Below are 230,686 nucleotides of genomic sequence, written 5' to 3' on the forward strand. Positions count from 1 at the left end.
GTGTACCAGCTGAAGTCCCACAGGGTGATGGCGAGTCGACCGGTCTCGCCCGCGGTGGCCTGTTCGTGTGCGCTCATGGTCCCGCCCGTCGTCGTGAATCCATTATTAATGAAAAATCCTTGACAGCGTACCCCTGGCTGTCCAGGCTCTTGGGGCGAACGGACACATGCATGTCACCAACCACCGTGCGAACGCCACGACTTGCGCGCGGACGGTGAGCCGAGGGAGTCCCACGTCATGACCGATCGCACCCACCCGTCGGAGCAGCGCCCCCCGACGCCTGGCCGCCCGTCCCGGCGCGCCGTCGTCGCCGGGCTCGGCGCCGCCGGATTCGTCGCCCTGCCGGCATGGCCGGACCGAGCCTGGGCCGCAGCCGGTACGACCGCGGCCGCTTCGGGCGGCCCGGTGCTCGACCCGCATCCGGACACCGAGCCGTCCGGCACGCATGTGCGCGGCGTCGGCGGCACCAACGTCGTCTTCCAATACGGCACGGTGCTCCCCGGCTTCGACGGCTGGCGCACCCATGAGCCGACCCGCGAGTATCTGTCCCTGGACAAGCGGTGGCGCTTCCGCTTCGACCCCCGCAACCGCGGCCTCGACCAGGGCTGGGAGTCCCCGCACCTCGACGACAGCGCATGGGGCCTCATCGATGTCCCCGCCGCCTGGGACCTGCTGGACACGCCCGGATTCGCCACCGAGACCGCCCCCTTCGGCACGGGCACGGCGTTCACCGACGGCTACGCCTGGTACCGCACCACCGTCGACGTTCCCGGCTCCTGGCGTGCTCGCCACGTGCGCCTGGCCTTCCTGGCCGCCGGGTACAGCGCCGAGGTCTGGCTGGACGGCACCCACCTCGGCAAGCACGAAGGAGCGAACTCGCCCTTCGCGCTTCCCGCGGCGGAGGCCCTCCGGCCGGGGACGCGGCAGACGATCGCGGTCCGGGTATTCCGCCGGGCGAGCTACGCCGATTACACGGACGCGACGCCACAACCGGTCACCGACGACTACGAGATCCCGTACAAGCCGGTCGACTACTGGCCCTACGCGGGCCTGACCCGGTCCGCCTGGATCGAGGCGGTTCCGAAGGTCTCCATCGCCAAGCTGCTCACGGTCGGCGCGAAGGGGAGGCTCGAGGCACGGGCCGTCGTCGAGAACCACGGCACCACCGCCTTCGACGGCTGTCTCACACTGGATCCCGGTCACGGGAGCGGTGGAAGGCCGATCACCGTCGCGGCCAAGATCGCGGCGAGATCGGTCGGCGTCGTGCCCGTCTCGGTTCCCGTGCCCGGGGCGCCACGGTGGAGCCCGGACTCGCCGCACACGCTCACGGCCCGTGCCACGCTGACCGCTTCGGGACCGCACGGCCCGCGGGTGGACACGCTGTCCACGGTCTACGGGATGCGCGACGTATGGGTCGCGGGCGCGCAACTGCGGTTGAACGGCAAGCCCGTGTTCCTCAAGGGACTCAACTGGCACGAGGAGACCGCGGCGCACGGCAGGGCGATGACACCGGCAGAGTACGACCGGGAGCTGGGCCATGTTCCGGCACTGGGCGCCAACTTCATCCGCAACTGCGTCTACAACCGCCACCCGTACGCCTACGACTGGGCGGACGAGCACGGGGTGATGGTGATGGACGACATCGACACCATGTGGCTCAACACCGCCCAGGAGAAGTTGCAGACCAGCAGTTACGGTCTCGCCCGGGCCCAGGCGCTGACCATGGCGTGGAACCAGCACAACCACCCGTCGGTGATCCTCTGGGGCCTACAGAACGAGTCGGAGATCGACGGCGACGGCGCCCCCGTCTACCGGGCCTGGCTCGCCGACCTCAAGGCGGCCGTGCACGCGGTCGACCTCACCGCCCGTCCCGTCACCTGGGCCTCCAACACCAGCAACGACCCCGCCTTCGACATCGCCGACGTGATCGGGTTCAACGAGTACTTCGGCTACTTCTACGGCAAGGACACCGACCTCGGCCCGGCGCTGGACGCGGTGCACGCGAAGTATCCCGACAAGCCGATCCTGATCACCGAGAACGGCACCTGGTCGCAGGCCGGCCACCACGGCCCGAGCACCACGGAGGGCACCGAGGAGTGGCAGGCGGCCCGCTTCACCGACCACTGGACCCAGGTGGCCGAGCGCAGCGACTTCGTCGCCGGCTACGCGTACTGGGTGCTCAAGGACTACAAGGAACGGGCCGGGTACAACCAGGACTACAACGGCCTTTCCCTTATGGGAATGCTCACCTTCGCCGAGGAGCGCCCCAAGCTCGTCTACGAGGCGTTCCGGGAGGCGGCCAACCCGAGGGGCAGGTGAGCGGCGCCACGGTGATCCGTCGGCGCCCGTCGCGAGGCCGCCCCGGATCAACGGGGCGGCGTGCGGTACGGCTCCTGAGGGAGGTCAGCCCTTGACGCTGCCCTCGGTCAGGCCGGAACGCCAGTAGCGCTGAAGGATGAGCATCGCGGCGGCCAGCGGGAGGATCGAGAGGAACGCGCCGCCCACCGTGAGCTGGTAGAGCTCGGGGTGCCGGTCGGCCGCCGACTGCCAGGTGGTGAGGCCCAGCGTGATGGGGTACTTACGGTCGTCGGAGAGCATGACCAGCGGCAGGAAGTAGTTGTTCCAGATGCCGACGAACTGGAAGAGGAAGACGGTCACGAGCGCGGGCGTCATCGTACGCAGGACGAGTGTGCCGAAGATCCGCCATTCGCCGGCACCGTCGACACGCGCAGCCTCCAGCACCTCGGCGGGCACCGCCGCCTCCGCGTAGATCCGGCACAGGTACACCCCGAACGGGCTGACCACGCTGGGGATCAGCACCGCCCAGTAGGTATTGGCCAGGCCCACCTTGCTGAACAGCAGGTACATCGGCAGGGCGAGCGCGGTGCTGGGCAGCAGCACACCGGCGAGCACCCCCTTGAAGACCAGCTCATGCCCGCGGAAGCGGTACACGGCGAGCGCGTACCCCGCGGCACACGCGAGCAGGGTCGCCAGCACCCCGCCCACTCCGGCGTACAGGACGCTGTTCCACGTCCAGGCCCAGAAGATGCCGTCGTCGTGGGAGAAGACCCGCGACAGGTTGTGCAGCCATCGCGGGTCGGAGAACCACAGCCCGAAGCTGCCGAAGAGCTGGGCGGAGTTCTTGGTGGAGGCCACCACGAGCCAGTAGACGGGCAGCAGGAAGTAGAGCGCCGCGAGGGACAGCAGCGCGACCAGCAGGATCCGTGAGGGCTTCACCCCGCGCGGCTTGGACACGCTCACCGGGCATCCCTTCCCTTGCGGTTCACCAGGCTGAGGAAGCCGAAGGACAGCACGCTCGCGACCAGGGCGAGGATCACCGATTCGGCCGCGGCGAGGTAGATGTTGTTGTTGGCGAACGCCTCGTTGTAGGCGCTCAGGTTCGGGGTGTAGGAGCTGGTGACGGACGAGGTGAGCGGCTTGATCACCAGCGGTTCGGCAAACAGCTGAAGCGTCCCGATGATGGAGAACACCCCGGTGAGCACGAGGGCGGGGCGGGCCAGCGGGAGCTTGATCCGAACCGCCGTCTGCCAGGCACCGGCCCCGTCGATGCGCGCGGCCTCGTACAGCTCCTGTGGGATCGCCTTGAGCTGGGCGACGATCACCAGCATGTTGTAGCCGGCGAACTCCCAGATCACGATGTTGGCGATGGACCACAGCACACTGTCGTAGCCGAGGAAGTCGGGAGCGAGCCCGACCTTGCCGAGCAGGTCGACGATCGGGCTCACGCCCGGCACGTACAGGAAGCCCCACAGGATCGAGGCGATCACACCGGGGACGCCGTACGGCAGGAAGTAGGCGGCGCGCAGGATGCCTGCCCAGCGGTGGGAGAGCGTGTCGAGCCCCAGCGCCAGCGCGGTGGACAGCAGCAGCATCACAGGGACCTGGACGATGCCGAAGAGGAGCACGCGCCCGAACCCGTCCAGGAAGTCCGACTGCTGTAGGGCGAGGGTGTAGTTGTCCAGCCCGGCGAAGCCGATGGTGGCCCGGCCCAGGCCCAGCGGCCCGGAGCGGATCGGTGTGAGCAGGCTCTGGTAGATCGCGTAGCCGAGCGGAAGGACGAAGGTGAACAGGAAGAGAGCGACGAAGGGGAGGAGGAACCCCCATGCGGCGCGGTCCGGGCGGGGCGTGCGCCGCCGGTCGCCCGGTGCGGACTTCTGCGTCCGGCTGATCGCGGTGCTCATCGCGCGCTCCTCGCCTTCAGACCCTTGGCCAGCAGGTCGTCCACGGTCCGTTTCTGGGCGTCGGCCAGCGACGAGGTGAGGGTGCCGTCTCCGGCCATGGCGGCGCCGAAGGCGTCGCCGAGGTGGGCGAAGTCGGCGTCCGTGGTGGGTGACCACTTCCAGGAGGTGTCGATGGCGTGGTCGGACGCGATGAACACGTCGTTGTACCGCTGTCCGCCGAAGAACGGGTCGGGCCGGTCCAGCGCCGATCCGCGGAAGACGCCCGTCGCGGCGGGCCAGCCGTAGCCGGCGGCTATGTTCTGGTCGACGGCTTGGCGGTTGCTGTTGAGCCAGTGCGCGAACCGCAGCGCCTCACGCGGGTGGCGGCTGCCCTGTAGGACGGCGGTGGACGAACCGCCCCAGTTGGCGGAGGCGTCCTGTCCTGCCTTCCACTGCGGCAGCGGGGCGACCCGCCACTTTCCCGTGGTGCCCGGTGCGTTGCCACGCAGCAGGGCATCGCCCCACTGCGGTCCGACCCAGGCGACGATCTGCCCCGTCTGGACCTGCCGGTACCAGGCGCTGGACATGTCGGGTTCGACGATGACGAGGTCGTCGCGGACCATCCTCTCCCAGTACTCCGCGACCTCATGGGAGCGGTCGTCGTTCATGTCGACGATCCAGGTGTCGCCCTGGGTGCGCACCCACCGTGCACCGCGCTGCCAGCACATCGCGGCGAACCAGCTCGGCTGGTTGGGCGCGAAGGCACAGAGCCTGGCACCGTTGCCACGGGACTTGACCACCCGTGCGGCACGCTCGAACCCGGCCCAGGTGGCGGGCGTCTCGATGCCCCACTTCCCGAAGAGGTCCCGGCGGTAGAAGAGTCCCATCGGGCCGGACGCCTGCGGGATGGTGTAGACCCGCCCGCTGAAGACGCCCTGATTCCACTGCCACGGCACATAGCTGCCGCGCAGCGCGTCGGCCCCGTAGGCGCTCAGGTCGGTCAAACCGTTGACCAGCATGAAGGCGGGAAGCTCCTGGTACTCGACCTGCGCCAGGTCCGGCGGGTTGCCGGCCGCCAGCGCCGCGTACATCTTCTGGTAGCCGCCCTGCACGTTCTGGGGGATGGTCTGCATCTGGACGTGGACGTCGGGATGCGTCCGGTTCCACAGGTCGACGGTCTTCTGCATCGGCACCCAGGTCCAGAAGGTCAGCGTGACTCTCTGGCCGCGGCGCGTGGGCGCCTGCCGGGTCGTGCGGGCGGCTCCGACGGTCTGGCCGCAGGCGCTGAGGGCGGGGGCGGCAAGCGCCGCGCTTCCCCACCGGAGAAGAGATCTCCGCCCCGGTATCGAGGTGTTCATGTGTGTCCCTTGTCGCTTACGGCTTGCTCAGTACGGCTACTCCGGCGCCCGGCAGCGTGATGCGGTCCGAGGGGGCCGACCCCTGGGCGAGGGCGTCGGTCATCGGCTCGGCCAGTCCGACCTCGACCTCTTCTCGGCCGTGGTTCAGGAGAAGGACGAACCGTCCGCCATCGCCCTCACGGACGGTCGCCTGGACCTGCCCGGGAAGCCCGGGCAGTACGGGTCCGGCCTCCGCGGTGCGGCACACCTCGTCCGTCAGGGCCCGCATGGCCTGCGGTGACAGACGCGTCGCGACGTACCACGCGCTGCCCTCGCCGAAGGAGTTGCGGGTGACCGCCGGTTGCCCCGCCAGTGGCCCCGAGTCGAACGTGGCGACGGTCCGAGCCCCCTCGGGGACGACGACTTCCGACCACAGATCGGCAGGACTGACCGCGCCGTCCTGGTGCCGCACGTTCACCGTTTCCTGCTCCGGCAGCGGCCAGAACTCCTCGACGTGCAGGCCCAGCACCTCGCGCAGCGGCGCGGGATAGCCGCCCAGGTGCACCCGGTCGCAGTCGTCGACGATGCCGGAGAAGAACGACACCAGCAGGTGGCCGCCGCCGCGGACGAACGCGGTGAGGCGGTCGGCGTCCCGTTCGCGTAGCAGGTAGAGGTTGGGGACGACGACGAGCCGGTAGCCGGACAGGTCGCGGTCGGGTGGCACGACATCGCAGGTGATGCCGGCCTCGAACAACGGCCGGTAGTGGGCGAGCGCGATCTCCATCTGGTTCAGCGCGGTGGACGGGTGCGAGTCCAGCTCCAGTGCCCACCAGCTGTTCCAGTCCAGTACCAGGGCGACGTCGGCGGTGCACCGTGTGCCGGCGATCTGCGGCACGGAGGCGAGTTCGCGGCCCAGCTCGGCCACCTCGCGGAAGGTCCGGGTGCCGGTGCCGCCGTGCGGGAGCATCGCGGAGTGGTACTTCTCGGCACCGCCCCTGGACTGGCGCCACTGGAAGTACAGCACGGCGTCAGCGCCCTGGGCGACCGCCTGCCAGCTCCACAGACGCATCCGTCCCGGCGGCTTGGGCCCGTTGCGGTCGCGCCAGTTCACCGCGCTGGGCGCCTGCTCCATCAGCATCCACGGCTGACCGCCGCGGGCGGACCGGGCGACGTCGAAGATGAACCCCGCCGCGATGTGCGTGTCCTGGTCGTGCGGATCCTGGTAGACGTCGACCGAGACGACATCCTCGTGGGCGGCCCAGCGGAAGGCGTCGACGGGCTTGTGCACGCCGATGAAGTTCGTCGTGACGGGAACGTCGAAGCTGTCGTACCCCTGCGCCCAGAACGCCGTCGACCAGGCGTCGTTGAGCGCCTCGACGGCGCCGTACCGGTCGGACAGCCAGCGCCGGAAGTCGGCCGCCGACTCATCGCACCAGCACATCGGGGTGTGGCAGCCGTACTCGTTGCCGATGTGCCACATCTCCAGCGCGGGGTGGTCGGCGTACCGGCTGGCCAGCCGCTCGACCAGGCGGGTGGCATGGCTGCGGTACACGCCGCTGGAGGGGCAGTAGTGCTGGCGCCCGCCCGGCCACATGCGGCGGCCGTCGGCGGTCTCCGGAAGGATGTGCGGGTGCAGCCGGGACAGCCACGGCGGCGGGGACGCCGTCATGGTGGCCAGGCATACGGCCACGCCCGCCGCCGCGAGGTTGTCCATGACCCGGTCGAACCAGGCGAAGTCGAACTCCCCGGGCCGCGGTTCCACCTTGGCCCACGAGAAGATGCCGGCCGTCACCAGGGAGACTCCCGCCTCCTTCATCAGCGCGACGTCCTCGGCCCACACCTCCTCGGGCCACTGCTCGGGGTTGTAGTCGCCGCCGAAGGCGATCCCGGCCGGGCGCAGGCGCCGCCGGGCGTCGATTGTTAATGCATGTGCCTGTTGCATGGCGGCCAGTCTTGAAGCGCCGCCGCAGCCAGTCAAGATATTTGCATTATTAATTGAAAGAGTTATCGTGGCTCCAGTATCGGAAAGGGAGAGTGTGCGATGACGGCATGCCGCAGGATGACGGGGCGAGTCGCGGTGATCACCGGCGCCGCGCACGGGATTGGCGCGGCCACGGCCCGCAGGCTCGCGGCCGAGGGCGCGGCGGTCGTGGTCACGGACGTGGACGACATGGCGGGCAAGGCGGTCGCGGCAGGTATCGCGGAGGGCGGGGAACGAGCGGAATACGTACGCTGCGACGTGACCTCCGCCTCCGACTGGGAGGCCCTGGCCCGCCACGTCGACCAGCGCCACGGGCGGCTGGACGTGCTGCACAGCAATGCCTTCGCCCAGCTCAACAAGCCCGCGCACGAACTGAGCGAGGACGAGTGGGACGGTCAGATGGCCGTGCTGCTCAAGCCTGCCTGGCGGGGAATGAAGACCTTCGCGACCCCGCTGCGCGAGGCATCAGGGTCCGTCATCCTCACCTCCTCGGTGCACGCGGTCATCGGCCTGCCCGGCCACGCCGCCTACGCCGCGGCGAAGGGCGCGCTGTGCTCACTGGCGCGGCAGCTGGCGGTCGAGTACGGCCCGCACATCCGGGTCAACACGGTGCTGCCCGGCCCCATCCTCACCGCCGCCTGGGACGGAATCGCGGAGTCCGACCGGGCGCTCAGCGTGGCGGCCACGGCGGCCAAGCGGTTCGGGCAGCCGGACGAGGTGGCCGCCGCGGTCGCCTTCCTGGCGTCAGCCGACGCCTCGTATGTGACCGGTGCGAATCTTGTGGTTGATGGAGGATGGAGCGTCATGAAGGAGTCCTCGTGAGCGGCGCGCACGGGGCGGTGAGCTGTGTGCGAGGCCCGCGAACAGGGCTCGAGCGGAAACGGAGAACGTGGTGACCCATCCCAGCAGGGGGCTGCACGGCCAAGCCGTGGAGGAGATCGGCCGACGCATCATCCGCGGTGACTACCCGCCGGGCTCCGTACTGCACCCGGACAAGCTCGAGGTGGACCTCGGCGTCAGCAAGACCGTGGTGCGCGAGGCGATGCGGGTACTGGCGTCCAAGGGACTGATCGAGTCCCGGCAGAAGCGCGGCACGACGATTCGGCCCCGTGCCCATTGGAACCTGCTGGACAGCGACCTGCTGCGCTGGCAGGGCAGCGCCGCTCCGACCGAACGATTTCTGGAAGACCTCGCCGAGGTCCGCGCCCTCGTCGAGCCCGCCGGCGCCCGGCTCGCCGCGGTCCGCCGCACCGAATCCGACCTGGCCGCGATGCAGCGGGCCCTCGATGCCATGGCGGCGGCGGGGACGGACGGCGACGCGATGGTGGAGGCCGACCTTGCCTTCCACCGAGCCCTGCTGGATGCCGCGCACAACGAACTGCTGAGCCGGATGGAAGTCGTCATCGAGGCCGGCCTGAGCATCCGCGACCGGATCGTGCACGGTGCCCAGCACTTCTCCGACTCCGTACCGGTGCACCGGGCACTGCTGCGAGCCATCGAAGCGGGCGACCCGGACGCCGCCGTGGCCGCCGTCGAGTCGCTGCTCTCGCAGGCGTCCCGGGATTTGGCGGCCGTGCAGTCGAGGGGCGAACACGACGAAGACGTCGAAGACACGGCCGAGGCCGCGCAAGCGGAATCCCCATGAGTGGGGACGCGCCACAACCCACCCTCAGGCACCCCAACCCTCGCCCCCAGGAGAGTCCCACCCCATGAATCTCGTGGAATCGCTGCGAGCACATCGCCTGCTGGCGATCGTGCGTGGCAACGACCCCGACGCGGCACTGCGCACCGTACTCACCCTCGCCGAGGAGGGCATCAAGGCCATCGAGGTCCCGCTGACCACGAAGGACGCACCGGCGGTGATCGCGCGGGTGCGTGCCGAGCTCGGTCCCGAGGCGTTGGTGGGCGCGGGAACCGTGCGCACCGCCGCCGACGCCGCCCGCGCCGTTGAATCGGGCGCGTCGTATCTCGTCACCCCGGGGCTCGTCGACGTCCCGCAGTCCGCCGACATCGGGGACGTGCCGGTCCTGATGGGTGCCCTGACACCGAGCGAAATCGAACTCGCCCTCGCGCGGGGCGCCTGCGCGATCAAGCTCTTTCCCGCCTCCCTCGGCGGGCCCGGCTATCTGCGCGCACTGCGCGACCCGTTCCCCGACGTGCCCATCGTGCCCGTCGGGGGAGTGGACGCGGCTGCCGCCCGCGACTATCTCGACCGTGGCGCGATCGCCGTGGGCGTGGGCTCGCCGCTGGTCGGGGACGCCGCAGACGGCGGTGATCTCGGCGAACTCCGCAACCGCGCGGCCGAGTTCCGCGAGGCGATCACCGGGGACGCACGATGACGACCCCGGCCACCCATACCGTGCCCGAAGTGGTCACTTTCGGCGAGACGATGGCGGCGCTACGGGCCCACGGCGCGCTACGGCTGGGCGGAAGCCTCGGCCTCTCGGTCGCCGGAGCCGAATCCAACGTCGCGATCGGCCTCGCCCGGCTCGGTCACCGGGTGCGCTGGGCCGGCCGGGTCGGTGCGGACGAACTCGGCGCGCTGGTGCTGCGTACCCTGCGTGCCGAGAGCGTCGACACCGGCCACGCCGTCGTCGACGACACCGGGCGCCCCACGGGCCTGCTGCTGACCGAACCCCGTACGGGCACGCTGACTCGTGTCAGCTACTACCGTTCCGGCTCCGCGGGTTCGGCCGTCACACCGGCCGACGTGCTGCCCACGCTGACCCCCGGATCGCGTGTCCTCCATCTGACCGGCATCACGCCCGCCCTCAGCCCGTCGGCCGCCGAGGCCGCGCTGGCCGCCGCCGCGGCGGCGCGCGACGCGGGCATCACCGTATGCCTCGACGTCAACTACCGCTCACGGCTGTGGACCGCCGACCGCGCCCGCACAGCCCTCCGGCCGCTGCTGGCCCGCACCGACCTGCTCATCGCCTCCGAGGACGAGCTGCCGCTGGCGCTGGAACGGCCCGACGCGAGCGAATCCGAGGGCATCCACAGCCTCCTGGCCGAGGGCGTCACCGAGGTGGTCATCAAGCGCGGCGCACGCGGCGCGACCAGCTTCAGCGCCCAGGGGACGGCCGACTGCCCGGCGCGGCAGGTCAGCGCGGTCGACCTGGTCGGCGCGGGCGACGCCTTCGTGGCCGGATACCTGTCGGGGCTCCTCCACGGCGCCGACGTCCCGGCCCGCCTGCACCGCGCCGTCACCACTGCGGCCTTCGCCGTCACCACCCGGGGCGACTGGGAGGGCCTGCCGACTCAGGACGAACTCGGCCTGTTCGACCAGCCAGACGGCACCACCATCCGCTGACCGAGGAGACCGACCATGCCATCCGCCGCACAGCAGCCGGTGACGATCGCGGTCCAGGGCGGCTACGAGCTCGCCGAAGGAGGTCGCTGGACCGGCGGCCGGTTCGTGTACGTCGACATCCTCAGCGGCCGGCTCTTCGAACTGCGCGACGGCACCGGGCAGGCACCGCGCCAACTGGCCCAGCTCGACGTACCGCTCGGCGCCGTCGCGCCGGTACGCGACCGGCCGGACACCTGGATCGCCGCCGCGGGCACCGGAATCGCGCTGCTCACCGTGGACGGCGAACTGGAATGGCTGGACCGTCCCGAGGATCGCACCACCGTCCCCAGCCGGATGAACGACGGCGTCGCGGACCCCGCCGGCCGCTTCTGGGCCGGCAGCATGGCCTACGACGGCACCGCCGGGGCCGGCTCGCTGTACCGTACGGACCCCGACGGCACGGTGGTACGCGTCCTCGACGGCCTCACCATCGTCAACGGACCGGCATTCAGCGCCGACGGCACGACGCTGTACCTCGCGGACAGCGCTGCGGGCATCGTCCACCGTTGCCGGGTCGACCCGGCAACGAGCGACCTCACCGGGCCCGAGACCTTCGCCCGTTTCCGCACCGATGAGGGCAGCCCCGACGGAATGACCGTGGACGCCGAGGGCTGTCTGTGGGTCGCGGTATGGGGTGGCGGCGCAGTCCGCCGGTACCACCCCGACGGCCGCCTGCTCCACACCCTGAAGGTGCCCGCCCCGCAACCCACCTCCGTCTGCCTGCACCCCTCGGACTCCCGCATCCTGATCACCACCGCCCGCCACGGGCTGAACCACCCAACGACAGCCTCGGGCGCGGTACTCAGCGCCCCCGCACCGGCCCGGGCTCCGGAAACCCACTCTTGGGGCGGGGACAGTCGGATTGGCGGCATAACTGGATAGGGCAATCCGATTGCTAGGGTGGCCCGTATGAACCCCGGCGCCCAGCACCCCGACGACCCCGCCGCCCAGCCTCTGCGCAGTGACGCCGAGCGCAACCGGGGGCGGATCATCGCCGCGGCGCGCACGGTGTTCGGGCGTGATGGGCTGAACGCCTCGATGGCCTCCGTGGCACGTGAGGCGGGGGTGGGGATCGCCACCATGTTCCGCCGCTTCCCCACGAAGGAGGAACTGGTCGCCGCCGTCTTCTCCGACCGCATGGACGCGTACGCCGACGCGGTCGCGGTCGCCCTGGACGACCCCGACCCCTGGCACGGTTTCGTCGGCTACGTCGAGGCCGCCTGTGCGATGCAGGCCGCCGACTACGGCTTCGCCGACGTACTGACCATGACCTTCCCCACCGCCAAGGAGCTGGAGGAGCGCCGCAACGAGGCGTACCAGGCCATGGTGGAGCTCATCAACCGGGCCAAGGCGACGGGGCGTCTGCGCGAGGACTTCGACCCCTCGGATCTGGTGCTCCTGCACATGGCCAATGCCGGTGTCGTAAACGCCACGGGCGACGCCGCGCCGGATGCGTGGCGGCGCGTCGTCGCCCTGATGATCCAGTCCTTCGAGGCCCCTGCCCGCGGCCCCCTGCCCGACTCGCCCGAGCACGACGCCCTCTATCAGGCCATGCTCCGCGCCAGCCCGGAAGGCCCCACCGCACCGGCGCCGGACAAGAGCGGCTGACCCCAGGAACACCGGAGTACGGTGCCAAGGCGCGCCACGACGGCAGCGGCTTCCGCAGCCTTACGCGCGCGATCGAACGCCCATCACGCTGGCCCGGCCTTCGGGGCGATGGTGTCAGGGCTGGTGCGGGTCTTGAGGACGAAGTCGAACTGCATGGTCCTGTAGGGGCCCTGGAAGCCTTGTCCGGCGATGTCCTCGGGGTCTTCGTGCAGGAGGGTGTCGGCCTGAAGCGCGGGAGGGGCCAGTGTCCCGCCGACGAAGTCGACGGGGATGATTGGGTCACCCTTGAAGTAGATCTCGCCCCGCCAGGGCGTGATGAGGTCGGAGTGGTGGACCTCGTAATGGATGTGAGCCGGGCGGTAGAGACTGCGTCCGAGGGCCGCGACGGCTTCGACGACCCCGTCCACCGCCGTGACGTTGGGGTCGGCGTAGGCGACGGGGGTGATGGTGGTGAAGGTGCAGCGGCCGTCGGCGTCCGTGAACAGGTGTCCGCGCAAGTTGTACTTGGCCACTCCGTCGTCGTACAGCCCGGAGTAGTTGCCGTTGTTGGCCGCGTGGTAGATGTCCAGCTTGGCGCCCGCGAGCGGTTGGCCGTGGCCGTCCAGGACGCGACCGGAGACGATCAGCGGGGTTCCGGGTTCGTCAGGCCGCATCGGCAGGGTGCCGGGGTTGTCGATGTGCGGGGAGCCGGGAAGGTAAGTGGGGCTGTTGACGTCTTCGGAAGGGGTGTAGCCGTCCCGGCCGCCCTGGAAGAGCTCGCTGTACAGCGGCATGGCGACCAACGCGAGGGGAGCGCCGGTGGCCGTCTGGATCCTCTGGAGCAGGTCGGTGACCGCGTTGAGGTCGTCGAAGGTCAGTCCCTCCTCGTCGCGCATGCGCGCCAAGGCGTTTTTGAACGCCTCGACGAGACGCACCGCGCGGGGGTTGATCAGTGCTGGGTCGACGGAGGACGGGTCGGTGAGCGTGGTCATGCCGGTCTACTCCTTGAAGAAGGGGCGTCAGCAGGCCGCGGATGTCGACGTTCAACGAGCCGGAAACCCGCTTGTCGACCGCACGGCGGCCAAGCACCGCGGGGTGCGGTGTCAGAGGCTGAAGACGTGCTCGGCCTGGTCGCGCTTGGTGGTGTGCAGCTCCCAGTAGACGGGGGAGATCTGCTCGGGCTGGGCCGTCGGCAGACCGGGGATGACGGCGGTGCCGATCGACACGTCGATGCCGACGTGGGCGGCCTGAATGCCGGTGCCGACCAGCTCCTTGTGGAGGTTCATCGCCCAGTTGCGCAGGGCCGCGGCGGCGGCGTTGACGTTGGCGACCCGCGGGTCGGGCTCGATCGAGCCCGCGCCGGTGGTGTAGAGCAGGGTGCCCGCGCCGGCCTCGCGCATCGCGGGCAGCACCGCCTTCGTGGCGGCGATGGCCCCGTAGAGCTGGAAGTTCATCTCGAACTCCACATGGGACGGCTCGGTCCCGGCCGGAGCGGTCAAGGCGGTGACGCCGAACGTCCCCACCGGGGAGTACTCCAGGACGTCGATCCCGCCGAACCGCGCGGCGGCGTCCTTGAGCGCCTGGGTGAGCGCGTCGCGGTCGAGCACGTCCGCGGGGAACGCGGCGGCGGTGATGCCCTCGGCGGTGAGCTTGCCGACGAGGTCGTCGAGCTTGTCGCGGTTGCGGGAGATCAGGGCGACGTCGAGGCCGTGGGAGCCGAAGGTGCGGGCGATGGCCAGGCCCAGCTGGGGCCCGGCTCCGACGATGGCGATGCTGGTCACGGCACAGTCCTTTCCTGAAGGCATGCAGGGGAGAGGGGCAATATGGACAGAGCTATCCACTTCTCGATTCGGATAGCCCTTTCCGTTTCGCTGTCGCCACGGTACCACCAAAAACGGATAAGCCAATCCACTTACTCGATCGTCGGCGCGAGCCCTGGCGGCCAGAGCCCCGCAGCCCCCAAAGCCCCGCCGCTGTCGGGGCGGGTGGCGCCGGGGAGGCCGGGGGCCACCACCCGTACGGGTCCCTCGTACCAGCGGCGGACCCGCTCGGCCCGTCGTACTGCGTTCTCAGTAGCGGGAACTGTCGGCAGCCGCACGACGACAGGACGGCCCGCTCCCGGAGAGCCTGGGCGGACAGTCGGCACCAGATGTGGAGACCTCCTGCCGTGGCTACATTCCTTTACCAAGTGGGCCGTCTGGCCTTCCGGCGACGCTGGTACGTCGCCCTGGTCTGGGCGGCCGTCCTGGCCGCCGTCGGACTGGGCGCCCTCAAGGCTCCGGGAGCCTCCGACGAGGAGTTCTCCATGCCGGGCATCGAGTCCCAGAAGGCGTTCGACCTCATGGAACAGCGCTTTCCCGGAGCCACCGCCGACGGCGCGACCGCCCGGGTCGTCTTCGTCGCGCCGAGCGGTGAGAAGGTCACCGCCACCGAGAACAAGCAGACCGTCGAGAAGGCCGTGGCCGACCTGGCCGGCGGCACACAGGTCGCGAGCGCCGTCGACCCGTTCCGGGCGAAGGCCGTCAGCAAGGACGGAACGACGGCGTACGCGGCCGTCACCTACAAGGTCGCTGCCAACGACCTCACCGACGCCAGCAAGACCCGGCTGGAGCGGGCCATCCACACGGCCCGGGACTCGGGGCTGACCGTCGAGGCCGGCGGAAGCGCGATGGACGACGGTGGCGCGCCCGGCGGTGTGGCCGAGGTGGTCGGTGTCGCGATAGCCGCCGTCGTGCTGCTGGTCACCTTCGGTTCGCTGGCCGCCGCAGGACTGCCGCTGCTGACCGCCGTCATCGGCGTCGGCGTGAGCATGGCCGTCATCCTGACCCTGTCCGAAGCGCTGGGCCTGTCCACGACGACGGGCACCCTGGCGATGATGCTGGGCCTCGCGGTCGGCATCGACTACGCCCTGTTCGTCGTCTCCCGCTACCGCGAGGAGCGCGCCAAGGGTCACACGCCGCAGGAGGCGGTCGGGCTGGCGGTCGGCACGGCCGGTTCCGCGGTCGTGTTCGCCGGGCTCACCGTCGTCATCGCGCTGGCCGGACTCGCGGTGGTCGGCATCCCGATGCTCACCAAGATGGGCCTGGCCGCGGCGGGCGCGGTCGTCGTCGCCGTACTGATCGCGCTGACGCTGGTCCCGGCGTTCCTCGGCTTCTGGCCGAACGCCGTGCTCCGGCGGCGGGCCCGCAAGAGCGGCCGCATCGAAGAGAGCACCGAGAACAACGGGGGCAGCCGCTGGGCGCGGTTCGTGCTGCGGCGTCCGCTGCCCGTGCTGCTGCTCGGCGTGGTGGGCCTCGGGGCCCTCGCGGTGCCGATGACGAACCTCCAGCTCGGCATGCCCGGGGACGAGGCCAAGTCCACCTCCACCACTGAGCGCCGTGCCTACGACGCGCTCGCCGAGGCCTTCGGGCCGGGCTTCAACGGGCCGCTGACCGTCGTCGTGGACGCGAAGGGGGAGGCCGACCCGAAGGGCGCCGCCGCGACGGTCGCGAAGGAGATCGGTGGCACCGAGGGCGTCGTCTCCGTCTCCCCGGCCCGCTTCAACGAGGCCGGTGACGCGGCCGTCTTCCAGGTCGTACCGTCCACGGCGCCGACCGACGAGAAGACCAAGGACCTGGTCACGACCATCCGGGACGAGCGGCCCGGGGTCGAGTCCGAGACCGGGGCGACCTTCGAGGTCACCGGCACCACCGCGCTGAACATCGACATCTCCGACAAGGTGCAGGCCGCGCTGATCCCCTACCTGGTCGTCGTCGTCGGCCTCGCGATCGTGCTCCTGCTCGTGGTCTTCCGGTCCCTGCTCGTCCCGCTGAAGGCGGCCCTCGGCTTCCTGCTGTCGGTGCTGGCCTCCCTCGGCGTGGTCGTCCTGGTCTTCCAGCAGGGCCACGGCGCCGAACTCCTGGGCGTGGAACAGACCGGCCCGATCATGAGCCTGATGCCGATCTTCCTGGTGGGCATCGTCTTCGGCCTGGCCATGGACTACGAGGTGTTCCTCGTCTCGCGGATGAGGGAGGCGTACGTCCACGGCGAGCGGCCCGGCCAGGCGGTCACGTCCGGCTTCCGGCACAGCGCGCGCGTGGTGGTGGCCGCCGCGCTGATCATGATCGCGGTGTTCGCCGGGTTCGTCGGCGAGAGCGACTCCATGATCAAGATGATCGGCTTCGGACTCGCCTCCGCCGTCCTGTTCGACGCCTTCGTCGTACGGATGGCGATCGTGCCCGCCGTGCTCGCCCTGCTCGGCGACAAGGCCTGGTGGCTGCCGAAGTGGCTGGACCGGCTGCTGCCCGACGTCGACGTGGAGGGCGAAGCGCTCAGCCGTCGGCCGGAAACGGACCCGGAACCGGCCGGGACACCTGACCTGGAAGTGGCCCGCACCTGATACGACCCGCCTGACCCACCCCCACCAGGGCCGCCCGTGGCGAACGACACGGGCGGCCCCGGCAGCCGTTTGCGCGGGGAACGGTCACGATGGCCACAGAGCAGCGACCGGAGAGCCGATGAGCACCAGCGTTGAGCGTTACACGGACCGTTTCGAGCAGTACGCCGACCGTCACCCCCGCATCGTCGACGCGGCGGTCGTCCTGGCGCTGATGGGGTGCGCGGTCCTCGGCAGCAATCTCACCCTGCCCGGCGCCGACCCACCCGACCAGGACAAGACCGCCACCGTCCTCATGGGCGTGTCCTGCCTCGCCCTGCTGAGGTACCGCAGCCACCCGCGCACCGCCGTCGTCGTGACCGGGGTCTGCACGGCGATCGCGATCGCGCTGGGGTACTTGCTCACGCCCCTGCTGCTGGGCCCCGTCATGGCGGCGCTCTACTGGCTGGCCACGCTCTCCGACCGCAAGACCACCCGCGCCTTCGGCGTCACCGTCATGGCGGCGCTGACGGTCGCATCGGCGATCTCCGACTCCATGGACAGCCTCTCCCTGGTGCTCAGGACGATCGGCCCCTTCTTCTGGCTGCTGCTGCCGCTCGCCGCCGGCACCATGACCCGGCTCCGGCGCGCCTACCTGGCGTCGGTGCAGGCCCGCGCCGAACACGCCGAGCGCACCCGGGAGGAGGAGGCACGGCTGCGCGTCACCGAAGAGCGCATGCGCATCGCCCGCGACCTCCACGACGTCGTGGCCCACCACCTGGCCCTGGCCAACGCACAGGCCGGCACGGCCGCACACCTCGCGCTCACCAGCCCGCAGCAGACCAAGCAGATCCTCACCGACCTGACCGGCACCACCTCCTCCGCACTGCGCGAGCTGAAGGCCACGCTGGGACTGCTGCGCCGGAACGACGACCCAGCCTCCGCAACGCTGGAGCCGTCTCCCGGCCTCGCCCGCCTGCCCGAACTGGTCTCGGCGTGTGCGTCCGCGGGACTCGCCGTCACGGTCACCACGACAGGAGACCCCCGCCCGCTCTCTCCCGGGGTGGACCTGACCGCGTTCCGGATCGTGCAGGAGGCGCTCACCAACGTCACCAAGCACGCCGCAGCGGACTCCGCACACGTACGCCTCGCCTACTCCGGATCACGCCTGCTGATCACGGTCAGCAACGACGGTCCGGACACCACCGGCACCGACGACACCGCGCCGAGCCGGGGCTTCGGCCTCATGGGCATGCGTGAACGCGCCCACACCATCGGCGGCGAACTCCGTGCGGGACCCCGCCCGGAGGGCGGCTTCGAGGTCACCACCGCGCTGCCGCTCCAGCCCTCAGCACCCGAAGCGGCCGCGGCCGCCACAGACGTTCCCGCAGGAGGAGAAGAGTCATGACCATCAGGGTTCTGCTCGCCGACGACCAGGCCCTGCTGCGGGCCACCTTCCGGATCCTGATCGACTCCTGTGAGGACATGACGGTGGTCGGCGAGGCCTCGGACGGCGCGGAAGCGCTGGAACTGACCCGCGCCCACCACCCCGACATCGTCCTCATGGACATCCGGATGCCGGGCACCGACGGTCTCGCCGCCACCTCCACGATCTGCGCCGACCCGGAACTGGCCGCCACCCGCGTCCTCATCCTGACGACGTTCGAGACGGAGGACTACGTCGCCCAGGCGCTGCGCGCCGGAGCCAGCGGCTTCCTCGGCAAGGACGTCACCGCCGACACCCTGCTGGCCGGCCTGCGCACGGTGGCCTCCGGCGAGGCCCTCCTGTCACCCGCCGCGACCCGCACCCTCATCACGAATTTCCTCATGTCCCCCGCCCCCGACACCCACCTCGCGCCCCCGCAATGCCTGTCGGAACTCACCGTCCGCGAACGCGAGGTGATGGGCCTGGCCGCCGAGGGCAAATCCAACACCGAGATCGCCGAGATCCTCATCCTCAGCCCGCTGACCGTGCGCACGCACATCCACCGCGCGATGACGAAGCTGGGCGCCCGCGACCGCGCCCAACTGGTCGTCATCGCCTACCAGACGGGCCTGGCACAGGCGACCCCGCCCGCCCCATGACCGCGGACGCCGCACCTCGACCTCCGACAGCACCCACGTCAGGACGGGTCCTTGCGCGTGACGTCGCCGGGGGCGGCCCGTATGACGCGCGGGGCGTTCGGGGCCTCGGCAGGGGCGTTGTCGGCCTTCATGGCCCTGGCCTCGCCTTTGAGGATGCGGGTTGCTTTGCCCGCGGAGCGGACGAGGTCGGGGAGCTTCTTGGCGCCGATCAGGACGATGACGACGATGAGGAGGAGAGCGAGCTCGCTGAGGCCGAACATGGGTGGGTGGTCCCCTCCGGTAGGTAGCGGCTCGTGGCGTGGCCGCGAACGACGACGTTAATCTACGGCACTGTAGAAGTATGGACCAGGGCGCCGTTGGATCGCGTGGCTACGATGAACCACCCGCCTGGGCGTGGGCGGCAGGTGACCGGAGGGAGACGGGGTGAGAGACCAGGAGCGCGGCCGACGGCGCGGTCAGGGTGAGCTGGAGGCGCAGGTGCTGGCGGCTCTGCGTGAGGCGCCGGAGCCCGCGAGCGCGGCGTGGGTGCAGGAGAAGCTCGGCGGCGCTCTGGCCTATACCACCGTGATCACCATTCTCACGCGGCTGCTGGCCAAGGGCGCGGTGACGCGGGAGAAGGCCGGCCGGTCCTTCGTGTGGACGGCGGCGGCCGACGAGGCGGGGCTGGCCGCCTTGCGGATGCGGCGGGTGCTGGACAAGGAGAGCGACCGCGAAGCGGTGCTGGCCAGCTTCGTGACCGGCCTGTCGCAGCAGGACGAGCAGATGTTGCGGGAACTGTTGACGCGGGCCAGGGAAGCGGGGGAGTAGAGGAGTTCATGGGGGTCTTCGTCTTCCTGCCGCTGGTGCTGCCCTTGACGGCGTGGCCGATCGCCCGGCTGGCGGAGCAGCACCTGCACCCGCGTGCGGCGACCTGGCTGCTGTCCGCGGTGGCCGGGGTGTTCGCGGTGTGCAGCACGCTGTGCCTGGGGCTGCTGATGGTCGTCGGCACCGCCCAGTTGCCCGGCAACCCGCTGCCCGACGGCTGGTCGGACCCGGAGGTGCGCGAGGCCGTTCCGTACGACGAGGTGGCGGGCAAGGCCGCCATTCCCGCGCTGTTCGCCGTGCTCGCCGCGTGCACCCGGCTGGTGTGGCGCCACCAGCGCGTACGGCGCCGCGCCGAGCGCGCCCTCGCGGGCCTGCCCGCCACCCCGGTGGCGGTGCTGCCCGACGAGGCGCCGTACGCCTACGCGCTGCCGGGCAGGCGGGACCGCGTCGTGGTGAGCACCGGGATGCTCGCCGGGCTGGACTCGGCCGAGCGCCGGGCCTTGTTCGCCCACGAACGCACGCATCTCGCCCGCCGCCACCACCGGTTCCTGCTCACCGTGCAACTCGCGGCGCGGGCCAACCCGTTCCTGCGCCCCCTGCGGACCGCGGTCACCTACACGGCCGAGCGGTGGGCGGACGAGGAGGCGGCACAGGCGGTCGGCAGCCGGCGCACCGTGGCGCGGGCGATCGGCAAGTCGGCGCTGATGTCCCGGGGCGCGCCGGTCGCCACGCTGGCGGGCTTCGCGGCCACGGGGCCGGTGCCCCGCCGGGTGGCCGCGCTGCTGCGCCCTGCTCCCGCGGGGCGCATCTGGCCGCCCGCTTTCACCACGGTGGGCCTGGCCGCATGGGGTGCCGCGGTGGGCACGACGGCGTCGGCGCTGTCCTCGGCGAACTCGGCGGTCACCCTGTTCCTGATCCTTCACGCGGCCACCCCGATGTAACCGGGTCGCGGGTGTCGGGCGGTGTCGATGGGGCGAGCAGGTAGGAATGGAGCTGCCCGAGGAGTTCGGTGATGTTCTCCTGGTCGGTGCGGTAGCGGACGAGCTTGCCGGTACGTATCGACTGGAGCAGCCCACCGCGTCGGAGGATGGCGAGGTGTTCGGAAGTGGTCGACGCACCGAGTCCGGCACGTTCGGCGGCCTCGCCGACCGTCAGCTCCTCGCCAGTGGCGAAGTGCGAGAAGAGCTTCTGGCGCGTCCCGCTCGCCAGCGCCTTGAGGAACACCTGAAGCTCGTCTCCCGGCAGGGCGGCCCCGGGGTGCGTCTCCTGCTCCACGTCGGCCTGGTCGTCGGCCGCGTGCGGTTCCAGGTCGAACTCGGCCGGAGGGATGTCCAGGGCGAAGCAGGCTTCGCGGACGACGGCCCGTTCGCTGTCGTCGAAGTGGCCGTCGGCGCCACCGATGACGATGCCGATCTGGACGACGGCCCGTGCCTCGGCGGGCTTCTTCTTCGCCTTGCTGATCTCCTGTATCGCACTGACCTTGCCGAGGCCGAAGTCCACGGTCAGCCTGTCGAGGTGCTCCTCGAAGCGGCGGTGCAGATCGTCCGAAGGGAACGTCTGGAGCACATCGTTGAGGGCGATGAGCTGGGCGACGCGTTCCCGCTCCGAGGGGTCGATCCTGCCGTCCGCTGCCGCCACCAGGGCGCACATCGCGATGCTGGCGTCCCGGAAGGCTCCGCTCTTCAAGTGGCTTTTCTTCGCCGTGAGCTGAGCCTGCATCGTTTGGACCGAGTCCTTGAGGCGGTCCCACAGCGCCATCTGCATCTCCTTGTCTGTACTCCGCATCACTCCCCATCGCGTGATGCGGAAACAGAAAACTACAGGGTTGTAGAGAGGTGGCGCGAAGTTGCGGGGTCGGCATCGTACAGGCTGTGCTCGTGGTCACAGGTCTCTTCGAGGCCGTAGGTCTCCCAGGCGGGGAAGGGGTCGTCCCAGGCCGACCAGCCTTGGGCGCCCAGTGCCTGCTCGTCCTCGGTGAGCAGGCACGCGGACAGGGCGCGGTGCAGGGCGGTGGGACGCAGTCCGGTGCCGATGAAGACGAGTTCCTGGCCGCGCTCGGCGGCCTCGCCGGCCTCGCTGTGGCCGTCGCGTACTCCGGAGGGCTCGAACCGGGCGACGGCGCCTGCCTGCGACCACAGTCCGGTCACCCGCGGGCGGGTGGCCAGCCAGAAGAAGCCCTTGGAGCGCAGGACGCCGCCGTAGGCCCCGGTGTCCAGGTCCGTGGCGACGAAGTCCCACAGCCGGGCGGGATGGAAGGGCCGGGTGGCCCGGAAGACCGTGCTGGAGATGCCGTACTCCTCGGTCTCCGGCACATGGTCGCCGTTGAGTTCCCTCACCCAGCCGGGGGCCTGCTGGGCGCGTTCGAGGTCGAAGCGGCCGGTACCGAGCACGTCCGTGGGGGCGACCCGGCCGTGTGTGGCGGGTACGAGTCGGGCGGCCGGGTTGAGCCGGGACAGCGCCGCCGCGAGCCGTTCGGCCGTGTCCGGGGTGACCAGGTCGAGCTTGTTGAGGACGATGACGTCGGCGAACTCGACCTGGTCCATGAGGAGATCGCTGACGGTGCGCTCGTCGTCCTCGTACTGGTCGAGTCCCCGCGCGACCAGCTCGTCCCCGCCGGTCAGCTCCGGGAGGAAGTTCGCGGCGTCGACGACCGTGACCATGGTGTCGAGCCGCGCGACCTCGTCCAGCGTGGCGCCGTCGTCGCGGGGGAAGGCGAAGGTGGCGGCGACGGGCATGGGCTCGGAGATGCCGCTGGACTCGATGAGGAGATAGTCGAACCGTCCCTCTCTCGCGAGCCGGTCCACCTCCTCCAGCAGGTCGTCGCGCAGGGTGCAGCAGATGCAGCCGTTCGTCATCTCGACGAGGCGCTCTTCGGTGCGGGAGAGGGCCGCGTCGCCGTCGCGGACGAGTGCGGCGTCGATGTTCACCTCGCTCATGTCGTTGACGATGACGGCGACCCGCAGCCCGTCGCGGTTGTTGAGGAGGTGGTTGAGGAGGGTGGTCTTGCCGGATCCCAGGAAACCCGACAAGACCGTCACCGGAAGCTGGTCGGACATGGCGCGGTCAGTCCTCGGGGCGGAGCAGACCGCGCCGGTAGGCGGGGACGAGCCGTCGTGGCACCTGGTGTTCGCGGCCGTCGATGGTGATCGTCACCAGGTCCGGCGCGCTCGCCTTCCACTGCGCGCGGCGGTTGCGGGTGTTGCTCCGGGACATCTTTCGCTTGGGCACGGCCATGACGTATGGGTCCTTTCCTGCTCGGTGTGGTTCCTGCAACCTTACATGAAAATGGGTGCCGTTTTCATGTAGCGTGATGGGTGCGCTGTGAAGCCGTCGCTCAGGAGGAAAAGTGCCGTTGGTGATGTTGCGGGTGCGCAGGAACGCATATGGGCTCGTCACCGCCATCGGGCGGGGGCCGGAGTGAGGGGCTGCGGCTTGCCGGGTGTGGTGTCCGGCAACACGCCGCAATCCCGAGGCCGCGTCCTTGGACCTGTTGCGGCGAGCGCCGCCCCCTCTGGGGCCCCCGGGGCGCCGGACGACGTCTCAGACAAGGACGGGGAGAGCCGTCAGGCCGCGAACCAGGCGCGTCGGACGCCAGACCAGGTCTTCCGGGGGCACGGCTAGCCGGAGGTTCGGGAAGCGGGCCAGGAGTTTTCGGAGGGCGAGTTCCGCTTCAGCTCTGGCCAGCGGGGCGCCGACACACCGGTGGATGCCGTGGCCGAAGCTGAGGTGTCCGGTGGCGTCCCGTCCGAGGTCGAGCTGCTCGGGGGCGGGGAACCGGGCGGGATCGCGGTTCGCGACTCCGATGGCCACCTGCACCGGAGTGTCCGCCGGGATCTCGGTGCCGCCGAGGGTGACGGACTCCGTGGTGTACCGGAACGTGGCCACGCTGACGGGGGAGCTGCGGCGGAGCAGCTCGTCCAGGGCACCCGGTACGAGGTCTGGCTCGCGGCGCAACCGTTCCAGATCGGCGGGCTGCCGTAGGAGCGCGAGGAGCGCGCTGCCGATGAAGTTGGTGGTGGTTTCGTGCCCGGCGACGAGGAGGAGAACGGCGAGGGACACCAGCTCCTCCTCGCTGAGCCGGTCCTCGCCGTCCCGGACCCGGATGAGGTCGTCCAGCAGCGCGTCGCCCGGGCGCTCTCGCCTTTCGGCGATGAGGCCCACCATGTACTCGGCCATCGCATGCGAGGCGGCGTCGATCCGTTCGGGCTGGCCTGCCGCGAACAGCTCGGCGGACCAGCGTTTGACGTCCGACCGGTTGTCCTCGGGCACTCCGAGCAGCTCGCAGATCACGGTCACGGGGAGAGGCATGGCGAGGTCGGCGACGACGTCGACCTCGCCATGCGTGGGCCACGCGTCCAGGAGATCGTCAGTCACCTGCTCGATGAACGGACGCAGCGCGGCAACAGAGCCCGTGGTGAACGTCCTGGCCACCAGCTTGCGAAGGCGGGTGTGCTGCGGAGGGTCGCTGGCGAGCATGCTCTGCGAGACGGCGGGGTGCAGCCGGCGCTTGGAGCCCTTGTTGGCGAAGAAGGCGGCGGTGTCCTTTGACAGTCGTGGGTCGGCGAGTGCCTGCCTGGCTTGTGCGTAACCGGTGACGAGGTAGCTGGTGTGCGCGGATGAGCCGCTCCGTACGGGCCGGACGGGGCACTGGGACTGCTGGGCGCTGCCGCGGTCGTGCGGCTTCTGGTTGTCCTGCGGGGCATTGTTCACGCGGTCAGGGTCCAATCCGCTCGAAGCGTTCGTCATCTGCGTGCGCTCTGCACCATCACCACCTCCGCCCTGGGGCGGCTCGCGCCGCTCCAGAGGGTCTCAGGCGAGCCTTTCGGGATGGCCGTGTCCGCCCCGGCGCGCTACGTCGCGAACGCGCTGCACGCATGATGCCCGGGAAGGCGAGTGGGACGGGTACTCAGCAGGAGGGGAGCGGGGAGCCATGGTGTTCGCGACGGACCGAAGCGAGGAGGCATCTGCCGCGGACCGGTTCGAGTACTGGCGCGAGCTTACGATCCCCAAGCGCGCGCCGCACGACGATTGACTCGGCGAGCCGAGGGTTGCTGGCCGTACTTAGACTCGGCCCATGGAGATGCCTGACGTCACCGCGCTCGCCCGCGACCTCGCCCCCTCCGGAGTGCTCCGCGCCTCCGTCAACCTCGGCAACCCCGTCCTCGCCCAGGGCACCCCGGACGCGCCCCGCGGGGTCACCGTCGATCTTGCCGGTGAGATAGCCCGACGCCTTGGCCTACCCGTGGAGTTCCTCTGCTTCGACGCGGCCCGCAAGTCCTATGAGGCCATGGCCACCGGCCGCGCCGACCTGTGTTTCCTCGCCGTCGAACCGGCCCGTGAGGCGGAGATCGCGTTCACCGCCCCGTACGTACACATCGAAGGCGTGTACGCCGTCCCGGCCGACTCCACGCTGCGGACCCCTGAAGACGTGGACCGTCCGGGCATCCGCATCGGCGTGAAGCAGGGCTCCGCCTACGATCTCTACCTGACGCGCACCCTGCGCCACGCCACCGTGGTCCGGGGCCCGGAGGGGGCGGACGTCTTCCACGCCGAGAAGCTGGAGGCCGCAGCGGGAATCCGGCAGCCACTCGCCGCACACCTCGCCGAACGACCCGAACTGCGTCTCATCGAGCCCGCGTTTATGACCATCCGGCAGGCCCTCGGCACGACGAAGACGCGGCATCCGGAGACGGTGCGCTTCCTGAGCGAGACGGTGGCTCACCTGACGGAGTCCGGGTTCGTCGCCCAGGCCCTGAGCCGGTCCGGACAGGACCCGGCACTCGCCGCACCCACGGAGCAATGACCCCGAGGACGGTTCGCCCCGATCTATCCGATGTCCGCTGGGAGTTGATCGGACCCTGCTCCTTGTGGTCGGCGTGGTCGGTGCCGTCGAGGGTGAAGTAGCGCAGGGCGGCGAACAGGTGCCGGACTCCGCCATGGCGGTGGTAGGTCCGCCGCCTTCGGCGTGGCTCGCGGTGAGAGGTGCTCTGGTGAACAGCCCAGGAAGTTTTGTCTTGCCGGTACGCGAGCGGGCCCCCGATCGTGATCGGGGGCCCGCATGCTCCCTACCTTTGCCTGCTGTTCACGCCCGACGCAGCGCGGAGCGGCCCGCGAAGCGCGCCGAGTCGCCCAACTCCTCTTCGATCCGGATCAGTTGGTTGTACTTCGCAGTGCGGTCGGAGCGGGAGAGCGAGCCGGTCTTGATCTGGCCGCAGCCGGTCGCCACTGCCAGATCCGCGATGGTGGTGTCCTCCGTCTCGCCCGAGCGGTGCGACATGACGGCCGTCCAGCCCGCCTGGTGGGCCGTGGCCACCGCGGCCAGCGCCTCGGTCAGGGTCCCGATCTGATTGACCTTGACCAGGACCGAGTTGCCGACGCCGGTGCGGATGCCCTCGCGCAGCAGCGTCTCGTTGGTGCAGAACACGTCGTCGCCGGTGAGCTGACAGCGGTCGCCGACGCGGGCGGTCAGCTCGCGCCAGCCGTCCAGGTCGTTCTCCGCCATCGGGTCCTCGATGGAGACGACCGGGTAGGCGTCGATGAGCTTGGCCAGGTAGTCGGCGTGCTCAGAGGGGGTGCGGCGCACCCCCTCGCCCGCGTAGTCGTACACCCCGTCGCGGAAGAACTCCGACGACGCCGGGTCCATGACCAGGCCGATGTCCGTGCCGGGGCGGTAGCCGGTGCGCTCGATGGCGGACATCACGAAGTCGAGCGCCTCCTCAGCGGTACGCAGCGCGGGCGCGAAGCCACCCTCGTCGCCGACGCCCGTGGAGTGCCCGGCGGCCAGTAGATCGCGGCGCAGGGTGTGGAAGACCTCGCTGCCCATGCGGACGGCTTCGGCGAAGGTGTCCGCGCCCACGGGCGCGATCATGAACTCCTGGAAATCCAGCGGATTGTCGGCGTGGGCGCCGCCGTTGACGATGTTCATCATCGGCAGCGGCAGGAGGTGGGCGTCGACGCCGCCGAGGTAGCGGTAGAGGGGCTGGCGGTGGGCCGCCGCGGCGGCCTTGGCGGCGGCGAGGGAGACGCCGAGGATCGCGTTGGCGCCGAGCCGAGACTTCGTGGCGGTGCCGTCGAGGGCGACCAGCGCGGCGTCGAGACCCGCCTGGTCCGCCGCGTCCCGGCCGCGCACGGACGCCGCGATCTCGCCGCCCACGTGGGCCACCGCGCGGTCGACGCCCTTGCCGTGCCAGCGCGCGGAGTCTCCGTCGCGCAGTTCCACGGCCTCCCGGGCACCGGTGGAGGCGCCGGAGGGGACAGCCGCGCGCCCCAGGGACCCATCCGCCAGGACGACGTCGACCTCGACCGTGGGGTTGCCCCGGCTGTCGATGATCCGGCGGGCGGCGACGGTCTCGACGGTGGCGTTGACGGTTCCGAGTGCCTTTGCGGACATGGGAGTTCCTTCCCGTTGTCGTGTGCCGTGGCCCCGGCTGCGACAACGCTGGCGCTGAGCCCGACAACACCAAACTCTACAGCAATGCTGTTCAGTTTGGCTGTACAGCATTGCTGTGTAAGTCAGGTGCACAGCCTTGCTGACCAACGGGGTAAAGTGCCCTATGCCCACCTCGGAAGCCGCCGCCATCGCCGCCGAACTGCGCACCGCGATGGGCAAGCTCACCCGACGCGTCAAACACGAGGACCGCATCCCGCTGGGCCAGGTCGCCGTGCTCGGCGCGCTCGACCGCAACGGCGCCATGACCACCAGCGACCTCGCCTCCGATCAGCGCGTACGCCCCCAGTCGATGGCCCGGGCGGTGGGGCTGCTCATGGAACAGAACCTGATCACGCGCCGGGCGCACCCCACGGACGGCCGCAAGTCGCTGGTCGAGCTGTCGGACGCGGGCCGGGCCGCGCTCGAAGCGGAGCGCGGCCGCAGGGCCGGTTGGCTCGCGCAGGCAATCGAGGCCGAACTCACGGATGAGGAGCGGGCGTTGCTGGCACGGAGCGCCGCCCTGCTGGAGCGTCTCGCCACGCGCTAGCGCCCCGACAGGCAACGTTGGCCCCGTCGCGACGCCCGGCACGCGCCCCCAAGGGTAGTCAGCCCGAAGAAGTCGCCCCACTGGTGACCATCGTTATGTCCCACGGCGGGCCGGATGGCCCGCCGACGGAAGGGAGACCAGGGAGGCCGCATAGGGGGAGGCTGGGACGAGCCTGTGGCCCGGATATCACACACGCCGCTCAGTAGCCGACGCGGAAAGTCGCATCCTGCCGCTCGGTCGCCGTGGAGATGGGGTCGATGCGCAGGACGTAGTTGGAGTGGCGGATGTAGCGGGTGGGGTTGTTGTACGAGCGGAAGGAAGCCCAGGTCGAGTCGGCCAGCCCGGCCGTGCGGTAGAAGGTGGCGTCCGCGGCGAACGTCGATGTCCCGTCGTTGGCGTCGAGCCGGAGTTCGTAATTGTAGTGGCGCAGGTGGCGGGTGGGGTGGTTGACCGACTGGAAGGACACCCCCGAGCTGTCGGCGAGGCCCGGCACCAGCTTCCACAGCGAGTCGGTGTACAGGTCGAAGGGGTACGTGTCGATGCGGCCGACGTAGTCGAAGTGGCGGACGTATCGGTCCGGGTAGTTGTACGACTTCAGCCGGTTCCAAGCCGGGGCGCCCCATGTGGCGATCAGGTTGTTGTACTCGGTCGTGGTGATCGTCGTGATGCCGCAGTGCTTGGAGTTGACGGGCTGGGTGTAGGTCTTCTGGTCGAGCGCGGTCCAGGTGCCGGAGGCGAGGTCGGTGCTCCGCCAGGCGTAGAAGACCCCGTTGGGGGTGTAGGTGTCGCCCCACAGGTACCAGGTGTTCGAGGTCAGGGACTTGTAGACGGTCGGGGCCTCGGTGCCGCCGTGCGCGACACCGGTGCTGAACTCCCGGAAGCTGCCCGGGTTCAGGGAGGTGGAGCGGGCCGCCACCAGTGTCTGGTTCTTCTTGAAGAACAAGTAGTTGTAGCCGTTGACACCGACGGCCATGTCTCCGTCGATCACGTCGTAGCCGGGATCGAAGAAGACCTGCGGGGCGGAGGCGGTGACGAAGTCGCTGGTGTAGTTGACCATGATCACGTTGTGGCCGCTGGAGTTGACCGAGGAGTAGATGACCGCGTACTGCCCCCTGCCCGCGTCCCAGAACGCCTCGGGGGCCCAGCTGTGGGTGGTCATGTCGTGCAGCTTCAGCCGCCGGTAGCCGGTGAAGGTGCGTAAGTCCGCGGAGTCCCAGACATGGATGTACTGGCTGTTGTAACTCCAGTCGGTCCCCTTGAGATCGGTGGCGAGGACGACGAACCTGCCGTCCTGTTTACGCATGAGGAAGGGGTCGCGCAGACCGAGGGCGCCCGCGGTGGGGGTGACCAGGGGGTTGTTCTGGTTCAGCGGCGTCCAGTTGAGGGAGTCCGTGCTGACGGCGAGGTGGAGGCCGTAGTCGGTGCCCGCGCCGAGGCTGGTCGACTCGGTGAAGTAGCACATCGCATAAGCCGAGTCTGCGGCGTGGGCTGTACCGGCGCCGAGGGTCAGGGCGCCGGATACCGCCAGGGGAGTGGCGGCGGCCATGCCGAGGAAGCGGCGGCGGGACGGCTGGGGGCCGGGCGGCATTGCACTCATCTTGGTCTCCAAGGGAGGTGCATGAGCCGGGCGAGTGGCCGCGGCTCGTGGGGGGTGTCGGGGGCATGGGATATGCGGCCAGGCACCAGATGGTGTCGATATTTCGAACAGAGTTCGGTGAATCGGTCAGAAGGTAGACCGTGACAGCTGGGGCGTCAATCGTTCTGCCGAGCCCGGCCGGGCAGCAGAACGTTCTTTCGTGTGCGGGACAGGTCAGGGCGGGATCAGGGATCACCGGGGGGCGCCCCCGATGCCCAGGTGCCCGCCCGCTGACAGCGTGTAGGGCATGATCTCAACGCGCATGTCACGAAGGGGCTTTGGGAGAGCCGCGCTGGCAGGAACCGCCGCGCTGGCCACCGGCGTAGCGCTGCCCGCACGTCGCGCCGCCGCCTCGCCCCAGCCGCTCCCGCCGCTGGACCCCGCCGCGTTACAGGCCGCGATCGACGACCTCGAGAGCCCGCCGTCGACCGCGGCCCAGCTGCGCATCAGCGGCACAGCGGGCCACTGGCGCGGTACCTCGGGCGTGGCCGACATCGGGACGGGGCGGCCGGTGGGGGCGGGCGACAAGGTTCGGGTCGGCAGCATCACCAAGATCTTCGTCGCCACGGTGGTACTCCAGTTGGTGGCGGAGGGCCGGATCACGCTGGATACGCCGGTGCGACGGATCCTGCCCGGGCTGCTGCCGGACCGGTACGCGGCCGTCACCGTGGCGCACCTGCTGAACCACACCAGCGGGCTGCCCAACCATGTCGGCATCCCGGAACCGAAGACTGCGGAGGAGGTGTTCCAGCACCGCTTCGATCACTGGACGCCGCGGGAGTGGGTGGCGACGGCGACGCACGGGCCGCTGAAGTTCGCGCCGGGCACCAGGCAGCAGTACCGCGGCATCAACTACGTACTGGCCGCGCTCATCATCGATACGGTGACCGGCCACCCGTACGGGGAGGCCGTCGAGGCCCGCATCCTGCGCCCGCTGGGCCTGGAGCACACCGTCGTACAGGGCGACGACCCACACATCCATGGCCGACACGTGCACGGCTACCTGAAGATGGCCGACGGCAGTCTGCGGGACATCACCGTGTACGACCAGTCGGCCGCCCGGGGCGAAGGCGACATGATCTCCACCACGGGCGATGTCGACCGGATGCTCGCTGCGCTGTTTTCCGGCGCGTTGCTTCCGCCCGAGCTGCTCCGGCTGATGTTCACCCTGCCGCCGGACGACGTGCGGATGCTGGACGGCAGCCCGGCCCGCTACAGCACCGGGCTACAGCAGGCCACCGTCAACGGCGTGACCTGGTGGGGCAAGACCGGCGAGACGTACGGCTACAAGAACGCCGCGTTCTCCACCCGTGACCAGCGACGCCGCTTTGTGCTCGCGTACCACCCGACGACCGCCCGCAACGGCGAGGAGAGCCAGATGACCGCTCGGGTCGCCGACTTGCTCACCCGCGCCCCGAGTGCCGAAGGGTCGGTCGCTTGATCCACCGAGGTCGAAGAACGCTCACTTACTATGACAACGATGACATCGGGGTGGACTGCGGTGCACCGCAGGGAGGGGGACGGGAGCCGATGAGCCTTCGTCAGTTCGAGTACGCCCTGGCCGTCGCCGAGGAGGGCTCGGTGACGGCGGCGGCGGAGGTGCTGCACGTCGCTCAACCGTCGGTGTCCCAGCAGATCCGCGGCCTGGAGCGGGAACTCGGCGTGACGCTGTTCGACCGCACGCCGACCGGACTGGTGCCCACCGTGGTCGGCCGTGCGTTCCTGCGGGAGGCGGAGGTCGCGGTGAGCGCGGCGCGGCGGGCGAGGGCGACGGCCCGGGCCGGTGGCGATGAGCTGGAGGGCGAGCTGCTGGTCGCGGTGCAGATGGGTCTGGGCACGCGGCAGCTGCCGGGTGCGCTGGGCGCGCTGCGCCGCCGCTTCCCGCGGCTGGAGGTCACCGTCTTCGAGGAACCGAACCCCGCCGAGCTGGAACGGCTGGGGCGCCGGGGCGTGCTGGACCTCGCCCTGGTGGCCGAGCCGTGCGAGGGCCCCGCCGACGCCCACCACCTCGGCGACGAGGAGTTCGTCGTGGTGCTGGGCGCCGGGCACCCGCGGCTCGCAGCCGACCGGGTCGAGCTGAGCGACCTGGAGGGGGAGCCGTGGGTGAGGTTCGACCGCGACAGCGCGCTCGACGGCGTGCTGCGGGACGTGCTGCGGGACGTGCTGCGGGACAACGAACTGACCCCGACCACGGTCGCCCGCGTGTCCCAGACGGCGACGGCCGTGCGCTGGGCCGCCCACGGGCTGGGGGTGACGCTCGTCCCGGTCTCCGCGGTGCCCCAGGAGTACGAGCACCTCGCGCGCCCGGTGTTCCCGGTCGTGTCCCAGCCCGTCGTCGCCGCGCTCCGGAATGGCGCGGGCCCGGCGGAGAGGGCCCTGCTGGAACTCCTGCGTCAGGAGACCTGGCACAAATCCGCTTTCTTCTCACCGGTGTCCTGACCGGCCGAGAAGGAGGCGGAACGCCGCTGAATTCCTCTTGCCGAAACTGGTGTCCCGGAAATTCCGTCGGTGTCAGCTCCTGGGGAATTCGCCGCCGTCCACGACGAGATTGCTCCCGGTCAGCCAATTCGCCCGGTCGGACATGAGGAACAGCACCGCGTGGGCGATGTCGTCGGGCCGCCCATCGCGCCCCAGCGGGGGAGTGGTGTTGTCCTGGCCCGGCCCCGCGTCCAGGCGCGCCCACTGCTCCCGCGTCGCTTCGCCGCCGGGGGTGGCGGTTCTGCCGGGAGACACGGTGTTGACCCGGATTCCGAACGGGGCCAGCTCCGAGGCCAGTCCCCGGCTGTACGCCTCCAGCGCCACCTTCGCCGCCACGTAGTGCAGGAACGGTGGCGGCGTGAGGGTGACCGCGGCCGAGGAGACGTGCACGATCGCCCCCGAACGCCGTTCCCGCATCCCCGGTGCCAGCAGCGAGTCCAGCCGCACCGACGCCAGGAAGTTCAAGTCCAGCGCGTCCTGCCACTCCTCGTCGGGGATGGCCACGGCGCCCGCGTGCGGTGCCGCCCCACCCGCGTTGTGGACCAGGATGTCCACCCCGCCGAGCACCTCCTGTGCGGCCGCGGCGAGCGCCTCCGCTCCCGCCCGAGTCCGCACGTCGGCCTCCACGAAGGAGGCCCCCTCCGGCACCGTGCCCGTCGCCGACCTGGCGGTCGTGAGCACCTCGGCGCCCGCGTCCAGGAGTTGGCGCACGACGGCCGCTCCGATTCCGCGAGAACCACCCGTGACCAGGGCCCGCTTTCCCGCGAGTTCTCGCGTTCCCGATCCGTACTCGATCGTGGTCATGCCACCGGTCCTCTCAATTATGCGTTTGTCCGCTCGACGGAAGAAGGATCGAGGTGCGCAGAGGCGAATCTTCGGAGAAATCGCGGTGAGCACCTCGTCGAGCCGTTTCACGGTACGTACGGAGAAGAACGAGAGGCAAAGACGAAATATCAGCAGGTGCTATAGGGAACGCCTATGGCCTCCTGGCCTCCCCAACATCGGTGTGCGCTGGATGCGTCAGGATCGCGCTCGCGACAACATCGAAGAGGTGATCGGCGCGAGGGGCGAGCGAGGGTTGGTCGCTGAGCCACGCGAGCGACCCGGCCAGCGCGAACAGGTCGGTGCCGTCGATGTCGGTTCGTGCCATGCCCTCAGCCTGAGCGCGGGCAAGGAGTCGCGTGCCGGCGGCGCGCATCGTGACGCACGACGTATGCAGTGCGGACTCCGTGTCCTCGATGGCAGCCACCATCAACGCCACAACGCCGCGATAGTTGTGCGCGCATGCGACGAAGTCGCGCAGCCACGACACCAGCGCATCGTCGGGCGAGCTCGACGTTTCGACCTCGCCTGCCCTTGCCGTCAGCTCGTCGAAGCTCGTACGGAGCAAGGCCTCGAACAGCGCCTCGCGCGCCGGGAAGTGGCGGAGCAGCGTCGCGAGCCCCACATTGGCCCTGCGTGCGATGTCACGCATCGATGCGTCGACGCCTTGCTCGGTGATGACGGCGCCCGCAACGGCGAGCAGGTGGTCGTGATTCTTCCTGGCGTCGGCCCGCATCGCTCCCTCTTGCCTTTCCGGATCAGTGATCCGTATTATTCGGACCAGTGATCCGGATATATGGATCACTGGTCCGTTCAGCGTATCCCGTGGTAGGGGCAGGAGAAGACGATGCCGACACACACGATGAGGGCGATCCGGCTGCATGAGCACGGCGGCCCTGAGGTTCTGCGTTACGACGAGGTGCCGATTCCCGAGCCGGGGCCGGGTGAAGTGCTCGTTCGCGTGCACGCGGTCGGCGTCAATCCCCCCGACTGGTACCTGCGCGACGGGCTGACCAACCTGCCACCGGAGACGCGGCCGAAGTTCAGCTTGCCCGTGGTTCCGGGGACGGACGTGTCGGGCGTCGTCGAAGCCGTCGCCGCCGATGTGGACGGCTTCTCCGTCGGTGATGAAGTCTTCGGCCTCCTTCGCTTTCCCAGCTTCGACGGCAGCGCGTACGCCGAGTACGTGGCCGCGCCTGCGTCGGACCTCGCGCGCAAGCCGACCGGCATCGATCACGTGCACACCGCCGGGGCGCCCATGGCCCTGCTGACGGCGTGGCAGTTCCTGATCGAGCTCGGACACGATCACCCGTCGCCCTTCCAGGCGGCGCGGCATCGCCCGGTGGCGCTCGACGCCGACACGACGGTGCTCATCAACGGCGCCGCGGGCGGCGTGGGGCACTTCGCACTACAGCTGGCGAAGTGGAAGGGCGCACGGGTCATCGCGGTGGCGTCGGGTGCGCATGAATCATTCCTGCGCGAGCTCGGTGCCGACGAGTTCATCGACTACACCAAGAGTCGTCCCGAGGAACTCGTGCACGGCGTCGACCTCGTTCTCGACGCCGTCGGTGGCCCCGAGAGCAGTCGCTTCCTGCGCACGCTCAAGCGCGGCGGCTCCCTGTTCCCCGTGTTCTTCGGTGACTTCGACGACGAAGAGACCGCGAAGCTGGGCGTCACGGTCTCCGGCACCCAGGTCCGCTCGAACGGCGCGCAGCTCGCCGAGCTGGGGCGCCTGCTCGACGCGGGCACGGTTCGCGTCGCGATCGACAGCACGTTTCCGCTCGCGGACGCCCGAGCGGCGCACGAACGGGCGGCCCGAGGGCATATCCAAGGCAAGATCGTGCTCACGGTCGCGTAGAGGCGAGCCGTTCGGTCGGCTCGGTTTGCCGCACCTGATCGGCGAACTCCGGGTCGCGGCCCTCGCGCAGTGCCAGCAGTTCGGGCTCGGTGAGGCCGGCGGCCGCGCCGGTCCGCTCGTGGGCATGTCGTTCGAAGGCGCTGTCCCAAGCCGTGGCCACCACGAGGATCGCTGTCCTCGTCCGTGAGCAGACGGTTTTCTCGGCTCATCAACTCTCTTGAGTTCGCTCACCGCGACGGGGTCGGCCGGGTCGATGCCGAGTGCCGTCAGGCGATCGGCCAGGGTGAAGGGGCCGCTGTCGGGTGTGAAGGGGATCCTGCGTTCGTTGCCGACCAGGGCAGGCTCCAGGCAGTTGTGCAGGAGGATCGATCCCGGTCTCCTGCGTGATGATGTCCAGGCCGCCCCGGCAAAAGGCGAGGATTCCGGTCACCGGGTGGACTGATCGGCGAGACGCCCCCTAAGTGCGCCATCTCATGAGGTTGGTTCCACCGGTGTCCGCTGCGTCCAGCCGTGGTACGTGGTGCTGGAGCCGCCTGACGGGTCCGCTCGGTCCGGTTGTCACGGCGCCGAGAACAGTCCGGGCCCCGGAGGCGGGGAGCCGCCGACGCGAACGCCGCTCGTGACCCGCAGGAACTCCAGTTTCTCCGCATCGGCGGAACCCGCGGCCACCGTGTAGACGACGAGGCGGATGTCGCTGCCCGGGACGGTGAGCACATCGCAGTCGCACGTCACTTCGCCGACCTGCGGGTGCACGATGGTCTTGCGAGCCGAGACATGCGGCCCGACCGCGCCCTCGTCCCACAGGCGGGCGAACTCCGCACTGGTGGAGCGCAGTTCCTCCACGAGCTCAACCAGTCCACGGTCACGGGGATAGGTGACGAGAGCAGCACGCAGATCGGCGACGAGGGCGAAGTTCAGGGTGTCGCCGTCCTGCTGCACGGGCCAGGCGGCGAGCCCTCTGGGCCCCGAGGCGAAGACCGCTCGCACCAGATTCCGCTCGGCGTGTGTCCGTCCGCTGGGGTCGCCCAACAGCACCGCCCATGCCGGAGTCCAGGACAGCAAGGTCCAGTCGGCGCTGAACACGCCCACGGGGAACTCCCCGAGACGAGCCAGCATCCGCTGAACCCCCGCCGGAACATGCGTGGAGATCGTCCCCTCGTGCGGGGGCAGGAGGCCGGCCAGCCGGTAGGCGTAATCGCGCTCCTCGGGTTCCAGCTGCAGTGCCCTGGCCAGGCTCGCGACGACCTGCGCCGAAGGGTTCGTGGCGCGCCCCTGTTCCAGCCGCACCACGTAGTCGACCGACAGTCCGGCGAGCTCGGCCAGCTCCTCGCGCCGCAGCCCCGCTGCACGCCGTCCGGGCCGCGCAGTTCGCCCGACATCTATGGGAGAAAGCCGGTCGCGCCAGCGGCGCAGTGCCGTGCCAAGGGTCTCGTCCACTCGGCCATTATGTCCGCCGGATGGCCGTTCTGCCTGGTACCGGCAGTCCTACCGTCGCAGAGGGCACTGGCTCTTCTCTCGCCACCGGCCGAGAGTGAACGCATGACGACCACATTCATCACAGGTGCCAACAAGTCTCTCGGGTACGAGACCGCCCGCCGACTGATCGAGGCAGGCCACACCGTCATCGTCGGTGCGCGCGATCCCCAGCGCGGCCAGGCGGCCGCCGACGCGCTCGGTGCCCGGTTCGTACAGATCGACGTGACCGACGACGCGTCCGTAACTGCGGCCGTCGCCGATGTCAGGGCTCACGAGGGGAGCATCGACGTCCTGATCAACAACGCAGGAATCTTCGGCACCCACAACGCCGCCGACCAGATCACCGCCGCTGACGCCAGCGCGGTGTTCGAGGTCAATGTCGTGGGGATCGTCCGCGTCACGCACGCGTTCCTGCCTCTCCTGCGGAAGTCCGCGAACCCGGCCATCGTCAACGTGTCGAGCGGCATGGGCTCCTTCGCGGCCACCCACGACACCGAGCGCGTCGAGGGCCGGGCCATCGCGCCGCTCTATACGGCGTCGAAGGCCGCCGTGACCATGCTGACCACGCAGTACGCGAAGTCCTGGCCGGACGTGAAGGTGAACGCGGCCGACCCCGGCTACACGGCGACCGACTTCACCGGTCACAGCGGCCCGCAGACAGTGACCGAGGGGACCGACGCGATCGTCGAACTCGCCACCATCGGATCGGACGGACCGACCGGAACCTTCCGTGACCGTCACGGCGCGATGGCCTGGTGAAGACCCCCGGACGGTTCGGAAGAAGACGGCCGGTTCATCTGTCCTTCTTGACGGCGGTGCCGGCGTGGCCGATCGGCCGGGAGATCTGTTCGAGTGGGCCGAGCACTTCGATATGACACTCGTTATAGAGCTGTGTAGCCTCCGCTTATAACAGTTGTCATAGGAGGTAGTCGTGACTGTCATCACCGTGAACGCCGCCAAGGGTCGCTTGAGTCTGGAGCAGCGGCGGAAGCTGGCCGAGAGCCTGACGGACGCGGTGCTCGTGCCCGAGGTCGGGCAGTTCGCCCCGCCCGCGCGGGCCGGGTTCCAGGTGCACTTCGTCGAGCGCGAGCCGGCCATGATGGCGATCGGCGGGCAGCTCCTGGTGGATGCCGGGCCGGAGGCCGACGTCATGGTGATCGATGTGACGGTCATGGACGGGGACTGGCACCAGGAAGTACGGACCGAGGTCATCGAGCGCGTGCTGACCGCGATGGCCGACGCCTGCGGGCTTGCCGAGCCGTCGCCCGCATGGTGGGTCAACTTCCGCGTCATCGACGAGGGCAGCTGGGGCTCGCGCGGCGGCGTGCTGTCCATCCTCTCCCTCCTCGACACCGGCGTGTTCACCGAGGAAAAGGCCAAGGCCATCCGCGCCCACCTCGGCGCCTGACCGGGCTCACGCCCAAGCCCCCGGCGCCCGTCACCAGGGGACGGCCGGGGGGCTTGGGCGCTGACTCCTGCCCTTTATGCGGCGGCGACGATGAGCTTCTTGAAGTCGGCGTACATCTCACCGGCCGCGTCCACGGAGGGGATGAGGGTGTCGAAGTGGAGGAAGCCGTGGATCAGCCCGGAATAGCGGTGCAGGCGTACCGTCACTCCGGCCGCGCACAGGAGGTCGGCGTAGGCCAGGGCCGGGTCGCGCAGGGCGTCGTTGTCGCCGAGGCCGATGACGGCCGGCGCCAGACCGCAGTGATCGTCGGCCCGCAGTGGGGACCGGGGGGTTTGGCCAAGGCGGGGTCATTGTTGATGTACGCGTTGAGGGAGTTGTCCAGGTCGGACGCGGTCAGCATGGAGCCGTGGACATTATCGGCCAGGGGCGGGTAGTTGGGCTCCTTGCTCAGGTCGACGGCGGGGTAGGCGAGGAGCTGGGCCGCGGCGGGGGTGCCGTCGTCATGCAGGGCCAGGGCGACCGATGCGGCGAGGTTGCCGCCGGCACTGTCCCCGGCGAGGGGGAGCGGGCCGCCACCGAAGAGTCCGGGGTGCTCGGCGACGTGGCGGGCCACAGCCAGGGCGTCGTTGTAAGCGGCGGGGAAGGGGTGCTCGGGGGCGAGTCGGTAGTCGACGCTGACGACGACCGCCTCGACGTCGCGGCACAGGCGGCGGCAGACGCTGTCGTGGGTGTCCAGGTCCCCGCCGATGAAGCCACCACCATGGCCACCGTTGCGGTGGGCCCGTCCTCCCGGGGCCGGTAGACGCGGACCGGGACCCCGGCCACGGTGTCATCGGTGACGGAGCCGACGGCGAGTGGCGGGTTGGGCGCGCCCGCGAGCGTCACCTTGCGCAGACCTTCGCGGATCTCGGTGAGGGTAGGGGCCGTGGCGGGCTCCGGACCGTCCAGGTCTCCATCAGGGCCACGATGGCCGGATCTACAGGCATGGCAGCGGGGTCCTTCCTGGGCAGCGGACGAAACGGAGCGTAATCGGCTTACCGATCAACGGCCATCGAGAGCCGATCCGCGTCTGGCGCGGTCCCTTGCTCAGTCCTTGACGGTCGTCGCGATGAGGGCCTGCAGTTGTTCGGCGGTGTGGTCGAGTGGCCGCGTGCTGCGCTGGGCGCGGCACATGGCGACCGTTCCCTCGACGGCCGCGACGATGAGGGTCGCAAGGTGCGCGGCCCGCTCGGGCTCGGCGCCGTGCGCCCGCAGCGAGTCGGCCAGCAGGCTCTCCCACTGCTCGAAGACCTCCGCCGCGGCCGCCAGGGCGGGCGGGATTTCGTCGGCCGGTGGCTCCTCGATAGCCACGGCCAGGACGGGGCAGCCGGCGTGGAAGTCGCTCTCGACGACGATCTTCCGCCACAGGGCGAGGAAGGCCCGCAGCCCTGCGGCAGGACCCGCTTCCAGTTCCTTGCGCAGGCTGCGCGCAACCCACTCGCCTGTGTAGCGGACGGCCTCGGTGGCCAGCTGTTGCTTGCCCTCGGGGAAGTAGTGGTAGGTCGAGCCGAGCGGCGCCTTGGCGTGCTTGGCCATCTCCCGGATGCTCGTGGCGCTCAGTCCGCGCCGGCTGATCATGTCCGCGGCGCCGGCCACGATCCGCTCCCGCGACGGCGTGCTGCTCTTGGACACTTGCGCACTTCCCCTTTGGCTATAACGACCGTCATAGTCTACCGTGGGCCGCGTCTATAACGATCGTCATAGGAGCTGCCATGCCCATGATCCGGTTGACCGCCCCGGCTGGTGCCCTCAGTGAGGAGGGCCGCACCACCGTTCAGCGTGATCTCGCCACCGTCCTGCTGCGGTGGGAAGGGGCGCCCGACACGGCCTTCTTCCGCGCCCAGGCGTGGAGTTATCTGATGGAGCTCCCCGGTGGCGCGCAGATCACGGCGGAGGATGACGCGCCGCGCTTCCTGGTGGAGGCCACCGTCCCGCAGGGAGCCCTGTCCGAGCGGCGCAAGGCCGGTCTGGCCGAGGACGCGACAAAGACGGTTCTGGCCGCCGCCGGCCTCACCCCGGACGACGCCCTGCGGGTGTGGGTTCTGATCCACGAGCAGCCCGATGGCACCTGGGGCGCGGGCGGCTCCGTCATCCGCTACGCCGATCTGGTGGCCCTGGCCAAGGAGCAGCGGACCGATGCGTGAACTGACGTACGTCGCCCGGCATACCGTCGAATGGCGCGAAGCGCCCGACCCGAAGCTCCAATCGGACAGCGAGGCGATCGTCGCCCCGGTGGCCGCGACCTCCTGCGACGTCGACTCCGCGATCCTGGCCGGGCACGGCTTCATCGACCCGCCGTTCGCCCTCGGCCACGAGTGCGTCGCCCGGGTCGTCGAGACCGGTGACACGGTCACCGCCGCCGCGCCCGGTGACCTGGTCGTCGTGCCCTGGTCGATCAACTGCGCCACCTGCGACCAGTGCCAGGCCGGGCTGACCGCGCACTGCACCTCGGTGCCGCACATGGCCATGTACGGCGCGCCGATCGGCGGCAGCTGGGGCGGGCTCTTCTCCGACCTGGTCCGCGTCCCCTACGCCGACGCCATGCTCGTTCCCCTGCCGCCGGGTCTCGACCCGGTCGCGATGGCCTCCGCCAGCGACAACTGGTCCCTGGCCTGGCGCCTGGTCGCCCCGCACCTGAAGATGCGCCCCGGCGCCCGCGTTCTGGTCATCGCCCGCGGCAGCATCGGCCTGTACGTGTGCGACATCGCCCGCGCCCTCGGCGCCGGCGACGTCCTGTACGTCGATCCAGACCCCGCGCACCGGGCGCTCGCCGAGACCTACGGGGCGCGCACCGCCGAGGCGATCGAACCGATCCGGCACGGCTTCGACCTCGCGGTGGAGGCCACCGGCCGCGTCGGCCAACTCGAACTCGCCGTCAAGTCCCTGGCGCCGGAGGGTTTCTGCGAATCGGCGGGCAACCACTTCCGGCCCGGCGAACTGCCGCTGCTCGACATGTACCTCACCGGTGTCACCCTGCGCATCGCCCGTGACAACGTCCGCGCCCACATCCCCGACGCCCTCGCCCTCGCCGGCTCCGGCACCGTCGACCCCGCCCGGGTCGTCTCCCACGTCCTCGACTGGGAGGACCTGCCCGCCGCACTGCCCGACAAGCACCTCAAACCCGTTTTCGTCCGCGACCTCACCACCCCCTGACCCCGCACGCCGCCGTGCTGCCGCGCTGCGGCACCGGACCCGAACACCGAGAAACCCGACGACCCCGCCCCTGACCCACCACACCACGACCCACACCGCCCCCGACCACCAGGGACCGGAGGACCTGGACCGGCAACGGGCAGCCATCGCCGCGCTCGGCCACGAACTGCGCGCGCCCTGGTCGAGACCGCCGTCCGCACCACCGCCGAACCGGCAACCCTGCACCAGACGGCAGACGGCAGACGGCGTCCGCAGCCTGGCCCGGCAGCTGACCGGCCGGCGTCGTGCACGTGCAGAGATCCCGGCGGTGGACGAGTTCCCGGGCGGGGAGGGATGTAGAGCCCCGTCACCGGCCCTGGCAGCCCGCTCGCACCACCCCTGCACCTCACGCCAGCCGACGACGGCGTAGCCGGAACTTGCACCCTCGGCATCGCCCACGAAGGGCCACCGGGCTACGGCCACGGCGGCATAAGCGCCATGCTCCTCGACGAACTCATGGGGTGGGCCTGCACCGCCGCCGGAATGCCGGGGATGACCCTCGGCCTTCAGCTGCGCTACCACCGCCCCGTACCCTTGCAGACACCCCTGCACCTCTCGGCGCGCGTCACCGGAACCGACGACCGCAAGATCTTCTTGGCCGGCTCGATCACCACCGACTACGACCGCTCGGCAATCCTCGTGTCGGCGGACGGCACGTTCGTCGCACCGGACCCCGACCGCGCCCTGTTCCTGAAGCCGAAGCCGGCATCTCCCGCCGGTGCTTGGGCAAGTGGTACGCCCGCTGGCGCGCGCACGGTGAGGACGGACTGCTCGACCGCTCCTCCCGCCCAGCAGTGAGCCCGGCCCGCACCGCAGAAGACGTCGCAGATCTCGTGGAGGCACTGCGCCGTCAGACCAAACACGGTCCGGCCCGCCTGGCAGCCGACCTCCAGCGGCGGCACGGCATCACACTGGCCCCGGCCACTGTGCACCGCGTCCTCGTCCGCCGGGGACTCAACCGCCTGCGTGACCTCGACCCACCCACCGGCGAGCGGTTGCGCGAGGTCATCCGGTACGAGCACGACCAGCCCGGCGACATGGTCCACGTCGATATCAAGAAGCTCGGACGCACCCCGGCAGGCGGCGGGTGGCGCATGTCTACCTGCATTCAGCCGTAGATGATCACTCTCGACTGGCATACACCGAGGCATTGGAGGACGAACGTGCTGCCACCGCGGCCGCGTTCTGGCACCGCACAGCGTCCTTCTTCGCCGCCCACGGAATCTCGATCCGCCGCGTCCTCACGGACAACGGCGCATGCTACCGCTCGCACACCTGGGCTGACGCCGTCGCAGCAACCGGCACCAAGCGCAAGCGCACCCGCCCCTATACACCGCGGACCAACGGGAAAGTCGAACGCTACAACGGCACACTCGCCCGGGAATGGGCCTACGTGCGCGACTACACCTCCGAGCATGAACGTCGCGTCGCACTCGCAGACTTCCTCAACTACTACAACCACGAGCGACCGCACTCATCTCTCGGCGGGAAGCCACCCATCAGCCGAACCCCCGCCAGCGGATACCGCGTCACCCGCGGCCATCTGCCGCAACCACCCGCTGTCGTCCCCCAGCAGCTCACGATCGAGGACGCGATGGAACCAACCTCATGAGACATCACACCTAGGGGATTCCCTAGGTCCCGGTACGCAACCGTTCGACGACTCCGGCTGTCCTGGTGGGTGTACATGAGGTAAACGCTCACCAACGAGCTGGAGGATCTGTGCGGTCCCGTTCTCTTTCCGCCGTCGCGCGCTGCGCGACGGTGGTCGCGCTTGTGACCACCCCCGTCTTACTCGCCGCCCCCTCGGCGGGCGCCGCCGAGGCGCGCACCACCGCCGCGGCCTCCGCGCCACGGGTCGACTTCAACAAGGACGGATACGCCGACCTCGCCGTCTCCGCGCCGACCGGCACCGTGGACGGCAAGGACAAGGCCGGTTACGTCGCCGTCGTCTACGGCTCGGCCTCGGGTGCGGACACCGGTCACCGACAGGTCGTCAGCCAGGCCGCCGAGGGCGTCCCGGGCGACCCCGCGGCGTCCGCGCGCTTCGGGGACACCACCGTGGCCCGCGACCTGGACGGCGACGGCTACACCGACCTGGCGGTCCAGACGGGCAACAAGCCTGCCATCACGGTCCTGTGGGGGTCGGCGAACGGGCTGACCGGCGGCACCGAGCTGCCCGCCGGGGACGGCGACTCGTTCGGCTACAGCGCCATCGCGGGCGGCGACTTCAACGGTGACGGCCAGGCCGACCTGGTCGACACCGTGACCCTCAACGAAGGTTCCGACGACGAGTCGGCCGGACTGCGCGTCCGCTTCGGCCCGTTCACCCGCGACGGCAAGGAGGCGGGCAGCACCGTCGGCGACACCGGCCGGTTCGACGTGCCGACCAGCCTGACCGCGGGCGACATCACCGGCGACGGCAAGGACGACCTCGTCTCCACCCACGCCTTCGAGGAGATGTCGCAGTCCACCCTGTTCTTCAAGGGTGGCGCGGAGCTGGCGCAGCCCGTTCACCTCACCGACGCCGCCTCCGCCGCCATCGGCGACGTCGACAAGGACGGCCGCGGTGACCTGGTGCTGCGGACCGTCCCCGGCGACGTCGTCGAGAACCTTCCGTACGACCACGGCACCCTCAAGGTCCTCTACGGCACCGCCTCGGGCCCGAGCACCACCCGCACCGCGACCATCGACCAGAACACCGCGGGCGTCCCGGGCGTCAACGAGGACGGCGACCAGTTCGGCTACTCGCTCAGCGCCGACGACGTCAACGGCGACGGCTATGCGGACGTCGCGGTCGGCATCCCGTACGAGGACCTGGAGGCCGGTCAGAAGGACGCGGGCAGCGTCGTCCAGCTGTACGGCGGCTCGGGCGGGCTGTCCGGCACCGGCGCCCAGGCGTTCACCCAGGACACCGCCGGGGTCCCGGGCGCCGCCGAGGCGGGCGACTCCTTCGGCGCGGCGGTCCAGCACGCCGACACCGACGGCGACGGCAAGAGCGACCTGTCCGTGGGTGCCCCCGGCGAGGACGGCGTTCACACCTCCAGCGGTGCCGCCTGGGCGCTGCGCGGCGCATCGGCCGGTCTCACGACCGACGGCATCGTCTCCTTCGGCCCCGACGGGCTCGGCGCCCCGGAAGCGGGCGCGGCCCTGGGCAGCGGTTTCCCGCGGTAACCCGATTGTCCCGATGCGTCGCGAAGGCCGAACGATTCGCTGACCGCCACTAGTTGACGATTCTTCATGTCTACTGGACGGTAGTGTCCATGGCGACGCATGCGACGCGAGGCATCGCGACTTCAGGCATACGGAACGGCCGGTCCCGAGCGGGCCGTACAGGGCTGCTCGGGGCGGCCGTTCTGCTGGTGGCCGCGATCGTGGCCCCGGGCACCCCGGCGGCCGCGGCCGAGCCGCCCTGGTTCGACGGGCGGGCCGCGGACGAGGTGACCACGGACGGGACCCGGTTCGCCGACGGCCACGGCCGCGAGGTCGTGCTCCGCGGCTTCAACGTCTCCGGCGAGACCAAGCTGGAGGAGAACAACGGCCTCCCCTTCGCCACCGTCGCCGACGCCCGGAAGTCTGCCGCCGCGATGCGGAACCTGACCGGGGCGAACTCGGTGCGCTTCCTGCTCTCCTGGGCCCACGCCGAACCCCGGCCCGGCGAGGTGGACACCGCCTACCTGGAGCAGGCCACCGCCCAGATGAAGGCCTTCCTCGACGCCGGAATCCGGGTGTACCCCGACTTCCACCAGGACCTCTACTCCCGCCACCTCTTCGACAAGGACAGCTGGTACAGCGGCGACGGCGCCCCGAAGTGGGTCGTCGACGCGGGCGGCTACGGCAAGGAGTCCTGCGGCATCTGCGCCCACTGGGGCCAGAACATCACCCAGAACCAGGCCGTCATGAAGGCCACCCGCGACTTCTGGCACAACCGCGCCGTGACCACCAGCGCCGGGACCGTACGCGTCCAGGACGCCTTCCTCGCCACCGCCGAGAAGACCATGTCCTACGTCGCCCAGCACCTCCCCGCCGACGCGTTCGCCCGCGTCACCGGGTTCGACCCGCTCAACGAGCCCTACGCGGGCGTCTACGACAACGGCCAGAACAGCCGCACCTGGGAGAAGAACGTGCTGTGGCCGTTCTACGAGAAGTTCCGCGCCCGCATGGACGCCGCGGGCTGGCGGGACAAGCCAGCCTTCGTGGAGCCCAACATGTTCTGGAACTCCAACCTGGACTTCCAGCGCCAGGAGGGCGGGCTGCTCGACGTGGGGAAGCCCGGCTCCCGCTACGTCTTCAACACCCACTACTACGACCAGAAGGCCATCTCCGGCATCTTCATGCCCGGCAAGGCCGCCGACGGCCAGTACTCGACCGACTTCGGCGCCGTCCGCGATCGCGCCACCGCGCTCAACACCCCCGCCGTCATGAGCGAGTTCGGCCATCCGCTCACCGGCTTCACCTCCGACAAGGCGCCCACCGTCCTCAAGGGCATGTACCAGGCGCTCGACTCCCGCCTGCCCGGCGCCACCTGGTGGACCAAGCCCGCCGCCTCCGGCCCCGCCCTGTCCTCCAACCAGTGGCAGTGGGACATCTACAACGGCCGCCACCACGAGGCGATGAACGGCAACACCGGCAAGATCCTCACCGAAGGCGACGCCTGGAACGACGAGGACCTGTCGGCCGTACGCCTCGACGACTCCGGCAACGCACAGCTGCGCCAGGACGCCCGGCTGCTCGACCGCCTCTACCCGAGCGCCGTGGCGGGCCGCACGCTCGCGTTCACCTTCGAGGACCGCTCACGCGACGGCGGCACCACCCTCAGCTGGGACCGCATCCCCAGCTCCCTCCCCAACGTCGCCAAGCTCACCGGCTCCGGCCGCTACGGCCTGCTGGTGTGGCGTTCCGACGACCGCTCCGACGCCCCCACCGAACTGCACCTGCCCCGCGACTTCGACCCCGCCACCACCACCGTCGTCTCCGACCTGGGCACCGTCACCGGCCCGCCCGCGTACACCGCCCAGGGACACACCGCCGACCACCCCATCGCCACCGCGGCCGAGTCCGGCGGCGCCGACGCCCGCCGTCTGGTGCTGTCGGTACCTGCTGACGCCGACACCGACACCGCCTCCGGCACCCTGCACTACGCCCTGGTCGCCGACGGCACCGCCGCCCCCTCCGCGGAGCTGCGCGCCGCCGCCCAGCGGGAGCTGACCCGATGGGCGGCGGACGCGGGATTCTGAGGACATCGGCCTCCGAGGACATCGGCCTCCGCGCCACGTCACCAGCGGTGGTGCACCTGCGCGCGGATCCGCCGGTCGTACAGCTCGCCGATGGCGTCCAGGGTGGATTGCGGCAGCGGCGGCAGCGCCGCTGCCGCCGCGTTCGCCCGCGCCTGCTCGGGCGACCGCGCGCCGGGGATGACCGAGGTCACCCCCGGCTGCTGGACGATCCACCGCAGCGCCGTCTGCGCGGGCGTGGCGCCCTCCGGCGCCAGCTTCCCGAACTCCACCGCACCCTCGACACCCTCCTCGAAATCCACCCCCGAAAAGGTCTCGCCCTGGTCGAACATCTCGCCGTGCCGGTTGTACGTACGGTGGTCGTCGTCGGCGAACAGCGTGTCCTTGGTGTACCTGCCCGACAGCAGTCCGGACGCCAGCGGCACCCGCGCGATGATCCCCACCCCGGCCTCCGCCGCCGCCGGAACCACCCTCTCCAGCGGCTTGAGCCGGAACGGGTTGAGGATGATCTGCACGCTCGCCGTCCCCGGCCGCGCAATTGCCGTCAGCGCCTCCTCACAGGTCTCCACGCTGACCCCGTACGCCGCGACCCGCTCCTCGTCCACCAGCGTGTCCAGCGCGTCGAACACCGCGTCGGTGGCGTGCACCGAGGACGGCGGGCAGTGCAGCTGCACCAGATCGAGCGTGTCCACGCCCAGGTTGGCGCGTGAACGGTCGGTCCACGCACGGAAGTTGTCCAGCGTGTAGTTCTCCGCGGCCTGCGGCATCACCCGCCGCCCCATCTTGGTGGCCACGAAGATCCCGGCGTCCGGCCGGTCCCGCAGGAAGCGCCCGATGAGCTGCTCGCTGCGCCCGTCCCCGTACACATCGGCGGTGTCGAAGAACGTCACTCCCGACTCGACGGCCGCCTCCAGCACGGCCAGCGCGTCCGCCTCGCTGACATCGCCCCAGCCCGCGCCCAGCTGCCAGGTCCCCAGCCCGACGACGGAGACCTTGCGGCCGGTCCGGCCGCACACCCGCTGCTCCATGGTCACGCTCTCCTCCTGCGATTCCCGCGATCTCCTGTGATGCGGCTCACCGTACCCTCACCGGCCGTGCACCGTGCCGTCGGCCTGTTCGCCTGGGGCTGCCCTCTACCGGGCGGTTCCCGGCGGCCGGTAGCGTGGCGGGCATGCTTTGACGCCCGCCCCGCGCCCGGGGTCCACCGGCCACTCCTTCGCCACCGCTCTCACAGCCGACGAAGGAGAAACCAGCCATGACCACCCTGACCGTCGCCCTGCTCCAGCTCGCCCCTCCCGGCCGCGGCCTGCGGGCGAACCTCGCCACCGGTGAGGCGGCCTGCCGCCGGGCCAAGGCCATCGGCGCGGACATCGCGCTCTTCCCCGAGATGTGGAGCAACGGCTACCGCCCGACCGTCGCCGACGAGACCACCGGCGGCCTCTACCGCCACCCCCGGCTGTGGGACGGCGCGCCGCCCGCACCGCCGCTGCCCGCACCTGAGGCCGTATGGGGCGATGAGGCGATCACCCGCCACGGGCCCTTCGTCACCCACTTCCGCGAGCTGGCGGCCGAACTCGACATGGCGATCGCGCTCACCTATCTGGAGAGGTGGGACGGGCCGCCGCGCAACACCGTCTCCCTCATCGACCGCCACGGCCGCCTCGCGCTCACCTACGCCAAGGTGCACACCTGCGCCTTCGGCCTGCCCGAGGCCGCGCTCACCCCGGGCGACGGCTTCGAGGTGTGCGCCCTGGACACGGCGGCCGGCGAGGTCATGACGGGGGCGATGATCTGCTACGACCGGGAGTTCCCGGAGAGCGCCCGGGCCCTGATGCTCGCCGGAGCGGAACTCGTCCTCACCCCGAACGCCTGCGATCTGGAGATCAACCGGCTCAGCCAGTTCCGGGCCCGCGCCAGTGAGAACATGACCGCCCTGGCCATGGCCAACTACGCGGGCCCCGGCTGGGGGCACTCCATCGCCTTCGACGGCATCGCCTTCGCAGACGGGCGCTCCCGGGACATGCTCGTGGTCGAAGCGGGCGAGGCCGAAGGCGTCTACCCGGCGGTCTTCGACCTCGACGCGCTCCGCGACTACCGGCGCCGTGAGACGTGGGGGAACGCGTTCCGGCGCCCCGCCGCGTACCGCGCCCTGACGAGCCATGAGGTGCGCGAGCCGTTCGTCCGGGTCGATCAGGGCGGTGCCCGGCCGCCCGGCGCACACGCCTCCGAGGCGTTGTCAAGTACCTACAAAAACATCATGTGAGCTGGGGCGATTGCTGTCGGGGTACCGGGCGCGTAGGGTGTGCCGCATGTCAGCACTCAACGTGGAATTCAGCGATCGGGAACTTGAGGACCTCCGCCAGATCGCCAAGGAGCGCGGTACGACGATGAAGGCCCTCGTCCGTGAGGCGACCGTCGCCGACATCGCCCGCCACCGCGCCCTCCAGGAAGGCGCCGAGGTCTTCCGCCGCTTCTTCGCGGACAACGCGGACGCCTTCGCGGACGCGTTCCCGGACGACGAACACCGCCACCCGGGACAGGCCGCCTGACGATGCCGCCGCTGCATATCGACGTCCCCTGGCTGCTCCAGCGCCATGAGGAAGTCCTGCCCGAACAGCCGGCCATCTCCGACTTCTCGGGGCTGGTCGCCGCCGTGGCCCGGCACCGCGTCGACCCGCCGCGCCTGGGTGTCGATCCCGACCCGGCGTGGCGGGCCGCGGCGCTGCTGCACACGCTCGCCATGCTCCGCCCGCTTCCGGCGAGCAACGCGCGCTTCGCCAGCGCGACCGCCGTGGCCTACATGCACGCGTCCGGCGAGGGCATCGACCCGCCGTACGGCGCGCTGATCGACCTGGTCCGCGACATCCTGTCCAGCAAGGCGGACGTCTTTGACGCGGCGGGTCGCATCCGCTCCTGGCGCATCTGACCGCAGCGTTCCGCTCAGCCCGCGGGATGTGCTTCAGGAAGCGGAACTCCCCGGGGGCCTGCGGGTCCGCCCCGCGCTCGTCGCCAGCCGCTGGAGGGCGGGGGCGGCGGCGCGGACGGCGGTGGCGAGTGCCTGTTCGTCCTCGGGGGGCAGGGTGGCGAGCAGTCCGGCCAGCCGGGCGGTACGGTCGCGGCGCCGTTCGGCGAGCAGCGCACGCCCGCCGTCGGTGATGGCCACCAGCACCACGCGCCCGTCGTGCGGATCGTCGACCCGGGTCACCAGGTCCTGCCGCTCCAGCCGCTGGATCAGCTGGGTCATCGAGGGCTGGCTGATGCCCTCGTCGGCGGCGAGTGCGGTGAGCCGGGCCTGGCCCTCCCGCTCCAGGCGGCCGAGCGTGGAGGCGGCGGTGAAGCTGATGTCCCGGGTGGCCAGATGACGCACCGCGAGAAACGCCAGCTGCTCCAGCGCCTCCGCGACCTCCTCGCGGGCCGCGGCGCCCTCGGTCTCCGGGGTTTCCGGTGAGCCGGACTGATGCATGTATTCCACACGTATATACGTATCACGGGTCTATATAGGCGGGCTATATATCAGCGCCAGCTGATTCCGCCGGGCTCGGCGGACGGGCTCAGCGGAAGATGCCGGTGTGGCCGAGGGAATAGCGGCCCGGCTGCGGATAGACGGCCAGCCCGTGCGGGCCCCCGCCCACCGGGATCCGGGCGCGGAGCCGCCCGGTGCGGGTGTCGATCGCGTACACCTCGCCGTTGTAGCGGCCCGAGAGCCACAGCACCTTGCCGTCCGAGGACACACCGCCCATGTCGGGGCTGGTGCCGCCGGGCAGCCGCCAGCGGTCGGTGAGCTTGCCGGACTTGAAGGAGAGCAGGGAGACCGTGCCCTCGCCCCGGTTGGAGATGTAGAGGGTGCGGGAATCGCGGCTGACGTAGAGGCCGTGGGCGCCCTTGCCGGTGGGCAGCAGCCGGGGGCGGCGGAAGGTGTCCCCGTTCAGCACCCACACCCCGTTCGCCACCATGTCGGCGACGTACCAGGTCTTGCCGTTCGGCGAGATCTTGACGTCCTGCGGCATGGCCCCCGCGAGCGGCAGCCGCTGCTGACCCACCACCTTCATCCGGGCCGTGTCCACCTTCAGCAGTTCGCCCGAGAACTCGCACGAGACGATGAAGTAGCGCCCGTCGGGGGAGAAGTCCGCGTGGTTGACGCCGAAGCACGTCACCGGCACCGACTTCACCACCCGCATGGTGTGCGCGTCCCGGAACACCAGGGCCCGGTCCTTGGAGGCCATCACCACGGCGTGCTTGCCGTTCGGCGTGAAGTACAGGTTGTACGGATCGTGGACGTCCACCGGGCGGCCCACCCGGCCGGTCTTGGGATTGATCGGGGTGAGGGTGTTGCCGAGGTCGTTGTTGACCCATAGCGTCTTGAGATCCCACGACGGCACCACGTGCTGCGGCTGGTGGCCGACCTGGATGGTGCGAACCACCTTGTACGTCTTCGGGTCGATCACGCTCACCGTGTCCGACAGCGTGTTGGGCACGTACACCCGCGACGGAAAGCCCTTCACCGTGCGCGACAGCTTGTTCGGCCGGTCCGCCGCGTACAGGTCCTGCGGATCGAGCGGTGGCGGCATGCCCGGCAGCAGACGGGCCCGGGCCGCCTTCTCGGCCTTCTCGGCCGCGGACTGCGCCCGGCCCGAGTGGTGCGGCGCCGCCGACTTCCGCGGGTGGGAACCGTGGTCCGGGGAGGAGGCACACGCGGGCACCGCCGCACAGCACAGCAGCAGCGCCGCGGCCGCGCGCGTCGCGGTGCGGCGGCGTCCAAGGGCAGGCCGCGTCGCACGGCTCGAAGTGGTGGGGGTCGGGCTGGCCACGGACGTCCTCCAGCGGTGAGGGGAGCGCGGCCGTGCCCGGGCTGTGGCGGGGCCGTGGCCCAAGATTGTCACCGCCCCCGCACCCCGGCACCCGCCCACGTCCAAGCAGGTGAGCGGCGTACCGCCCGCGGCGTAGGATCGCGGTCGGCCGCGGGAGCGCCCCGCGGCGAACCGGGCGAAAGGGCGGGCAGGATGCGCTTCGGGCTGCTGGGCACCGGACACTGGGCGGCCGAGACCCACGGCGCGGCGCTCGCCGCGCACCCCGACGCGGAACTGGCCGGGATCTGGGGGCGCGACCCGGCCAAGGCGGCGGCACTCGCCGACCGCCACGGCACCCGCGCCTACACCGACGCCGACGCGCTGATCGCCGACGTCGACGCGGTCGCCGTCGCCCTCCCGCCGGACATCCAGAGCGACCTCGCCGAGTGTGCCGCGCGGGCCGGGCGACACCTGCTGCTCGACAAGCCGGTGGCCTTCACCACCACTGCCGCCGACCGGCTCGTGACCGCCGCCGAGGAGCGCTCGGCGGCCTCGGTGGTCTTCTTCACCCGGCGCTTCGCCGCGCCCATCGCATCGTTCCTGGACCGTGCCGCGGCGGCCGGGGGCTGGGACGGCGGCCGGGCCACCGGCTTCGGTTCCATATTCCGGTCCGGCAGCCCCTACGGCGCCTCGCCCTGGCGCCGCGAACGCGGCGGGCTGTGGGACGTCGGGCCGCACGCCCTGTCCCTGCTGCTGCCGGTGCTGGGCCCGGTGGCCGAGGTCACCGCCCTCGACGGACCGCGCGGCGCCGCGCACGTACTGCTGCGGCACGACTCGGGCGCGGTCGGCACCCTCGCGCTCACCCTGGACGCCCCGCCCGCCGCCGCCGGATTCGGCTGCGACTTCTACGGGGAACAGGGCACGGCCGAGGTGCCCGACCCCGGAACCACGGCGGTGGAGGCGTACGGCACGGCCGTCGACCGGCTGCTGCTGAGCGCCCGGGACGGCGTGGCCGACCCCTGTGACGTGCGGTTCGGCCGCGAGGTGGTCGCCGTACTGGAAGCCGCCGACCGCTCCCGCCGCGAGGGCCGCACGGCCGTGCCGGGCTAGGACTGGGCCGCCGTACCCGGCCAGGGCCGCACCGTCGTACCGGGCTGAGCCCCCGGCTACGGCCGGAGCCGCCGGAGAATCCGCCGCATATTCCGGCGTGCGCGGGGGAACCGGGGACCATGACGAAGCTCTGCCTCCCGGCGGGCATCCGGGCCTGCCTGTTCGACCTCGACGGCGTGCTGACCCGGACCGCGGTGGTGCACGCGGCGGCGTGGAAGCAGATGTTCGACGAGTTCCTGCGACGCCGCGACGGCCCCTCCTTCCGCCCCTTCGACAAGACCACCGACTACGACGAGTACGTCGACGGCCGCCCGCGCGCCGACGGCGTGCGCACCTTCCTGGCCTCCCGGGACATCGACCTCCCCGAGGGCAACGCGGACGACCCGCCCGACAAGGACACCGTCCAGGGGCTCGGCAACCGCAAGAACGCCCTCGTCCTGGAGAGGATCCGGGAGGAAGGCGTCGAGGCGTACCCCGGATCGGTGCGCTTCGCCGAGGCCGCGCGCGCCGCCGGGCTGCGCACCGCCGTCGTCTCCTCCAGCGCCAACTGCCGCGACGTGCTGATCGCCGCCGGCATCGAGCGCCTCTTCGAGGTGCGGATCGACGGCGTGGTCGCCGCCGAGCGGGGGCTGCCGGGCAAACCGCATCCGGACACCTTCCTGGAGGCCGCCCGGCAACTGGGCGCCGCCCCCGCCGAGGCGGCCGTCTTCGAGGACGCCCTGGCGGGCATGGAGGCGGGCCGGGCCGGTCGCTTCGGCTGCGTCGTCGGCGTGGACCGGGTCGGCCAGGCCGACGCGCTGCGCGGACACGGCGCCGACATCGTCGTCAAGGATCTCGCCGAGCTGCTGGAGGACCCCTCGTGATCACCGATGCCTCGTATGCCGTCGATCCCTGGCAACTGCGCGAGACCGAGCTCCGCCTCGATCTGCTGCCGCAGAGCGAGTCCGTCTTCGCGCTCTCCAACGGCCATGTCGGCTGGCGCGCCAACCTCGACGAGGGCGAGCCGCACGGCCTGCCCGGCTCCTACCTCAACGGGGTGCACGAGCTGCGCCCGCTGCCGTACGCCGAGGCCGGTTACGGCTATCCCGAGGCCGGCCAGACCATGATCAACGTCACCAACGGCAAGATCATCCGGCTGCTGGTGGACGACGAGCCCTTCGACCTGCGCTACGGGCGGCTGCGCTCCCACGAGCGCGTGCTCGACCTGCGGGCCGGGGTACTGCACCGCACCTGCGAATGGACCTCCCCCTCGGGCACCAGCGTGCGCGTGCGCTCGACCCGGCTGGTCTCCCTCACCCAGCGGGCCGTTGCCGCGATCGCCTACGAGGTGGAGGCGCTGGACGCCGAGATCCGGGTCGTCGTCCAGTCCGAACTGGTCGCCAACGAGCAGCTGCCCGAGCGCAAAGGAGACCCGCGGGTGGCCGCCGCGCTGGAGAGCCCGCTGGAGGCCGAGGAGAACGACGCCGTCGACAAACGGCTGCTGCTGATCCACTGCACCGAGGCCAGTCGGCTGCGGGTCGGCGCGGCCGCCGACCACCTGATCAGCGGACCGCCGCCCACCCGCCACGCCAGTGAGAGCGGCGACGACGTCGCCCGCCTCACCGTCACCTCCGTCCTCAAGCCGGGCGAGAAGCTGCGGCTGGAGAAGCTGGTCGCCTACGGGTGGTCCGGCGCGCGCTCGCTGCCCGCGGTACGCGACCAGGTCGAGGCGGCGCTCGCGGGGGCCGTCTCCACCGGCTGGAAGGGCCTGGTCGAACAGCAGCGCGCCTGGCTGGAGGACTTCTGGGCCCACGCCGACGTCGAGGTCGAGGGCGACGCCGAGATCCAGCAGGCCGTGCGGTTCGGCATCTTCCACGTCCTCCAGGCCGGTGCGCGCGCCGAGGAACGCGCCATCCCCGCCAAGGGCCTCACCGGCTCCGGCTACGACGGCCACTCCTTCTGGGACGCCGACACCTTCGTCCTGCAACTGCTGACCTACACCTTCCCCGAGGCGGTCGCCCAGGCACTGCGCTGGCGCCAGTCCACCCTGCCCGCCGCCCGGGAGCGGGCGCGCCAGCTGGGCCACGAGGGCGCCGCCTTTCCCTGGCGCACCATCGACGGCTCCGAGTGCTCCGCCTACTGGCCGGCCGGCACGGCCGCTTTCCACGTCAACGCCGATGTGGCCGACGCCGTGGTGCGCTACATCGCCGCCACCGGCGACGAGGAGTTCGAACGCGAGACCGGGGTGGAGGTGCTGGTGGAGACCGCCCGGCTGTGGCGCTCCCTGGGCCACCACGACCACCACGGCCGCTTCCACATCGACGGGGTGACCGGCCCGGACGAGTACAGCGCCATCGCGGACGACAACGTGTACACCAACCTCATGGCCCAGTCGAACCTGCGCGCCGCGGCGGACGTCGTGGAGCGCCACCCGGACAAGGGCTCGTTGCTGGGCGCCGACGACGAGGAGGCCGCCACCTGGCGGGATGCGGCCGAGGCCATGGCGGTCCCGTACAACAAGACGCTGGGCGTCCACGAACAGTCCGCCGACTTCACCGACCACCAGGAGTGGGACTTCCAGAACACCCACCCCAGCCAGTACCCCCTGATGCTCCACTTCCCCTACTTCGACCTGTACCGCAAGCAGGTGGTCAAACAGGCCGACCTGGTGCTGGCCATGTATCTGCGCGGCGAGTGCTTCACCGACGAGGAGAAGGCCCGCAACTTCGCCTACTACGAGCACCTGACCGTCCGCGACTCCTCCCTGTCCGCCTGCGCCCAGGCCGTCATGGCCGCCGAGGTCGGCCATCTGCGCCTCGCCTACGACTACCTGGGCGAAGCGGCGCTGATGGACCTGCGGGACCTGGAGCACAACACCCGCGACGGCCTGCACGTCGCCTCGCTGGCGGGCACCTGGATGGCGCTGGTCGCCGGGTTCGGCGGGATGCGGTACCGCGAGGGCAGCCTGTGCTTCTCGCCCAAGCTGCCGGAGAAACTGGCCCGGCTGGCCTTCAGCGTGCAGGTGCTGCGACGGCGGCTGCGGGTGGAGATCACCGACCTCACCGCCACCTACACGCTGGTCCAGGGCGCCCCGCTGGAGATCCAGCACTACGGTCGGCCCATCACCGTCTCCGACAAGTCGCCGCAGACCTGCGACGTGCCCGAACAGACCGCCCGCGCCGAGCCCCGGCAGCCTCCGGGCCGCCGCCCGGACCGGCGCGCCTGAGGCGCTGTAAGGACCATGGAGGGCGTGGTGGACCCGCTGACGGCGCTGGACCGGATCGCGTTCCTGCTGGAGCGCGAGCAGGCACCGACGTACCGCGTGCGCGCCTTCCGCAACGCCCAGGCGGTGCTCGCCGAGCTGTCCCCGGAAGAGGTGGAGCGACGGGTGGCGGCGGGCACGCTCGCCTCGCTCAAGGGCCTCGGCCCCAAGACCTCACAGGTGGTCAAGGAGGCCCTCAAGGGCGAGGTGCCCGCCTATCTCCAGAAACTGGAACCCGGTGGCGGGGAGGGTGCTGACCGGACCGACGCCGCCGCGGACGAGCTGCGGGCCGCGCTGCGCGGCGACTGCCATCTCCACTCGGACTGGTCCGACGGCGGTTCCCCGATCGAGCTGATGGCCCGTACCGCCGCCCGGCTGGGCCATGACTGGGCCGTGCTGACGGACCATTCCCCGCGGCTGACCGTCGCCCGGGGGCTCTCGGCGGACCGGTTGCGCGAGCAGCTGGACGTGGTGGCGGCGCTCAACGAGACGCTGGCCCCGTTCCGGCTGCTGACCGGGATCGAGGTCGACATCCTGGCCGACGGCTCACTGGACCAGGAGCCCGAGCTGCTCGACCGGCTGGACCTGGTGGTGGCCTCCGTCCACTCCAAGCTGCGGATGGACGCGCGCCCGATGACCCGCCGGATGGTGACCGCAGTCAGCGATCCGCGCGTCGATGTGCTGGGGCACTGCACGGGTCGGCTGCTGGGCGGCAAGCGGCCCGAGTCGGCGTTCGACGCCGCCGAGGTCTTCGCGGCCTGCGCGGAGTCGGGCACCGCCGTGGAGATCAACTGCCGGCCGGAGCGGCTGGACCCGCCGCGGCGGCTGCTCCGGGAGGCCGTCCAGGCGGGGACGTTCTTCTCGGTCGACACCGACGCCCACGCGCCCGGGCAGCTCGACTGGCAGATCAACGGATGCGCCCGGGCGGTGGAATGCAGCGTGCCGAAGGAACGGATCATCAACACCTGGACGGCCCGGCAACTGGGGGAGTGGACCCGCACCCGCAAGCCCCCGGGCCGCTAGCAGTCCAGCCAGCCGCTCAGGAATGCCCGCCCGCGGGATCGAGAACGGCCTCCACGTCGATGGTGATGTCGACCATGTCGCTCACCACGACCCCGCCCCGGTCCACCGTGTCGTTCCAGGACACCCCGAAGTCCTGCCGGTTGACCCGGCCCGTTGCGAGGAAGCCCGCCCGCCGCCGCGGCCCCAGGTCCTGGTCACCCTCCCACCAGGGCGTGGCCCACTGCCCCAGATACGTCACGTGCAGCGGCACCCGGCGGGTGACACCGCGCACCGTGAGATCGCCCGCGACCTCGAACTCGGTTTCGCTCAGCTGGGTGACGCCCGTGCCGGTGAACGTCCACGTCGGATGGTGCTCGACGTCGAAGAAGTCCGCGCTGCGCAGATGGGCGTCCCGCTGCGGCTGCCCCGTGTACACCTGCGTCGCGTCGATGGTCGCCTCGATCCGGGCGTCCTCCGGTTGGTCCGGATCCACCTCGATCGAGCCCTGAACGTTCTTGAACTGCCCACGCACGTACGTGACCATCATGTGCCGGGCCCTGAATTCGGCGGCCGTGTGGCCGGGCTCGAAGAACCATCTCGTGATCGCCATATCCGCTTCCTGACGTCTGATCCGCTCGGTTGCCCCGGAACGATCATGCGTCAGACGCGTGGAATCCGCCGCTCCGGCGGCGGCACGGTCACCGCGGTGTCCATGCCGCCGCCGCGCGCGTCAGGACCGGTCGGTCAGGACCGGTCGCAGCTGGTGACGCCGGGACGCCAGCGGCAGGCGATGGCGGCGAAGCCGCCGTCCTTCACCACCGGGACGGATACGGTGTCCCCGCCGCGCACCACCCGCGGCTCGCGCACCAGGCCGTCCGCTCCGTCGCGGACGAGGTCGACCAGCCACTTCCCCTGACCCAGCCGCAGCGGCACGGCGGCGGTGTGCGCGTCGCCGGTGAAGATGCCGCCGATGAACCAGCGCCCGCCCTTGGCGCGCGCGAGCACCGCGCTCTCACCGGGGCGCCCCGCCAGCAGCCGGGTGCGGTCCCAGGAGGCGGGTATCTGCTCCAGGAAGCGCCGGGCCTGCGGGCGGGCGTCGTACGACTCCGGGGTGCCCGCCAGGTTCTGGATCCCCGACTCGTACAGCACCGACAGGCCCAGCTCGCCCGCGTCCGAGGCCGCGTTGGGGCGCTCGGCGCGGTGGAAGGCGCCCGGGGTGAAGTCCATCGAGCCGATGACATTGCGGGTGAAGGGAAGCGTCGCCAGGTGCTCCGGGGTGTTCACCCGCTTCTCCTCGCCGTTGACACCCTCCAGCGTCATCACCTGCGGCCAGGTGCGCTGGATGCCCTTGGGGATGGTCGAGCCGTGGAAGTTGACGAGCAGATGGTGGGCCGCGGTGGCCGGAAGGATCTCGTCGTACCAGCGCAGCGTCTCCTGGGCCTCGGAGTCCATGAAGTCGATCTTCACCCCCTTCACGCCCCACTTCTCCAGGGTCGGCAGCCACTGCTCGCGCTCCTCCGCGGTGTCCAGGTCGCGCTGATGGATCCAGACCTGGATGCCGACCTTCCGGTCCCGGGCGTACCGGACCAGCTCCGGGATCCAGCTGTTGCGCTGCCAGTCGGGGTCGGTGACGTCCCACTGGTCCGGGTCGAAGTACCAGCCCGCGTCCACCACCACGTACGGCCAGCCGCGGCGCGCCGCGTAGTCCACGTACCCCTTCTGCATCGACAGGCTCTGCCCGGCCGGACGCCCGCCCGCGAGCCAGGTCCACAGCGCGGGACCCGGCCGGATCCACGAGGGGTCGGCGACCTTCGAGGCGGGAGCAAGATCGTCGGTGAAGGTGGACTCGGTGACGGTCGCCAGATCGCCCACGACCATCGCGCGCCACGGGGTGCTGAGCGGACCGTCGGACTCGACCCGCTGGTCCCACAGCCCGATGCGGTACGTCGGGCGGCCCTCCTCGTGGACCAGGCGGGCGGCGGAGTAGCGGCCGGTGAGGTCCGACTCGGCGATCAGGGCGTAGGTTCCGCCCGTCTCGAACAGGGCCTGCGCCATGTACTCACCGGCGGGCGCGGTCGCCGCGGTGTACTGCTTGAACAGGTTCTCGTTGTCCTTGCGGTACGTGCCGAGCCACGCGTCCGCGTCCGCGGGCAGCGTGAACGCCGAGGTCTCGCCCAGCACATCACCGCTGCCGGACGGCAGGACGTAGCGGTAGGCGACCCCGTCGCCGGACACCCTCACCAGCACGTCCAGCCGGGCGCCGCCGTCGCCCCGGAACCGGAAGCGCGCCTCGGTCATGCGGAATGCGCGCGAGCGCTCCTTGCCGACCGTGGACCGGTACTGCCCGGCCACCGTACGGTCGCTGCGGCCCACGAACCGCAGGCCGCGCGACAGGTCCGCCCGCTCGGTGACGATGCCCACGGGCGAGGGCTCGACCACCGTACGACCGGCTCGCGACACCTGAAGCGTCAGCGCGCCCGAGGCCCGGTCGAGCCGGAGCCGGGCGAGCGGACCGGAGTCGGAAGCGCGTGGCGACGGCCCGCTCACCGTCCACGCGGAGTCCTGCGCCTGCCCCTTGGCGCGCGCCGGGCCCGTGACGAACAGCGTCATGGCCAGCGCGCCGCAGAGGAGAAGGACCAGGGTGGAGCGTCTGACAGATCTCTCCATGTTTGCCTCCCGAGGCGGACACGTTACCGATTCATCCGACAACTGGGGAGAGGTGAGACCGAATGACGCCCCATCAAGCCCTCATCACGACCGTAGAGATCCGATCTATCCATCCCGTGGCACCCTGATAAGCCCCACCAAACGACCTGGAGAGAGAGGGACACCGGCGATGAGCGACACGGACCCCCGGCAGCCCTCGGACCGCGCCCCCGCCGAACCCGAAGGCGGGGACGCCGCCTGCTGGCTGGACCGCGTCTGCGCCGCCTGCGGCGCCATCCAGGACACCGCCCCCTTCGACCGCTGCCAGCGCTGCGGCGCGGACGCGGAAGACCGCTGACTCAGCCCCGCTCCGCGCCCCCGAGCCGCTCGGTCTCGCCGCCGAAGGCAGATGCGTGCTCCGCGAGGCCAGCAGCCACCGCCCTTCCACCCGGCGGAACACGTCCTCGTAGTGCCCCACGTTGACCGGCGGCCGCGCCGGGACCGACTCAGCCGTCATGGTCGTACACCGTGACGCGGATGTTCCGCGCCGTCAGCCGCCGCTCTACCAGGGGCTCGACCCGCGACCACCGGCCGCCCGCCAACCCGCAGCCGATGCGCGGCATATGAACCGACGCACCCGTCTCGGCGGCCTTGGCCGCGAGCGAGCCCAGCGCTGTGTCGATCGCTTCGTACCGCACGGGAACGCCCTTGCTGCCACGGCGCATCCCGCGCTGGCAGACCATGTTCGCGACCCACAGATACGGCCCCACCCGGACGTACTGCACCGCGCCCAGCCCGAAGTCGTTGCGCGCCCGCTCACGGTGCCATTGGCGGTACGCCGCCTCGGGCTCCGGCCAGCGCCGTGACAGCGCCAGCACGAAGCCCTTCCCCCAGCCGCCCAGGTCGTTGCAGACATGGGCGAGGATCTTCACTCCCTTGCCGTGAGGCGAGGTGGCGTCCCCCCGGACATACTCGATCTCCGCCATGCCCTCACGGTACGAGGCGCCACTGACAATCGGCGGCGATCAACGCGGGCCCTCGATCGCGCCGACGTCGGGGGCGCCGCGGTAGAGGGGGGTGCCTCGGTAGTCGCGGCCGCCGTTGTCGGGGGTGGGGGCACCGGTGTCGATCAGGGGGGAGCCCGGGCGGGGGGCGAAGGCCAGGCCGGTGCGCAGTTGCGGGCCGGTGGTGGGGGTGCCGTACGGGCCCGAGACGGCCGGGTTGACGAACAGGGGGTCGCCGGTGCGCGCCTGGGTGTCGGTGGCGGGGACCGGCAGCGGGGCGCCGCCGTAGAAGTTGCGGGCGTAGGTGATGGTCGGGCTGGTCGTCAGGGTCGCGTCGGCGACCGCCGACGAGAACACGTTGTCGTGCAGGTTGTAGCGCGCGTTCAGCGAGGACCCGTAGCCGTAGACGAGGTACTTGCTCGACGTGTTGTGCACGGTGTTGTTGTAGACCTCGGCCGACGCGGCCTTGTCCGAGTGCAGATACAGCGGATACCGCGAGTTTCCGTTCAGGACGTTGTACCGCACCACCACGTCGCCGAAGGCGAACTGGCAGAGCAGGATGCCATCGCCGTTGTCATGGACGAAGTTGTACTGGATGACCACCCGCGTGGTGCCCTTGTCCGCGTCGATGCCGTTGGAGTCCGCGCCACCGGCCTTCCGTTCCGTCCGGTACACCTCGTTGCGCTGGATCACCACGTCGTCCGCGTAGTACGCCTCGATGCCCGACGTTCCCGCCTGGTCGACCACATTGCGGTCGACCACCGCGCCGCGGACGTTGGTCAGATACATCGCGTTGCAGCCGTACGCGGTGCCGCCCTGGGAGACGTGGTTGTTCCGGATGGTGATGTTCGTATGCGGGGTGAACGTGGTGTCGGCGGCCGACGTCCGGGTGCCCCAGCCGGTTGGTTTGGCGACCGGGTTGCCGTCCGCGTCCTTCAGGTCGCCGGTGTACTGCTTCACGACGATGCCCGCGAACGAGGTGTTGCGCACCGTGGAGTTCTGCACCCGCACATCGTGCAGAACGGTCGGGGCGGCGGGCGGCGCCGTGATGTCGGGCACCGTGGTGTCGAAGACGATGCCGCCGGTCTTCTTCGACCGGTCCCAACCGGTCTTGAAACGCACGCCCGGGGCATTGCCCGCGGTGTCGCCGCTGATCCAGTTCACCTCGCCGGTGACATCGTGGACGTCGACCCTGTCGATCACGAAGTGGTCCAGCTGCCGTGAGTCGTCCCCCGACACATGAATGCCGCGCAGATCGCGCAGATTCTCGCCCGGAGTCCCCGTGGCGGGCAGCGCGTTGCTGACGTCGAGGTCGCGGATCTCCCAGTACTCCTGGTTGAACAGCCGCACCGCGTCATCGACCTGGCCCTCACCGCGGATCCGGGGCTTGGGGCCCGGACCGTAACGCCCGATCGTGATGGGGCGGTTCTGCTCGCCCGAGCCCTTCGGCCACAGCTGGCCCTTCCAGGAGCCGCCGCCCTTCAGCAGGATGCGGTCGCCGGGCCGGAACGTCGTCCGGCCGACCCGCTCCAGACTGCGCCATGCCGCGCGGACGCTGGTGCCGGACGCGTCGTCGTGCCCGGAGCGGGAGTCGACGTAGTACGTGGTGCCCGAGGCCGAAGCAGTGGCCTGCATGGAGACGGGGGCGGAGGCGGACGCGGGGGCGGGGAGCGCCGTGAGCGTGGCGGCGGCGCCGAGGGCGGCGGCCGTGAGCAGGCCGAGCGGCCGCCGGCCGGGTCTGACGGAGCGTCGTCCAGAGGTCATCACGCCATAGAAAGCGCTGTCATCAGTGATGTCAAGGTGTACACCGCGTAAGCGACGTGATGACGAAAACGCTTTCTCACCTGCCGGGCGCGAGCCCCGCCTCGAAGGCCAGGATCACCGCCTGGGTCCGGTTTCCGGCGCCCAGCTTGGTCAGCACATTGCCCACATGCGTCTTGACGGTCTCCAGGCTCACCGTCAGCACCTCCGCGATCTGCTGGTTCGTCAGCCCCTCCGCCATCAGCTGAAGGATCTCCGCCTCCCGGCGGGTGAGCGCCGCCACTCGCGCCGCGGCCTCCCGCCGGGGCGGACGCCCGGTGGTCAGCCGGGCGACGGCTTCTGGGAAGAGGACGGAATCCCCGCTGGCCACCAGCCGGATGGCATGGGCGATCTGCTGGGCCGGGGCCCGCTTGCGGATGAATCCGCTGGCACCGGCCTCCAGGGCGTCATACACGTACTCGTCGTTCTCGAAGGTGGTGATCACGATGACCTTCGGCGGCTCCGCCGACGCGGCCCGCAGCCGCCGCGTGGCCTCGATCCCGTTGACGATGGGCATCCGCACGTCCATCAGCACCACGTCGGGCCGCAACTCGGCTACCAGTGACGGCACTTCGGATCCGTCGGCGGCCTCGCCGACCACGGTGAGATCGGGTTTCGCGGACAGCAGGGTCCGCAGCCCGGTGCGGGTGAGTTCCTCGTCGTCCACGACGAGCACGCGCACCGTATGTCCGACGGTGGCAGCCCCCTCGGTGGTCACCGCGCGGCCCCCAGCGGCAGTCGTGCCACCAGCCGCCACCGGGCGCGCCCGTCCCCGGCGTCGTCCACCGGCCCGGCGGACACCTCGCCGTTCAGCAGCCGTACCCGGTCGGCGATCCCGGTCAGACCCTGACGCGGCCGCCCGCCCCTGCGGAAGCCCGCGGCGCCGCCCACCAGGTTGACGAGTTCCACCTCCAGCAGGTCGTCCCGGGCGGTGACCCGCAGCGTGATGCCCGCCTTCGCGCCGTGCCGCAGCGCGTTGGTCAGTCCCTCCTGGACGATGCGGTACGCCTCGCGCGACACGGTCGCCGGGACGCGGTCCAGGCCGCCCTCGGTCGTCACCTCCAGCAACGCGCCCGCCTGCCGCACCGATTCCGCGAGCGCGCCGAGGTCGGCGAGGGTGCGCGCGGGAGCGGTGGGCGCCTGCTGTTCCCGCAGGGCGCCGAGGACGTGGTCGAGGTCGTCCATCGCCGCGCGCGCCGTCTCTTCGATGGTGTTCAGGGCGCGCCGCGCCGCCACCGGATCACGCTCCAGCAGTTCGCTCGCCACCGCCGCCTGGATGGTGGAGGCGGTCAGCGTATGCCCGATGGAGTCGTGCAGCTCCTGCGCCAGCCGGTTGCGCCCGGCCAGCACCCGCGCCCGCTCCTCGGCGGCGGCCGCCCGCTCTGCGGGTCGGTGGTCGAGCAGGACGGGAGCCAGCAGACGGAGCCCCGCGGCGGCGGCCGCGGTCACATAGGCGGCCAGCAGCAGACACAGCGCGCTGACGACCGGGCTCCACGCTCCCGCCACACCTGCCGTCACGGTCACATGGCTCCCGAGGACGGCGACCCGGCCTCCGCCGTCCAGCCATACGGCCGGAAACGTGACCGCGACGAAGGCCAGCACCCCGGTCACCGCCGTCGCCGCCACACCCACCGCCGCATGCGGCACCAGCCAGGCCGCTGTGCGCACCCGGTCGGCCCACCGGGACCGGATCGATGCGGGGGCGGGGGCGGGCAGTTCGGTGCCCAGCAGCCGATTGGCCAGGGTGACGCATCCGCGGCGCGCCGCGCGCGGACTGCCCATGACGGCGAGCGCCACGACGAGCGCGAGCGTGAAGCCCGCGATACGGCCGGGAAGCGGCCACTTGGGCGGTGCCGAAACCACGGCCACCACCAGCGGCGGCACACTCAGTGCCGCTCCGAGAAACGCGTAAGCCCAGCTCCGATAAGTGGCGCCATCGAAAAGCGGGCGCATCAGTGTGCGCATGGCCCGAACGGTACCGGCGCCCCGGTGCGGACTGCCTCCCCCGAAAGAGCCAGCGGGCGCTCGTGACACCGGGGGAGACGGATTTCGCTCGCGGCAGCGATGCGTCCACCCGCCGCCGGTTGGCAGTTTTATCCGCAGCCTGATCCGCGGTCACTCCTCATGAAAGGAATGCGCGTTGATGTCATCGAAAACCAGAGGGATGGTGGCGTTCCTCGCCCTGTCCTTCGGCGGAACCTGGCTGTGGCTGTTCGTGGCGTACAAGGTCATGGGCCTGTCTGCCCTGAATCCGCTGTTACAGCTACCGGCCTTCTGTGTCCCGGGCATCGCGGCGTTTGGTCGTACGCCGCAGATCGCGGACGGCGTCCCGGGCTGGGCGGCGGTGCTCGCCCTGATGCTCGTGCTTCCGCTTCTCACCCCGGTGTACTGGGGTGAGGAGTTCGGCTGGACCAGCTATCTCCGACCGCGGCTGTTCGGCGGCAGAATGGCGCCATCGATAATCGTCTTCCTGCTCACCGGCCAGCTGCTCGGCAGCGGGGACGACGGTCTCGGCATGGCGGGCGTCACCCTGCTGACCATGATCCCCCTGGCCGGGCTCAGTCTGTGGATCGCCCGGCGCCCCAACCGAGCGGTAGCGTGCGAAAGTCCGCAATGACACGGCCAAGTGCCGTGTGTGCTCATTCCGGAAGAACGGCGAGAAATTTCATGTCACACGAGATCAGCCCGGAGCCCATTGTGCAGGTGGGGCTCGGCTACATGGCGTCGAAAACCCTGCTCACCGCCGTGGAACTCGATGTCTTCACCCGGCTCGCCCAAGGCCCGTGCGAGCGCGGCGACCTGGCCGGGGCGCTGGGTCTGCATCCGCGGGGCGCGGCGGACTTCCTGGACGCGCTGGTCGCCCTGGGATTTCTGGAGAGAACGGGGACCGAGTACCGCAACAGCCCGAGCGCCGACGCGTTTCTCGACCGGGCGAAGGACACGTACGTCGGCGGAGTCCTGGAGATGGCGAACAGCCGTCTCTATCCGTTCTGGGGATCGCTCACCGAGGCCTTGCGCACCGGAAAGCCGCAGAACGAGCAGAAGCACGGCGGAGACGTCTTCGACGCCATCTACCACGATCAGCCCAGTCTGGAGCGATTCCTGAACGGCATGACCGGGCTCAGCATGGGAATGGCGCGCGTGATAGCCGAGAAATTCCCCTGGGCCGACTACCGGACGGTGCTCGACGTGGGCGGCGCCCTGGGCTGCGTCCCGGTGGCGGTGGCCCAGCGCCACCCCCACATCAGCGGCGGCGTCTTCGAACTGCCCCGGGTGCGGCCGGTCTTCGACTCGTACGTGGCGTCCTTCGGCCTCACCGACCGCATCGCCTTCCACGGCGGCGACTTCTTCGCGGACGACCTGCCCACCGCGGACGTCATCGTGCTGGGCCAGATCCTGCACGGCTGGGGCCTGGAGGAGAAGCGGATGCTGCTGAAGAAGGCGTACGACGCGCTGCCCGACGGGGGAGCGGTACTCGTCTACGACGCGATCATCGACGACGAGCGGCGGCACAACACGTTCGGCCTGCTGGCCAGCCTGAACATGCTGATCGAGTCCGCTGCCGGGTTCGAATACACCGCGGCCGACGGGCGGTCCTGGATGGCGGAGGCGGGATTCGGCAGTACCCGGGTCGAACCCCTGATGGGCGGCTATTCCCTGCTGGTCGGCATCAAAGACCGCCCCCAAAACTAGAACCGGTAGCGCAGAATGCGGCCCACGTCCTTGAACCCGGGCAGATGCGCCATCACCTTCATGCTCATCCTCCCCGTGGTGGGCATCGCCTCCATCCCCGGCATGTCGACGCTGCGCACCGCGTCCATCAGGGTCAGCCCGTCGTGCCAGCCCTCGATCTCCCGCGGGTCGTCGAGACCCCAGTGCAGCGTCGCGCCCGCGTTGCGCACCGCCGGAACCATCTTCTGGAGCCGGATGCCCAGCGATCCGTAGACGTCGAAGAGCAGCTGGCCGCCGGGGAACCGGTCGGTGATCCGCTGGATGAGGTGCTTGCCCTCCTCCTTGTGCAGATACATCGTCAGGCCCTCCATGACGGCCACGGTCGGCCGGTCGTCGGGCACCTCGCGGAGCCACGCCTCCTCGGTCACCGAGGAGGCGATCATTTCGTAGTTCCCCGACGGCTGCGGGAGCAGCTGCCTGCGCAGCTCGATGACGTCGGGGTAGTCCACGTCCAGCCAGCGCACCGACGACGACGGGGCGAGCCGGTGGACCCGGGTGTCCAGCCCGCACGCCAGGTGCAGCACGGTCGCCTTCTGGTGCTCGGCCAGGAACGCGGTGGTCCAGTCGTCGAGTTGTTTGGCCCGGAGCGCGATGCCGACCGCGGTGGTCTCCGTCATGCCCGTCTTGCTGAAGTCGTAGGCGACGCGCTCCACCGCCTCCTGGGCCGTGTGGTCGCCCAGGACGGAGTGCGGCGAGCGGCTGTCCACCGCCCTGCCGTACAGCGTGGCGAGCATCGTCTCCTGCGTACCGGTGAGAGTGATCTTTTCGCGATCCATGGTTCCTCGGTCGAGTGCGGGGGTACCGACGGCCATTTCCGGCGATTCATCCGGGATGGGCGGAATCCGTGATGCGTACCGTCCCACGAGTACCCGGACGATGGCGACCGCGCCCTGGGCCATTCGTGTCCTTCACGCCAGAATCCGGGCCCGTCGGCTGCCGACAACGACCGAAAACGGCTGTCGGGCGGGCCGGGTTCAGTCCTGCGTGAGCCACAGATCGGGGCCGAAGACCTCGTAGTGGATGGCCTGCGGCCGCACGCCGCGCTCCAGCAACTGGGCGCGCACCGACCGCATGAACCCCAGCGGCCCGCAGAGATAGGCGTGGACGCCGTCGGGGATCTCGACGCCGGACAGGTCCACCCGGCCGGTGCGCTCGGTCGGCCAGCCGTCGCCCGGCCGCTCGTACCAGACGTGTGCGGAGCCCCGGGCGAGCTTGGTGACCAGCCGCTCCTGATCGGCGCGCAGCGCGTGGTCGGCGGGGGAGCGGTCGGCGTGGACCGCGATGACCGGGGCCTGGTGCCCCCGGTCGACCAGGTCCTCCAGCATGGCGACGATCGGTGTGCAGCCGATTCCGGCCGACGCGAGCAGCAGCGGTGCGTCCGTGGCGTCGAGTACGAGGTCGCCGTACGGGGCGGACACGCTGATCACATCGCCCTCCCGGAGGTGCTCGTGCAGATGCCCCGAGACCTCGCCGTCCGGACCCGTGCCGCCGCGCACGTGCTTGACGGTGATGGAGCGCACCGTCGCGTCGGGCGGGTTGGTCAGGCTGTACTGGCGGATCTGGCGCGCCCCGTCGGCCAGTTCGACCTGGACCGAGACGTACTGGCCCGCCTTGAAGGCCGGTGCCGGGCGGCCGTCCGCGGGCCGCAGCCGGAAGGTGACGACGTCCGCGGTCTCCTGGACCCGCTCGGCCACCTCCCACGGCCGCCACGTCCCGCCCGCCAGCACCCCCTGCTCGGCGTACAGCCGCCGCTCGATCTCGATGAGGGCGTTGGCCATCAGCCAGTAGACCTCGTCCCAGGCGGCTGCGACCTCCTCGGTGACCGCGTCACCGAGCACCTCCGCGATCGCGGCCGACAGATGGCGGTGCACGAGCGGGTACTGAGCGGGGCTCACCCCGAGCGAGGCGTGCTTGTGGGCGATCCGGGTCAGCATCGCGTCGGGGCGGACCTCGGGGTGCTCCACCAGGGCGGTGGCGAACGCGGCCACGGCACCGGCGAGCGCCTGCCGCTGGATTCCGGCCGCCTGGTTCCCCCGGTTGAACATGTGCCGCAGCAGCTCCGGGTGCGCCTCGAAGAGCTTCCGGTAGAACAGGTCGGTGATGGAGCCGATGGCCGCACCGACGGCGGGGAGGGTGGCGCGGACGGTGTCAGCGGACTTCTGGGAGAGCATCACCGGCTCCTAAGTGGTATGCAGGATTCGTATTTAACGGCGCGAAAAAACCCGGCGCGGCGAGCGTCGGCGTACGGGCGTGGGCGGGTCGGGGCGGCGTCCCCGGCGGGGTCACCGGTCCGCCCCCGGCGCTCGCCCCACCAGCCCGAGCAGCACGGGTCCGGTGGGGGAGCCGACCAGATCGGTGACCGTCAGCGGGTCGAGCGAGGAGAAGAACGCCTCCTGCGCCCGCCGCAGCGCCATCCGCAGCCGACAGCCCTGGCGGAGCGGGCACGGGGTGTCGCCCTCGCAGTCGACCACCTCATCGGCCCCTTCGAGCTCCCGGACCAGTTGGCCGACCGACGCGGTGCGGCCGGTCTCGGTGAGCACCAGCCCGCCGCCGCGCCCCCGCCGCGTCTCGATGAGGCCGAGATGCTGGAGCCGGGCGGCCACCTTCGCCAAGTGGCTGTACTGCACCCGCATCTCCCCGGCGATCTGCCGTGCGGTGCACGGCTCGGCTCCGGCGACCGCCAGTCGCATGATGGCGCGGAGGGCCAGGTCGGTTGATTTCGTCAGCCGCATGACACCAGATTAGATAATGCGAATCTGAGATGCAATTTACCGGCGCGGGGTTCGCAGCGCACGGGTCACGGACCAGGCCACCGACACCATGGGTACGGCCACGATCGCGCCGACCACCCCCGCCACGATGCCTCCGGCGATCACCGAGATCGCCACCACCACCGGATGCAGCCGCACCGCCCAGCTCATCACCAGCGGATGCAGCACATGCCCTTCGATCTGCCCGACCACGACGATGAGCACGAGCACCACCGCCGCGATGACCGGCCCCCGCCCCGCCAGGGCCACCACCGTGGCCACGGCCAACGCGATCGGCGAGCCGATCAGCGGGATGAAGGTGGCGAAGAAGACCAGCAGGGTCAGCGGCAGCGCCAGCGGCACCCGCAGCAGCAACAGGGCCAGGCCGACCAGCGCCGCGTTGGAGGCCGCCACCAGGATGATCCCCCGGGTGTACCCCGCGAAGGTGCCCCAGGCCGCCCGGCCCGCCCGGTCCCACGGCGACCGGGCCGCCTCCGGAAGCTGTTCGCGGAACCACCGCCACATCCTGTCGCCGGAATGCACGAAGAACAGCGAGCAGAACAGCGCCAGCACCGCCGCCGTCAGCGCCTCCACGACCCGGCCCGCACTGCTGAGCGCCCTGCTGATGAGCGTGGCGCGATGGGTCGAGACGAACGAGCTGATCCTGTCGTGCAGCTCGGTCAGCGTGCGGTGCCGGACACGGAACGGCGGCCCCTCCAGCCAGCGCGTGATCCGGCCGACCCCGCCGCGGAACTCGCCCACGAGCCTGCCCGCCTCGCCCGCCGCCGCATTACCCACCAGCGCCAGTAACCCCAGCACCACCAGCAGACTCCCGAACACCGCCAGCGCCACCGCGAGCGGCCGGGGCAGTCGCCGCGCCAGCGCATCGGCCAATGGCCGTAGCAGCGCGGTGCCCACCAGGGCCAGGAACACCGCGACCGCCACCAGCTGAAAGCGCCCCAGAATGGTGAACGCCAGATAGACCGCCACCCCGACGGCCAGCAGTCGCCACGCGTACGCGGCGGCCATCCGCAGTCCGGGATGCACCCGGTCGCCCGCCCCGTCCGCGCCGCCCGCCCCGCGCCCCGCCCGCTCGCGCGCCGCGGCCCCCGGGCCCCGGCGTGGGCGGCTGCCGGGCGTCGCGTACCGAGGGCGCCGACCGCGCCCGATGCCCGGACGCCGTCCGCCCTCCCGCCCCGGCGCCCGCTCCGGCGGCAGGGGAGACTCGCTGCTCACGCCGGTGCCACCGCCCTCCGCGCCCCGGTCCCGCGCCGTAGGGCCGGATGACCGTTCCTCCCGTTATATGCCTGATGGGAAGATTCAATCAGGGCGGCCGGGGGCGCGCCTGATCACGCCTCCGCCCGGCGAAGCCGACCGCGGCCACCGGCCCCTCGTCACACCCGCGCGGCCCGCCGCCGGGCTGTGGCGCTGTTCCCCGCAGCCCCGGCGAACTCCATAATCGATCACCACGGTGCCTCATCCGCCGACCGCCCGCCGCACCGCAGCAAGGAGTTGCCGTGACGTACGACATCACCGCCATCCGCGCGCAGTTTCCCGCCCTGACGGCCGGTTCGGCCCACTTCGACGGCCCCGGCGGTACGCAGACCCCCGTACCCGTCATCGAGGCCATCACCGACGCACTCGCGCACCCACTGGCCAACCGGGGCCGCACCACCGCGGGGGAGCGCAACGCCGAGGCGATCGTCGCGGCCGCCCGGCAGGCCATGGCCGACCTGCTCGGCGCGGACCCCACCGCGGTCGTCTTCGGCCGCAGCGCCACCCAACTGGCCTACGACTTCTCCCGTACGCTCGCCACGACGTGGTCGCCGGGCGACGAGATCGTGGTCACCCGCCTGGACCACGACTCCAACATCCGCCCCTGGATCCAGGCCGCCGACCGGGCCGGGGCCACCGTGCGCTGGGCCGACTTCGACCCGGCGACGGGCGAGCTGACCCCCGATGACATCAGCGCCGTCCTGAGCGAACGCACCCGGCTGGTCGCCGTCACCGCCGCCTCGAACCTCATCGGCACGCGGCCGGCAATAGCGGAGATCGCCCGGCGCACCCACCAGGCCGGGGCTCTGCTGTACGTCGACGGCGTGCACCACACCGCCCACTCCCTCGTCGACCTCGACCTGCTCGGAGCGGACTTCTACACCTGCTCCCCGTACAAGTTCCTCGGCCCCCACCTCGGCGTCCTGGCCAGCCGCCCCGAACTCCTGGAGACCCTGCACCCCGACAAGCTGCTCCCCTCCCCGAACGCCATCCCCGAGCGGTTCGAGCTGGGCACCCTGCCGTACGAATTCCTCGCCGGGACCCGCGCCGCCGTCGACTTCCTCGCCGGTCTGGACCCGCGGGCGCGGGGCAGCCGCCGCGAACGCCTGGCGGCGGCGTACGCTGCCCTCGAAGAACACGAGGACGCGCTGCGGCTGCGCATCGACAAGGGGCTGGCCGCCCTCGACCCGATCACGGTCCACTCCCGCGCGGCGGACCGCACCCCCACCCTCCTGCTGACCATCGACGGCCGCGACACCACCGACGCCTACCGCCATCTGGCCCGCCGCGGCGTGGACGCACCGTCCGGATCCTTCTACGCGATCGAGACCTCCCGCCGGCTCGGCCTCGGCGACACCGGCGGACTCCGCGTCGGCCTGGCCCCCTACACCAGCACCGAGGACGTGGACCGGCTGCTGGAGGGCCTGTCGGACTTCCTGTCGTCGGACACCCCCTAGCGCAGGGTGCAACCGCCGTCGGTGGACAGCACCCCCGCCGACGCCCCGGATAATGCATCGCGCCCGGCGGCCCACGGCTGACACCCTCCCTCCATGGAACACACCGAAGTACTCGTCATCGGAGGACGCGCGGGCGTCGGCAAGACCACGGTCGGCTGGGAGGTGTCGGCACAGCTGCGCGCCGCGTCCGTGCCCCACGCGATCGTCGAGGGAGACTTCATGGCCCAGGTGCATCCGGCCCCCGAGGACGACCCTCACCGGAGGAAGATCGCCGAACGCAACCTGACCGCCCTCTGGGGCAACTACGCCGCACTCGGCCACCGGCGCCTCGTCTACACCAACACCGTGAGCGTGCTGCCCGCGACCACGGACATGATCGAGCGCGCCACCAGGCCGTGCGCCCGGATCGTACGCGTCCTGCTCACCGCCTCGGACGCCACGACGGAGGAGCGGCTGACGGGCCGGGAACTCGGCTCGGAACTGGAGCACGAACTGCGCGGCAGCGCCCGCAAGGCCCGCCTCCTGGACGAGCAGGCTCCCGCGGACACCCTGCGCGTGGCCACCGACGGGCGGCTGGTGGTGGACATCGCACGAGAGCTGGTCACCGCCACCGGCTGGGCCGACGGCGCGTAGCGACGCGTCACCGCCCCTGGCGTTCAGCCGCTCGGGAGCAGCACATCGACCCGGGGCAGCTCACGGTGGCGGTGATGGGCGGCGGCGATCCCCGCGAGCGCGGGGCGGCCCAGCGCACCGTACGCCGCTGCCAGGAGATCCCGCGCGAACTCCTCGAACACCGGCTCGCCCCCTGACGCCCAGTGCAGATCGCGCCCCAGCACCAGCGCCTCCGCCGGATCCCCCGCCGCACACCGCCGCCGTGCCTCCTCCACACTCCGCTCCACGGCCGCGCGGTCCTCGAAGAACCTGTACATGAAATTCGCGAACGCGTACTCGTCGGCCCCGTTGTGCGGGGGCCGGTCCAGCGCGGTGCCGCCCGCGATGAGCGCGCCCGCACCGTCCAGGGTGGTGATCCGCCCCGGCTCGACGGGCAGGGCGGCGAAATCGTGGATCCTGGAGTAGGCGATCCCCACCTCCGCCCGGTCCCCGGTCTCGAAACCGGTCAGCGCCAGTCGCAGCGCCTCGAGGCCCGACCGTCGCCCGGCGACGTATTCCTCGTCCCCGTCGTCGTCCGCGAGATCCTGCCAATGACGTTCCAGGAGAGCCCGCACCGCCTCCAGCGGCGTCCCCGCGCGCCGTTCGATCCCGCCACCGTCGTTGGTGTAGTACGAGGCGACCCCGTCGCACGCGCGGCCGTCGTCGAACCACAGCCCGTAGTGCAGCCCGTCGGACCCGCCGTGCAGAAACGTCAGGAACTCCGGCGGATCCCGGTAGTAGCGCCCATGGACCCGCACGTCGACGCCCTCACGGGGCCGTGCGCCAGGGTCGTCGTACACATCCGCGACACCGCACGGGGACACCTCCATGTCCGCCAGCGCCCGGCGTTCCACGGGCCCCAGGCGTCCCAGGAATTCCATCAGCCGGAAGAACGACTCCGGCAACGTGAGCCCCCAGTCGCGCCGGACCCGCTCCTCGACGTCCGCCCTCGCCTCAACCACCGAAGATCCCCCGTTCCGCACCCGGTCACCGTGACGACGACCGAGGCTACCGAACCGCCCCTCGGCCGCCGATGCCCCGTACACAACGGTCGGATACGGACCGCCGCCCGGTTAGGCTCGGTCGTGCGGTGTGATCCACGGCATGGTGTACGCCACAAGGGGAAGGCGCGGAGGACGTGAGGGACGGTCAGGATTCCATACGCTCGAAGCCCCCGATGCGCGCCGACGCCCGCCGCAACCAGCAGCGCATCCTGGACGCGGCCCGTGCGATGTTCAGCGAGCACGGCACCGCCGCGCCCCTGGACGACATCGCCCGCCGCGCCAACGTCAGCATCGCGACGCTCTACCGCCGCTTCCCCGACCGCGCCGCACTCTGCCGACAGGTGGCCATCGAGGGCTACGAAACCGTGCTGGCCGAGGCGCGGGCCGCTCAGGAGGTGGCCGAAGAGGGTGGTCCGGACGCCCCGCTGCGGGCCGTCGAACGCTTCCTGACCGGCGTCGTCGACCAGCGCTCCCGCCTCGTCCTCCCGCTGTTCGGCGGCCCGGCCTTCCACGACCAGGAAGCCATCGTCCTGCGCCACCGCATCACCGGCTCCCTGGAGGCGGTGCTCGCCCGCGGCCGGGAGCGCGGCGCGGTGCGCGACGACGTCAACTCCATCGATCTGCTGATGGCCGCGGCCATGATCAGCCGCCCGCTTCCCAACACTCCGCCCGAGTGGCTCGACACCACCGCACGCCGCCACATCGCCGTCCACCTCGACGGCCTCCGCCCCGGCGCCACCCACCACCTTCCCGGCCCGGAACCGGAGCACGCCTTCAGCCGCGAGACACCGGCCGCGGCGGAGAACGTCCCCACCGAGCACCGCGCCTGAAACGGGCCGTGGCCCCCACCCGAAGGGCGAGGGCCACGGTCACCGGAGTGCTTCCGTCAGGTGCGGTACGCGTAGTACAGCGAGTTCGGGTTGGTGGCGATGATGCTCGCCACCGACTTCCGGTAGGTGTTGACCGAGTGGTAGGTCATGTACGGGACACCGCTGGAGGAGCGGTACGTGACCATCATGGTGTGGTCCTTGGACCCGTCCCGGTCGAAGTCCATCTGCATGACGTCCCCGACACCCATGTGGTACACGTTCGCCAGGTTGGTCGCCCGCTTGGCGTCCAGCGTGAACCACGACCACTCGTTGGCGCCCACCCAGGACGTCGCCTGGGTGGAGGTGTCGTACCACCAGGTGCGGTAGTCCTGCGCGTTGCCCGGCGCGTGCTTCCAGCCGCCCGCCTTCAGGGCCTGGCTGATGAAGTTGGTGCAGTCCCCGCCGGCGTCGTTGAACTTCCGGTAGGCGGGGTTGTAGTTGCTCCAGTACTTCTCCGCGTACGTCGCCATCGCCGCGTAGTTGTACGCCCCCGCGGGCTTGCTCACCTGCTGGGACGGCCTCGACGTGGCCGCCGGGGTGGCGCTGGGCAGCGCCGCCGCGCTCTTCACCGCCACCGTGGCGGGCTCGTTGATGGCCGTGGGCCCCTCGTCGGTGGGCCTGATGCCCGTCAGCTCCCACGTGCCGCCGGTCCCGGCGGTGAAGCTCAGCTCGTGGTGGGCCTGGAAGCTGGTCGTCGCGGGCTCGTCCCCGCGGATCTTCTTGTACGTCAGCGTCGTGGTTTCCGTGGCCTGGACGGTCGCACGCCCGTCCACGACACGGGTCGCGCCCACGGTGACCTTGGTGTCGGCGCCCGTGTACGCCTCGCCCAGCGATGCCAGCCGCGCCTTGCGGGTCCGCAGCGTGGACAGCGCCGTGTTCTCGGTCCGCGTCAGACCGGCCGACAGCCGCGCCTTCTTGGTGGCCGGTGCCGCCGCACGCCGCGCCTGCTGCCCGTCCAGCAGCGCCGCCGTACGCTCGGTGAGCACCGCGTCGGCCAACTGCCCGAAGGACGTGGCGGTCGCCCCGTCCACCACACCCGTCTGCGCCGCACTCGCGGCCGAGGCGGGCAGTGCCACGGCCGACAGCGCCACCGTCAGTGCCGCCCCGACAGCGGATCTGAAGGTCATTGATTTCACGATGGATTCCCCTCCGCATCCCGGGCCGGATCGACCCGGGGGGTCGGATCCTTGCATATGCGCTGCCCGTTTGGTGATTTTGTGCTCAGAACGCGAAGTGGTGCACACAAGTCCTTCACCTGCGGGATAATGCCCGTTTTGGTCGGCGGCGCCGGTTCGCCCTGCCCGAGGACGAGCCCCCGCTGCCTCCGCCGCCCGCACCGGGATGTCACGGGGATCGAGCCGCGTCGCGTGTCTCCCCGGCGTGGAGGAGGGTAGGTAGTGAGCCGAGTCGTACATATGTCGGGCGTATGCAGACGCTCCGCATGCTTCGGGAGGTAACCGAATTGAACACCGCTGGCCAGGAGACGCCCCGTGAAGAGAAGGAATTCACCCGATCCGGGCCGCACTTCTCCGACCGGATCACGGCCGACGGCCGGGACGGCTGGCCGGTCGAGGCCGGGCGTTACCGGCTGGTCGTCAGCCGGGCCTGCCCCTGGGCGAACCGGGCGCTGATCTCCCGGCGGCTGCTCGGCCTGGAACCGGCCCTGTCGCTGGCGGTCACGGACCCCATCCAGGACGAGCGGAGCTGGCGCTTCACCCTGGACAAGGGGGATCGGGACCCGGTGCTGGGCATCGCGTTCCTCAGCGAGGCGTACGACGCCCGGGGGAAGGAGTACCCGGGTGGGGTGAGCGTGCCCGCGATAGTCGACGTCCCCAGCGGGAAGCTGGTCACCAACGACTTCCAGCGCCTCACCCTCGACTTCGCCACCCAGTGGACCGCCCTGCACCGGAAGGGCGCGCCGGACCTGTACCCCGAGGAGCACCGCGATGAGATCGACGAGGTGATGGAGGGGGTCTACCAGGATGTGAACAACGGCGTCTACCTGGCCGGTTTCGCCAAGCACCAGCACACGTACGAGGACGCCTACCGGGCTCTCTTCGCGCGTCTGGACCGGCTGTCGGAGCGCCTGGCCACGCGGCGGTATCTGGTCGGCGACACCATCACCGAGGCCGACATCCGGCTGTTCACCACGCTGGTGCGCTTCGACGCCGTCTATAACGGCCACTTCAAGTGCAACCGCAACAAGCTGAGCGAGGACCGGGTGCTGTGGGGGTACGTACGCGACCTCTTCCAGACGCCCGGATTCGGCGACACGGTGGACTTCGACCACATCAAGCGGCACTACTACCAGGTGCACACCGCGGTCAATCCCACGCGCATCGTCCCCCTCGGCCCCGATCTCTCCGTCTGGACGACCCCGCACGGGCGAGAGGAACTGGGCGGGCGCCCCTTCGGCGACGGCACCCCTCCGGGCCCGGTGCCGCCCGGTGAGGAGGTCCCGGAGGGCGGCCGGGCCCGCTGACGGGTCCGCCGCGCGCACTCTCCGTACCAGGGGTGGCGCCTGCTCATCAGGGGTGGTGGGCCGACGCCGTGGCGGTGTCCGCCGCGGTCAGCCCGAAGACGAGGGCTGAGGCGATACCGCCCGCGTAGGCGCGGTGCCACAGGCCGCCGGTGTCCGAACCGGCGGCCAGCAGCCCTGTCAGTGGCTCCCCGTTCTCCGCCAGGACCCGGGCCTGGTCGTCGATGCGCACTCCGTGGAACGGGAAGGTGATGGCCGGTGCCGTCTCGATGACGTAGTACGGGGGCTCGTACAGCGGCAGAGGGTCCAGCTCCCGGCCGGGTGCCGTGGCGAGCCCCGCCGAGACGCGCTCGTTGTACCGCCGGACGCCGTCGCGGATGGCCTCGCCCCGGTAACCCCACTCCTCGGGCAGGAAGGCCAGCTCGTCGAGATCCTCGGCCAGTCCCACGCGACCGCCTCGCTTGCTCGCCAGCGCGAACTTGTCGACGGCGACCGCGCCCTCGACGTAGGAGCCCACGATCCAGTCGCGGAACACCCGGGCATCGGCGATGAGGAGCCCCCGGCTCTCCGGCTGTTCCAGCAGTGCCATGGTGGTGAGGTGGTCGCCCAGCGTCTCGTCCACGAATCTCTCGTTGCGCAGGTTGAACAGCAGCGCGTGTTCGCTGTAGTACAGCGACAGGTCGACGAAGTCCACCGGGTCGGTGAAGGGCGTACGGCTCGGAATGAGGTGACCGTAGAAGCCCGCGTCGGTGTGGCCGGTGGCCGCGCCCACGCCGGTGGCCAGGCGGTAGCCACCGCCGCGGCTGTGGGGATTGGAGCGCAGCTCCATGCGGTCGGCGTGGGGGTGCACATGAGCGGTGCGGAGCGCGAGGTCGCCCTGGAACCCACCGGTCGCGAGGAGCGTGGCGCGGGCGCCGACCGTCCTGCGTGTGCCCTCGGCCGACCTCAGCCGGGCCCCCACGACGGCACCGTGCTCGGTCAGCAGGTGTTCGGTGTGGGTGGCGAGCAGCAGCCGGCCACCGCCGTCGAGGATGAGCCGACGGCAGGTGTCGAGGTAGTGACCGGTGTCGAATTGGTGTCCGCGGCCGAAGCTCAGGATGCGCTGTGCGTCCTTCACCTCCACCCCGGTGGAGCGGATCCATGAAACACCCTCGTCGAACCGGTCCACGAGGGCGCGCTTCAGCGCGAGGTCCCCTCCCGGATTGTGCCGGTCCATGATGTCGTGACTCGGAGCGGTCCACGCGTATCCGGCGAAGCGCGCGGAGCCGCCGACGTCCGTGCTGGTGTCCACCAGCACCACGGACAGGCCGCTGCGGACGGCACGGGCACCGGCGGTCAGGCCCGCCATGCCCGCCCCGATGATGAGCAGATCGACGTCTTCCGCATCCACGCGAATCTCCTTCGGTGGGGGCCGGTTCTCAGTAAAACCGAATCCAGTTCACACCTCAAGACGGTTGCGTCAAGCCTGCGCCGAACCTTGTCGGCACCGGGGCGGCACGGTAAGAGAGGTGAAGTCAGTTCAATATCGGATGGTGCGGGAGGTCATCATGACGCATGAAGGGGTACACGCGGGCCGGTTCGAGGGCAAGGTCGCCCTGGTGACGGGCGCGGGCTCGGGCATGGGGGCGGCTGTCGCCCGGCGGCTGGCCGTCGAAGGGGCCCGGGCGGTGGTCCTGGCCGACGTCGACGGTGCGAGCGCGGCGGCCATCGCGCAGGACGTGCCGGTCGGCCGGGCGCTCGCCGTCGATGTGGCGGACGCCGCGGCCGTCGACCGCGCCGTCGACGACGTGCTGCGGCTGCACGGCGTGCTCGATCTTGTGGTGCATGCCGCGGGGGTCGACGATCCGCAGGCCAAGCAGCGCATCGCGGACGCCCTGGCGGAGGGCCGTCCGCCCGAGGTGACCGATGTGCTCGAGGACGCGGCCTGGCGGCGCGTCATGCGGATCAACCTCGACGGCACCTTCCATGTGCTGCGTGCCTCGGTACGGGCCATGCGGCCGGCGAAGGCGGGGGCGATCGTCGTGATCGGCTCGTCGTCCGCCTTCGACACCCCGATCGGCTACCCCCACTACGCCGCGTCCAAGGCGGGTGTGCACGCCCTGTGCCAGGCCGTGGCCAAGGAGGTCATCCCGTCCGGGATCCGGGTGAACGTGGTCGCGCCGGGGCCGACCGAGACGGGGATGGCCGCGCGCACGCCGGAGGTTCTGCGCACGGGGTTCGCCGACCCGCGGGCGCGCCCGTACGCGACGCCCGAGGAGATCGCCGACATCGCCCTGTTCCTGGCCAATGACGCCGCGGCGAACCTGATCGGCGCGGTGCTGCTCGCCAACGGCGGCCGGTTCACCGTCTGAATGCCGTCACCCTGAATTCACTTCAGATTGCCGTGCGTCGCCTCCCTTGCCGCTTCCCGGCCCACCCGAGAAATCCCCGTCCGCAGGGCTAGCTGTACTGAGTTCAGTTCTGTAGCGTCCCGGGCGTCGGCAAGGAACGGGATCGCGCCGTTCGGAAGGAGAGCCGAATCATGAGCACCACTGAGCAGCCCGCCCCGTCGGGGGCGGCGTCAACGTCGTACGACCCCCGCACGGTGCGCCGCGCGATGCTCGCCGGAAGCATCGGCACCCTGATCGAATACTACGATTTCAGCGTCTACGGCTATCTCGCCGTGGCGATCGCCCCGCAGTTCTTCCCAAGCGACGATCCGACGGCCTCGGTGCTGGCGGCGCTCGCGGTGTTCGCCACCGGCCTCGTGGTACGGCCACTCGGCGGCGTCTTCTTCGGGCGGCTCGGCGACCGATGGGGCCGTCGCAAGGCGCTGGTCTCCTCCGTGCTGTGCATGGGCGTGGCCAGCAGCATCACGGGGCTGCTGCCGACCTACAGCCAGATCGGCGTGCTCGCCGCCGTGCTGCTGTTCCTCACCCGGCTGGCGCAGGGCATCTCCTCGGGCGGCGAGTCGGTCGGCGCCTACACCTACATCTACGAGTCGGCGCCGCCCCGGCGCAGAGCCTTCCTCGGTGCCGTCACACCCATCGGATCCAACCTCGGGTTCATGTTCGCGGCCGCCACGGCCGGGGCGATCTCCGCCCTCACCACCGAGGACCAGATGGCCGACTGGGGGTGGCGGCTGCCCTTCCTGATGGCCGTGCCCCTCACCCTCGTCTGTCTGTGGGCCCGGCTGCGGATCGAGGACACCCCGGAGTTCGAGGAGGCCGCGCGGCGCGCCGACATCCCGACCGCCCCGGTCCGGGAAGTGCTGTCCACCCACCGCACCGCGCTGCTCCAGTCCGTCGGCCTGGCCATGGCCCAGGGCGGCGCCATCTTCCTCGGGCTGACGTACATCGGTATCTACCTGACCACGAACCTGGGGTACGACCCCACGCACGTGTTCTGGCTGACCGCGGGCGTCGTCCTCGTCACCGTGCTGCTCATGGTGCCCGCCGGGTGGCTCGCCGCCCGGTTCGGCTGCCGTCGCGTCCTGCTGGCCGGGCTGCTGGGCTTCCTGGTGACGGCCTACCCCGCGATGACGCTCATGGGCCGGCACAGTCTGGCCATGGCGGGTCTGGCCTATCTGCTCTTCATGCTGAGCAGTGCGTTCGTGCAGGTCCCGGCGGCCAGCCTGTGGCCGCATCTGTTCGAACGCCGGGTCCGCTACACCGGTATGGCGATCGGGTACAACATCGGCACCGTCCTCGCGGGCGGTACGGCTCCGTACATCGCGGCCTTCCTGGTGCAGCGGACGGGAAACCTGCTCTCCCCGGCGTTCTTCGTGATGGCGGTCTGCCTGATCGGGCTCGGCGCCCTGTCCACCGTCCGCAAGGACGTGTGAGGACGTGTGAGGGCGTGGGCGGCAGGAGGCGCGTCGGCGGCGGTGACCGCGGGTCAGGTCTTATCCGCCGCGTGGCCGTGGCCGACATGGCCGATGGTCTGGCCGCCGTCGACGGGAAACTCCCCGCCCGTGGTGTAGGAGGCGTCGTCGCTCGCGAGGAAGAGCACCATGCGGGTGACCTCGTCGGGCTCACCGATGCGGGGCACGGGCTGCTGGGCGAACAGCGTGGCTGAGGCGCTCTCACCCATGGGCGTGCGGATGACACCCGGATGCACGGAGTTGATCCGCACCCCCGTGCCCGCCAAGTCCAGCGCGGCGGCCTTGGTCATCCCTCGCACCCCCCACTTGCTCGCCACATAGCCGATGCCATCGGCGAAGCCCATGAGGCCCGCGGCCGAGGAGATGTTGACGACCGCCCCGCGGCCGCGGGCGCGCATGCCGGGCAGGACGGTGTGCATGCCGAGGAAGGCGCCCACCAGATTGACGTCGAGGATCCGGCGGAAGTGCTCGGGCGACTGGTCTTCCACACCGCCGAAGTGCATGATCCCGGCGTTGTTGACCAGGACGTCCACGGGACCCAGGGTGTCCTCGACCGTGCGGACCACGGACCGCCACTGTGTCTCGTCCGTGACGTCGAGGTGGCAGTACCGGGCGTGGGCGAATGCGCCTGCCAGGGACTCTCCCTCGTCGTCCAGTACGTCGCAGACGGCGACCCGGGCCCCTTCCGCGGCCAGTCCGCGGACATGTGCGGCGCCCATGCCCCGGGCCCCGCCCGTGACGATCGCGACCCTTCCCTCGAAGCGCATCCCGAGCTTCCCTTCCGTTGAATGTGATCAGTCGGGCACCAGCACGGCCCGCCCCCGCACCCGGCCCCGGCGAAGCCGGTCGATCGCCTCCGCCGCGGCCGACATGGGGAACTGCTCCGTCTCGACGTGCAGCGCTCCCGCACGCGCCAGCGCGACCACCTCGGCGAGCTGGTGGCGCGGTCCCCAGAAGGGCAGCGAGAGCCTGAAGCCCGGTGGGAGAACACCCGGCTTGGAGACCGTCAGACGGCCGCCTCCGCTGCCGACGACGGCGAGTTCACCGCCGGGCCGCAGAACACCGACGGCGAGGTCCAGCGTCTCCGCGGTGCCGACGAAGTCGAGTACGGCGTCGGCCCCCGCACCCCCGCAGCGCGCCCGCAGCACACGGGCGGTGTCCGTCCCCATCAGGGTGCCGAAGTCCGCGCCGGAGCGGTCCGCGAGGGCCAGGGCGTCGTCCCGGACATCGACCGCCAGCACACGGCAGGCCGTGGTCGCGCGGAGGATCTGCACCGCCAGGTGGCCGAGCCCGCCGATGCCGACGACGACGGCGGTGGCGCCCTCGCCGAGCGCATGCCGGAGCCCGGCCACGGCGTGGTACGAGGTCAGGCCGGCGTCGGAAAGCGGGGCCGCCTGTTCGGCCGCCAGGCCGTCGGCCCGCACCAGATGGCGGGCGGACGGCACGAGCACGTACGCGGCCATTCCGCCGTCCCGGCCCAAGCCCGCGCCGTGCCAGGGGAGGGTGTCGCGCCGGTCGCAGTAGTTGTCCCAGCCCGCGGCGCAACGGCCGCAGCTCCCGCAGCCCCACGGTCCGTAGAGCACCACACGCTCGTCCACCTCCACCCCGTCCGCGTCGGGCCCCAGGGCCGCGACCCGCCCGGCGACCTCGTGGCCGAGCGTGAACGGCAGCCGGTAGGGGAGCGCACCCGGAGCCGCGTCGATGACGTGCAGATCGGAGTGGCACAGCCCGGTGGCGTCGACCCGCACCAGAACCTGTGCGCGGTGGGGGACGGGCCGCTCGACGTCGACCGGCGCCGGGGGTTCGCCCCACACGGTCAGCCGCAGTGCCCTCATCGTCACCATCCCAGGTCTGGTCGGACCGTGGCCGTCACGGTAACAGAGGTGAAGTGAGTTCAATAGATCAACGCGGGGGCGGAGCGGGGGCGTGTGGAGGTCTTGCCGGGCGGGCATTCCCTGCCTACGGTCAAATGAATCGAGTTCAAATTGTCGGATCGATCGGATCCGATCCCGTCGTACGAGCACGATGGAGTCCCCATGCGCCCTCGCCACCCCGAGATCGCCCCCCGGCTGCTGTCCGAAACGGACGAACAGCGGCAGCTGCGCACCGTCCTGCGGGACCTCTTCAGTGAGACGAGCGGTCCCGAGGATGTCCGCAAACATCTGGCCACACCGCGCGGATACGACGAAGCCCTCTGGGTGCGGCTCGCGGGTGAGATCGGGGTCCACGGGCTGGCCGTACCCGAGGAGTACGGCGGGTCCGGCTTCACCTTCGCCGAGCTGGCGGTCGCCTTGGAGGAGGCCGGGCGGGCCCTGTGCTGTGCGCCGCTGCTGCCCACGGTGGCGCTGGCCGCGCACGCCTTGCTGTACAGCGGTGACGGCGCGGCATGCGAGCGCTATCTGCCCCGGATCGCCGACGGCGCGCTCACCGCGACCGTGGCCGGATTCGGCGACGGCGAGCCCGGTGTCACCGCCGAGCGGGGGAGTGCCGGGTGGGTGCTGCGCGGGCGGGCGGACTTCGTCCTCGACGGGGCCGGTGCGGATCTGATCCTGGTGCGGGCCGCGACCCCCGCCGGGCCCCGGCTGCTCGCCTGCGAGCCGGAATCCGGCACCTGTCGGCGGACGCCGCGCCGCGTCCTGGACGAGACGCGGCGCCAGGCGCTGGTGGAGTTCCGGGGCGCACCGGCCACCCCCGTGGGCACGGCGGAGGGCGCCGAGGCCGCGGTCTCGGCAACTCTGGACACCGGGCGGGCCGCGCTGGCGGCCGAACAGGTCGGTGGCGGCGGACGCGCGCTGGACGCCACGGTCGAATTCGTCGCCCAGCGGCACCAGTTCGGGCGTCCCATCGGTTCCTTCCAGGCCGTCAAGCACCGGCTGGCCGATGTGCTGGTCGCGCTGGAAGCGGCGCGCTCGGCCTCCGCGTACGCCACGGCCTGCGCCGCCGTCGCCCGGGCGCAGCTGCCGGTGGCCGCCTGCGCCGCCGCCGTGGTCTGCTCCGAGACCTTCCGCCTGGCCACGGCCGAGTATGTCCAGCTGCACGGCGGCATCGGCTTCACGTGGGAGCACCCGGCCCATCTGTATGTGCGCCGCGCTCGCGGCGGCGAGGTGCTGTTCGGTTCGGCGGACCGGCACCGGGCGCGGCTGGCCGCGCTCGCCGGACTGGACCTCGAACCATGTTCGGTTTGATCGTCGCCCCGGTTCTGTCTCGATCAAGGGGTTGACAGTGCCGTCCCGTGCTCTCAGAGTTGTAGTGAATTCAGTTCAATTTCGAGGGGTGAGGGTATGACCGTGGAAGACGAGATCCAGTTCGAGCGCGACGGCCACGTCGCCCGGGTGTGGCTCAACCGCCCGTGGAAGAAGAACTGCGTCACCGTGCCGATCCTGGACCGGCTCGACGAAATCATCACCGAGGTCGACGAGGACCCCGAGCTGCGGGTCCTGGTGGTCCGCGGCCGCGGCGGCACCTTCTGCTCGGGCTTCGACCTCGACAGCCTGAAGGCCGAATACGTCGGCAAGTCGAACGCGATCGACGTGGCGGTGAAGTCCGCGAAGGTGTGCGATCGCCTCTACTCGATGAAGACCCCCTCGGTGGCGGTTCTGGAGGGCCACGTCACCGCCGGTGGCTTCGAGATCATGATCTCCTGCGACTTCGCCATCTCCTCCGACGACGCCAAGATCGGCGACTTCCACATCCGCCGCGCGCTGTTCGGCGGTGCGGGCCCGATCTACCGGGTGCCGCGCATGATCGGCATCCGCAAGACCAAGGAGCTGATGCTCACCGGCAAGCTCCTCTCCGGCGTCGAGGCCGCCGAGTTCGGGCTCATCAACCTGTCCGCACCGGCCGGTGAACTGGACGCGACGGTCGAGGAGTTCATCGGCAACCTCACCGACAAGAGCCCCTTCACCATGTGGCTCACCAAGATGACGATCGACCGCAGCCTGGACGCCGACACCCAGTCGCTGATGGTGATGGAGCACCTCGCCGTGGGCGTGGCGCTCAACTCCGACGATGCCAACGAGGGCGTGTCGGCGTTCCTGGAGAAGCGTGAACCCAAGTGGCAGGGACGCTGACCCGGATGGCCACGGATCCGCGGAGTCCGGCCGCCGGGCTCCAGGGCTCACGCTGCTCCGGCTGCGCGGTGACGGTCTACCCCGCGGAGGACGCGTGCCCGCGCTGCGGGGAGTCCGCCGACCCGGCGGCCCTCCAGGGCACGGGCACGCTGTGGACCTGGACGGTGCAGCGGTACGCCCCCAAGTCGCCGCCCTACCAGACCCCGCCCGGAGGCTTCGCACCGTTCGCGCTCGGCTACGTCGAGCTGGCGGAGGGCGTGCGGGTGGCCGCCGTCCTCGACCTCGACGACCTCGGCGACATCCGCATCGGCATGCCCCTGACCGTGACCGCGGGCCCCGGCGTCCCGCGGGCCAGGCCCACCGCCCGCGGCGAGGAGGCAACGTGAGCACCGAGGTCCTGATCTGCGGCGCCGGGCGCACCCCGTTCGGCCGGTCCGAGGCCACGGGCCGCCGGCTGGCCGTCGGCGCCGTGAGCGCGGCGCTGGCCGACGCCGGAATCGCGTGGCCGCGCGTGCGGGCCGCGTTCGGTGGCAGCGACAGCGCGGGGCTCGCCGACACCCTGGTGTCCCAACTCGGCCTGACCGGGCTGCCGTTCGTCAACGTCAAGAACGGCTGCGCCACCGGCGGCAGCGCGCTCATCTCCGCCGTGAACGCCATCCGCTCCGGCATGGCGGACGTCGTCCTCGCCGTCGGCTTCGACAAGCACCCGCGCGGCGCCTTCGACCCCAGGCCCGAGGACTGGGGCCTGGGAGCGGAATACGGCAGCGACGGGCTGATGGTGACCACCCAGTTCTTCGGCATGAAGATCCAGCGCTATATGCACGACCACGAGATCACCGCGCGCACTCTCGCCCTGGTCGCCGAGAAGGCGTACCGCAACGGTGCCCTGACCCCCGACGCATGGCGCCGCAAGCCGCTGTCAGCCGAGGAGATCCTCGGCTCCGGCATGGTCAGCGACCCCCTGACCCGCTACATGTTCTGTTCCCCCGGAGCGGGCGCGGCCGCGCTGGTGCTCTGCTCCCCGGAAGCCGCCCGCACCATGGACGGCACACCGGTCGCCCTGCGCTCGGCCGCCGTCCGCACCCGGCGCTTCGGCTCGTTCGAAGTCTTCAGCCCGTGGATCCCCGCGGGCGAGCTGACCAGCGTCAGCCGTGACGCCTCGGCCGCCGCCTTCGAGGAGGCGGGGGTCGGCCCCGGCGACGTCGACGTGTGCCAGCTCCAGGACACCGAGAGCGGCGCGGAGGTCATGCACATGGCCGAATGCGGCTTCTGCTCGGACGGCGAGCAGGAGCGGCTGGTCGCCTCCGGCGCCACCGGAATCGGCGGAACGCTGCCGGTCAACACCGACGGCGGCTGCATCGCCAACGGCGAACCCATCGGAGCCTCGGGGCTGCGCCAGGTCTACGAGGTCGTCCAGCAGCTGCGCGGCCGGGCCGGTGAACGCCAGGTCCCGGGGCGGCCCCGCGTCGGCTTCACCCATGTGTACGGCGCCCCGGGCGTGAGCGCCTGCACGGTGCTGTCCCGCTGAGCGTCCCAATGTCCCGCCGAACATCCCGCCCGATCGGAGGTGGCACAGAAGTGGCAGAAGAGATGAGCGGCATCCCCGAACCCGAGGAGTTCCGCGCCCGAGCCCGGCAGTGGCTCGGCACCGTCGCCCGGCCCCGCGCCGCCGACGGGGAGTGGGGCAGCGGCTCCGACTCCGTCGCCGTGTTCGACAACTGGACCGAGGAGCAGGAACGCGAGCACACCGCCCGCGTCCAGGAGTGGGAACGCACCCGCTACGACCAGGGGTGGTCCGCACTCCACTGGGAGGAGACCTACGGGGGCCGGGGCCTGCCCGCGTACTACGAGCAGCTCTACCGCGCCGAGGAAGCGGCCTTCGACGTGCCGCACCGCCCCGAGATCTTCCCGGTGACGCAGGCGCTCGTCGCCCCCGCGATCGCCCTCTGGGGCACGGAGGAGCAGAAACGGCGCTGGCTGCGGCCCATGCTGCGGACCGACGAACTGGCCTGCCAGCTGTTCTCGGAGACCGAGGCCGGATCCGACCTCGCCGCGGTGCGCACCCGTGCGGTGCGCGAGGGCGAGCACTGGGTGCTGACCGGGCACAAGGTGTGGACCTCCGGAGCCCGCGTCGCCACCTGGGGCGTCGCGGTGTGCCGCACCGATCCGGCGGTGCGCAAACACGCGGGCATCACCGTCTTCCTGGTGCGCATGGACGCGCCCGGCGTCACCGTACGGCCCATCCGGCAGATGACCGGTGGCACCAGCTTCAACGAGGTCTACCTCGACGGCGTGGCCGTGCCCGACACCGACCGGCTCGGCCCGGTCGGCGAGGGCTGGCGGGTCACGCTCAGCGTGCTGGCCGCCGAACGGCTCGACTCCGGCAGCCTCGGCCTCGACAACGCCGACCGGGCCCTGGACCTCGCCGCGCACCTGCCACGCCCCCTCACCGGCGCCGAACAGCAGCGGGCCGCCGACCTCCACATCCGCACCCTGGTCCAGCGGCTCATCGGCCTGCGCGTGACCGCCGCACTCGTCGCCGGACGCGAACCCGGCGCGGAAGCCTCGGTCGGCAAGCTGTACGCCACCGAGACCATGCGCCGCACCAGCGACCTGGTGTCCGAACTGCTGGGTCCGAACCTCGTGGCCGACACGGGGGAGTGGGGCACCTACGCCTGGACGGAACACCTGCTCGGCGCCCCCGGCTACAGCATCGCGGGCGGCACCGACGAGATCCAGCGCACCATCCTCGCCGAACGCGTCCTCGGCCTGCCCAAGGAGCCCACCCGATGAGCACGGCCACCCGAGGGACGCAGCTGGCCGCCCGGGTCCGCGAGCGGCTCGCCCGCCACCACCCGGGCGCGCCGGTCGGCGAGCTGACCGTACTGCCGGGCGGCCACTCCGGGCTGACGTACTCGGTCACGGCGGGGGACGCCCGGTACGTCATCAAGGCGGTGCCGCCCGGACAGCGGCCCGTCGGACGCAACGACGTCCTGCGCCAGGCACGGGTGCTGGGCGCGCTGGCCGGGTCCACGGTGCCGGTTCCGGGTGTCGTGGCCGTTGACGAGACCGAACCCGCCTGGTTCGCCATGGACTTCGCCGCCGGGGAGGCCGTCGAGCCGGTGCTGGACGAGCACGAGGTGCCCGACGCGACGGCCCGCGCCCGGATGCTGGAGATCGCCGCCGTCCTGCGGCGGCTGCACACCACCGATGTCGATACCCCCGGTCTCGGCGCGCCCGCACCCCTCGACGCCGCCGGTGAGCTGGAGCGGTGGAGCCGCACCCTGCACGCCGTCCCCGCCGAACTGCGGCCCGGCGGGGAGGAGTTGCTGGCCCGTCTCGCCGACGACGTGCCGCGAAGCCTCCCGCCGGTGCTGCTGCACGGGGACTTCCGGCTCGGCAATGTGCTGTGCGCGGACGAACGCGCCGTGGCCGTCGTGGACTGGGAGATCTGGAGCGTCGGCGACCCGCGGATCGACCTCGGCTGGTTCCTGCTCTTCGCCGACCACCGCAACTTCCCCCGGCTGGGACACCCCGTGCCCGGCCTGCCCGGCGAGACCGAACTGATGGACACCTACCGCGACGGCCGTCCCGCCCTGCCCGCCATGGACTGGTTCCGGGCACTCGGCCGCATGAAGATGGCCGCGATCATGGGCCACAATCTGCGCCGCCACCGCGAGGGCAAGCACCACGACCCGGACCAGGAACGCCTGCCGCCCACCATCGCCGCGATGATCCGCACGGCGCGCGCCATCCTCGGCTGATCCGGACCGGCCACCGAACAGGAGCACACGTGGACTTCGGATTCTCGCCCCGCGCGAGTGAACTCCAGGACCGCATACGGTCGTTCATGGACCAGCACGTCCTTCCCGCGGAAGCGGTGTACGACCGGCAGCTGGCCGAAGCGGACGACCCGCACGCGCTGCCGCCGGTCATGGCCGGGCTGAAGGAGAAGGCCCGCGCCGAGGGCCTGTGGAACCTCTTCATGGCACACGGCGACTGGGGCGCGGGCCTCAGCAACCTCGAATACGCGCCGCTCATGGAACTGGCCGGGCGCTCCATCATCGGCCCCGAAGTGTTCAACTGCTCGGCGCCCGACACCGGCAACATGGAACTCCTCGCGCTGTACGGCACCCCCGAACAACAGGAGCGCTGGCTGCGCCCCCTGCTCGACGCCGAGATCCGCTCGTGCTTCGCCATGACCGAGCCGGAAGTCGCCAGCTCCGACGCCCGCAACATCCGCACCCGCATCACCCGCGACGGCGACAGTTACGTCGTCAACGGCCGCAAGTGGTACACCTCCGGGATCCTCGACCCCGACTGCGAGCTCATCATCCTGATGGGCAAGACGGACCCGCAGGCGCCCACCTACCGGCAGCAGAGCATGCTGCTCATCCCCCGGGACACCCCGGGCATCACGGTCCTGCGCGACCTGCCGATGTTCGGCTACACCGACCGGCTCGGCCACGGCGACGTGCTCTTCGAGGACGTCCGCGTACCGGTGGAGAACATCCTCGGCGGCGAGGGCGAGGGCTTCGCGCTCGCCCAGGGACGGCTCGGCCCGGGGCGGATGCACTACGCGATGCGCGCCGTGGGATTCGCCGAGCGCGCGCTTCAGCTGATGTGCGAGCGCGTCACCGCACGCACTGCCTTCGGCGGGCCCCTCGCCGACCGGGGCGTGGTCCGCGAATGGATCGCCCGCAGCCGCATCGAGATCGAGCAGCTGCGACTCCTCGTCCTCAAGTCGGCCTGGCTGATGGACACCGTCGGCAACGCCGCCGCCCGCATGGAGGTGGCCGCCATCAAGGTCGCGGCGCTGGAGGTCGCCCACAAGGTGGTCGACCGCGCGGTGCAGGCCCACGGCGCGGCGGGCGTCAGCGACGACACCGTACTCGCCCGGCTGTACGCCATCACCCGGGCGCTGCGCATCGCCGACGGCCCCGACGAAGTACACCTGCGGACGGTGGCCCGCCAGGAACTGGACAAGTACGCAACGACCCGACCGACGACGGGAGCAGCGTGAGCGCCAACAGCCTCGACGGCAAGGTGGCCGTCATCACCGGCGGATCCCGCGGCATCGGCCTCGGCATCGCCGCCGCCTACCGGGCGGCCGGAGCACACGTGGTGATCGCGGCCCGCAAAGCGGCCGGACTCGCCCAGGCGCGCGAGGAACTGCTGCGTACCAAGGGCGACGGCGACCTCCACACCGTGGTGGCCAACGCCGGTGAACCCGAGCAGGCCGAGACTTGCGTCGAGGAAACGATGGCCCGCTTCGGCCGCCTCGACGTCCTCGTCAACAACGCGGCCACCAACCCGTACCACGGCGAGCTGCTCGACCTGGACCTGCCGCGCGCGGAGAAGACCGTCCGCGTCAACCAGTACGGCATGATCGCCTGGACCCGGTACGCCTGGCGGGCCTGGATGGCCGAGCACGGGGGAGCGGTGGTCAACGTCGCCTCCGTCGGCGGGCTCATCGTCGACCCGTACATCGGCTACTACAACGCCACCAAGGCCGCCATGCTGCACATGACCCGGCAGCTCGCCTACGAACTCGGGCCGCGCGCTCGTGTCAACGCCATCGCCCCCGGGCTCATCAAAACCGAGCTGGCGCGGGCGGTGTGGGAGGTCCGCGAGCCGATCCTCACCGCCAAACTGCCGCTGCGGCGCCTCGGCACGGTGGAGGACGTGGCCCACGCGGCACTGTTCCTGGCCTCCGACGCCTCGTCCTGGATGACCGGCCAGACCCTGGTGCTCGACGGCGGCGCCACCGCCCTGCCGATCGGGGTGGACGCATGAGCACACCGCGGCCCGCCGCTGAGCTGTTCTCACTCCGGGGCAGGACGGCCCTGGTCACCGGCGCCTCCGCCGGACTCGGCGCACGCTTCGCCACCGTCCTCGCGCAGGCCGGAGCCACCGTGTACGCCGCCGCCCGGCGCCTCGACCGGCTGAAGGAACTCGCCGACTCCGACGCGCGGATCCACCCGGTCGCCTGTGACGTCTCACGGGACGAAGACCGTACGCGGCTCGTGGAAACCGCGCGCGCCGCCACAGGACACGTCGACATCCTCGTCAACAACGCGGCCACGTCCGGGGAGACCCGCGCCGAGGACGAATCCCCGGACGCCTTCGCCGACGTCCTCGGCGTCAACCTCACCGCGCCCTTCCACCTGGCACGCCTCGTGGCCGAGGCACCCACCGGGGACGGGGCGCCGCCCCGGAGCGTCATCAACGTCTCCTCCATCCTCGGCCTGGTCACCGCCGCCCCGCTCGGCGGCGCGAGCTACTCCGCGTCCAAGGCCGGACTGATCGGGCTGACCCGGGAGCTGGCCGGACAGTGGGGCTCGCGCGGCACCCGCGTCAACGCGCTCGCCCCCGGCTGGTTCCGCACCGAGATGACCGCCGACCTCTTCGGCGACGAGCGCTCCGCCCGCTGGGTCGAGCGCAACACCCTGCTGCGGCGCGGCGGCGACGGACATGAACTCGACGGCGCGCTGCTGTTCCTCGCCTCGGATGCCTCCTCGTACTGCACCGGGCAGATCCTGACCGTCGACGGCGGATGGACCGCGCGATGAGCGTCGGCATCGAGATGGACGACGGTCTGGCCCGCCTCACCCTGCGCCGCGGCGAGGCGGGCAACGCCATCGACCTGGACATGGCGCGCGGACTGCTGGACGCGGCACGGACCTGCGCGGCGGAGCGCGTACGGGCCGTCCTGCTGACCGGCGAGGGGAAGTCCTTCTGCGTCGGCGGCGACCTCGGGGAGTTCTCCCGGCTCTCCGGCGCGGCACTGGAGAAGCACCTCACCGCGGTGACCGACGCGCTCCATGACGCGCTGCGCACGTTCGCGGCGAGCGACGCGCCCATGGTGGCCGCCGTACAGGGAGCCGTCGCGGGCGCGGGCCTCGGCCTGGCCGCGTCCGCCGATGTGACCCTCGCCGCCGACACCGCCTCCTTCACCGCCGCGTACACGGGCATCGGCTACTCGCCGGACGCCGGGGTCAGCTGGTTCCTGCCGCGCCTCGTCGGCCCCAAGCGGGCCCTGGACCTGCTGCTGACCAACCGCCGCATCACGGGGGCAGAAGCCGCGGACATCGGACTGGTGAGCCGGGTCGTCGCCCCCGCCCGCCTGACCGCGGAGGCCGCGCGTACGGCCGAGGCGCTGCGCCGCGGGCCCACTGCCGCCTTCGGCGCCACCCGACGTCTCGTCGCCGCCGGGCTGACCGCCGACCTCGGCCCGCACCTGGACCGGGAGGCCCGCGCGATCGCCGCCGCGGCCGCGTCCGACGCCGGGCAGGAGGGAGTCGCCGCCTTCCTGGGCAAACGGGCGCCCGACTTCACGCGCGGCGCGAGCAACAGCTGAACGTATGCCCGGAACCCCTGACTCAAAGCCGACCGAGTCGAGCGGAAGCAGCCCGAGTCGATTGGCAACTGAGTTCAGCTTGGGGCTACTCTCGGGTACCGACGAGGTGGACGGCGGCCAGGAGACGGGGTCATGGCGACAAGGGTTGAACCGGAAGCGGGACCGAGGTCCAAGCGCGCCGCCATTCTGGCGGCTGCCGTCGACTGCTTCGGCGAGACGGGCTTCGAGGCCACCAAGTGGTCGACGGTGGCGGAGCGGGTCGGCATCGGGCAGACGGCGCTCTACCACTACTTCGAGTCCAAGACCCACTGTCTGCTCACGATCATGCGGCTGGAGCTCCAGCGCTCGCACGACAAGTTCACGGAGACGACCGCGGACGTCACCGACCCGGTGGAGGCTCTCCGGGCGGCCGTGCGCGCGGCGTACGACGTCTCCGACCACGAAGTTCTCCAGATGCGGATCCTGCACAACCACATGGATCTGCTCTCCGGCCCGCGCAAGTCCAAGCGGGAGGAGGCCGAGCGCGTCGAGGCCCGTCAGCTGGTCCAGCTCGTCGAGCGGGACTGGACGAACCTGCTGGTCCGGGGCATGTCCCAGGGAGTGTTCCCGCTTCGGGACGCCCAGCTGCTGGGCGCGGGTGTGCTCGGCCTGATCGTCAGCGTCTGGCGCTGGTACCGGCCGTCGGGGCCCACGCCGCTGTCGGAGATCAGCGAGCTGATCGAGGGCGCCTGCGTACGGATGGTCGCCACGTGACGCGCTGAGCGCCCCTGTTAGCTCCTGCCCCCGGTGGACCTCCGCCGGGGGCTTTGCCATGCCCGCGCCCTGTCCACGCCGAAGCCGTGCCGAAGGCACAGGATGGTCTCGTACGGACTCTTGTCAGCCGTATTTCGCCGGGATTACCATGCGAATTGAATTGAACTTGACTCAGGTTGATCTGGGGCCGGCGACGCGGCCCCCTCCCGGCCGCCCAGGCTCTCCCGCCCGGCGACCATCCACCAGACCCTAATGAGCGGCCGCCGACCGAAAGGGCCCCCTCATGGTGTTGCGCGCGTATTTCGCCGGTATGGACAGCCGCCGGCCGGAACAGACACTCGAACTCCTGGAACCCGACTTCCGGTTCCTCATCGCTCTGCCGGGCAAGGAGGTCACCGGCACCTCCAGGGAAGACTTCGCCGCGTACATCGCGGGCCGCAACCCCGTGGACCGGACACACGAGATCCTGCGCCACGGCCGGGACGGCGACCTGGAGACCGTATACGGAGTGGTGACCGAGGGCGGGGAGTACACCGGCTCCTTCCACTCGGCAGCGGTGCTCTCGCCCGGCGGACTCATCGCCCGTTACCAGGCATTCTTCACCGTTTCCTTCCAGCTGATCGACTGGGCCGGGGACAGGAGCCGGGTATGACGGGCACCCCGGCGGCGGCCCCCTTCCTCACCGCGTGGTTCGAGATCCTCGACGGGGACGAACCCGCCAAGATCCTCGACCTGATCAGCGACGACTTCGCCCTCTCCATCCTGTTCTCCACCGGCGACGGCGACGCCACCGACTTCGCCGGGGGCCGCGCCGCCCTGGTCGGCTACCTCGAACAGCGCGAGCGGGGCACCCGCACCCACCACCGGCTGGCGGCCACCACGGTCGGCCCGGACGAATTCTTCCTGGGCGAGGTACGGCGCGCGGGCGTCCCCGAGGCGAGCTTCGTCGCCGCCGGGCGGGTGAACGGCGACGGGCGGCTCCAGCGCCTGCTGATCGGGCGTTCGTCCGAGATCCGCTTCACCTGACCCCGACCCCTGACCGCTCACCTGACCTGCGAAGGACCGTCATGTACAACCTCGTCCTGCTGGCAGCCCGGCCCCCGGAGTGGACACACGAGCAGTTCATCACGTGGTGGCGCGGCGACCACGCGAAGCTGACCTGCCGCCTCCCCGGACTGCGCAGCTGGCGGCACACCGAGATCGACGCCGCCCTGGAGCCGCGCTCCGCAGGCTGGGACGGCATCTCCGTCCTCGGCTTCGACTCCCCCGAGGACCTCAAGAAGGCCCTCGCGAGCCCTGAATGGGCCGACGCCGTCGCCCAGGTAGGCGACATGAAGGGCCGCCGCATCGCGGTCATGGGACCCGAGGCGGAGATGTTCGCCGCCTGAGGAAGGACGAGATGCGACAGGTAGTGCGTGAGTTCCAACGGCGGGCCGCCGAGGCCGACTTCGTCGCCGTCGTCGACGACACGGGCAGCCATACGGCCCGGCAACTCCTGGACGAGGCCGAGCGGCTGGCCGGGGCGCTGTCCGCAGGCACGGCCGACGGAGCCGTCGGCACCGTCCTGATCCAGGCGGACAACTCATGGCGCACGGTCGCCGCCACCCTCGCCGCGGGCCTCAGCGGCGGGGACGGCGGGGTCATCGCGCTGGTCAACCGGCACACCACACGGGCCGAATTCGCCACCGCCTGGGAGGACATCCGCCCCGACGCCGTCGTCGCCGAACCCTCGGCGATCGACGAGTGGGCGGTGTCGACACGGCTGCCGGGCCCGGAGCGCACCGTGCTCGACGGCTGGACGTGCCGGTCCACACCGCACCCACGCGAGGTGTCCCGCTGGTCGGGCGGCGTCCTGATCGGCCTGACCTCCGGATCGACCGGGCGGCCCAAAGGCGTCGTACAGTCCGAACAGGCCCTGCGCTACGCGGCCGAGACCACCATCACCGTCAACGGGCTGTCGCCGGGCGACGCCGTCGCCGCGATCGTCCCGCTGTCGTCGACGGCCGCGTACTGCTTCGGGGTCTATCTCTCCCTGCTGCTGCGCGGGCCGCTCGTCATGACGGGCAAGTGGGACCGGGCCCTCGCGCCGCGGCGCATGGCCGAGGCAGGTGTCCGCTGGACCATGTGCGTACCGACCATGGTGCTCCAGATGGGCGACGAGGCGGCCGGGTCCGGCATCCTCCGGGGCGTCCGGTCGATCACCGTCGGCGGCGGACCCATGGACCGCGCAGCCCTGGCCCGCGCCGAACGCTCCCTGGGCACAAGGATCCTGCGGGTCTTCGGCATGTCCGAGTGCCTGGGCCACACCTCGCCGAGCCCCGACGACCCCGAGGAGATCCGGCTCGGCAGGGACGGCCGCCCCTTCCCGGGCACGGACGTGCGCGCGCTCACCCCCGACGGCCGGGTGGCGGGCCCCGGTGTGACCGGCCGGGCGCAGGTGCGCGGACCGTCCCTCTTCCTCGGATACGCCGGTGACGGAAGGGCCGTTCCCCCGGCGCTGACGGAGGACGGCTATCTGCCCACCGGCGATCTGCTGGTCACCCATGAGGACGGCACCCTCACCATCATGGGGCGCGAGAAGGACATCATCATCCGGGGCGGCCGCAACATCGACATCACGGAGATCGAGCGCGCGGTCGCGGGCCACCCGCGCGTGGCCCGGGCATGTGTGGCGCCGGTCCCCGACGATGTCCTCGGCGAACGCGTGGCGCTGCTCGTCGTCACCACGGACGGCGGCCGTATCGACCTGGACGAGATGACCGGGCACCTGGAGAGCATCGGACTGTCCAAGACCAAGTGGCCCGAATACGTGTACGGTACCGACGAGTTGCCCCAGACGAAGGTCGGCAAGCTCGACCGGGGCGGGGCCCGGGACCTGGCCGTCAGACTGCACGGACGAGGAGGAACATGACAGCGCGGTTCGACCAGGGCCCCTGGGCGGCGGCCGGAGTCCAGACCGTACAACCCGGGGTGCACCGCGTGCCCCTGCCCCTGCCCAACGACGGCCTGCACGCCGTGAACGTCTACCTCCTGGAGGACCTGGACGACGACGGCGGCATCGTCATGATCGACGGCGGCTGGGCGATCCCCGAGGCGCGCAAGACGCTCGAGGAGGCCCTTGCCGCCATCGACCGCGACCCCGGCGACATCAGCCACATCCTGGTCACCCACATCCACCGCGACCACTACACCCACGCCGTGGAGCTGCGCCGACTGCTGGGCTCGCGCGTCTACCTCGGCGCGGGGGAACGCCCGGGACTGGAGATGCTCGACCGCCTGCGCAGCGACCAGCCCGTCGGCTCGCTGCGCACCCTGCGCGCCGCCGGAGCCGGGGAACTCGCCGACCACATCGAGGCGATGGACCACGGCGGCTACGACCCGAGTGTGTGGGAGGCCCCCGACCGCTGGCTCGGCGCCGAAACCCTCCGCTTCGGCGACCGCGAGCTGCGCGTCGTCCCCACCCCCGGACACACCAAGGGCCATGTGGTCTTCCTGGACGAGCAGCGCGGACTGCTGTTCTCCGGGGACCACGTCCTGCCGCACATCACTCCCTCCATCGGCTTCGAACTGGCCGAACCGGGCGGCCGTCCGCTCGCCGACTACCTGGACTCGCTGCGGCTGATGACCCGGTACGCCGACGCCCGCCTGCTGCCCGCGCACGGACCGGTCACCGACAGCGCCCACAGCCGGGTCGGTGAACTGCTCGCCCACCACGACGACCGGCTGGCCGGGAGCCTGGCCGCGCTCGGCGAGGACACGCTCGACGCCCACGCGGTGGCGCGGGGGCTCACCTGGACTCGCCGGGCCGTGCCGTTCGGGAGCCTGAGCGCCTTCAACCAGATGCTCGCGGTCAACGAGACCGCCGCCCACCTGGACGTCCTCGTGCTCCGGGGCCAGGTGACGGTGGCGTTCGCCGACGGTGTGAACCAGTACACGCGCGTGCGGTGATGAGCCGCGTCATTGGGCGCGCAGTCAGTGGGTGCGCAGGCCCTGCTTCACCTTGTCGAAGACGGGACGGTAGGTGTCCCACTGCTCGTCGGGCGCGGAGAGGTAGATGTCGTACTCCTTGCCGCCCTCCCGCCCGAAGCCGAGGTCGATGGCGCGGAAGGTGCGCACTCTGCCGGCGAACGTGCACTCCCAGATCGCCGCGGGCTGCCCCCGGAAGGTGGTGCGGTCCAGGCGCAGCCGCTGGTACACGTCGTAGTTCTTCTTCGTGTTCGCCTCGATGTCCCGGAAGTGCGCCACGGGCGACGGCCCGGCCGGGTCCACCATGCCGATCGTGATCTCGACCAGGCCGGAAGGGTCGATGTACTTGACTCCGTCGCTCGTTCGGTCGCTCAGCTTCCACCCGTTCGGCACGGGGAAGGAGACGCCGAGCTTCTTCTCCTCGACCAGGTGGTAGCCGCGGGGCACGGGCGGGGGAGTGGAGGCGGAGGGTTTCGCCTCGCCGCCGCCCTGCTGCCCGCCGCCGTCCGGCCACATGTAGGTGGCACCGGCCACGGCCAGGGTCGCGAGCGCCACCGCCGCGGCGCTCCACACCACGCGGCGCCGCCTACGACGGCCGCCGCCGGTTCGCTCGGGCGTGGCCACGGTCCCGGGCGGTGGCGGGGCGACGGCCGTGGCCGGGGCATCGTGGCGTGGCGCCCGGACCCGGGTCGGTTCCTCCGCCACCACCGACTTCAGCTCCCGCTCCGTCTCCTCCGCCGACGGCCGGTCGTCGGGCTCCTTGGCCAGCAGCGCCTCGATCAGCGGCGCCAGCGGCCCGGCGTGGCGCAGCGGCGGCAGCGGGTCGACGGCGTTGGCGTACGCCGTCTCGATCGCCGTGTCCCGCCGGAACGGGGGGTGTCCTTCCACCGCTTGGTAGAGCGTCGCGCCCAGCGCCCAGAGGTCCGAGAAGGGGCCGGGCTTCCGGCCCCTGACCCGCTCAGGGGCCATGTACTCGATGGAGCCGATCATCTCGCCGGTCCGGGTCAGCGTCGGCGTTCCGCTGGTCACGGCAATGCCGAAGTCGGTGAGGACGATCCGGTCGTCGGCGCCGAGCAGCACATTGCCGGGCTTGACGTCACGGTGCAGCACCCCGGCCGCGTGCGCGGCCCAGAGCGCGGCGACCATGCCCAGGCCGACCCGCGCCGCCTCCTGGGGCGCGACGGTACCGCGCTCCTTGAGCAGCGCGCCGAGCGTCGTGGACGGCACGTACTCCATGACGATGCACGGCAGCCCCTCGTCGTCGTCCACGACGTCGTGGACGACGACCACGTTCGGATGGGTGATGCGGGCGGCGCTCCGCGCCTCGCGGCGGGTGCGCTCGTACAGCGTGGAGAGTTCGTCGTCGGAGAGATGGTGCGGAGCGTGTATCCGCTTGAGCGCCACCTGGCGGCCCAGCACATCGTCCTCGGCCCGCCACACCGTGCCCATGCCGCCGCTGCCGATCCGCTCGGTCAGCCGGTACCGATGTGCGACCAGCGGCTCCTTGTCCGACACCAGCATCCCTCTTCGTTCTGACCTGCCGTGCGCGATGTGCCTCGACACGATAACCGGCGTGAGCGCGCACGCCCCCATGGCCCTCCCCGCGTGCCGGGTACTGTCCCGCACACACCGTGAACCGGGGGCGCCGAAGTTCCCGCCTCAGCAGGTGGTGTTGGTCTGGGTGAGCAGCCCCAGGCGCCAGGGGAGCTGGGAGTAGTCGCCACTGGCCGACGGGTTCATGCCCTGGTAGAGGAATTGGAGGCGGCAGGGATTGATGGTCATGGTCTGGTCGTTTCCGGTCCGGATGAGTTCGCCGTGGCTGATGTCCCGGGTCCAGGCGCCGGCGGGGAAGGTGACGTTGTTGCTGCGGGCGAAGGGATTGGACTCGGTGGCGGCCAGCGGCTGCCACTGGCCGGTGAGCCCCTGGGCGGTGAAGGAGCGGTAGTAGCGCCTGCCGTCGCTGCCGATGGCCTCCATCAGCAGCAGATAGGTGCCGGTCCCCTGCACACGGTAGACCGCACCGCCTTCGAACAGGGCGAACTTGGAGTCCTGGAGGACGAGTTGGGTGTTCCGGAAGCCGCCCGGGAACTCCCCGACCGTGGTTTCCGAGCGGAACACGTGGCCGTTGTCGTCCGCGGAGAACAGGTAGCACATGGCGGTGTCGCAGACGACCCAGTAGTCCAGGGTGCCCGACCCGGCGGCGTTGTCGAAGGTCTTGGGCGCCGACCAGCTGCGGGGGTTTCCCGGGTCGGTGCTGGTGGAGTAGGACGGCGGGCCGGTCTGGTACACGAGGTACCACAGGCGCTTGGGCGCGAAGTAGAAGACCTGGGGCGCGGCCGCGTACCGGTTGCCGATGTTGGGATTGGTGTCCAGATACGTCAGCGGCGCCGACCCCGCCTGCGACCAGTCGGTGAAGCTGGTGTAAGCCATGCTCCAGGCGCCCTGGGTGTTGGCGGTCGTCATGAAGACGTGCCACTTCCCGTTCGCCTGCACCACGGTCGGGTCCTTGACGGCGACGACGGGGTGGGCGGCGTCGGGCTTGGGCGCGATCAGCGGTCCGCTGGAGGACCACTGGAAACTGCCCGGCAGCTGTGCGGCGGGTCCTGCGGCCGCGCGCGCGTCCGCGGGGAGGGCGAACAGCGACATCGCCAGACCCAGCAGGAACACCGCGGCCGCGCGGCAGGCGCGCGGGCGGAGGTGTCGTCCTGGAAGCATGAAGGGCTCCAAGGGGCATCGGGGCCCGCCGCACGACACCAGGTACGCCCTTGCGGATCCGGAACGGTGGCGCGTGGGGAGGGCCTTACCGGAACGGATGGTGCGGGTGCGTGTACGTGTGCTGCCGTGCCTGGTTCGCGTACGCCCTCGTGCACGGCACGCAAACCGATCCGGCCCAGCTAGGTTCGGGATATCGGACGTCGGCCGGACTCTCGGATGTCATGGACTATAGGGGGCTCACGAAGCGCGTCAATACCTCGCGCACCACCCACCGTCCGGAACCATGTGCCGGTTGATTGCGACCTGTCGGGTGGGGGCCGGGTGGGGCAGGCTGGCCCCGCCGGGCCTCCCGGGACCGGCCGGGGACGCAAGAAGGGGCGTGGGACGTGAGACGGCAGGCCGACGAGGACGTGCACAGAATCGGCACCGCCGACGGATACGGCCGTTGATGGCGGGCGAGCGGTCCGGGTTATGGGCCCGGCTGCTGGGGGCGTTATCCGGGCGCGAGCCCGGACGCCCCACGGAGGAGGGGGAGGTCTGGGCGTACTTCCCGCCCGGCGCCCCGGCCGGATACCGGCAACTGCGGGTGTGCCAGGTGCCGGACGGGGAGGACTTCGCCCGGCTCACCTGGCAGGTGTGCGGCGTGTGCCGGAGGGGCCTGGTCCGGAAGATCCGGGTCGCCGAACGATGGCAGCGCCGGGGCTACGGCAGCCGCATGATGATGCGGGCCTTACGCGACTGCGAGACGTACACCTGGACGACCACCAAGCAGTCGGAGTTCGGCGAGAGCTTCTTCGCGGCGCTCGCGGCCGCCACCGGCATCGACTTCAGCCCCGACTCCCGGGCCTGCGACCACATGCGGGCCGCGCGGGGCGCCGCCCACGAGGAGTCCAGGAGGGAGCCCCCGCAGCCGTACGACAGCCCCGGTGAGCCCCGTTGGTCCCACAGGGACGGGCTGGGCCGCTGAGCGGCGGAGGCGGCAGGGTTCACCGCCCGCCCGCGCCCTCGACCAGCACATCGCTCGCCGGGCGGCGGACCATGACGCGCCGGGACTTCGGGGGCGCCTTTTGGGACGCCCCCTCGGGCTCGGGCGGGTGAGGGGGATGGGACGGCACCAGGCTCCGCAGCGCCTGGGAGGGTTCGAGACCCAGCTCGTCGAGCAGCACCCGGCGGCACTGCTCGAACTGCCGCAGGGCCGCGCCCCTGTTGCCGGCGGCGAGATGTGCCGTGATCAGTACGCGATGAGCGCTCTCCCGCAGGGGTTCCGCGCGGACGGCGGCCAGCCCGGAGGCGACGGCCTCACCGTGGCGGCCCGCCGCCGTCAGCCGCTCGGTCATCGCCTCCAGGGCGTACAGCCGGAGTTCGTGGTATTGCTCCTGCTCGATCAGCACCCACTCGTTCTCCGACCACTCGGGTAACAGATCGGACGAGAGGTCCGCCCGCGTCTGGGCGGTGAGGATGTCGTCGCAGGGGTGTGCCATGTCCAGCAGCTGGTGCGCCCGCGTGGCCGCCGCGTGGATGTCCACGGCGATGTGTTTGGCGATCGCCAGCTCCTGCGTGGACGCGTCGATGACCTGATGTCCCGTTCGGGTCGCGCGCCACAAAGACGATCTGAGGTTGGCGTTGGCGCGGGACGCCGTGACGTCGGGCCACAGCATTCCGGCCACATACGTTCGCGTTCGTGGCATGTCCTGGAGGGCGAGGAACGCCAGGAGGCGCTGGGCGCTGGAAGAAAGAGTAACGCGTTTATGATCGACCGATAGCGCGAAGCTTTTGAGCAGCCTCAACGTAATGACGTGGCCTTCTGCGCTCATCGGCCCCCCGGGCGATATTGGCTTCAGCGAATGATCCCATAGCGGCAATCGGGATGTTCCCCAGCCATGTTACGAGCAATTCATGATCGTGCGCCCTGCCCTTCGGCTACAGAACGCTAAACGGCCGGGCATCACCGGGACGTCGCGGAAACGTCACCTGTCCGGCGTCGGTTCGAGTAGCTGATCGAGCCAGGCACGCACGGCCGCGAGCACGTCGTCGACCGCGCTCACCGCGGTCGGAGGTGCCTGGTGCCGCCCGCCCGTCAGCACAATGCGCGCCCGGAAGCCGTCGGGCCTTCCCTCTTCCACCCACACTCGGAGGATCAGGACGCCGGCCTGCTCTGAGTGGATTTCCATGGAAGGAAAATATGCCTTATCCGTGTCACCCCGGCGTTGTCGGCGCGTGACCGCCGACGTCATCGCCGTGGGGCGGAAACGGGCTGGTGACGCTCGTGTGATGGGTGAATCGCGATTGCGCCACGCCGGGCCCTGCATCCTCATCGAGGCACGCTTTCGGGCGCGGAGCACGGGGAGGATTCGCATGGGTGACTTCGGCGTCATCGCCGACGTCTCGACGGTCATCGTGGAGACCTTGACCCAGTCCTTGCGCGGGCTCAGCCAGGTGGAACCGCCGATCGCGGAACTCAACGATCTCTCCGAGACGGTGCAGACACCACCGCCGAAACTCACCGTGTTCCTTTACGAGATCGCCGAGGACCCGACCTCGCGCAACCGCCCACCGGTGCGCTCCCAGCCACCCGACCCGCCATTCACCCGCAAGCCGCCGATGGCCCTGCTGCTGCGCTACCTGGTCACCCCCTGGGGCGGCGACCAGGAGACCCAGCACCGGATGCTCGGCCGGGCGATGCAGACGTTCTACGACGACGCGATCCTGGACGGCACCCAGCTGTCCGGCAGCCTGGCGGCGAGCACCGACTCGCTGCACCTCAGCCTGACCCCGCTCACCCTGGACCAGAAGTCCTGGGTCTGGTACGCGATCCAGAAGCCGTACCGGCTGTCGCTGAACTACGAGGTGCGCGTCGTCAACCTGGACTCCGCCGTCGACACGGCGGTCCGGCCCGTGCACAGCCGGGTCATCAGCGGGGCGGCGACGCCATGAGCCGTTTCCGACCGCTGGAGCGCTCGACGCTCCACAGCCCCGCCTGGTTCATCCCCTTCGACGACTACGCCCGGCGGGTGCGCGCCGCCGGGGTGACGGTCCAGCTGGACCGGTTCGAGGACGGCGCCTGGCTGCCGCTGGACGACGTGGCGGTGCGCACCCCCGGCGGCGCCTTCGCCTACCCGGGGCTGGGCCGGTGCGGGGAGCCGTGGGCGGCCCCGCCGCGGCGTCACCGGGCCCGCTTCGCGGCCGCCGGCTACCAGCCGCTGTACCCGGCCGACGACCAGCCGTTCTCGTCCGGTCTGGTGGGCGTCGAGTTCCTGGTGCACCCGTACGGCGACGCACACCCGCCCGCGGTGGCGGCCGAACCGCGGCTGGTGCGGCTGCTGCCCGCCGTCTCCTTCCCCTATCCGCCGGGCGCGCGCACGGTGCACGGCGCCGTGGTCGACGCGGTCACCGCCGAGCCGATCGCGGGCGCCCTGGTGGAGGCCCAGGGGCGGACCAGCCGGGACCTGACGCCATGGCACGAGCGCACCCTGTCCGACGCCACGGGCGCCTTCCGGCTGGCCCTGCGGTGGGAGGGCGAGAAGGCCGGTGAGCACGCCGTCGAGGAGACCTTCCGCCTGCGGGCCACCGAGCGGCCGGGCAGGACCGGATCGCTGGTCGTGCGGCTGCCGCAGGACACCGAGCGCCGGCACGTCATAGAGATCCGCGAGAGTTAAGGAGCCGTCCATGGCGGAGTATCTGAGCCCCGGGGTCTACATCGAGGAGGTCGATGCGGGCCCACGGCCGATCGCGGGGGTGAGCACCAGCACGGCCGGAATGGCCGGGGTCACCGTACGCGGCCCGTACACCGGCAAGCCCAAGCTGGTCACCAACTTCCTGGAGTTCCAGAACACGTTCGGCGGGTTCGTCCCCGAGCCGGACGCCCTGATCCGGGACACCTGGGCGGGCGATCCCGCCGAAGGCGGCCGATGGTGGCTGTTCCCGCTGGCGGTCAAGGGGTTCTTCGACAACGGCGGCCAGCGCCTCTACATCAAGCGGGTCGCCAGCAAGCAGGCGACTCCGGCCGCGGGCGTCCTGGGCCACGGCCTGGTGAGCCCGATCGCCGGGGACGCCGCCAAGGGTGCCACCCGCCTGGAACTCGGCCACCTGATCGGGTTCACCGGCGTCGGGCAGCAGATCGAGATCTTCCGCGGCGACGACCAGGAGTCGATCCACATCGCCGGTGTCGCCGCCTACGACGCCACCGCCCGCCGGATCGAACTCGACGCCGAGCTGCCCGCGGAGGTCAGGACGGCCCGCGGCGACTATGTGCAGATCGGGACGCGCAGTGCGGAAGAGACCCTGGAGTTCACCGCCGTCAGCCCCGGCTCGTGGGGCAGCGGCGTCCAGGTGCGGATCCAGCCCATGGCGGGGGCCGCGCTGCCGGTGCTGCCGGATCCGCAGGAGGGCGCGCTGTTCGTCACGCAGCTGGCCGCGGACGCCGCCGCGGACAGCGAGACGGTCGAGGTGGTGGCGAGGACCGGACTCGACCCCGACGACCTGCCCAGCGACACCGACATCTGGGTGCAGATCGGCTCCGGCCGGTACAAGGTCCAGCTCGGTCAGCCCGCGGACGGAAAGGTGACGCTGACCCTGCCGTCCGGCACGTCCCATGAGGCGTGGCGCAAGGGGCTGCTGGTGCGCCGCGTGCGCCGGGGCAACACCTCGGAGGGACCGAAGCTGCGGGTCGGCGGAGCGAGCAGGCTGTACGAGGGCGCCGTCGTCCAGCTCGACGACGGCACCAACCTGACCATCCGCACCGTCCAGTCGGTCGCCGCGGACGTCGTCACCCTCGACGGAAACGTGCCCGGCACGCTGTTCGAAACCGACCGGCTGCACCTGGTCGAGGCGCGGGTCGACGCGCGGTTCACCGACCCGTCCGGGACCGTGGTGTCGGAGACGTACCGCAATCTGAGGCTCACCGGCGACGCGCCGTCGAACCTGGCGACCACCCTGGCCGGCCGCTCGCAGCTGGTGAGGGCGACCGCGCTGTCCGGCCTGTCCACCGACCCGGCGAAGTTCCCCGTGCCCGCGGTCGGCTCCTGGCTGACCCTGGCGGACGGCGACGACGCCTACGGAACCCTGAGCGTGGCCGACTTCGTCGGCGAGGACGGCGGCAGCGGCAAGCGCACCGGGATCGCCGCGCTGGAGGACATCGACGAGGTGGCCGTCTGCGCGGTGCCGGGGGTGTGGTCGGGGACGGTCGAATCGGCCCTGGTCACCCACTGCGAGCTGCTCCGGGACCGGTTCGCGATCCTCGATCCGCAGGACGGCCTGGACACCGAGGGCATCCAGGCGTTCCGCGAGCCGTTCGACACCAAGTACGCGGCGCTCTACCACCCGTGGCTGGTCACCCGCGACCCCTCGACGGGCCGCGACACCGAGGTGCCGCCGTCGGGCCACATGGCCGGGATCTATGCGCGCACGGACGTGGAGCGCGGGGTGCACAAGGCACCGGCGAACGCGGTCATCCGGGGCATCCGGCTCACCGACGGCATCGCCCAGGACGTCACCAAGCGCCATCAGGACCTGCTCAACCCCAAGGGCATCAACGCGCTGCGGTTCTTCCCCGGGATGGGCCACCGGGTGTGGGGCGCGCGCACGCTCTCCTCGGACAGCTCGTGGAAGTACGTCAGTGTCCGGCGGCTCTTCCTCTACCTGGAGGAGTCCATCGACGAGGGCACCCAGTGGGTGGTGTTCGAGCCGAACGACGAGGCGCTGTGGGCCCTGGTCCGGCAGACCGTCACCAACTTCCTCACCACCGTGTGGCGCAGCGGCGCGCTCGCCGGAACCACCGCCGACGAGGCGTTCTTCGTCGCCTGCGACCGCACCACGATGACCGAGGACGACCTCGCCAACGGCAGGCTCATCTGTGTCATCGGCGTCGCGCCGGTCTTCCCGGCGGAGTTCGTGATCTTCCGGATCCAGCAGAAGACCCGCGAGAACCAGCTCGCCTGAGCGCCCGACCGAGGACCGAGGAGAGGCCATCATGCCGCCCGTCACCAGGGACGATCCCTACGCGTCATATAACTTCCAGATCATCGTGACCAACGTCAGCGACGACGGGGTCGCGGTGAGCGGGTCCTTCACCGAGGTGAGCGGGCTGGAGCTGGAAGTCCCGCCGATCGAGTACCGCACCGGGAGCGAGGACATCACCGTCCGCAAGATCCCCGGGCTGAAGAAGTTCACCAACCTCACCTTCAAGCGCGGCATCACCGGCCACGTCGGCTTCTGGAACTGGGTGGTCGAGGCGCTCAACGGCAAGGTGCGGCGCACCTCCGGGTCGATCGTGCTGCTGGACGAGAACCGCCAGGAGGCCATGCGCTGGAACTTCGACCGCGGCTGGCCGACCAAGTACACCGGCCCGACGCTCAGCGCCACCAAGAACGAGATCGCCATGGAGACCCTCGTCCTGGCGGTCGAGAAGCTGGAGATCGACGCCTGACATGGCCGGCGAAGCGCTTCCCGGCGTATCCCTGACGTCCGCGACCCGTGACCCCGGCACGGAGCCGCTGCGCACGGACGTGGCGGCTTTCCTGGGCCGGCTCCGCCGGGGCCCGGTCGGCACTCCGGTGCGCGTGGAGAGCTGGAACGACGTCGTGGCCGCCTTCGGACCGCCGGACGGCGCTTTCGCCACCCCGTACGCCCTGCGCGGCTTCTTCGAGAACGGCGGCCGCACCGCCTGGGTGCTCCGCGTGTCCGGGCCGGCCACCACGGCCCGGACCCGGTGGACGGCCGGTCCCCTGGGCGGATTGGCCGCCACCGGCTACCAGGTGGTCGCCACCAGCCCCGGCGCCTGGGCCAACGGCGTGCGCGTCGCCGTCCGCTACCAGGCCAGCACGGTCGCCGGACCGCCCACCGTGGGCGTCCGGGTCATGCCGCCCGACGAGCCGCCCGAGACCTTTCCCGGACTGCCGCTCGCCGACGTGGCCGACCGGCTGACCGCGTCCCGCTACATCCGGCTGCTCCCGGACGGGCCGCCGCCACCGCCGGAACAGTCCGGCCCGATCACGATGTCCTGGGACCTGACCCTCGCGGGCGGCACCGACGCGGCGCCCACCCGCGACGCGTACGCGGATGCCGCGACCGTACAGACCGAACTGCCGGAACCGGCGCTGGTGGCGCTGCCGGACCTCGGCACGGACCTGTCCGGCACCACCCACACCGACCTGGTGCTCGAACTGCTGCGTGGCATCGAGCCGTTGCACGACCGGCTCGCCGTCCTGGACGTACCGCCCCGGCTGTCCTCCGTGGACGAGGCGGCCGCCTGGGCGGAGTCCCTGGCGGCCACCGGAGACAGCGGGCTGCTCGGCTGCGCCGCCGTCTACCACCCGCCGCTGCGCGTCCCCGACGGGCACGACCTGCGGACCGTCCCGGCGTCCGGGCACGTCCTGGGCGTCATCGCCCGCCTCGACGGCGAGCGCGGCGCACACCACACGCCCGCGAACGCCGTGATCCTGGAGGCGGTCGACCTCGCCGCCGAGTACCCAGAACCGCAGCAGCTCCGGCTGTTCGACGCAGGGCTGGACCTGATCCGGTGCACCCGCGGGCGGGGGCTGATGGTGTGGGGCGGGCGCACCCTGTCCGCCGATCCGAGCACCCGCTACATCGCCCACCGCAGGCTGGTGCACCTGCTGGTACGGGCCATCCGGCGGGCGGCAGGACCGCTGGTGTTCGACGTCAACTCGCCCGAACTGCGGCTGACCCTGGTGCGGGCGCTGACCTCCGTCCTCCTGTCGGCCCACCGCGCCGGGGCGCTCGCCGGGGCGCGGCCCGAGCAGGCGTTCCGGGTGGTGTGCGACGACACCAACAATCCGCCCGAGCAGGATCCGGGGCAGCTGGTCTGCGAGATCGAGGTCGCCCCGGCCGTCCCCATGGAGTTCATCCGGCTCCGTCTCGTACTCGGCCAGGACCGAGACCTGGAGGTAATCGAGGCATGACCCTGGATCCCCTGCCCAAATACCGCTTCCTGGTCACCCTCGACCCCGGCGACGCCTATCTGCCGCCCGCGCAGGCGCTGCTGCTGCCGCTGGCCGCGTCCGGCGCGTTCCAGGAGGTCACCGGGCTCGGCGCGCAGCTGGAGGTGACGAGCTACCCCGAGGGCGGCCGCAACGACTCGGTCCACCAGCTGCCGCTGCGCCACTCCTGGAACCGCATCACCCTCAAGCGCGGCGTGGTGCGCGACCCGGGGCTGTGGTCCTGGTACCAGGCCGGGCTCGCCGACTCCCTCGGCGCCCGCCGCGACGGTGCCGTCATCGTGCTCGGCCCGGACGGAGCGCCCGGCGCGGCCTGGGCCTTCCACGGCGGGCTCGCCGCCAAGTGGAGCGGCCCGGACCTGCACGCGGAGCAGAACGCGATCGCCGTCGAGTCGCTGGAGATCGCCCACGAGGGGCTGACGAAGGTCCTTCAGGACACCGCGGCGAACGCCCTGTCGCGCCTGGGCCGGGGGAGGTGACCGGCATGCCGAAGGTGACCATTCACCAGCTGGAGGTCCGGTTCCAGGTGGACGGCGACGACGGTGCCGTGTTCACCCGCCTGTTCAACAAGCACATCCAGGCCTGGGCGAAGCTGTACGAGGAGCAGTGCGCCCGCGCCGAGCACACCAAGGCCGAACGCCGCTTCGGCGACGGGGAGGACCGGCAATGAGTGTCACTCCCGTGTCCTTCGCCCGCCAGGGCGCCGCCCGGGCCCGTCTGGAGATCGTCCGCCCGGTGATCGCCGACGAGCGGCAGCGGCGGATCCCGCTGCGGTTCAACCCCACCGACTACAAGCTGAGCAAGAGCAACACGTTCGCCGAGATCACCATCCCCGGCCTGGAGACCCCGCCCCTCCAGTACGTCCGCGGCGGCACCGAAACCCTCACCGTCCAGGCGCTGGTGGACACCTCCGACACCCTGGAGAACGTACGGACCGCCTACGTCAACGCGCTGCGCAACCTGCTGCGGCCCGACAGCCGCGAACACGCGCCACCGGTCGTCCGCTTCGTCTGGGACGAGGAGGTCTTCACCGGGGTCGTGGAGAAGCTCGACGTCAACTACCAGATGTTCCGCCCCGACGGGGTGCCCCTGCGCGCCATGCTGGACCTCTCGCTCAAGGAGTTCCGTACGGCCGCCGTACAGGTCGCCGAGACACCGCGCTCCTCGCCCACCGTGGAGAAGAGCTATGTGGTGCGCCGCGGCGACACGCTCAGCTCCATCTCCGCCGCGCTGTACCGGCGGCCCGACGCCTGGCGGGAGCTGGCGCGCGCCAACGGCATCAGCGACCCGCGCGACCTGCGGCCGGGCCGGGTGCTGACCGTGCCCCGGCTGCCGTGAGGAGGGCGCGATGAGCACCCCGGCACCCGAGGTGGCCCCGCCCGACCGGTACGCGCCCGAGTTCGACGTGCGCATCGAGGGCCTGGAGATGGACCCGTCCACCAAGAACGACATCATCGACATCAAGGTGAACCGGGACATCGACGAGATGTCCGGCTTCGATCTCACCCTGAACAACTGGGACGACGCGAACCTGCGGTTCAAGCACAGCGATTCGGCGAGCTTCCGGCTCGGCGGCCGGGTCTCGGTCCGGCTCGGCTACGCCGACAAGCTGCTCACCGTCGCCACCGGGACCATCTCCACGCTCAGCCCGAAGTTCACCGACGGCGCCTCGCCCACCGTCCAGGTCAGCGGCGTGGACGGGCTGCTGCGGCTCAAGGACCGCAAGCCCACCGAGAACGAGACCAAGATCTACCGCAATCTGCCCGACTGGCGCATCGCCGAGCAGATCGCCCAGCGCAACCATCTGCGCATCGAGGTCACCAGGGAAGGGCCCACCCACGATCTGGTGGTGCAGAAGAACCAGGACGACGCCACGTTCCTGCTGGAGCGGGCCAAGCGGCTGGACTTCGACTGCTACATCCTGCCGGACGCGAAGACCGGCGAGGACACGCTGTACTTCATCAAGCCGACCGACGGCCGCGACGGACGCCCGATCCGGGTGTACCGGCTGGCGTACGCACCGGGGCTGAGCACCGGCCCCACCGGGCAGCCCGCCGGGCTGATCCCCAACCTGATCGAGTTCACCCCGACGCTGACGGTGTCCCAGCAGGTCAGCAAGGTCACCGTGCGCGGCTGGGACCCCCGTACCAAGCAGGCCATCGCGTTCACCGCGACCGCCGAGAACCTCCCCGCCGGGCAGAACACCGCCGACGGGCAGAGCGGGCCGCAGGTCGCCGAGTCCACCCTCCAGGGCCGCCAGGAGGTCATGGTCGACGCGCCCGTCGGCAGCGACCAGGAGGCCCGCGAACTGGCGATCAGCCTGCTGCGCGAGCGGGCGTATGAGTTCATCACCGCCACCGGCAAGGTGGCGGGCCTGCCCGAGCTGCGGCCCGGCGACAACCTGGAGATCTACGGCCTCGGCCGCCGCTTCTCCGGCACGTACTTCGTCAAACGGGTCGAGCACACCCTCAACACCAGCGGTTTCTTCACCCAGTTCACCGCACGGCGGATCCATCAGGGGGATCAGTGACCATGAGGGGCACGCCACGCGCACGCTCCACCGACAAGCGCTACTACGGCGTCGTCGAAGCGCTCGTCGTGGAGAACGAGGGCGACGACGAAGGCCAGGTCAAGCTGAAGTTCCCCTGGTTCGACGACACCACCGTCACCGACTGGGTCCGGGTCAGTCAGCTGTACGCGGGCAACGGCTACGGCTCGGTGTTCGTGCCCGAGAAGGGCGACGAGGTGCTCGTCGCCTTCGTCCACGGCGACATGCGCTACCCGATCGTCCTGGGCGGCCTCTACAACGGCGAGGACAAGCCGCCGACCGCCCGCACCGACGGCCGCGACCAGAAGATCATCCGCACCCGGCACGGCCACGAAGTGCTCCTCGACGACACCGAGTCCAAGGCCGCCGTACGGATCACCTCCGCCGCCGGACACGTGGTGGAGCTGGACGACCAGGGCAAGGCGATCAAGATCACCGCGGCCGAGGGCGGCAGCGTCACCGTGACCGCCCAGGGCGACATCACCCTCAAGGCGCCGAAGGTGACCGTCGATTCCCCGTCCATCGACCTCGGCGGGGGCGCCACCGAACCCCTCGTCCTCGGCAACGCGCTGCTCCAGGCGTTCAACACCCACACCCACCCCTCCGCCGCCGGGCCGACCGGCCCGCCGACCCCGCCGCTCACCCCCGCCGTGCTGGCCAAGAAGGCGAGGACGGCATGAGCGAGGACGGAATGAGCGAGGCGTTCCTCGGGACCGGCTGGCGGTTCCCGATCCTGCCCGACGCGTCCGGGCGGCTCGGCTACGCCACCGGCGAGGAGAGCATCGAGCACTGCCTGCGGGCCCTGCTGCTCACCGGCACCGGCGAACGCGTCATGCGGCCCGAACTGGGCACCCGCGCCCACGAGTTGCTGTTCGCGCCGGGCAGTGTGCAGAACCTGCGCGACCTGGAGCAGTCGATCGCCGCCGCCGTCCGCGACCACGAGCCGCGGGTGGAACTGGAAGAGGTCCGCGCGGAGGCCGATCCGGCCGACGAGTCGCGGATCACCGTCTCGGTCGTCTACCGCATCCGGCGCAGCAACACCAAGGCCAACCTGGTGTTCCCGTTCTACACCGGACTCACGGGTCTCACCGGGGGGACGCCATGACGCTGCCCGCGCCGAAGCTGGACGACCTCACCTGGGCCGACATGATGGCGGCCATCCGCCGCCGCATCCCCGCCGAGTCCGACGGCACCTGGACGCTGCACGCGCCCGTCGACCCCGGCGTCACCCTCCTCGAACTCTTCGCCTACCTCCTCGAACAGCGGCTGTACTGGCTCGACCAGGTGCCGGACGCGCTCGTGGTCGCCATACTGCGCCTCCTCGACCTCGAACCGCCGCGCCCCGCCCGCCCCGCCGCCACCGTGCTGCACCTCGCCGCCCGGCAGGAGGACACCGCCGTACCCGTCGTCCCCGCCGGGACGGCGCTGACCCGGGACCCCACGGGCCGCATCGTGTTCACCCTCGACCACGACGTGGCCGCCTTCCCGCTCGCCGAGGGCGGCGAGATCACCGTGTGGACCGACCGCGACCGCACGGCCGACCTGCGGGCCCGCCGCGGCATCGCCCTGCTCGCGAGCGACGGCGCCCCGGCCGCGGCCCGGTTCACCCTCCCGCTCACCGGAGCGCACCCCGCGCCCGGCCCGATCAGCCTGCTGATCGAGCTGGACGCGCCCGCCGCGTGCGTACCGTCGTGGCTGCCCGGGGCCGTGGCCGACGTACCGCCGCCCGCCGAGCTGACCTGGTCCTGGTTCCGGCCGGGCACGGACATCTCCGGCACGTATCAGAAGGTCGAGGACGGCACGGCCGGGCTCCGGCGCTCCGGCGTCGTCAGACTGCACCCCCCGGCCGACTGGACCACACAGGACACCGGACTCCTCGTGTCGACCCCGGCCGCCACCTACGCGGCCCCGCCCCGCCTCCTCCAGCTTGCCGTCAACGTGTCCGCCGCACACCACCGCACCCACCGCACCGCGGACGGCACCGACCTCCAGGAGCAGATCGGCGCCTGGCTCAGGCTGCCCGGACAGCATCTCGTCCTGCCGGGCGCCGCCGACCGCCTCCTGGAGGCCACCCTGCGCCTGGCGGGCCATGAGTGGCAGCCGGTGCCGGACTTCACCTTCGGCGCACCGGCCGACCGCATCTTCGTGCTCGACCGGGCCGAGGGCGCGCTGGTGTTCGGCGACGGACTCACCGGGCGCGTTCCCCGCCCCGACCCGGACGTACAGGTCGCCTACGTCACCGGCGGCGGCAGGGACGGCAACGGCGGCATGACCGGCAACTGGCTCCCGGCCGCCGACATCCCGGCGTCGGAAGCGGTCTCCGCCGCCAACCTCGTACGGGCCGAGGGCGGCACCGACCCGGAGACGGTCACCGAGGCGCGCCGCCGCGCGGCCGCGTCCCTGGGCGAGGTGACCCGCGCGGTCACCGCCGACGACTTCGTCACCCTGGCCCGCACCACCCCGGGCGTCGCCGTCGCCCGCGCCTACCCGGCCCTCGGCGAGCACCCCGGCTTCCCGTGCGCCACCGTGCCCGGCGCGGTGACCGTCCACATCGTCCCGGCCGCACCCCGGGACGACCTCGGCCGCGAGGACTTCGTCGCCGCGCCGCTCCCCGACCCGGGCATGCTGCGCGCGGTCGCCGCCCGCCTGGAACAAGCGCGGCTGCTCACCTCCGAGGTCTTCGTCCGCGGGCCCCGCTACCGCGACGTCGCCCTGCGCGTCGACCTGTCCGGCGACCCCGCCGACCGCACCCGCGTGGCCACCGCCGTCACCGCGGCGCTGCGCCGCTTCCTCGACCCGCTGGTGGGCGGCGACGACCAGGACGGCTGGCCCTTCGGACAGCCGCTGCGGCCCTCGGCCCTGCTGCGCGCCGCGCAGCGGGCGCTGGGGGACCTCGCGGACATCGCCGCTGTCGCGATCGGCCTCGACGGGACCGACGCCGACGAGGCGTGCGACGAGGTGCCGCTCGCCGCCGGGGAGCTTCCCGTCCTGCGCACGGTCCGCACCCGGATCGTGCCCGCCGTCGAACCGGGGGAGGGGCTGGCATGACCGACGACGTGTGGTGGGAGCGGGACGCCCGGGAGCAGGAGCGGGCGGACGGGCGGACCGTGCCGGGACCCGGCCCCAGCGGCGTATCGCCCGAACTCGTCGACGCCACCCGCGAGGCGGTCCGCACCGCCGTACGCGGCCGCATCGCGGGCTACACCCCGGACTGGACCGACCCCGACCGCCAGGACGCCGGAGTCGCCCTCGTCCGCCTCTTCGGCACCCTCGCCGAACCCGTACTCGGCCGGGTCAACCGGCTCCCGGAGAAGGTGCTCGCCGAGCACCTGACGACGGCGGGCGTACGGCGCCGCCCGGCCGGAGCGGCGGCCGCGCTCCTCGAATTCACCGTCAACCCGCCCGACGGCTCCTCCGTGCTCGTCCCCGCAGGGTTCCAGAGCGCGGCCTCCACCCCGGCCGGGCAGGTCGTCTACGAGACGGACCAGGACCTGTACGCCACACCGGCCACCCTCGGCGCCCTCGCCGTTCAGGAGGCCGGACGGCTGGAGACCCTGCCGCTCGGGCCGTCCGGACCCAGCCGCCCCTTCGCGCCCTTCGGCCGCGACCCGGAACCCGGCAACGGGCTGTGGATCGGGCTCGCCGGACCGGCCGGCCCCTACCCGCGGCTGTCGCTGGGCTTCGTGGTCGTCGCCGCGCCGCCCGCGCCCGCGGACTCCGGCGGCATGGCGCCCCTGCCGCTGCCGCCCGCGCCGCTGCTGCGCTGGGACGTGCTGGACGGCACCCGGCTCGTCCCCGCCGAGGTGATGCGGGACTCCACCGCCGGGCTCAGCGCGGGCGGCACCGTCGAACTGCGGGTGCCGCGCTCATGGCAGCCGGGCAGCCCGCCCGGCACCCGCCCGCGGCCCCTGCTGCGCTGGCTGCGCCTGCGGATCGCGCACGGCGCCTTCCCCGGCCCGGCGCCGGTCCTGTCCGGGCTGCGGCTGAACGTGGTCACCGCCACCGCCGCCCGCACCATCCGCGACGAGCCTCTCCAGCCCGTCCAGGACGGTACGGCGACCGGGCGGCGGCGCATGAAGCTCAGCCAGGTGCCCATCCTTGCCGGATCGGTGGTCATCGAGGTCGACGACGACGCGGGCGGCGACGTGTTCGGCACCACCTCCGGTACCGCGTCCCGCTGGCGCGAGGTGGAGAGCCTGGCCGGATACGGCGCCGACGACCGAGTGTTCACCGTGGATCACGACACCGGCGAAGTGACCTTCGGGGACGGCGTCAACGGCGCGGCCGTCCCGCCCGGCTTCCGCAACGTCCGCGCCGTGCGCTACCGCGTGGGCGGCGGCAGCGCCGGTGCCGTACGGGCCGGAGCCGTGAGCGGAGTGGTGACCGCGCTGCCCTTCGTCACCGGCGTCGCCAACCCCTTCCCGGCCTCCGGAGGCACGGACGCCGAACCCGACGCCGACGCCATGCGCCGCGGCGTCGGCGAACTGCGGGCCCGCGGCCGGGCCGTGGCCCCGGCCGACTACGGGCAGCTCGCCCTCCGCGCGCCCGGCGCCTCCGTGGCCCGCGCCCGGGGCGTGCCCGGTCTGCACCCCGACTACGCCGGGGCGCCGATCCCCGGCGTCGTCGGCGTCCTCGTCGTACCACCCGTACCGCCCGGCGACGACACCGGCGAACCGCCCGTGCCCACCGCCGCCACCCTGCGCGCCGTCGCCGACTACCTGTCGCGCGAAGCCGCCCCCGCCGGGGTCACCGTGGTCGCCGCCCCCGCCCCGTACGCCCGCGTCGGCGTGGAGTCCTGGGTCACCCTCGACCCGGACCTCGACCGGGCCGCGGTCCTCGCCCGGGCGGGCGACGCGGTGCGCACCTACCTGGACCCGCTGCGCGGCGGGGAGGGCGGCGCGGGCTGGCCGTTCGGCGGCGCGCTGCGGCACACGGCGCTGGTCCGGGCGCTCCTGGCGGTCGACGGGGTGCTGGCCGTCACCCGGCTCTCGCTCACCGTCGACGGCATGCGCCTGCCGCCCTGCACCGACCACGCCCTCCCGCCCCACACCCTCGTCTGGCCGGAGCGCCCGCTGCTGATCCCGGTAGGAGACCAGCCATGACGTGCACACCCCACCCCGCGACCTTCCGCCTGCTCGACACCTACGTCGGCTGGGACCAGCAGGAGACACAGGACATCGTCGGCTTCGACGACCCGTCCGGCCTCCGCCTCGCCTACGGCGGCACCGCGCCGGAAGGCCCCACCAGGGCACAGCTGCTGCCCTGGTTCCCCGACCCCCGCCTCGCACCGGGGTGCGGGCCGTGCGCCTGGTACCTGCTGATCCCCGGCGAACGGCGGCTGCTGCACCGCGACGGCTGCGGCGCCTTCACCCCCGTCTGGCCGCCCGGCTGCGACCCCGGCCTGCTGCGCGAGCCGGTCTCGGTCGCCGCGCGCGGACACCGGCTGACCGTGGTGGACTCCGGCCGCGTCCTGGTGTGGCACCGCGAGGGCGCACAGCTCGCCGGGGTGATCCGGGCCGAGCGGGCCCGCTGGGCCGCCCCGGCCCCCGGCGACGAGGTCCTGGTGGTCTGTCAGGGCAGCACGGACCTGCGGCGGTACGACCAGGCGGGCCGCTTCCGCGGCGTGCTCCGCACCGGCGCACGCGGCGAGGCCGTCGGCCTGCGCACCGGACCGGAGCGGACCGTGTGGCTGCTCACCGACGACGGCGGACGGCTCACGATCCACCGGGGCGGCCACCGCCGCCCCTTCCGCACCGTCACCGTGGACGAACTGGCCGCCGCCCTCCCGCCGTCCGCACTCACCTCGGCCGACGAGAACGGGTTCTGCCTGAGCGAGCGGGGCCCGGACGGCCCCGCCACCACCTGCCACACCTGGCAGGGCCTGCCCCGGGACCCCGCGCCGCCCGCCACCGACGCGTACGCGACCAGCGGGTCGTACGTGACCACCCTGATCGACAGCGGCATCTCGCGGTGCCGCTGGCACCGCGTCCGCGTGGACGCCGACGTGCCCGACGGAACGGCCGTCGCCGTCCGGATCGTGGTGAGCGAGGACGGCCTGTACGACGACAGCGACTGGCAGGCGTCGGCCCCGGGAGCCACCGACTTCCTCGTGGACCAGCCGCCCGGCCGCTTCCTGCGGCTGCGGCTGGGGCTCTCCGGCGACGGCGCCGCGACTCCGGTCGTACGCCGGATCCGGCTGGACTTCCCCCGGGTCACCAGCGCCGACCTGCTGCCGCCCGCCTTCCGCGAGGACCCCGCGGCCGACGACTTCACCGAGCGCTTCCTGTCGCTGTTCGACGCCACGCTCGCCCAGCTCGACCGGGTCATCGAGCGGTATCCGGCGCTCCTCGACCCGGCCGGGGTCCCCGACCGGGTGCTGCCGTGGCTGGCCGGGCTGCTGGGCCTGTCGTTCGAGGCGGGCTGGGACGCCCGTACCCGGCGCGAGCTGCTGGCCGCCGCTCCGGAGCTGTACCGGCGCCGCGGCACACCGTGGGCGCTGCGGAAGGCGGTGTCCATCGTGTTCGGGGTGACCCCGGTCGTCGACGAGCTGGCCACGGACCGCCGCTGGGCCCACCTGCGCGACACCGTCGGCGGCTCGGGCGCGGGGCCCGGACAGGGCCAAGGGCTCGGCGCCATACGGCTGTTCGGCCGGTCAGCGAGCCGGTTCCGGGTCGGCGGCTCGGCGCTGGGCGCGGCGCCGCTGCGCGCGTTCGGCACGCCCGACAGCGACCCGTTCACCGCGCACGCCCACCGGTTCCGGCTGGCCCTGCCCGCCGGGTCGGCGGACGGGACGGCGCTCGCGCGGCTGGTGGAGCGGCAGGCGCCCGCGCACACGGTGGGGTCCGTACGGACCGGTGGCGCGGGCTTCGTGGTCGGGTCGCGGTCCACGGTCGGCGTGGACACCGCGTTCGTACCGCTGCCCGCACCCGTGCTGGGCGGCGCGCACCCCGTGCGGCTGGGCCGCGACGGGGTGCTGAGACCGGGACCGAGAGGGGTGCGCCGAGGGGTGGGCGTGGGGGTCGTCTCCGCCGTCGGTGTGCATACACAGGTGTCGTGAGAGGACGGGGCGATGACGGAGACAGAGACAACGAGGCCGGGCGCGGAGGAGTTCGACGCGCCACCGCTGCGCAGGCTGCGGTACTTCCACGGCCAGATGCTGGGCGCGCGGGACTTCCAGCGTGAGCAGGACTACCACCGCGAGAAGCTGAAGCTGCGCATGCGCGCCCTGCTCGGCTACGGCGTGGTGTGCGGCCTGTTCGTGGAACCGGCGCCGCGGGACGAGGACGACTGTCCGCCGGACACCGGAGAGGAAACGCCATCCGCCGAGCAGAGCGGCGCCGGAACACCGCGGCACACCCGGCGCCGGGCCAAGGTGACGATCAGCCCCGGCCTCGGCGTGGACTGCGACGGCAACGAGGTCGTGGTGCGCGGCGGCTGCGCGATCGACCTGTGGAAGGCGCTGCCCCCGCACGAACGGGACACCGACACCGTCTGGGTCGGCATCGAGTACGCCGAGCGGCCCGTCGAGCCCACCCGCGCCGTCTACAACGACGCCTGCGCGGACACCTCCGACTGCGAGTTCGGCTGGACGGAGGAGTGCTACACGGTACGGGTCACCGGGTGCGAACCACCGGCGGACGAGCGTTGCGACACCTGCTGCTCGTCCTGCGAGCACACGGTGCTGTGGCTGGCCAGGATCGACTGCGTGGACTGGTACGAGCCGGTGCGCCGCCACCAGATCCACATGAACGTACGCCGCCCGTTCGGCCGCCACGTGCCCACCGTGATCACCGGAATCAACTGGATCCACGGACACACCTACACCATCGACGAGGCCAAGGCCCTGCTCGGCACCCAGGACGAGGACGGCGGCCTCGTGGTGCGGTTCTCCTCCGGCGTACGGACCGACACCCTGCGGCCCGGCGTGGTGGAGCTCCAGGTCATCGAGGGCGGCAGCGGGCGCAACGCCTCCACCTGGTACATGGGCGGCAGGTTCGCCGAACCGGACCTCGAAGCGGACTCCGAAACGGACTCCGAACCCGAAGCGCACGGCGGGTGCGGCGAGTTCACCCACGAGTTCCGCTACCGCCAGACCACCCGCGAGACGCTTCAGGACGGCGACCGCGTACTCATCACCGTCCGCGCCGCGTTCATCCTCGACCGCTGCTGCCGCCCGGTCGACGGCACCCACGTCGGCGGACGCGTACCGACCATCGACGAACACGACACCCGGTCGGCCGCGCACGGCGGCTGCGACCTCCCGCCCTCGGGTATCGGCCCCTGGACGTCCGGCACCGGTGCGGGCGGGGATGTCTTCGAGAGCTGGTTCTTTGTGAAGGAGCGCTGATCATGCGAACAGACTGCGGATGCGGCTGCGGTGGCGACGCCACCCGGACCTCCGCCTTCGTACGTCCTCGCTTCTTCGCAGGGCAACTGCTGACCGAGGACGACCTCAGCCTGCTGGTGGAATACACGACGGCGAAGCGCAGACTTCACAACCGGTCCCTGTACGGGCCGGGCGTCATCTGCGGCCTCGGCGTCACCTGCGACCCGTGCGGCGGCGGAACCGTGGCCGTCCACCCCGGCCACGCCCTCGACTGCGCCGGAAACGACATCGTCGTGTCCTGCACCGAACGCGTCGACGTCACCGCCCTGGTGCAGGAGCGGCGCATCAGCGCCCTCGGCGTGGACTGCGGGGAGTCCTGCGACGACGAGGGCGGCCGCCGCTACGGGCTCTACGTGAGCTACCAGGAGCTTCCCGTCGAGCCCGTGGCCCCGTACGCCACGGAGGAACCCTGCCCCTCACCCGGATGCGTGCCCTCCAGGATCCAGGAGGGGTACCGCTTCGTCGTCAAGTGCGACGACTCCGAGGACCACCGCCACAACCCCGGCACCCGGCTTCTCGCCAGCATCGGCGACCTCCCGCGGGCGGACCGGGCCCGCACCCGCGACCGGCGGCTCGGCCACTACGCCGACGCCCTGACCCTCGCGTCGACCGGCACCGGCCGCACGTTCCGCTTCGACGCCGCCGACGCCCAGCGGTACGCCACCGCCTTCGCGTGGCTGCGCGACAACGCGGGCGGCGAGGGCCCGCCGCCCCCGCCGACGGCCCGCGAGATGACCGAGCACGTGCGCGGACTGGCCGCCGCCGTCGCCCGGTTCGACACCTACGACGCGGCCGGGCAGGGCCAGCTCAGGCAGGACTACCCGGACCTCGCCACCGTGCGCGAGGCCCGCGGCGCGCTGGGCACGGCATGCCAGCGGCTCCGCGACGCCGACATGGAAGCGGCATGGCCCGACCCGCTGCGCCGTACGCTCGCCCACGCCGTCGTCACCGAGACCGCGGCCCGCGTCGTACCGGAGCGGGGCGACCCGGACGCGCCGCTGGAAGTGCGCATGCTCGCCCAGGGCACCCCGCTCGGCCACGCGCTGCGGGTGGAGTTCCGCGCGGACCTCGCCCTGATCCGCGAGTGGCTGCTGTGCCGCCTGGACCAGGCCGCCGACCTCGCCGACTGCGCGCTGCGCCAGGACGTCGCCGCCGCCGACGTACCGCCGCCGCTGCCCGCCCCGCCGCCGGACAGCACCGAGAAGGCCACCATCGCCGAGGTGCAGCAGATCGCCGAAGCGGCCACGGCGCTGGCCACCGCGGTGCGCCGGTTCCTGACCGACGCGGCGTGCGCCACGCTGAACCCGCCGTGCGGCGACTGCACCGACACCGACGTCCTGCTCGCGCACGTGGAACTCGACTGCTGCGACGTCGTACGGGTCTGCTCCGCCACCCGGGAACAGGTGCTGCCGGGCGGCTCGGCCTACGGCGAATGGCTGCCCAAGCTCTACCGGCTGCGCGAACTCGCCGAGCGCGTGTGCTGCGAGCCCCTGCCCGTGCACCGGACGCTGCCGCTCCCGACGGAGGGCCCGGTGGCGGGCCCGTACGCCGACGGACTGCTCGGCGACTGGCCGCGCAGCGGGGACCTGGAGGAGATGCTGTCCCTGCTGCTGACCCCGGCGCCCGGCGAGACACCGCCCAAGGCCCTGCACGAGCAGGTCTACACGACGCCCAGCGAAGTCACCGACAGCATGCAGGAACTCGCCCGGCTCAGGACACAGGTCGCCGATCTCACCGCCGCCGTGGAGGGCCTGCGCTCCCACATGGGCAGCGCACAGACGCAGATGACCCAGCTGAAGGAACGGCTCGGGGATAGGGAAGACACACCGGACCCGGCGCCGGGCGGGGGAGCGGACCAGGCGCCCGACCAGGCACCGGACCGACCGGACGAGCCGCCCAAACCCCCGGCCAAACGCACCCGGTCGCCCCGCACCCGTAACCAGAAGCCCGGTGAGACGCCATGACGGGCCCCCTGCGCCCCGCCTTCCACGAGGGTCAGGTACTGGCCGCCACCGACCTGTCGGCCACGGTGGAGTACGCACGCGGAAGCGCCGCCCGGCACGCGCGCCATCTGCACGAGTGGGGCGTCGTCGAAGGGCTCGCCCTCGCCACCGAGCCCCGCACCGACCCGCTGACCAACGCCCGCTACACCGAGGTGAGCATCGCGGTGGGCATGGCCGTCGACGGCACCGGCCGCGAGATGGTCGTCACCGAGCCGGTCGTGCTGCGCGAGAGCGACTTCGAAGAGGTCAACGGCGCGGACCAGCCGACGGACGAGCCCTACCCGGTCTTCCTCACCTCAGCCGACCGGGAACCGGCCCAGCCGCCCGGGCCGGTCTCCTGCTCCGGCAGCGCCGCCAAGACCCGCGTGGAGGAGTCGTACCAGATCCTCTTCGGCCGGCTCGGCGACGAGCGGCTGGTCGCGGAGCAGCAGCCGCCCGCGATCGGCGACCCACCGGCCGACCCGCCCGCCCGCTGGCTCGTCCTGCTCGGCTACGTCCGCTGGACGGACGGCCACTTCAGCGGCGCCGAGACCACGGCGCGCGGTGTCGCGGTGCGCTACGCGGGCGTGCGCGCGGACACCGTATCGGCCCGGTCGGGCGCGCTGACCCTGCGGACGGGCACGGAGGCCGAGGAAGGCAAACCCGCGCTCGTCCTGTCCGGCGGCGATACCCCGAACCTGGTCTTCGGCCTCTACCAGGGCAGTGGCACGGTCGCACCGCTGATGACCGTGGCCGCCAACGGCAACCTGACCATCGAGGGCAGCTTCAGCGGCCGGATGCCCGCCGGGAGCACACTGGTGGCGTCCGGGACCGCCACCGACGGGATGCTGCTGCCACTGCCGTCCGGCATCACCCCGGAACAGGTCGCGGACGGCCGGGTCGTGATCCACGTCCAGCTGATCCCGCGCACCCCGCCCCTGCCGGACGCGACGCTGTACAGCCCGGTGGAGGCCACGGTGGACGCCGACCGGCGGGTCCGGTGCCGGGTGCGCCTCTACAACCCCCTGGCCACCCCGGCCACGGTCGTCGACCAGCCCGGGGCGGTCGACTTCCTCGTCGTGGCGACGGTCGCACCAACGAACGGCGGTGGCTGACGATGGCTCTCACCGTGGTGTACGCGGCCGACACCGGCCACGTCGTGGGCGCGCTGGCCCTGACCGGCGCCCGCACCGGCGTCGGCACCGGCGCCCCGCCCGAGGTGGCCGACCTCGTCGGGTCCGCGCTGCCGCTGCGCGTCTCCCTGGACGACGGCCGCATCGCGACCCTTCCGCTGAGCGCCAGGGAACTGGCCGTGGCGTCGGTGGACGACGAACCGGGCGCCCTCGCCGATCCGTTGTCCTTCGGGGTCGAGGTGACGACCGACGGCAAACCCAAACCGGCGCTGGTGCGCCTCGCGTCGTGGCCCGACAACCCCGACAACATCGCGCTGGCCGCGGACGGGCTCACCCTCACCGTGCAGGTCGCCGTGGCGCGCCCGACGCCCGTGGTCGCCCTGGTGTCCGACGAGCAGAACACGCATGTGCTCGCCGGGGAGATCCCCGCCCAGCAGACCCAGGTGAAACTGCCGGTCACCCTGGTCGCGGGCAGTGTGCACGGCGTGCTGGTGCTCGCGGCGGGCTGGGCGGGCCAGCTGAGGACGGAGAAGGTGACGTGAGCGCTCCCACCGCGCCGGCCCCCGGCGGAACCGGTGAGACCGGCGAGCCGGCCGACATCACGGTGCACCGGTGCACCGTGACGGTGGTCCGGCGCGGTGGGTGGAGCTGGGGCCCCGATCCACGGGCCCTGGTCAATCAGGTGGTGGACTCCCTCCCGGAGCTGCTGGCGGACCACTTCGCCGAGCGGCTGGGGACGGACGGACCGGACGTGGAGATCACCGAACCGCTGACCGTCACCGTCCGGCCGGGCCGGGCGGGAAGCCCCGGCCGGGCAACCGGCGGCGGGCCGCCCGTCGAGGTCCACTTCGCGCCCGTGCCGGTGGTGGAGATGCCCATGGACGCGCCCCACGCGCCCGACACCGACACCGGCGCCCTGTCCATCGAGGAGTCCTTCGCGGCAGAGCCCGACCCGTGGACCGCCCCGAGTGCCTCGGCGCTCTTCGCCGAACTCGCCGAGCGCGGCGAACTCGACGCGCTGCTCGCCCTGCTGCCCGAGGAGTCCGTACGGGCGTATCTGCCCGCCCTCCTCGAAGCCGACGCCACCACGGCCGCGCGGCTGCTCGCCGAACTCGTCGGGCGGGCGCTCGCCGCCGCGCCCGCCGAGGCGCTGCCCGAGCCGCTGCGTACCGTCCTCGCGGAAGCCGACACCACCGACCTGCCCCGGGCACTCGCCGCCTTTGTGGCGTCCGTGGACCCCGAGGAGGCGATACGGGCGGCCCGCACCCTGACCGGCCCGCCCGACCGTTCCGGCCGGTCCGCTCAGGAGTCGCCCGCCACCGCGGGCCGCTCCGACGAGCCGCCACCGGGCGCCACCATCGCGGCGGAGCCCGCGGCGGCGGGCGGCACCGCGAGGGCGCCGCGCACCACCGACGAGGTACGGGTGTGGTCCGCGCTGCCCTTCCTTCTTGCCGGGCCCCTGGCACGCATCGGCTACCTCGACGCGATCGGACCCGCCCTGGCCGGGCTCGAACTCGCCGAGGACGCACCGCTGTTCGCGGCGGCCCTGGCGTACAAGGTGCTGGGCGCGACCGCACGGGGCTGGCGCCGCAGTGAACGGGACACCGAGGCCGCGGCCGCCTTCGCGGGCCTTCACCCACCCGTCGCCGAGGAGCACCTGACCGCCTTCGCCCGCCGGATGGGCCCCGCGCTCCCGGTCCTCGACGGCGTCCTCGCGCTCTCGGTGTGCCGCGGCCACGACCCCGCCGACCCGCTCCTGATCGGCGGCTCCGACGGCGCACTGCTCCTCGTCGACGCCCAGGGCATGTTCCCCATCGCCTGGGCCGCGGACGCCGCCGGGCTGTTGCCGCACTGGCAGGCGTGCGGGCGGCCGACCGTACTGCTCTGCGACGGACCCCTGCCGCCCGGCACCCTGCGCGAACTGGCCTCGGGCGGCGTGCCGTTCCTCACCGGCGTACGGCCGCTGCGCGGCGATCCGGTGACCCGGCTGCCCTGGCGCACCCCGCTGTGGGCCGCCGCGGGTACCGCACCGGACCTGCGGCGCGCCGCCGAACTGCCCGCCCACGCCGAGCGGTTCGCGGACCTGCTCACCGCCCTGGTCACCGAGCGCCGGGCGGTACCGCTCGCGCCGGACGGCGGCCTGGAACGCACCGTCACCCTGGCCGCGGCGCTCGGCCTGTCCACGATCGCCTGGACGCTGTGGCGCGACCGCGAGACACCGGATCCGCTCCTGGCCCTGCGCCGCTTCGCCGACCTGGAGGCCACGGTGCGGTTCGAGCCCGCGGCCGTCCGGGTGCGCGTACCGATGGGACGGCGCCACGCGGACCTCCTGCGCGGCGGCCTGCTCGCCGACGTGCCCGACGTGGTCTGGCTGGGCGGCCGGACCCTGACCTTCTCGGCCGGGTGACACACATGGGCGAACCAGCGGTGGAGCACCTGCGGATCCGGCTGGCCGACGCACACCGGGCGCTGCGGGCCGCCGTCGAACGGCAGGCGCGGCTCGCGGCCCGGCTCACCCGGCCGGACCTCACCCCGTACTGCGTCACCGACGAACAGGTCGCCGTCCTCCTCGGCGAAGTGCACGCCTTCACCGACACCATGGCCGAGCCGTACGCACCCCCGCGGCCCGAGCCGGACGCCGAACGCGACCTGAGGCGCCGCGCGTCCGCCGAGGGCACCACCCTGCCCCTGGACGCCCTCGCCACCCGGTTCGGCCTGACCCGCGCCGAACAGGACGCGCTGCTGCTGGTCGCCGCGCCCGAACTGGACCGCGGCTACGAGCGGATCTACGCCTACATCGTGGACAACCTGAACCGGCGCCTCCCCAGCGTCGAACTGCTCGTGACCGTCGGCGCGGACAGCGCACCCGCCCGCCTCGCCCTGCGCCGCTCCCTCGGCCCCTCCGGCACCTTGCGCCGGTACGGTCTGCTGCGCGCGCACGGCGAGGCCGCGGTCGAGCTGGCCCAGGAACTGATCCTCGGCCCCGGGGTGCTGGACTTCCTGCTCGGCTGGGGCGGCGACGTCGGACTGCTCGGCCACGACCCCGGCGAGGTCGCGCCACCCGAACCGCGCGTCCTGTCCCCCTACCTGTCCTCGGACCAGCTCACCCGGCTGGGGCGTGCGCTCGGCTCCGGTGACATCGACCTGGCCGGGCTGTGGGGCTGCCCGCCCGACGGCCAGCTCGACGCCGTCCAGGCCCTGACCCGGGCCGCACAGGCGCCGCTGCGCACCCTGACCGCCGACCCCGAGGCCGACCTGCGGATGGCCGCCGCGCTGGGCGCGGTCCTGTGGATCCCCACCGACGACCTGCACGGCGAGCAGCGGCGGCCCCACGCCGACGCGATCTCCGCCGCACTGCTGCGCTCACGCGTGCCGGTGTGCCTGACCGGCCTGAAGCCCTGGCGCCCCCCGGGCCTGCTCGCCGCGCGCGCGTACGCCGAACTCACCGTGCCCGCACCGGGGTTCACCGACCGCCGGGCGATGTGGTCCGCCGCGCTCCCGGACCTGGACGGGCCGCTCCTCGAAGACCTCGCCGTCCGGTACCGGATGAGCGGCGGTGAACTGCGCGCCGTCGCCTCGGTCGCGGACGCCGGGGCGCGCCTGGCGGGCAACGGGCGCCCGGAGCCGGTCGCCGACCATGTCGAGCCCGCCATCGCCACCGTCACCCGCGGACGCAGCGGCAGCGCCGTCCACTCCATCGTGCCCCGCCGCACCGTCGACGACCTGGTCCTGCCCGATGTCCAGTTCCGCCAGATCCTGGAGATCGCCTCGGCGTTCCGCGCCTGGCCCCGGATCGCCGAGAGCTGGGGTTTTGCCCGCCGCTCCGGACACGGCGGGGTCAAGGCGCTCTTCACCGGGGAGCCCGGGACCGGCAAGACCATGTCCGCCGAGATCGTCACCGGCATGCTGGGCCTGGAACTGCTCAAGGTGGACCTCGCCCAGGTCGTCTCCAAGTGGGTGGGGGAGACGGAGAAGAACATGGAGACCGCGTTCCGGCAGGCCGAGGAGAGCCACGCGGTGCTGCTCTTCGACGAGGCCGACGCCCTGTTCGGCAAGCGCGGCGAGGTCAAGCACGGCACCGACCGGTACGCCAACCTCGAAGTCGGCTACCTCCTCCAGCGCCTGGAGGCCAGCGACGGCCTGGTGATCCTGACCAGCAACCTGAAGGACAACATCGACCCGGCGTTCACCCGCCGCTTCCACTTCGTCGTCCACTTCCCCCGCCCGTCCGCCGCCGAACGCCGCAGACTGTGGCGCCTCGTCTTCCCCCGGGAAGCACCGCTCGCCCCCGACGTGGACCTGGACGCCCTGGCCCGCCTCGACATGACCGGCGCGGGTATCACCGCGGCGGCCCGCACCGCCGCCCTCTCCGCAGCGGACGGCGACAGCGCTACGATCGGCATGCGCCACATCGTCCGCGGCGTGGCACGCCAGTTCCAGCGCGAGGCCCGCCTGCTCCGCCCGGCCGAACTGGGCCCGCACGCCCACCTCCTCGACGACGCGACCCAGGGGTGACCGCCGATGCTGCCCACCGAACCCCCGCTCTCCCTCCACCGCCTGGTGGCCCCGGTCCCACCGGCACGGCCGCAGGAAACGGCCACGGCCACCCGCCAGACCCCGGCCGCGGCTCCTGCTCCCGCCGCCCCGCAGTCGCCGACCCCGCTCGAACGGCTCCTGGTGGCGGGCCAGAACCAGGTGGGCAACGCGGCCGTGGCGGGCGCGGCGGCCCAGACGAGCCCCGTCCCGGCCCCGCCCGTCGTGGTGGCGATGGTGGCGCCGCCGGCGAAGGCCGGTCAGCCCTCCTGACGCCCGGCCGCCTTCCGCCGCAGCTCCTCGACCAGTTCGAGGGAGGCGTGCGCCTGCTCGACCTCCGCGCGGTCCACGGAACCCGCGCCCCGGTTCCACGGCCGGTGCAGTTCCTCCTCGAGCCGTCGGGCGTCGTCGGCGTGCACCTCGTACAACACGTCGAGCAGGGAATCCCCGCAGCGCACCGCCTCGGCGTCGCGCACCTCGCTGTAGGGGTAGGCCGCCGAGCGGAGACAGAAGACCGTGGGACGGCCTTCCCGCAGTTCCTCGGTCCGGTAGCACACGATGTGGTCGTCCCCGGCGGACGTGGCCGCGGGAATCTGCACCAGCGGCAGCAAACCGGGGTCCAGGGCCAGGACCAGCCGTTCGGTGTCGTCCAGCGGGCCGGGGACGTCGGCGGGGCCGCCCTGTTCGGGCGGGACGGCCAGCTGCCAGGGCTGATTGGTGAAGTAGGCCAGCAGGTCCAGGGAGGACAGCCCGGCGCCGACGATGACGAAGACCTCCTCGGGGAAGTCGGCGCCGTAAGCCTCGCGCAGCACCTCGCGCGGCCCCAGCCCGCTGTCGTACAGCGCCCGCGCCAGGCGCGCCATCGAGGCGTAGTCGTCGCGCGACGCCTCGTCCCGCAGCCGGCGAGAGGTCTCCGGGTTCACTGCGCCTCTCCTCCGCTCTCCGGTGCGTCCCTCATGGCCTCGTCGAGGGCCGTGCCGACACTCTCCCAGTAGGTGTGCAGCTCGGGCGCGGTCATCGCCTTGATGATGTCCGAGGTCAGATCGCGGGCCCGCTGCACGGCCCGTTTGCGCCCCTCGTCGCCGCCCGCGCCGCGGACGAGCCGCTCGACGGTCTCCGCCAGCCGCTGAAGCTCCGCCTGGATGCTCGGGCTCTGGGCGGTCAGCCTGGGGTTGTCGGCCATGAGCATCGCGACGTTCTCCACATGGACGAAGACGGTGTCCCGCAGGGTGAACCGCAGCCTCTTGGACATCCCGGGGTTCGCGTGGAAGTACTCCCGGGAGAGGGTGTGCGCGCTGGTGTAGGACTGCGACTGGATGATGAGCGCGTACATCCGGTGCGCGACGCGGATGGCCTCCTCCGCCCCGCCCTTGGCCCGCATCCTGCCCCGGGCGGCCAGATGGACGTCCGACGGCTCCACGGTCAGTCCGCGGTCCCGGTCTCCCGGCTCCGGGCTCGTGGTGGTGGATGCCTCGGGGACGTAGGCGACCGGCAGCTCCTCGCCGAAGACCTCCCGGTACCGGATCCGCAGGGTGCGCCCCTCCGCACTGCCGACTCCGTACAGCCCGCCCTGGACGCGGCGCAGCGCGCCCAGCCGGCTGTTCTGGAACAGGCCGTCCGGCCGGTGCCGGTCCCACGCCTTGATCAGCATGTTCGGCTCGGTCGGGTAGAGCATCTGCGGGAACCGCTTGCCGATGACGACCCGGATCGCCCGGTCCAGCTCGTTGGCGAGCAGCGTGAGCTGCTTGGGGCGCTGGTCGCCCTCCGGGCTCCAGTTGAAGCCCTTGAAGCGGTAGCCGCCGATGGTGATCTGCGGATGGCTCTCCATCGCGTCCAGGATCCGCTTGTACGCGGCGAGGACCCCCGTCGTCTCGGACACCGCGACCCCGGTGTCGGCGTCCTGGCCCAGGATGTGGACCTGGTCGTTGGCGTGCGACAGGATGGCCGTCGCCTCGCGGGTGTACGAGGAGTTCGTCACCTCCTCGCGGAAGAGGCCGTAGGGGAGCGCGTCCTTGTCGCGCAGGCCCTTCTCCTGCTTCTCGGCGACCCGCTTCTCGTCGTTCGTCAGTTCCCGGTACTTCTTGCGGACCTCCGCCATGGGGACTTCCCGGCCGTCGTTGTGGAGCCACTTGGGCGTCCAGATGAAGCCGAACACGGCCATGATGAGCTTGAGCGGCCGCTTGACGGCGTCGATGGCCTCGTTGAGGACCTTGCTGTCGTTCTTCTGGTCGAGGTGCTCGAAGGTGTTGACGCCGATCACGACGGCGGTGCTCACCGGCCCGAAGTGCTTGGTCTCGGGGCTCTTCCAGGCGTCGTGGAGGTAGCGGGCGGCCATGCCCGGGTTCTTCTTCACCTCGCCCGGGACGGCCGCCATGTTGACGACGAAGCCGGTCCTCGGGTCGCTCCCCGCCATGGGAATGTTCTTGATCGGGTTGAGCTGGTCGACCACCTTCCCATGCTTCCTGATCTTGAAATTGCCCTCGGCCGGGCCGATCTTGTACGGGAACTTGTCCCCCAGGTCCTCGACCGGAGTCTCTGCCTCCGGGTTGATGGCCACCTTGATGCGGTACTTGTCCCCGGTCACCTTCGTGAGCCGGATCCGCGTGAGGCGGTGCCGCCGCTTGATGGCCGGGAGCCCGCGCCGTACGGACTTGACCGTCGCCGACTCCTCGTTGAGCAGCCGCGTCGCGTCCCGCACGGCGGCGTCGAGGGCGCGCCTCTTGTCCGCCTCGGTCCGCTTGTCCCGCCGCTTCTTGTCCGGCCGCCTCTTCTTCGGGTCGCGCCTGCGCTTCGGCCTGCGCCGGTCGTCCTTGCGGGGCCTGCGCCGCTGGTGCGGACGCTTCCGCTTCGGCCTGCCCGGCCGTTTCCGGTCCGGCCGCCGCTTCGGCTTCGGTTTGGGCTTCTTCTTGTCGAACTTCGACCTGATCTTGGCCCAGAGCTTCTTCACCAGGCCCACGATCTTGTCGATCACCCAATCCACCGCCCGGCCGACCGGCTTGGACATCGCCTGGACGATCTGCTTCACACGGGACGCGATGCCGCCCACGCCCAGGATCGCGGCCAACACGCCCAGCAGGACCGGGATGGACCGGGCCAGGGCGCGTTCGATCAGGCCCGGTACGCCGCCGCTGCCGCCCCTGGCGATGGCGATGACCGCGTCGAGCACGGCGTTCACGAACTCGAAGATCTGGCGCGCCTGGGTGACGATGAAGCGCACGAAGTCGATGATCAGCTTCACCGCCCGGACGAACGCGGACGCGGGGTTGAGCAGCGAGAGCACCCACATGATCCCGGCCTGGATGATCGTGGGCGTCACATACGCGATGACCTTGTCGAGCAGCTCCTTCTTCAGGTCGCCCACGCGCGTCTTGAGGTCGTCCCACATCCCCGCGACGCCCCGCTTGCGGACCTCCGCGACCAGCGGCACCGAGGTCTCGGCCGCCGTCACCGCCGGTTCCATCGTCGGCACCTTGCGGACGATCCGGGCGCGGATCGACTGCCAGGTCAGTCCGAGCACCGAGGCGAGCATCTTCAGGACACCCTGGGCGTCGAACTTCGACGGCACCTCGATGCCCGCCTCGGCCGTCTTGCCCAACAGCCAGGACAGGATGCCCTGTTGCAGATGCCGGCCGATGTTCTGGAGGAACTGCCGCAGCCCGGCGCCGACGGCCGAGACCAGATTGCGCAGGAAGCCGATCGGATCCTTGAGGATCAGCATGACCGCCTGCGCGGCCTTGGCCAGGACCGACAGCAGCAGCCGCTTCAGCTCCAGGATGGTGTTGATCACGGCCTTGACCGCGTTCACGGCCTTGGCCACGAGGCCCTTGTTCTTCTCCTTCTCCGCGGCGATCTCGTCGTCGACGGACTTGAGCGCGTCGGTGTACTTGGTGGCGAGCGTGTCGACGAGCTGGGTGCCCTTGTCGTCCACGGACTGGGTGAGTTCGTCGAACTTGTCGGTGAACTCCGCGGCCGCCTCCCGGCCGATGGACCGCAGGTCGGCCGGGAGCTTGCGCACCGCGTCCTGCATCTCGGTACGGCCGTCGGCGATGCGCCGCTTCGCCCGGTTCAGCTCCGCGCCGATGGTGTCCGCGACATCGGAGATCACCTGCCGCATCCGGCGCACATAGTTGGCGCGGGCCTCGTCGAAGATCTTGTCGGCCTCGGCGGGCAGCCCCGCGAACAGGTCCCGCACCCAGCGCAGCTTGCCCGTCGCACCCGAGTACCGACGGCCCTTGTACTCCTCCATCTTCCGCTTGTGCTCGGCGGTGAAGTCGTCCCGGGCCGCCTTCTCACCCCTGCCGAACTGGTCGTCGACCAGTTTGTCGAGGCCGTCGAGAATGTCCTCGACTTCCTTCTTCATCGTGTCGAAGACGCCTTGCAGGATCGTCGTGACCTGGGCCCGCTTGTCCTCGTCCCGGCCCTTGGCACCGGACTTGCCCGCGCCGACCTGCTGCCCGGTGCGCACCCGCTGGGCGCCCATCGCGCCCATGGCCGCGGCGCCGAGCCGCTTCGCCCGCGCGGTGGACGCGTGCAGCTCGCCCGCCTCGTGCTTGCGCAACCGTCCCGGGGCCGCCTCGGAATGCCGTTCGGCGGCCTTCTTCTCGCCCAGCGCCTTGCCGAACGCGGGTTCGTTGGACTTCTTCAGCTGTGCCTCGGTGACCTGCGCGTCCGCCATCCGCTGGTCGACCTGCGCGGGCCCCGCGGACATGTCGGTGGCCGACGGCGGCAGCCTGTCCGGTACGGCGTTCGCCGGATTCGGCGTCCCCGGAGTTCCCGGCGGCCGGTCGGCGGCCAGCGGGACGACCTTCTTGGGCACCGCCGCCGAGGTGTCCGGCGGCGCCGCGGTCGTCGTGGAGATCTGCTCGGCCGAGTCCGACTTGCCCTGACCGACCTGGCCCTGCACCTCCGCCCGCACCTCTTCGGCCTTGCCGGAGTCGGCGAACTTGTCCGCCTCGTCCAGGTTCTTCGGCGCCTTCTCGGCGATCGCCTTCTCGACCGCCCTGATGAACGCTTCCTTGTCGAACTCCTTCGGCTCGGCCTCGTTCATCTTCTCGGCGTTGGCCGTCTTGCCCTGCGCCTCTTCGTCGTCCTTGGGCGGCAGCGCCGCGTCCTGTGCCGCCGCCGCCTCGGATCTCGGAGGCGGGTGCGAGGCCGCCACCGAGCGCTTCTTGTGCCGTACGTCCTTCTTCAGCGCCGCGAACTTCGGATCCGCGTCCGGGCCGGGCCGCGCCGTCACCTCCGGCGCGCCCCCGGAGGCCGCGGCCGCCGCGACCGCGCCATTGCCGACCGTGTCCTGCCCGGCGTCCGGCGGCCGGTCCGGCGGAGGCGGAAGCGGCGCCGGTCCGCGCCCGGCGGCCAGCGCCGCCGATACCGCCGCGTTGGACGCGGGCAACGGGGGCCGCGCGGGGCCGCGTACGTCCGGCCGTTCTTTCGCCGGGGCGGGAACCGTCGTCGACGCCCTGGGCCGCAGCGCGAGGGCCTTCGGAGGTGGCATCGGACGAAACCCCTCTCACGGCACATTTCTCCCGGTGAAGGGTGCCAGCACGGGCGTGACGGGCCCGTCACCGCCCTGTTGGTGAAGCGTCTCCGGGAGGCCGGGCCGCGTACGAACGTGCGTGCGGGGAACCCGAAGAGCTGAGGAAAGGAGTCATCGTGCCCGTCACCTTCCGCAAGAGCTTCCGCATCCTTCCCGGCGTCCGGCTCAACATCAACCGCAAGTCGGTCTCCGTCACGGTCGGCAAGGGCGACGCCAAGCGCACCTACTCCTCGACCGGCCGCCGGACGACCTCGATGGACCTCCCCGGGCCCTTCGGCTACCGCAAGACCACCACCAGGACCGGCTCACGCCGCTGACGACTCGATCGAGGCGCCCAGCCGGGTGATGGTGTCCCGTACGTCGCGCACCGGCTTCGGCGCCGTCGAGCGGTGCGGGTGCGGGGTTCCGATGTAGAGCCAGCCCAGCAGCTGTTCCCCGGGCCGGATGCACAGGGCGTCGTGCACCACGGGGGACTCCAGCCCCTGCCCGGTGCGCCAGATGCTTCCCCAGCCGTGATCGTGGAGCAGCAGCTCCAGGCAGTGCACCAGCGCCGCGGTGGCGGCCAGCTGTTCCCACTGCGGAATCCTGGTGCCTTGCCGGGGGACGAAGACGATCGAGGCGAGCAGGGGCGCCCGCAAGGGCTTGAGCGCCGCACGGGCCTGTACGTCATCGGGGCCTGCCGCGGCGAGGGCCCGCCCCAGCCGGTGGCGCTGCCCGCCCCTGAGGAGCACCCACCGCCAGGGGCGCAGCCGTCCGTGGTCCGGCGCGGCGGAGGCGGTTCGGAGGAGCCGGGTGAACTGTTCGTCGTCGGGTGCGGGATCCGTCAACTGCTGCTGGCTTCGGCGGGTGAGGACTGCTTCGGTCAGTTCCATGTCGTCACTGCTTCCTGGTCAGCGGCCGCTTGGACGCATACGGAGGCAGGCTGCCCGCGCCGGATGGTGTGCGGGGGCGGGCAGCCTGCCTCCGGAGCGCTTCAGCCGGGTTCGGAGCGTGCCGGATCGCGTGCCGGATCGGGGAGGGCATGGGCGAAGGAGGTACGGCTTCGCCGGATCTCATCGGCGATGATCTCGCCCACGTGGCGGCTGTGCGGCTGGGCGCGGACCTCCGTCTCCCAGCTGGACCACCAGGTGCCCCCGGCGGGCTTGTCCTCCCGGAACGTGGCACAGAAGCTCAGCCGTGTGCCGTCTCCCGCGAGGGTGGGCCGCAGCTGGATGCGGAGGTCGGCCTCGGGGGCCTCGATGCGGATGACGTCGTCGACGCAGGAGACGCGGAGCGCGTCGGGGACGACATCGTTGATCAGGAGGCGTGCGTGATGGATGGCGGGGCCCTGCACGCTCATCGTGGCGTGCCGGATCCGGGCCACGGCAACGGTCATCGCCAGCTCCCCGGGGTGTGGGGCTCGGGTGCGCTCCTCAGGTTGTGCCGGGCGGCCGCGGCCGTCTTCCTGAAGAAGTCGAGATAGCTGCGCTCGATGTGGGTGGCGTGCCGCCGCGCCTCGGCATGCCGCTCCGGCAGCCGGTTGATCGGCACGGTCATCGCCGCGTGGTGCTCGATGTGCAGATTGTTGCCGTTGGTGAACCAGGTGGTCAGCCAACTGCCTTGGATGGAGCGGGTGTTGTGCAGCACATCGGTGGTCTCCGTGTCGCACAGCAGATGTTCGGGCAGCTCGACCAGGAAGTGCATCGGAACGGCGAACAGCAGCGGCACCGCCCACAGCCGCAGCAGGAGGTCTCCGTACCCGGCGACGGCCGTCGCGGCGGCACCGGCGAGGATCACCCCCAGCAGCCGGTACTCGGCGATGATGTCCCGCCGGCGGCGTTCGGCTATCTGCCCCAGGTCATACGTCCAGCGGCCGGTGTAGCTCTGGCCGATGTCCTTGAGGACGGCGAGGAGGCGCGGGTAGTCCAGGAGCCCGCGCAGCAGCAGGCCCCAGGTGAGTGGTTTGCGGGTGTCGAAGCCGAAGAACTCGGAGTCCTGCGGGGTGCCGAGATAGCGGTGGTGCTGGAGATGGCGGACCCGGTAGTGGCTGTAGGACACCAGCAGCGGGATGCCCAGCGGAACGCCGACCAGGCGGTGGGGCCTGGCGGCGCGGAACGCCGAGTGATGCAGGCACTGGTGCTGGAGTTCCACCATGTGCGTGTACAGGGCGCCGAGCAGTAGCGTTCCGGCGAGCGCGACGGGCAGGGAAGGGGCGAGGGCGAGGTATCCGGCGAACCCCACCAGACCGAGGGCCACGAGGAGCTTGGCGATGAAGACGGCTTCGTCCCGCCGGGCGACCCGTGCCTTCTGGAAGAGAAGTCGGGGCTGTGCTGGAGAAGGAGCGGACATCTTCGGTCCCTTCAGTCACGGAGGGCGCGCATGGCCTGCCAGATGTGCCGGTAGTAGCCGTTGGCCACGCGGACCCGGGTGGCCACGCCGATGGAGATCGCCCGCAGCAGAGCGGGGGAGCGGTCGACGAGCGGCACGAAGACGCCGTCGAACCATTCGGCGCCGTGGTCGGCGTCCACATGGACATGGACCCGCTGGTAGTCGATGACGTCGGACGGCACTCCCAGGCGGTCGCAGCCGTCGACCATGGCCTGGAAGCGGGGAGAGGCGCTCTGCTCCAGGACACCCATCGCGCCCAGGGCACGGGGGTTGAGATGGCGGTGGATGCCGTACATCAGCAGCAGGCAGGCGTTCTCATAGGCCTCGGGGCAGTACAGCTGGCCGCGGTCGACACCGGCTTTGTCCAGGCAGTCGCGCATGTAGACGGCCGAGTGCTCGAACATGCGGGTGTGGACGCCGTTGATGTCACCCTCACCCATCTCGTCCCAGTAGTTCTCCGCGATGGTGAGCTTGGTGTGCCCCTCGGTGCCGATCTGGACCATGGCCATGAGGTCGTCGAACTTGCTGTCGACGAGTTCCTCGCCCATGAAGAAGAGGGCCATCTCTTCCAGGTTCGCCTCGTGGGCCAGGTAGTCGCAGAACTCCGGCTGCGTGTGGGCATCCGCGACCGCGAGGAACCACTCGCGGAAGGCGGCTCCGTCGGCGGGCAGGTCCGCGGTGTCGACCTGGGCGTCCTCCCACGCGAGCCAGGCGTCCTCGATGGCCGTGATCTGCGGGTCGGTGTTGAGCCGGGGGATGGACGCGAACGCCTCCGGCCCGGCCATGTAGGCCACGTAGTGCTCGTGCAGCCGCCCCAGCAGGGACAGCCGGGCCTGCGGATCGGGGGTGCCGTGATCGGGGAAGGCCGAGCCGAGCTGGTCGGCGAACGTTGCGGTGGGCGCGTCACGGAAAGTGGTGAGCGTCATGTGCGGTGTTCCTTCCTTGAGTTGGGCACAGTGAGCCGGGCGCGTCGCACGGCTCAGCGGGGCTGCGTACCGCGGGTGATGACGTCGATGAACACGTCCCGGTAGCCGGGGCGGTCCGGGTGCGCGGGGGTGATGGGGGTGGCGTCGTGCAGCGTTTCCCCGTCGTCGGCGAGCAGCGTGTCGCCGGGGGCGGTGAGCGTTACGGAGTGGATGTGGCGGCGCGTCACCGCGTCGTACAGGCCGCTGCGCCCGCCCTCGATGCCGCACCGGCGGATCAGGAGGGTGACGACGTAGTCCACGCCGTCACGGTGCACGCCTTCGGGGGTCGGGTTGCCGGTCTGTTCGCTGCTGGTGGTGATCCGGTTCTGGAAGCACTGGTGGTGCCACACGTCGACGCCGTGCACCTCGGTGAGGACCGCGGTGAGACCGGCCAGCAGCCCGCGGAACAGGGACCCGGAGGTGATCGCGGTCTCGATCGGCTCATAGGTCCGCAGCACACCCCCGTTGAGATGGTTGATGTCCGGGCTCTGGAGATAGGGCCGGGGCTGTAGTTCGTCGATGAGGCCGTCCGCGTACACGTTGAACACGGAGTGCCGGCGCCTGCGGTAGGTCTCGCCGTGCGCCATGAACGCGTCCACCGGCAGTCGCGACCAGCTGTCGGTGAACGCGTCCCACTCGGCCGGAGTGCTGTCCTCCTCGTACAGGAGCGTGAATACGCTGCCGCTGGCGAAGCGATTCTCCACGATTTCCTTCGCCCATATCGTTTGGGACATGTCCATCCTTTCCGGCTGTGGTGGCGTGTCGGTGTTCCGGGATTCCGGGATTTCCGCACACCGTTCCTGTCATGTGCCGGTGACCATGTCCGACAGCGTTCCCCAGCTCCCGGCGCGGAGCCACCACGATGAAGAACGACGGCATAATCCTGACCGTCAAGAATGGGCAATGTTCGCGATATGTGTACGGTCATTGCATGTCGTGCCGACCGGCTTCAACGATGGACCGACCGTGATGTCGCCTGAAAGAGGACGATCATGTCTGCACCCGGTCACGACTTCTATGGCCAGGGCCCGCGCCGGGTCCAGGAACTCCTGGGGACCCGGAGGCTGGCGGATCACATCGCACAGCGCTACGTGGCCGACCGCCTGGACGACACGGCGGCCGGGATCATCGAGGCGGCGGACTGCTTCTACCTCGCCACCGCGAACGCCGCAGGGGCTCCCGACTGCTCCTACAAGGGAGGACTCCCCGGCTTCCTGAAGATCCTCGCCCCCGATCAGCTGATGTTTCCCAGCTACGACGGAAACGGAATGTTCCGCAGCCTGGGAAACATCCTGGAGAATCCCCGCGTGGGGATCCTCATCATCGACTACGAGAAGCCGATAAAGCTGCGCATCAACGGCGAGGCGCAGGTTTCACAAAACCCCGAACAGCTCCAGATCTTCCCGGAGGCGGACGCGGTCGTACTCATACGGACGACGGAGGTGTTCGAGAACTGCCCGCGCTATCTGCACGAGATGGGGCAGCGCCGCCATTCCGACTACGTCCCGCGTCCCGGCCATGTTCCACCGGACCCCGAGTGGAAGCTGAAGAGCGAATACGAGGGGCTGGTCCGGCTGCGGAATCAGCGCCCGGATCAGGTGCCGTAGGCGACGCCCGCGGTGCGCGTATAGGCCTGCTGGAGGCGTTGCTGCAAAACGGTGAACCACCCGGTCGCCGCGGCGGCGGCCTCGGCGACCAGAACCACGGTGCGCGCGGGCGCGGGGATCTCTCCGGCCTGAAGACAGCGGGCGAGGTCGCTGCGGGTGGCGAGCGCCGAGGACGGCACGAAGGCCAGGGCGTTCAGGGCGATCGCCATCTCCTGGGCGAGCACCCAGTCGTCGGTGCGGCCCACCGGACGCGCGGTGATCTTGTGCCGTGCGAAGTGGGTGGCGATGAGACGGTCACAGTCCGAACCGGCCCGGGGCAGCACCCAGCGCATCGCCGACAGCGGCTGACCGGCACCGGGCCGGGTCACCGCGGAGATGAGATCCGGCGGCCCGACGAACAAGAACGGGTCGTGCCGCAAGGGCACGACCCGTAGTAGATCTCGTGGCTCTTCGCCTGTCTCCTGGAGCGATACCGCCGCCTCCAGGACGCCTTCTCCCACCAGCCTCCGCCCCTCGTACGGGGCGGTTTCGAATAAGTGCATGTCGAAGGGCAGATCTCCGGAGCAGCTGATCGCCGGCAGGACGCACCGCACCAGCGCCGACGGGAACGCGCCGACCTTGACGCAGCGCCTCCGAGCCACCGCCATCGCTCCGTCCGCGGAACGGTGGGAGACCGAGGACTCCCACAGGTCCGCGATCTGGGAGGCGATCTGGGCGATCCGGGAGCCGTCCTCGGTGAGCTTGATCCCTCTCCCGTCCGGCTCCACCAGGGGAAACCCGCACTCCGAGCCGAGCGCCTTGATCTGCTGGGAGACCGCTGACGGCGACAGATGAAGCGCTTTGGCCGCCGCATGGATGCCACCGTGTGACCGTACGGAGTGCAGAGTGCGGAATTGCTGCAAGCTGACCATGTTCGCCTTCCGTTGACTGTCCGAAGCAGGCGCGGGAGTGCGGTGATGCCTGTCCTGATGTCCGCTGTTACATCCACCGATTCCAGGTCGCGAAGGCACGGACCGGGAAGGTACCCATTCCCGAGACCTTCACCGGCACGGCGGTGAAGCGCACACCGGACGACGGCAGCTGGGCGAGGTGCGTCAAGTGCTCGACCAGGGGGATGCCCGCGCCCAGCAGGAGGGAGTGGGCGGGGCGTTCGCCGGTGTGGGTGCCGTCGATGTTCAGGGAGTCGATGCCCACGACGGCCGGAGCCGCCTGGGTCAGGAGCGCGGCGGCCTCGGCCGACAGATGCGGGTGATGCCCGTTGCCGTAGCGATCCGTTCCCCAGTGCCGCGACCAGCCGGTGCGCAGGAGCACGGCCCGGCCCGCGAGGTCACGGCCCGCCAGACACTCGGGACCGATTTCCTCCTCGTCCGTGTCGATCACGCAGGCCGGCACGTTGGCGACCTGGCGCAGGTCCAGACGGGTCAGGTCGTAGCCGTCCGCGTAACGGTGGAAGGGCACGTCGAGGTAGGTTCCGGACTGCCCGACCAGGCACAGCCGTGCGCTGTGGAACTCCGTGCCGGGCGCGTACATCTCCCGTGACTGCTCGCGGGAGATGTAGTCCTCCAGCACCGGCTGCTGCATCCCCGGATAGGCCGTCGCTCCCGAGGTGATCTCGTGACTGAGGTCGACGAAGGCACTTCCGCTCCCGCCGCTGCGGGTCTTTCCGGTGGAGTGTGACGTGATGGCCATCGAACTGCCTTCCTGTTCGCTGGAATGTGTAGCGTCGGTGCCGGGAACGCCCGCGGCAAGTCGGCTTGAAACGTTTTGGCCAACTGCTGTTCAGCAGGTCTCGCCCGCCGGAGCCGGGGTAACCCGGTGGGCGCTCTCATGGCCGCGCTCGTGCCGGGCGAGCGGACCGACCAGCCCGATCAGGACGGCCGCCGCCGCGAAGGCGCCGTCCACGCCCACCACTTGGGAGGCCACGCCCACGACCACGGCGCCCACCCCGGTGCCCGCGTCGTAGGCCATGTTCCACGCCGTGCTGGCCATGCCGTGCCCCTGCGGGCCCGCCCGGCGGAACATCATCACCAGGGTGTCGTTCTGGAGCGCGCCGAAGCCCAGCCCGTACAGCCCTGCCGCCACCGAGGCCAGCACGGCGGCGGCGGGCAGTCCGGCGGCCGCCCCGGCAACCCCCGCCGTGCCCAGCGCGCAGGCCAGCACGCCGGGCACCAGCAGACGCCCCGAACCGGCGCGGTCGCTGAACGACCCGGCCGCCCAGCGGCCCACGATCACCGCCGCGGACAGCACGAACAGCGCGGTCGGCGCGGCCGCGTCCCCCTCCAGGGCGAGCGGAAGGAAGGAGGTCATCCCTCCCAGAGCACACGCGGAGACGATGAGCATCGTCCACGGCCCGGCCATCGGCCGCAGACCCCCCTCGGGACGGCTCGTATCACTCTCCCCGGGGCGCTCCCGCCCCGACGACGCCTCCGCGTCCCCCTCCTCGCTCTCCTCCGCCCGCCGGCCCGACATCAGCCCGGCCAGGGGAGCCGCCAGCACGCTCGCGGCCCCGGTGACGACGAAGACCGCGGTGAAACCGAACTGCTGGGCACACCACACCCCCGCCGGCAGACACACCACCTGCGGCAGACCCACCGCGATGCCGTACCGGCCCACCGCCCGGCCGCGCTGGCCGGGCGGCACCAGCTCGGCCACCAGGGCGCTGCCCGCCACCGCGACCATGCCGAAGCCCACGCCCCGCACCGCCGACACGGCAAGCACCCACTCCAGGCCGGAGGAGACCGGATACGCGAACGTGGGCAGGCCCAACAGCAGGGCCCCGGCGGCCAGGATCCGGCGCAGCCCGTACCGGCGCAGCAACCGGCTCATCACCAGCTGAATCCCCACCGTGGTGGCCATGGTCACTCCGGTGGCCGCACCCACCCCGCCGTGCCCGGAGCCACCCTCGGCCGACCACAGGGACACCACCGACAGCAGCGGCGCGTAATTGGAGAAGGTCCCCAGCGTGGCGACGATGAGCAGGAGGAAATCCCGCCCCTCCAGTCCGGTGGGGGAGCGCCGGTCCGCCGGGTCGGTCCGGCGCGGAAAGGTGAAGAGGGCCATGACTCAAGTTGTAGGCCGCCGGACCCATCGGGTCCAACGACCATCTTCGATCCAAACCATCACGGATTACGATGAGTGGATGGAGCTGAAGCACCTCACGACGTTCCTCGCCGTCGCCCGCCACATGAGCTTCACCCGCGCAGCCCAGGACCTGGACTACGTCCAGTCGAGCGTCACCGCCCACATCAAATCCCTCGAGCAGGACCTCGGCGCCGCCCTCTTCGAGCGCCTGGGACGGCGCATCACCCTCACCCACGCCGGGCGCGAGCTGCTACCCCACGCCCGGCAACTCGCCCACCAGGCGGAACAAGCCCGCCAAGCCGTCCAAGGAGCCAGTGGCGACCCCCGCACCATCCGCGGGACCCTGCGCATCGCCGCCCCCGAAAGCCTGTGCGCCCACCTCCTGCCACCGGTCCTCCGCGCCCTGATGGACCACTTCCCCCACCTGCGCGTGGTCTTCGGCCCCGCCGGCAGAAACACCCTGCTGACCTCCCTGAACGAGGGGACCCTCGACGCCGGGTTTCTCCTCGAAGAAAAGATCACCGCCCCCATGGCCACCACCGAACTCCTCGCCCAGCAACCCCTGCGGCTGATCGCCCACCCCGGCCATCCGCTCCTCCACCGCCGCCACGTCGACACCGCCGACCTCGCCGACGAAACCCTGCTCCTCATCGAGCCCGGCTGCGCCCAGCGCGACGTCATGGAACGCGAGTTGGGCCGCGCGGCCATCCACCCCACCACCATGGAATTCGTCAGTGTGGAAGCACTCAAGCGCTGCGCCGCGGCAGGACTGGGCATCGCCCTGCTCCCCGCGGCCGCCGTCACCGACGAACTCGCCCGCGGCGAGGTGGCGCCCCTGCCCTGGACCAGCAAACCCGTCCTGGGCATCCACTACCTGCGCCACAAGGACCGACTGCCCAGCACCGTCCTCACCACCCTGGCCGACCTCGCCCGCCACCACTGGACCGGGTGACCGGTGGCCGGTCGGTTTCACCTCGTATGGCGGCTCAGGAGACCTTGCGAGGCCAGCGTCCGGTAGTCGCTGTCGCCCAGCACCCGCCGCTGGTCCGTCACGAGCGCCCCGAGAATCGAGACGGCCTTGCCGGTGTCGCCGCGGGCTCCGTACCAGCGGGCCAGTTGGTGACGTACGGAAAACCCCAGTTCATGGGCGGCGCCCAAGGCGTCTTCCACATCCGGCAGTAGCCGGTGCAGTGACTCGATCGCATCATCGAGGTCTCCCGCGACCCCGCTCCAGAGCCCGAGCTGAAGCCGGGTGGACAAGGTGTGGTAATCCCTCGTGCCGAGCGTGCTCTCGCACTCCTCCAGAAGGAGGCGGTAATGCGTGAGGGCTCCCGCGACATCGCCGTTGAAGCCTCGCCAGTACGCCACGTTGTTGCGGGTCGCCAGGGCGTAGAAGTCGTCCGCGCCCAACGCGGGGACCACATCGGCCAGCAGCTGTTCGAACAGCTCCAGGGCGCCGGTGGCATCGCCGGACTCACCGCACCAGTACGCGAGGTTGTTGCGCACCATCAGCGTGTCCCGGCTCCCCGTGCCCAAGCTGCTCTCGCAGTCCGGCAGAAGCCTGCGGTATTCCTCCAGCGCCCTCTTGATGCCGCCGTTGAGCCCTCGCCGGTAGGCCACATGGTTGCGGACCGCCAGAGCGTGGAAACCGTCCCGGCCCGTCGCGGAGACGACATCGGCCAGCAGCTGTTCGAACAGCTCCAGTGCCCCGGAGGCGTCGCCGGATTCGCCACGCCAATAGGCGATGTCGCTCCGTAGCTCGAATGCCCCGGAGCCATCGAGAAGGTCGGGGTGCCGCGTGTCGAGCAACTCCTCCAGACGGCTGACGGCTTGGTCGGCAGCTCCCGCCACCCCCAGCCAGTACGCCCCGGCCTGCCCGGGGTCCCGGGGCCCGCATGCCATGCCCACCCCGTTGAAGGTGTACGGCCGGGTCTCCGGGAGCACCGCATGCCCGTTGTTCCTGCGCAGAAAGTCGGTGGTGGAGACGATCATTTCGCCGCCCTGGTCATCTTGGTCAGCTTGAGCGCCAGGCGGCGCAGCGGCGCCGTACCGACGAAGTCGGCGTGCCGGAGACCGGAGTATCCGCGTTCCTGTATGCCGGCCATGAGCAGCGGAATCCGCAGGAATTCACCGCCGTTCTCCGCATACGTTCGGGACACCTCGGCCTCGGCATCCGGATGGACGGCCTCGAAAGCCTCCCTGAGTGCCCTCTCCTCCGCGCTTTCCACGCTTTTCGCGGGCGGGGGAGCCGTGGCGGCTCCGGCGCGATGGACGATGTACCGGTGCGGCTGGACGATCGAAGGAAGATCGGTGGCCATGTCCCGCAGATATTCCGCCACGTCCCGCTCGGTCAGCTCCGGACCCTTCGCCACCACCCGGGCGACGAGTTCGGTCCGCTCCTCGCCTGCGGTGGTGAACACCTCGGCGCTCGCGACACCGGGGTGTCCGGACAGCAGGGTCTCCATCGCTTCGAGGTGGATCCAGGCATGGTCCAGGGAAAGCCATCCCTGGCCCTTCCAGGGGGCGTCGATGTCCACATCGGCGACCAGGTCGCCCACGCGGGCCTCCGGGTCCTCGGCGATCCGCTCCAGCAGCTCCAGAAAGGTCCTCACCCAGGGCACTCCGGCGCGCTCCGGCAGCACCTCCGTGGGCGCCTTGACCGCGATCTCCAGCCCTCGGCCGGACAGGGACGCGTCCACGAGCATCCCGGCGGCACGCCAGTCCATCGTCGTCTGCGTGATGTGTTCCGGGGCGGCCGAGCTGTCCGCGAACAGCGGCTCCTGGTTCGCGTAGTGGTATTCGAAGATGATGCCGGGTTCGACCTTGGCGCCGTGCCTCAGTGCCGCCCGGGACTCGCGCATGACCAGGTCCCCCACGTGATACCTGGCGTTCATGTACATCTCCAGCAAGGAGAGATGGCAGGTGCTCAGCGCCTTCCGGACCGTCAGCTCGCGGGGCAGGTCGAAGACGATCCGGCCGCCCCCGGCGAGGCGGCACACGCTCTCCTGGGTCGCCTCGTTCCACCGGTTGGCGAACACCGAGTGCATCGCGCACACCTCGTGCCCGGTCCAGCCGGAGACGAGCAGGGCGAGCACGCTGTGCACGATGCTGGGCTCGGTCACCTGGCAGGTCCGCGCGATACGGGCGCACAGCTCGGCGGCGCGCGGCGAGACCACCGTGGTCTCATGGGCGATGGAACCCTCGGGCGCGGGCCAGGAGAAGGGGATCGAGGTGTGCGGGCCGCGCCGCAACTGCTGCTGCCAGTAGGTGAGCGCCCGCCGGTTGGCCTGCCGCTGCTCTTCGGTGTTCTCCACCGCCGCGTGGTCCAGCGGCTGGAGTTCCCGTCCTCCCGCGGCGTTCACCGGGCCCGGGCCCCGCAGGCGCTGCTCCACTTCGTTCCGTACCCGCTCCATCGCCACGCCGTCGACGGCGATCTGCCGGAACACCAGGAGCAGGTCCGTCACCCGTTCCCCGGCGACACCGGCCACGGCGTAGCAGGAGGCACGCTCGAACACCCCGCTCGTGGGGACGGAATGGCGGTCCGGGTCCAGCTGCGACACGGAGCCCCCGGGGCCGTCCGGGTCCACCGTGATCAGCTGTGGTTCGCACTCCGCGTGCACGAACTGGCAGGGGGCTCCGGAGGCGTCGTGGCCGTAGGTGGTGCGCAGCGCCTCGTATCTCTCCAGTACGGACCGCAGCGCGCGCCGCACACCGGCGACCGTCACTCCCGCGGGAACGTCGACGCGCTTGGGGTAGGCGTCCAAGGGCCCGTCGCCCCGCACCGGGTCGCTGTCCAGCAGCCAGTACCAGTGCTGGGCCCAGCCCAGCGGGCCGGAACGGATCACGTCCATGTGCTCACTCCTGTCGTCGTCGGACTCGGCCACCGCTCCACGTCTCCCACAGCGCCGCGTAGGTGCCCCGGGACGCGACGAGTTCGGTATGGCTGCCCAGTTCGGTGACACGTCCCTTCTCGACCACCGCGATGCGGTCGGCCGCCTGGGCCGCCTGCAACCGGTGGGTGATGGTGATGAGCGTGCGTCCGGCCAGTGCCGTGGCGAGTGCCGCCTCCGCCGCCCCGGCGGAACGGGTGTCGAGCCCGACGGTCGCCTCGTCGAGGATCACCACGTCCGGGTCCGCGAGGAGCACCCTGGCCAGCGCCAATTGCTGGGTCTGGGCGAGCGCGAGGGGGTGGTGGCCCTCGCCGAGCACGGTGTCGAGCCCGTCGGGCAGGTCCTCGAACCAGGTGGCGCCCACCCGGCGGAGCACATCCAGCAGCGCCTCGTCATCGGCGTCGTCCCGGGCGAGCGCGAGGTTGTCGCGCAGGCTGGCGGCGAACACATGGTGCTCCTGGGTGACCAGGACGACCGTACGGCGCAGGTCTTCCGGCGCGACGTCCGCGCTCGGCACGCCCCCGATCGACACCGTTCCGCCGCGGGGCCGCTCGATGCCCGCGATGAGCCAGGCCACCGTGGACTTCCCGGCGCCGGACGGGCCGACGACGGCGAGCCGTTCACCGGGCCGGACGCGCAGGTCGAGCCCGTGAAGGATGTCGGGCGCCGCCCCGTACCCGAACGTGACGCGGCGGAGGGCCACATCGCTGCCTGCCGTCCGTGCCGTGCGCGCCTCCGGCTCGACCGCGCCGACGCCCTCCACTCGCGCCAGGGCGGCGGCGGCCTCCTGGAACTCGGTGAGCGCGTACATGATCCGGTCCAGCGGCCCGGACAGCCGGTAGGCGAGCATCGCGCAGGCGACGACCGCACCCGCGCTCGCCCCGCCGCCGAGCGCCGCCAGTCCTCCCGCGCAGAGAATCGCGGACACCGGAAGGGTGTAGGCAAGGTCGAGCGTCGGCAGGAACCAGCTCTCCAACCCGATGATGCGCCGCTGCCGCACATACCGCTCCTCCGCCAGGCGGTGACCGACGGCCGCGCGGCGCTCCTCCAGCCGGTGAGCGGCGACCGTGCGCGCCCCGGTCGCCGAGGCGGTGAGGGCCTCGGTGAGATCGCTCAGCGCCGCGCGTTCCGCGAGGAAGGCGGGGCGCGCCCGGCGGACGTACGCACGCGCCGCCAGGAGCAGCGGTGGCAGGACGACGGCCAGCAGCAGCGCGAGCAGCGGGTCGACGAAGAACGCCGCGGCGACGACGACCAGTACCTCGATCACGGCCGCGACCACTTCGGGCCCGGTGGAGCGGAGCAGACCGGCGACGGTGTCGACGTCCCCGGTGGTCCGCGTGGACAGATCACCGGTCCCCGCACGCTCGACGGTCCGCATCGGCAGGCGCAGGACCCGTTCGAGGGCCTGCTCCCTGATCCGGGCGGAGGAGCGGTCGCCGAAGCGGTGCCCGAGCCGCCGACCCAGCCGGACCAGCGTCATCTGCGCGGCGACACAGCCGAACAGCGCCAGGCACACGGCGTCCACCCGGGCGGTGTCCCAGCCGTCCCCGATGCCGTCGACGACCCTGCCGAGCATCACCGGCAGCGCGGCGCCCGCCGCCGCGGCGGCCAGATGGAGTACGCACACCAGGGCCACCGTGCGCTTCTCGCGCACGAGCAGCTCGAGGACGGCGCGGCGGACCTCCCGCGGTGTGGCGACCGGCAGACGCGACGACTCCACGGCGCTCACCGCGCCCCCTTCCTCGCCCGGGTGACGACGAGCCCGTCCCGCCCGCCCGCGGCGGACCGCTCCGCGCCCGTCAGCGGCACTACGTGATCGGCCGCCGCCGACCACAGCGGGGACGAGCTGACCACGACGGTCGTACGGCCCCGCCGCGCCGCCGCGACGCGCTCCGCGATGCGCGCCTCGGTGGTGGCATCAACCGCCGAAGTGGGCTCCACGGCCAGCAGGACCGGGGGACGGGCGGCCAGCGCCCGGGCCAGCGTGAGCCGTTGACGCTGGCCGCCGGAGAGGTTCCGGCCCCGGTCGGTGACCGCACCGTCGAGGGTGCCGCCGAGCTGGACCAGGACGTCCGAGGCGCAGGAGGTGTCCAGTGCCGTCAGCGCGGTCGCGTCATCGGAAGCGTTGAGGACGTCGCGGAGCGTCCCGGCGAACAGATAGTCGTCGTCGGCGAGCAGCATCACCTGCCCGCTCATCTCCCGCGGCCCGAGCGCGGTGAGCGGCCGCCCGCCCCAGGTGACACCGGAGTCCGGGCCGTCATGCCCGGCCAGCCGCCACAGCGCGGCGGCCGCCGCCGCGGTCCGGTCGGCCACGACGACGGTGAGCTTCCCGGCGGGGACCACCAGCCCCGTACGGGCGTCGCACAGATCGCCGCCGCGAACCGGTTCACCGCCGCCCCGCGGTACGCCGCGTCCCGGGGCGAACGCCGCCACGAGCCGCCCGGCGCCGACGTGCGCGGCGACCACGGCGTGCGCGTTGCCCAGCAGGGAACCGGAGTACATGATCAGCCCCGTGGCATAGCCGAAGGCCCCGCTGAGTTCCCCGACGCTGATGGTGCCGGACAGCGCCAGCCGGGCGCCGAGCCAGGTGACCGCGGCGAGATAGGCCAGCGGCACCGCCTGTTGCAGGGCCTGCACCCATGAGCTGGGGTCGGTCACCCGGTACGCGGAGTCCCGCAGCCGCCGCGACTGCGCGCGGTACCGCCGCAGGAACCGCTGCTCGCCACCGATCCCGCGCAGCACCCGCAGCCCGGCCGTCACATCGGCGGCCTGGCCCGCGAGATCGGCCAGTTCGTCGCGGTAGTCCCGCTGCCGCCGCTGAAGCCGCCCCAGCAGCGGCCCTGCGATCAGTGTCGTGGCGACCACGCCCAGGCCCAGGGTGATCCCCAGCCAGGGGTGGATCCGCCACACCAGCACCGTGCCGAGCACGAACGCGATCACGTTCATCGCCCCGTGCCCGACGGCCGAGTGCATCGACGCGGTCGCCTGGTTGTCCCCGGTCACCAGGTTGACCATGTCGCCTGCCGCCGCGCGCCGCCCGTCCCGCCCCGCCTGCTCGCCCAGCCGGTCCGTCAGCCAGTCGGCCGTACGCCGCTGGGCCTCGGCCTCGGCCAGCGCCATCTGCCGGTAGCCGATGACGTAGCAGACCGGATTGACCAGGGAGACCACGAACATGCCGAGCGACCAGGAGAGCAGGGCGCCGCGGTCCCGGGCGACCAGTCCTTCGTCGACAATCCGGGCCAGGAACCAGGGCAGCACCATATGGACCACCGCGGCCGCCCCCAGGGCGACGACGGCCACCGCCAGCCGCCCGGCCCCGGGCCGCAGGACCCTGGCGACGAAACCCCATGGCGAGGTGGCGGCCGACAACTCCGCCCGGGCCGCCGCGACATCGCGCTGAACGGGCATCACCGCCTCCCGTCAGACCGCGGTGCGCCGCAGCAGTTCCATGGCCTCGTTACGGGTGCGGGGATCACTTTGGAGCGTGCCCCGTACCGCCGAAGTGACCGTCCGCGCGCCCGTCTTGCGTATCCCGCGCATCGTCATGCAGGTGTGCTCGCACTCGACCACGACCAGCACTCCGGCGGCGTCCAGCGTCGTGTGCAGACAGTCGGCGATCTGCGAGGTCAGCCGCTCCTGCACCTGCGGGCGGCGGGCGTAGACCTCCACCAGCCTGGCGAGCTTCGACAGCCCCGCCACACAGCCGCTCTCTCCCGGCACATAGCCGATGTGCGCCCGCCCGAGGAACGGCAGCAGATGGTGCTCACAGAAGGACTGCACCTCGATGTCACACACCATGATCAGCTCTTGGTGGCCCTCCTCGAAGGTGGTGCCGAGCACATCGGCGGGATCCACCCGCAGCCCCGCGAACAGCTCCGCGTAGGCGTGGGCCACCCGCCTCGGGGTCTCCTTCAGACCACGGCGGTCGGGATCCTCCCCCACCGCGACGAGGATGTCGCGGACGGCCTCCTCGATCCGGGCCAGATCCACCGTGCCCCGGGTCCGCACCTCCGGGTCCCGGCTGCTCACCAGCCGTGCGGCCGTTGCGTCCAGCTGCTCACTCACGGGATGCTCCTGCGTAGGTCGGGGGGTGATCGGCCACCTCGGCGGCGAAGGACGTCAGCTGCGCCGCGGTGGCCCGGGGACGGTCGATGTGGGGTGAGTGGCCGGCGTCCGGGACCGTGGCACACCGCCCGCGCGGCGCCATGGCGGCGAGGGCCACGGCGTCCCCGGCGGACAGCAGCGCCGACGCCCGGCCGCGCAGCACCAGCACCGGCGCTCGGGCACCGGCCAGGGCCCGGCCCGCGCGCGCCGCCCGCTCGCCGTCGGCGTCCGTCGGCATCCGGGTGCGGCGCGACGGTTCGCCGGGCGGCAGTCCGCGGGCCGCGGCCTCGATGGTGCGCAGCGTGGCCTCGGCCGCCATGGGGTAGTGCTCGCGCAGGCCACCGGGCCCGGCACCATGCCTGCCGGGTACGGCGGTGTGGCGGGGCGGGGCGGCGCCGAAGTGGGACGCGACGGGCTCGACCAGAACCACGCCCCGGACGCCGGGCAGCGCTGCGGCGACGAGCACGGCCAGTGGAGCCCCGGCCGAGTGGCCCACCACCATCACCGCCTCCGAGGGGGCCGGTTCGCCGAGCAGACGGTCCACCAGTTCCCCGGACCGCGCCGCCGTGCCGGGCGGTGCGGCACAGCGGGCCGCGGTCCCCGCCAGGTCGGCGGCCAGCAGCGTGACACCCGAGCCCGACAGCCAGCGGGCGACCGGCGCCCAGTGCGCGGCGGACTGCTGCCACCCGGGCAGCAGCAGCCAGGGGACGCCGCACGGCCCCGGCAGCACCGCCCGGATCAGCGAGCCCGGTGCGTCGCCGACATGGTCGCGGCCGCTCATCTCGGCTCCCCGGGATCCGGGGCCCGGAAGACCACCGCGTTCTTCCGCGACTCGCGGGCGACGACGCGCAGCACCCGCACCCGGCCGACGGTGCGTTCGCGCACCAGCCGGTCGACCTGGTCATGCACCCACTCGGCCGCACCCTCCATGCCGGTGTGGTCCATGATCCGCAGGTCGATGACACCGGAGCGCCCGAGGTCCTCGAACAGCTCCCGGTGAGGATCGTCGGCGGCGATCAGGGTGGTGTGGTCGAACTGGGCCTGGAGCAGCGCCCGGACCTCCTTCAGATCGCCGAAGTCGATCACGAAGCCGGTCTTCGGTTCGAGTTCGCCGCAGCCGAACTCGATCTCGAAGCTCCGCTCGTAGCCGTGCAGGAAGGAGCACTTGCCGCCGTGTGCCCAGGAGCGATGGGTGCAGGGCAGGTCGTCGAAGAGCTTGGTGACGGAGAACCTGGCCGGAGAATGGTGCACCGGCCCGGCCTCGTCGGTCAGTGTGGTCGGTCGTGCGGAGTGGTCGGTCACGCTTCCCCCTGGTGTTCCTGGTCCTGTGCGGTGGCGCGGGTGATCTCCTTCGCCATCTGCGTGATGGTGGGGTTCTCGAACAGGGTGATGGCGCTGAGCACGGTGTCGAACTCCTGGCTGAGGCGGTGGGCGAGCGAGACCCCGAGCAGTGAATCGCCGCCGAGCGCGAAGAAGTTGGAGTCCGGGTGCAGCTCCTCGGCCCCCAAGAGGTCGGTCCAGGCCCTGGCCACCTGTGCCGCGACCGGGTCGGTCCAGGCGGCGCCCGCGGGTTCGGGGGCCGGCCCGGCGGAGGGGCCGGGCTGTGCGCCCCGTACCCACTGGTCGATCCGGGCGTCGAAGTCGGCCGTCGAGACGAGTACCTGATGCGGCGTCGCCAGGTTCATCAGCCGCCCATAGATCTCGGCCCCCTCACTGGGCCGGATCGCGATCTCGGCGACCACGCCGAAGTCGGGGGAGGCGAAGGACGGCGAGACCACCGACTCGTGCGGGGCGTCGTCGTCACGCTCCCGGAAGATCCAGCCGTCCCAGTTGACCGTCATCCACGGGATGTCGTCGCCGCGGTGCCGCTCGGCGAAGGTGTCCATGTACGCGTTGCCCGCGGTGTACGCGTAGAAGCCGAGGCCGCCCAGATGCGAGGACAGGGAGGACTGCATGAGAACGAAGTCCAGGCGGCGGCCCCGCAGGAACTCCGCCAGCATCAAGGTGCCCTGCACCTTGGGGCGCAGCCTCCGCTCGCAGTCCTCCCGGCCCGTCTCGGCGAGGCTGCGGAAGGCGCGCCGCGTCTCGAAGACACCCGCGGCATGGACGACTCCGTCGAGACGGCCGAAGCGGCGGTCGATCTCCTCGAACAGGGCGGCCGTCTGCTCCCGGTCGGCCGCGTCACAGCGCACGGCGAGCACGTCGCCGCCGAGCGCCTCCAGCTTGCGGATCCGCTCGGCGCGTTCCGCGAGCCCCGGATCGCCGTCCGGCACGGCCGCGCCCGGCCCGGTGGGCGGCACCGCGTCCAGCCCGGTGAGGATCAGCCGGGCGCGGCAGGTGCGCACCAGATAGTCGGCCAGCGTCATACCGATGCCGCCGAGCCCGCCGGTGATCAGGTAGACGCCCCGCTCGCGCAGTCGCAGCGGCAACTGCCCGGCGCGCACCTCGGGCAGGGTGTCGCGTTCATAGGCGCGGACCCAGCGCCCGCCCGGGGCGAGGGCCACCGCGTGGTCCCCGGCGGGAGCCCGTAGCTCCGCCACCGTCTCGGCGGTGCCGGTGCCACCCGGCAGCGCGCTGATGTCGATCGAGCGGGCGGTGACGAAGGGGAAATCCTGCGGGATGACGAGAGCGGGCCCGGCGAGCAGGGAACGCTCCGGCGACGCCGCAGGACCGCCGGTGTCGAGGGGGTGCACACCGTGGGCGACGATGTCCAGCCGCACCGGAGCGGCGCCCTGCTGGGAGGTGAGCGCCTGGAAGCCGAACAGCAAGGTGTAGAAGCCGTGCGCCAGTTCGGTCTCCAGGGCGTCGAGCCGGCCGTCGAGCGACCCGGAGTCCGTCATGCCCTCCGCGCACCACAGATGCACGACCCGCTGCACCGGCCGGGACCGCAGGTCCAGCCCGCCGAGGGCCGCCTTGACGGACTCCTCGTCGCCCGGCACGGCGTCGTCGAAGGGGCGCAGACACACGCATTCGACGCCGAGCGCGCCCAGTTCGGCCACGACCCTTTCGCTGAACCCGTCACGCCCCGCGAACACCAGCCAGCGCTGGCCCGCCACGTCCTCGGGGACCGGGGAGCGGCGGCGCAGCCGCCAGCTCGCGTGGTACATCCAGCGGTCCAGGGAGCGTTCCCGCGTCACCAGCCGTGTGCCCTTGCGGACCGCCGGGCGCTCGCTCCCCTCCGGGCCTTCCTTCTGATGGGGCCGCAGATCCCACGCCCGCGCGGGCAGGACGACCGCCGTCGTGGCCTCGGCGGGTCGGCTCAGGTCCAGCTCGATCCCGGCCGCCCACAGCCCGGCCAACGCGCGCAGATAGGCGGCCCGCGGGTCCGCGGCGGGTCGGCAGGGCCGGACCGCGACGGCGTCTGCCGCGCCCGAGCGCACCGCGCGTCCGAGGAAGCCGTCGGGGCTCAGATCGACCAGGGCCGGGCGGGCCCGGCTCGCGAGCTCGTCCACCGCGCGGGCGACCGGCCGGAGATCGACGGGCCGGATGAGATGCCGCTCCCAGTAGGAGGACGGGTCCGGGTCGGCGCCGAGCGTGGGTATCCACCGGCTCGCCGCCCCGGGCGCCGCCGACCGGGCGAGGGCCGAGAAGGCGGCCGCCGACTCGCCGAGCAGCGGCGAGTGGTACGGAAGGTCGACACCGGTGTCGCGGCAGGCCAGCCCCGCCGCGGCCAGACGGTCGCGCAGGCGGTCGGCCTCGTCCGGGGCGACCGCGAACACCGTACGGTCCTCGGACAGGACGGCCGCCGGGAACAGGTCCGGCAGGACGCGGGCCATCTGCTCCGGGCCCGCGTGGACCACCAGCATCCGGCCGGGCGGGGCGCTGCGGTCCAGCTCCTCGCCACGGTCGGCCAGCAGGGTCAGGGCACGGTCGGCGTCGAGTGCCCCGGCGGCGACGGCGGCGGCGTACTCGCCGAGGGAGTATCCGGCGCACAGCCCCTCCGGCAGCCCCCGGTGCCGTAACTGCTCGGTGACCGCCAGCACGACCGCGGTGTGCCAGGCGTGCCGTAGGCCCCGGGACAGTCGCCCCTCGTCGCGCAGAGCCGTCTCGATCCCCGGCGTACCGGGGCGGAGTTCCCCCAGCCGTGCCCAGTGGCGGCGCAGCGCGCCGGTGAACACCGGTTCCCACTCCCACAGCGCGCGGGCCAGGGGAGCGAGGTCGGAGCCCTGCCCCGGGACGAGCAGGACGGGGGCCACCGACGCCGACGCCCAGCCCTCGACGCAGAAGGCGGCGTCGCCCTCCAGCCCCGAGACCGCGGCCTCCCGCTCCCGGGCCACCACGGCCAGGCGGTACGGCTTGGGTTCCCGGCCCCGGCGCAGCGCCCTGGCCACCGCGCCCAGCGGGTCGCGTGGCACGGCACGGAGGTGGTCCGCCAGCCGTACGGACGTGGCGAGGCAGGAGTCCGGGGTGGCCGCCGAGACCTGGAGCACCACATGGTCGGCGTCCTCGGTGTTCTCGGTGCCCTGCTCAGCTACCGGGGCGGCACCGACGACGGCATGGACATTGGTGCCGCCGAAACCGAAGGAACTGACGCCGATGACCGCCGACGCGGGATCGTCCATCGGGGTCGCCCCGGCCGGAACGACGAAGCCCGCCTCGCCCACCGCCGCGGACGGTTCGCCGAGGCCCGCGACCGGCGGCAGCATCCGGTGCCTGAGCATCTCGCACGCCTTGATGAACCCCACCGCGCCCGCGCCGACCCGCAGATGCCCGAGGTTCGCCTTGACCGACCCGAGCGTGATCCGTGACCCCGGGCCGTAGACGGCCCTCATGGCGTCCAGTTCGCTGCGGTCGCCCAGCGGAGTGCCGGTCCCGTGGCACTCCACGTACGTCACCTCGCCCGGCTCCACGCCGCCCGCGGCGAGCGCCTGCCGGATCACATCGGCCTGCCGGGAGGACTTCGGCGCGGTGAACGACGCCTTGGCCGCCCCGTCGTTGTTGACGGCCGACCCCAGCAGCACCGCCCGGACCGGCCAGCCCTCCCGCTCGGCAAGCCCGCGGTCGGCCAGCAGCACCAGGCCACCGCCGGAGCCGAATACCGTGCCGGTGGCGTCCCGGTCGAAGGGGCGGCACACTCCGTCGGCGGCGAGTATCCCGCCCTCCTGGTGGAGATAGCTCATGGGCTGCGGATGCTCGATGTCCATCCCCCCGGCCAGGGCCAGATCGCATTCCCCGGCCCGGATGCCCTGGGCCGCCGAGTGGATCGCCAGCAGCGAGGAGGAGCAGGCGGAGCCGACCGAGACGGCCGGTCCGGTCAGCCCCAGTTTGTACGCGATGCGCGTGGCGGCGTAGTGCGGATCGCCGCCCATCAGCGCCGACATGCCCTCGGTGCCGTTCAGCGCCGGGTCCCAGGTCCGCAGCAGATAGGAGCTGAGCCCGGTGGCGGCCCACACCCCGATGTCGTAACCGAGCACCGAGGGCCGCACCCCGGCCGCCTCCAGCGCCTCCACGGCGCACAACAGCAGCAGTCGCTGCTGGGGGTCGATCTCGGCGGCTTCCTTCGGCGCGTAGCCGAAGAAGTCCTCGTCGAACTGCTCGGCCCCCGCCACCAGCCCATAGGCGTGGACCCGGCCCCCGGCGGTGGCACCCACGTTGGTCGCGGCGCGGGTGACCACGTCCCTGCCCCCGGCGACCAGGTCCCACAGCGCGGCAACGTCCGACGCGCCGGGCACCCGGCAGGCGTACCCGAGGACCACGACATCGCGGTCGTTCACTGCATCACTCCTTCGGTGTGGACGGGCGGTACCGGGGTGCCTGCTTGTCGTCGCGCCGCGCGCCGCCGGTCCGCGGCACTGCCCCCGGGGTGTGTCTGACGTACGGGCGGCCGCCCCTGCGCGGTCCGGTCGGCGTCGTCGGTCAGGGACTCGATCTGGAGGGCGATCCGGGGGTGGTCCAGGAGGAAGGCGGGCGACACCTCGCGCCGCAGCACCTCGGTGAGCCGGGCCGCCGCGGCGACCACGCCGAGGGAATCCACGCCGCTCTCGAAGAGATTGGTGTCGACGGAGAACCCGGCCCCCAGCAGTTCCGTCCACACGCCCCGCACCGCACCGGCGACCCCCGGCTCCCGGGGCGCCGCCCGGGGCCCCCGTCGCAGGGCCGCCAGGTCCGTCTTCCCGTGCGCGGTGCGGGGGATCGCCTCGCACACGACCGTACGGACGGTGACCGGACCGTCCAGCAGCCGCACCACCCGCCGCCGCACCCGGGCCGCCGTCTCCGCCCGCGCCGCTCGCGCTCCCGCTCCCGATCCTGTTCCCGCCCGCGCCGCTCCCGCGGGGACGACAGCCACCAGCAGGCGTCCGGCGGTTGCGCCGCCCACGGCGTACTCCTCGACGGCCGCCACCGCCTCGGCCGCGCAGCCGTCCTCGGTGAGCGCCCGCTCGATCGCGTCCAGGGCCGTCCACCGCCCGGCGAGCTTCACCCTGCGCTCGGCGCGCCCGGTGACCACCAGCCCGCCGTCGGGCGCCCAGCGTCCCCGGTCTCCCGTGCGGAACGCCCTTTCCGGGCCGGCCCCGGTGAACTTCCCCTCGTGGGCGGCCGGGTGGAGATACCCCGCAGACACCGTCGCGCCCCGCACCGCGATCTCCCCCTCGGTGGCGGTGTCACCCGTCGGAACCGGCACATCGCCATGGCCGAGCAGTACGACGTCGACTCCCGTGAGCGGATGCCCCACATGGCCCGCGAGAACGGCGTCGAGCCGCGCGGGGGTGACGAGATCCGCGGTGATCTGACCGCAGGTCTCGGTGGCGGCGTACGTGTTCACCACGACCGGCGGCGCGGCCTCCGCGCGCGTGAAGACCTCACGCAGCGGTGCCCGGTGGGCCGGTTCGCCGCTGAGGACCAGGTGCGAGGGAAGCGGTGTGTCCTCGGTGCTCATCAGCACCGACAGCTCCGACGGAGTCAGGCACACCACCTGCGGGCCGGGTTCCCCGGCCAGCCTCCGGGACAGCGCCGCGAACGTCACGGGGTCCTCGCGCTCGACGAGGGCGAGCGTCCCGCCGAACGTCAGGCTCCCGAGCACCTCGCAGATGCTGAATCCGAAGGTCAGCGGATGCGCTTGCGTCCATATGGCCCGTGGCGGCAGATGGCCATGGAACCGTGCGTACAACCCCCCGAAGACGCCGCGCAGACCTTCCCTGGTGACCACCGTGTGCTTGGCGGGGCCGGTGCTGCCGGAGGTGGACAGGACATACGCCGGGGCGGGAAGCGGGGAGAGATGGCCGGGCCAGGCGGTACGGTCCGCCACGATCTCGCCGATCATCGACCCGCTCTCCGTCCCCGGCGGCACCGGGGTGAACGCCGCACCGGCGGCCAGGATCGCCAGCAGGCGCACGATGGTGGCGGCGGTGCGGCGCTCCGGTGACGGCAGCGGAACGAGGGCGCCCGGCCCGACGCCGTCCCGGCGCAGCGCGGTGGCCTCGTGAGCCACCAGGTGGTGGAGGTCGGCGTAGGTCAGGCTGGTTTCGCCGTCCGTCAGGGCCGTCGCGTCCGGGGGCGCAGCGGGGAGCCCGAGCCGTAGATCCAGACAGAGTGTCAATAAGTCGGCAGAAATACTGGACTCCTCATGGGGGTTCCGAGCGTGATCTGACGAACGAGCCTGCGGTGTGAAGCGCTTCGAAGACGGGGTGCCTCAAGGGAGGTGTTACTCAACCTCGTGCAGAAACGGCCGTTCTCGCTCCCCCCGTATCTGAAGGCTTCCGAGATCGAACATTCGAAGCGCTTCGACAGATGGTTTGTCACAAGGAAGCGGTTGTCAAGTGTTCGATCCGCCTCGCACTGAATCCCCGTGGCACACCCGCAGCACAGAAGAAGGGCCGGGCCCGTCGGGGAGACGGACCCGGCCCTTTCCGCGGGGAGGCGGTCAGACGCGGTCGGCTGCGATCAGGAGGTACTGGAAGGAGCCATCCTTGTACGAGTTGATGAACGCTTCCTCAATGCCGGTCACCAGCGAGGACGTGGCCCGCAGCTCCCAGTAGGGCAGGGTCGCGGGCGTGAGGTCGATGACGGCCTGCGGGACGAGGCGATTGTCGGCCATGGCGCGCAGGTACTCCCGTCGGGAGTGGATGTTGCACTCGAAGTGCGCGTTGATCTGGGACACCCATTTCGACGGCTGGCCGTAACGCGGGTTCCAGCAGCCGGTGATGGTCACGTAGCGGCCGCCGACCGCGAGGACGCGGGAGTGCTCGGCGAACAGGTCGTGCAGATCGACGTACATGCTCGACTCGTTGTTCCACGAGGCCGCGGCCTGCCCGGTCTCGAACGGTGTCCCGAGCATGTTGCAGACACGGGCGCGGACATAGTCCTCGATGCCGAGTTCGCGGGCACGCCCGTTGGCGAAGTCGGCCTGCTTGGCCGACAGCGTGACGCCCTCCACCGTGCACCCGAAGCGCTGGTGGGCCATGACCATGGAACCGCCGCGGCCGCAACCGGCGTCCACGAGCGTGTCGTCGCGCTCAATGGGGCCGAGATGGTCCAGGAGGAGTTCGGCCTGCGCCGACTCCAGCCGGTGCAACTCGGCGATCAGCCTCTTCTCGTAATCACCGGACCCGGGCTCGCCGAGGGCGGCGTGGTCGACGTCGCCGATGCCGTAGTGGTGGTGGTACAGGCCGTCCACATCGCCGAGACGCAGGTTCACGGGCCTGGCCTCGCGATCCCAGTAGCGGGCGATGTCCCCCTGGTAGGGCGTCACCGGGGCGGGGATGAACATGGAGGTGGCGGCTGCGGGGGCGGCGACGTCGGCGGTGAAATCGGTGCTGGTCATCGATAAGTCCATTCCTCTTACCAGAAGTCGGGCAGGCTGTAGCGGTAGGTATTGGTCTGGTGCCAGTAGTGGTTGCCGTCGACCCACACCGCCACGCCGCGCAGAAAGCGCTGCACGGCCGGGACGGGGCAGGCGGCGGCCAGGGCCGCGGCTGCGGCCTCGAAGTCGTGCATGAGGCCGTTGTGCACCTCGACCGCCTTCAGATAGGCCTCGCGCTCGGAGACGCCCTCACGTTCGGCGATCACCACGGGCAGGTTGAGGTGCCGGCCGGGGCTGGCGAGTTCCTTGGTGTACGAGTACAGGTCGTTCACGATGGTGGTGGCGTTCCCGGCGAGCGCGATGACCCGCTGCATTTCGGGCCGGGCGTGCAGGTCAGCCGGGAGTTCGTAGCCGCCGACGGTGTCGGTGATGGTCGGGCAGGGCCGGAAGTTGTTGAACTGGCGCATCACCAGGTATTCCCACACCTCGGGCACGTGGTCGGTCTGCGCCCACGCGGCCTCGGCGAGGTACCCCATGTGCAGGCGCGCCATGTCGTGCCGGAGCCGGTCGGCCTGGGAGGCGCTGGCCTCGCGGACGAAGTACTCCATGGCGGAGCGGTAGGCGCGCCGGGGCGCGTCCGAGTGGAGCGACTCCGCCCACTGCGGCTGGTACTCCTGCGCGGTGTGCAGCGGGTCGAGGGCGGTGTGCGCCAGGAGGAGGCGTCCGCCGAGGCCGATGGGGGAGCCGCCGTGGTCCTCGCAGTAGCAGTCGTCCACCGCGTTCTCGGCGACCATCATGCGGGTGGCGAGCATGAGGTGGTCGACGGTGGGGGCGTCCGGATGGCAGGCGACCATGTAGCGCCCCACGGAGAAGCCGTCGAACTGGTCCTCCCAGTCCTCGGGGTACAGGTCGACCTCGTCCAGTGCCCAGGCCTTGATCCTGCGGCTGACCTCCTCCACCCGCCCGGGGTCGGGCTCCGGCACCGGGTGGTGGTAGAGGCCCGGGACCGGGCTGCCTTCCGCGGGCGCCTCCGGCGGCGTCGGCGGCGTACGCGGCTCCTCGCGCCGGGCGGCCGGGTGCAGGCTCGCCGTGCCCAGCCCGCTGGGGCCACGCAGGATCCGCTCCAGGCCGACGCGCGCGGTGCGCACCTCGGCGGCAGCGACGTCGGTGGCAGCGACGTCGCCGGGAGCGATGTCAACGGCAGCCATGTCGACGGGAGCGGCGTCGACGGGCGACGGGGCGGGCAGCAGAGGCGGAGGGGAAAACTCAGGCGCAGACATCCATGGCTCCTCGGTGGGGTGGGTGGCCGTCCCGGATCCCGGGCGCGCGGCCCGCCCGGGATCCGGGCCGTCGTAGCCGTCCGGCAGGGGGTGCTAATCGCGGCTACGGGCGATCTGCACGTTCTCCAGCACGCCGAGGGCATCCGGCACCAGGATGGCCGCGGAGTAGTAGGCGCTGACGAGGTAGGAGATGATCGCCTTTTCGTCGATGCCCATGAAGCGCACCGACAGGCCCGGTTCGTACTCCTCCGGCAGACCCGTCTGACGCAGGCCGACGACGCCCTGGTTGTCCTCGCCGGTGCGCATGACCAGGACCGAGCTGGTGTTCTCCTTGGTGATGGGGATCTTGTTGCAGGGCAGGATCGGGACGCCGCGCCAGGCCGGGACCTGCTGCCCGCCGAGATCGACGTGGGTCGGATAGAGCCCGCGGGAGTTGAACTCCCGCCCGATCGCCGCGATCGTCCGCGGATGGGCGAGGAAGAACTTGGAGCCACGGCGGCGGCAGAGCAGCTCGTCGAGGTCGTCCGGGGTCGGCGGACCGGAGTGGGTCTGGATGCGCTGCTTGAAGTCGGCGTTGTGGAGCAGACCGAACTCCCGGTTGTTGATCAGCTCGTGCTCCTGGCGCTCACGCAGCGCCTCGATGACGAGCCTGAGCTGCTCCTCGGTCTGGTCCATCGGGTCGTTGTAGAGGTCGGCGACCCTGGTGTGGATCCGCAGAACGGTCTGGGCGACGGAGAGTTCGTACTCGCGCGGCTTCAGCTCGTAGTCGACGAACGTACCGGGCAGTGCGGGTTCCCCGGTGTGACCGGCCGACAAGGCGATCTCGGCCTCCCCGCGACGGTTCTGCCGCCGGCCGGCGAGCGAACGGAACTCCCGGACGTGGTCCTGGAGGCCCGGCGCCGCGGACAGCACGGCGGCGAAGTCGGCGCGGGACAGGGTGAGCAGGGTGCCGGACGTCTCGGCGGTGGCGGTGCAGTCCCACCGGGCGTCCGCGTCCAGCAGGGCGTTCTCACCGAACCGGTCGCCGTCGGCGAGTACGGCGACGGCGGTCTCGTTTCCGTACTTGCCGACCGTGGTCTGGCTGACGCGACCGTGAGCGATCATGTGGAACTGCTCGGCGGGCGTGCCGCGTTCGACCAGCGTCTCACCGGCACGGAAGTCGCGCTGGACGCAGCGGTCGGCGATCGCGGTCAGCACCTCCACGTCCTCGAAGCCGCGCAGCAGGGCCAGTTCGCCGAGCTCGCGGGGGATCACCCGGACGGTGGCACCGTCCTGGACGAACTCCACGCGCCCGTCGCCGACGGTGTAGGTCAGCCGACGGTTCACCCGGTAGGTGCCGCCCTTGACCTCGACCCAGGGGAGCGTCCGCAGCAGCCAGCGCGAGGTGATCCCCTGCATCTGCGGCGCGGACTTGGTCGTGGTGGCAAGGTTGCGGGCAGCCGCCGTGCCCAGGCTGGACTGCCGAGGCGGCTCCATAGGTGTTTCCGGGCTGGTACCAACAGTCATCGGGCGAGCTCTCCTTCGTAAACGACGGTGGCCTCGCGCGCATGCGCGTCACCGGAAAAGAGGAAAGGAGGGGGCAGACATCCGGGTATCCGTTCGGACCCCGGGAACAGTAGCTGCCGGTAGGCCCGATCGGCCCGGGGGAGCCGTCAGCATTAACTCGATAAGATGATCGTGGCCTGCGGGGGGTTTGGGCCGGATCGGGGGTTCCATGGACGGCGTGATGGTGGGCATCATCGGACCATGAAGGGTAAGAAGAAGCGTCTCGCACTGGCGTTCGGTCTTGCCGTCGCCGCCGTGGGGGCCGTCTCGGCCGCGGCGTTCACCGGCGACGAGAGCGCTGAGGGCAGACCGAGCGCTCCGACCACCGCCGTGGATGCGGGGAACTCCCAGGATTCGCCCGAGGACATCCGGGAGTTCTGGACCGAGGAGCGCATGGACCAGGCGGAGCCGGGGTAGCGGGTCCGGAACGCCGGTTCCGGAGCATGGATGCATGGATGCGGGGCCGTACGGATGATTCCGTACGGCCCCGCGGCAGTGCGTGGCGCGCTTTACGCGTCCTCGTCGACGTCCTCGATCAGCTGGACGGCGTTGTCCCCGTGCTCCGACGAGAAGAGGTCGTCGGAGACGCGGTTGTCGTCATCGTCCGCCTCGTAGTGGCTGTTGGCGCCGATGATCTGGATGTTGCCGTCAGGCGCACCGGTCACCAAGGGCCCACCGCTTGCGCCCTTGCCCATGTCGCAGTCCATCTTGACCCGGTCGTCCCAGGGCCAGTTGTTCTCCGCGTCCTCGGTGTCGCCGGTGCAGTACATCATGTACTTGCCCTCGTTGAAGTCCGAGTCCGGGCGGTCGTATCCGTGGGCGGGGTACCCCCAGTCGTACGCGTCGGAGTGGTCGGGGCCGCTGCCGAAGTTGTAGCCGAAGTGGCCGACGGCGTCGGCGAGGTTGCCCTGGACGGGGTCGGGGGCCACCACGAACGCGGCCATGTCGCCGGCGTCGTAGTCCCCTTCGTCGCCGCGGGTCCAGTCCTGGGGCGCATACACGGTGTCGTATGCCCAGGTCCCGTAGGGCTGCTCCTTGTCCTGCGCGGCCGGGACGAAGGCGATCTTCTTGTAGAAGCCCCGCACACCGGAGCCGTCTCCCGGGTGCACGCAGTGGCCCGCGGTCCATACGGTGTTCTTCGTCTTGGAGCTGATCGAAGCACCGCTACAGGCCGAGAGCTTGCCGTTCGGCAGCTTCGCGACCACGCGGCCGACGGCGACGGTGGGCCAGGAGTCGACCTGCTTGACGCGCTCGGAGACGGACCCCGCGGCGAGCTTCGTGCCGTGCGCGGCCTTCCCCTCCGCCGCGGGCGGTGCGGAGTCGGCGGAGGCGGTCATGCCCATGTCGCGGGCGGCCTCCAGGGCCTTCTTCTTCAGCTCGGTGGCCGAAGGCCCGTGCGGCATGTCCTCGGCACTGTCCAACGCCTTCCGCAGCCGCTCCGGGGTCCAGAACGCCCGTGTCTCCTGCGCGGATTCCGTGGACGCAGCCTTGTCGATCACGGGTTTCGCGGCCGGGGCCTTCTCCTGTGCGGATGCGGGTCCCGCGAGGCTCCCCGCCGTAAGGGCGAGCCCTGTGGCGGCCACGGCCGCCCATGCCCTGATTCCTGATGTCCTCTTGATCCTGCGGATGTGTGGCACCACGTTGTTTCCCCCTGCTCATCCTTGATGCCTCCGGACAGCTGAAAACGCTGCCGGACTCCGATCAACGAATGATTGACGTGGCGCTGACAAGTGCGCCGAACTGTGCGCCGCCCGACACCCTTTGACGAAGCGGAACATCGCTCCGTATATTAACCGGAACAACGCTCCGCTTTCGGTGTTGGCCGAAGCCGGACGCTTCTGCATGGAAGGGAAACCCGCATCATGAGTGAACCGACGTACACCGCCGACACCTTCGGCACGCCCACTCCCGTGCTCTCGGTCAGCCCGGTCGTGCTGCCCGCGCCCGGCCGGGCCGTGGACCTGGAAATGCGCGTCTCGGCGCCCACGACCGGGACCGACCTGCCGGTCATCCTCCTCTCACACGGCCAGGGCTACTCGAACCACCTCTCCTCGCTGAACGGCTACGCGCCCCTCGCCAACTATTGGGCGGCGCACGGCTTCGTCGTCATCCAGCCCACCCACCTCAGCTCCAGGACGCTGACCCTGGACCCCGACACCCCCGGGGCGCCCCTGTTCTGGCGATCGCGGGCCGAGGACATGAAGCGCATCCTCGACCACCTCGAGGCGATCGAGAACGCCGTCCCCCAGCTCCTCGGGCGCCTGGACCACAGCAGGGTCGCCGTAGCCGGACACTCGATGGGCGGCCACACCGCAAGCCTGCTGCTCGGCGCCCGGCTCACCGATCCGCACGACGGCCGGGAAGTGAACCTGGCCGAGCCCCGCATCAAGGCGGGTGTCCTGCTTGCCGCGCCCGGCCGAGGCGGCGACGCCCTCACCCAGTCCGTGGCCGAGAACATGCCGTTCTTCCTGACCACGGACTTCTCCACGATGACGACACCCGCGCTCGTGGTCGCCGGAGACAAGGACGCCTCTGGCCACCTGACGGTCATGGGCCCGGACTGGCACACCGACCCGTACGTCCTCTCCCCGGGCCCCAAGTCCCTGCTCACCCTGTTCGACGCGGAGCACGGGCTCGGCGGGATCGCCGGATACGACGTAGCCGAAACCACGGACGAAAACCCCGAGCGCGTATCCGCGGTCCAGCGCCTCTCCTGGGCCTACCTCCGCACCGAGCTGTATCCCGGGGATCCGGCTTGGAAGGCGGCGAGTGACGCACTGACGGCCGGCCCCGATCCGCTCGGACGAGTCGACACCAAGGAGGCGGATGAGGCGCGGCGGACCAGATGAAGAGCCGTGGTCAGTCCGCCGCGGACCGTCGTCGGGTCAGGTATGCGCGAGCGCACCATCGGTGGAGGCCCCCGAGGCGATCCCGTAGGCGGGATCGGGCACCGACTCCGGGGCGAGCAGCACCGAGCGGCGGCCGTCCACCCCGACCGGCACGTCGCCGTCGATGGTGACGCGGCGCAGGGTGCGCTCGTGGGCGTCGGAGTCGTCGACGCCGTAGTGCTGGGTGGCGCGGTTGTCCCAGATGGCGACGTCACCGGCGCGCCACTGCCAGCGGATCGTGTTCTCCGGACGTTCGATGTGCGACTGGAGGACATCGATGAGGGCGCGCGAGTCGCGGCCGTTGAAGCCGGTGAGCTTCTGCACGAAGTTCCCCAGGATCAGGGTGCGTTCACCGGTCTCGGGGTGGACGCGCACCACCGGGTGCTCGGTCTGGAACTTGATCGCGGTGAACACCGTGAGGTGCCGCTCCAGCGCCGCGGCCGAGGCGTCGGGACGGGTGGCGGCGTAGTCGTAGTCGTTGGTGTGCACGCCGCGCAGGCTGTCCGCCAGCAGCCGCAGCGGCTCGGGGAGATGGGCGTAGGCGGTGGCGGTGTTGGACCAGAGGGTGTTGCCGCCGTAGGGCGGGATGACCTCGGCGCGCAGGATGGAGAACGCCGGGTACGCGGGGACGAAGGTGACGTCGGTGTGCCACTGGTTGGCGCGCCCGCCGTGTTCGTTGTCGATGGGGAACGCGTAGCGGCCGTCGGCGGAGGGCACGGTGGGATGCGCGACGGGCTCGCCGAGGAGCCTGCCGAACCCCTCGTGGCTCTCGGCGTCCAGGTGGTGCTGGTCGCGGAAGAACACGACCTTGTGCTCGAGCGCGGCGGCGCGGACCGCGGCCACGGTGGCCTCGTCCAGGTCGCCGCCGAGCCGCACTCCGGAGATCACGGCCCCGATGCGCCCGCCGATCTTCTCGACGGTGAGGGTGGAGGTCGCGGCGGGTGCGGTGAACGTCATCGTGGAGGGTCCCTTCGCCGGGTGAGTGGCGGCTTGTTTTCGTTGCTGTCGGAGCGGAGGAAAATCCGCGCAGCGCAGGGGAAACGCGCAAGCGGGCCCGCTGGAGAAATGAGGGGAGGGGGGCCGGGGTCGGTCAGCGACACGCACACCCGGCGCGGGCGGGGCGCCCCCTGCCCGCACAAGGCCGCGGAACGCGGAGATTCATCGCGGTCACGTCCAAGAGCTTGGGCATCGTGCGGATGGCCGGTCAAGGCTTCCCCGGTCGGCTTCATGACCCTGCAACACACCCGCCTGCCCGCCGGGGGCGGAGACAACCTGCCCGAGCCACGGCGACCCCGGGCGGATCGTGGTTCCACATGCTGGACCGGCGGCCCTTTACGTGACGCGGCCGCCACGGTCGTACGGAATCCGCTGCTCACAAGCCCGCCGCTAGGTTTCGGCAATACGGCCGCAATGCTCCCGTAGGACCGACAAGCCGCCCTGGTCAGAGGCTTGTTGACCTTCGTGCGGGACCGCTGCCATTCTGCTGCGCGTGCCCCCGGACCTGCGCCTCGTGTCCCGCTGGCATGTCGATCTGTGTCGGCAGGCCAGCGCGATCTGTGCTGCCCGCCGCCACGCGCCGCTGACGGCTTGCCGCCGCGCGCCGCTCACGGACCGCTGACGCACCGCTGATCCGCCACCACTGAGCCACAGCCGCTCCGCGTCCGGCGTACGGACCACACCCCACGGCGCATCAGTTCACACCGGCCGCCCCGCCTCCCCGTAACGACACGGCTGCCCCGCGGTCCGTGCACGGCCACGCGCCCCTGCCCGCCCCCGATGACTTCCCGCCGAAGCGAAAAGAATGGGTCTTCCCTCATGCGCACACCCCCTCTCCCGCCTGCGGACCCGCTGTCCCGGCGCACCGCCCTGCGTGCCGCCGGTGCCGGTGCCCTGCTGCTCGGGGCGGGCGGTGCGCTGACCGGTTGCCGTTCCGCCGTCTCCACGGTCGGCGGATCGGCGGGCGGACCCAAGCGCGGCGGGACGCTCACGGTCGCGGTCAACGAGGACTTCGAGCCCTCCCTGCTGTTCACCCAGGCCGACCAGTCGCTCCAGAACCGGTTGATCTACAACACCCTGATCCGCTACGACGAACGGCTGAGGCCCCAGCCGGAGCTGGCCACGTCGTGGCAGTACGCCACCGACGGCCGGAGCATCACACTGAAGCTGCGCGACGACGTGACGTATCACGACGGCCGCCCCTTCACCGCGGACGACGTCATCTTCGCCGTCAAGAACCTGTGGAAGCCGGAGCGATCGTCCCAACTCACCGCCACCGCCAAGGCGGTGACCGGATTCGAGAAACGTGGCGACCATGAGCTGGTCCTGAGACTCGCCCACCCGGTGAGCAACCTCTTCGACCTCTTCGAGTTCATGATCATCGCGGATCGGCACACGATCGACGACGCGCTGGCGGGCAAGAAGCTCAACGGCACCGGCCCCTTCACGTTCGTCAGCCGAAGGCCGGGGGTGGGCCTGAGCCTCGTACGCAACGACAGGTACTGGATCCCGGGCCGCCCCTATCTCGACGCCGTCGAACTCCGCGTCTACACCCAGCCGGACGCCCTGCTGTCCGCACTGCGCTCGGGCCAGGCGCAGCTGTCGTACCACGTACCGGGCAAGTACCTGGCCACGCTCAAGATCGGCGCGAGCTTCAGCGTCAAGGAGTACGACACCGGCACCGGCGCCATGTATGTCGGCGCCACCGTCACCAAGGCACCGGCCGACAACAAGACCTTCCGGCAGGCCATCGCCTGGGCCGTGGACCGGGACCGGATCGTGTCGCAGGCGCTCGGCGGCTACGGCCTCGCCTCGGCGGCGCCCTGGCCCAGGTCCTCGCCCGCGCACAGCGAGGCGAACCGCACCCACTACACCCACAACCCGGCCAGGGCCCGTGAGCTGCTGAAATCCTCCGGGGTGTCCACGAAGCAGACCCTGCCGCTCGGCCACCCCACCACATCGGCACACACCACCATCGCCGAGATCGTGCAGAACGACCTGAAGGAGGTCGGCATCAGGACCCGGCTGGAACCCACCGACCCGGCCGTGTTCCAGAAGCAGCTGATCTCCGGCACGATGCCGACGCTGTGGATCAACACCCACGCCTTCGCGCAGGTGCACCCCTCGACGCTCGCCATCAGCGCCTACCCCTTCAACGAGGCCAGGAACACCTCGCACTTCCGCTCCGCGGAGTACACCGAGGCCGTCCACGCGGCCTGGCGGCACAAGGGCGCCGACGGCGCCGCCGCCAACGCCCTCTACCGACGCGTCTCCGACCTGCTGCTCGACCAGGCATTCATCATCGACCTCGCCATCGAGGACGCGGTGCAGGTGGCGGCGAAGCGGCTGCACGGGCCGACGCTCACCAAATACGTGTACCTCAACCTCGACAACGCCTACCTGGACTGACCATGCGTGGCTACCTCCTGAAGAAGATCCCCTCGGCGCTGCTGGTCCTCCTCCTCGCCTCCTTCCTGATCTTCGCGATCCTCCGGCTCGTCCCCGGCGACGCCGCGGACGCGCTCGCCGGGCCGGACGCCTCGCCCGAGTCCGTCGCGGCCATCCGCCACCAACTCGGCCTCGACCAGCCGGTGCTGACGCAGTACGTGACCTGGATCGGCGATCTCGTTGCGGGCGAGCTGGGCCCGTCGTACGCCATCGGTGGAGAGGTGGCCGACCTGATCGGTGACGGATTCGCGGCCACCGCCGAACTCACCGCGGGCGCCCTGTTCTTCACCGTGGCCTTGGGCCTGCTGCTCGGCGTGCTCGGCGCCACTTCCCGGCGCCCCGCGGTGCGGGCGGCCGTACGGGCGCTCACCACCGCCGCTCTCGCGGTGCCACCGTTCGTGACGGGCGTGGTGCTGGTGCTGGTCTTCGCGGTGCAGTTCGTCGTGCTGCCGTCCGGCGGCCGCATCGGGCTCCTCGAGGCGCCCGACCTGGAGCTGCAATACCTGCTGCTGCCCTCGCTGTGCCTGGCCCTGCCCAGCGCGGCCGTGCTGGGCCGCTATCTGAAGGACAGCCTGGAACGCGCCCTCGGCGAGGACTACATCCGCACCGCCACCGCGGCCGGGGTTCCCCGCCGCAGACTGCTGTGGCGGCATGCGCTCCCCAACGCACTGCCACCCGTCGTCACCCTGCTCGGCATCCAGACCGGCCAGCTCCTCGGCGGCGCCGTCCTGGTGGAGGCCATCTTCGCGTGGCCGGGCCTCGGCCAACTCGCCGACCAGGCCCTCACCCGGCGCGACTACCCGGTCGTCCAGGACGTCCTGCTGCTCCTGGTCGCCGTGTTCGTACTGATCCAACTGCTGACCGACATCGTCTACGCGCTGCTCGACCCGCGCATCCGGTGGGAGTGACCCGGGAGTGAACACCACCATGACCACGCTCGCGACCGCACCGAAACGAAGGGTGCGAAGCGTACGCAAGCGGGCCGCCCGCCACCCCTACCTCACCGCCCTCACCACCACCCGCGGCCGCATCGGCCTGCTGCTGGTCGGCCTGGTGGTGCTCGGCGGCCTGCTCGCCCCGCTGCTCACCTCCTACGATCCCACCGACCAGAGCGGCGACACCCTGCTGGCCCCCGGCAGCGCCGGACACCTGCTCGGCACCGACGACCTGGGCCGCGACCTGCTCAGCCGGGTGCTGTACGGCATCCGCGCCGACCTGGAGGTGATCGCCACCGGAGTGCCCCTCGGGGCACTGCTGGGCTGCGCCTTCGCGCTGCTCGCCGCCGTACACCCGGTCCTGGACACCGTCGCACAGCGGCTGTTCGACCTGGTGCTGGCCTTCCCCGGGCTGATCCTGGCGCTCGCCATCACCGCGGTCCTCGGCCCGGGCCGCCTCCCGGTGATCGTCGTCATCGCGCTCGCCGAAATCCCCGTCTTCGGCAGGCAGTTGCGCGGCGCCATCCTCGTCCAGCGGGAGCGCGAGTACGCCGTCGCCGCGCGCGTCGGCGGCACCGGCCGGGCGCGGCTGCTGCTGCGCCACATCCTGCCCAACTGCGCCGACCCGCTGGTCGTCCAGCTCGCCCTCTCCCTCACCATCGCCGTCTTCCTCGAAGGCGCGATGAGCTTCCTCGGGGTCGGTGTGCGCCCACCCGAACCCACCCTCGGCAGCCTGCTCAGCCAGGCGCTGCCCTACCTGGCCCAGGCGCCCTTCTTCGCCGCGGGCCCCATGCTCTCCGTCACCCTGCTCGTCCTCGGCTTCTCGCTGCTGTCCGAGGCCCTGAACCGGGAGGTCCGCCGATGACATCCGCCCTGGCATCGCCCCTGCTGGACGTACGCGGCCTCGGCGTCGACTTCAGCACCCCGGACGGACGAACCGTCCACGCCGTACGCGACGTGGACTTCACCCTGGAGCGCGGCGAAACCCTCGCCGTCGTCGGCGAGTCCGGCTCCGGAAAGTCCACCACCGCGCTGGCACTGACCCGGATGCTGCCGGGCTCGGGACGGATCACGGCCGGATCGGTGCTGCTGGACGGCACCGACCTCGCCGCCGCGACCGAGGAGGAGTTGCGCGCGGTGCGCGGTGCGCGGATCGGGACGATCTTCCAGGACCCGATGACCTCCCTCAATCCCGTCCTCTCGATCCGCACCCAGCTCGACGAAGTACTGCGCGCCCACCGCCACGGCGACCGCGCCACCCGCCGGGCCCGCGCCGAGGAACTGCTCGACCTGGTGGGCATCCCCGACCCGCGGCGCAGACTCAACGACCACCCGCACCAGTTCTCCGGAGGCCAGCGCCAGCGCATCCTCATCGCGATGGCCCTCGCGGGCGAGCCCGACGTCCTGGTGGCCGACGAGCCGACCACGGCACTCGACGCCACCGTGCAGGAGCAGATCCTGCGGCTGCTGGCCGAACTCAACGAGAAGACCGGCACCGCCCTGCTCCTCATCACCCACAACATGGGCGTCGTGTCCCGCTCCTGCGCCCGCGCGCTGGTGATGTACGGCGGAACGGTCGTCGAGAACGGCCCGACGACCGACATCCTCACCCGCCCCCGGCACCCGTACACCGCGGGTCTGCTGGCCGCCGTACCGCGGCTGTCGTCCCCCTCCGGCACCCGGCTCACCGGCATCCCCGGCGCACCGCCCGACCTGTCGCTGCCACTGACCGGCTGCGCGTTCGCACAGCGGTGTGCGGCGGCGGACGAGCAGTGCCGGACCGAGGCCCCACCCCTGGTCGACGGCGTGGCCTGCTGGCACCGGCACACGCAGCCGGTCACGGTGGCCCCGCCCGCCGACCGTGACGCCCGCGCCACCGCCGAAGGGGACACACCGCTGCTGGAAGCCGTCGCCCTGCGCAAGGAGTTCCGGGGACGCCGCCACACCCCGCTCGTCGCCGTCGACGACGCCTCCCTCACCCTGCACGCGGGAGAAACCCTCGGCATCGTCGGAGAGTCCGGGTCCGGCAAGTCCACCCTGGCCCGGCTCCTCGCACACGCCCACCCGGCCGACGGCGGCACGATCCGGCTCCGCGGCGAGGACGTCACCCGGCCCTCCCGCACGGCGCTACGGGCCCTGCGCCGCCAGGTGCAGATGGTGTTCCAAGACCCGTACGCCTCCCTCAACCCCCGGATGACGGTGGGCGACATCATCGGCGAGCCCCTCCTCGTCCACGGGCTCCACCCCGACCGCGCCGCACGCGCGCAACGGGTCGCCGAGCTGCTGGAACTCGTCGGCCTTGACCCGGCCGCCGCCGACCGCCTGCCCCGCGCGTTCTCCGGCGGCCAGCGCCAGCGCATCGGCATCGCCCGCGCCCTGGCCCCGGAACCCTCCGTACTGCTGTGCGACGAACCCGTCTCCGCGCTCGACGTCTCCGTACAGGCCCAGATCGTCAACCTCCTCGCCGACCTTCAGCGCGACCTCGGCCTCGCCCTGCTGTTCATCGCCCACGACCTGGCGGTCGTACGGCAGGTCAGCCACCGCATCGCGGTCATGCACCGGGGGAGGATCGTCGAGACGGGACCCGCCGACGAGGTGTGCGTGAACCCGCGGCACCCCTACACCAGCGCCCTGCTGGCCGCCGCGCCCGAACCCACCCCGGCCACCGCGGAGGTGCTGGAGACTCACCCGGTATGAGGACACACAAGCAGGCGCCGCAGACCTCGAAACCCCTAGCGAAGCTCGGCTTCCTGACCATCGGCCTGTTCGACGCGGCCGACCCCCGCCGGGGCCACGAGTCGACCCTTGAGATCATCGAACTGGGCGAACGCCTGGGATTCGACAGCGCCTGGGTGCGCCACCGGCACCTGCAATACGGCATCTCGTCACCCGTCGCCGTCCTGGCGGCCGCGTCGCAACGCACCCGCCGCATCGAGCTGGGCACGGCCGTCACCCCCGTGGGATGGGAAAACCCCCTGCGGCTGGCCGAAGACCTGGCGACGGTCGACATCCTGTCCGGGGGCCGCCTGAACCCGGGGGTCAGCGTGGGCCCGCCCAACGACTACGACCAGGTCAAGGGCGCGCTGTACCCCGACACGGCCGACGTCGAGGACTTCAGCCACGAGCGCGTGCGACGACTGCTGGACTTCGTACGCGGCGAACCTGCCACCGACTTCAGCGGTGTCGAGGGCTTCGAGGTGTTCTCCGACCGCGTCCAGCCGCACGCCCCGGGGCTCGGCGGCCGCATGTGGTACGGCGGTGGCAGCCTGCGGTCGGCCCGGTGGGCCGGAGAGCACGGCATGAACCTGCTCACCAGCAGCGTCGTGAAGGCGGAGGAGTCCGAGGACTTCGCCGAGATCCAGCTCTCGCACATCCGGACCTTCCGCGCCCACCACCCCGACGGCGACCGAGCACGGGTCTCCCAAGGACTCGTCGTCATCCCCACCGACACCGCCTCGCCGGAGCAGCGCGGGAAGTACGAGACTTACGCCCGCAAGCGGATGCCGCGGACCGCCACGCCCCAGGGGCCGGCGCGCATGATGTTCGCGCCCGACCTCGTCGGCACCTCGGAGGAGATCGCCGAACGGCTCGCCTCCCACGCCGCCTTCCGGGAGGTCGAGGAGGTCGCGTTCGCGCTGCCGTTCACCTTCGACCACGACGACTACGTCCAGATCCTCACCGACATCGCCACCAGGCTCGGCCCGGCACTCGGCTGGCAACCGGCCACCTGACCCAGCGCCCTGTTCCACCCGCAAAGGAGCGGCCCGCCGGGGTGTGGTGGAAGACGCGCGGCCGCGTCCTCCACCACACCGCCGAGGCGTCAGGCCATGGCGCCCGCCGGTTCTTCCTCCGCGGCGGTGAGCTGCGCGATCAGGGCTTCCCGGGCCCTGGCCACGCGGGAGCGGATGGTGCCCACCGGGCAGTCCGCCACGGCCGCGGCCTCAAGGTAGGACAGCTCCAGCAACTGGGTGAGCACGAACGCGTCCCGCTGCGGTGCGGGCAGCCCCGCCAGCAGCTCGCCCAGGGCGACGCCCTCGTCGAAACCCGGCACACCGCACGGCTGACTCCGTTCCGCGGCCGTCTGCCAGTCGTCGGTTCCGGCGACCCTGGGACGGGACGCCACCCACCGGATGCGGTCGGCCACGGCACGGCGCGCGATCACCAGCAGCCACGTACGCGCCGACGACCTTCCCTCGAAGCGGGGAAGGCTCCGCAGCGCACGCACATAGGTGTCCTGCACCAGGTCGTCCGCCGCCTGCGGATCCCCGCTCAGATGGGCCACATAGCGGCGGACGTCCGCACGGGTGGCGCGGACGAACTGCTCGACGGCGGCCGGGTCACCGTCACGGGCCGCGAGCGCCCATGCCGTCACGGTGGCGTCATCACGCATGCCGCCCCTCCCCACACCGAGCGCCGCTCACATCGGGGAGGATGACCGCATGCACTGCTCGCGCATCCGAACGGCCGTCTCCGCCCGCCTCGACGGCGAGGAACCGCCCCCGGGCATCACCGCGCAGCAGATGGGCGCCCACCTCGACACGTGTGCCGCCTGTCGGGAGTGGGAGGCCCGGGCCCGAGCGCTCACCGCGCACATCGCGCGACTGCGGGACGCGGACACCGACCCCGGCGCCGAAGCCCCGGATCCGCCACCGCAGGCGTTCTGACGCCGCGCAGCGCGCAGCCCCGGCGCCGCGCAGAGGGACAGAACCGACCGCCGCCGCACCGCGTCGGCCGTCCGCCCCGGAACATTGCCGCGACCGCGCACGCCGTGGGGCGAGGAGCGCGGACGCGGGCACGGATGCCATCGGCATCCGGACAGGAGTCATCATCGGGAGTCCTTCACATGATCCGGTCACCGTGTCGTACGGCACCGGCACAAGAGGTGGCCAGAGCGCGGCAACCCCGCGACGCGATGGACACACCCGGGAACGCCCTGGCAGGGAACACACCAGCTGTCAGCAGACAGCAGGCCCCGGCGGCGGACCCCGCAACGAAATGCAATGGGCGAGCAGCAATTCCCGCGCGGTGCGCCGCGACGTCTCCCGCACCGGGCCCGCCGACGGCGGCGCGACGGGAATCACGGCACCGAAGACGACGATCAGGGGTGCGAACAGCCGGACGGCCGCCGCCCGCGCCAGCCGGAACGCGGCCCGTTCGCCACCGCACAGCCACCACGCGCTCAGGAGCGCGACCAGAAGATGCGCGGCCACCATCCCGGCCATGTTGCCGTGCATGACGTCCGGCGCCATGGGATGCGGCATCTGGGCCATCTGATCGATGGCCATCCCGCCGCCGCCATGGTGTCCGTGCCCCGCCATCGCGGGAGCCGCGCCCTCGTGGAGATGGCGGCTCAGCCCGGCGTCCCGCACCACCCGCGCCGCGTCACCCTCGGAGAGCCGAGCGCGCCCCGGCCCGCACAGCAGGGCCCTGGCCCACTGCTGCGACAGTGACATCCGGGTCTCGCTGCTGCCACCGCCGGACAGGGCCTGGCCGAACGAGAAGGCGGTGTGTAGCGCCGCCTGTGTGCCCACGGTGAGCAGCCCCACCGCCACCGGTCGGCGCTCCCGGCCCGCGAAGCACCAGGCGCCGACCGCCGTGACCGCCAACGCGGCCAGCAGGGTGGAAGTCGGCACCGGCATCCCCGACATGACCATGTGCCCCAGTGCCGCGGCCAGCACGCAGACCACCGCGAACACCGCGGCGCGCACCGTCCTGAGCACCTGCCCCGCATCCATGACGCCGCCCATCGTCTCAGCAGCGCGGACGCACCGGACGGCGGGGTGGGGCGGGCCATGTGGCGCACACCACGGACCAGCCGAGGGAACTGGGGCCCGATCCGGCCCGACTCCCTCTACCGGTACGGCTCGAAGACGACCGGCGGCGACATGCGCCGCCGCCCGAGCCGTTCGACGTACGTCAGGAGACCGGTATGGAAGTACCCCGGCAGTCGTCCTACGGGACGCGAGGGTTGGCGCCACCGCCCGCCCTGTGCGGCTTTCTGCTGCTGCTCGTGCTCGTCTTCGGCGTGTCGTACGCCGTCGGCGCGCAGGCCGGATCCGTCGCGCCCGGCATGCACGGCACATCGACAAGCAGCGGCAGCGACGGTGACGGCGGCGCGGAGATGGGCGACATGCGGAACATGGACCACGGGAACGGCGGCTGATGACCACGGAACCACCGCCCACGGAACCGTCGCCGCCCATCGTCACCACTGACCTGACCATCGGCGGAATGACCTGTGCGGCCTGCGTTCGGCGCGTCGAGAAGAAGCTCGCCAAGCTGGACGGTGTGTCCGCGGCCGTCAACGTGGCCACCGGGTGCGCCCGCGTCAGCCACCCGCCGCACGTCCGGCACGAGGAACTCCTCGCCACGGTAGAGCAGGCCGGGTATACGGCCGCACTGCCGAAGCCGCCGAAACCGCACCAGGGCGCGCCTGACGCCGATGGCACACCCGACAGCGCACACCGGCAGCGCGAACGGCTCCTGATCACGGCGCTGCTCGCCCTGCCCGTGCTCGTACTGTCGATGGTGCCCGCCTGGCAGTTCCGCAACTGGCAGTGGCTGTGCTTCGTCCTCACCGCACCGGTCGCCGTCTGGGGCGCGTGGCCGTTCCACGTACGGGCGTTGCGCGGGCTGCGGCACTCGACGGCGACCATGGACACCCTGGTGTCGCTCGGCGTGGCGGCCTCCTTCTCCTGGTCGGCCTACGCCCTGTTCCTCGGCGGCGCGGGCGGGCCCGGGATGCGGATGCCGTTCAGCCTCCTGCCCTCCGCCCCGGACGGCGTCGCACACATCTATCTCGAAGCGGCCGTCGGCGTGCCGCTGTTCGTGCTGGCCGGGCGCTTCCTGGAGGCACGGGCCCGGCACGGCACGGGAGCCGCGCTGCGGTCGCTGGCCCACCTCGCGGCCAAGGAGGTGTCCGTACGTGAAGACGGCACGGAACGCCGCATCGCCATCGAGGAGTTGGCGGCCGGACAGGTCTTCGTCGTGCGCCCGGGGGAGCGGGTGGCCACCGACGGGGCGGTGGTGGGGGGCCGTTCCGCCGTCGACCTGTCGCTGGTCACGGGGGAGAGCGAGGCCGTCGAGGTCGCGCCCGGCTCCTCCGTGGTCGGCGGGGCCGTCAACGCGGGCGGACTCCTGCTGGTCCGCGCCACGGCGGTCGGAGCCGAGACCCAACTGGCCCGCATCACACGCCTGGTCACCGAGGCCCAGGCCGGAAAGGCCCGGGCACAGCGGCTCGCCGACACCGTGGCCGGGGTGTTCGTACCGGTCGTACTGACACTCGCCGTGACCGGGCTCGGGTTCTGGCTGGGCGCCGGAGCCGACCCACAGGCGGCGGTCACCGCGTGCGTGGCCGTGCTGGTCGTGGCGTGCCCGTGCGCGCTGGGCCTGGCCACGCCCACCGCGCTGATGGCCGCCACCGGCCGCGGGGCCCAGCTCGGCGTCCTGGTCCGCGGGCCACGGGCACTGGAGGCGCTCCGCCACATCGACACCGTCGTCCTCGACAAGACGGGCACCCTCACCTCCGGGCACATGAGCGTCGCCCGGGTCACGGCCGTGCCGGGCGGGCTGGGGGAGGAGGCGGTGCTGCGGCTGGCCGGCGCGGTGGAACGGGGCTCGGAGCATCCGCTGGGCCGGGCGATCGCCACGTACGCCGAACGCACCCTGCCCGCGGAGCCGCCGTTGCCACAGGTGAGCGACTTCGCCGCGACGGCGGGCCGGGGAGTGCGCGGCCTGGTCGACGAGCGACGAGTCGAAGTCCTCGCCCCGGACGACGCGCTGCCCACCGAACTGGCGGAAGCCCTCGTCGCCGCGGAGACGGCAGCGCACACACCCGTCGTGGTGCGCGTCGACGGGGTGACGCAGGCCCTGATCGCCGTCGGCGACGTCCTCCGCCCCGGCAGCTACCGGGCCGTGCACCGGCTGCGGCGGCTCGGCGTACGCCCGGTCCTCGCCACCGGCGACCGGGAAGCCCCGGCCCGCTCCGTCGCCGCCGCCCTGGGCATCGAAGACGTCCACGCGCGCCACACGCCCGAGGAGAAGGCCCGCCTCGTCCAGGGGCTGCGGGAGCGGGGCCGCCACGTGGCGGTCATCGGTGACGGTGTCAACGACGCGGCGGCACTGGCGGGCGCCGACCTCGGGATCGCCATGGGCACCGGCGCGGACGCGGCCATCGGGGCCGCCGATGTGACCCTCGTACGCGGCGACATCGAGGCGCTCGTGGACGCGGTACGGCTCGCCCGGCGCACCCTCGGCACGATCCGGGCCAACCTCCTGTGGGCCTTCGGCTACAACGCGGTGACGGTGCCGCTCGCCATGGTCGGCCTGCTCAACCCGATGGTGGCCGCGGTGGCCATGTCGGCCAGCTCCCTGCTGGTGGTCGCCAACAGCCTGCGGCTGCGGACCTGGCAGCCGTCACCCGCCCGCGGGCGCTCCCGCAGACTCCCCTGAGGACGACCTGCCACGCCTTCACGCGACGCCCCCGAGGTGTCCGACGACAACCCGGAGCCACCGGCCGATGACCGCACACCCCTGGCGGCCCACCCGCCGTCGCCTCACCGACACCCTCTTCGCCGTGCTCGCGCCCGCCACCGCGTGCTGCCTCGCCCTCGGCGGCCTCACCGCCTGGACCGCCTCCGGCAAGGCGGGCGGCCCCGCACGGATCGCCGTCATCGAAGGACGCGTCCTCCCCTCGTACGGCGTCGGCTGGGACACCGCCGCGTTCTTCCGCATCACCAACACCGGCGGCACCGACGACCGACTGCTGAAGGTGACCTCCTCCGCGGCGGTCGGCACCCCCACCCTCAGCCGTCACCGCATGACCGGCGGGGCGGCGGCGTACGGGCAGAAAGTGGCGTCCGCCGACGTCCCGGCAGGCGGCGGCATCACCATGTCCCCGCACGGGCTGGATGTGAGGCTACGAGCGAAGACGGAGTGGCGCGCAGGCGACCTCGTGCCGTTCACACTCCACTTCGAGCACGGCGGACGCATCGACACACGGGCGAAGGTGGCCCGCGCCGACGGCCGACTCCCGCGAGCGCCGGAGCCGCCCGACGGGGCCGCCGCCTGACCCAATCGGGACGGCAGCCCCCGCCACGTTGAACAGAGCTGACGAGACGGTCGTTCAGGACACTCCACGGCGGGGCAGAAGCGCCACCGCGAGGGCCGGAACGGCGGCGAGGACCAGCCAGGGCACAGCGGCCGGGAGGCCCAGGTCGAGCAGGGAGCCGGTGGCCGAACTGCCGACGAGGACGATCAGGCCGGACACGGAGGACAGCGCGCCGGTGTAGAGGCCGAGCCGCCCGTCCTCGGCGAGGTCGGGAACCCAGGCGCGGGCGGCCGGGACGACCAGCATCTGGCCCAGGGTGAGCAGGACGACGAACCCCGCGGAGGGCAGCAGCCCCACGGCACCAGACCACCCTGCCGGGCGCGCGGCGGCCACCACCGCGAAACCGGCCGCGATGAGCAGCAGCCCACCCGCCATCGAGCGGCGCAGGTCGAGCCGGTCGCCCGCCCAGCGGGTCACCGGCAGCTGGGCGCACACGACCAGCAGGGAGGACAGTGCGAACAGCCAGGACAGGGGAGTCTGAGAACCCGTCGCGCGCTCCACCTCGTCCGGCAGGGCCAGGTAGAGCTGGTTGTACGCGAGCAGGTAGGTGCCGTACGCACAGCACAGGGCGAGGAAGCGGCGGTTCACCAGCATCGCGCGCACCCCGCCCCGCTCCCGGGTCCGGACCCGGCCGGGAATGTGCTGCGGCATCAGCCGTACGTGCCCGGCCAGGACGAGAACGAACACCCCCGCCCCCGCGAGGCACGCGGTACGGAAGTCCACGACCAGCAGCAGGCCGCCCAGCAGCGGCCCGACGAAGGCCCCGGCCTGCCCCGCCGCGCTGAACAGGGCCAGCACCCGCGTACGGGGGCCACGGCCCTCCTGCTCCCAGATCACCGCCTGCCGGGCCACCTCGGACTCCACCGCCGGGGAGAACAGCGCGGCGGCGAACCCGATCAGCAACACCGCGCCGACCACGCTCCAGACCGACCCCGCGTACCCCAGCCAGGCGAACCCGGCGATCCGCAGCACGCACCCGGCCAGCACGACCGGCCGCACACCGTGCCGGTCCACCAGCCAGCCGCCCACCACGAACAGGCCCTGCTGGCTGAAGGTCCGCAGCCCGAGGACGAACCCGACCAGCCAGCCCGCCATGCCGATCGCGGTGCCGAGGTGTTCGGCGAGGAACGGCAGCACGGCGTAGAAACCGACGTTGAAGGCGAGCTGCGTCAGGATCAGCAGCCGCAACAGCGGCGACAGGTCCTTCCAGGTCCGCTCGCGTGGCGGCTTGGGGGCCCGGGTGGTCCGGCCGGTTCGGGCCAGGACCCGGGATAGGGGATCGGTCATCGGGGGTTCCGTCGGTCTGTGCGGGCGAGTAGGGGCGTACGCGTGGCTCCGGGGGTGCCGTGTCCATCCTCGTGCACCGGGCCGTGCCGCGTCCGCGCGGGTCCCACGCGCCCCGATCCGCCACCTGCCCCTCCCTGGACGCACGGTCACGCTTTCTGCCCGGATCACCTCTCGACGAAGCGCGCGAGGTGATCCGGGGCCGGGCGCAGCAGCCCGTCGCGCACCGCCAGCGCCGTCGCCTCGGCCCGAGAACCGCATCCCGTCTTGCGCAGCAGATGCTCGACATGGCTGTGCACGGTCCGCGGGGACAGGAACAGCGCCCGCGCGATGGCCTGATTGGTCTGTCCCGTGGCCGCTCGCGTGAGCACCTCCAACTCGCGCGGGCTCAGTCCGTACGGCAGCTCCGTGGACGCCTCGTGCACCAGGACCGCACCGGGCGCGACGGCCGGGCCACCGGGGTGGCGGTGCAGGGTGATGCGGTACCAGGCGTCCTCGACGGGCCACAGGAGGCGCAACCGCTGCCCCCGGAGGGCGGTGAACGCGTCGAGCAGCGCCCGGAACTCCTCGTCCCGCAGCACACGGGGCCGGGCCCTGCCGGGCAGGTCGATGACTCCTGCTTCGGTCACGAGGCTCGCCGCGTCCTCCGGCGCCAGGGCGTGCGGATCGCATGCCTGCGCCACCGGGTCGGCGAGCGCCGAGAGCGCCGGGATGACGGAGGCGAGCAGCCGCCGCGCGTCGGTGTCGTACGCCTCCGGGCTTTCGGCGGCGAGGTGGACGAGGCCGATGAGGCGGCCGTGGTGGCGCAGCGCGCCCGTGACTCCGTCACGGATTCCGGCGGGCCGGACGCGCTCGGCGTAGAACCACCCCTGCCGGAACCGCTGCCCCGGGTCGTCGGCGTCCCCGGAGATGGAGGGCGGCAACTCCTGCCGTACGACGTTGCGGTACCAGCGTGTGGTGGTGAACTCCGTGGCGAGCGCCTCGGAGTCCTCGGCGGTGTAGCCGATGCCCGCGACCTGGACGTGGCTGCCGGTCAACGGGTCGATGCTGAGCATGGTCGCCGCGTCGAACGGCAGGGCGTGGGCAACCTCGCGCAGCGCCTGGCCGCAGGCGGACGTGCGGTCCCGCTCGCGGGTGAGCATGCCGATGCGGGCGGCCGCCGCGATCTGGTGATGGCTGAGCACACGAGCCTCCCCAAGGTCGTTCAGGGCCCAACGGTAGGAGTGGGTGCGCCGCCCGACAACAACATTCGCCGCCGACGGATTCGGGCTTCGCATTCGGTATTTCTACGGATGGCGGCCCGAGCCCCCGGGAGGCTTTCCTGTTGGGCACAGCCAGCCTACGAAGTGAGACACCACGTGAGCGACGAAACTCCCACCCTGATCCTGACGGGCGGACAGATCCTGACCCTCGACACCGACTTCACCGTCGCCGAGGGCGTGGCCGTGCGCGGGCGGGACATCTCCGCCACCGGAAGTGACGCCGAGATGCGCGCGCTCGCCGGGCCGGAGACCCGGATCGTGGAACTGCACGGCCGCACGGTGCTGCCCGGCATCAACGACTCGCACCTGCACGGAGCCGCGTACGGGATGACGAAACCGCCCTTCGCGCTCGGCGTCGGCCACCCCGCCGTGGGATCGATCGCCGACATCGCCACGGTCGTGGCGGAGGCGGCGCGCGCCACCCGCCCAGGTGACTGGATCATCGGTCAGGGTTGGGACCCCGGCTATCTCGCCGAGTGCATCGCCGATCCTGCCCGCTTCCCGCACCGCCGTGACCTCGACGCGGCGGCACCGGACAACCCGGTCTGTCTGACCGACTTCTCCTCCCACATGGCGTGGGCCAACACCGCGGCCCTTCGCCGGTGCGGCCTCGACGCGGGCACCGCGCCACCGCCGGGCGGTGTCATCGACACCGACCCCGAGGGGCAGCCCACCGGCATCCTGCGTGAAGCCGCACAGCAACTCGTCCAGACCGCCCTGCCCTCACCGGCCCTCGCCCAGCGCCGTCAGGCCATCCAGGGCGTGATCCGGGAACTGCACTCCCGGGGCATCACCAGCTACACCGAGCCCGGCCTGGGCCCCGGCGGCACCGAAACCCTGTTCGGCGGCCTGAGCACCGACAACTGGACCGCGTACGCCGAACTCGCCGAAGCCGGTGAACTGGACGCCCGCGTCAGCGTGTTGCTGCTGCCCGCCCCCATGGGCGGCTCGGCCGGAGACCTGCGCACGGGGCTGGCCGAGCTGCACCGGCCCCAATCCGCGGACCCGCGGCGGCTGCGGGCCATCGGAGTCAAGATCTTCGCCGACGGGGTGCCACCCAACCGAACGGCGTGGATGAGCGAGCCCTACCCCGAGGGCGGCCACGGGGCGCTGTGCGTCCACGGCGACACCCCCGCCCTCCAAGCCGACGAACTCCACGAGATGATCCGCACGGCGCACGAGGCCGGATTCCAGCTCGGTGTGCACGCCACCGGCGACCGCGCCATCGAAGCGGTCGTGGACGCCTTCGTCGCCGCGAACACCGCCGCCCCGCGCCCCGACGCCCGGCACTACGTCATCCACGGCGACTTCATCGGCCCCACCGGCCTCGCGAAACTCGCCGCACACGGCTACGGCGTCAACATGAACCCCGCCATCAAGTGGACCATCTCCGACCTCATGGACGAGGTCGTGGGGCGCGAGCGCTCCGCGTACCAGTGGCCGGTGCGCTCCGCGATCGAGGCGGGCGTACGGGTCTGCGCCAGCTCCGACGCGCCGATCACCGAACCCGACTGGCGGCAGGGCGTCGCCGCGATGATGCTGCGCGAGTCCAAGGCCGGCGGCAGGCCCAGCGGCCCCGACCAGTGTGTCCCGCTGGCCGAGGCGCTGCGCGCCTACACCACCGAGCCCGCCTGGCAGGACTTCGCCGACGACTGGAAGGGCACCATCGAGCCGGGCAAGGCGGCGGACCTGTGCGTCCTGGACCGCCCCCTGCTGGAACTCGACCCGCACACCATCCCGAAGGTCCAGGTGGATCTCACGGTGTTCGACGGACGCGTGGTCTTCGAGCGCCCCTAGGAGGCCTGGGCCTTGTCGTACAGGGCCTTCGCCACATCGCCGAAGTACGGGCCGAACATCGTGTTCGGCAGGAAGACGTAGCCGAAGCTGTTCACGGAGACCTGAAGCCCGGTGCCGGTGGACTCGCTGAACCCGGTGAACCAGGGGCCGCCGCTGGAGCCCCCCGTCATGTTGCAGGCGAGGCCGTGGTCCTGCGTGAGCAGGAAGTCCTTCGAGCTGTTGCCGCTGCAATAGATGAGCTTCTTGCCGTCGTACGGCGAGGCGGCGGGGAAACCGAACGAGTACATCTGCTTGTTGTAGCCGCCGTTGAACTGAAGCCCCTGCGCACCGACGACCGAGGTGAGCTTCTGACCGCTCAGCGGAGCGACGACCGCGGCGCCGATGTCGTAGTTGATGTCCTCACTCGCCTCCCACTGCGGGGTGGTGAGCGTCGTGGACGCGGTCCACTGGCCGTACGGCGCGCTGCCGTTGTCGTACGCGGGCACGAAGACCCAGTTGGTGTGCCAGCTGCCCTGGTACTTCACACAGTGTCCGGCGGTGATGACGGTGCTCGCGTTCTGGCTGGTCACGGCATTACCGGAGCAGGAAGCGGTACGCCCCTGGAACGTGAAGAACACCCGGCCGGAGGTGGTGACCACGTTCCCGCGCCCGGTCCACGGGCCACCGGCCTGCGGGAAGGAGGCGGGAGCGGCGGTGGGTTCGACCACCGTCGACGGCCCGCCGGCCTCGGGCGTCTTCAGGCGCTTGGCGCCCTTACGGGTCAGCAGCAGATCGAGCGGGGTGGCCGAGCGCATCCGCTCGGCGGTCCAGAAGGCGCGGGCCTCGTGCTGTTCGGCGGTCGAGGCGGTGCGGGCGGCCGCCGACGGCCCGGAGGCCGGTTCGGGGGTCGCCGCGTTGGCCGCGCCGGGAGTGAGCAGGCCGCCGGTGAACAGGGCTCCGACGGCCAGCAGAATGCCCGCGGCAGTGCGATGGCGTCTCACGCATGTCTCCTTCTGCCGTGCCCGGACTGGTGGGCCCGGGCAGGGTGGGGGAACGAAGAGCGGTGCGGATAGACGTACGTGAGGCAGCGTGCCACGGGAATCTTGACTTGTCAGGGGCGCGTTGAAGCATTTCTCGCTCGGACGCCGACCAGGCCGCGCCGAGACCTCCGCCCCCATCCGGTCCGTGATGCTCCCCGCCTGAAAGGACTTCAGACCACAGAAAGCCGCTTGACTTTAATGCCGCAGATGCGAGGGCAAACCCTCCCACGGCACCGCAACAGTCAGACCAGTGATCGACAGGGTTGGCATGTGCGTTTATGCCTGACGAGGGCCCGACCTGCTGGCCGAGGAGAACCTGCACCCCGCACTGCACGCGACGGGCTGCCCCCTCGGGCTCTCGGCCGCCGAGGAGGAGAAACCCGTCAGACCTCCGACTCGCCCCAGGAGGTGACGTGCACTTCGTCGCCCTCGGACAGCTTGCCGGGGCACAGCACGGCGTACTTCGTGCCGAAGGCGATGCCGCCCTCGGCAGCGCGACGGTAGGTGGCCAGGGTGCGCAGTGGCTCGGGGCCCGCCTTGGCACCGGACTGCTGGTCGACCATGGTGACGGCGCAGCGGATGGCGAGCTTGGCGTAACCGAGTTCCGTGTCGCCGATGGTGATCCGGTGGGCGCGGTCCTCGGTGTGCGGGGTGTTCCAGCCGTCCACGACGATGTTCGGGCGGAAGCGGTCCATGGGGAGGGGCGGGGTGCCGCGCTCGTCCAGCCGCTCGTTCAGCAGATCCACGGTGGACCGGGAGAGGACGTGGATGGCACAGCTGTCGGCGTACCCGGACGTGCCGGGCGTACGGCCGTCGGTGACCCGGTCGTGGTCGGCCGGAACCCGCACCAGACGGCTCGGTGCGCCGAGAACGTCGGACAGCCACGCGGCGGCTTCGTCACCCTGGTCGATGCCTCGGAACGGCGCCCCGAACAGATCGACCTCTCGAGGCCGACCAGAGGCATCGACGTCGATCCCGACCGAATCCAGGGCCGGCGCATGCAGCATCAGCCGCAGCCCGTCGGAGCTGATCTCGGGGCGAATCAAGGCCAGCCGCGGGTCGCGCCGTTGGCTACGGAAGACACCTTCCTCACTGGTGACCATGAAACTGCGGTCATGGGCGAGACCCGCGGGCGTCAGCACCGCGGTGTGCATCCGCATTCCAGCGCACCCCTTGATGGGATAGGACACCAGTTCCACGACCCTGGCCACATGCTCCCCCTGTCCGCGCGCACACCATGCCCCTGTGATCATATGGGCGTGCGCCCGGGCGGCAATCGAAATACGCGGACGGCCCGCCCACTTCCTCGGTTCGGCGCGCCCCGTGGCGCTGAGTGGTACCCATGCCGTCAGCGAACCACTTCGTGTACGCGGACCCCATCGTGCTGGGCCCCCAAGCTATCCCCCTACGCGCGCTGGACAGCGGGCTATGGGTCAGATTCTGGGTCGTACTTGGATGCCGGCTCGTTCGTACGCGCCGTAGGTGATCTGGTCTTCGGCGATGAGCAGTACCACCCAGGAGTCGCTCCGCTCCCACACCAGGCATTCGTGGAACGTCTCCTCATCGTCCGGGGGCTGGTAGGTGCCCTCGGGCAGCGGGTTGCCGAGGCGGGTGCGGAGCAGTTCGGACATGTGCTGGTACAGGGCGGCGAAGTCCTCTCCGGTGGCCTCGGGGTCCACATCCGGTCGACTGTGAAAGGGGCCGAACTCGTTGTCCCACTCCTGCGGGTCCTGCGGATCGGTGAAATAGGCGAAGGGGTGCTCCACGAAGCAGCCCGTCCGGCAGTCGGGATGATCGCAGACTGCGGTGGGGTCCGGCTGTCGGCGGCATCCGGGAGCCTCTCCGAGGAGCAGCCACCAGTCGTCGACCAATTCCTCCCCGCTGATCCACCAGGGTTCCTCCCAGCCCACGCCCGGCGCATCGGGGTCCTGGCCGTGACACCAGCCGTTGCGTGCGAAGGCGTCCTCGAATGCCCGTCGGCTCCAGGGCAGGTCCGCGAGCTCGATCATGCGGTTCACCAGGGTGCCGTGGGAGGGGAGTAGTTGCATTGCCATGGACGGACGTTATCCGGCGGCCGCACGCGTTATCGCGCACCCTGGCAGTATCGGGGTATGAGTGAACAGATCATTGCCGCGTGTGACGGGGCCTCCAAAGGCAATCCCGGGCCTGCTGCCTGGGCTTGGGTCATCGCGGACACGAGCGGCGAGGTTGGGCGCTGGGAGGCCGGGCCACTGGGCACGGCTACCAACAATGTGGCTGAACTTACCGCGTTGCAGGAGCTGTTGGAGGCGACCGACCCGGCTTTGCCTCTTCAGGTGCGGATGGATTCCCAGTACGCCATGAAGGCAGTCACCACCTGGCTGCCCGGGTGGCGAAGGAAGGGATGGAAGACAGCTTCGGGCTCACCAGTGGCCAACCAGGGCCTCGTGATGCGTATCGACGAACTGCTGAAGGACCGCACAGTCGATTTCGTCTACGTTCCCGCCCACCAGGTCGACGGTGACCCGTTCAACGCGGCTGCGGACCGTGCCGCCAGCCACACCGCCCGCACACAGCAGGCCGTAGGAACCTCGCTCGGATCCGCCCTGCCGCCGCCGGAGCCCCAGACAGCCCCCCGCTCAGCCGCCCGCAGCCGCCCGTCGGCTTCGCAGACGACCGCCAAACGGCGAACGAAGGCTGCCCGTCCAAGCGGCGGTTCGATCAAGGCGAAATTCCCGGGCCGCTGCCGCTGCGGCCAGCCGTACGCGAAGGGGGAGCTCATTGCGAAGAACCCTGACGGCTGGGGCCACCCCGCGTGCGTTACCGAGGCCAAGACGACCGGATAGAGGCGCTGCGGGTCATCGCCGACACTGACACGGCGCTGGTGACGGCGTGCTGCCCCGGAGCCGAGGCCCTGTGGCCCTCGCTGTACGCCCGGGCTCGGAGCACTGGCGAGCCGTCGGTGCGCACAGAGGCGTTCGAGGGGATGGCGGCGGGGGAGTGGGAGCTGGCGTCTGCGGTGTGGCAGGAGACGGCGTTGATGCTGTGGAAGCCGCCCGCGGCGTGGTTCGGTGTCAACGCCTGCTACGTCCCCGACGGCGAAGGGCATCGGCTGTGGAACTGGTACGTGAACTTCGAGCGCCCCACCCGCGGCACGGCCGACGGGTTCGACACTTTCGACCTGGCCGTGGACCTCGCCATCGACCCGGACCTCAGCAAACTGCGGTGGAAGGTCGCCTCCACAGGGCCGGAAGCGAGGCCCTGACGTGCGCCGTGAGTAGAAGCCTTCCCTGTCTTGGCCCGGCCTTCAGAAGGCTGTGCGGGGCCCTGACGGCGGTGCCCACCGCCGTCAGGGTGCACGTGCCGCGCCCGCATTCCACGCGATGACGGGAAGGGGCCACACCGCCTGCGGCACGTTCACGTGCCGGACCCGGCTGTGTCAGCCATTCATGGCCGCCCAGAACTCCTCGAACGACATCTGGCGATCGCCGTTGGTGTCGAGCGAGTCGATCAGCTCCTGGGCCTGCGACTCGGTGATCTCCGAGCCCTCCAACTCCGCCACGACCTTACGGTATTCGTCCGCGGTGACCAGGCCATCCCCGTCGACGTCGTAGCGCTCGAAGACCTTCCGCGCCGCCGTCTCCATGATGTCTGCCATGTGCTTCCGCCCTTCTGCGATCTTCGCTGACGGCCCCAGGTTATCCGTCGCCCCGCGGGCGCTGCCCACCCCGCCCAGGACCTGTCCGGGCGATCATGTGCGGCGCTCGTGACGCCGGTGGTGAGCCATTTGCTCCTCTCCGGCTGTCGTGGATTCGCTGGAGCTCGACAGGCGGTCCGGGCTGGTTCAGTCGGCGTCAGGTTTCTGATCCGTCGCGGTGTCCTCGGTGGGTTCAGTGGCGGGTCGGCTGGATGCGCGTGATGCGGTCGAGGTCGCCGGTGAGAAGGTCGCGGTGGCTGATGGTGAAGTCCCCGTTGGGCAGCATTTGTCCTTGGCCGTAGTACCGACCCACGACGGTGGTGGGGAGGAAGCTGCGCAGGCTGTGGCGCATGTTCTTGGGGTAGTCGACGGGTTCGCCCCAGTCGGAGGGGGCCTGGTCGGTGGAGAGCAGGACCCAGTGGTCCACGGGCACGGTGGCGTCGAGGTCTGGTGCTGCTCCGGTGTGGCTGTCCAACGCCGGTACGGTCAGCTGGTCGGGGTCGAGAGGCGGGTACCACAGCAGGAGAGGTTTGGCGTGTTGTGCGTCGGCGTTGTCGAAGCAGCACACGGCAATGGTGTGGTCAGGGAAGTGCTCGGCGTAGAAGTGCAGGAGGTCCGGTGCAAGGTGTGGGCGCCGGTGCGGTGGCACCTGGTGCAAAGCGGTGGGAATCATGGTGGGGTCGGCGGCCAGGAGCACCGTGTAGACGTCGTGGTCGAAGACCTGGACGGGCGGCGGTTCAGCGCTCATCCACGCCATGTCGTCGACTTCTGCCGTGAGGGGTTCGACGGCGGCGACCATGCGGCGCAGGAGGTCGCCGGTGTGTCCGGCGGAGAGGAAGTTCCTGGGGGTGAGCTGCCGCGTGGGCAGGTGCAGCAGCATGGCGTTCGGGCCGCCCGCCAGGTTGACGGCGGTGTTCTGGTAGCCCATGACATGAATGAGGCCGTGCACGGGATGGTGCTGCCGCCCGCAGTACACCATCGTGCCGGAGAATGCGGCTTCACCTGTGGAGATGCACATGGCGGCACGGTACTGCCTCCCGCAACACGCCCTGCGGCCACCCGTGAATCAGACACATCCATCATCGGCACGCTGCACGGGCCACCTGCACCGACCTTGCCCGCCGCACGAACGCCACCGCGCTCACCGCTCGCTGAAGGGGTCACGGCTCATCACTGGGACTTGTCGGATTCAGCCCAGTCCGCAGCGATCGAGTGCAGCACGGACCCGGTTGAGCCCCTCCACTCTCCAGTGGCCCCGGTCTGGCATTTGGTCGTCTCGGCGCCAGCGCCAGGCCGAGAACATCGCCCAGTTCAGGGCGCGGCACCGGTGAATCAGGCCGTGGTCAGCCCCCGCATAGTGCTTTCCCACTTCTTCGGGCGCATGGGCGAGGTCGAACTCGATCGGCCCACGGCAGCACGTGGCGAGGTCTACGAAAAGCGGCCCTCTCCTCGTGTTCAGGAGGTTGCCCGGATGGGGCTCGCCGTGCAGCAATTGGTCGCTGGCTTTGTCGATGCTGGTCGCGGCGCTCAGTCCACTGAGTGTGTCGCTGAGGAGTTCCCGGTCAGAATCGGGCAGTTCGGGGGACTGCTCCCGGTCGTTGACCTCTCTCAGTGCCACGGCGACTCGATCGGTGAAATGCGGTGCGCCCAGATCGATCTGGCGCAGGGCGGCATGGTGCCGCAGGAACACGTCTGCGTAGTCGGCCGGCGCGATCTCTGATCGCACAGGTTCGTAGTAGGTCCAGAGCGAGATGGCGAAGGCGTCACGCACATAGACTCGGGGCTCGACCCGAGGGTCGAGCTCAGCCACCGGAGCGTCGACGTCGGCGAGACGGCGAGCAACCTCTACTTCGAACTCGGAACCAGCCAGATGCCCCGAAGGCGCGACCCGAGCCAGAACATCGCAAGGGACCAGGCGCAGCGCGACGCGGTCCGAGTTGTGGATGACAATCGCATCGTCGACCTGAAGGCCCAGCTCCGAAGCGGTCGCCCGTCCTGCCTCAACTGCGCGGCGGAGTTCTACTGGCTCCATACCGTTCTCCCTCATTGTTGAGTACACATGCACGTCTGGGGACAACGGCGACGCCCCCGATGTCCTCGTGAACATTCGGCAGCCAAACCCGAGACCCGGCGATAAGCATCGCAAAACTGGACCTGCACAGGCCCTAGGATTTATACGGCCGATCATGTGACTAGTCCGTGTCCGATCGCCCGGACACGTCCTGGACGGGATCGAGTGCCGCTGGCGGATCTACATGCAGGCCCAGCTCACGTCGCTGCCAGCATTCGAGAAGCCTTGGAGCAGGGCTGTTCTGCCTTACGATGCGCGGGATGACGGGACGGCCGGGGTGACGCGCGGGACGCGGTCGGGATGGGGGACTGTGGCATGACCGCACTGCTCGATGGCCTCGCCGTCAACCCTGCCGCTCCGGCGGGCCTGCTTTTGCGGCTGCTGGAACCGGAGTACGAGAGTGCCTGGTACGCGCTGGCTTCCCGGCGCGTCTCCTTTCCCGGGGAGGTGGCCGCCGCGATTGTCGGGCACCCGCATCCCCGGGTCCGCGGGGCCCTGGCCCGTAACCCGTTCGTGGACCCCGGGGTGCGCGGGCGGCTCGTGGACGATCCCGACTGGCTCGTCCGGGCCCGCCTGGCCGGCCGTCCCCACCGGACACGGCCCGTTCGCCCGCTCCCGCGACCTCATGATCACCGAGGTCGGGAAGAACTTCACGCTCCGCCGCCACCTCGGCCGCTTCTACGACTCCGCGAACGGCGCGCCCGACAACGGCCGCAGCGCCGCGCCCAGTTTCGGCACCGAAGGGGGAGTGCCCTACATGGTCTACGAGGCCGGTGAGCGCCTGAAGGGCAGCATCGCGGTCGCCCGTGGCTGACGGGTTTTTCGAGGGAAATTCCCAGATCTGAGGCGGCCGGTCGTCGACTTCCCATCGGTTACGCTCGCTGACGACTACCCCAATCAGCTTTTCGTTTGGCCCTGTTCGAAGGGGACGATGGATTGACAGTGGACAGCATCGCGGGCCCCGAAGCCCAGTGGCAGACCTCCCGAGCGAAGGCGCTGTGCTATCGCGGGCCGCGTTACGTCACCGGTGCGGATCTCGTCCGTATCGCCCGCACCCTGGCCCTCGAGCCGTGGCACTTCACGCAGACGGCGCCGGCCGCCGCCAACGATCCCACCGGGGTGGTGCTGGACAACGCGCGGCGCCGGGTGAACGTCCGGGTGGCCAACGCCGCCCATGGCTGCGTCTTCCACATACGCACCCTCGAAGGGACCGGCCGCTGCGGGCTGGGTGAACTCGCGCCCGTGTCCTGCCGCATGTTCCCCTCGCTGCCCGGGGGTGAGGCCGAGCGGACGAGCGGGGCCGGACACCGGCTCGACGAGGAGGAGTTGGCGGAGGCGGAGCGCCAGTGGACCGCCGACCGGGACCACTGGTTCGAGCTGGTGGCCCGCTGGAACACACTGGCCGGTGAGGCCGAAACCCCGCCGGACGTCGAGGACTTCCAGCGCTATCTGCTGGAGGCGCAGGCCGCGCGCGAAGCCGGTACGCCCTGGCCCGAGGACGTGGTCGCGTGAACGGCGGCGGAGCGAACCTGGCGGGCTGCGCCGACTGCGGGGGCAGGTGCTGCCGGGAGTACAACGTCCATGTGACCATCGCGGACGTCCGCAGGCTGGCGTCCGGAATGGCCCTCCATCCCAGGGAGTTCGTCTACCTCAAGGAGGGCAAGGAGGAGGACAACAGCGACTTCCGCTTCCGGCCCGGCGGTCCGCTGTACGACCTCCACCTCCTGCACCGGCCGGACACGAAGGGCTGCGTGTTCCTGATGGAGATAGCCCCCGGCAAGGCCCGTTGCGGCGCGTACGTCCACCGTCCGATGGTGTGCGCCACCTTCCCGGCCGCGCTCGACCAGGGCTCGGTGGGCATCCGCAAGAAGACACTGTGCGGCGGCCCGGACTCCTGGAACCTCGCCACCATGGACCTGGCCACCTACCGGCGCGACATCATGCGCAACCGAGCGGCCTGGCGCGAGCACCTGGACCTGATGGAGCAGTGGAACGCCAAGGTCGACGCCGGTGGCCGGGGGATGACGCACGAGGACCTGTACGAGTTCATCCTGGCCACCGACCCGGTGCGGGACACGGAGGCCGTCTCGGCGGAGACGGCCTCCCCGTAGCGGCGGCGCCGATCAGCCGGCGGGTTGCGCGGCGCCCGTCGGCAGATCGCCCGGCAGCAGCAGCCGCAGGTCCTCCAGACCGGGCGCGGCCATGGTGCCGATGCGCCGGGCCTGCCGCGTCATCATCGCCTCCAGCAGCTGGCGGGCGGTGCGCGCGTTGCCGAAGGAACGGTCGCGCGGGATGAGGTCCACATACGCGCGCAGCGCCGCCAGGGTCTCCTCGGGGCAGTCGTAGCCGGAGGCGGCCGCATAGCCGCTCATGATGGTGACCAGCTCCTCCGAGTCGTAGTGCTCGAACTCGACGGTGCGGCTGAAGCGCGAGGCCAGACCCGGGTTGGAGGCCAGGAAGCGGCGCATCTCCTCGGTGTATCCGGCGGCGATGACCACGACCTCGTCGCGGTGGTCCTCCATGAGTTTCAGCAGGGTGTCGACGGCCTCCTGGCCGAAGTCGGAACCCGCGCCCTCGGGGGTGAGGGTGTACGCCTCGTCGATGAACAGCACGCCGCCGAAGGCGCGCTCGAACACCTCCTTGGTGAGCTGTGCGGTGTGTCCCACGTAGCGGCCGACCAGATCGGCGCGCGCCACTTCCACCAGCTGACCGGTGTTCAGCACGCCGAGGGAGTGCAGCAGGTCCGCGTAGAGCCGGGCGACGGTGGTCTTACCGGTGCCGGGCGGACCGGAGAAGATCAGGTGGTGGCTGATCTTCGGGGTGGGCAGGCCCGCGGCCTGCCGCTGCCGGGTGGCCTCCAGCAGGTTGACCAGGTCGGTCACCTCGCGCTTGACCGCGCCCAGGCCGACCATGGCGTCCAGTTCGGCCAGCAGGTCCTTGGAGTTACGGGGCCCGTCCGCGCCGCTGACGGCCGCGTCGTCGGCGACATCCTCGGGCAGCAGCAGGGTGAGGTCCGCCTCCGCCGGATTGGCCATCGACCCGAGGCGGAACGCCTGCCGGTCCACCATCTCCTCGAACACCCGGCGCGCCGCACGACCGTTGCCGAACGTGGAGTCGCGCGGCATCCGCTCGTAGAGCCGGGCGAGGGCGCCCAGGGTGCTCGGGTCGAGTTCGTACCGGTGCGCCCCGCACATGGACTCGGTGATGGTGACCAGCTCGTCCACCGAGTAGTTGGCGAACTCGATGGTGCGGGTGAACCGGGAGGCCAGACCGGGGTTGGAGCTGAGGAAGGTGGTCATCTGGTCGGTGTATCCGGCGGCGATGACGACCACGTCGTCGCGGTGGTCCTCCATGAGCTTCAGCAGGGTGTCGATGGCCTCCTGGCCGAAGTCGGCGCCGGAGCCCTTGCTGTCGGAGAGCAGGGTGTACGCCTCGTCGATGAACAGCACACCGCCCAGGGCCTCGTTGAACGCCTCGGTGGTCTTGATGGCCGTACCGCCGATGATCTGAGCGACGAGGTCGGCCCGGGAGACCTCCACCAGATGGCCGGAGCGCAGGACGCCGAGGTCGGCGAGGATGCCGCCGTAGAGCCGGGCCACGGTGGTCTTGCCCGTGCCGGGCGGGCCGGAGAACACCAGGTGGCGGCTCATCGGCGGGGCGGGCATGCCGAGGCTGGCACGGCGCTGGGCGAGCTGGTTGAGGTTGATCAGGGTGCGGACCTGGTGCTTGACGTCGGCCAGGCCGATGAGCGACTCCAGCTCCTCCAGCGGGCCCTCCGGCTTCTTCGCCCCGCCGCCCGCGGCCGTCTCGGTGCCGGTTCCGCCCGCGGTCTCGCCCCAGGCGTCCTCGGCGGCGTTGCCGCTGCTGTCCAGCCCCTCGACGGTGAGACGGTCGCTGGCGCGGGACTGCTTGAGCCCCGCGCCGCGGTTGTCCCGGGCGGTGCAGCCGGTGAGGACGACCTTCTCGGCGCTGTCGACCCGGATGCCGTCGCCGGTGCTGCCGGTGACCTGGCAGGCCTCCAGCGTGGCCCGGCCGCCCTCGGCGACCAGGACGCCGTGCGCGCCGGACTCGGCCAGGTGGAGGCGGTGCGCGGTCAACTCGCCACCGCCCTCCACGTGCAGGGCCGACGTGGCGCTGGAACGGACCTCACAGTCGCTGATGGTGCCGCGGCCCCCGGAGCCGACCGAGATGCCGGCCTGGGCCGTCCGGCGCACCGCGCAGTCGCGGATGTCGGGGGCGCCGCCGTCGGCTATGCGGATGCCGGCGCCCTCCGCGTTCTCGACCGTGCACACCTCCAGCCGCCCGCGGCCGTCCTCGGCCACCTCCAGGCCGTGGCCGCGGGCATCGGCCACCCGCGCCCGGCTCAGCAGAGGATTGGCGTTGGTACGGATGGAGATGCCGACCCCGGCGGCGTCGGCCACCTCCAGCCGGTCGAACTCCGCCGAGGACCCCTCGGCCAGCAGCACGGACGCGGTCTTGTCGGCGCAGTCGCGCACGGTGGTGCCGGTGAGCAGCGGCGCGCTCGATCCGATCACCCGGATCGCGGGGGCGGTCGCGGTGTCGAACTCGCAGTCCTGGAAGGTGCCCCGGGAGCGCTCGGTGACGGCGAGTCCGTTGCCCTTGGTGCGGGAGGTGACACAGCGCAGCAGTTCCGGGTCGGCACCGGAGGACAGGACGATGCCGGGGCCGGAGGTGTCGGCGACCGTGACCTCTTCGAGGGTGGGCCGGGAGCTGCTGGTGATGTAGACGCCGACCGAGGTGTCGTTCACACGGGCGCGCAGCACGTGGGTGGAGCACTTGCCTTCGAGGGCGATGGCGGGTTTCTCGGTGCCGGACACGTCGCAGTCCTCCACCCGGCCCTGCGCCTCGCCGTTGGCGAGGATGCCGTTGCCCTGGGCGTCCCGCACCCGGCAGCCGCGGACGGTGGTGCGGGCCTGCTCGCCGAGGACGACGGCGGAGGTGCCGAGGTGTTCGAAGACGGAGTCGGCGACCACGCTGCCGGTGGGCGCGGTGTCCACGACCCCGGCGCCCTCGGGGTTGGAGATCCGGCAGTCCCGGATGGCCACCGAGCCGTTCTCGCGGGCGAGGACGGCCGTCCAGCCCGAACCCACCACGGTGCAGCCGTCCATGGCCACCTGGCCCCGGGGCGCGTCCACCACCGGCAGGTCCTCGTTGCCACCGCGCAGGGTCAGGTCGGTGAGCATCACCGCGTCCGCGACGAGCACCACGGCCGTGCCACGGGGCGGGCAGATCTCCACGCTGCCGCGCTCCCCGTCACCGGCGATGGTGATGCGCGTGCGGACCGTGAGGTTCTCGCGGTAACGGCCGGGCCGGACGCGGATCACCGCTCCCGCGCGCGCCTTCTCCAGGGCCTCGCCGATCGTCCGGAAGCCCTCCGGCTGGTCCGGACCGACCGTGAGCAACTGCCGTGACACGCTGGGACCTCCTCGTTGTGATGCCGCTGCCGACCCCTGTGCCCGAAGCCCGGGCCTGCTGGAAGCCGGGGGAGGGAGAGGGACGAGCACGCGACGGAAAGGCTACGGGAACCGCGGCATTCTCATCCAGGTGTCTCCGGCGCCGGTCCGGGACCGGCCGCGGACCCACTTCCCGGTCGGAGCACGGCAGTTCGTACCCGGGGCACGTTACCGCGTGGCGATGTCCTGCGCGTGTATCGTGCGCGCCATGCGACGTGCTCGTTCTCATCGCCGTACGGTGGCGCGGGCGGTGGCCGCCGCGCTGTTGACCACGGCGCCCCTGGCCGTCCAGGCTCCCCCCGCCACCGCGGACTCCGTCGAACTTCCCGTCATCCCGGCCGTCCTGGCCCCCGGCAAGCCGTGTACCGAGGCGTCCGGCGAGACGGCCCGCGACGAGCCGTGGACGCGGCAGGCGCTGGGCCTGAGCCGCAGCCGGCAGCTGGCGGACGGCCACGGCGTGACCGTGGGGGTGGTGGACACCGGTGTCGGTACGGACATCCCCGCCCTGACCGGCCGGGTCACCGCGGTCGGTGGCGCGGGCACCGACTGCGTGGGGCACGGCAGTTTCGCCGCCGGCCTGATCGCCGCCGCGCCCGGCAAGGGCTCGGGCGTGGCGGGCGCGGCGCCCAAGGCACGGATCCTCGCGGTGCGCGGTACGGACACCCGCGGCAACGCCACGGCGGAGCAGCTGGGAGCCGGGATCCGGGCCGCGGTGGATGGCGGCGCGAAGGTCGTCTACGTGGGGCGCGCGGTGCCCACCGGCAAGGCCGTGCTGACCGCCGCCGTGGCGTACGCGACGCGGCACGACGCCCTGGTCGTCGCCCCGTTCGCCCCGGACGCGATGCTCGACGACCCGGAGACCAACAAGCCGGCCGAGCCCGCGCCCTGGTACTGGCCCGCGGCCGCGCCCGGAGTGCTGTCGGTCATGGACTACGGCCCGGACGGCACCCGTCCGGAGAACGCGCCGAAGACACCGGGGGCGGACCTGGCGGCACCGGGGGACGCGGTGGTCAGCGTCGGTCCGAGCGGCTCCGGCCACTTCATCGGCTCCGGCTCCTCGCTGGCGGCGGCGAACGTGGCCGGAGCGGCGGCGCTGGTGCGTTCGCGGCACCCGCGGATGAGCGCCGCCCAGGTGTCCCGCCAGCTGATCACGGCGGCCTATCCGGCGGTCCCGCCGCGGCTGGACCCGTACGCGGCGGTGACCACCGTCCTCACCGACCGGCAGGGCGCCACCCCGCGTCCGGGCCCCGCGAAGGTTCCCCCGGCCGCCTCCCCGCGGCCGTTCAACCGTGCGCTGCTGATCGCGGGTGCGGGCGGGGGGGTGGTGCTGCTGGTGGCGGCCGCGGCGGTGGTGATCCCGCGCGGCCGGGCCCGGGGTTGGCGCCCGGCGGGGCAGGAGGACGGCGCGGCCTCCGGCTCGTGATTCTGGGGAATTCCCTAGCCTTATTCTGGGGAATTCCCTAGCTTTCGCGAAAGCTCGCGCCGGAAGCGGAAGCCGTCCCCGGTCCGGGAACGGAAGCCGCCCCCGGTACTGCGAACCGGGGGCGCAACCCTTGACGAATTTTGCTCGTCTTACCTGTTTACGAGCTCTCGTCGTCCACCCATGCCGTTTGCACTTGCGTAGTTTTGCGGCGGGCGACCCGGACGGCCCGGCCCGGGTTCATGATCCGGCCCTTGACGTTGCCCAGCAGATAGCCCTCCGAGGGCGGGCAGGACATCAGCAGGGCGGGCGTGTTGACCTCCAGCAGCCGCCGCATGAGCGTCTCGTTCAGCCCGCGCCCGGCACCGCTGGCGGAGCGGGTGACGATGATGTGCAGACCGACCTCCCAGCCCAGCGCGAGGTGGTTGAGCAGCGGGTCGAACGGCGCGTTGCCGATGCCGGCGCCCAGCATGTCGTAGTCGTCGACCAGGATGAACAGCCGCGGTCCGGGCCACCAGTCGGCCTGCTTCATCCGGCCCGGGGCGATGTCCGGGCCCGGCACCCGGGTCTGTACGGCGCGGGCGGTCCCCTCGATCATGTCTTTCAGGGCGCTCATGGACACCGCGTGGCCCAGCCGGTACTCCTCCGGCACCGCTTCCACCAGGTCACGGCGGTAGTCCACGAGCACGATCTGCGCCTCGGCGGGGGTGTACCGGTCCATGATGGACTTGGCCATCAGCCGCAGCAGGTTGGTCTTGCCGCTCTCGGTGTCGCCCACCACGACCATGTGCGGGCTCTCGCTGAAGTCGTGCCAGACGACCGACAGCCGCTCCTCCTCCAGGCCGATCGGCACCCGGAAGTCGCCCCCGGCCGGGGGAAGCTGCTCGGCGGGCAGCTCCGTCGGCAGCATCCGCACCCGCGGGGCCGCCGGGCCCGGCCAGCTCTCCTTGATCGCCGACACCAGACCGGACACCCCGTCCGCCAGGTCCTCGGCCGACTCCATCCCGTCGATGCGGGGGAGCGCGGTGAGGTAGTGCAGCTTGCCCTCCCGGGTGAGCCCGCGGCCCGGGATGCGCGGCACGGTGGCGGCGCGCCGGTTGTCGATCGCCGAGTCCATGGCATCACCCATCCGCAGCTCCAGATGGGTGCCGGCCTGGTCGCGCACCGCCGCGGTGAGCTCCACCCAGCGGGCGGTGGTCACCATGAGGTGGATGCCGTAGTTCAGGCCGCGGGCGGCGATGGAGACGAACGTCTGGATGTTGCGGTCGTAGTCCTGGCGCACCGTGGACCAGCCGTCGATCACCAGGAACACATCGCCGTGCGGCTGGTCCGCGAACTCGCCCGCGGCCCGGCGGCGGCGGTACGTCGCCATCGAGTCGATGCCGTGGGTCAGGAAGAACCGCTCGCGGTCCGCAAGCAGCGAGGTGACCTCGGCGATCGTACGGCCCACCCGCTCGGAGTCCAGCCGCGCCGCGACCCCGGCGGTGTGCGGCAGGTCGGCCAGCGGCGCCAGTGTGCCACCGCCGAAGTCCAGGCAGTAGAACTGCACTTCGCGCGGGGTGTGGGTGAGGGCCAGCGCGGTCAGGATGGTCCGCACCATGGTGCTCTTGCCGCTCTGCGGACCGCCCGCGATGGCGAGGTGGCCGCCGACCCCCGACAGGTCGATGGTCAGCAGGTCGCGCAGCTGCTCGAAGGGCTTGTCCACGATGGCGATCGGCACCGTCAGCCGCCCGCGCAGCGGCGAGCCGACCGTGGTCAGCCCCAGCTCCGGATCGGGCGTCAGCGGCGGCAGCACCTGGTCCAGCGTCGCGGGCAGGTCCAGCGGCGGCAGCCACACCTGGTGGGCGGCGGGTCCGGCGCCCACCAGCCGCTCCACGGCCACCGACAGCAGGGTGTCGCTGGTCTCCTCCTCCGGCTCCGGCTCGGGCTCGGGCACGTCGGGGAGCTGGCGGGGCACCACGTACGACGCCGTCCACGGCACCGTCTGGCTGGCCACCCGGGCCTGGTTCGCCCGGCCGCGCCGCTGTTGGTACGGGCCGGAGACATACGCGGCACGGAACCGGGTCAGCGCCTCCACACCCGACTTGAGGTAGCCGCTGCCGGGCTGCGGCGGCAGCTGGTAGGCGTCCGGCACCCCCAGCACACCGCGGCTCTCCATGGCGGAGAAGGTGCGCAGACCGATGCGGTACGACAGATGGCTCTCCAGCTGGTGCATCCGTCCCTCGTCCAGCCGCTGCGAGGCGAGCAGCAGATGGACGCCGAGGCTGCGCCCGAGCCGTCCGATCATCACGAACAGCTCCATGAACTCGCGGTGCGCGGCGAGCAGCTCACTGAACTCGTCGACGATCACGAACAGGCTGGGCAGCGGCTCCAGCGGGGTGCCCGAGGCCCGCGCCTTCTCGTAGTCCAGGGCGGAGGTGTAGTTGCCGGCGGCGCGCAGCAGCTCCTGGCGGCGGATCAGCTCACCGTGCAGGGCATCCTGCATGCGGCCCACCAGCGCGGCCTCCCCGGCGAGGTTGGTGATCACCGCCGAGGTGTGGGGCAGCTCGTCCAGGCCGAGGAAGGTGGCGCCACCCTTGAAGTCCACCAGGACGAAGTTGAGCGTTTCGGAAGAGTTCGACAGCGCGAGCGCCAGCACCAGGGTCCGCAGCAGCTCGCTCTTGCCGGAGCCGGTGGCCCCGATGAGCATGCCGTGCGGCCCGGTGCCGCCCTGCGCGGACTCCTTGATGTCCAGCTCCACCGCGGTGCCGTCCGGGCCGACCGCGATCGGCACCTTGAGCCGGTTGGACCCGGTGGCCTGCTTCCACAGGCTCTCAGGGTCGTGGCGGTACAGGTCGGAGATGCCCAGCAGGGTGGTCAGTTCGACGTCCGAGGACAGCGGCTCGGCGGCGTCACCGCCGCCCATGCCCATCCGGTACGGGGCGAGGCGCTTGGCCAGGGCCGTGGCGCCGACCGGCCCGATGGTGTCGGGCCGGCCGAGCCGGGTGGTCTGCTCCTTGCGCTCGCGGTCGGTGCGGACCAGCTCGAAGGAGTCCTCGCTGACGTCGAAGCGCAGGGTGACCCGCCCCGGGCGCCAGGTCAGCGCGCCGGTCAGGTCGAGTACGACGCAGTTGCGGAAGCCCGCCCCGTCCAGCCGGTGCCGGCCGGGGACGGCGCCGCCGTCGACCACGATCACGGTGAACGGCTCGTCGCGCCCGGTCGAGGCGTCCGGGTCGAACGAGGGCCGTTCCATGAACTCCGCGCCGAGCAGGTCCTCCAGCTCGTTGAGGGCCGAGACGAACATCCGGGCCGACCCGGCGCCGTCGCTCTCCTGGGGGTGGAGGTTGTGGGGGAGCCACTTCACCCACTCCCAGTCCGCGCGCCGCTCGTCCGACACACACACCGCCACCCACACGTCGTCGGGGGCGTGGAACGTGGCCAGCTGGGCGATGATCGCGCGGGCGAGGGAACGTATCCGCTCCTCGTCGCCCCGGAACAGCACCCGCGCCCAGGCCCGCAGATAGATGGCGATGGGCTGCTCGGGCACGGTGGAGTAGGCCCGCATGAAGCTGCGCAGCGCGTGCGCCGTCAGCGGCTCCAGGTCCTCGACCGGAGTGGCGGCCGTGGGCGTCAGCCGCAGACCCAGCTTCTGCTCCCCGACGGCCACCCGGATCTCGCCGAAGTCCTCGTCCTGCGGGCGGCGTTCCCACAGCCGGGTGGTGCCCGCCAGTGACCACAGGGCCGAGGGCGGCGGGTGCCGCCACGCCAGCGCCTTCTGCTGATCGGCCACCGCGGTGCGCACCTTGCGCCGGATCTGGGTGAGATAGCGCAGGTAGTCGCGGCGCTCGCCCTTCAGGCGCTGTTTGCGCTCGCTGGCCTTGCGCATCATCTGCCCCAGCATCATGGCCGCCGAGGACAGCACCATCAGACCCATGGCCAGGTACATGAAGTGGCTGCTGCCGCCGCCGCTCATGCCCGGTCTCATGAACATCAGCATCATGGACACCGACATGAGCGCCATGGGCAGATAGGTCCAGATGGCGGAGCTGTCCGGAACCACCTCGGGCAGCGTGGGGGGCTCCTGTAGCTTCAGCTCGCCGTCGGGCATTTCCGGGCCGCGCCGACGGGCCGGGCGGCGGAACAGGACCACACTCAAGGAATGGTCTCCTCACGGATGGGACAACGGTGGGGGCAACGCTCTCGGTCGGTGGCGCATCTTCGCGTTCGCACAGACAACCGGAATGCAGCAACTGTGCAACTCGGTATACCAGTTCATGGACGTGGCCAGTAATGTGCACTCTCCCGGAGACACATTCGGCACTCATACGATGATGTCTCATCAGCATCATCCGTCCGACATCACTCCGTTCACAACGGAATCCCGGGAACCCCCCTCGCAGACCCCGGAAGAAACGTGAGCCAGCCCGATGACTGACAACCAGGTGGCCGGTCTGTGCCGCCTGACCGTACGTGCGCCGGACAAGGCCGTCGACCTCGCGGTCCCCTCGGACGTCCCGGTGGCCGACCTGCTGCCCGCCGTCCTCGGCTACTGCGGTGACGACCTCGCGGAAACCGGTATCGACCACGGCGGCTGGGTGCTGCAACGCCTCGGTGGCGAACCGATGGACGAGGAGCGCACCCTCGACTCCTACGACCTGCGTGACGGCGAGACGGTCTACCTCCGGCCGCGCATCGACGCACTCCCCGAGGTTCACCTCGACGACTTGGTGGACGGCATCTCCACCACCATGCAGGACCGGCCGCACGGCTGGTCCCCGCTCGCCAGCACCCGGCTGCTGCGCGGCTTCGCGTTGACCGCCCTGGCCGCCGGACTCGCCGTGCTCGCCCTGCCCGGCGGCTCCGGCGGGCTGCGTGCCCTGTGCGCGGCGGCGGCCGGAGTGCTGCTTCTCGCCGGGGCGGGCTCGGCCAGCCGCGCGGTGGGCGACGCTGCCGCCGGCGCCGTCCTCGGCTTCATGGTCGGCCCGTACCTCGCACTCGCCGGATGGCTGCTGCCCGGCGGTGATCTCGGCGGACCGCACGGCCACGAAGTCCTCGGCGCCCGGATGCTGGCCGCCTGCGCCGCGGGCGCGGGCGGCGCGATCGTCGCGCTCGCCGCCGTGGCCTCCTACGCCGCGCTCTACCTCGGCCTCGCCGTGGTCATGGCTTTCGGCACCATCGCCGGGGCCCTGATGGTCATCACGGACCTGGGACCGGCCCACGTGGCCGGCGTCCTCGCGCTGGTGGCCGTCATCCTCGGTGCGTTCGTGCCCTCGCTGGCCTTCCGGATGTCCGGCATGCGCATGCCGCCGCTGCCGACCAACGCCCAGCAGCTCCAGGAGGGCATCGAGCCGCACGCCACCTCGGTGGTCGCGGCCCGCGCGGTGCTCGCCGACGGCTGGATGAGCTCGCTGTACGGAGCCGTGGGCGCCGCCTGCGCCGTCTGCCTGACCGTGCTCACCCACGACGGCGGGCTGCCCGAGGTCATCATGTCCGTCGTGCTCGCGCTGCTGCTGTTGTTGCACGGACGCGGACTGGGGAACGTATGGCAGCGACTTTCCCTCTTCCTCCCCGGGGCCGGAGGTTTCCTCCTCCTGGCCCTCTTCAACGCCCTGTCCTACTCGCCGGACCGCCGACTGCTGCTGGCAGCCAGTCTGCTCGCCGCCACCGCGGGCATCGCCATCGCCTCGTGGACCGTGCCCGGGCGACGGCTCGTGCCGTACTGGGGCCGGGCGGCGGAAATCCTGCACACCACCGCCGCCATCGCCCTGCTGCCGCTGGCCCTGTGGGTGCTCGGGGTGTACAGCGCCCTGCGCGGCCTGAACGGCTGACCGCCCGAACCGGAGGAACGCACAGTGCAGTCCAAGCGCGACCAGGTCCAGGCGCACATGTTCATCATGGGGCGGCTCACCTCGGGCATGCTGCGCGCCGACCCCGACGCCCCGGAGAGCCCCCAGGGCCGGACCAACCGGGGCGTGGCCATCAGCGTGATCATCGCGATCCTGATCGCCGCCGGATCCTTCGTCTTCGGCCTGATCAAGCCCGGTGCGAAGAACTCCTGGCGGGCCCAGGACACGCTCGTGGTCAACAAGGAGACCGGCGGCCGGTACCTCTACCTCGACGGACGGCTGCGCCCGGTGCGCAACTACACCTCGGCGCGGCTGCTCCTCGGCACCAAGATGAAGACCGCCTCCGTCGGCAGCAAGTCGCTCGGCGGCACCCCGCACGGCGCGCCGGTCGGCATCACCGGAGCCCCCGACGACCTGCCGGGCAACGACAGCCTCAGCACCGACCCGTGGCAGGTGTGCTCGGGCACCACCAGCGGCTCCACCGCCACCGCCGTGGCCATCGGCAAGGACGTCGACGGCACCGGGCTCGGCAACTCCGAGGGACTTCTGGTCACCGGGCCCGACAAGGCCGACTACCTGGTGTGGCAGGGCAGCAAGCTCCGGATGGACACCACCGGCCGGGCCAGCGAAGCCCTCGGCTACGCCTCCCGCACCTCGGTGAAGGTGTCCGCGGCGCTGCTCAACTCGCTGCCCACCGGACCCGATCTGGCCGCCCCCGACATCCCGCTGCGCGGTGGCCAGGGACCGTCCCTGGGCGGCGGCCGGACCAGGATCGGACAGGTCTTCCAGGTCTCCGCGCCCGGTGGCGACGCCCGGTACTACGTGCTGCGCAAGGAGGGGCTGACCCCCGTCAACGCCACCGTCGCCGCGCTGCTCATGGGCAACCCGCAGACCAGGCAGAAGGCGTACGCGGGCGGGGCGGTCAGCGCCATCACCCTGGGCGCCGACGCGGTGATCGGCCACTTGGCGCCCGGTGCCGAGGACGCCGACACCACCGAGGACCTGCCCCCGAGCCCGCCGAAGGCGGTGGACCTCGGCGAGGACGAGACGCCGTGCGTGGGCATCCAGTCCGGCGACGACGGTACGCGGGTGGGCGTGACCCTGGCCGGCAGCGGCCAACTCGGCCCCGCCGCACAGGCCCCGCCGGACGGACTGACCCCGGCCTGTGTGACGGTCAACCGGATCGTGACGCCCCCGGGCGGCGGCGCTCTGGTGCACACCCTCGGCGCGGACGGCAGAGGCGTCGGCAGCACCGTCTACCTGGTGACGGACAGTGGGGTGAAGTACCGGGTGCCGACGGCCAAGTCACTGGAGGCGCTGGGCTACACCGCCGGCCAGGCGCAGCGGCTGCCGTCCTCGCTGCTGTCCATGCTGCCGACGGGCCCGGATCTGACGCCCGCGGCCGCGGTGTCCGGCCGGGGCGAGGCGACGGCGCCGCCGTGTGGCGAAGACAAGGAGAAGACGGGCAACCATTGAGGGCAATTGGCCATCTTCCCCATCGGCATATCGATATTTGAGGATGGCTTGAGCTTGTGTCGGAGCGGCGCCAAGCGCGTAAAACTAGGGAGATTATTGAAACCCGTCTGCTGCGGCGTTTCTTGTCGGCAAGCGATTGCCCATCGCTTGTTCGTCCTCCTACCATCCTTGTCTGGACCAACTGGATGTTGGTGCTTCCTCATCCGGTTGCGCAAGCCACGCCAGTGCATCGGGCCTGGCGGCGGAAATCCACCGGAAAGGGGCAGCGCCCATGGCAGGTATGCAGCGGTCAGATGAACAGGGGACACGGAACGGCATCCAGGCCCTCGAGATGGCCTTCTCGGGCGTGCAGAGTCGCCGGCAGGACGTCGAGAACACGAAGCACGGCATGATGAGCGCCCTCCAGGGCAGCGACGGTGGGGCTTTCCAGAAGCTGCTGGACTCCTGGGACGAGCACGCGGAAATCATCTCCAAGAACCTTCAGGACATGATCAACCAGCTCAACGAAACGCTCACCTCCAAGGGCATGACGCAGGGGTCGTCGAACGAGGCCATCAACCAGGCGTACTCCCAGTCGCAGACGATTTTCGACGGTCTGATGGGCAGCACCGCCGGAAAGTGATCGTGAGGGGTCGGTGCCTCACCGGCCCGGTTTCGGCCTGCGCAGGCCGAAACACATTCCGCATCCTCATACCCCCAGAGCGAGACGAGGTTCCCGATGCCCGACAACCTCACTGACGGATATATCTACGTCAGCTACGCGCACGTCGACAACGCCGTTGATGACATGCGGCTCCAGACTCAGGAGATCGCGAAGATCATCAACAGCCTCAACCAGGAACTCCAGGCGCTGAAGGACACCTGGGAAGGTGACGACCGCCAGGCTTACGACGAGAAGCAGGCCGCCTGGAACCAGGCCGTCGAGAACATGGCCAAGTGGCTCGACGGTAACGCGCAGACCCTGGACGACATTCGCAGGCTGTACACGCAGAACGAGCAGAGCCAGACGCAGAGCTGGCAGGGCGTGAAGATTGGCGGCTGACCACAGCGTCATGCGGGCGGCCGTTCCACATGTGGACATTCGTGGAGCGGCCGCCCGCTGTGTCATCCGGCAGTGAGGCAGAGAAGAAAGGGCGAGAGCATGGCCGACAGCAAACAGCCTCCGACGCAGCTCGACAAGGCATGGCTCGAGAACTTCCGGAAAGTCGACCTGGCCGACTTCCGGAAGGCGCTCAAAACGGTGTCCGAGAACGGCACGGGGGATGACGTGATTCCCTCGATGAAGGCCCTGAAGGGGGACGACGACGGCGTTCCCGGGCTTCCGTTCGGCACCCCCGTTCCGCTGGCGATCGGAAACCTGGCGGCGGACGAGGGTACGCACGGAAAGGCGCTCAAGGGGGCCGTGGTGGATATGGTGACGACCCTTAGCGGGATCCTCGACAGCCATATAACGCTCTTCGAGGACATCGATGACGCCCTCGGTGAGACCATCGACCGTCTTTTCAAGGCGCAGGGGGACAGCCTGGCCGCCATCGACGGCCAGAAGTTCGTCGACGTCTGGGAGGACGTCGATGCCGATCTGACGACCCCGCCGGACCAGGAGGGCGAGGACAAAGACAAGTAGACCCCGGCACCGCTACGTCTTTTCCCGCTTGTAGATCCCCTTTCTGATGGAGCCTCGTCTGCCATGGCCGATGACAAAGAGTACGCCGACTACTGGGCGAAGGCTGTCAAGCTCTTCACCGGGTATGACGCGCCGTCGAGGCATGCTCTGTTCGATAACATGGTCGGCAATGCCGGCATCAAGCAGATGAAGGTCGAGATCACCAAGCAGAAGTCCGTCCAAACCGTCGACGTGGACGACTTCAACTGGATGTACGAGAATGCCGGTTGGGACATCCAGAACACCGACTTCGTCATCCCGTTCTATACGAACGACAGCGGCACCGTCCATTACTACAAGGCCCGCTTCACACTGCTCGGCTTCAAGTCCGCGGACGGTCCGAGTAGCGGCGAGGTCGTGGGCGGTGAGGGAAAGAGTAAGTACGGCAAGGAGCTTGAGGACGGCCACTTCAAGCCGAGCGACAACGGGACGGTCTGGAACACCTTCGACCTGACCAGTTACGCCTACGGGACGGGCAACGCGCTGAAGGCACTGCTGGAGGAGCCCAATGGAACCCTCGGGTTCTCCTGGGGCGGCAAGCCTGAAATCCCGCTCGATAAGGGCGTCCGTCTGGCGTCCTTCGACATGGCGGCGGATGCCTTCGACCGGGTCGCGAAGTTCTTCTGGGACAGTGACGCCACCATGACCGAGTGGCAGAACAAGGTGGGCCTGGACCAGAACGAGGCGTGGAAGGGGCAGGCAGCCGGCGTCTTCTGGGACCTCATCCATGAACTCGGCCGTCGATACGGGCACTACGCCGATGACATGGAAGCCATCGGCGGAGTGTCCAAACAGGGCAAGATGCTCCGGCAGGCGGGGGACGACCTCGAGAAACAGGCCCGGAAAATCTACAACAAGTGGGATGACTGGAAAATGGCGGGTGGCAACCCGCTGCGGCCGCTCGTCGACCTGTTGGGGGAGATAGGCGACCAGACCTGGCTCCGTAATCTGACCAAGGTCAATGCCGATTGGGAGTACAGCGGCGGCTATTACGGCGGCGGCGGTTACTGGGACTACAGCACGGCGGCAGGCTTCTCGCAGGACGCCTATGACGGCGATCTGAGATGGTACGGCGACATGACGGAGCTGGAGACCTGGAAGAAAGTCGGCGATCAGGCCATCGCCAACTGGGAAGCGAAGATCAAGACCGATCTGATCGACCCCGCCGAGGAGGCGCTGAAGGATCTGGCGGCCGCCTGGGGATCGTCGACCTTCGACCTGGGTTCCATCCGGACCAAGGGCGACAAGGGCATTAACGAGTCGTTCCAGGATGACAAGGCGTACAAGGAGAAGAAGGACGCCGAGGACAAGGCGGCGAAGGACAAGGCGGCCGCGGACGCGAAGTACGCGGCCGATAAGAAGGCGGCGGAGGACAAGGCGGCGAAGGACAAGGCCGCGGCGGACGCGAAGTACGCGGCCGATAAGAAGGCCGCGGACGACAAGGCCGCGAAGGACAAGGCGGCGGCCGACAAGAAGTACGACGAGGAAAAGGCCGCGCAGGAGAAGAAGGAGAAGGAGCAGGAGGCCAAGCAGGAACGGAAGGAGAAGGAGGCCGAGGAGAAGGCGGCCGCGCTACAGGCCAAGCAGGATCAGAAGGAGAAGGAGGCAGAGGAGAAGGCCGCCCAGAAGGAGAAGGAACAGGAGAAGAAGCAGGCCGAGCAGGAGGCGAAGCAGGAGCAGAAGGAGAAGGAGGCCGAGCAGAAGCAGGCGGAGCAGGAGGCGAAGCAGGAGAAGATCCGTCAGGAGCAGGAGGCGAAGCAGGAGCAGAAGGAGAAGGAGGCCGAGCAGAAGCAGGCGGAGCAGGAGGCGAAGCAGGAGAAGATCCGTCAGGAGCAGGAGGCCAAGCAGGAGCAGAAGGAGAAGGAAGCCGAGCAGAAGCAGGCCGAACAGCAGGCCAAGCAGGACGAGGCGCAGAAGCAGGCTCAGGCGTTCCAGGTCCAGCAGGTCAATCAGCAGAGGGCCGAGCAGGAGAAGCGGGACAAGGAACAGGCGCAGAAGCAGGCGGAGCAGGAGGCCAAGCAGGAACAGCTCCAGCAGGAGCAGGAAAAGAAGCAGGCCGAGCAGGAGGCGAAGCAGGAGCAGAAAGAGAAGGAAGCCGAGCAGAAGCAGGCGGAGCAGGAGCAGAAGCAGGAGCAGATCCGCCTGGAGCAGGAGCGGAAGCAGGAGGAGCAGCAGAAGGAGGCCGAGCAGAAGCAGGCCGAGCAGGAGAAGAAGCAGGAAGAACAGCAGAAGCAGGCAGAGGCCAAACAGGAGCAGATCCGCCAGGAGCAGGAGAAGAAGCAAGAGGAGCAGCAGAAGCAGGCCGAACAGAAGCAGGCCGAGCAGGAGGCGAAGCAGGAGGCGAAAGAGAAGGAACAGGAGCAGAAGCAGGCCGAGGCGGAGGCCAAGCAGGAACAGATCCGTCAGGAGCAGGAGAAGAAGCAGGAGGAGCAGCAGAAGCAGGCGGAGCAGAAGCAGGCCGAGGCGGAGAAGAGGCAGGAGCAGATCCGCCTGGAGCAGGAGCGGAAGCAGGAGGAGCAGCAGAAGGAGGCCGAACAGAAGCAGGCCGAGTACCAGCAGAGGCAGGAGAAGGCCCAGGAGGAGCAGCAGAAGCGGCAGGAAGACCTTCAGCAGCAACAGCAGCAGAAGCAGGACGAGTACCAGAAGCAACAGCTCAAGCTCAATGGAGCACTGAACAATGGCGACTTGGGCCAGCACAACGACGGCGGTCCGACTCAGCTCAACAACGACTTCAACCACCCCTCGCCCAACATCTACGGACCGGTCAACGGCGACGACTCTCTGACCAACCCGGACGGCAGTCAGTCGCACCTTGATCCCCAGGGCCGCGTCGTGACGGAGTTCCCGGACGGCAGTAAGTCCGAGATCGACCCGCACACCCAGACCTCGACCATCACCCGGCCGGACGGCTCTCATTACTCCGGCCCTCTCAACTCGGACGATTACCTGACCAACCCCGGCGGCAGCACCACCCGCCTGGACCCCCAGGGCCAGGTGGTCACCGAGTACCCCGACGGCAGCACCACCCGTGTGGACCCGGACACCGGCGCCACGTCGATCACCAGCCCGGACGGCACATCGACCACGGGCTATCTGAACAACCCCGACAACGCGCTCCCCGACTACCAGTACAACGGTCCCGGAGGCGGCTCCCACCTGGGCGGCGCGCTGAACAACCCGACCTCCTACGACTACGGCAACCCCTCCTACGAGGAGGAGCTGTACGACGACAAGCCGTACCAGGAACCGTCGCTCAGCAATCCCGGCCAGTCCGGCGGCGGCGGATCCCCGAACACGGGTGGCGGCACTCCGCTGAACAGCGGCCCGGTGCCCAGCTCCATGGGCGGCAGCTCCGGCGGAATGCCGATGGGCGGTATGCCCATGGGCGGCATGGGTGGCATGGGCGGTATGGGCGGCGGCAAGGGTGGCGAGGGCGGCCCCTCCGAACGCGTCCGCAACGTCATCGACAACGGCGACGTGGTCAGCAACCGCCGGAACGCCCCCACCCCGCGCGGCAAGGGCGGCGTGTACGAGGACCGGCAGGCCGTCAGCACCAGTGGCGGAAGCCCGTTCCTGCCGGGGATGGGCGGCAACGGCGGGCCGGGACAGACGGAGACCGAGAGCAGCGACCGGGAGCGCGAGGTCTGGGAGCCGGAGGAGGACGACGTCTGGGGCACCGACGAGGGAGGCTCACCCGCCGTGATCGGACGATGAAAGATCCTAAATTCCTTTTGTGCTCTCGATGTTGCCGCAATGATCGACATCTGACCCTATGCAGGAGTGCCCGTTGACCGAACCGCTACAGGAGCGCATCGCCCAGGCCATGGCCGAGCTCCAGGCCACCCAGGCCGCCGTCGCACGGGCGGAGGCGGATCTCCGTCAGGCTTCGACGACGGTGCGCTCGAACGACCGCGTGGTGGAGGCGACCGTCGGTGGCCAGGGCGAGTTGACGGGACTGAAGTTCCTCGACAACAAGCACCAGAACATGACGGGCCCCCAACTGGCCTCCTCCATCATGGAGGCCGTCCAGCAAGGACGTGCGCAGATGGCCCGCCGGGTGATGGACACCTTCGAGCCCTTCACCAGACCGGGTCCTGAGGGGTCGATGTACCGGGGTGTCGACCTCGACTGGAACCGGGTCTTCGGATCGGCACTGGACGGCGGTCAGGCCGGTTCCGGTCGAGCGAGCAAGAACCGGCTGCGCGACGAGATCCACGAAGATACCGACTGATGCGTTGGGAAGGTGATCGGCAGTGATCTACAACAATTACCAGGCGAATCCCCCGGGCATGAAGCGGGCCCTTCACGGAATCCGAGAGAACGCGGAGGCGCCGAAGGAGGCGAAGGCCCGGTTCAAGAGCCTGAGGGACGGGGTCGACGACTGGAACGGAGACGACGACGAGTTCTTCCAGAAGACCGAGCCGCAGTGGCTGGCTCAGAACGAGAGCTGCGACGGGTTTGTCGACGGCGTGGCCCAGTTCATGGTCGGATTGGAGGCGGCCGTGCACGAGAGTCTGCGCAGCATCGGGCTGAACCAGGGGGCGGTCGGGGACAGGATCAACGAGGCCAAGGTGAGCGCGGACAACTACCGTAACGGTGGCCACGGGAAGCGCTAGATGTACGACATCGAGTATCCCGAAGAGGTCGAGGGCATGCTCTTCGCCCTGCTCGGCACAAAGCCGCTTCAGGCCAAGGCGGGCAAGGCCTGGGTCAGCCGTGACCTCTACACGGAGCTCGGTTCCTGGGTCCTCGACATGCGCGGGCGGATTCTGGACTCGATCGCCGAGGTGAGGGACTCCCTCCCGCCGAATGTGGCCGACGCCTATGAGCAGTCGTTGTCCCAGGTGGTGAACAGAAATGGCGGCGACGCCTTTCAGCAGTTCGCGCAGCAGATGGATCTGTTCGCCGACAACCAGGGCAAGCTGTCCCTACAGATCCAGAAGGCGCACTTCGAGATCATCGCCGAGATCATCGCGCTGATCCTGGAGCTGGCGATCCTGGCGGCGGTCTCCGTGTTCACCGGTGGTGCCTCGGCTTCGGAGATGATCCTGGCCCGGATGAGGGCCAGGCTGGCGATCCTGATGACGGTGGATCGTCTCCTGCGGTACATCCAGTTCTTCCCGTCGCTGGGCCAGGCGATCGAGGAAGCCGTGACGAGTCTCGCCGTTCAGCTGACGGCCATGGCCATCAATCCCCCCGAACAGCAGGCCGGGGGGATCGACTGGAAAGACGTCGGAATCTCGGCGGCGGTCGGCGGACTGGCCGGATTCTTCATCGGCCAATTAGGTGCTGGAGCGTTCAACCTCAAGAACGTCCTGTCGAACGTCTTCAAGAACAATTTCGGCAAGGATGTTTTCGGTAAGTTCGAGATTCGATTCAAGAACATTTTCACCACGCATAACGCGAACAACGCGATATTCGACATCCCGTCGGCGTTCGCGGCCGAGGGCTTCGGCGAGACGATCGCCGTGGCGATCGTCCTGGGCAAATGGAACTGGATGGACCTCGTCGGCTCCGGCCTCAGCGGGGTATCCGAGATATTCATGCACGGGCCCGTGGCGCAGGGTGCCGAGTCCCTGCACACCAAGATCTTCCCCGACGGGAACATCTTTACCGAGTTCCAGAAGAACTCCAGCGCAATCCTGATCGAGCGCCTCCTCAGCCAAGGTGCCGGAAACCATTCCACGGTCACCCAGGGCGACGGCCCGAAGAACGTCCCGCCTCCCCCTCACATTCCCGCCACGCCTCCCACGACCGTGGGCTCCTCGGTCCCGCCCCCTCCGAACACCCCGGCTCCCGGTGCCGGCAACACGCCGCCGCCGGTCCATCCGATCGACTACGACAGCTCGGACACCTCGTCCGTCTCGTCGTACGACCCGGCCGTCTTCGACAGGGACTCGGACCCGGGCTTCTCGGAGACCTCGTCGGTCACGTCCTACGACAGCAGCACCATCGGCGACAACCCGGACTCGTCCTTCACGAACACGCCGACGGTCACGCCGTCGAACATCGTGGCTGGCCCGGGCGCCATGGGCGGCTATCCGAAGAGCCTGGACCTCATCAAGGACCCGAACTCCCTCGTCACGTCCCCGGAGTTCCAGAACATCGCATCCGTGCTGGACACGCCGGACCCGATAGCCACGCCCACCGGCCCGGACGCGCCGAAGTCGCCGAACCTGCTGAACAACCCGAGCGCCTTCAACACCCCGCACACCCTGAACGACCCCGGCTCGTTCAACAACTCTGCCGCGTTCAACGACCCCGGCTCGCTGAACAACCCTGCCGTACTCAACAACCCCGCCGCGCTCAACAACCCCGCCATACCGAACAACCCCGGCGTCCTGAACGGTCCGCCGTCGAACGTCCCGGTCGTCTCGCGGTCCGACGAGGAACTCGGCGACGGCTACGACTCCGACACCGACACGGGCCTCGACAAGAACGCGCCGCACCTCGGCGACGCCCCGCGTACCCCCGGAAGCGGTGTCCCGGGCGCCCAGCGCCAGGCCGACATCATCCAGGCGCGCACCACGTACGACGACGCGCTGACCACGTACGCCGACGCCATCCGCACCGTCGATGAGCTCGGCAACGGCGTGGAGCCCAAGGCCGACACCGGCGCGGACAACCCCGTCACGCTCGCGGACGCCCAGGCCCGCGCCCAGCAGGCGCACGGCCAACTGCTCGACGCCGCCGAGCGGTTGCGCGGCCTCGGCGTTTCCCCGCACGCCGCGAGCCCGAACGAGCCCGGCCACACCCCGCCCCAGCCGCAGCGCAACGACGACCAGCGCGAATGGATCGCGCGGCAGCTCACGACGGAGGACCTGCCGGACGGCCTGGCGGAGGACCTGCCCCGGCTGCACGGCCCGAACGCCACCGCCACCCCGGTCGCGCTGCGCGACGCGGGCGTTTCGTTGCCATCCAAGTACGAAGCGGTGGGGGCGCTCCCCGGCGCGCGGATTCCCATCGGCGAGCTGCCCCCGGTCGACCAGGTACGTCTGCTGATGGCACAGCCCAGCCCGTGGCCGGCCGCGGTCGACACCGTGGCGGCCAACGCCTCGCTGCGGATGTGGGACGGGGCGTACGCGGACTTCAAGGGTGCGGCGCTGGACGGCGATGCCCGCCCGGCGGCGACACCACAGCCCCCGGCGTCACAGAGCCCGGCACCGCAGACCACACCCCCTCCGCAGCCGACCGAGGCCGATGTCGACCGGGCCTGGGACAAGGCCGTCGCCCTGGTGCTGCCGCCGACCTCGGCCCCCGTCCCGGCGGACTCCCGCCACGCCGAGACCACGTACCGCGACGCGGTACGGCAGGTGGCCGACCACCTGCTGAGGAACGGGCTGGACGCGCCGTCGGGCCTCGCGCTCGCCAACACGCTTCGGCGGGACCTCGGTCAGACACCCCTCCCCACCCCCGGTGGCACCACGACGCCCACCGAGTCGCAGGCCCCGGCCAAGCCGACCACCCCGGCCGCCCCGCTCCCGCCGAAGCCGACCGCCACCACGTCCAGCGACATCCCGGCCGACCCGGCGCCCACCCCGGCCCAGCCCACCACCGTCACCTCGACGGCCGTACCGAACCCCGCGGACACCGACACCGACACCGACAACGGCTCGGCCTTCGGCCTCGACTCCGAGACCGCGTCGTTCGTCGGCCCCGACGAGGTGCCGCCGGCCAAGCCGGAGCCGCAGCCGCGGGCCGAGCGCGGGCCGGTGTCCCGGGCCTCGTCCGGGCAGGCGATGCCCGGTGTGGGCGGTCAGGTCACCCTGCCGGTGCACACCGCGCCGGTCACGAGCCCGGCCGTCATGTCCGTCTCCACCGCGCCGCGGACGACGCCGGTGTCCTTCGCACCGAAGTCCGCGGAGGTGTCCAGGAACGCCGTGAGGACGCTGGGGCGGCTGGCCTACCAGGTGGCTCGGGACGCCCTGGCCAACCGCGACCGGGGGATCCCGCCCGCCTCCGTGATCCTCACCGGGTACGGCGAGGGCACGGACGCGCAGGCGGACGCGGAGGCCGACGAGCGCGCGGCTGCCGCGTTCGACGAGTTCATGATGGCCCTGGACCTCGCGCTGCGGCAGCTCCAGTCCACGGCCCCCGCGGGGACGATCCCCCTGAAGGCCGACGACTTCCGCGTCGAATGGCGCGGGTACGGCCGCTACGTCGGGCAGCCCACACTGCCGGGTACGGACGTGGCGGCGCTGCGTCGCCAGGTGACGGTCGACGTCGTCCCGCCGCTGACGCTGCTGAACGACCTGCGCAAGGCCGATCCCGACCTGCGGTACGAGCCGTTGGACGTGGACGCCATGGCCCGCCGCCCCCTCCACCTCCCCGAGAACACCCCCGTGGAAGCCGATGTCCGCGATCGGCTCTACGAGCTGGTGGCCTCCGCGTACCTGAACGACTGGGCGGGCAGCCTGGGTGCGCTGGGCGCGTACCACGCGTTCGTGGAGGGTGTGATCTCCAGCCAGCGGGAGCGTCACTTCACGCTGGGCGGCCATCGTGTCGCGGGTATCAACTGGAGCCTGGCGGCAAAGGTCGCCGCGATAGACCTCAGCAGTGTCGCCACACTGCGAGCACGTCCCGGTGGCGGGTTCGACACGCTCGGCTGGAACCACGTCCCGTGGGGGACGAGTCACTTCCCGTATGTCGTGGGGGCCGAGGGTGGCCACGACCGCGTGACGGCGACGTGGCCGGACGGTACGGCACACGACCTGACCGTCGACGAGTTCGTCGAACTGGTCGCGACCGACCTGGAGCTGACCGGAGCGCCTCCGGGCACCCCGATCGTCCTGGCCATTCCCCACGGCGGTGACCGGGGGCTCGATCTGCCGCAGAAGCTGGCGGACCGGACGGGCCTGACGGTGTGGGCGCACAGCGGACGTGTCACGATCCACGAGGTCGGGCCGCAGACGTACGGCATCGGCGTGATCCACCAGGTCGGTCGCATCGAGGGCGACTGGATCCCCAGTCGGCCCGGCAAGGCGCCCGGCGGGGCCGCGGACGCTCCCAGCTGGTGGCGCAAGGTGGTCAACCGGACCCTCGTCAGCACGAAGGGGCGGCGCATCGGTCGCACCGCACTCCGCCCCGAGGAGGTCGCCGGGAAGGGGTTGGAAGCGGAGCAGCGTCATCTCGAGGAGATGACGCATTTCGCCCACTTGAACATCGCGCTGGGGAAGATCGTCCCCGGGAAGCTCCCCCTGCCGACGCGGGGCAAGCCGGGAACGCGGAGGTACTTCTTCGACGCGCACGGCGTGCCCGGCTACATCGAGTTCCCGCTGGAGGACGGCACCGTCTACCGGGCCCCGAACGAAGAGGGGGCGCGGTACCTCGCGCGCCGCAGGAGCGTGCAGGAGCTCGACAAGGACGACTGGATCGAGCTGGTGCTCTGCTACGCCGGTTCGCCCCGGCACCGTGGCGTGGACGCGCACCGTCACGGCCTCAACGACAGCTTCCCCAGCTCCTTCGTGCCCGACCCGCTCGCGAACGTCGCTGTCGGGCAACATGTCGCGAACGAGACCCGGCAGAAGGTGAACGGCACCATCCTCATGGATGGGACCGCGACCCTCGACGGCGACCACATCCGGGTTCTGTACACCGACGCCCAGGGGCGGCGGGGGTCGTACGAGCAGTACTTCCCTGAGCCCGATGCCGAGGAGTTGGACCGCCGGGCGCGGGCGATCGGGTACCACACGGGTCCCGGGCCGGTGCCGGAGGAGGCCGGGACGGCGACGCTGCGGCTGGTGCGGGCGCTGCGGCTGACGCTGGGCAAGGAGATCGACGACGACGTCCGGATCGAGCAGGACCCGGAGTACGCGGAACTGCTGCGCGGAGCCGCCGCGCTGGACCGGATGTGGCGGCTCGACCTGCGGTTCTCCGACGCGGGCCCCTTCACGCTGGACTTCTTCGACCGGGTCGTCGCGGCGACGCTTCCTGACGGCACGAAGGCGCGCCAGGGGGACTACCGGAACGTGCTCAAGCGGGCGGCTGCCGCCTCTGCCGGTACCAGGCTCGCGGAATTCGTGACGCTGCCCTCGTCGCTGGACGACGCGGCCGACTGGCTCGACACCGCGGACGTCGTCGGTGCGGCCCGCCGGGCTCTGCACTTGCGCGGCTCCAACCACGTGGGCACGCCCGAGTGGTCCCGGATGTTCTGGGCGCGGGTCAAGATGCTGGAAGCGTGGGACGCGTCCGGCCTCGACAGGATCACCGCTCACCTGTACGACCTTCCCTCGGTCGGCCAAGTGACCGACAGGCAGCGCGACTTCACCCGGGATCTCGTGACGACGGCGTTCGCCCAAGGGTTCGACGGATCCGACGCGGACGTCATGGTCGGGCTCCTCCTCGACATGAACGGCGCTCTGTCCAACACCACCGCCCTGTCCAAGCCCGGCGCTCCGGATGAGGTGGCGGGACGGGATTTCCTGGGGTCTTTGAACGGCGCGGCCCCGGACCTGTCGAAGGTCCAGACGCCTTCGGGGCCGGTGGCCGCTCCGTGGGCCGGGAAGTACACGTCGGGCGAGTACAAGCCCGTTCCGTACACGGTGCACGCCAAGGTCGACCCGAACGCCCCGGGCCGGGTGCTCGTCACCTTCGAGTCCTACACCGGCCGTCCCCTCACCAGGAGCCTGTCGCCCCAGGAGTTCGCGGAGCTGCTGGCCCGCGACGAAGACCTGTCGTACGAGGACCTGACGACTCCGGTCCTGCTGGACATCCAGGGACTCGTCGCCCATGCCCCCGACCTGACCAAAGTCGTGGCCCAGCGCCTCGGCCGGTGGATCTGGGTGATCGGGGAGCCGAAGCCCACACACCCCGTCGATCCGCAGAATCCGGAGCTCGTCCCCTCCCCGGTGCGCCCCCCGGTCCCGCGCGCCGCCAGGGGGTTCGACAGCGAGTCCAGCACCGACGTCGACTCCGACGTCGACTCCGACGTCGACTCCGACGTCGACTCCGTCTTCGACTCGGTTTCCGTCCCCGACTCCGAGAGCGAGCCCGACTCCGACACCGAGGCCGAGTCGGCGGCCGTCGACTCGGCGGTCTCGGAGTCGTCGTCCGGGGCGCCAATGCCGGGGCTGCCCGGGGGGTTCTCGCTGCCGGTGCGCACCGCGCCGGTGCGCACCGCGCCGGTGGCCGCGCCCGGTGCCGCGGCCCCCTCCGCGGCGGTCCTGCACGTGCCGTTCGCCGCGGGCTCCACGACGCTGTCCCGGGATGCCGAATCCGCCACCGACGCCGCGGCCCGGTCGCTGGCCGACCTCGCGTTGACCACGTGGCGCAGCGGTCGGCCGATCCCCGCGGTGACCTTCACCGGGTACGGCGAGGGGACGGGCCCGGACGCGGCAGAGCAGGCGCTGGGGGAGAGCGAGCAGCGCACGGACGGCGTGCGCGACAGGTTCCTGGCCGCTCTGGACACCGCGCTCGCCCGCCTCCAGGCCGATGTCCCCCAGGGCGCGCCCCGACTGAGGGCGGCCGACTTCGACATCGTCGGGCGCCCCCGTGGTCGTCACACCGATCCGTCCGCCGCCGTGGACGCGGATCGGCAGGTGACGCTGGAGATCCTCGATCCGGTGGCGACGCTGAACGCCATGCGGCTGACCGATCCCCAGTTGCGGACCGGCCCACTGGACATCGACGCCATGGCCCGTCACCTCCTGCGGCTGCCCGCGGACGCCACGGTGGACGATGCCGTACGCCGGAACCTGTACGGCCTGGTCGTCGAGGCGAGCCGGGACGGCTGGGGGGACAACCTGGGCGCCCTGGGCGCCTACCACATCGCCCGGCAGGGTGTGCTCGACCCGAACCGGGACCGCTACCTCAAGGTGGGCGGCACGCGTGCGCCGGGCATCAACTGGGCGAAGGACAAGGTCCTCGACCTGGACGACACGGACACGTTCGAGATCCTGCGGGAGGCCGCGGACGGCGGCCTCGAGGTGGCCGACGAGAAGGACGCCCCGTGGAAGGGCGGCCCGACGCCGTATCTCGTGGTGGCCTCGGGCCGGCACGACATGGTGCGGGTGATGCTGCCGGACGAAACGACCCGGGACCTGACCATCGACGAATTCGTGGAACTCGTCGCGCGCGATCCGGAGCTGTCCGGGCTGCCGCTCGACGTGCCGATCGTGCTGGCCATTCCCCGCGCCGGTGACCGGGAACTCGACCTGCCGCGGCTGCTGGCGGACCGGACGGGCCGGATGGTGTGGTCGCACAGCGGCTTGGCCACGGCCGACGCCCCCCACATCGGGGTCCTGTTCAAGAACACGGACGTCAAGGGCGACTGGGTCCCCAGCCCGCCCGGAATGGCACCGGACCGGGCCACGAAATTTCCGGCCTGGTGGCGCAAGGTGGCCACCCGGACGGTCATCAGCGCGAGCACGGGGCAGCAGATCGGCCGCGAGTCGCACGCCCCCGCCGAGATGGTGAGCAGCCGTCGCGAAGAGTTCTACCGCCATCTCGACTCGATGAAGGCCGCTCACCTCAACGTCGCCACCCGCACCTACGTCTCGAATCCGGTTCCGCTGCCGAACCCGCGCAAGCCCGGGGCGAAGAGGCATCACTGGGTGATGCACGGCGGCCCGGGCTACGTGACCTTTTATCTGGAGGACGGCACCTCACACCAGGCCTGGTACGCCGAAGGGGCGCGGTACCTCGCGCATCGCAAGAGCACCCGGGCGCTCGGGGAGGACGACTGGAACGAACTGGTCGTCTGCTGGGCCGGTTCACCCGTGGACCGTGCTCTGGTGTCCGGTGGGCCCGGGAGCGACCGCTGGGGCTTCTCCTACCTCGGCCCCTTCGTGCCCGACCCGCTCGGGGAAGTCTCCTTCGGACAGCATGTCGCGAACGAGACCCGGCTCAAGACGAACGCCACCATCCGCGTGTCCGGGACGGGGCAGCACCCGGACGGCACCTACATCCGGGTCCTGTACACCGACCGCCAGGGGCGACGGCAGTGGTACGCCCAGTTCTACCCCGAGCCCGACGCCGCCGAGCTGGACCGCCGGGTGCGCAAGACCTACTACGACGGCCCCCTGCTCCCCGCCTGGGCGCGCGAGAGCACGCTGCGTCTGGTGCGGGCGCTGAAGTTCACGCTGGGCAACGACGTCGACGACCGCGTACAGGTGGACCAGGACCCGGAGTACGCGGAGCTGCTGCGCGGGGCCTACGCGCTGGACCGGATGCGGATGCGCGAACCGAGCCTCCGCGGTACGGGTCCGTTCACGCTGGACTTCTTCCGGCGGGTCGTCGAGGCGCGGCTTCCCGCAGGGCGGACGGAGGCACGTCAGGCCGACTACCGGAACGTGCTGAAGGCGGCGGCGGCCGCCGCGGACGGCATGAAGCTGAGCGACTTCGTGACGCTGCCCTCGTCGGTGGTGCGGGCGGCCGAGTGGAAGGCCACGGTGGACCTGTCCGAGGTGGCCACCAAGGCCCTGCTCCTGGACACCAAGCCTTACCACGCCGAGTGGGCCCGGATGTTCTGGGCGCGGGTCAAGACGTACGAGGCGCTGGACACGTCCGTTGACCTCGACGAGCTGACCGCCCAGCTGCGGGACCTGCCCTCCACCGACCAGGTGGACGACGCGGGGCGCGACGCGACCCGGGAGCTGATGACCACGGCGTTCGCGATCGGGCTCGACGGGTCCGATCCGGCCGTGCTGTACGCGTACCACCTCGACAACCTCGGCGCTGTGGCCGATACGACGGCCCTGCACGCGCCCGGTACTCCGGACCAGGTGTCCGGGCGCGACTACCGGCCCGGGCCGGAGGACGCCTTCCCGGATCTGTCGAGGGTCCAAACGCCGTCCGGGGTGCGGACCGCGCCCTGGGCGGGGAAGGACAGGCCGACCCCCTATGTGGTGCGGGCCTCGGTGGACCCGAAGGTCCCGGGCCGTCTGCTGGTGTCCTTCGGAAACGTCCTCAGGAGCCTGTCGCCCCGGCAGTTCATCGGGCTGCTGGACCGTGACCGTTCCCTGCTCCGCCGGGAACTCACGACGCCGCTGCTGCTGGACATCCCCGAGTTCGACCGCCACTTCCCCGGGCTGGCGCGGGACATGGCCCAGCACTTCGGCCGGGAGATCTTCACCACCTCGGCCGTCACGGGCCAGTCGGTGCCGCAGGGCGCGCAGCGGCCGGTGCTGACCCTGAGCCCGTCCGCCCAGGCCGGTGCATCCCGGGCGGACGTGGCGTGGAGGTCCACGAAGCCGGTCGATCCGCAGAACCCGGAGGACGTTTCCCGCCCGGTGCCGCCTCCGGCTCCCGAGGCGGCCTCGGAGGAGGGTCCGGCGCCGGCGGCGGGGCGGGGGCTGACGCTGCGGTTCGATCCGGGTTCGACCATGGTGTCCGAGGACGACGTGGCGGACATCGAGGATCTGGCGCGTGAGGTGGCGCCGTCGGTGCTGGCGGAGTGGCGTGCGGGGCGGTCGTTGCCGTCCTTCGTGGTCACCGGGTTCGGTGAGGGTCCGGCGGCGCGGGCGCGGGAGATGGGGCAGGAGCGGGCCGAGGTTGTCCTGGAGTGGTTCAAGGACCACTTGGACGATGCGCTGACGCGGCTTCAGGCGCCGGACACCCCGTGGGTGGACCGGCTGACCACGGAGGGGCTCCAGTTCACCGCCCGTAGCCGTGGCGGGGGTCCGGACTCCGGCATGGACCCGGAGGCGCTGCGGCGGACCACCATCGAACTCACCGCGCCGGTGGAGTTGTTCACGGCTCCGGAGCCGGACACCGAGTCGGGCCTCTTCGACTCCGGGAGCCACTCCGGGAGCGACACCGACGTCGGCTCGGTCTTCGACTCGGGTTCCGACACCGACACCGACACCGACATCGACACCGACTCGGACACCGACAGCGACCCCGCGTCGGCCGCCGCCCCCGACGACGCACCGGCCGCCAAGCCCCGACCGCAGGTCCGCCCGCAGCCCGGGCCGGTGCTCCGGGCGACGCCCGGGGCGCCGATGCCCGGGCTGGGCTCGGGAACGTCGCTGCCCATTCGCGCGGTTCCGGTCACGCCCCCGGCCGCCGCGTCCGGGCCCGCGCCGCTGACGCGGGTGTCCTTCGCGCCGGGGGCCGACGCGCTGTCCGAGGACGCCGGGACGACGCTGAGGGACCTGGCCGACCAGCTCGCCCGGGCCGGGCTGGACCAGCGTTCCCAGGGCCTCGTCAAGCCCACCGCGATCCTCCTCGGCTACGGCGAGGGCACGGCGCAGGACGCGGAGGACGAGGCACTGCGGCGCGCGTCCGCCGTGTACGAGCAGTTCATGGAGGACCTGGACCGCGCGCTGGAACGCCTCCAGGGAAACGTCCCCGTGGACAGCCAGCTGGTGGCCGACGACTTCCACATCGTCTGGCGCGGCCGCGGCGCGGACGTCGGACAGACCGACACCGCGCCGGACGCGGACGTGGCGGCGATGCGCCGTCAGGTGACGATCGAACTCGGCGACCCCGTCGCGACGCTGAACGCCCTCCGCCTCACCGATCCCGACTTCGCGAACGACCCGCTGGACCTGGATGTCATCACCCGCAGCATCCTCCACCTCGACCCGGCCGCGCCGGTGGACACGGACGTCCACGAGCAGCTGTACGAGCTGGTCACCAACGCCATCGCGGACGGCTGGGCGACCAGTCTGGGGGCGCTGGGCGCGTACCACGCCTTCCAGCAGGGGGCGATCCACCCGAACCGGGATCGCTACTTCATGGTGGACGGCAACCGCGTCCCGGGCCTCAGCTGGAACCTCGACAAGGTTGTCGAGCTGGATCCCGACTACGTCGAGTACACCCACCGGCCCGCGACCGGCTCCGATTTCGTGACCAGCAGCCCCGCTCCGTGGCGCGGCGGGCCCAGGCCCTACTTCGTGGCGGCCTCGGGCATGCACAACGCGGTGGCCGTGCCGTGGCCGGACGGGACGCTCCAGGTGCTGCGCATCGACGAGTTCGTCGAGCTGGTGGCACGCGATCTGGAGCGGCAGGGTCTACCGAAGGACCACCCGATCGTGCTGGCCGTTCCGTTCGCGGGTGACCAGGGGCTGGATCTGCCGCGGCTGCTGGCGGAGCGGACCGGCCGGACGGTGTGGGCGCACTCCGGTATGGCGCTCATGAACACCCAGAAGCCCGCCAACGTCGCCGTGCTCTTCGAACACCACCGTCACCAGGGCGACTGGATCCCCAGCGTGCCCGGTATGGCGCCCGACCGCAGAGCGGACGCCCCGGCCTGGTGGGCGGAGGTGCAAACCCGGACCCTCATGGACGCGCGGTCGCAGCGCCAGTCCGGCCGTTCCGGCCTGCCGGACCATGAAGTCGTCGGGACCACGGAGACCGATCAGCGTCAATTCGCCAGGATGACGCACTACGTCCACATGAACCTGGTCACGTGGACGCCCGTGCCGGGGAAGATCCCGCTGCCGTCCTCGAGCACGACGTACACCTGGGACGGACACGCCATGCCGGGCGGGATGGCCTTCGTGCTGACGAACGGCAGCGTTCATGTGGTCCCCGCCCGGGAGGGAGCGCGATACCTCGCGCACCGCAAGAGCGTGCGGAATCTTGCCAAGGACGCCCGGATCCGACTGGTTTCCTGCTGGGGCGGCTCCCCCCGAGACCGTGCCGTGCCGAGCATCGCCCATGGGGGCGGCGTCTTCCCCGGGGCGCTGCACTCCCTGGAGGGCGTCTTCGTTCCCGATCCGCTCGACGATGTCGCCACCGGACAGCACGTCGCGAACGAGACCCGGCACAAGGTCGACGCCTTCCCCGGGTCGGTCTCGGTGGACTTCGTCGACGGTATGTACGTCGTGGGGTCGTACAGCGACGCCCAGGGTCGGCTGAAGACCGTCCTGGAGTTCTTCCCGGAGCCGGACGCGGAGGAGCTGGATCGCCGGGCGCGGGCGATCGGGTACCACACGGGTCCCGGGCCGGCGCCGGAGGAGGCCGGGACGGCGACGCTGCGGCTGGTGCGGGCGCTGCGGCTGACGCTCGGGAACGAGATCGACGACGATGTCCGGATCGACCAGGATCCGGCGTACGCGGAGCTGTTGCGCGGGACCGCCGCGCTGGATCGGATGTGGCAGGCCGACCAGCGGTTCCAGGGCGCGGGCCGGTTCACCCTGGACTTCTTCCAGCGGGTCGTCACCGCCCGGCTGCCCGAGGGACGGACCGAGGCCCGTCACGACGACTACCGCGCGGTGCTCACCGCCGCGGCGAACGCGGCTCCCGGTACGGCCCTGACGGCCTTCGCCCCGGGGCTTCCGGGGCCCCTGGACGAGGCGGCCACCTGGCTGAGCGGTGTCAACCCGGCCAAGGAGGCAGCCGGGGCGCTGGAACTCGACGACCCGCAGGACGCGGGACCCGCCGAGATCTCCAGACTGTTCTGGGCCCGGGTCAAGGTGTACGAGGCCCTGGCCCGGCCCGGCGCGGACCTCGACCGGCTCATCGGCCAGGCCCTCGACGCGACGCCCGACGACGCCCTGCGCGATGCCACCCGGTGGATCATGACCGCGATGTTCGCGCGTGGGCAGGACGGGTCCGACCCCGCGGCGCTGAGGGCGGCGTACGTAGCGGGCCTGGGCGCCCTGACGGACAGCACCGCCCGGTTCCGCCCCGACGGAGATCCGGGGCTGGCGTCCGAACGCCATTGGGTGGACGCGCCGAACACCCCGCCCCTGAACCTGTCGAAGGTCATGACGCCGGACGGTCTCGAGGACGCGCCGTGGGTGGGGGGCAAGGACGCGCTGGGCCAGGACAGGCCGTATCCGTATGTGGTGCGGGCCACGGTGGACCGGAACAACCCGGGCAAGCTCCGGGTGTTCGTCGACGGTAAGCACCACAGCATGACGGTCGCGGAGTTCACCGAACTGGTGGCCCGCGACCGGCATCTGCTCGTCAAGCCGCTGGCGACCCCCGTCTTCCTGGACATCTCGGAACTCGACCAGTACGTTCCCGACCTCGCGACGAAGCTCGCCCAGCGGCTGGGCCGGCCGATCTGGTCGACCGACTTCCCCACCGAGCGGACCACGCCGCCCGGCGCCCGGAACTCGCTGCTGTCCCTGAAGCCGATGTCCACGGGCGGCGCGGCACCGATGGCCGTGGACATCCTCGTCACGAACCCCACCTTCCCGAACGTTCCGGCCGACGCCCCGCGCCCGGTGCCGGCCCCGGTGCCCCGGAGCGTCACACTCCCGCCCCCGGCGGCCTCGCCGTCGTGGGGAGCACCGCTGCCACCGCTGCCCCCGGCGGTCCGCTCCGCCCTGGCGAAGGCGTCGGCCGCCGGACCCGCGCAGCGGTCGGCGGCCCCGTCCGCGGCGCCGCCGGTGCCTGCCCCGCGCCTGTCCCCGGACCAGATCGCGGAGCTGGCCGCCCGGATCGACTCGGACCGGGTGCACACCGTGCCCGTCGGCGATCCGCCGGCCGCTCCGGTCGCCACGGCGCCGTCCGCTCCCTCCGCCACGCCCGCCGCCTCCTCGCCCGGGCAGTCCGTACTGCCGCGGTCGAGCACGGTGGCGTTCGACGATCAGTCCGCCGAGGTGTCCGCGGACCAGGAGGCGGAGATCGCACGGCTGGCGGCCCGGGTGGCCGAGACCGGCCTGCGGAACAAGCGGGCGAGGCTGCCCAAGTCCCCGATCCGCATCACCGGATACGGCAGCGGAGCGGCCCGGCAGCTCGCCCGCCCGCGGGCCGAGGCGGTGGCCGCGGTGTTCCGGCGCCACCTCGACCGGGCGCTGACCGCGCTCGGCGCGGCCGACGAGGGCTTGTCCGCGGGCGACTTCGGCATCCTCGTGATGACCGGCGGCACGACGTCACCGAGCCCGGCCTCCGGCCCGGTGACGATCGGGATCACCCCCCACCGGCACTCGGCGACGGCACTGCGGCTGGACGAGCTGCGGCAGGCCGAGCCGGGTCTGCGGGACGGGCCGTTCCACCCGGCCGCCCTGGCCAGGCGGGTCCTGGGCCTGGACGACACCACACCGGTCACGGGCGCCCTGCGCGCGGACCTGTACGGGGTGACCGACCTGGCGATGAGGGACGGCCGGGCGGGCAGTCTGGCGGAGGTGGCGGCGTACCGCGCCGAGAAGGAGGCGGAACGCTACGCGGACCACCGTTTCACCACGGGCGGTGCCCGGGCCCCGGGCCTGAACTGGACGGGCCTGCCCGACAGCGAGCTGTACACGGACACCATCGGGCTCCTGGAGGAGCAGCCGGGCACCACCCCCCGGCTCCTCGGATCGAAGGTCCCGGGGTGGCACGGCGGCCCCACGCCGTACCTGCTGGCGGCCACCATGAACGGCGGCCGGGTGACGATCCCGGCGATGGACCGCACGACGCGGTCCGTGAGCGTCGAGCGGTTCGTGGAGGAGGTCCTGAAGGACCCGGAGCTGGCGAACCTCCCCGCGGGCGCTCCGATCGTGCTGGCCATGCCGTTCGCCGGGGACGGCGAACAGTACGTGGCGAGGCTGCTGGCGGAGCGGACGGGCCGCACCGTATGGGCGCACAGCGGCGATGTACGGCTGATGACCACGGACGACGGCCGCCTGACCCTCGCGGTCTACACGGCTTCCGGGCGCCCGGTGGGCTCGTGGTTCCCCGTCCCGCCCGGCATGCTGCCCGACCTGGATGAGGGGGAACACGACGAGGACTGGCACGCGGACGTGCGCTCCTCGCCCCTGGCCAGTGAGCTGACGGCACGGCAGATCGGCCGTGCCTCCTTCCAGCCCGGGGAGCTGGCCGTACGGGAGGACGCGTACAGCAACCTCGACCAGGTGACGAAGTACGTGCACTTCAACTTCGCCACCGGCACCTACTCCAGGACGTTCTCCCTGGAACCGGCCGCCCGGGGGAAGCTGAAGGCATTCTTCGCCGCCCACGGCGGGGCGGGCTTCACGTCCTTCGCGCTGGACGACGGGACCACGCACCGGGCGCCGGGCGCCGGGGGCGCCAAGTGGCTGAAGAAGCGCAAGAGCTTCACCAACCTCCTCCAGAACAAGAAGGAGTACTGGCTCGGCCTGGTGACGTGCCGGTCGGGTTCCCCGAAGGACAGCGCCGTCCCGCCCCGTCGCGCCTACGGGCGGAACAACCCGGGCGCCTTCGTGCCCAACCCGCTCCGGGAGGTCCCCCAGGGCCAGCACTACGCGAACGAGATGCGGAACAAGGTGAGCGCCGCCACCGTCCGCTCCGGCGTGCTGTTCCTGAACGGCGAGTACGTCCGCGCGCTGGTGACCGACCCCCAGGGGCGCTGGGGGGCGTACGCGGAGTTCTTCCCGGAGCCGGATACCGACGAGCTGGACCGCCGGGCGCGCGCCATCGGGCTGCACAGCGGCCCGGGGCCGGTTTCCGAGGAGGCGCGGCAGCGGACGCTGGAGCTGGTGCGGGCGCTGAAGCTGACGTTCGGGAACGAGATCGACGACGACGTCCGCGTCGAGGAGGACCCCGCCTACGCGGAATTGCTGCGCGGGGCCGCCGCGCTGGAGCGGATGTGGCGGGACGATCCGCGTTTCCGGCAGGCAGGCCCGTTCACCCTGGAGTTCTTCCAGCGGGTGGTCGCCGCGAAGCTGCCCCCGGGGCAGACCGAGCCGCGCCGGGCCGACTACCGCACGGTGCTCGCCCAGGCCCTCGGCAGCGGTCCCGGTACGCCGCTGGCGGACTTCGTGACGCTGCCGTCGGCCGTGGACCGGGCCGTCGCCCGGCTGGGCGGCCCGGGCGTGTCGCGGGCGATCGCCGACGTCCTCTCGCTGTCCAGTGCGGACGAGGTGGGCGAGGACGAGCGCTCGCAGATGTTCTGGGCCGGAGTCAAGGCGTACGAGGCGCTGGACGCGCTCGACCCCGCCGGTCTGGACGCGTACACCGCCCAGGTGCTGCACCTGGACCCGTCCGAGGTGAACGACGCACGGCGGGACCGGGCGCGGGACGTGACGGCCGCGACGTACGCGGTCGGACGCGACGGGGCCGACCCGGCCCAGGTGGCCGCCTACCACCTGGAGATCGATCAGGCTTTGTCCGACGCCACGGCCATCCCTTCGGCCACGGTCGGCGCCCCGGCGGCCGGGCGCCATCTGCTGGCCACGCCGCGGGGGAACACCGCCGTGGACCTGTCGAAGGTCCACACCGTCTACGGCATGAGGAACGCGCCGTGGGCCGGGAGGACCCAGAACGGTAAGCGCCGGCCGGACCCGTATGTGGTCCGCGCCGAGTTGGACCGCAACGACGCCGGCCACCTCTTCATTACGTACAACGGCGTGACCCGGCGGGTGTCGGCCGCGGAGTTCATCGAACTGGTGGCCATTGACCAGGATCTGCTGACCCTCGACCCGGCCGTTCCCGTCTTCCTGGCCGTCTCCGAGCTGGACCGCTTCGCCCCCGACCTGGCGCAGGACCTGGCACAGCGCATCGGCCGGGAGACGTACTCGACAGAGTTCCCCCTCGGGGAGCACACGGCCGACGGGGCGGCGCACCCAGTGTTCTCCCTGCACCCCTCGCCCGTCACCGGGAAGGCCCCCTCCGTCGCCGCCCTGCGCGTGTCCACCCCCCGCGCGCTGGACTCGGTGAGCATGCCCGCGCCGGTCCCGCCCCCGCCGGTCGACGCCGACACCCCCGGCTCCTCCCGTGGCGACCGCCGCGCCCCCGCGCCGCCCCTGGACCTCGACGCCCCGGTGCCCGGTCCTGACGACCGGCTGCCCTTCCTCGGCGGGCGGGTGCCGGGCCTCGACGACCCGCTGCCCGACCCCACCACTGCCCTCACCGAGGTCCGGCCACCCACGCCGCCCCCGCCCCCGCCGTCGCCGCCCTCGACGCTCGGGCCCACCCCGCCGCCCGGCCAGAACCCCCGGCCGAAGCCGGCCGGGGTGCAGATCGACGAGGAGCTGGAGGAGCGCCGTCGGCCGCGCATCGACAGCGACATGCTGCCGCCGCCGCAGGCGCACCGGCCCAGCAAGTTCACCGACGACAGCCGGATGCCGGGCTATGTCGACGGCTTCCTGCTGTTCCCCGGCGACGAGCCCGACGAGATCAACATGCCCATCGCGTTCGGGCAGAGCGATGTCGACATCCGCGGCTGGGAGCGGATCGTGGAGCACATCGACGTCGAGATGAAGAAGGATGACGACCCGGAGACCGTCTCGGGCGAGGGGCTGTCGATGCGCCACCGGGTGCGCGGCGGCGGTGTCGACGAGTCCGTGTTCCGCCGGATGCAGCGCGCGATGCGTGAGCGCCCCCAGACCTTCGTGGGGGAGGGCCGTGAGTTCGTGTACCGCACGGAGTCGGGGCGGCTGCGGAAGCTGCACATCAGAATCCGCAACTACGGCGAGTGGACCAAGTTCACCGACGGCGTCTCCCTGGTCAAGGTCGACAACGCGCACCGCGCGCAGGCCACCATCGGCGGTTCCAAGTCGGTCGGCCAGACCCGCCAGCTGGCCCCGACGGTGCCGCTGGGGCCGATGCCGACGATCTTCTCCGGGTTCGGCCGGCTCGGCATCCGGCTGAGCCGCATCCGCGAGGTCAACTACTCCATGCAGGACCAGGTCCTGAACGTGGGCGAGGTCCGCGGGTGGGACACCTCGCACCTGTTCCTGGACGACGCGTACGTCGAGGTGCGCATCACCGACGCCGAGCAGCCGCGCCCGGCCAAGCGGGGAGTCCTGGGCACCCGCTGGCGGGCGGAGCCGGCCACCGAGGCGGCCCCGGACGTGGAGTTCGCATTCGGTGTGCGCCACGGGCTCAAGGCGCGGCTGCCGGAGGGCGCGACCCAGGAGTCCCAGGTCCGCCGGACCCCGAAGAGGCTGGAGCTGGGGCCCGAGTCCGACATCCGGTTCTTCGTCACCGAGGACTTCGGCCCGGTCGAGCACATCCGCGACTGGGCGGCGGACCGGATCGGCGCCAAGGCCGGTTCCTCGGCCTACACCGAGCTGTCCAGGTTCTTCTCCGACCGGAACTTCCACCAGCTCTCCGGGCGGATGCGCAAGTCCGCGGTACCCGGCAAGCCGCTGCGCGCCGACGACAAGAAGAGCACCCCGCTGGGCGCATTCGTCATCGACAGGGTGGACCTGGGGCGGGCCGTGCTGGCCCAGGAGACCGACCTGGCGGAGCTGCGGGACTCGAACTTCCTGACCGTGGGGAACACCCGGAAGCAGACCAAGGCGTTCGGCAAGGACATCTCCCTCGTCGTCGGGCCCACGTTCAACCTGCCTTCGTTCGGGCTCCAGAACTTCCTCTCCGACTGGATGAACCGCATCAAGCCCCGGATCCAGGCCGGCCTCAGCCTGCGTCTCGGGCACACCCGGGGCCGCTCGGCGATGACCGGCGGCTCGGGCGCGGTCCGCTCGACCGCCCGGGCCAAGAACGTCACCACCGACCTGTACCGGGTCGAGCAGACCATCTGGATCCGCAAGACCGGGGACGCGCACGCGACGCCGTTCACCACCTGGAGCCTGGACCGGATGACGCGCACCGAGGCGCGCCGCCTGGCCGGGATGGAGGACGAGAACACCTTCGGCAGCACCGAGCCGTTCGCTCCCGCCTACCTCACCAAGGACCACCCGCCGACCCTTGGCATGGCCCGGCCGGTGCAGTTCCTCTACGCCAATGGCCGGTACAGCCGGAAGTTCGCGGAGGCCACCGAGGGCGAGGACATCCCCGCCGAGACCGACGCCCAGCCCGTCCCCGAACCCGATGGCGAAACCGACGGCGGGACCGGCACCGGCACCGGCACCGGGTCCGTGCCCGCGCTCGGCGCCGGCCCCCAGGCGAGCCCGGAGGTCATTTTCGCCGAGCGCAACCGGCTCGACTCGTTCACCCGGCAGGTGCTGACCGCCGTCTCCCGCAAGTTCCCGACGATGGTCGCCACGCTGGAGGACCTCGGCGACCCGGACGACGGCCGGTGGCGCGACCACGCGCACTACGAGATGGTCCTGCACAACACGCTGACCATCATCAACGGGCTCGCGCACCACAGCATGGCCGGGAACCAGGACGCCACGAACACGACCGGTATCCGGATCGGCTCCGTGAAACCCGGCCGGTTCAGCCGCGGTTACTACAACATCTGGCTCGACGTGAAGCTGACCAACCGCACCTATGTGGGCCCCACGGACACCATCCTGCGCCACAGCGCGCCCGGCTCCATGACCCTGGACGAGAGCCAGTACGGGGTGCAGGGGGCCGAGTTCGGCTTCGAGGCGATGGCGTCGATGCGGGACACCGCCGTCGACGACATCGGGTTCCCCACCCACGCCATGACCGGGCAGCTCGGCTACCAGGCGGCCTGGCAGACGCGCGACGAGTCCAACTACGGGGCGACCGCCACGTTCGACCAGATGGCGATCAGCACCAAGCCGGGCCACCTGTTCTCCTACGACTCCTCCTCCACCGTGAGCATCGACGGCTACTGGCGGCCCCGGAGCCTGCTGCGCGGCCTGGTCAGCTTCGGCATCCTCGGCACGTCCTTCTTCGTCCGCGGCCCCAAGGGCCGGGTCGACATCATCGGCGGCAACTCCGACGTCCCGGCCGTCAAGGGCAAGGTGCTGTTCAGCGTCCCGTCCGAGCACTGCCCGAAGACCAACCCGCACGCGGAGGGCGCCGACAACCCGTACCTGGACCCGGAGCCGGTCACCCGCACCCCGATGACCCGCGACGAGGCCAGGAAGCTGCTCGACTCGTCCGTCGAGGACGACCGGGACGCCGGGCCGCTCGACGGACTGCCCCACCAGACCCTCTCGGTGGTGGCCGAGAAGGGCTCCCCGGGGATCGTGGACCGGGTCCTGGCCAAGGCGTCCCACAACAGGTGGCAGTTGACGCGGGTGGGCGCCCCCGCGCACGACGCCGCCGTACGCCCGGAGCAGCCGCAGTTCCTGACGGCCAACGTCGACCAGAACGCGAGCGCGACCGGATCGCGCACCACCGGCCTGTTCGGCAAGGGGCCGTACATGGACTGGCTGGCCACCGTCGTGCACCGGATGCGGGTCACCAACCTGCGCGCGCTGACCCGGCCGCAGCCGATGGAGACCGAGATGACGGTCGGCGGCAGCAACAAGATGTCGGGGCCGCAGAGCAAGTCCTTCACCCAGTCGGCCGGCTTCACCGCCGTCTACGGCCACTCCCACCAGCAGGGCCCGGGCGTGACCGGCAACTACGGCCTGGTCTGGCGGCCGTGGTGGCGTACCCGGGGCTCCAGCGGAACCATCACCCGCACGGTCACCTCGGACATCAACCGGGTCGACCAGGGCCACCAGGTGCTCACCACCGGCGACGCCGAGCACGAGGTGGCCGCCGAGATGCGCTCTTCCGGTGTGCTCTCGCCGCTGGGCGCGGTGGTGCGCAGGCTGCGCGACCGGGCCGGGGAGCGTCAGGTCATCAAGGGCGGCTGGCTGGGCCACCTGCCCGAGCGGGCCGCCCACCGGCTCGGCCTCATCCAGGGCGACAAACTCGGCGGCGGCCCGACGTACACGCGCCGCAACTGGCTCCAGCCCGGGTGGTTCAGCAAGGCCCCGTTCGCCACGTACCCGGTCAACTCCGTGGACACCTCCAAGGTGGTGGAGGAGTTCGAGCGGCAACTGAACGACCTGGACATCGACGACGACAGCCGGGAGGCCATCCGCCGGCTGACCACGGCCCGGGTCACCCGCGCGCTGCGCCGGGAGATGATGGGCGCGGGCTCCGCGGTGACCGCGAGGATCGGCGGCCCCGGCTGGAAGCGGATCCGGATCGGCGGGCGGAACGTACGCGTCCGGGCCCAGCTCGAACCCGTGGGGGAGCCGCAGTTCGTCCAGTTGTGGCCGCGTACCGAGCTGGAGGACCACCGCTGGGCGGTGGAGAGCTTCAGCGACTCCTTCACCACCGGCCGGGGCAGCGACGCCGGAACCCAGGTCAACGAGGGCATCCACACCGGCGACACCAGTGTGCCGATGGCGGGCCCGTCGATGGCCGAGACCGGCTCCAACCGGCAGAACGCCTCCGGGTCGGACACCCGTGTCCGGGGCAGGCTGTGGACCTCGTACACCAGTGAGCCGCACGCCGAGTACGCCACCCGCTACCGGATGCGCATCACCATGGAGATGGGCCGGAAGCGCGGGGACGCGCCCCGGCACCCGGAACGGCGGCGGATCGAGCACAGCGGGGACGTCGGCATCCAGCGCGAGATCGTCCCGCTCAGCCTGATGCGGCCGGACACCGCCCCGAGCACCGTCCCGTCGAAGGGACCCGACCCGCTGGCCCCGCCGGAGATCGGCGACGAGCCGGCCGCGGTGAACGTGCTCACCGGCAAAGACTCCCCGCTGAAGAAGAGCAGCGACATCACCGGCGTCTTCGACTCCTGGCGCGCCATCACCCTGCCCGACGGGACACAGGGTCCGTTCATCCCGCCCCGGAACGGCTTCCACGTCCGCAACATCATCGGCGCCGAAAGCATCCTGGCGGCCAGCACCATCGCGCTGGCCAAGGCGTACGACAACCGGCTCGCCACCACCTCGGGCACCCTCACCGGGGATGAGCTTGAGCGGGCCCTGCGTACCGCGCGGATCACCCCGCTGACCGCCGAGGGGACCGGCTCCGCGCAGGTGCTGGAGGACTCCCACGGCTCCGGGGTGCTGTCCGCGTTCTTCGAACACGCCTCGGGCAACGCGGGCTACGAGACCGCCGGCCTGACCGAGAACGGCCTCGCGGACCGCTCCGAGGGCGCGCTGCGGGTGTTCTCCCGGCCGGACTTGGCGGGCGCGCGGCTGATGGCGGTGGCCGACGGCGCCCGGATGGAGTCCTCCACCCGGGTCACCCAGAGCGACAACGCGACCGCCTCCCAGGGCGGCGACCACAACACCGTCTTCGGCGCCGCGCCCGCCCTGAAGTCGGACACCGTCGGCGCGGCGAACCCGGGCGCCTCCGGCACCGGCGCCGACACCTCCGACAGCGACGGGCGGGTGATCGCCAACGACCAGGCCCGCCAGGTGAACGTCAAGCCCAGCACGGGCCGGGTGTTCGCGTTCGCCATCCCCACCGCCTGGCTGAGCGTGGCCGACGTCCACCGGCAGTTCAAGGACCTTCCGTCCAGCAGGTGGATCCGCAAGCACCTGCTGGGCTCGCTCGGTGGCGTCAAGCCGGGCCCGCAGACCGTCGAGGCGCAGACCCATGTGCTGGCCTGGGTGCGCGAGGACGTCGCCCGCCAGCTCGGGCTGATCACCGACGACAATTTCCCCGAGACCGTCGCCCAGGCCTGGGACAAGGTCAAGGACGCGGCCAAGGCATGGGCCGACGAGGACGCGAAGTACTGGGAGCTGCGCCGGGACCTCCCCGATCTGCGGGAGGCCGCCGCCGCTGCCATGGTGGCCCGCTCGGTGGCCCGGCGGCTGCGCCGGGAGGCCGAGGCCGCGGCGGGGACGGAGTCCGCGGCGGCGCGGCGGGACTTCGCGGCGGCGAGGGCCGCGGCCGACGCGGCGCTCCGGCAGGCCCCCGAGGACTTCCCGGCCCCGGTGGCCGACGAGTTGCGGTCCGCGACGGAACTGGCCGCCCAGGCGCTGGAGTCCTACCAGGCCGCCCTGCTGGCCGACCTGACGGACACCGCGCACGCGGCCCGGGTCACGAGCGCCCGGCAGGCGCTGTCCGAGGCGGACGCCCTGGTCGCCGGTATCCGGCGCCGGGAGCGGGAGCGGATGACGGCGGAGGCACAGCGGATTTTCGACAGCCGTACGGCCGCGGCGGAGGAGAGCGTGGCCAGTGCGCGGGACGCGGCCCACGCGGCGGCCCAGGCGTTCCGGGCGGCCGAGCGCGCGGTGGAGGCGCGGATCGCGGAGGTGCGGAGCCAGGAGCGCACGGCCGAGAACGCGGCGGACGCCCTCCACCACCTGCGCGCCCAGACCGACCGCCTCACCCGCTGGCACCGGCTGCCCGAGGACCCACCCAGGGGCGAGGAGGGCGCGGTCCCGACCCGCGCCGGGCTGCCCGAACCGCGGGTGACGGACTGGGAACAGGCGAAGACCGAGCGGACGGAGAACCCGGCCAAGCACTCCGACAAGCCGAAACTGGCGAAGGCGCCGGAGCTGGGCTCCATCACCGAGGAGTCAACGGCGACACCGAAGCCGAGGCCGAAACCGAGGCCGAAACCGGCTCCGGGGCTGGGCTCCATCGCCGAGGAGACACCCGAGGAACTGTCCGAGGGGGAGACCTCCGGACCGGACACCCCCGACCCGGAGAGCACCGGGGTTGACACCGGCACGGACCCCCGCGACACCGGCGCGGACCGGCGGGAGGACCCCCGGGACGAGACGTTCCGGGAGGAACCCGAGACCTCCGGCACGCCGCCCCGGTACACCGAGGCCACCGCGCTCGGCGACGGCGCGCCCGCGCTGAAGTCCCCGGAGGGGACCACCCACCGGCTGCTGGACGTCCCCGCGGACAACTCCTTCCTCCGCGCCTTCCAGCGCGCCCTGCCCGCGGCCCGCACCGGCACCGACGGCGCCCCGTTCGACGCCGCCGGGCTGCGGAACGCGCTCGCGGACGCGGTGGAGGGGCTGCCGGACGACTCGCCCCTGCTGGCGTACTTCTCCCCGGACGAGACGGATACCTTCACCTCCGCCGAACTGGACGCCGCGGCCCTGGACCTGGGCACCGACACCCCGCAGCGCCGGGAGTTCGACGCCCTCGGCGTGATCCCGCACTCGGCCGGCGACCGCCCCGTCCCCGAACGGCGCTACCAGCCGCTGAGCCCCGCCCAGCGCCGCGGCCTCGCCGCCGCCCAGGTGCGGCGCGCCGCGAACGCCGCGAACGACACCGGCTGGGACCACAGCGTCGCCGACCTGTTCCCCGCGCTCGCGGCGCGGGCGTACGGGGTGGGCGTGCGCGTCGTCCGCGACGACGGTACGTACCAGGACTTCTCGCCCCACCCCGACCGCCCGCTGCCCTCCGGCGCCGAGCGCGTCGTGCTGTACCTGGCCGACCGGCACTTCCGCGCCGTGGAAGCGGCCGCCGTGGCCGAGGGCCCGCCCGCGCCGCCGAAGCCCGCGCCGCCGGTGGACGACTCCCTGCTGACCGCCCACGCCACCCGCCCGTGGACCTGGGAGGGCCTGGACGACGCGACCTACGCGGAGCAGCCCAAGTTCGACGCGGCCTCCGACGTCCATTCGCTGAACGACCCCGACGGCTACACCTACGACCTGGTCACCCCGCGGGTCGGTGACGGGAACCTGTTCTACTCCGCGATCGCCGTCGCCCTGGGGGAGGCCCCCACGGGCGGCCGCGGGTTCGGGAAGGTGATCGACGACCTGACCGAGCTGATGGACACCGTGCCGCTGCCGCCCACGGCCCGGCTCGACCCCCGGGCCACGTTCACCGAGGACGACCTGTACGACGCCGGGTTCCGCCCGCTGGACCCGAGGTGGCGCTGGGAGTTCGAGCGTGGCGGCGGCCGGCTGCCCGAGT

At 71.3% G+C, this 230,686-nt stretch carries 185 protein-coding genes and 7 pseudogenes (2 of these 192 running past the window's edge); 110 read left to right on the forward strand and 82 right to left on the reverse strand.

Annotated features, from left to right (window positions below; all coding sequences use genetic code 11):
• Positions 1-77 carry the start of a cellulase-like family protein gene (locus tag HYQ63_RS42515; protein ID WP_179939370.1) on the reverse strand. 1,207 nt of this gene lie to the left of the window's left edge, so only the first 77 of its 1,284 coding nucleotides appear in the window; it begins with the start codon at positions 75-77; its stop codon lies beyond the left edge, outside the window.
• Positions 78-237: 160 nt separating this feature from the next.
• Between HYQ63_RS42515 and HYQ63_RS42520 the strand changes: the two genes are divergently transcribed.
• Positions 238-2,319: a glycoside hydrolase family 2 protein gene (locus HYQ63_RS42520; protein WP_179939371.1), complete on the forward strand. Its 2,082-nt coding sequence runs from the start codon at positions 238-240 to the stop codon at positions 2,317-2,319.
• Between the two features lie 84 nt (positions 2,320-2,403).
• On the opposite strand, the gene HYQ63_RS45450 is transcribed toward HYQ63_RS42520, so the two are convergent.
• The 4 genes from HYQ63_RS45450 to HYQ63_RS42535 are packed head-to-tail and all read right to left on the reverse strand — an operon-like array spanning position 2,404 to position 7,460.
• Positions 2,404-3,261 carry a carbohydrate ABC transporter permease gene (locus HYQ63_RS45450; RefSeq protein WP_257232519.1) on the reverse strand — a complete coding sequence of 286 codons (858 nt, stop codon included), beginning with the start codon at positions 3,259-3,261 and terminating at the stop codon, positions 2,404-2,406.
• Complete coding sequence (locus tag HYQ63_RS45455; RefSeq protein ID WP_257232520.1) at positions 3,258-4,202, reverse strand: carbohydrate ABC transporter permease; 945 nt, start codon at positions 4,200-4,202, stop codon at positions 3,258-3,260. Before HYQ63_RS45455 ends, HYQ63_RS45450 begins: the two co-directional genes overlap by 4 nt.
• The gene (locus tag HYQ63_RS42530) at positions 4,199-5,539 is read right to left on the reverse strand and encodes an ABC transporter substrate-binding protein (RefSeq protein ID WP_179939372.1); all 1,341 of its coding nucleotides are present in this window, start codon (positions 5,537-5,539) and stop codon (positions 4,199-4,201) included. Before HYQ63_RS42530 ends, HYQ63_RS45455 begins: the two co-directional genes overlap by 4 nt.
• Positions 5,540-5,555: 16 nt before the next feature.
• Positions 5,556-7,460: a beta-galactosidase gene (locus HYQ63_RS42535; protein ID WP_179939373.1), complete on the reverse strand. Its 1,905-nt coding sequence runs from the start codon at positions 7,458-7,460 to the stop codon at positions 5,556-5,558.
• Between the two features lie 99 nt (positions 7,461-7,559).
• On the opposite strand from HYQ63_RS42535, the gene HYQ63_RS42540 reads away from it, so the two are divergent.
• The 6 genes from HYQ63_RS42540 to HYQ63_RS42565 all read left to right on the forward strand — a co-directional run bounded on the left by HYQ63_RS42540 (position 7,560) and on the right by HYQ63_RS42565 (position 12,456).
• Complete coding sequence (locus HYQ63_RS42540; RefSeq protein ID WP_257232521.1) at positions 7,560-8,321, forward strand: SDR family NAD(P)-dependent oxidoreductase; 762 nt, start codon at positions 7,560-7,562, stop codon at positions 8,319-8,321.
• Positions 8,322-8,388: 67 nt separating this feature from the next.
• A complete protein-coding gene (locus HYQ63_RS42545; RefSeq protein ID WP_179939374.1) occupies positions 8,389-9,144 on the forward strand; it encodes a FadR/GntR family transcriptional regulator in 756 nt (251 codons plus the stop codon).
• A 64-nt stretch (positions 9,145-9,208) separates the two neighbouring features.
• Positions 9,209-9,838 carry a bifunctional 4-hydroxy-2-oxoglutarate aldolase/2-dehydro-3-deoxy-phosphogluconate aldolase gene (locus HYQ63_RS42550; protein ID WP_179939375.1) on the forward strand — a complete coding sequence of 210 codons (630 nt, stop codon included), beginning with the start codon at positions 9,209-9,211 and terminating at the stop codon, positions 9,836-9,838.
• Positions 9,835-10,809, forward strand: coding sequence for a sugar kinase (locus tag HYQ63_RS42555; RefSeq protein WP_179939376.1), 975 nt, complete (start codon positions 9,835-9,837; stop codon positions 10,807-10,809). The genes HYQ63_RS42550 and HYQ63_RS42555 overlap by 4 nt, the downstream gene beginning before the upstream one ends.
• A 15-nt stretch (positions 10,810-10,824) precedes the next feature.
• Entirely contained in the window at positions 10,825-11,730 is a 906-nt protein-coding gene (locus tag HYQ63_RS42560; protein WP_179939377.1) for an SMP-30/gluconolactonase/LRE family protein, read from the forward strand.
• Positions 11,731-11,757: 27 nt separating this feature from the next.
• A complete protein-coding gene (locus tag HYQ63_RS42565) occupies positions 11,758-12,456 on the forward strand; it encodes a TetR/AcrR family transcriptional regulator (RefSeq protein WP_179939378.1) in 699 nt (232 codons plus the stop codon).
• Positions 12,457-12,539: 83 nt separating this feature from the next.
• Here HYQ63_RS42565 and HYQ63_RS42570 read toward each other — a convergent pair whose 3' ends face one another.
• Complete coding sequence (locus HYQ63_RS42570; protein WP_179939379.1) at positions 12,540-13,427, reverse strand: hypothetical protein; 888 nt, start codon at positions 13,425-13,427, stop codon at positions 12,540-12,542.
• Positions 13,428-13,538: 111 nt separating this feature from the next.
• Positions 13,539-14,216, reverse strand: a complete 678-nt coding sequence (locus tag HYQ63_RS42575) for an SDR family oxidoreductase (protein WP_179939380.1) — start codon at positions 14,214-14,216, stop codon at positions 13,539-13,541.
• Between the two features lie 386 nt (positions 14,217-14,602).
• Between HYQ63_RS42575 and HYQ63_RS42580 the strand changes: the two genes are divergently transcribed.
• The 3 genes from HYQ63_RS42580 to HYQ63_RS42590 all read left to right on the forward strand — a co-directional run bounded on the left by HYQ63_RS42580 (position 14,603) and on the right by HYQ63_RS42590 (position 18,874).
• On the forward strand, positions 14,603-16,813 hold the full coding sequence (locus HYQ63_RS42580) for an MMPL family transporter (protein ID WP_179939381.1): 2,211 nt from the start codon (positions 14,603-14,605) through the stop codon (positions 16,811-16,813).
• 118 nt (positions 16,814-16,931) lie between these two features.
• Positions 16,932-18,197, forward strand: coding sequence for a sensor histidine kinase (locus tag HYQ63_RS42585; RefSeq protein ID WP_179939382.1), 1,266 nt, complete (start codon positions 16,932-16,934; stop codon positions 18,195-18,197).
• Complete coding sequence (locus HYQ63_RS42590; RefSeq protein WP_179939383.1) at positions 18,194-18,874, forward strand: response regulator transcription factor; 681 nt, start codon at positions 18,194-18,196, stop codon at positions 18,872-18,874. Before HYQ63_RS42585 ends, HYQ63_RS42590 begins: the two co-directional genes overlap by 4 nt.
• A 38-nt stretch (positions 18,875-18,912) precedes the next feature.
• Here HYQ63_RS42590 and HYQ63_RS42595 read toward each other — a convergent pair whose 3' ends face one another.
• A complete protein-coding gene (locus HYQ63_RS42595; RefSeq protein ID WP_179939384.1) occupies positions 18,913-19,134 on the reverse strand; it encodes a twin-arginine translocase TatA/TatE family subunit in 222 nt (73 codons plus the stop codon).
• Positions 19,135-19,297: 163 nt separating this feature from the next.
• On the opposite strand from HYQ63_RS42595, the gene HYQ63_RS42600 reads away from it, so the two are divergent.
• Both HYQ63_RS42600 and HYQ63_RS42605 read left to right on the forward strand, forming a co-directional pair.
• Complete coding sequence (locus HYQ63_RS42600) at positions 19,298-19,681, forward strand: BlaI/MecI/CopY family transcriptional regulator (RefSeq protein ID WP_179939385.1); 384 nt, start codon at positions 19,298-19,300, stop codon at positions 19,679-19,681.
• Between the two features lie 8 nt (positions 19,682-19,689).
• Positions 19,690-20,619 carry a M56 family metallopeptidase gene (locus HYQ63_RS42605; RefSeq protein ID WP_179939386.1) on the forward strand — a complete coding sequence of 310 codons (930 nt, stop codon included), beginning with the start codon at positions 19,690-19,692 and terminating at the stop codon, positions 20,617-20,619.
• On the opposite strand, the gene HYQ63_RS45460 is transcribed toward HYQ63_RS42605, so the two are convergent.
• The 5 genes and pseudogenes from HYQ63_RS45460 to HYQ63_RS42625 all read right to left on the reverse strand — a co-directional run bounded on the left by HYQ63_RS45460 (position 20,579) and on the right by HYQ63_RS42625 (position 24,388).
• Positions 20,579-20,953: a helix-turn-helix transcriptional regulator gene (locus HYQ63_RS45460; protein ID WP_257232711.1), complete on the reverse strand. Its 375-nt coding sequence runs from the start codon at positions 20,951-20,953 to the stop codon at positions 20,579-20,581. The genes HYQ63_RS42605 and HYQ63_RS45460 overlap by 41 nt on opposite strands.
• Positions 20,954-20,983: 30 nt before the next feature.
• Positions 20,984-21,436 (reverse strand): annotated as a pseudogene (locus HYQ63_RS45465) (tellurite resistance TerB family protein); the annotation flags it as partial.
• 59 nt (positions 21,437-21,495) lie between these two features.
• On the reverse strand, positions 21,496-22,734 hold the full coding sequence (locus tag HYQ63_RS42615) for a GTP-binding protein (RefSeq protein ID WP_179939387.1): 1,239 nt from the start codon (positions 22,732-22,734) through the stop codon (positions 21,496-21,498).
• A gap of 7 nt (positions 22,735-22,741) precedes the next feature.
• Positions 22,742-22,912 carry a 50S ribosomal protein L32 gene (rpmF, locus tag HYQ63_RS42620; RefSeq protein WP_179939388.1) on the reverse strand — a complete coding sequence of 57 codons (171 nt, stop codon included), beginning with the start codon at positions 22,910-22,912 and terminating at the stop codon, positions 22,742-22,744.
• Positions 22,913-23,218: 306 nt separating this feature from the next.
• Entirely contained in the window at positions 23,219-24,388 is a 1,170-nt protein-coding gene (locus tag HYQ63_RS42625) for a cytochrome P450 (RefSeq protein ID WP_257232522.1), read from the reverse strand.
• A 364-nt stretch (positions 24,389-24,752) separates the two neighbouring features.
• On the opposite strand from HYQ63_RS42625, the gene HYQ63_RS42630 reads away from it, so the two are divergent.
• Positions 24,753-25,481, forward strand: a complete 729-nt coding sequence (locus HYQ63_RS42630; RefSeq protein ID WP_179939390.1) for a transporter substrate-binding domain-containing protein — start codon at positions 24,753-24,755, stop codon at positions 25,479-25,481.
• Positions 25,482-25,533: 52 nt separating this feature from the next.
• Here HYQ63_RS42630 and HYQ63_RS45770 read toward each other — a convergent pair.
• Together HYQ63_RS45770 and eno are read right to left on the reverse strand one after the other, a co-directional pair.
• Positions 25,534-25,596, reverse strand: a pseudogene (locus HYQ63_RS45770) (transposase); the annotation flags it as partial.
• Between the two features lie 164 nt (positions 25,597-25,760).
• A complete protein-coding gene (gene eno, locus HYQ63_RS42635) occupies positions 25,761-27,068 on the reverse strand; it encodes a phosphopyruvate hydratase (RefSeq protein WP_179939391.1) in 1,308 nt (435 codons plus the stop codon).
• A 163-nt stretch (positions 27,069-27,231) separates the two neighbouring features.
• On the opposite strand from eno, the gene HYQ63_RS42640 reads away from it, so the two are divergent.
• Entirely contained in the window at positions 27,232-27,654 is a 423-nt protein-coding gene (locus HYQ63_RS42640) for a MarR family winged helix-turn-helix transcriptional regulator (protein ID WP_179939392.1), read from the forward strand.
• Positions 27,655-27,853: 199 nt separating this feature from the next.
• Here HYQ63_RS42640 and HYQ63_RS42645 read toward each other — a convergent pair whose 3' ends face one another.
• Positions 27,854-29,251: a glycoside hydrolase family 43 protein gene (locus tag HYQ63_RS42645; protein ID WP_257232523.1), complete on the reverse strand. Its 1,398-nt coding sequence runs from the start codon at positions 29,249-29,251 to the stop codon at positions 27,854-27,856.
• A 286-nt stretch (positions 29,252-29,537) separates the two neighbouring features.
• Here HYQ63_RS42645 and HYQ63_RS42650 point away from each other — a divergent pair, with 286 nt between their 5' ends.
• Together HYQ63_RS42650 and HYQ63_RS42655 are read left to right on the forward strand one after the other, a co-directional pair.
• A complete protein-coding gene (locus HYQ63_RS42650; protein WP_179939393.1) occupies positions 29,538-30,731 on the forward strand; it encodes a serine hydrolase in 1,194 nt (397 codons plus the stop codon).
• A gap of 89 nt (positions 30,732-30,820) precedes the next feature.
• A complete protein-coding gene (locus HYQ63_RS42655) occupies positions 30,821-31,729 on the forward strand; it encodes a LysR family transcriptional regulator (protein ID WP_179939394.1) in 909 nt (302 codons plus the stop codon).
• A gap of 72 nt (positions 31,730-31,801) precedes the next feature.
• Here HYQ63_RS42655 and HYQ63_RS42660 read toward each other — a convergent pair whose 3' ends face one another.
• Both HYQ63_RS42660 and HYQ63_RS42665 read right to left on the reverse strand, forming a co-directional pair.
• Positions 31,802-32,572 carry an oxidoreductase gene (locus HYQ63_RS42660; RefSeq protein ID WP_179939395.1) on the reverse strand — a complete coding sequence of 257 codons (771 nt, stop codon included), beginning with the start codon at positions 32,570-32,572 and terminating at the stop codon, positions 31,802-31,804.
• Between the two features lie 172 nt (positions 32,573-32,744).
• Complete coding sequence (locus HYQ63_RS42665; RefSeq protein WP_179939396.1) at positions 32,745-33,326, reverse strand: TetR/AcrR family transcriptional regulator; 582 nt, start codon at positions 33,324-33,326, stop codon at positions 32,745-32,747.
• Between the two features lie 111 nt (positions 33,327-33,437).
• Between HYQ63_RS42665 and HYQ63_RS42670 the strand changes: the two genes are divergently transcribed.
• Positions 33,438-34,448: an NADP-dependent oxidoreductase gene (locus tag HYQ63_RS42670; RefSeq protein ID WP_179939397.1), complete on the forward strand. Its 1,011-nt coding sequence runs from the start codon at positions 33,438-33,440 to the stop codon at positions 34,446-34,448.
• On the opposite strand, the gene HYQ63_RS42675 is transcribed toward HYQ63_RS42670, so the two are convergent.
• Together HYQ63_RS42675 and HYQ63_RS42680 are read right to left on the reverse strand one after the other, a co-directional pair.
• Positions 34,435-34,611 carry a hypothetical protein gene (locus HYQ63_RS42675; RefSeq protein WP_179939398.1) on the reverse strand — a complete coding sequence of 59 codons (177 nt, stop codon included), beginning with the start codon at positions 34,609-34,611 and terminating at the stop codon, positions 34,435-34,437. The two genes, HYQ63_RS42670 and HYQ63_RS42675, sit on opposite strands and share 14 nt — an antisense overlap.
• 395 nt (positions 34,612-35,006) lie before the next feature.
• Positions 35,007-35,885 carry a helix-turn-helix transcriptional regulator gene (locus tag HYQ63_RS42680; RefSeq protein ID WP_179939399.1) on the reverse strand — a complete coding sequence of 293 codons (879 nt, stop codon included), beginning with the start codon at positions 35,883-35,885 and terminating at the stop codon, positions 35,007-35,009.
• 102 nt (positions 35,886-35,987) lie between these two features.
• Between HYQ63_RS42680 and HYQ63_RS42685 the strand changes: the two genes are divergently transcribed.
• Positions 35,988-36,683 carry an SDR family NAD(P)-dependent oxidoreductase gene (locus HYQ63_RS42685; protein ID WP_179939400.1) on the forward strand — a complete coding sequence of 232 codons (696 nt, stop codon included), beginning with the start codon at positions 35,988-35,990 and terminating at the stop codon, positions 36,681-36,683.
• A 172-nt stretch (positions 36,684-36,855) separates the two neighbouring features.
• Complete coding sequence (locus HYQ63_RS42690; protein ID WP_179939401.1) at positions 36,856-37,332, forward strand: tautomerase family protein; 477 nt, start codon at positions 36,856-36,858, stop codon at positions 37,330-37,332.
• Between the two features lie 74 nt (positions 37,333-37,406).
• Here HYQ63_RS42690 and HYQ63_RS45470 read toward each other — a convergent pair whose 3' ends face one another.
• The 4 genes and pseudogenes from HYQ63_RS45470 to HYQ63_RS42705 all read right to left on the reverse strand — a co-directional run bounded on the left by HYQ63_RS45470 (position 37,407) and on the right by HYQ63_RS42705 (position 39,003).
• Positions 37,407-37,538, reverse strand: a complete 132-nt coding sequence (locus tag HYQ63_RS45470; protein WP_257232524.1) for a hypothetical protein — start codon at positions 37,536-37,538, stop codon at positions 37,407-37,409.
• Between the two features lie 12 nt (positions 37,539-37,550).
• Positions 37,551-37,649 (reverse strand): annotated as a pseudogene (locus tag HYQ63_RS46230) (hypothetical protein); the annotation flags it as partial.
• 35 nt (positions 37,650-37,684) lie between these two features.
• Positions 37,685-38,083: pseudogene (locus HYQ63_RS42700) on the reverse strand (alpha/beta hydrolase fold domain-containing protein); the annotation flags it as partial.
• Between the two features lie 335 nt (positions 38,084-38,418).
• A complete protein-coding gene (locus HYQ63_RS42705) occupies positions 38,419-39,003 on the reverse strand; it encodes a TetR/AcrR family transcriptional regulator (protein ID WP_179939402.1) in 585 nt (194 codons plus the stop codon).
• Between the two features lie 80 nt (positions 39,004-39,083).
• On the opposite strand from HYQ63_RS42705, the gene HYQ63_RS42710 reads away from it, so the two are divergent.
• The 6 genes and pseudogenes from HYQ63_RS42710 to HYQ63_RS42740 all read left to right on the forward strand — a co-directional run bounded on the left by HYQ63_RS42710 (position 39,084) and on the right by HYQ63_RS42740 (position 45,800).
• Complete coding sequence (locus tag HYQ63_RS42710) at positions 39,084-39,515, forward strand: tautomerase family protein (RefSeq protein WP_179939403.1); 432 nt, start codon at positions 39,084-39,086, stop codon at positions 39,513-39,515.
• Positions 39,508-40,524: a zinc-binding dehydrogenase gene (locus HYQ63_RS42715; protein WP_179939404.1), complete on the forward strand. Its 1,017-nt coding sequence runs from the start codon at positions 39,508-39,510 to the stop codon at positions 40,522-40,524. Before HYQ63_RS42710 ends, HYQ63_RS42715 begins: the two co-directional genes overlap by 8 nt.
• Before the next feature lie 495 nt (positions 40,525-41,019).
• Positions 41,020-41,121, forward strand: a pseudogene (locus tag HYQ63_RS46235) (PaaI family thioesterase); the annotation flags it as partial.
• A gap of 53 nt (positions 41,122-41,174) precedes the next feature.
• Positions 41,175-42,076: pseudogene (locus HYQ63_RS46240) on the forward strand (IS481 family transposase); the annotation flags it as partial.
• Between the two features lie 209 nt (positions 42,077-42,285).
• A complete protein-coding gene (locus HYQ63_RS42735) occupies positions 42,286-43,737 on the forward strand; it encodes an FG-GAP and VCBS repeat-containing protein (RefSeq protein WP_179939407.1) in 1,452 nt (483 codons plus the stop codon).
• An 89-nt stretch (positions 43,738-43,826) separates the two neighbouring features.
• Entirely contained in the window at positions 43,827-45,800 is a 1,974-nt protein-coding gene (locus tag HYQ63_RS42740; RefSeq protein WP_179939408.1) for a cellulase family glycosylhydrolase, read from the forward strand.
• A 38-nt stretch (positions 45,801-45,838) separates the two neighbouring features.
• On the opposite strand, the gene HYQ63_RS42745 is transcribed toward HYQ63_RS42740, so the two are convergent.
• On the reverse strand, positions 45,839-46,825 hold the full coding sequence (locus HYQ63_RS42745; RefSeq protein WP_179941124.1) for an aldo/keto reductase: 987 nt from the start codon (positions 46,823-46,825) through the stop codon (positions 45,839-45,841).
• A 227-nt stretch (positions 46,826-47,052) separates the two neighbouring features.
• Here HYQ63_RS42745 and HYQ63_RS42750 point away from each other — a divergent pair, with 227 nt between their 5' ends.
• The 3 genes from HYQ63_RS42750 to HYQ63_RS42760 are packed head-to-tail and all read left to right on the forward strand — an operon-like array spanning position 47,053 to position 48,723.
• Positions 47,053-48,060 carry a carbon-nitrogen hydrolase family protein gene (locus HYQ63_RS42750; protein ID WP_179939409.1) on the forward strand — a complete coding sequence of 336 codons (1,008 nt, stop codon included), beginning with the start codon at positions 47,053-47,055 and terminating at the stop codon, positions 48,058-48,060.
• A gap of 46 nt (positions 48,061-48,106) precedes the next feature.
• Positions 48,107-48,346: a hypothetical protein gene (locus HYQ63_RS42755; protein WP_014057435.1), complete on the forward strand. Its 240-nt coding sequence runs from the start codon at positions 48,107-48,109 to the stop codon at positions 48,344-48,346.
• Positions 48,347-48,348: 2 nt separating this feature from the next.
• Entirely contained in the window at positions 48,349-48,723 is a 375-nt protein-coding gene (locus HYQ63_RS42760) for a hypothetical protein (protein ID WP_055553857.1), read from the forward strand.
• Between the two features lie 33 nt (positions 48,724-48,756).
• Here the strand turns inward: HYQ63_RS42760 and HYQ63_RS42765 are convergent, their stop codons facing one another.
• Together HYQ63_RS42765 and HYQ63_RS42770 are read right to left on the reverse strand one after the other, a co-directional pair.
• Positions 48,757-49,260 (reverse strand): MarR family winged helix-turn-helix transcriptional regulator, encoded by a 504-nt coding sequence (locus HYQ63_RS42765; RefSeq protein ID WP_179941125.1) that lies wholly within the window; start codon positions 49,258-49,260, stop codon positions 48,757-48,759.
• 88 nt (positions 49,261-49,348) lie between these two features.
• On the reverse strand, positions 49,349-50,518 hold the full coding sequence (locus HYQ63_RS42770; protein WP_179941127.1) for a YncE family protein: 1,170 nt from the start codon (positions 50,516-50,518) through the stop codon (positions 49,349-49,351).
• A gap of 279 nt (positions 50,519-50,797) precedes the next feature.
• Here HYQ63_RS42770 and HYQ63_RS42775 point away from each other — a divergent pair, with 279 nt between their 5' ends.
• The 4 genes from HYQ63_RS42775 to HYQ63_RS42790 all read left to right on the forward strand — a co-directional run bounded on the left by HYQ63_RS42775 (position 50,798) and on the right by HYQ63_RS42790 (position 55,958).
• Positions 50,798-51,694, forward strand: coding sequence for a Gfo/Idh/MocA family protein (locus HYQ63_RS42775; protein WP_179939410.1), 897 nt, complete (start codon positions 50,798-50,800; stop codon positions 51,692-51,694).
• A 119-nt stretch (positions 51,695-51,813) separates the two neighbouring features.
• The gene (locus tag HYQ63_RS42780; protein ID WP_179939411.1) at positions 51,814-52,557 is read left to right on the forward strand and encodes an HAD family phosphatase; all 744 of its coding nucleotides are present in this window, start codon (positions 51,814-51,816) and stop codon (positions 52,555-52,557) included.
• Entirely contained in the window at positions 52,554-54,899 is a 2,346-nt protein-coding gene (locus HYQ63_RS42785; protein WP_179939412.1) for a glycoside hydrolase family 65 protein, read from the forward strand. The genes HYQ63_RS42780 and HYQ63_RS42785 overlap by 4 nt, the downstream gene beginning before the upstream one ends.
• A 27-nt stretch (positions 54,900-54,926) precedes the next feature.
• The gene (locus HYQ63_RS42790; protein ID WP_179941129.1) at positions 54,927-55,958 is read left to right on the forward strand and encodes a PHP domain-containing protein; all 1,032 of its coding nucleotides are present in this window, start codon (positions 54,927-54,929) and stop codon (positions 55,956-55,958) included.
• Positions 55,959-55,974: 16 nt separating this feature from the next.
• On the opposite strand, the gene HYQ63_RS42795 is transcribed toward HYQ63_RS42790, so the two are convergent.
• Positions 55,975-56,547: a YceI family protein gene (locus HYQ63_RS42795; protein WP_179939413.1), complete on the reverse strand. Its 573-nt coding sequence runs from the start codon at positions 56,545-56,547 to the stop codon at positions 55,975-55,977.
• A 134-nt stretch (positions 56,548-56,681) separates the two neighbouring features.
• On the reverse strand, positions 56,682-58,604 hold the full coding sequence (locus HYQ63_RS42800; RefSeq protein WP_179939414.1) for a glycoside hydrolase family 97 protein: 1,923 nt from the start codon (positions 58,602-58,604) through the stop codon (positions 56,682-56,684).
• A gap of 169 nt (positions 58,605-58,773) precedes the next feature.
• Between HYQ63_RS42800 and HYQ63_RS42805 the strand changes: the two genes are divergently transcribed.
• On the forward strand, positions 58,774-58,941 hold the full coding sequence (locus tag HYQ63_RS42805) for a hypothetical protein (RefSeq protein WP_179939415.1): 168 nt from the start codon (positions 58,774-58,776) through the stop codon (positions 58,939-58,941).
• 148 nt (positions 58,942-59,089) lie between these two features.
• Here HYQ63_RS42805 and HYQ63_RS42810 read toward each other — a convergent pair whose 3' ends face one another.
• The 4 genes from HYQ63_RS42810 to HYQ63_RS42825 form a co-directional block, all read right to left on the reverse strand.
• Positions 59,090-59,569: a macro domain-containing protein gene (locus tag HYQ63_RS42810; protein WP_179939416.1), complete on the reverse strand. Its 480-nt coding sequence runs from the start codon at positions 59,567-59,569 to the stop codon at positions 59,090-59,092.
• A 39-nt stretch (positions 59,570-59,608) separates the two neighbouring features.
• Entirely contained in the window at positions 59,609-61,351 is a 1,743-nt protein-coding gene (locus HYQ63_RS42815) for a right-handed parallel beta-helix repeat-containing protein (protein ID WP_179939417.1), read from the reverse strand.
• A gap of 76 nt (positions 61,352-61,427) precedes the next feature.
• Positions 61,428-62,105 carry a response regulator transcription factor gene (locus HYQ63_RS42820; RefSeq protein WP_179939418.1) on the reverse strand — a complete coding sequence of 226 codons (678 nt, stop codon included), beginning with the start codon at positions 62,103-62,105 and terminating at the stop codon, positions 61,428-61,430.
• Entirely contained in the window at positions 62,102-63,352 is a 1,251-nt protein-coding gene (locus HYQ63_RS42825) for a sensor histidine kinase (protein WP_257232527.1), read from the reverse strand. Before HYQ63_RS42825 ends, HYQ63_RS42820 begins: the two co-directional genes overlap by 4 nt.
• 178 nt (positions 63,353-63,530) lie before the next feature.
• Between HYQ63_RS42825 and HYQ63_RS42830 the strand changes: the two genes are divergently transcribed.
• Together HYQ63_RS42830 and HYQ63_RS42835 are read left to right on the forward strand one after the other, a co-directional pair.
• Positions 63,531-64,004 carry a hypothetical protein gene (locus HYQ63_RS42830; RefSeq protein ID WP_179939420.1) on the forward strand — a complete coding sequence of 158 codons (474 nt, stop codon included), beginning with the start codon at positions 63,531-63,533 and terminating at the stop codon, positions 64,002-64,004.
• Between the two features lie 50 nt (positions 64,005-64,054).
• On the forward strand, positions 64,055-65,080 hold the full coding sequence (locus HYQ63_RS42835; RefSeq protein WP_179939421.1) for a methyltransferase: 1,026 nt from the start codon (positions 64,055-64,057) through the stop codon (positions 65,078-65,080).
• On the opposite strand, the gene HYQ63_RS42840 is transcribed toward HYQ63_RS42835, so the two are convergent.
• The 4 genes from HYQ63_RS42840 to HYQ63_RS42855 form a co-directional block, all read right to left on the reverse strand.
• Positions 65,077-65,895: a class I SAM-dependent methyltransferase gene (locus HYQ63_RS42840; RefSeq protein ID WP_179939422.1), complete on the reverse strand. Its 819-nt coding sequence runs from the start codon at positions 65,893-65,895 to the stop codon at positions 65,077-65,079. The two genes, HYQ63_RS42835 and HYQ63_RS42840, sit on opposite strands and share 4 nt — an antisense overlap.
• Before the next feature lie 198 nt (positions 65,896-66,093).
• Entirely contained in the window at positions 66,094-67,290 is a 1,197-nt protein-coding gene (locus HYQ63_RS42845) for a globin domain-containing protein (RefSeq protein WP_179939423.1), read from the reverse strand.
• Between the two features lie 111 nt (positions 67,291-67,401).
• Positions 67,402-67,851: an Rrf2 family transcriptional regulator gene (locus tag HYQ63_RS42850; RefSeq protein WP_179939424.1), complete on the reverse strand. Its 450-nt coding sequence runs from the start codon at positions 67,849-67,851 to the stop codon at positions 67,402-67,404.
• 36 nt (positions 67,852-67,887) lie between these two features.
• Positions 67,888-69,105 (reverse strand): AI-2E family transporter, encoded by a 1,218-nt coding sequence (locus HYQ63_RS42855; protein ID WP_257232528.1) that lies wholly within the window; start codon positions 69,103-69,105, stop codon positions 67,888-67,890.
• A 281-nt stretch (positions 69,106-69,386) separates the two neighbouring features.
• Here HYQ63_RS42855 and HYQ63_RS42860 point away from each other — a divergent pair, with 281 nt between their 5' ends.
• Together HYQ63_RS42860 and HYQ63_RS42865 are read left to right on the forward strand one after the other, a co-directional pair.
• Positions 69,387-70,601, forward strand: coding sequence for a cysteine desulfurase-like protein (locus HYQ63_RS42860; RefSeq protein ID WP_179939425.1), 1,215 nt, complete (start codon positions 69,387-69,389; stop codon positions 70,599-70,601).
• A gap of 93 nt (positions 70,602-70,694) precedes the next feature.
• A complete protein-coding gene (locus HYQ63_RS42865) occupies positions 70,695-71,234 on the forward strand; it encodes a hypothetical protein (RefSeq protein WP_179939426.1) in 540 nt (179 codons plus the stop codon).
• A gap of 23 nt (positions 71,235-71,257) precedes the next feature.
• Here the strand turns inward: HYQ63_RS42865 and HYQ63_RS42870 are convergent, their stop codons facing one another.
• On the reverse strand, positions 71,258-72,214 hold the full coding sequence (locus HYQ63_RS42870; RefSeq protein WP_179939427.1) for an ADP-ribosylation family protein: 957 nt from the start codon (positions 72,212-72,214) through the stop codon (positions 71,258-71,260).
• Between the two features lie 215 nt (positions 72,215-72,429).
• Here HYQ63_RS42870 and HYQ63_RS42875 point away from each other — a divergent pair, with 215 nt between their 5' ends.
• Entirely contained in the window at positions 72,430-73,086 is a 657-nt protein-coding gene (locus tag HYQ63_RS42875) for a TetR/AcrR family transcriptional regulator (protein WP_179939428.1), read from the forward strand.
• Between the two features lie 56 nt (positions 73,087-73,142).
• Here HYQ63_RS42875 and HYQ63_RS42880 read toward each other — a convergent pair whose 3' ends face one another.
• Positions 73,143-74,252 (reverse strand): amidase domain-containing protein, encoded by a 1,110-nt coding sequence (locus HYQ63_RS42880; protein WP_179939429.1) that lies wholly within the window; start codon positions 74,250-74,252, stop codon positions 73,143-73,145.
• 314 nt (positions 74,253-74,566) lie between these two features.
• Between HYQ63_RS42880 and HYQ63_RS42885 the strand changes: the two genes are divergently transcribed.
• Positions 74,567-75,607: a glutathione S-transferase family protein gene (locus HYQ63_RS42885; RefSeq protein WP_373689187.1), complete on the forward strand. Its 1,041-nt coding sequence runs from the start codon at positions 74,567-74,569 to the stop codon at positions 75,605-75,607.
• A 46-nt stretch (positions 75,608-75,653) separates the two neighbouring features.
• Here HYQ63_RS42885 and HYQ63_RS42890 read toward each other — a convergent pair whose 3' ends face one another.
• Positions 75,654-76,994, reverse strand: a complete 1,341-nt coding sequence (locus HYQ63_RS42890) for an FAD-binding protein (RefSeq protein WP_179939431.1) — start codon at positions 76,992-76,994, stop codon at positions 75,654-75,656.
• A gap of 157 nt (positions 76,995-77,151) precedes the next feature.
• On the opposite strand from HYQ63_RS42890, the gene HYQ63_RS42895 reads away from it, so the two are divergent.
• Both HYQ63_RS42895 and HYQ63_RS42900 read left to right on the forward strand, forming a co-directional pair.
• Positions 77,152-77,955 carry an SDR family NAD(P)-dependent oxidoreductase gene (locus tag HYQ63_RS42895; RefSeq protein ID WP_179939432.1) on the forward strand — a complete coding sequence of 268 codons (804 nt, stop codon included), beginning with the start codon at positions 77,152-77,154 and terminating at the stop codon, positions 77,953-77,955.
• Positions 77,956-78,125: 170 nt separating this feature from the next.
• Positions 78,126-79,427, forward strand: coding sequence for an MFS transporter (locus HYQ63_RS42900; protein WP_179939433.1), 1,302 nt, complete (start codon positions 78,126-78,128; stop codon positions 79,425-79,427).
• 53 nt (positions 79,428-79,480) lie between these two features.
• Here the strand turns inward: HYQ63_RS42900 and HYQ63_RS42905 are convergent, their stop codons facing one another.
• Together HYQ63_RS42905 and HYQ63_RS42910 are read right to left on the reverse strand one after the other, a co-directional pair.
• A complete protein-coding gene (locus HYQ63_RS42905; protein ID WP_179939434.1) occupies positions 79,481-80,233 on the reverse strand; it encodes an SDR family oxidoreductase in 753 nt (250 codons plus the stop codon).
• Positions 80,234-80,260: 27 nt separating this feature from the next.
• Positions 80,261-81,301: an NAD(P)-dependent alcohol dehydrogenase gene (locus HYQ63_RS42910; RefSeq protein ID WP_179941133.1), complete on the reverse strand. Its 1,041-nt coding sequence runs from the start codon at positions 81,299-81,301 to the stop codon at positions 80,261-80,263.
• A gap of 201 nt (positions 81,302-81,502) precedes the next feature.
• Here HYQ63_RS42910 and HYQ63_RS42915 point away from each other — a divergent pair, with 201 nt between their 5' ends.
• The 16 genes from HYQ63_RS42915 to HYQ63_RS42990 all read left to right on the forward strand — a co-directional run bounded on the left by HYQ63_RS42915 (position 81,503) and on the right by HYQ63_RS42990 (position 95,597).
• The gene (locus HYQ63_RS42915) at positions 81,503-82,651 is read left to right on the forward strand and encodes an acyl-CoA dehydrogenase family protein (protein ID WP_179939435.1); all 1,149 of its coding nucleotides are present in this window, start codon (positions 81,503-81,505) and stop codon (positions 82,649-82,651) included.
• Positions 82,652-82,747: 96 nt separating this feature from the next.
• A complete protein-coding gene (locus tag HYQ63_RS42920) occupies positions 82,748-83,536 on the forward strand; it encodes an enoyl-CoA hydratase/isomerase family protein (protein WP_179939436.1) in 789 nt (262 codons plus the stop codon).
• A 5-nt stretch (positions 83,537-83,541) separates the two neighbouring features.
• Complete coding sequence (locus HYQ63_RS42925) at positions 83,542-83,922, forward strand: Zn-ribbon domain-containing OB-fold protein (protein WP_179939437.1); 381 nt, start codon at positions 83,542-83,544, stop codon at positions 83,920-83,922.
• Positions 83,919-85,064 (forward strand): thiolase family protein, encoded by a 1,146-nt coding sequence (locus HYQ63_RS42930; RefSeq protein WP_179939438.1) that lies wholly within the window; start codon positions 83,919-83,921, stop codon positions 85,062-85,064. Before HYQ63_RS42925 ends, HYQ63_RS42930 begins: the two co-directional genes overlap by 4 nt.
• Positions 85,065-85,126: 62 nt before the next feature.
• Positions 85,127-86,329: an acyl-CoA dehydrogenase family protein gene (locus tag HYQ63_RS42935; RefSeq protein WP_179941135.1), complete on the forward strand. Its 1,203-nt coding sequence runs from the start codon at positions 85,127-85,129 to the stop codon at positions 86,327-86,329.
• Positions 86,326-87,300, forward strand: a complete 975-nt coding sequence (locus HYQ63_RS42940) for a phosphotransferase family protein (RefSeq protein ID WP_179939439.1) — start codon at positions 86,326-86,328, stop codon at positions 87,298-87,300. The genes HYQ63_RS42935 and HYQ63_RS42940 overlap by 4 nt, the downstream gene beginning before the upstream one ends.
• 29 nt (positions 87,301-87,329) lie before the next feature.
• Positions 87,330-88,559: an acyl-CoA dehydrogenase family protein gene (locus tag HYQ63_RS42945; RefSeq protein WP_179939440.1), complete on the forward strand. Its 1,230-nt coding sequence runs from the start codon at positions 87,330-87,332 to the stop codon at positions 88,557-88,559.
• Positions 88,556-89,332 carry an SDR family oxidoreductase gene (locus tag HYQ63_RS42950; RefSeq protein ID WP_179939441.1) on the forward strand — a complete coding sequence of 259 codons (777 nt, stop codon included), beginning with the start codon at positions 88,556-88,558 and terminating at the stop codon, positions 89,330-89,332. The genes HYQ63_RS42945 and HYQ63_RS42950 overlap by 4 nt, the downstream gene beginning before the upstream one ends.
• Entirely contained in the window at positions 89,329-90,108 is a 780-nt protein-coding gene (locus HYQ63_RS42955; protein ID WP_179939442.1) for an SDR family NAD(P)-dependent oxidoreductase, read from the forward strand. The genes HYQ63_RS42950 and HYQ63_RS42955 overlap by 4 nt, the downstream gene beginning before the upstream one ends.
• Positions 90,105-90,896 carry an enoyl-CoA hydratase/isomerase family protein gene (locus HYQ63_RS42960; protein WP_257232531.1) on the forward strand — a complete coding sequence of 264 codons (792 nt, stop codon included), beginning with the start codon at positions 90,105-90,107 and terminating at the stop codon, positions 90,894-90,896. The genes HYQ63_RS42955 and HYQ63_RS42960 overlap by 4 nt, the downstream gene beginning before the upstream one ends.
• Before the next feature lie 132 nt (positions 90,897-91,028).
• Complete coding sequence (locus tag HYQ63_RS42965; protein ID WP_179939444.1) at positions 91,029-91,649, forward strand: TetR/AcrR family transcriptional regulator; 621 nt, start codon at positions 91,029-91,031, stop codon at positions 91,647-91,649.
• Between the two features lie 283 nt (positions 91,650-91,932).
• Positions 91,933-92,301 carry a nuclear transport factor 2 family protein gene (locus HYQ63_RS42970; RefSeq protein ID WP_179939445.1) on the forward strand — a complete coding sequence of 123 codons (369 nt, stop codon included), beginning with the start codon at positions 91,933-91,935 and terminating at the stop codon, positions 92,299-92,301.
• Complete coding sequence (locus HYQ63_RS42975) at positions 92,298-92,675, forward strand: hypothetical protein (protein ID WP_179939446.1); 378 nt, start codon at positions 92,298-92,300, stop codon at positions 92,673-92,675. The genes HYQ63_RS42970 and HYQ63_RS42975 overlap by 4 nt, the downstream gene beginning before the upstream one ends.
• Positions 92,676-92,716: 41 nt before the next feature.
• On the forward strand, positions 92,717-93,037 hold the full coding sequence (locus HYQ63_RS42980; RefSeq protein WP_179939447.1) for an EthD family reductase: 321 nt from the start codon (positions 92,717-92,719) through the stop codon (positions 93,035-93,037).
• A gap of 11 nt (positions 93,038-93,048) precedes the next feature.
• On the forward strand, positions 93,049-94,560 hold the full coding sequence (locus HYQ63_RS42985) for a class I adenylate-forming enzyme family protein (protein WP_179939448.1): 1,512 nt from the start codon (positions 93,049-93,051) through the stop codon (positions 94,558-94,560).
• Positions 94,557-95,597 carry an MBL fold metallo-hydrolase gene (locus tag HYQ63_RS42990; protein ID WP_179939449.1) on the forward strand — a complete coding sequence of 347 codons (1,041 nt, stop codon included), beginning with the start codon at positions 94,557-94,559 and terminating at the stop codon, positions 95,595-95,597. Before HYQ63_RS42985 ends, HYQ63_RS42990 begins: the two co-directional genes overlap by 4 nt.
• Positions 95,598-95,621: 24 nt before the next feature.
• On the opposite strand, the gene HYQ63_RS42995 is transcribed toward HYQ63_RS42990, so the two are convergent.
• The gene (locus HYQ63_RS42995) at positions 95,622-97,136 is read right to left on the reverse strand and encodes a serine/threonine-protein kinase (protein ID WP_179939450.1); all 1,515 of its coding nucleotides are present in this window, start codon (positions 97,134-97,136) and stop codon (positions 95,622-95,624) included.
• Between the two features lie 138 nt (positions 97,137-97,274).
• The gene (locus HYQ63_RS43000; protein ID WP_257232532.1) at positions 97,275-98,330 is read right to left on the reverse strand and encodes a non-reducing end alpha-L-arabinofuranosidase family hydrolase; all 1,056 of its coding nucleotides are present in this window, start codon (positions 98,328-98,330) and stop codon (positions 97,275-97,277) included.
• 448 nt (positions 98,331-98,778) lie between these two features.
• Here HYQ63_RS43000 and HYQ63_RS43005 point away from each other — a divergent pair, with 448 nt between their 5' ends.
• Positions 98,779-99,297, forward strand: a complete 519-nt coding sequence (locus HYQ63_RS43005; protein ID WP_179939451.1) for a hypothetical protein — start codon at positions 98,779-98,781, stop codon at positions 99,295-99,297.
• Between the two features lie 19 nt (positions 99,298-99,316).
• Here HYQ63_RS43005 and HYQ63_RS43010 read toward each other — a convergent pair whose 3' ends face one another.
• Positions 99,317-100,018 carry a bacterial transcriptional activator domain-containing protein gene (locus HYQ63_RS43010; protein ID WP_257232533.1) on the reverse strand — a complete coding sequence of 234 codons (702 nt, stop codon included), beginning with the start codon at positions 100,016-100,018 and terminating at the stop codon, positions 99,317-99,319.
• 279 nt (positions 100,019-100,297) lie between these two features.
• Positions 100,298-100,501, reverse strand: coding sequence for a hypothetical protein (locus tag HYQ63_RS43015; RefSeq protein WP_179939453.1), 204 nt, complete (start codon positions 100,499-100,501; stop codon positions 100,298-100,300).
• 184 nt (positions 100,502-100,685) lie between these two features.
• Here HYQ63_RS43015 and HYQ63_RS43020 point away from each other — a divergent pair, with 184 nt between their 5' ends.
• From HYQ63_RS43020 to HYQ63_RS43120, 21 genes are read left to right on the forward strand one after another with little or no spacing between them, the layout of a single operon-like run.
• Positions 100,686-101,264, forward strand: a complete 579-nt coding sequence (locus tag HYQ63_RS43020) for a DUF4255 domain-containing protein (protein WP_179939454.1) — start codon at positions 100,686-100,688, stop codon at positions 101,262-101,264.
• The gene (locus HYQ63_RS43025) at positions 101,261-101,986 is read left to right on the forward strand and encodes a carboxypeptidase-like regulatory domain-containing protein (RefSeq protein WP_179939455.1); all 726 of its coding nucleotides are present in this window, start codon (positions 101,261-101,263) and stop codon (positions 101,984-101,986) included. The genes HYQ63_RS43020 and HYQ63_RS43025 overlap by 4 nt, the downstream gene beginning before the upstream one ends.
• Before the next feature lie 10 nt (positions 101,987-101,996).
• On the forward strand, positions 101,997-104,267 hold the full coding sequence (locus HYQ63_RS43030; protein ID WP_179939456.1) for a phage tail sheath C-terminal domain-containing protein: 2,271 nt from the start codon (positions 101,997-101,999) through the stop codon (positions 104,265-104,267).
• A 31-nt stretch (positions 104,268-104,298) separates the two neighbouring features.
• A complete protein-coding gene (locus tag HYQ63_RS43035; protein ID WP_009720918.1) occupies positions 104,299-104,754 on the forward strand; it encodes a phage tail protein in 456 nt (151 codons plus the stop codon).
• A gap of 1 nt (position 104,755) precedes the next feature.
• Entirely contained in the window at positions 104,756-106,249 is a 1,494-nt protein-coding gene (locus HYQ63_RS43040) for a phage tail sheath subtilisin-like domain-containing protein (protein WP_179939457.1), read from the forward strand.
• Positions 106,246-106,764, forward strand: coding sequence for a phage tail protein (locus HYQ63_RS43045; protein ID WP_179939458.1), 519 nt, complete (start codon positions 106,246-106,248; stop codon positions 106,762-106,764). Before HYQ63_RS43040 ends, HYQ63_RS43045 begins: the two co-directional genes overlap by 4 nt.
• 5 nt (positions 106,765-106,769) lie before the next feature.
• A complete protein-coding gene (locus HYQ63_RS43050) occupies positions 106,770-106,955 on the forward strand; it encodes a putative phage tail protein (protein ID WP_179939459.1) in 186 nt (61 codons plus the stop codon).
• On the forward strand, positions 106,952-107,623 hold the full coding sequence (locus HYQ63_RS43055) for a LysM peptidoglycan-binding domain-containing protein (RefSeq protein ID WP_009720922.1): 672 nt from the start codon (positions 106,952-106,954) through the stop codon (positions 107,621-107,623). Before HYQ63_RS43050 ends, HYQ63_RS43055 begins: the two co-directional genes overlap by 4 nt.
• A gap of 10 nt (positions 107,624-107,633) precedes the next feature.
• The gene (locus HYQ63_RS43060; protein ID WP_179939460.1) at positions 107,634-108,815 is read left to right on the forward strand and encodes a phage late control D family protein; all 1,182 of its coding nucleotides are present in this window, start codon (positions 107,634-107,636) and stop codon (positions 108,813-108,815) included.
• 2 nt (positions 108,816-108,817) lie between these two features.
• Positions 108,818-109,513, forward strand: coding sequence for a phage baseplate assembly protein V (locus tag HYQ63_RS43065; protein ID WP_257232534.1), 696 nt, complete (start codon positions 108,818-108,820; stop codon positions 109,511-109,513).
• On the forward strand, positions 109,510-109,938 hold the full coding sequence (locus HYQ63_RS43070; RefSeq protein WP_257232535.1) for a GPW/gp25 family protein: 429 nt from the start codon (positions 109,510-109,512) through the stop codon (positions 109,936-109,938). Before HYQ63_RS43065 ends, HYQ63_RS43070 begins: the two co-directional genes overlap by 4 nt.
• Positions 109,935-111,881, forward strand: a complete 1,947-nt coding sequence (locus HYQ63_RS43075) for a putative baseplate assembly protein (RefSeq protein ID WP_179939462.1) — start codon at positions 109,935-109,937, stop codon at positions 111,879-111,881. Before HYQ63_RS43070 ends, HYQ63_RS43075 begins: the two co-directional genes overlap by 4 nt.
• A complete protein-coding gene (locus HYQ63_RS43080) occupies positions 111,878-113,935 on the forward strand; it encodes a putative baseplate assembly protein (RefSeq protein ID WP_179939463.1) in 2,058 nt (685 codons plus the stop codon). The genes HYQ63_RS43075 and HYQ63_RS43080 overlap by 4 nt, the downstream gene beginning before the upstream one ends.
• On the forward strand, positions 113,932-115,890 hold the full coding sequence (locus HYQ63_RS43085) for a phage tail protein I (RefSeq protein ID WP_179939464.1): 1,959 nt from the start codon (positions 113,932-113,934) through the stop codon (positions 115,888-115,890). Before HYQ63_RS43080 ends, HYQ63_RS43085 begins: the two co-directional genes overlap by 4 nt.
• 12 nt (positions 115,891-115,902) lie before the next feature.
• On the forward strand, positions 115,903-117,180 hold the full coding sequence (locus HYQ63_RS43090; protein WP_179939465.1) for a hypothetical protein: 1,278 nt from the start codon (positions 115,903-115,905) through the stop codon (positions 117,178-117,180).
• Positions 117,181-117,182: 2 nt separating this feature from the next.
• A complete protein-coding gene (locus tag HYQ63_RS43095; protein ID WP_179939466.1) occupies positions 117,183-119,183 on the forward strand; it encodes a hypothetical protein in 2,001 nt (666 codons plus the stop codon).
• Complete coding sequence (locus HYQ63_RS43100; protein ID WP_179939467.1) at positions 119,180-120,316, forward strand: hypothetical protein; 1,137 nt, start codon at positions 119,180-119,182, stop codon at positions 120,314-120,316. The genes HYQ63_RS43095 and HYQ63_RS43100 overlap by 4 nt, the downstream gene beginning before the upstream one ends.
• Before the next feature lie 2 nt (positions 120,317-120,318).
• A complete protein-coding gene (locus HYQ63_RS43105) occupies positions 120,319-120,876 on the forward strand; it encodes a hypothetical protein (RefSeq protein WP_179939468.1) in 558 nt (185 codons plus the stop codon).
• Complete coding sequence (locus tag HYQ63_RS43110) at positions 120,873-122,741, forward strand: hypothetical protein (protein ID WP_179939469.1); 1,869 nt, start codon at positions 120,873-120,875, stop codon at positions 122,739-122,741. The genes HYQ63_RS43105 and HYQ63_RS43110 overlap by 4 nt, the downstream gene beginning before the upstream one ends.
• 5 nt (positions 122,742-122,746) lie before the next feature.
• Positions 122,747-124,849 (forward strand): ATP-binding protein, encoded by a 2,103-nt coding sequence (locus HYQ63_RS43115; protein WP_179939470.1) that lies wholly within the window; start codon positions 122,747-122,749, stop codon positions 124,847-124,849.
• A gap of 6 nt (positions 124,850-124,855) precedes the next feature.
• A complete protein-coding gene (locus tag HYQ63_RS43120; protein WP_179939471.1) occupies positions 124,856-125,140 on the forward strand; it encodes a hypothetical protein in 285 nt (94 codons plus the stop codon).
• On the opposite strand, the gene HYQ63_RS43125 is transcribed toward HYQ63_RS43120, so the two are convergent.
• Together HYQ63_RS43125 and HYQ63_RS43130 are read right to left on the reverse strand one after the other, a co-directional pair.
• Positions 125,128-125,790, reverse strand: a complete 663-nt coding sequence (locus tag HYQ63_RS43125) for a hypothetical protein (protein ID WP_257232537.1) — start codon at positions 125,788-125,790, stop codon at positions 125,128-125,130. The genes HYQ63_RS43120 and HYQ63_RS43125 overlap by 13 nt on opposite strands.
• Positions 125,787-130,361 carry a hypothetical protein gene (locus tag HYQ63_RS43130; protein ID WP_179939472.1) on the reverse strand — a complete coding sequence of 1,525 codons (4,575 nt, stop codon included), beginning with the start codon at positions 130,359-130,361 and terminating at the stop codon, positions 125,787-125,789. The genes HYQ63_RS43125 and HYQ63_RS43130 overlap by 4 nt, the downstream gene beginning before the upstream one ends.
• 158 nt (positions 130,362-130,519) lie before the next feature.
• Between HYQ63_RS43130 and HYQ63_RS43135 the strand changes: the two genes are divergently transcribed.
• Positions 130,520-130,720: a DUF4236 domain-containing protein gene (locus tag HYQ63_RS43135; protein ID WP_179939473.1), complete on the forward strand. Its 201-nt coding sequence runs from the start codon at positions 130,520-130,522 to the stop codon at positions 130,718-130,720.
• Here HYQ63_RS43135 and HYQ63_RS43140 read toward each other — a convergent pair.
• From HYQ63_RS43140 to HYQ63_RS43160, 5 genes are all read right to left on the reverse strand, one after another.
• Entirely contained in the window at positions 130,709-131,275 is a 567-nt protein-coding gene (locus tag HYQ63_RS43140; RefSeq protein WP_179939474.1) for a nitroreductase, read from the reverse strand. The two genes, HYQ63_RS43135 and HYQ63_RS43140, sit on opposite strands and share 12 nt — an antisense overlap.
• Before the next feature lie 101 nt (positions 131,276-131,376).
• Positions 131,377-131,778, reverse strand: a complete 402-nt coding sequence (locus HYQ63_RS43145; RefSeq protein ID WP_179939475.1) for a hypothetical protein — start codon at positions 131,776-131,778, stop codon at positions 131,377-131,379.
• Positions 131,775-132,731 (reverse strand): fatty acid desaturase, encoded by a 957-nt coding sequence (locus tag HYQ63_RS43150; RefSeq protein WP_179939476.1) that lies wholly within the window; start codon positions 132,729-132,731, stop codon positions 131,775-131,777. The genes HYQ63_RS43145 and HYQ63_RS43150 overlap by 4 nt, the downstream gene beginning before the upstream one ends.
• An 11-nt stretch (positions 132,732-132,742) precedes the next feature.
• Complete coding sequence (locus HYQ63_RS43155) at positions 132,743-133,696, reverse strand: iron-containing redox enzyme family protein (protein ID WP_257232538.1); 954 nt, start codon at positions 133,694-133,696, stop codon at positions 132,743-132,745.
• Between the two features lie 53 nt (positions 133,697-133,749).
• The gene (locus HYQ63_RS43160) at positions 133,750-134,469 is read right to left on the reverse strand and encodes a 2OG-Fe dioxygenase family protein (protein WP_257232539.1); all 720 of its coding nucleotides are present in this window, start codon (positions 134,467-134,469) and stop codon (positions 133,750-133,752) included.
• Between the two features lie 258 nt (positions 134,470-134,727).
• Here HYQ63_RS43160 and HYQ63_RS43165 point away from each other — a divergent pair, with 258 nt between their 5' ends.
• A complete protein-coding gene (locus HYQ63_RS43165; protein ID WP_179939478.1) occupies positions 134,728-135,342 on the forward strand; it encodes a pyridoxamine 5'-phosphate oxidase family protein in 615 nt (204 codons plus the stop codon).
• Here HYQ63_RS43165 and HYQ63_RS43170 read toward each other — a convergent pair.
• From HYQ63_RS43170 to HYQ63_RS43180, 3 genes are all read right to left on the reverse strand, one after another.
• Entirely contained in the window at positions 135,330-136,253 is a 924-nt protein-coding gene (locus HYQ63_RS43170; RefSeq protein ID WP_179939479.1) for a LysR family transcriptional regulator, read from the reverse strand. The genes HYQ63_RS43165 and HYQ63_RS43170 overlap by 13 nt on opposite strands.
• A 67-nt stretch (positions 136,254-136,320) precedes the next feature.
• On the reverse strand, positions 136,321-137,031 hold the full coding sequence (locus HYQ63_RS43175) for a cyclase family protein (protein WP_179939480.1): 711 nt from the start codon (positions 137,029-137,031) through the stop codon (positions 136,321-136,323).
• A gap of 90 nt (positions 137,032-137,121) precedes the next feature.
• Positions 137,122-138,402 carry an MFS transporter gene (locus HYQ63_RS43180; RefSeq protein ID WP_179939481.1) on the reverse strand — a complete coding sequence of 427 codons (1,281 nt, stop codon included), beginning with the start codon at positions 138,400-138,402 and terminating at the stop codon, positions 137,122-137,124.
• Positions 138,403-138,481: 79 nt separating this feature from the next.
• Here HYQ63_RS43180 and HYQ63_RS43185 point away from each other — a divergent pair, with 79 nt between their 5' ends.
• Positions 138,482-139,375: a LysR family transcriptional regulator gene (locus tag HYQ63_RS43185; RefSeq protein WP_179939482.1), complete on the forward strand. Its 894-nt coding sequence runs from the start codon at positions 138,482-138,484 to the stop codon at positions 139,373-139,375.
• A gap of 17 nt (positions 139,376-139,392) precedes the next feature.
• On the opposite strand, the gene HYQ63_RS43190 is transcribed toward HYQ63_RS43185, so the two are convergent.
• The 12 genes from HYQ63_RS43190 to HYQ63_RS43245 all read right to left on the reverse strand — a co-directional run bounded on the left by HYQ63_RS43190 (position 139,393) and on the right by HYQ63_RS43245 (position 157,940).
• Positions 139,393-140,415, reverse strand: coding sequence for a tetratricopeptide repeat protein (locus tag HYQ63_RS43190; protein WP_179939483.1), 1,023 nt, complete (start codon positions 140,413-140,415; stop codon positions 139,393-139,395).
• A complete protein-coding gene (locus HYQ63_RS43195) occupies positions 140,412-142,274 on the reverse strand; it encodes a condensation domain-containing protein (RefSeq protein ID WP_179939484.1) in 1,863 nt (620 codons plus the stop codon). The genes HYQ63_RS43190 and HYQ63_RS43195 overlap by 4 nt, the downstream gene beginning before the upstream one ends.
• A 4-nt stretch (positions 142,275-142,278) precedes the next feature.
• A complete protein-coding gene (locus HYQ63_RS43200; protein WP_179939485.1) occupies positions 142,279-144,042 on the reverse strand; it encodes an ABC transporter ATP-binding protein in 1,764 nt (587 codons plus the stop codon).
• Positions 144,039-145,721, reverse strand: a complete 1,683-nt coding sequence (locus HYQ63_RS43205; RefSeq protein WP_179939486.1) for an ABC transporter ATP-binding protein — start codon at positions 145,719-145,721, stop codon at positions 144,039-144,041. The genes HYQ63_RS43200 and HYQ63_RS43205 overlap by 4 nt, the downstream gene beginning before the upstream one ends.
• A 12-nt stretch (positions 145,722-145,733) precedes the next feature.
• Complete coding sequence (folE, locus tag HYQ63_RS43210; RefSeq protein ID WP_179941145.1) at positions 145,734-146,345, reverse strand: GTP cyclohydrolase I FolE; 612 nt, start codon at positions 146,343-146,345, stop codon at positions 145,734-145,736.
• A 25-nt stretch (positions 146,346-146,370) separates the two neighbouring features.
• Positions 146,371-147,198: an alpha/beta fold hydrolase gene (locus tag HYQ63_RS43215; protein ID WP_179939487.1), complete on the reverse strand. Its 828-nt coding sequence runs from the start codon at positions 147,196-147,198 to the stop codon at positions 146,371-146,373.
• Positions 147,195-147,719, reverse strand: a complete 525-nt coding sequence (locus HYQ63_RS43220) for a 6-carboxytetrahydropterin synthase (RefSeq protein WP_179939488.1) — start codon at positions 147,717-147,719, stop codon at positions 147,195-147,197. Before HYQ63_RS43220 ends, HYQ63_RS43215 begins: the two co-directional genes overlap by 4 nt.
• On the reverse strand, positions 147,716-152,131 hold the full coding sequence (locus HYQ63_RS43225; protein ID WP_179939489.1) for a type I polyketide synthase: 4,416 nt from the start codon (positions 152,129-152,131) through the stop codon (positions 147,716-147,718). Before HYQ63_RS43225 ends, HYQ63_RS43220 begins: the two co-directional genes overlap by 4 nt.
• Complete coding sequence (locus tag HYQ63_RS43230) at positions 152,128-153,951, reverse strand: non-ribosomal peptide synthetase (protein WP_179939490.1); 1,824 nt, start codon at positions 153,949-153,951, stop codon at positions 152,128-152,130. The genes HYQ63_RS43225 and HYQ63_RS43230 overlap by 4 nt, the downstream gene beginning before the upstream one ends.
• Positions 153,952-154,275: 324 nt before the next feature.
• Positions 154,276-155,175 (reverse strand): geranyl diphosphate 2-C-methyltransferase, encoded by a 900-nt coding sequence (locus tag HYQ63_RS43235; RefSeq protein WP_179939491.1) that lies wholly within the window; start codon positions 155,173-155,175, stop codon positions 154,276-154,278.
• Between the two features lie 17 nt (positions 155,176-155,192).
• Positions 155,193-156,434 (reverse strand): family 2 encapsulin nanocompartment cargo protein terpene cyclase, encoded by a 1,242-nt coding sequence (locus HYQ63_RS43240; protein ID WP_179939492.1) that lies wholly within the window; start codon positions 156,432-156,434, stop codon positions 155,193-155,195.
• 93 nt (positions 156,435-156,527) lie between these two features.
• Positions 156,528-157,940: a family 2B encapsulin nanocompartment shell protein gene (locus HYQ63_RS43245; protein WP_179939493.1), complete on the reverse strand. Its 1,413-nt coding sequence runs from the start codon at positions 157,938-157,940 to the stop codon at positions 156,528-156,530.
• A gap of 240 nt (positions 157,941-158,180) precedes the next feature.
• Between HYQ63_RS43245 and HYQ63_RS43250 the strand changes: the two genes are divergently transcribed.
• Positions 158,181-158,396 (forward strand): hypothetical protein, encoded by a 216-nt coding sequence (locus HYQ63_RS43250; RefSeq protein WP_179939494.1) that lies wholly within the window; start codon positions 158,181-158,183, stop codon positions 158,394-158,396.
• A 92-nt stretch (positions 158,397-158,488) separates the two neighbouring features.
• Here the strand turns inward: HYQ63_RS43250 and HYQ63_RS43255 are convergent, their stop codons facing one another.
• The gene (locus tag HYQ63_RS43255) at positions 158,489-159,562 is read right to left on the reverse strand and encodes a serine protease (protein ID WP_179939495.1); all 1,074 of its coding nucleotides are present in this window, start codon (positions 159,560-159,562) and stop codon (positions 158,489-158,491) included.
• Positions 159,563-159,841: 279 nt separating this feature from the next.
• On the opposite strand from HYQ63_RS43255, the gene HYQ63_RS43260 reads away from it, so the two are divergent.
• Complete coding sequence (locus HYQ63_RS43260) at positions 159,842-160,828, forward strand: alpha/beta fold hydrolase (protein ID WP_179939496.1); 987 nt, start codon at positions 159,842-159,844, stop codon at positions 160,826-160,828.
• A gap of 36 nt (positions 160,829-160,864) precedes the next feature.
• Here the strand turns inward: HYQ63_RS43260 and HYQ63_RS43265 are convergent, their stop codons facing one another.
• Positions 160,865-161,824, reverse strand: a complete 960-nt coding sequence (locus tag HYQ63_RS43265) for a TauD/TfdA family dioxygenase (protein ID WP_179939497.1) — start codon at positions 161,822-161,824, stop codon at positions 160,865-160,867.
• A gap of 532 nt (positions 161,825-162,356) precedes the next feature.
• On the opposite strand from HYQ63_RS43265, the gene HYQ63_RS46245 reads away from it, so the two are divergent.
• The 6 genes from HYQ63_RS46245 to HYQ63_RS43290 all read left to right on the forward strand — a co-directional run bounded on the left by HYQ63_RS46245 (position 162,357) and on the right by HYQ63_RS43290 (position 168,977).
• Entirely contained in the window at positions 162,357-162,485 is a 129-nt protein-coding gene (locus HYQ63_RS46245; protein ID WP_373689188.1) for a putative leader peptide, read from the forward strand.
• A gap of 197 nt (positions 162,486-162,682) precedes the next feature.
• Positions 162,683-164,272 (forward strand): ABC transporter substrate-binding protein, encoded by a 1,590-nt coding sequence (locus HYQ63_RS43270; RefSeq protein ID WP_179939498.1) that lies wholly within the window; start codon positions 162,683-162,685, stop codon positions 164,270-164,272.
• A gap of 2 nt (positions 164,273-164,274) precedes the next feature.
• Positions 164,275-165,219 carry an ABC transporter permease gene (locus tag HYQ63_RS43275; RefSeq protein WP_179939499.1) on the forward strand — a complete coding sequence of 315 codons (945 nt, stop codon included), beginning with the start codon at positions 164,275-164,277 and terminating at the stop codon, positions 165,217-165,219.
• A 19-nt stretch (positions 165,220-165,238) separates the two neighbouring features.
• Positions 165,239-166,111 (forward strand): ABC transporter permease, encoded by an 873-nt coding sequence (locus HYQ63_RS43280; RefSeq protein ID WP_179939500.1) that lies wholly within the window; start codon positions 165,239-165,241, stop codon positions 166,109-166,111.
• Positions 166,108-167,943 (forward strand): ABC transporter ATP-binding protein, encoded by a 1,836-nt coding sequence (locus HYQ63_RS43285; RefSeq protein WP_179939501.1) that lies wholly within the window; start codon positions 166,108-166,110, stop codon positions 167,941-167,943. The genes HYQ63_RS43280 and HYQ63_RS43285 overlap by 4 nt, the downstream gene beginning before the upstream one ends.
• Entirely contained in the window at positions 167,940-168,977 is a 1,038-nt protein-coding gene (locus tag HYQ63_RS43290; RefSeq protein WP_179939502.1) for an LLM class flavin-dependent oxidoreductase, read from the forward strand. Before HYQ63_RS43285 ends, HYQ63_RS43290 begins: the two co-directional genes overlap by 4 nt.
• A gap of 89 nt (positions 168,978-169,066) precedes the next feature.
• Here HYQ63_RS43290 and HYQ63_RS43295 read toward each other — a convergent pair whose 3' ends face one another.
• The gene (locus tag HYQ63_RS43295) at positions 169,067-169,636 is read right to left on the reverse strand and encodes a sigma-70 family RNA polymerase sigma factor (protein WP_179939503.1); all 570 of its coding nucleotides are present in this window, start codon (positions 169,634-169,636) and stop codon (positions 169,067-169,069) included.
• Between the two features lie 49 nt (positions 169,637-169,685).
• On the opposite strand from HYQ63_RS43295, the gene HYQ63_RS43300 reads away from it, so the two are divergent.
• Positions 169,686-169,910, forward strand: coding sequence for a zf-HC2 domain-containing protein (locus HYQ63_RS43300; RefSeq protein WP_179939504.1), 225 nt, complete (start codon positions 169,686-169,688; stop codon positions 169,908-169,910).
• 291 nt (positions 169,911-170,201) lie between these two features.
• Here the strand turns inward: HYQ63_RS43300 and HYQ63_RS43305 are convergent, their stop codons facing one another.
• Entirely contained in the window at positions 170,202-170,981 is a 780-nt protein-coding gene (locus HYQ63_RS43305) for a PE-PGRS family protein (protein ID WP_257232540.1), read from the reverse strand.
• 194 nt (positions 170,982-171,175) lie between these two features.
• Here HYQ63_RS43305 and HYQ63_RS43310 point away from each other — a divergent pair, with 194 nt between their 5' ends.
• From HYQ63_RS43310 to HYQ63_RS43320, 3 genes are all read left to right on the forward strand, one after another.
• Positions 171,176-171,409, forward strand: coding sequence for a hypothetical protein (locus HYQ63_RS43310; RefSeq protein ID WP_179939506.1), 234 nt, complete (start codon positions 171,176-171,178; stop codon positions 171,407-171,409).
• Complete coding sequence (locus HYQ63_RS43315) at positions 171,409-173,697, forward strand: cation-translocating P-type ATPase (RefSeq protein WP_179939507.1); 2,289 nt, start codon at positions 171,409-171,411, stop codon at positions 173,695-173,697. Before HYQ63_RS43310 ends, HYQ63_RS43315 begins: the two co-directional genes overlap by 1 nt.
• 67 nt (positions 173,698-173,764) lie before the next feature.
• Entirely contained in the window at positions 173,765-174,316 is a 552-nt protein-coding gene (locus HYQ63_RS43320) for a copper chaperone PCu(A)C (RefSeq protein ID WP_179939508.1), read from the forward strand.
• 54 nt (positions 174,317-174,370) lie between these two features.
• On the opposite strand, the gene HYQ63_RS43325 is transcribed toward HYQ63_RS43320, so the two are convergent.
• Both HYQ63_RS43325 and HYQ63_RS43330 read right to left on the reverse strand, forming a co-directional pair.
• Complete coding sequence (locus HYQ63_RS43325; RefSeq protein WP_179939509.1) at positions 174,371-175,642, reverse strand: MFS transporter; 1,272 nt, start codon at positions 175,640-175,642, stop codon at positions 174,371-174,373.
• A gap of 164 nt (positions 175,643-175,806) precedes the next feature.
• Complete coding sequence (locus tag HYQ63_RS43330) at positions 175,807-176,823, reverse strand: LuxR C-terminal-related transcriptional regulator (protein WP_179939510.1); 1,017 nt, start codon at positions 176,821-176,823, stop codon at positions 175,807-175,809.
• A 174-nt stretch (positions 176,824-176,997) separates the two neighbouring features.
• Here HYQ63_RS43330 and HYQ63_RS43335 point away from each other — a divergent pair, with 174 nt between their 5' ends.
• The gene (locus HYQ63_RS43335; protein ID WP_179939511.1) at positions 176,998-178,698 is read left to right on the forward strand and encodes an amidohydrolase; all 1,701 of its coding nucleotides are present in this window, start codon (positions 176,998-177,000) and stop codon (positions 178,696-178,698) included.
• Here the strand turns inward: HYQ63_RS43335 and HYQ63_RS43340 are convergent.
• The 3 genes from HYQ63_RS43340 to HYQ63_RS43350 all read right to left on the reverse strand — a co-directional run bounded on the left by HYQ63_RS43340 (position 178,695) and on the right by HYQ63_RS43350 (position 181,771).
• Positions 178,695-179,678 carry a serine protease gene (locus HYQ63_RS43340; RefSeq protein ID WP_179939512.1) on the reverse strand — a complete coding sequence of 328 codons (984 nt, stop codon included), beginning with the start codon at positions 179,676-179,678 and terminating at the stop codon, positions 178,695-178,697. The two genes, HYQ63_RS43335 and HYQ63_RS43340, sit on opposite strands and share 4 nt — an antisense overlap.
• A gap of 422 nt (positions 179,679-180,100) precedes the next feature.
• Positions 180,101-180,970, reverse strand: coding sequence for an MOSC domain-containing protein (locus HYQ63_RS43345; protein WP_179939513.1), 870 nt, complete (start codon positions 180,968-180,970; stop codon positions 180,101-180,103).
• Between the two features lie 180 nt (positions 180,971-181,150).
• Entirely contained in the window at positions 181,151-181,771 is a 621-nt protein-coding gene (locus HYQ63_RS43350) for a hypothetical protein (RefSeq protein WP_179939514.1), read from the reverse strand.
• A gap of 57 nt (positions 181,772-181,828) precedes the next feature.
• Between HYQ63_RS43350 and HYQ63_RS43355 the strand changes: the two genes are divergently transcribed.
• Positions 181,829-182,542, forward strand: a complete 714-nt coding sequence (locus tag HYQ63_RS43355; RefSeq protein WP_179939515.1) for a ribonuclease H — start codon at positions 181,829-181,831, stop codon at positions 182,540-182,542.
• Entirely contained in the window at positions 182,512-182,961 is a 450-nt protein-coding gene (locus tag HYQ63_RS43360; RefSeq protein WP_257232541.1) for a DUF402 domain-containing protein, read from the forward strand. Before HYQ63_RS43355 ends, HYQ63_RS43360 begins: the two co-directional genes overlap by 31 nt.
• A gap of 174 nt (positions 182,962-183,135) precedes the next feature.
• Here HYQ63_RS43360 and HYQ63_RS43365 read toward each other — a convergent pair whose 3' ends face one another.
• The 3 genes from HYQ63_RS43365 to HYQ63_RS43375 all read right to left on the reverse strand — a co-directional run bounded on the left by HYQ63_RS43365 (position 183,136) and on the right by HYQ63_RS43375 (position 185,425).
• Positions 183,136-183,354 carry an EF-hand domain-containing protein gene (locus HYQ63_RS43365; RefSeq protein WP_039940291.1) on the reverse strand — a complete coding sequence of 73 codons (219 nt, stop codon included), beginning with the start codon at positions 183,352-183,354 and terminating at the stop codon, positions 183,136-183,138.
• Between the two features lie 232 nt (positions 183,355-183,586).
• Positions 183,587-184,411 (reverse strand): hypothetical protein, encoded by an 825-nt coding sequence (locus HYQ63_RS43370; protein WP_179939516.1) that lies wholly within the window; start codon positions 184,409-184,411, stop codon positions 183,587-183,589.
• 171 nt (positions 184,412-184,582) lie between these two features.
• Positions 184,583-185,425, reverse strand: a complete 843-nt coding sequence (locus tag HYQ63_RS43375) for a phosphotransferase (RefSeq protein ID WP_179939517.1) — start codon at positions 185,423-185,425, stop codon at positions 184,583-184,585.
• 658 nt (positions 185,426-186,083) lie between these two features.
• On the opposite strand from HYQ63_RS43375, the pseudogene HYQ63_RS43380 reads away from it, so the two are divergent.
• From HYQ63_RS43380 to HYQ63_RS43390, 3 genes and pseudogenes are all read left to right on the forward strand, one after another.
• A pseudogene (locus tag HYQ63_RS43380) lies at positions 186,084-186,278 on the forward strand (hypothetical protein); the annotation flags it as partial.
• Between the two features lie 128 nt (positions 186,279-186,406).
• The gene (locus HYQ63_RS43385; protein WP_257232712.1) at positions 186,407-186,976 is read left to right on the forward strand and encodes a hypothetical protein; all 570 of its coding nucleotides are present in this window, start codon (positions 186,407-186,409) and stop codon (positions 186,974-186,976) included.
• The gene (locus tag HYQ63_RS43390) at positions 186,973-187,575 is read left to right on the forward strand and encodes a YkgJ family cysteine cluster protein (RefSeq protein ID WP_179939519.1); all 603 of its coding nucleotides are present in this window, start codon (positions 186,973-186,975) and stop codon (positions 187,573-187,575) included. Before HYQ63_RS43385 ends, HYQ63_RS43390 begins: the two co-directional genes overlap by 4 nt.
• 12 nt (positions 187,576-187,587) lie before the next feature.
• Here HYQ63_RS43390 and HYQ63_RS43395 read toward each other — a convergent pair whose 3' ends face one another.
• Positions 187,588-190,899: a right-handed parallel beta-helix repeat-containing protein gene (locus tag HYQ63_RS43395; RefSeq protein ID WP_179939520.1), complete on the reverse strand. Its 3,312-nt coding sequence runs from the start codon at positions 190,897-190,899 to the stop codon at positions 187,588-187,590.
• A 247-nt stretch (positions 190,900-191,146) separates the two neighbouring features.
• Between HYQ63_RS43395 and HYQ63_RS43400 the strand changes: the two genes are divergently transcribed.
• A complete protein-coding gene (locus HYQ63_RS43400) occupies positions 191,147-192,361 on the forward strand; it encodes a S8 family serine peptidase (protein ID WP_179939521.1) in 1,215 nt (404 codons plus the stop codon).
• Positions 192,362-192,518: 157 nt separating this feature from the next.
• Here HYQ63_RS43400 and eccCa read toward each other — a convergent pair whose 3' ends face one another.
• Positions 192,519-196,487 carry a type VII secretion protein EccCa gene (eccCa, locus tag HYQ63_RS43405; protein WP_179941147.1) on the reverse strand — a complete coding sequence of 1,323 codons (3,969 nt, stop codon included), beginning with the start codon at positions 196,485-196,487 and terminating at the stop codon, positions 192,519-192,521.
• Positions 196,488-196,764: 277 nt separating this feature from the next.
• On the opposite strand from eccCa, the gene eccD reads away from it, so the two are divergent.
• The 9 genes from eccD to HYQ63_RS43450 all read left to right on the forward strand — a co-directional run.
• Complete coding sequence (gene eccD / locus HYQ63_RS43410) at positions 196,765-198,165, forward strand: type VII secretion integral membrane protein EccD (RefSeq protein WP_179939522.1); 1,401 nt, start codon at positions 196,765-196,767, stop codon at positions 198,163-198,165.
• Between the two features lie 24 nt (positions 198,166-198,189).
• A complete protein-coding gene (gene eccB / locus HYQ63_RS43415) occupies positions 198,190-199,659 on the forward strand; it encodes a type VII secretion protein EccB (protein ID WP_179939523.1) in 1,470 nt (489 codons plus the stop codon).
• Between the two features lie 271 nt (positions 199,660-199,930).
• Entirely contained in the window at positions 199,931-200,281 is a 351-nt protein-coding gene (locus HYQ63_RS43420; protein WP_179939524.1) for a hypothetical protein, read from the forward strand.
• Between the two features lie 96 nt (positions 200,282-200,377).
• A complete protein-coding gene (locus HYQ63_RS43425) occupies positions 200,378-200,701 on the forward strand; it encodes a WXG100 family type VII secretion target (RefSeq protein ID WP_179939525.1) in 324 nt (107 codons plus the stop codon).
• 99 nt (positions 200,702-200,800) lie between these two features.
• Complete coding sequence (locus tag HYQ63_RS43430; RefSeq protein ID WP_179939526.1) at positions 200,801-201,283, forward strand: type VII secretion system-associated protein; 483 nt, start codon at positions 200,801-200,803, stop codon at positions 201,281-201,283.
• Between the two features lie 63 nt (positions 201,284-201,346).
• Complete coding sequence (locus HYQ63_RS45775) at positions 201,347-205,036, forward strand: AAWKG family protein (protein WP_179939527.1); 3,690 nt, start codon at positions 201,347-201,349, stop codon at positions 205,034-205,036.
• Positions 205,037-205,109: 73 nt separating this feature from the next.
• Complete coding sequence (locus tag HYQ63_RS43440) at positions 205,110-205,553, forward strand: YbaB/EbfC family nucleoid-associated protein (protein ID WP_179939528.1); 444 nt, start codon at positions 205,110-205,112, stop codon at positions 205,551-205,553.
• A gap of 22 nt (positions 205,554-205,575) precedes the next feature.
• Positions 205,576-205,938, forward strand: a complete 363-nt coding sequence (locus HYQ63_RS43445) for a hypothetical protein (RefSeq protein ID WP_179939529.1) — start codon at positions 205,576-205,578, stop codon at positions 205,936-205,938.
• Positions 205,939-230,686: the 5' portion of a lonely Cys domain-containing protein gene (locus HYQ63_RS43450; RefSeq protein WP_179939530.1), read on the forward strand. The gene runs 25,376 nt beyond the window's last position; 24,748 of the gene's 50,124 nt are visible here — the first part of the coding sequence; its start codon is at positions 205,939-205,941; its stop codon lies beyond the right edge, outside the window.

Source organism: Streptomyces sp. Rer75, assembly GCF_013414305.1.
GTDB classification, from domain to species: domain Bacteria; phylum Actinomycetota; class Actinomycetes; order Streptomycetales; family Streptomycetaceae; genus Streptomyces; species Streptomyces himastatinicus.

What these genes read in the sequence shown, in the direction of transcription:
- HYQ63_RS42840 (WP_179939422.1), bottom strand. Translation starts at nt 65,895, where the DNA reads ATGGATCGCGAAAAGATCACTCTCACCGGTACGCAGGAGACGATGCTC.
- HYQ63_RS43235 (WP_179939491.1), bottom strand. Translation starts at nt 155,175, where the DNA reads ATGACCAGCACCGATTTCACCGCCGACGTCGCCGCCCCCGCAGCCGCC.
- eno (WP_179939391.1), bottom strand. Translation starts at nt 27,068, where the DNA reads ATGTCCGCAAAGGCACTCGGAACCGTCAACGCCACCGTCGAGACCGTC.
- HYQ63_RS42540 (WP_257232521.1), top strand. Translation starts at nt 7,560, where the DNA reads ATGACGGCATGCCGCAGGATGACGGGGCGAGTCGCGGTGATCACCGGC.
- HYQ63_RS42800 (WP_179939414.1), bottom strand. Translation starts at nt 58,604, where the DNA reads ATGGAGAGATCTGTCAGACGCTCCACCCTGGTCCTTCTCCTCTGCGGC.
- HYQ63_RS42760 (WP_055553857.1), top strand. Translation starts at nt 48,349, where the DNA reads ATGCCGCCGCTGCATATCGACGTCCCCTGGCTGCTCCAGCGCCATGAG.
- HYQ63_RS43175 (WP_179939480.1), bottom strand. Translation starts at nt 137,031, where the DNA reads ATGGCCATCACGTCACACTCCACCGGAAAGACCCGCAGCGGCGGGAGC.
- HYQ63_RS43045 (WP_179939458.1), top strand. Translation starts at nt 106,246, where the DNA reads ATGACCCTGGATCCCCTGCCCAAATACCGCTTCCTGGTCACCCTCGAC.
- HYQ63_RS42645 (WP_257232523.1), bottom strand. Translation starts at nt 29,251, where the DNA reads ATGAGTGCAATGCCGCCCGGCCCCCAGCCGTCCCGCCGCCGCTTCCTC.
- HYQ63_RS42640 (WP_179939392.1), top strand. Translation starts at nt 27,232, where the DNA reads ATGCCCACCTCGGAAGCCGCCGCCATCGCCGCCGAACTGCGCACCGCG.
- HYQ63_RS42630 (WP_179939390.1), top strand. Translation starts at nt 24,753, where the DNA reads ATGGAGATGCCTGACGTCACCGCGCTCGCCCGCGACCTCGCCCCCTCC.
- HYQ63_RS43285 (WP_179939501.1), top strand. Translation starts at nt 166,108, where the DNA reads ATGACATCCGCCCTGGCATCGCCCCTGCTGGACGTACGCGGCCTCGGC.
- HYQ63_RS43090 (WP_179939465.1), top strand. Translation starts at nt 115,903, where the DNA reads ATGACGGAGACAGAGACAACGAGGCCGGGCGCGGAGGAGTTCGACGCG.
- HYQ63_RS42935 (WP_179941135.1), top strand. Translation starts at nt 85,127, where the DNA reads ATGAGCGGCATCCCCGAACCCGAGGAGTTCCGCGCCCGAGCCCGGCAG.
- HYQ63_RS42995 (WP_179939450.1), bottom strand. Translation starts at nt 97,136, where the DNA reads ATGCTGGTGTCGGACAAGGAGCCGCTGGTCGCACATCGGTACCGGCTG.
- HYQ63_RS42780 (WP_179939411.1), top strand. Translation starts at nt 51,814, where the DNA reads ATGACGAAGCTCTGCCTCCCGGCGGGCATCCGGGCCTGCCTGTTCGAC.
- HYQ63_RS43400 (WP_179939521.1), top strand. Translation starts at nt 191,147, where the DNA reads ATGCGACGTGCTCGTTCTCATCGCCGTACGGTGGCGCGGGCGGTGGCC.
- rpmF (WP_179939388.1), bottom strand. Translation starts at nt 22,912, where the DNA reads ATGGCCGTGCCCAAGCGAAAGATGTCCCGGAGCAACACCCGCAACCGC.
- HYQ63_RS43015 (WP_179939453.1), bottom strand. Translation starts at nt 100,501, where the DNA reads ATGGAAATCCACTCAGAGCAGGCCGGCGTCCTGATCCTCCGAGTGTGG.
- HYQ63_RS43095 (WP_179939466.1), top strand. Translation starts at nt 117,183, where the DNA reads ATGCGAACAGACTGCGGATGCGGCTGCGGTGGCGACGCCACCCGGACC.
- HYQ63_RS42755 (WP_014057435.1), top strand. Translation starts at nt 48,107, where the DNA reads ATGTCAGCACTCAACGTGGAATTCAGCGATCGGGAACTTGAGGACCTC.
- HYQ63_RS43185 (WP_179939482.1), top strand. Translation starts at nt 138,482, where the DNA reads ATGGAGCTGAAGCACCTCACGACGTTCCTCGCCGTCGCCCGCCACATG.
- HYQ63_RS42835 (WP_179939421.1), top strand. Translation starts at nt 64,055, where the DNA reads ATGTCACACGAGATCAGCCCGGAGCCCATTGTGCAGGTGGGGCTCGGC.
- HYQ63_RS42655 (WP_179939394.1), top strand. Translation starts at nt 30,821, where the DNA reads ATGAGCCTTCGTCAGTTCGAGTACGCCCTGGCCGTCGCCGAGGAGGGC.
- HYQ63_RS42875 (WP_179939428.1), top strand. Translation starts at nt 72,430, where the DNA reads ATGCGCGCCGACGCCCGCCGCAACCAGCAGCGCATCCTGGACGCGGCC.
- HYQ63_RS43145 (WP_179939475.1), bottom strand. Translation starts at nt 131,778, where the DNA reads ATGACCGTTGCCGTGGCCCGGATCCGGCACGCCACGATGAGCGTGCAG.
- HYQ63_RS43370 (WP_179939516.1), bottom strand. Translation starts at nt 184,411, where the DNA reads ATGTGCATCTCCACAGGTGAAGCCGCATTCTCCGGCACGATGGTGTAC.
- HYQ63_RS42740 (WP_179939408.1), top strand. Translation starts at nt 43,827, where the DNA reads ATGGCGACGCATGCGACGCGAGGCATCGCGACTTCAGGCATACGGAAC.
- HYQ63_RS43180 (WP_179939481.1), bottom strand. Translation starts at nt 138,402, where the DNA reads ATGGCCCTCTTCACCTTTCCGCGCCGGACCGACCCGGCGGACCGGCGC.
- HYQ63_RS43320 (WP_179939508.1), top strand. Translation starts at nt 173,765, where the DNA reads ATGACCGCACACCCCTGGCGGCCCACCCGCCGTCGCCTCACCGACACC.
- HYQ63_RS43065 (WP_257232534.1), top strand. Translation starts at nt 108,818, where the DNA reads ATGAGGGGCACGCCACGCGCACGCTCCACCGACAAGCGCTACTACGGC.
- HYQ63_RS42865 (WP_179939426.1), top strand. Translation starts at nt 70,695, where the DNA reads ATGGAACACACCGAAGTACTCGTCATCGGAGGACGCGCGGGCGTCGGC.
- HYQ63_RS43055 (WP_009720922.1), top strand. Translation starts at nt 106,952, where the DNA reads ATGAGTGTCACTCCCGTGTCCTTCGCCCGCCAGGGCGCCGCCCGGGCC.
- HYQ63_RS42775 (WP_179939410.1), top strand. Translation starts at nt 50,798, where the DNA reads ATGCGCTTCGGGCTGCTGGGCACCGGACACTGGGCGGCCGAGACCCAC.
- HYQ63_RS42970 (WP_179939445.1), top strand. Translation starts at nt 91,933, where the DNA reads ATGGTGTTGCGCGCGTATTTCGCCGGTATGGACAGCCGCCGGCCGGAA.
- HYQ63_RS43160 (WP_257232539.1), bottom strand. Translation starts at nt 134,469, where the DNA reads ATGTCCCAAACGATATGGGCGAAGGAAATCGTGGAGAATCGCTTCGCC.
- HYQ63_RS42850 (WP_179939424.1), bottom strand. Translation starts at nt 67,851, where the DNA reads ATGCGGCTGACGAAATCAACCGACCTGGCCCTCCGCGCCATCATGCGA.
- HYQ63_RS43305 (WP_257232540.1), bottom strand. Translation starts at nt 170,981, where the DNA reads ATGGATGCGGGGCAGGTGCTCAGGACGGTGCGCGCCGCGGTGTTCGCG.
- HYQ63_RS42905 (WP_179939434.1), bottom strand. Translation starts at nt 80,233, where the DNA reads ATGCGCTTCGAGGGAAGGGTCGCGATCGTCACGGGCGGGGCCCGGGGC.
- HYQ63_RS42960 (WP_257232531.1), top strand. Translation starts at nt 90,105, where the DNA reads ATGAGCGTCGGCATCGAGATGGACGACGGTCTGGCCCGCCTCACCCTG.
- HYQ63_RS42985 (WP_179939448.1), top strand. Translation starts at nt 93,049, where the DNA reads ATGCGACAGGTAGTGCGTGAGTTCCAACGGCGGGCCGCCGAGGCCGAC.
- HYQ63_RS42825 (WP_257232527.1), bottom strand. Translation starts at nt 63,352, where the DNA reads ATGCGCACACTGATGCGCCCGCTTTTCGATGGCGCCACTTATCGGAGC.
- HYQ63_RS43310 (WP_179939506.1), top strand. Translation starts at nt 171,176, where the DNA reads ATGGAAGTACCCCGGCAGTCGTCCTACGGGACGCGAGGGTTGGCGCCA.
- HYQ63_RS42910 (WP_179941133.1), bottom strand. Translation starts at nt 81,301, where the DNA reads ATGAGGGCACTGCGGCTGACCGTGTGGGGCGAACCCCCGGCGCCGGTC.
- HYQ63_RS42955 (WP_179939442.1), top strand. Translation starts at nt 89,329, where the DNA reads ATGAGCACACCGCGGCCCGCCGCTGAGCTGTTCTCACTCCGGGGCAGG.
- HYQ63_RS42830 (WP_179939420.1), top strand. Translation starts at nt 63,531, where the DNA reads ATGTCATCGAAAACCAGAGGGATGGTGGCGTTCCTCGCCCTGTCCTTC.
- HYQ63_RS43050 (WP_179939459.1), top strand. Translation starts at nt 106,770, where the DNA reads ATGCCGAAGGTGACCATTCACCAGCTGGAGGTCCGGTTCCAGGTGGAC.
- HYQ63_RS42915 (WP_179939435.1), top strand. Translation starts at nt 81,503, where the DNA reads ATGCGCCCTCGCCACCCCGAGATCGCCCCCCGGCTGCTGTCCGAAACG.
- HYQ63_RS42885 (WP_373689187.1), top strand. Translation starts at nt 74,567, where the DNA reads ATGCTTCGGGAGGTAACCGAATTGAACACCGCTGGCCAGGAGACGCCC.
- HYQ63_RS43240 (WP_179939492.1), bottom strand. Translation starts at nt 156,434, where the DNA reads ATGTCTGCGCCTGAGTTTTCCCCTCCGCCTCTGCTGCCCGCCCCGTCG.
- HYQ63_RS43170 (WP_179939479.1), bottom strand. Translation starts at nt 136,253, where the DNA reads ATGGTCAGCTTGCAGCAATTCCGCACTCTGCACTCCGTACGGTCACAC.
- HYQ63_RS42715 (WP_179939404.1), top strand. Translation starts at nt 39,508, where the DNA reads ATGCGTGAACTGACGTACGTCGCCCGGCATACCGTCGAATGGCGCGAA.
- HYQ63_RS42880 (WP_179939429.1), bottom strand. Translation starts at nt 74,252, where the DNA reads ATGACCTTCAGATCCGCTGTCGGGGCGGCACTGACGGTGGCGCTGTCG.
- HYQ63_RS43010 (WP_257232533.1), bottom strand. Translation starts at nt 100,018, where the DNA reads ATGCCACGAACGCGAACGTATGTGGCCGGAATGCTGTGGCCCGACGTC.
- HYQ63_RS42815 (WP_179939417.1), bottom strand. Translation starts at nt 61,351, where the DNA reads ATGACCTCTGGACGACGCTCCGTCAGACCCGGCCGGCGGCCGCTCGGC.
- HYQ63_RS43195 (WP_179939484.1), bottom strand. Translation starts at nt 142,274, where the DNA reads ATGGACGTGATCCGTTCCGGCCCGCTGGGCTGGGCCCAGCACTGGTAC.
- HYQ63_RS43005 (WP_179939451.1), top strand. Translation starts at nt 98,779, where the DNA reads ATGGCGGGCGAGCGGTCCGGGTTATGGGCCCGGCTGCTGGGGGCGTTA.
- HYQ63_RS43070 (WP_257232535.1), top strand. Translation starts at nt 109,510, where the DNA reads ATGAGCGAGGACGGAATGAGCGAGGCGTTCCTCGGGACCGGCTGGCGG.
- HYQ63_RS43025 (WP_179939455.1), top strand. Translation starts at nt 101,261, where the DNA reads ATGAGCCGTTTCCGACCGCTGGAGCGCTCGACGCTCCACAGCCCCGCC.
- HYQ63_RS45455 (WP_257232520.1), bottom strand. Translation starts at nt 4,202, where the DNA reads ATGAGCACCGCGATCAGCCGGACGCAGAAGTCCGCACCGGGCGACCGG.
- HYQ63_RS43215 (WP_179939487.1), bottom strand. Translation starts at nt 147,198, where the DNA reads ATGAGCGGCCGCGACCATGTCGGCGACGCACCGGGCTCGCTGATCCGG.
- eccD (WP_179939522.1), top strand. Translation starts at nt 196,765, where the DNA reads ATGACTGACAACCAGGTGGCCGGTCTGTGCCGCCTGACCGTACGTGCG.
- HYQ63_RS42975 (WP_179939446.1), top strand. Translation starts at nt 92,298, where the DNA reads ATGACGGGCACCCCGGCGGCGGCCCCCTTCCTCACCGCGTGGTTCGAG.
- HYQ63_RS43250 (WP_179939494.1), top strand. Translation starts at nt 158,181, where the DNA reads ATGAAGGGTAAGAAGAAGCGTCTCGCACTGGCGTTCGGTCTTGCCGTC.
- HYQ63_RS42965 (WP_179939444.1), top strand. Translation starts at nt 91,029, where the DNA reads ATGGCGACAAGGGTTGAACCGGAAGCGGGACCGAGGTCCAAGCGCGCC.
- HYQ63_RS43075 (WP_179939462.1), top strand. Translation starts at nt 109,935, where the DNA reads ATGACGCTGCCCGCGCCGAAGCTGGACGACCTCACCTGGGCCGACATG.
- HYQ63_RS42795 (WP_179939413.1), bottom strand. Translation starts at nt 56,547, where the DNA reads ATGGCGATCACGAGATGGTTCTTCGAGCCCGGCCACACGGCCGCCGAA.
- HYQ63_RS43115 (WP_179939470.1), top strand. Translation starts at nt 122,747, where the DNA reads ATGGGCGAACCAGCGGTGGAGCACCTGCGGATCCGGCTGGCCGACGCA.
- HYQ63_RS42595 (WP_179939384.1), bottom strand. Translation starts at nt 19,134, where the DNA reads ATGTTCGGCCTCAGCGAGCTCGCTCTCCTCCTCATCGTCGTCATCGTC.
- HYQ63_RS42920 (WP_179939436.1), top strand. Translation starts at nt 82,748, where the DNA reads ATGACCGTGGAAGACGAGATCCAGTTCGAGCGCGACGGCCACGTCGCC.
- HYQ63_RS43040 (WP_179939457.1), top strand. Translation starts at nt 104,756, where the DNA reads ATGGCCGGCGAAGCGCTTCCCGGCGTATCCCTGACGTCCGCGACCCGT.
- HYQ63_RS43020 (WP_179939454.1), top strand. Translation starts at nt 100,686, where the DNA reads ATGGGTGACTTCGGCGTCATCGCCGACGTCTCGACGGTCATCGTGGAG.
- HYQ63_RS42565 (WP_179939378.1), top strand. Translation starts at nt 11,758, where the DNA reads ATGAACCCCGGCGCCCAGCACCCCGACGACCCCGCCGCCCAGCCTCTG.
- HYQ63_RS43300 (WP_179939504.1), top strand. Translation starts at nt 169,686, where the DNA reads ATGCACTGCTCGCGCATCCGAACGGCCGTCTCCGCCCGCCTCGACGGC.
- HYQ63_RS42980 (WP_179939447.1), top strand. Translation starts at nt 92,717, where the DNA reads ATGTACAACCTCGTCCTGCTGGCAGCCCGGCCCCCGGAGTGGACACAC.
- HYQ63_RS43355 (WP_179939515.1), top strand. Translation starts at nt 181,829, where the DNA reads ATGAGTGAACAGATCATTGCCGCGTGTGACGGGGCCTCCAAAGGCAAT.
- HYQ63_RS43275 (WP_179939499.1), top strand. Translation starts at nt 164,275, where the DNA reads ATGCGTGGCTACCTCCTGAAGAAGATCCCCTCGGCGCTGCTGGTCCTC.
- HYQ63_RS43205 (WP_179939486.1), bottom strand. Translation starts at nt 145,721, where the DNA reads ATGCCCGTTCAGCGCGATGTCGCGGCGGCCCGGGCGGAGTTGTCGGCC.
- HYQ63_RS43085 (WP_179939464.1), top strand. Translation starts at nt 113,932, where the DNA reads ATGACGTGCACACCCCACCCCGCGACCTTCCGCCTGCTCGACACCTAC.
- HYQ63_RS42900 (WP_179939433.1), top strand. Translation starts at nt 78,126, where the DNA reads ATGAGCACCACTGAGCAGCCCGCCCCGTCGGGGGCGGCGTCAACGTCG.
- HYQ63_RS43155 (WP_257232538.1), bottom strand. Translation starts at nt 133,696, where the DNA reads ATGACGCTCACCACTTTCCGTGACGCGCCCACCGCAACGTTCGCCGAC.
- HYQ63_RS43100 (WP_179939467.1), top strand. Translation starts at nt 119,180, where the DNA reads ATGACGGGCCCCCTGCGCCCCGCCTTCCACGAGGGTCAGGTACTGGCC.
- HYQ63_RS45775 (WP_179939527.1), top strand. Translation starts at nt 201,347, where the DNA reads ATGGCCGATGACAAAGAGTACGCCGACTACTGGGCGAAGGCTGTCAAG.
- HYQ63_RS42570 (WP_179939379.1), bottom strand. Translation starts at nt 13,427, where the DNA reads ATGACCACGCTCACCGACCCGTCCTCCGTCGACCCAGCACTGATCAAC.
- HYQ63_RS42925 (WP_179939437.1), top strand. Translation starts at nt 83,542, where the DNA reads ATGGCCACGGATCCGCGGAGTCCGGCCGCCGGGCTCCAGGGCTCACGC.
- HYQ63_RS42710 (WP_179939403.1), top strand. Translation starts at nt 39,084, where the DNA reads ATGCCCATGATCCGGTTGACCGCCCCGGCTGGTGCCCTCAGTGAGGAG.
- HYQ63_RS42940 (WP_179939439.1), top strand. Translation starts at nt 86,326, where the DNA reads ATGAGCACGGCCACCCGAGGGACGCAGCTGGCCGCCCGGGTCCGCGAG.
- HYQ63_RS42535 (WP_179939373.1), bottom strand. Translation starts at nt 7,460, where the DNA reads ATGCAACAGGCACATGCATTAACAATCGACGCCCGGCGGCGCCTGCGC.
- HYQ63_RS43245 (WP_179939493.1), bottom strand. Translation starts at nt 157,940, where the DNA reads ATGACTGTTGGTACCAGCCCGGAAACACCTATGGAGCCGCCTCGGCAG.
- HYQ63_RS42895 (WP_179939432.1), top strand. Translation starts at nt 77,152, where the DNA reads ATGACGCATGAAGGGGTACACGCGGGCCGGTTCGAGGGCAAGGTCGCC.
- HYQ63_RS42685 (WP_179939400.1), top strand. Translation starts at nt 35,988, where the DNA reads ATGACGACCACATTCATCACAGGTGCCAACAAGTCTCTCGGGTACGAG.
- HYQ63_RS43315 (WP_179939507.1), top strand. Translation starts at nt 171,409, where the DNA reads ATGACCACGGAACCACCGCCCACGGAACCGTCGCCGCCCATCGTCACC.
- HYQ63_RS43280 (WP_179939500.1), top strand. Translation starts at nt 165,239, where the DNA reads ATGACCACGCTCGCGACCGCACCGAAACGAAGGGTGCGAAGCGTACGC.
- HYQ63_RS42845 (WP_179939423.1), bottom strand. Translation starts at nt 67,290, where the DNA reads ATGCTCTCCCAGAAGTCCGCTGACACCGTCCGCGCCACCCTCCCCGCC.
- HYQ63_RS43295 (WP_179939503.1), bottom strand. Translation starts at nt 169,636, where the DNA reads ATGCGTGATGACGCCACCGTGACGGCATGGGCGCTCGCGGCCCGTGAC.
- HYQ63_RS43060 (WP_179939460.1), top strand. Translation starts at nt 107,634, where the DNA reads ATGAGCACCCCGGCACCCGAGGTGGCCCCGCCCGACCGGTACGCGCCC.
- HYQ63_RS43000 (WP_257232532.1), bottom strand. Translation starts at nt 98,330, where the DNA reads ATGCTTCCAGGACGACACCTCCGCCCGCGCGCCTGCCGCGCGGCCGCG.
- HYQ63_RS43165 (WP_179939478.1), top strand. Translation starts at nt 134,728, where the DNA reads ATGTCTGCACCCGGTCACGACTTCTATGGCCAGGGCCCGCGCCGGGTC.
- HYQ63_RS42530 (WP_179939372.1), bottom strand. Translation starts at nt 5,539, where the DNA reads ATGAACACCTCGATACCGGGGCGGAGATCTCTTCTCCGGTGGGGAAGC.
- HYQ63_RS42615 (WP_179939387.1), bottom strand. Translation starts at nt 22,734, where the DNA reads ATGTCCGACCAGCTTCCGGTGACGGTCTTGTCGGGTTTCCTGGGATCC.
- HYQ63_RS43350 (WP_179939514.1), bottom strand. Translation starts at nt 181,771, where the DNA reads ATGGCAATGCAACTACTCCCCTCCCACGGCACCCTGGTGAACCGCATG.
- HYQ63_RS42650 (WP_179939393.1), top strand. Translation starts at nt 29,538, where the DNA reads ATGATCTCAACGCGCATGTCACGAAGGGGCTTTGGGAGAGCCGCGCTG.
- HYQ63_RS43430 (WP_179939526.1), top strand. Translation starts at nt 200,801, where the DNA reads ATGGCCGACAGCAAACAGCCTCCGACGCAGCTCGACAAGGCATGGCTC.
- HYQ63_RS43190 (WP_179939483.1), bottom strand. Translation starts at nt 140,415, where the DNA reads ATGATCGTCTCCACCACCGACTTTCTGCGCAGGAACAACGGGCATGCG.
- HYQ63_RS42660 (WP_179939395.1), bottom strand. Translation starts at nt 32,572, where the DNA reads ATGACCACGATCGAGTACGGATCGGGAACGCGAGAACTCGCGGGAAAG.
- HYQ63_RS42990 (WP_179939449.1), top strand. Translation starts at nt 94,557, where the DNA reads ATGACAGCGCGGTTCGACCAGGGCCCCTGGGCGGCGGCCGGAGTCCAG.
- HYQ63_RS43260 (WP_179939496.1), top strand. Translation starts at nt 159,842, where the DNA reads ATGAGTGAACCGACGTACACCGCCGACACCTTCGGCACGCCCACTCCC.
- HYQ63_RS42805 (WP_179939415.1), top strand. Translation starts at nt 58,774, where the DNA reads ATGAGCGACACGGACCCCCGGCAGCCCTCGGACCGCGCCCCCGCCGAA.
- HYQ63_RS43425 (WP_179939525.1), top strand. Translation starts at nt 200,378, where the DNA reads ATGCCCGACAACCTCACTGACGGATATATCTACGTCAGCTACGCGCAC.
- HYQ63_RS42810 (WP_179939416.1), bottom strand. Translation starts at nt 59,569, where the DNA reads ATGGCGGAGATCGAGTATGTCCGGGGGGACGCCACCTCGCCTCACGGC.
- HYQ63_RS43130 (WP_179939472.1), bottom strand. Translation starts at nt 130,361, where the DNA reads ATGCCACCTCCGAAGGCCCTCGCGCTGCGGCCCAGGGCGTCGACGACG.
- HYQ63_RS42750 (WP_179939409.1), top strand. Translation starts at nt 47,053, where the DNA reads ATGACCACCCTGACCGTCGCCCTGCTCCAGCTCGCCCCTCCCGGCCGC.
- HYQ63_RS43420 (WP_179939524.1), top strand. Translation starts at nt 199,931, where the DNA reads ATGGCAGGTATGCAGCGGTCAGATGAACAGGGGACACGGAACGGCATC.
- HYQ63_RS43035 (WP_009720918.1), top strand. Translation starts at nt 104,299, where the DNA reads ATGCCGCCCGTCACCAGGGACGATCCCTACGCGTCATATAACTTCCAG.
- HYQ63_RS43290 (WP_179939502.1), top strand. Translation starts at nt 167,940, where the DNA reads ATGAGGACACACAAGCAGGCGCCGCAGACCTCGAAACCCCTAGCGAAG.
- HYQ63_RS43375 (WP_179939517.1), bottom strand. Translation starts at nt 185,425, where the DNA reads ATGGAGCCAGTAGAACTCCGCCGCGCAGTTGAGGCAGGACGGGCGACC.
- HYQ63_RS43365 (WP_039940291.1), bottom strand. Translation starts at nt 183,354, where the DNA reads ATGGCAGACATCATGGAGACGGCGGCGCGGAAGGTCTTCGAGCGCTAC.
- HYQ63_RS43265 (WP_179939497.1), bottom strand. Translation starts at nt 161,824, where the DNA reads ATGACGTTCACCGCACCCGCCGCGACCTCCACCCTCACCGTCGAGAAG.
- HYQ63_RS42765 (WP_179941125.1), bottom strand. Translation starts at nt 49,260, where the DNA reads ATGCATCAGTCCGGCTCACCGGAAACCCCGGAGACCGAGGGCGCCGCG.
- HYQ63_RS42670 (WP_179939397.1), top strand. Translation starts at nt 33,438, where the DNA reads ATGCCGACACACACGATGAGGGCGATCCGGCTGCATGAGCACGGCGGC.
- HYQ63_RS43270 (WP_179939498.1), top strand. Translation starts at nt 162,683, where the DNA reads ATGCGCACACCCCCTCTCCCGCCTGCGGACCCGCTGTCCCGGCGCACC.
- HYQ63_RS43080 (WP_179939463.1), top strand. Translation starts at nt 111,878, where the DNA reads ATGACCGACGACGTGTGGTGGGAGCGGGACGCCCGGGAGCAGGAGCGG.
- HYQ63_RS42520 (WP_179939371.1), top strand. Translation starts at nt 238, where the DNA reads ATGACCGATCGCACCCACCCGTCGGAGCAGCGCCCCCCGACGCCTGGC.
- HYQ63_RS43140 (WP_179939474.1), bottom strand. Translation starts at nt 131,275, where the DNA reads ATGGAACTGACCGAAGCAGTCCTCACCCGCCGAAGCCAGCAGCAGTTG.
- HYQ63_RS43345 (WP_179939513.1), bottom strand. Translation starts at nt 180,970, where the DNA reads ATGATCACAGGGGCATGGTGTGCGCGCGGACAGGGGGAGCATGTGGCC.
- HYQ63_RS43325 (WP_179939509.1), bottom strand. Translation starts at nt 175,642, where the DNA reads ATGACCGATCCCCTATCCCGGGTCCTGGCCCGAACCGGCCGGACCACC.
- HYQ63_RS42585 (WP_179939382.1), top strand. Translation starts at nt 16,932, where the DNA reads ATGAGCACCAGCGTTGAGCGTTACACGGACCGTTTCGAGCAGTACGCC.
- HYQ63_RS42605 (WP_179939386.1), top strand. Translation starts at nt 19,690, where the DNA reads ATGGGGGTCTTCGTCTTCCTGCCGCTGGTGCTGCCCTTGACGGCGTGG.
- HYQ63_RS43120 (WP_179939471.1), top strand. Translation starts at nt 124,856, where the DNA reads ATGCTGCCCACCGAACCCCCGCTCTCCCTCCACCGCCTGGTGGCCCCG.
- HYQ63_RS43105 (WP_179939468.1), top strand. Translation starts at nt 120,319, where the DNA reads ATGGCTCTCACCGTGGTGTACGCGGCCGACACCGGCCACGTCGTGGGC.
- HYQ63_RS42555 (WP_179939376.1), top strand. Translation starts at nt 9,835, where the DNA reads ATGACGACCCCGGCCACCCATACCGTGCCCGAAGTGGTCACTTTCGGC.
- HYQ63_RS42665 (WP_179939396.1), bottom strand. Translation starts at nt 33,326, where the DNA reads ATGCGGGCCGACGCCAGGAAGAATCACGACCACCTGCTCGCCGTTGCG.
- HYQ63_RS42590 (WP_179939383.1), top strand. Translation starts at nt 18,194, where the DNA reads ATGACCATCAGGGTTCTGCTCGCCGACGACCAGGCCCTGCTGCGGGCC.
- HYQ63_RS43030 (WP_179939456.1), top strand. Translation starts at nt 101,997, where the DNA reads ATGGCGGAGTATCTGAGCCCCGGGGTCTACATCGAGGAGGTCGATGCG.
- HYQ63_RS42550 (WP_179939375.1), top strand. Translation starts at nt 9,209, where the DNA reads ATGAATCTCGTGGAATCGCTGCGAGCACATCGCCTGCTGGCGATCGTG.
- HYQ63_RS42560 (WP_179939377.1), top strand. Translation starts at nt 10,825, where the DNA reads ATGCCATCCGCCGCACAGCAGCCGGTGACGATCGCGGTCCAGGGCGGC.
- HYQ63_RS42745 (WP_179941124.1), bottom strand. Translation starts at nt 46,825, where the DNA reads ATGGAGCAGCGGGTGTGCGGCCGGACCGGCCGCAAGGTCTCCGTCGTC.
- HYQ63_RS43150 (WP_179939476.1), bottom strand. Translation starts at nt 132,731, where the DNA reads ATGTCCGCTCCTTCTCCAGCACAGCCCCGACTTCTCTTCCAGAAGGCA.